At 55.8% G+C, this 227,008-nt stretch carries 223 protein-coding genes and 5 tRNA genes (2 of these 228 cut by a window edge); 109 read left to right on the forward strand and 119 right to left on the reverse strand.

Annotated elements, in window-relative coordinates:
* From JN414_RS07770 to mutM, 16 genes are all read right to left on the reverse strand, one after another.
* Positions 1-1,660, reverse strand: partial view of a cation:proton antiporter gene (locus JN414_RS07770; RefSeq protein ID WP_202207398.1) — the 5' portion only. It extends 905 nt beyond the left edge of the window; only the first 1,660 of its 2,565 coding nucleotides appear in the window; its start codon is at positions 1,658-1,660; its stop codon lies beyond the left edge, outside the window.
* Positions 1,661-1,734: 74 nt separating this feature from the next.
* Complete coding sequence (locus JN414_RS07775; RefSeq protein ID WP_046901495.1) at positions 1,735-2,340, reverse strand: thiamine phosphate synthase; 606 nt, start codon at positions 2,338-2,340, stop codon at positions 1,735-1,737.
* Entirely contained in the window at positions 2,341-3,126 is a 786-nt protein-coding gene (locus tag JN414_RS07780; RefSeq protein ID WP_202207399.1) for a thiazole synthase, read from the reverse strand.
* 1 nt (position 3,127) lies between these two features.
* Positions 3,128-3,325, reverse strand: a complete 198-nt coding sequence (gene thiS / locus JN414_RS07785; protein WP_046901497.1) for a sulfur carrier protein ThiS — start codon at positions 3,323-3,325, stop codon at positions 3,128-3,130.
* A 41-nt stretch (positions 3,326-3,366) separates the two neighbouring features.
* Positions 3,367-4,335: a glycine oxidase ThiO gene (gene thiO / locus JN414_RS07790; RefSeq protein WP_202207400.1), complete on the reverse strand. Its 969-nt coding sequence runs from the start codon at positions 4,333-4,335 to the stop codon at positions 3,367-3,369.
* A gap of 52 nt (positions 4,336-4,387) precedes the next feature.
* Positions 4,388-5,968 (reverse strand): hypothetical protein, encoded by a 1,581-nt coding sequence (locus JN414_RS07795; RefSeq protein WP_202207401.1) that lies wholly within the window; start codon positions 5,966-5,968, stop codon positions 4,388-4,390.
* A complete protein-coding gene (locus JN414_RS07800) occupies positions 5,965-8,952 on the reverse strand; it encodes an FAD-binding and (Fe-S)-binding domain-containing protein (protein WP_202207402.1) in 2,988 nt (995 codons plus the stop codon). Before JN414_RS07800 ends, JN414_RS07795 begins: the two co-directional genes overlap by 4 nt.
* Positions 8,953-9,045: 93 nt before the next feature.
* Positions 9,046-10,872, reverse strand: a complete 1,827-nt coding sequence (glmS, locus tag JN414_RS07805) for a glutamine--fructose-6-phosphate transaminase (isomerizing) (protein ID WP_202207403.1) — start codon at positions 10,870-10,872, stop codon at positions 9,046-9,048.
* The gene (glmU, locus tag JN414_RS07810; protein WP_202207404.1) at positions 10,872-12,206 is read right to left on the reverse strand and encodes a bifunctional UDP-N-acetylglucosamine diphosphorylase/glucosamine-1-phosphate N-acetyltransferase GlmU; all 1,335 of its coding nucleotides are present in this window, start codon (positions 12,204-12,206) and stop codon (positions 10,872-10,874) included. The genes glmS and glmU overlap by 1 nt, the downstream gene beginning before the upstream one ends.
* Before the next feature lie 77 nt (positions 12,207-12,283).
* Entirely contained in the window at positions 12,284-13,102 is an 819-nt protein-coding gene (locus tag JN414_RS07815; protein ID WP_202207405.1) for a DUF3108 domain-containing protein, read from the reverse strand.
* Positions 13,092-15,536, reverse strand: coding sequence for a DNA topoisomerase (ATP-hydrolyzing) subunit B (gene gyrB, locus JN414_RS07820; protein ID WP_202207406.1), 2,445 nt, complete (start codon positions 15,534-15,536; stop codon positions 13,092-13,094). The genes JN414_RS07815 and gyrB overlap by 11 nt, the downstream gene beginning before the upstream one ends.
* Positions 15,537-15,618: 82 nt before the next feature.
* Positions 15,619-16,722: a DNA replication/repair protein RecF gene (gene recF / locus JN414_RS07825; RefSeq protein WP_202207407.1), complete on the reverse strand. Its 1,104-nt coding sequence runs from the start codon at positions 16,720-16,722 to the stop codon at positions 15,619-15,621.
* Between the two features lie 10 nt (positions 16,723-16,732).
* On the reverse strand, positions 16,733-17,857 hold the full coding sequence (dnaN, locus tag JN414_RS07830) for a DNA polymerase III subunit beta (RefSeq protein ID WP_046901505.1): 1,125 nt from the start codon (positions 17,855-17,857) through the stop codon (positions 16,733-16,735).
* A 96-nt stretch (positions 17,858-17,953) separates the two neighbouring features.
* On the reverse strand, positions 17,954-19,369 hold the full coding sequence (dnaA, locus tag JN414_RS07835; RefSeq protein WP_046901506.1) for a chromosomal replication initiator protein DnaA: 1,416 nt from the start codon (positions 19,367-19,369) through the stop codon (positions 17,954-17,956).
* A gap of 314 nt (positions 19,370-19,683) precedes the next feature.
* Positions 19,684-19,953 (reverse strand): 30S ribosomal protein S20, encoded by a 270-nt coding sequence (gene rpsT, locus JN414_RS07840; protein WP_046901507.1) that lies wholly within the window; start codon positions 19,951-19,953, stop codon positions 19,684-19,686.
* Positions 19,954-20,077: 124 nt separating this feature from the next.
* Positions 20,078-20,911 (reverse strand): bifunctional DNA-formamidopyrimidine glycosylase/DNA-(apurinic or apyrimidinic site) lyase, encoded by an 834-nt coding sequence (mutM, locus tag JN414_RS07845; protein ID WP_202207408.1) that lies wholly within the window; start codon positions 20,909-20,911, stop codon positions 20,078-20,080.
* A gap of 30 nt (positions 20,912-20,941) precedes the next feature.
* Between mutM and JN414_RS07850 the strand changes: the two genes are divergently transcribed.
* From JN414_RS07850 to JN414_RS07870, 5 genes are all read left to right on the forward strand, one after another.
* Positions 20,942-21,730: a class I SAM-dependent methyltransferase gene (locus JN414_RS07850; protein WP_064273224.1), complete on the forward strand. Its 789-nt coding sequence runs from the start codon at positions 20,942-20,944 to the stop codon at positions 21,728-21,730.
* A gap of 3 nt (positions 21,731-21,733) precedes the next feature.
* Positions 21,734-22,924, forward strand: coding sequence for a bifunctional phosphopantothenoylcysteine decarboxylase/phosphopantothenate--cysteine ligase CoaBC (coaBC, locus tag JN414_RS07855; RefSeq protein ID WP_202207409.1), 1,191 nt, complete (start codon positions 21,734-21,736; stop codon positions 22,922-22,924).
* Between the two features lie 23 nt (positions 22,925-22,947).
* Positions 22,948-23,403, forward strand: coding sequence for a dUTP diphosphatase (gene dut / locus JN414_RS07860; RefSeq protein ID WP_046901511.1), 456 nt, complete (start codon positions 22,948-22,950; stop codon positions 23,401-23,403).
* 90 nt (positions 23,404-23,493) lie between these two features.
* Positions 23,494-25,140, forward strand: a complete 1,647-nt coding sequence (locus JN414_RS07865; RefSeq protein ID WP_202207410.1) for an ABC transporter permease subunit — start codon at positions 23,494-23,496, stop codon at positions 25,138-25,140.
* Positions 25,137-26,450, forward strand: a complete 1,314-nt coding sequence (locus JN414_RS07870; RefSeq protein WP_202207411.1) for an AAA-associated domain-containing protein — start codon at positions 25,137-25,139, stop codon at positions 26,448-26,450. Before JN414_RS07865 ends, JN414_RS07870 begins: the two co-directional genes overlap by 4 nt.
* Positions 26,451-26,487: 37 nt before the next feature.
* Here JN414_RS07870 and msrA read toward each other — a convergent pair whose 3' ends face one another.
* Together msrA and JN414_RS07880 are read right to left on the reverse strand one after the other, a co-directional pair.
* The gene (gene msrA, locus JN414_RS07875) at positions 26,488-27,030 is read right to left on the reverse strand and encodes a peptide-methionine (S)-S-oxide reductase MsrA (RefSeq protein ID WP_046901514.1); all 543 of its coding nucleotides are present in this window, start codon (positions 27,028-27,030) and stop codon (positions 26,488-26,490) included.
* Between the two features lie 50 nt (positions 27,031-27,080).
* Positions 27,081-29,012, reverse strand: a complete 1,932-nt coding sequence (locus JN414_RS07880) for a CocE/NonD family hydrolase (protein ID WP_202207412.1) — start codon at positions 29,010-29,012, stop codon at positions 27,081-27,083.
* 153 nt (positions 29,013-29,165) lie between these two features.
* Between JN414_RS07880 and ilvD the strand changes: the two genes are divergently transcribed.
* Positions 29,166-31,022, forward strand: a complete 1,857-nt coding sequence (gene ilvD / locus JN414_RS07885; protein WP_202207413.1) for a dihydroxy-acid dehydratase — start codon at positions 29,166-29,168, stop codon at positions 31,020-31,022.
* Here the strand turns inward: ilvD and JN414_RS07890 are convergent.
* Genes JN414_RS07890 through JN414_RS07905 form a run of 4 tightly spaced genes read right to left on the reverse strand, consistent with a single transcriptional unit; the run spans position 31,000 to position 36,547 of the window.
* Positions 31,000-31,914: a hypothetical protein gene (locus JN414_RS07890; protein WP_237389941.1), complete on the reverse strand. Its 915-nt coding sequence runs from the start codon at positions 31,912-31,914 to the stop codon at positions 31,000-31,002. The genes ilvD and JN414_RS07890 overlap by 23 nt on opposite strands.
* Positions 31,871-34,537 (reverse strand): valine--tRNA ligase, encoded by a 2,667-nt coding sequence (locus tag JN414_RS07895; protein WP_202207414.1) that lies wholly within the window; start codon positions 34,535-34,537, stop codon positions 31,871-31,873. Before JN414_RS07895 ends, JN414_RS07890 begins: the two co-directional genes overlap by 44 nt.
* Before the next feature lie 45 nt (positions 34,538-34,582).
* Positions 34,583-35,053, reverse strand: a complete 471-nt coding sequence (locus JN414_RS07900; protein WP_202207415.1) for a DUF2497 domain-containing protein — start codon at positions 35,051-35,053, stop codon at positions 34,583-34,585.
* A 36-nt stretch (positions 35,054-35,089) separates the two neighbouring features.
* Positions 35,090-36,547 (reverse strand): TolC family outer membrane protein, encoded by a 1,458-nt coding sequence (locus tag JN414_RS07905; protein ID WP_202207416.1) that lies wholly within the window; start codon positions 36,545-36,547, stop codon positions 35,090-35,092.
* A gap of 153 nt (positions 36,548-36,700) precedes the next feature.
* Here JN414_RS07905 and JN414_RS07910 point away from each other — a divergent pair.
* A tRNA-Cys gene (locus JN414_RS07910) sits at positions 36,701-36,774 on the forward strand.
* A gap of 154 nt (positions 36,775-36,928) precedes the next feature.
* Here the strand turns inward: JN414_RS07910 and glk are convergent.
* Positions 36,929-37,897: a glucokinase gene (gene glk, locus JN414_RS07915; protein ID WP_202207417.1), complete on the reverse strand. Its 969-nt coding sequence runs from the start codon at positions 37,895-37,897 to the stop codon at positions 36,929-36,931.
* 93 nt (positions 37,898-37,990) lie between these two features.
* On the reverse strand, positions 37,991-38,794 hold the full coding sequence (locus JN414_RS07920; protein WP_202207418.1) for an SDR family oxidoreductase: 804 nt from the start codon (positions 38,792-38,794) through the stop codon (positions 37,991-37,993).
* A 150-nt stretch (positions 38,795-38,944) separates the two neighbouring features.
* Here JN414_RS07920 and JN414_RS07925 point away from each other — a divergent pair, with 150 nt between their 5' ends.
* Positions 38,945-40,114, forward strand: a complete 1,170-nt coding sequence (locus JN414_RS07925; RefSeq protein WP_202207419.1) for a hypothetical protein — start codon at positions 38,945-38,947, stop codon at positions 40,112-40,114.
* A 21-nt stretch (positions 40,115-40,135) separates the two neighbouring features.
* Here JN414_RS07925 and thiL read toward each other — a convergent pair whose 3' ends face one another.
* From thiL to nrdR, 3 genes are read right to left on the reverse strand one after another with little or no spacing between them, the layout of a single operon-like run.
* Complete coding sequence (gene thiL / locus JN414_RS07930; RefSeq protein WP_202207420.1) at positions 40,136-41,083, reverse strand: thiamine-phosphate kinase; 948 nt, start codon at positions 41,081-41,083, stop codon at positions 40,136-40,138.
* 3 nt (positions 41,084-41,086) lie between these two features.
* The gene (nusB, locus tag JN414_RS07935) at positions 41,087-41,569 is read right to left on the reverse strand and encodes a transcription antitermination factor NusB (RefSeq protein WP_046901521.1); all 483 of its coding nucleotides are present in this window, start codon (positions 41,567-41,569) and stop codon (positions 41,087-41,089) included.
* The gene (gene nrdR, locus JN414_RS07940) at positions 41,566-42,069 is read right to left on the reverse strand and encodes a transcriptional regulator NrdR (protein WP_046901522.1); all 504 of its coding nucleotides are present in this window, start codon (positions 42,067-42,069) and stop codon (positions 41,566-41,568) included. The genes nusB and nrdR overlap by 4 nt, the downstream gene beginning before the upstream one ends.
* A gap of 107 nt (positions 42,070-42,176) precedes the next feature.
* Between nrdR and JN414_RS07945 the strand changes: the two genes are divergently transcribed.
* Entirely contained in the window at positions 42,177-42,644 is a 468-nt protein-coding gene (locus tag JN414_RS07945) for a copper chaperone PCu(A)C (protein ID WP_202207421.1), read from the forward strand.
* Positions 42,645-42,659: 15 nt separating this feature from the next.
* On the opposite strand, the gene recQ is transcribed toward JN414_RS07945, so the two are convergent.
* From recQ to JN414_RS07985, 8 genes are all read right to left on the reverse strand, one after another.
* Positions 42,660-44,510: a DNA helicase RecQ gene (gene recQ, locus JN414_RS07950; protein ID WP_202207422.1), complete on the reverse strand. Its 1,851-nt coding sequence runs from the start codon at positions 44,508-44,510 to the stop codon at positions 42,660-42,662.
* 13 nt (positions 44,511-44,523) lie between these two features.
* Complete coding sequence (locus tag JN414_RS07955; protein WP_202207423.1) at positions 44,524-44,931, reverse strand: OmpA family protein; 408 nt, start codon at positions 44,929-44,931, stop codon at positions 44,524-44,526.
* A 59-nt stretch (positions 44,932-44,990) separates the two neighbouring features.
* Positions 44,991-46,664, reverse strand: coding sequence for a thiol reductant ABC exporter subunit CydC (gene cydC / locus JN414_RS07960; protein WP_202207424.1), 1,674 nt, complete (start codon positions 46,662-46,664; stop codon positions 44,991-44,993).
* The gene (gene cydD, locus JN414_RS07965; protein WP_202207425.1) at positions 46,661-48,352 is read right to left on the reverse strand and encodes a thiol reductant ABC exporter subunit CydD; all 1,692 of its coding nucleotides are present in this window, start codon (positions 48,350-48,352) and stop codon (positions 46,661-46,663) included. The genes cydC and cydD overlap by 4 nt, the downstream gene beginning before the upstream one ends.
* An 84-nt stretch (positions 48,353-48,436) precedes the next feature.
* Positions 48,437-50,242 (reverse strand): sensor histidine kinase, encoded by a 1,806-nt coding sequence (locus JN414_RS07970; RefSeq protein WP_237389942.1) that lies wholly within the window; start codon positions 50,240-50,242, stop codon positions 48,437-48,439.
* A 91-nt stretch (positions 50,243-50,333) separates the two neighbouring features.
* Positions 50,334-50,507, reverse strand: a complete 174-nt coding sequence (locus tag JN414_RS07975) for a NepR family anti-sigma factor (protein ID WP_160298815.1) — start codon at positions 50,505-50,507, stop codon at positions 50,334-50,336.
* Between the two features lie 207 nt (positions 50,508-50,714).
* Complete coding sequence (locus tag JN414_RS07980) at positions 50,715-51,290, reverse strand: sigma-70 family RNA polymerase sigma factor (RefSeq protein ID WP_046901528.1); 576 nt, start codon at positions 51,288-51,290, stop codon at positions 50,715-50,717.
* Between the two features lie 116 nt (positions 51,291-51,406).
* On the reverse strand, positions 51,407-51,895 hold the full coding sequence (locus tag JN414_RS07985) for a sigma-70 family RNA polymerase sigma factor (protein WP_202207427.1): 489 nt from the start codon (positions 51,893-51,895) through the stop codon (positions 51,407-51,409).
* Between the two features lie 221 nt (positions 51,896-52,116).
* On the opposite strand from JN414_RS07985, the gene JN414_RS07990 reads away from it, so the two are divergent.
* Both JN414_RS07990 and JN414_RS07995 read left to right on the forward strand, forming a co-directional pair.
* A complete protein-coding gene (locus JN414_RS07990; protein ID WP_202207428.1) occupies positions 52,117-52,848 on the forward strand; it encodes a response regulator in 732 nt (243 codons plus the stop codon).
* A 58-nt stretch (positions 52,849-52,906) separates the two neighbouring features.
* Complete coding sequence (locus JN414_RS07995) at positions 52,907-54,718, forward strand: ABC-F family ATP-binding cassette domain-containing protein (RefSeq protein ID WP_202207429.1); 1,812 nt, start codon at positions 52,907-52,909, stop codon at positions 54,716-54,718.
* A 12-nt stretch (positions 54,719-54,730) separates the two neighbouring features.
* Here JN414_RS07995 and JN414_RS08000 read toward each other — a convergent pair whose 3' ends face one another.
* Positions 54,731-55,726, reverse strand: a complete 996-nt coding sequence (locus JN414_RS08000; protein WP_202207606.1) for a Gfo/Idh/MocA family protein — start codon at positions 55,724-55,726, stop codon at positions 54,731-54,733.
* 151 nt (positions 55,727-55,877) lie between these two features.
* Here JN414_RS08000 and secD point away from each other — a divergent pair, with 151 nt between their 5' ends.
* Positions 55,878-57,419, forward strand: coding sequence for a protein translocase subunit SecD (gene secD / locus JN414_RS08005; RefSeq protein ID WP_202207607.1), 1,542 nt, complete (start codon positions 55,878-55,880; stop codon positions 57,417-57,419).
* A 5-nt stretch (positions 57,420-57,424) separates the two neighbouring features.
* On the forward strand, positions 57,425-58,369 hold the full coding sequence (gene secF / locus JN414_RS08010; protein ID WP_202207430.1) for a protein translocase subunit SecF: 945 nt from the start codon (positions 57,425-57,427) through the stop codon (positions 58,367-58,369).
* 76 nt (positions 58,370-58,445) lie between these two features.
* On the opposite strand, the gene JN414_RS08015 is transcribed toward secF, so the two are convergent.
* Both JN414_RS08015 and mscL read right to left on the reverse strand, forming a co-directional pair.
* A complete protein-coding gene (locus JN414_RS08015; protein WP_202207431.1) occupies positions 58,446-58,778 on the reverse strand; it encodes a hypothetical protein in 333 nt (110 codons plus the stop codon).
* The gene (gene mscL / locus JN414_RS08020; protein WP_099212467.1) at positions 58,778-59,236 is read right to left on the reverse strand and encodes a large-conductance mechanosensitive channel protein MscL; all 459 of its coding nucleotides are present in this window, start codon (positions 59,234-59,236) and stop codon (positions 58,778-58,780) included. Before mscL ends, JN414_RS08015 begins: the two co-directional genes overlap by 1 nt.
* 194 nt (positions 59,237-59,430) lie before the next feature.
* On the opposite strand from mscL, the gene rpmE reads away from it, so the two are divergent.
* The 6 genes from rpmE (at position 59,431) to JN414_RS08050 (ending at position 63,100) form a co-directional block, all read left to right on the forward strand.
* Positions 59,431-59,655, forward strand: a complete 225-nt coding sequence (gene rpmE, locus JN414_RS08025) for a 50S ribosomal protein L31 (protein ID WP_046901535.1) — start codon at positions 59,431-59,433, stop codon at positions 59,653-59,655.
* 154 nt (positions 59,656-59,809) lie between these two features.
* Entirely contained in the window at positions 59,810-60,292 is a 483-nt protein-coding gene (locus JN414_RS08030) for an Hsp20 family protein (RefSeq protein WP_167386140.1), read from the forward strand.
* A gap of 210 nt (positions 60,293-60,502) precedes the next feature.
* Positions 60,503-61,087 (forward strand): DUF1013 domain-containing protein, encoded by a 585-nt coding sequence (locus JN414_RS08035; protein WP_046901536.1) that lies wholly within the window; start codon positions 60,503-60,505, stop codon positions 61,085-61,087.
* Between the two features lie 161 nt (positions 61,088-61,248).
* Positions 61,249-61,449: a YdcH family protein gene (locus JN414_RS08040; RefSeq protein WP_046901537.1), complete on the forward strand. Its 201-nt coding sequence runs from the start codon at positions 61,249-61,251 to the stop codon at positions 61,447-61,449.
* Positions 61,449-61,973, forward strand: a complete 525-nt coding sequence (purE, locus tag JN414_RS08045) for a 5-(carboxyamino)imidazole ribonucleotide mutase (protein WP_202207432.1) — start codon at positions 61,449-61,451, stop codon at positions 61,971-61,973. The genes JN414_RS08040 and purE overlap by 1 nt, the downstream gene beginning before the upstream one ends.
* The gene (locus JN414_RS08050) at positions 61,970-63,100 is read left to right on the forward strand and encodes a 5-(carboxyamino)imidazole ribonucleotide synthase (RefSeq protein WP_202207433.1); all 1,131 of its coding nucleotides are present in this window, start codon (positions 61,970-61,972) and stop codon (positions 63,098-63,100) included. The genes purE and JN414_RS08050 overlap by 4 nt, the downstream gene beginning before the upstream one ends.
* Before the next feature lie 12 nt (positions 63,101-63,112).
* Here the strand turns inward: JN414_RS08050 and radC are convergent, their stop codons facing one another.
* Positions 63,113-63,871: a RadC family protein gene (gene radC / locus JN414_RS08055; RefSeq protein WP_202207608.1), complete on the reverse strand. Its 759-nt coding sequence runs from the start codon at positions 63,869-63,871 to the stop codon at positions 63,113-63,115.
* Positions 63,872-63,999: 128 nt separating this feature from the next.
* The gene (locus tag JN414_RS08060) at positions 64,000-64,695 is read right to left on the reverse strand and encodes a RadC family protein (RefSeq protein ID WP_202207434.1); all 696 of its coding nucleotides are present in this window, start codon (positions 64,693-64,695) and stop codon (positions 64,000-64,002) included.
* Between the two features lie 27 nt (positions 64,696-64,722).
* Between JN414_RS08060 and JN414_RS08065 the strand changes: the two genes are divergently transcribed.
* From JN414_RS08065 to JN414_RS08085, 5 genes are all read left to right on the forward strand, one after another.
* Positions 64,723-66,951 (forward strand): ATP-dependent helicase, encoded by a 2,229-nt coding sequence (locus JN414_RS08065; RefSeq protein WP_202207435.1) that lies wholly within the window; start codon positions 64,723-64,725, stop codon positions 66,949-66,951.
* Entirely contained in the window at positions 66,951-67,856 is a 906-nt protein-coding gene (locus JN414_RS08070; protein WP_202207609.1) for a 50S ribosomal protein L11 methyltransferase, read from the forward strand. The genes JN414_RS08065 and JN414_RS08070 overlap by 1 nt, the downstream gene beginning before the upstream one ends.
* A 1-nt stretch (position 67,857) precedes the next feature.
* Positions 67,858-68,388: a GNAT family N-acetyltransferase gene (locus JN414_RS08075; RefSeq protein ID WP_202207436.1), complete on the forward strand. Its 531-nt coding sequence runs from the start codon at positions 67,858-67,860 to the stop codon at positions 68,386-68,388.
* The gene (locus tag JN414_RS08080; protein WP_202207437.1) at positions 68,385-70,184 is read left to right on the forward strand and encodes an aminopeptidase P family protein; all 1,800 of its coding nucleotides are present in this window, start codon (positions 68,385-68,387) and stop codon (positions 70,182-70,184) included. The genes JN414_RS08075 and JN414_RS08080 overlap by 4 nt, the downstream gene beginning before the upstream one ends.
* 250 nt (positions 70,185-70,434) lie before the next feature.
* Positions 70,435-71,052, forward strand: coding sequence for a transglycosylase SLT domain-containing protein (locus tag JN414_RS08085; RefSeq protein WP_375781679.1), 618 nt, complete (start codon positions 70,435-70,437; stop codon positions 71,050-71,052).
* Positions 71,053-71,706: 654 nt separating this feature from the next.
* On the opposite strand, the gene JN414_RS08090 is transcribed toward JN414_RS08085, so the two are convergent.
* From JN414_RS08090 to JN414_RS08130, 9 genes are all read right to left on the reverse strand, one after another.
* On the reverse strand, positions 71,707-72,216 hold the full coding sequence (locus JN414_RS08090; RefSeq protein ID WP_202207439.1) for a hypothetical protein: 510 nt from the start codon (positions 72,214-72,216) through the stop codon (positions 71,707-71,709).
* 465 nt (positions 72,217-72,681) lie between these two features.
* On the reverse strand, positions 72,682-73,785 hold the full coding sequence (locus JN414_RS08095; protein ID WP_202207440.1) for a tyrosine-type recombinase/integrase: 1,104 nt from the start codon (positions 73,783-73,785) through the stop codon (positions 72,682-72,684).
* Positions 73,786-73,971: 186 nt separating this feature from the next.
* Positions 73,972-74,163 carry a hypothetical protein gene (locus JN414_RS08100; protein ID WP_202207441.1) on the reverse strand — a complete coding sequence of 64 codons (192 nt, stop codon included), beginning with the start codon at positions 74,161-74,163 and terminating at the stop codon, positions 73,972-73,974.
* Positions 74,164-74,443: 280 nt separating this feature from the next.
* Positions 74,444-74,731 (reverse strand): hypothetical protein, encoded by a 288-nt coding sequence (locus JN414_RS08105; RefSeq protein ID WP_237389943.1) that lies wholly within the window; start codon positions 74,729-74,731, stop codon positions 74,444-74,446.
* Between the two features lie 2 nt (positions 74,732-74,733).
* A complete protein-coding gene (locus tag JN414_RS08110; RefSeq protein WP_202207443.1) occupies positions 74,734-75,873 on the reverse strand; it encodes a hypothetical protein in 1,140 nt (379 codons plus the stop codon).
* 42 nt (positions 75,874-75,915) lie between these two features.
* Positions 75,916-76,176 carry a hypothetical protein gene (locus JN414_RS08115; protein ID WP_202207444.1) on the reverse strand — a complete coding sequence of 87 codons (261 nt, stop codon included), beginning with the start codon at positions 76,174-76,176 and terminating at the stop codon, positions 75,916-75,918.
* A 263-nt stretch (positions 76,177-76,439) separates the two neighbouring features.
* Positions 76,440-76,790, reverse strand: a complete 351-nt coding sequence (locus JN414_RS08120; protein ID WP_202207445.1) for a hypothetical protein — start codon at positions 76,788-76,790, stop codon at positions 76,440-76,442.
* Positions 76,787-77,512 (reverse strand): phage regulatory protein/antirepressor Ant, encoded by a 726-nt coding sequence (locus tag JN414_RS08125; protein ID WP_202207446.1) that lies wholly within the window; start codon positions 77,510-77,512, stop codon positions 76,787-76,789. The genes JN414_RS08120 and JN414_RS08125 overlap by 4 nt, the downstream gene beginning before the upstream one ends.
* The gene (locus tag JN414_RS08130) at positions 77,509-77,988 is read right to left on the reverse strand and encodes a hypothetical protein (protein ID WP_202207447.1); all 480 of its coding nucleotides are present in this window, start codon (positions 77,986-77,988) and stop codon (positions 77,509-77,511) included. The genes JN414_RS08125 and JN414_RS08130 overlap by 4 nt, the downstream gene beginning before the upstream one ends.
* Before the next feature lie 390 nt (positions 77,989-78,378).
* Between JN414_RS08130 and JN414_RS08135 the strand changes: the two genes are divergently transcribed.
* Complete coding sequence (locus JN414_RS08135) at positions 78,379-78,864, forward strand: hypothetical protein (RefSeq protein ID WP_202207448.1); 486 nt, start codon at positions 78,379-78,381, stop codon at positions 78,862-78,864.
* 50 nt (positions 78,865-78,914) lie between these two features.
* Here JN414_RS08135 and JN414_RS08140 read toward each other — a convergent pair whose 3' ends face one another.
* Together JN414_RS08140 and JN414_RS08145 are read right to left on the reverse strand one after the other, a co-directional pair.
* Entirely contained in the window at positions 78,915-79,667 is a 753-nt protein-coding gene (locus tag JN414_RS08140; protein ID WP_202207449.1) for a hypothetical protein, read from the reverse strand.
* A gap of 559 nt (positions 79,668-80,226) precedes the next feature.
* Complete coding sequence (locus tag JN414_RS08145) at positions 80,227-81,105, reverse strand: DUF6731 family protein (RefSeq protein WP_202207450.1); 879 nt, start codon at positions 81,103-81,105, stop codon at positions 80,227-80,229.
* A 176-nt stretch (positions 81,106-81,281) separates the two neighbouring features.
* Between JN414_RS08145 and JN414_RS17225 the strand changes: the two genes are divergently transcribed.
* Positions 81,282-81,506, forward strand: a complete 225-nt coding sequence (locus JN414_RS17225) for a KTSC domain-containing protein (protein ID WP_375781680.1) — start codon at positions 81,282-81,284, stop codon at positions 81,504-81,506.
* 365 nt (positions 81,507-81,871) lie between these two features.
* Here the strand turns inward: JN414_RS17225 and JN414_RS08155 are convergent, their stop codons facing one another.
* Complete coding sequence (locus tag JN414_RS08155) at positions 81,872-82,528, reverse strand: LexA family transcriptional regulator (protein ID WP_202207452.1); 657 nt, start codon at positions 82,526-82,528, stop codon at positions 81,872-81,874.
* A gap of 83 nt (positions 82,529-82,611) precedes the next feature.
* On the opposite strand from JN414_RS08155, the gene JN414_RS08160 reads away from it, so the two are divergent.
* Positions 82,612-82,833 carry a helix-turn-helix domain-containing protein gene (locus JN414_RS08160; protein WP_046901561.1) on the forward strand — a complete coding sequence of 74 codons (222 nt, stop codon included), beginning with the start codon at positions 82,612-82,614 and terminating at the stop codon, positions 82,831-82,833.
* On the opposite strand, the gene JN414_RS08165 is transcribed toward JN414_RS08160, so the two are convergent.
* A complete protein-coding gene (locus JN414_RS08165) occupies positions 82,827-83,102 on the reverse strand; it encodes a hypothetical protein (protein WP_202207453.1) in 276 nt (91 codons plus the stop codon). The two genes, JN414_RS08160 and JN414_RS08165, sit on opposite strands and share 7 nt — an antisense overlap.
* 65 nt (positions 83,103-83,167) lie before the next feature.
* On the opposite strand from JN414_RS08165, the gene JN414_RS08170 reads away from it, so the two are divergent.
* The 6 genes from JN414_RS08170 to JN414_RS08190 all read left to right on the forward strand — a co-directional run bounded on the left by JN414_RS08170 (position 83,168) and on the right by JN414_RS08190 (position 86,853).
* The gene (locus JN414_RS08170; protein WP_202207454.1) at positions 83,168-83,518 is read left to right on the forward strand and encodes a hypothetical protein; all 351 of its coding nucleotides are present in this window, start codon (positions 83,168-83,170) and stop codon (positions 83,516-83,518) included.
* Positions 83,515-83,640 carry a hypothetical protein gene (locus JN414_RS17155; RefSeq protein ID WP_255494183.1) on the forward strand — a complete coding sequence of 42 codons (126 nt, stop codon included), beginning with the start codon at positions 83,515-83,517 and terminating at the stop codon, positions 83,638-83,640. The genes JN414_RS08170 and JN414_RS17155 overlap by 4 nt, the downstream gene beginning before the upstream one ends.
* Positions 83,637-84,602 carry a helix-turn-helix domain-containing protein gene (locus JN414_RS08175; RefSeq protein ID WP_202207455.1) on the forward strand — a complete coding sequence of 322 codons (966 nt, stop codon included), beginning with the start codon at positions 83,637-83,639 and terminating at the stop codon, positions 84,600-84,602. Before JN414_RS17155 ends, JN414_RS08175 begins: the two co-directional genes overlap by 4 nt.
* The gene (locus JN414_RS08180) at positions 84,599-84,805 is read left to right on the forward strand and encodes a hypothetical protein (protein WP_202207456.1); all 207 of its coding nucleotides are present in this window, start codon (positions 84,599-84,601) and stop codon (positions 84,803-84,805) included. Before JN414_RS08175 ends, JN414_RS08180 begins: the two co-directional genes overlap by 4 nt.
* Positions 84,795-86,306, forward strand: a complete 1,512-nt coding sequence (locus JN414_RS08185; RefSeq protein ID WP_202207457.1) for a DnaB-like helicase C-terminal domain-containing protein — start codon at positions 84,795-84,797, stop codon at positions 86,304-86,306. The genes JN414_RS08180 and JN414_RS08185 overlap by 11 nt, the downstream gene beginning before the upstream one ends.
* A 127-nt stretch (positions 86,307-86,433) precedes the next feature.
* Entirely contained in the window at positions 86,434-86,853 is a 420-nt protein-coding gene (locus tag JN414_RS08190; RefSeq protein ID WP_202207458.1) for a hypothetical protein, read from the forward strand.
* Positions 86,854-87,306: 453 nt separating this feature from the next.
* On the opposite strand, the gene JN414_RS08195 is transcribed toward JN414_RS08190, so the two are convergent.
* Positions 87,307-87,519, reverse strand: a complete 213-nt coding sequence (locus tag JN414_RS08195) for a hypothetical protein (RefSeq protein WP_202207459.1) — start codon at positions 87,517-87,519, stop codon at positions 87,307-87,309.
* A 78-nt stretch (positions 87,520-87,597) separates the two neighbouring features.
* Between JN414_RS08195 and JN414_RS08200 the strand changes: the two genes are divergently transcribed.
* The 17 genes from JN414_RS08200 to JN414_RS08280 all read left to right on the forward strand — a co-directional run bounded on the left by JN414_RS08200 (position 87,598) and on the right by JN414_RS08280 (position 100,063).
* Entirely contained in the window at positions 87,598-88,218 is a 621-nt protein-coding gene (locus tag JN414_RS08200) for a hypothetical protein (protein ID WP_202207460.1), read from the forward strand.
* A gap of 64 nt (positions 88,219-88,282) precedes the next feature.
* A complete protein-coding gene (locus JN414_RS08205) occupies positions 88,283-88,627 on the forward strand; it encodes a hypothetical protein (protein ID WP_202207461.1) in 345 nt (114 codons plus the stop codon).
* Positions 88,628-88,629: 2 nt separating this feature from the next.
* Positions 88,630-89,067: a hypothetical protein gene (locus JN414_RS08210; protein ID WP_202207462.1), complete on the forward strand. Its 438-nt coding sequence runs from the start codon at positions 88,630-88,632 to the stop codon at positions 89,065-89,067.
* Between the two features lie 2 nt (positions 89,068-89,069).
* The gene (locus tag JN414_RS08215; protein ID WP_202207463.1) at positions 89,070-90,299 is read left to right on the forward strand and encodes a PBSX family phage terminase large subunit; all 1,230 of its coding nucleotides are present in this window, start codon (positions 89,070-89,072) and stop codon (positions 90,297-90,299) included.
* Positions 90,299-91,918, forward strand: coding sequence for a DUF1073 domain-containing protein (locus tag JN414_RS08220; protein ID WP_202207464.1), 1,620 nt, complete (start codon positions 90,299-90,301; stop codon positions 91,916-91,918). The genes JN414_RS08215 and JN414_RS08220 overlap by 1 nt, the downstream gene beginning before the upstream one ends.
* The gene (locus JN414_RS08225) at positions 91,915-92,727 is read left to right on the forward strand and encodes a phage minor head protein (protein WP_202207465.1); all 813 of its coding nucleotides are present in this window, start codon (positions 91,915-91,917) and stop codon (positions 92,725-92,727) included. The genes JN414_RS08220 and JN414_RS08225 overlap by 4 nt, the downstream gene beginning before the upstream one ends.
* A gap of 163 nt (positions 92,728-92,890) precedes the next feature.
* The gene (locus tag JN414_RS08230; RefSeq protein WP_202207466.1) at positions 92,891-94,066 is read left to right on the forward strand and encodes a DUF2213 domain-containing protein; all 1,176 of its coding nucleotides are present in this window, start codon (positions 92,891-92,893) and stop codon (positions 94,064-94,066) included.
* Between the two features lie 12 nt (positions 94,067-94,078).
* A complete protein-coding gene (locus JN414_RS08235) occupies positions 94,079-94,594 on the forward strand; it encodes a hypothetical protein (protein WP_202207467.1) in 516 nt (171 codons plus the stop codon).
* Positions 94,594-95,637 carry a hypothetical protein gene (locus tag JN414_RS08240; protein WP_202207468.1) on the forward strand — a complete coding sequence of 348 codons (1,044 nt, stop codon included), beginning with the start codon at positions 94,594-94,596 and terminating at the stop codon, positions 95,635-95,637. Before JN414_RS08235 ends, JN414_RS08240 begins: the two co-directional genes overlap by 1 nt.
* A gap of 2 nt (positions 95,638-95,639) precedes the next feature.
* Positions 95,640-96,083 carry a hypothetical protein gene (locus JN414_RS08245; protein WP_202207469.1) on the forward strand — a complete coding sequence of 148 codons (444 nt, stop codon included), beginning with the start codon at positions 95,640-95,642 and terminating at the stop codon, positions 96,081-96,083.
* The gene (locus JN414_RS08250; RefSeq protein ID WP_202207470.1) at positions 96,083-96,529 is read left to right on the forward strand and encodes a DUF4054 domain-containing protein; all 447 of its coding nucleotides are present in this window, start codon (positions 96,083-96,085) and stop codon (positions 96,527-96,529) included. The genes JN414_RS08245 and JN414_RS08250 overlap by 1 nt, the downstream gene beginning before the upstream one ends.
* Positions 96,529-97,113, forward strand: coding sequence for a hypothetical protein (locus JN414_RS08255; RefSeq protein WP_202207471.1), 585 nt, complete (start codon positions 96,529-96,531; stop codon positions 97,111-97,113). Before JN414_RS08250 ends, JN414_RS08255 begins: the two co-directional genes overlap by 1 nt.
* Complete coding sequence (locus JN414_RS08260; protein WP_202207472.1) at positions 97,106-97,477, forward strand: hypothetical protein; 372 nt, start codon at positions 97,106-97,108, stop codon at positions 97,475-97,477. Before JN414_RS08255 ends, JN414_RS08260 begins: the two co-directional genes overlap by 8 nt.
* Entirely contained in the window at positions 97,444-98,007 is a 564-nt protein-coding gene (locus JN414_RS08265) for an LIC_12616 family protein (protein WP_202207473.1), read from the forward strand. The genes JN414_RS08260 and JN414_RS08265 overlap by 34 nt, the downstream gene beginning before the upstream one ends.
* Positions 98,008-98,013: 6 nt before the next feature.
* The gene (locus tag JN414_RS08270) at positions 98,014-99,162 is read left to right on the forward strand and encodes a DUF3383 family protein (protein ID WP_202207474.1); all 1,149 of its coding nucleotides are present in this window, start codon (positions 98,014-98,016) and stop codon (positions 99,160-99,162) included.
* Positions 99,162-99,596: a phage tail fiber protein gene (locus tag JN414_RS08275; RefSeq protein WP_202207475.1), complete on the forward strand. Its 435-nt coding sequence runs from the start codon at positions 99,162-99,164 to the stop codon at positions 99,594-99,596. The genes JN414_RS08270 and JN414_RS08275 overlap by 1 nt, the downstream gene beginning before the upstream one ends.
* Positions 99,596-100,063: a phage tail assembly chaperone gene (locus JN414_RS08280; protein WP_202207476.1), complete on the forward strand. Its 468-nt coding sequence runs from the start codon at positions 99,596-99,598 to the stop codon at positions 100,061-100,063. The genes JN414_RS08275 and JN414_RS08280 overlap by 1 nt, the downstream gene beginning before the upstream one ends.
* Before the next feature lie 120 nt (positions 100,064-100,183).
* Here JN414_RS08280 and JN414_RS08285 read toward each other — a convergent pair whose 3' ends face one another.
* From JN414_RS08285 to JN414_RS08295, 3 genes are all read right to left on the reverse strand, one after another.
* The gene (locus JN414_RS08285; protein WP_202207477.1) at positions 100,184-100,615 is read right to left on the reverse strand and encodes a DUF6232 family protein; all 432 of its coding nucleotides are present in this window, start codon (positions 100,613-100,615) and stop codon (positions 100,184-100,186) included.
* Between the two features lie 75 nt (positions 100,616-100,690).
* Positions 100,691-101,104: a hypothetical protein gene (locus JN414_RS08290; protein ID WP_202207478.1), complete on the reverse strand. Its 414-nt coding sequence runs from the start codon at positions 101,102-101,104 to the stop codon at positions 100,691-100,693.
* A 133-nt stretch (positions 101,105-101,237) separates the two neighbouring features.
* On the reverse strand, positions 101,238-101,726 hold the full coding sequence (locus JN414_RS08295) for an Ltp family lipoprotein (RefSeq protein ID WP_202207479.1): 489 nt from the start codon (positions 101,724-101,726) through the stop codon (positions 101,238-101,240).
* A gap of 384 nt (positions 101,727-102,110) precedes the next feature.
* Between JN414_RS08295 and JN414_RS08300 the strand changes: the two genes are divergently transcribed.
* From JN414_RS08300 to JN414_RS08360, 13 genes are all read left to right on the forward strand, one after another.
* Positions 102,111-103,964, forward strand: a complete 1,854-nt coding sequence (locus tag JN414_RS08300; RefSeq protein ID WP_202207480.1) for a hypothetical protein — start codon at positions 102,111-102,113, stop codon at positions 103,962-103,964.
* Positions 103,964-104,686, forward strand: a complete 723-nt coding sequence (locus tag JN414_RS08305) for a phage baseplate protein (protein ID WP_202207481.1) — start codon at positions 103,964-103,966, stop codon at positions 104,684-104,686. The genes JN414_RS08300 and JN414_RS08305 overlap by 1 nt, the downstream gene beginning before the upstream one ends.
* A complete protein-coding gene (locus JN414_RS08310; protein ID WP_202207482.1) occupies positions 104,683-104,982 on the forward strand; it encodes a phage baseplate plug protein in 300 nt (99 codons plus the stop codon). The genes JN414_RS08305 and JN414_RS08310 overlap by 4 nt, the downstream gene beginning before the upstream one ends.
* The gene (locus tag JN414_RS08315) at positions 104,979-106,010 is read left to right on the forward strand and encodes a baseplate hub protein (protein ID WP_202207483.1); all 1,032 of its coding nucleotides are present in this window, start codon (positions 104,979-104,981) and stop codon (positions 106,008-106,010) included. Before JN414_RS08310 ends, JN414_RS08315 begins: the two co-directional genes overlap by 4 nt.
* Positions 106,007-106,639: a Gp138 family membrane-puncturing spike protein gene (locus JN414_RS08320; RefSeq protein ID WP_202207484.1), complete on the forward strand. Its 633-nt coding sequence runs from the start codon at positions 106,007-106,009 to the stop codon at positions 106,637-106,639. Before JN414_RS08315 ends, JN414_RS08320 begins: the two co-directional genes overlap by 4 nt.
* 73 nt (positions 106,640-106,712) lie before the next feature.
* Positions 106,713-107,066, forward strand: coding sequence for a hypothetical protein (locus JN414_RS08325; protein WP_202207485.1), 354 nt, complete (start codon positions 106,713-106,715; stop codon positions 107,064-107,066).
* Positions 107,053-108,015 carry a hypothetical protein gene (locus tag JN414_RS08330; RefSeq protein ID WP_237389944.1) on the forward strand — a complete coding sequence of 321 codons (963 nt, stop codon included), beginning with the start codon at positions 107,053-107,055 and terminating at the stop codon, positions 108,013-108,015. The genes JN414_RS08325 and JN414_RS08330 overlap by 14 nt, the downstream gene beginning before the upstream one ends.
* Position 108,016: 1 nt before the next feature.
* On the forward strand, positions 108,017-108,619 hold the full coding sequence (locus tag JN414_RS08335) for a DUF2612 domain-containing protein (RefSeq protein ID WP_202207487.1): 603 nt from the start codon (positions 108,017-108,019) through the stop codon (positions 108,617-108,619).
* Positions 108,616-109,653 carry a hypothetical protein gene (locus JN414_RS08340; RefSeq protein WP_202207488.1) on the forward strand — a complete coding sequence of 346 codons (1,038 nt, stop codon included), beginning with the start codon at positions 108,616-108,618 and terminating at the stop codon, positions 109,651-109,653. The genes JN414_RS08335 and JN414_RS08340 overlap by 4 nt, the downstream gene beginning before the upstream one ends.
* Positions 109,643-109,828 (forward strand): hypothetical protein, encoded by a 186-nt coding sequence (locus JN414_RS08345; protein ID WP_202207489.1) that lies wholly within the window; start codon positions 109,643-109,645, stop codon positions 109,826-109,828. Before JN414_RS08340 ends, JN414_RS08345 begins: the two co-directional genes overlap by 11 nt.
* Complete coding sequence (locus tag JN414_RS08350; RefSeq protein WP_202207490.1) at positions 109,825-110,274, forward strand: hypothetical protein; 450 nt, start codon at positions 109,825-109,827, stop codon at positions 110,272-110,274. Before JN414_RS08345 ends, JN414_RS08350 begins: the two co-directional genes overlap by 4 nt.
* A gap of 5 nt (positions 110,275-110,279) precedes the next feature.
* Positions 110,280-110,684, forward strand: coding sequence for a hypothetical protein (locus JN414_RS08355; RefSeq protein ID WP_202207491.1), 405 nt, complete (start codon positions 110,280-110,282; stop codon positions 110,682-110,684).
* Positions 110,681-112,318 carry a hypothetical protein gene (locus JN414_RS08360; protein WP_202207492.1) on the forward strand — a complete coding sequence of 546 codons (1,638 nt, stop codon included), beginning with the start codon at positions 110,681-110,683 and terminating at the stop codon, positions 112,316-112,318. The genes JN414_RS08355 and JN414_RS08360 overlap by 4 nt, the downstream gene beginning before the upstream one ends.
* A gap of 29 nt (positions 112,319-112,347) precedes the next feature.
* Here the strand turns inward: JN414_RS08360 and JN414_RS08365 are convergent, their stop codons facing one another.
* Entirely contained in the window at positions 112,348-113,073 is a 726-nt protein-coding gene (locus tag JN414_RS08365) for a hypothetical protein (RefSeq protein WP_202207493.1), read from the reverse strand.
* 233 nt (positions 113,074-113,306) lie between these two features.
* Here JN414_RS08365 and JN414_RS08370 point away from each other — a divergent pair, with 233 nt between their 5' ends.
* The 7 genes from JN414_RS08370 (at position 113,307) to JN414_RS08400 (ending at position 118,040) form a co-directional block, all read left to right on the forward strand.
* Positions 113,307-113,645: a hypothetical protein gene (locus tag JN414_RS08370; RefSeq protein ID WP_202207494.1), complete on the forward strand. Its 339-nt coding sequence runs from the start codon at positions 113,307-113,309 to the stop codon at positions 113,643-113,645.
* Entirely contained in the window at positions 113,642-114,145 is a 504-nt protein-coding gene (locus tag JN414_RS08375; RefSeq protein ID WP_202207495.1) for a hypothetical protein, read from the forward strand. The genes JN414_RS08370 and JN414_RS08375 overlap by 4 nt, the downstream gene beginning before the upstream one ends.
* Positions 114,146-114,162: 17 nt before the next feature.
* Positions 114,163-115,614, forward strand: coding sequence for a hypothetical protein (locus JN414_RS08380; RefSeq protein ID WP_202207496.1), 1,452 nt, complete (start codon positions 114,163-114,165; stop codon positions 115,612-115,614).
* Between the two features lie 58 nt (positions 115,615-115,672).
* Complete coding sequence (locus JN414_RS08385) at positions 115,673-115,978, forward strand: hypothetical protein (protein ID WP_202207497.1); 306 nt, start codon at positions 115,673-115,675, stop codon at positions 115,976-115,978.
* A 69-nt stretch (positions 115,979-116,047) separates the two neighbouring features.
* Positions 116,048-116,557, forward strand: a complete 510-nt coding sequence (locus tag JN414_RS08390; protein ID WP_202207498.1) for a hypothetical protein — start codon at positions 116,048-116,050, stop codon at positions 116,555-116,557.
* 74 nt (positions 116,558-116,631) lie between these two features.
* Positions 116,632-117,390 (forward strand): hypothetical protein, encoded by a 759-nt coding sequence (locus JN414_RS08395; RefSeq protein ID WP_202207499.1) that lies wholly within the window; start codon positions 116,632-116,634, stop codon positions 117,388-117,390.
* Complete coding sequence (locus tag JN414_RS08400) at positions 117,387-118,040, forward strand: hypothetical protein (RefSeq protein ID WP_237389945.1); 654 nt, start codon at positions 117,387-117,389, stop codon at positions 118,038-118,040. The genes JN414_RS08395 and JN414_RS08400 overlap by 4 nt, the downstream gene beginning before the upstream one ends.
* Positions 118,041-118,428: 388 nt before the next feature.
* Here the strand turns inward: JN414_RS08400 and JN414_RS08405 are convergent, their stop codons facing one another.
* The 3 genes from JN414_RS08405 to JN414_RS08415 form a co-directional block, all read right to left on the reverse strand.
* Complete coding sequence (locus JN414_RS08405; RefSeq protein ID WP_202207500.1) at positions 118,429-119,688, reverse strand: Y-family DNA polymerase; 1,260 nt, start codon at positions 119,686-119,688, stop codon at positions 118,429-118,431.
* A complete protein-coding gene (locus JN414_RS08410) occupies positions 119,688-120,065 on the reverse strand; it encodes a LexA family transcriptional regulator (RefSeq protein WP_202207501.1) in 378 nt (125 codons plus the stop codon). Before JN414_RS08410 ends, JN414_RS08405 begins: the two co-directional genes overlap by 1 nt.
* A 274-nt stretch (positions 120,066-120,339) precedes the next feature.
* Positions 120,340-120,414 (reverse strand) — tRNA-Val (locus JN414_RS08415).
* 77 nt (positions 120,415-120,491) lie between these two features.
* On the opposite strand from JN414_RS08415, the gene JN414_RS08420 reads away from it, so the two are divergent.
* The 4 genes from JN414_RS08420 to JN414_RS08435 all read left to right on the forward strand — a co-directional run bounded on the left by JN414_RS08420 (position 120,492) and on the right by JN414_RS08435 (position 125,549).
* On the forward strand, positions 120,492-121,364 hold the full coding sequence (locus tag JN414_RS08420) for an N-formylglutamate amidohydrolase (RefSeq protein WP_202207502.1): 873 nt from the start codon (positions 120,492-120,494) through the stop codon (positions 121,362-121,364).
* 118 nt (positions 121,365-121,482) lie between these two features.
* On the forward strand, positions 121,483-122,943 hold the full coding sequence (gene xylB, locus JN414_RS08425; protein ID WP_202207503.1) for a xylulokinase: 1,461 nt from the start codon (positions 121,483-121,485) through the stop codon (positions 122,941-122,943).
* Between the two features lie 66 nt (positions 122,944-123,009).
* Complete coding sequence (locus JN414_RS08430) at positions 123,010-123,609, forward strand: nucleoside 2-deoxyribosyltransferase (protein WP_202207504.1); 600 nt, start codon at positions 123,010-123,012, stop codon at positions 123,607-123,609.
* A 521-nt stretch (positions 123,610-124,130) separates the two neighbouring features.
* The gene (locus JN414_RS08435; RefSeq protein ID WP_202207505.1) at positions 124,131-125,549 is read left to right on the forward strand and encodes a GGDEF domain-containing protein; all 1,419 of its coding nucleotides are present in this window, start codon (positions 124,131-124,133) and stop codon (positions 125,547-125,549) included.
* A 1,003-nt stretch (positions 125,550-126,552) separates the two neighbouring features.
* On the opposite strand, the gene JN414_RS08440 is transcribed toward JN414_RS08435, so the two are convergent.
* Together JN414_RS08440 and JN414_RS08445 are read right to left on the reverse strand one after the other, a co-directional pair.
* On the reverse strand, positions 126,553-127,773 hold the full coding sequence (locus JN414_RS08440) for a PAS domain-containing sensor histidine kinase (protein WP_202207506.1): 1,221 nt from the start codon (positions 127,771-127,773) through the stop codon (positions 126,553-126,555).
* Complete coding sequence (locus tag JN414_RS08445; protein ID WP_202207507.1) at positions 127,774-128,943, reverse strand: sigma-54 dependent transcriptional regulator; 1,170 nt, start codon at positions 128,941-128,943, stop codon at positions 127,774-127,776.
* A gap of 200 nt (positions 128,944-129,143) precedes the next feature.
* On the opposite strand from JN414_RS08445, the gene JN414_RS08450 reads away from it, so the two are divergent.
* Genes JN414_RS08450 through JN414_RS08475 form a run of 6 tightly spaced genes read left to right on the forward strand, consistent with a single transcriptional unit; the run spans position 129,144 to position 139,969 of the window.
* A complete protein-coding gene (locus JN414_RS08450; RefSeq protein ID WP_237389946.1) occupies positions 129,144-130,463 on the forward strand; it encodes an efflux RND transporter periplasmic adaptor subunit in 1,320 nt (439 codons plus the stop codon).
* Positions 130,464-130,477: 14 nt separating this feature from the next.
* A complete protein-coding gene (locus tag JN414_RS08455) occupies positions 130,478-131,161 on the forward strand; it encodes an ABC transporter ATP-binding protein (protein ID WP_202207508.1) in 684 nt (227 codons plus the stop codon).
* Between the two features lie 15 nt (positions 131,162-131,176).
* Complete coding sequence (locus JN414_RS08460; protein ID WP_202207509.1) at positions 131,177-133,633, forward strand: ABC transporter permease; 2,457 nt, start codon at positions 131,177-131,179, stop codon at positions 133,631-133,633.
* A 5-nt stretch (positions 133,634-133,638) separates the two neighbouring features.
* Positions 133,639-136,071: an ABC transporter permease gene (locus JN414_RS08465; protein WP_202207510.1), complete on the forward strand. Its 2,433-nt coding sequence runs from the start codon at positions 133,639-133,641 to the stop codon at positions 136,069-136,071.
* 38 nt (positions 136,072-136,109) lie between these two features.
* The gene (locus JN414_RS08470) at positions 136,110-137,522 is read left to right on the forward strand and encodes a TolC family outer membrane protein (RefSeq protein ID WP_202207511.1); all 1,413 of its coding nucleotides are present in this window, start codon (positions 136,110-136,112) and stop codon (positions 137,520-137,522) included.
* Positions 137,523-137,539: 17 nt separating this feature from the next.
* Complete coding sequence (locus JN414_RS08475) at positions 137,540-139,969, forward strand: ABC transporter permease (protein WP_202207512.1); 2,430 nt, start codon at positions 137,540-137,542, stop codon at positions 139,967-139,969.
* Between the two features lie 93 nt (positions 139,970-140,062).
* Here JN414_RS08475 and JN414_RS08480 read toward each other — a convergent pair whose 3' ends face one another.
* The 7 genes from JN414_RS08480 to gatC all read right to left on the reverse strand — a co-directional run bounded on the left by JN414_RS08480 (position 140,063) and on the right by gatC (position 149,396).
* Positions 140,063-143,239, reverse strand: a complete 3,177-nt coding sequence (locus tag JN414_RS08480; protein WP_202207513.1) for an error-prone DNA polymerase — start codon at positions 143,237-143,239, stop codon at positions 140,063-140,065.
* Positions 143,236-144,789, reverse strand: a complete 1,554-nt coding sequence (locus tag JN414_RS08485) for a DNA polymerase Y family protein (protein WP_255494185.1) — start codon at positions 144,787-144,789, stop codon at positions 143,236-143,238. The genes JN414_RS08480 and JN414_RS08485 overlap by 4 nt, the downstream gene beginning before the upstream one ends.
* Positions 144,674-145,468 (reverse strand): ImuA family protein, encoded by a 795-nt coding sequence (locus JN414_RS08490; protein WP_202207514.1) that lies wholly within the window; start codon positions 145,466-145,468, stop codon positions 144,674-144,676. The genes JN414_RS08485 and JN414_RS08490 overlap by 116 nt, the downstream gene beginning before the upstream one ends.
* Before the next feature lie 515 nt (positions 145,469-145,983).
* Positions 145,984-146,075, reverse strand: a tRNA-Ser gene (locus JN414_RS08495).
* 92 nt (positions 146,076-146,167) lie between these two features.
* A complete protein-coding gene (gatB, locus tag JN414_RS08500; RefSeq protein ID WP_202207515.1) occupies positions 146,168-147,625 on the reverse strand; it encodes an Asp-tRNA(Asn)/Glu-tRNA(Gln) amidotransferase subunit GatB in 1,458 nt (485 codons plus the stop codon).
* On the reverse strand, positions 147,622-149,109 hold the full coding sequence (gatA, locus tag JN414_RS08505; RefSeq protein WP_064275349.1) for an Asp-tRNA(Asn)/Glu-tRNA(Gln) amidotransferase subunit GatA: 1,488 nt from the start codon (positions 149,107-149,109) through the stop codon (positions 147,622-147,624). Before gatA ends, gatB begins: the two co-directional genes overlap by 4 nt.
* Positions 149,109-149,396: an Asp-tRNA(Asn)/Glu-tRNA(Gln) amidotransferase subunit GatC gene (gene gatC / locus JN414_RS08510; RefSeq protein ID WP_064275348.1), complete on the reverse strand. Its 288-nt coding sequence runs from the start codon at positions 149,394-149,396 to the stop codon at positions 149,109-149,111. The genes gatA and gatC overlap by 1 nt, the downstream gene beginning before the upstream one ends.
* A 67-nt stretch (positions 149,397-149,463) precedes the next feature.
* On the opposite strand from gatC, the gene ruvX reads away from it, so the two are divergent.
* Positions 149,464-149,949, forward strand: a complete 486-nt coding sequence (gene ruvX, locus JN414_RS08515) for a Holliday junction resolvase RuvX (RefSeq protein ID WP_202207516.1) — start codon at positions 149,464-149,466, stop codon at positions 149,947-149,949.
* Positions 149,950-150,317: 368 nt separating this feature from the next.
* Here the strand turns inward: ruvX and JN414_RS08525 are convergent, their stop codons facing one another.
* Positions 150,318-150,545, reverse strand: coding sequence for a hypothetical protein (locus tag JN414_RS08525; RefSeq protein ID WP_202207518.1), 228 nt, complete (start codon positions 150,543-150,545; stop codon positions 150,318-150,320).
* A gap of 105 nt (positions 150,546-150,650) precedes the next feature.
* Between JN414_RS08525 and JN414_RS08530 the strand changes: the two genes are divergently transcribed.
* Positions 150,651-150,893 carry a hypothetical protein gene (locus JN414_RS08530; RefSeq protein WP_202207519.1) on the forward strand — a complete coding sequence of 81 codons (243 nt, stop codon included), beginning with the start codon at positions 150,651-150,653 and terminating at the stop codon, positions 150,891-150,893.
* Positions 150,894-151,398: 505 nt separating this feature from the next.
* Here JN414_RS08530 and JN414_RS08535 read toward each other — a convergent pair.
* A tRNA-Val gene (locus tag JN414_RS08535) sits at positions 151,399-151,473 on the reverse strand.
* A 122-nt stretch (positions 151,474-151,595) separates the two neighbouring features.
* Between JN414_RS08535 and JN414_RS08540 the strand changes: the two genes are divergently transcribed.
* Positions 151,596-152,738, forward strand: a complete 1,143-nt coding sequence (locus JN414_RS08540; RefSeq protein WP_202207520.1) for an acyltransferase — start codon at positions 151,596-151,598, stop codon at positions 152,736-152,738.
* A gap of 81 nt (positions 152,739-152,819) precedes the next feature.
* Here JN414_RS08540 and JN414_RS08545 read toward each other — a convergent pair whose 3' ends face one another.
* From JN414_RS08545 to JN414_RS08555, 3 genes are all read right to left on the reverse strand, one after another.
* Positions 152,820-153,776, reverse strand: a complete 957-nt coding sequence (locus JN414_RS08545) for a glycosyltransferase family 2 protein (protein WP_202207521.1) — start codon at positions 153,774-153,776, stop codon at positions 152,820-152,822.
* A gap of 199 nt (positions 153,777-153,975) precedes the next feature.
* Complete coding sequence (locus tag JN414_RS08550; RefSeq protein WP_202207522.1) at positions 153,976-155,850, reverse strand: hypothetical protein; 1,875 nt, start codon at positions 155,848-155,850, stop codon at positions 153,976-153,978.
* A gap of 11 nt (positions 155,851-155,861) precedes the next feature.
* The gene (locus tag JN414_RS08555; protein WP_202207523.1) at positions 155,862-156,794 is read right to left on the reverse strand and encodes a mitochondrial fission ELM1 family protein; all 933 of its coding nucleotides are present in this window, start codon (positions 156,792-156,794) and stop codon (positions 155,862-155,864) included.
* Here JN414_RS08555 and JN414_RS08560 point away from each other — a divergent pair.
* Positions 156,778-158,016, forward strand: coding sequence for a DEAD/DEAH box helicase (locus JN414_RS08560; protein WP_202207524.1), 1,239 nt, complete (start codon positions 156,778-156,780; stop codon positions 158,014-158,016). The two genes, JN414_RS08555 and JN414_RS08560, sit on opposite strands and share 17 nt — an antisense overlap.
* Here JN414_RS08560 and JN414_RS08565 read toward each other — a convergent pair.
* Both JN414_RS08565 and JN414_RS08570 read right to left on the reverse strand, forming a co-directional pair.
* The gene (locus JN414_RS08565; RefSeq protein WP_202207525.1) at positions 158,013-159,080 is read right to left on the reverse strand and encodes a glycosyltransferase family 4 protein; all 1,068 of its coding nucleotides are present in this window, start codon (positions 159,078-159,080) and stop codon (positions 158,013-158,015) included. The genes JN414_RS08560 and JN414_RS08565 overlap by 4 nt on opposite strands.
* Positions 159,077-160,273 carry a glycosyltransferase family 4 protein gene (locus tag JN414_RS08570; RefSeq protein ID WP_202207526.1) on the reverse strand — a complete coding sequence of 399 codons (1,197 nt, stop codon included), beginning with the start codon at positions 160,271-160,273 and terminating at the stop codon, positions 159,077-159,079. The genes JN414_RS08565 and JN414_RS08570 overlap by 4 nt, the downstream gene beginning before the upstream one ends.
* A gap of 169 nt (positions 160,274-160,442) precedes the next feature.
* Between JN414_RS08570 and argE the strand changes: the two genes are divergently transcribed.
* Entirely contained in the window at positions 160,443-161,618 is a 1,176-nt protein-coding gene (argE, locus tag JN414_RS08575) for an acetylornithine deacetylase (protein WP_202207613.1), read from the forward strand.
* Positions 161,615-162,658, forward strand: a complete 1,044-nt coding sequence (locus JN414_RS08580; RefSeq protein WP_202207527.1) for a succinylglutamate desuccinylase/aspartoacylase family protein — start codon at positions 161,615-161,617, stop codon at positions 162,656-162,658. The genes argE and JN414_RS08580 overlap by 4 nt, the downstream gene beginning before the upstream one ends.
* A 3-nt stretch (positions 162,659-162,661) precedes the next feature.
* On the opposite strand, the gene glyA is transcribed toward JN414_RS08580, so the two are convergent.
* Positions 162,662-163,966 carry a serine hydroxymethyltransferase gene (glyA, locus tag JN414_RS08585; protein ID WP_202207528.1) on the reverse strand — a complete coding sequence of 435 codons (1,305 nt, stop codon included), beginning with the start codon at positions 163,964-163,966 and terminating at the stop codon, positions 162,662-162,664.
* 92 nt (positions 163,967-164,058) lie between these two features.
* Here glyA and JN414_RS08590 point away from each other — a divergent pair, with 92 nt between their 5' ends.
* From JN414_RS08590 to JN414_RS08600, 3 genes are read left to right on the forward strand one after another with little or no spacing between them, the layout of a single operon-like run.
* Positions 164,059-165,492: an APC family permease gene (locus tag JN414_RS08590; RefSeq protein ID WP_202207529.1), complete on the forward strand. Its 1,434-nt coding sequence runs from the start codon at positions 164,059-164,061 to the stop codon at positions 165,490-165,492.
* Between the two features lie 25 nt (positions 165,493-165,517).
* The gene (gene hemB / locus JN414_RS08595; protein WP_167626891.1) at positions 165,518-166,516 is read left to right on the forward strand and encodes a porphobilinogen synthase; all 999 of its coding nucleotides are present in this window, start codon (positions 165,518-165,520) and stop codon (positions 166,514-166,516) included.
* Between the two features lie 56 nt (positions 166,517-166,572).
* A complete protein-coding gene (locus tag JN414_RS08600; protein WP_255494186.1) occupies positions 166,573-166,884 on the forward strand; it encodes a YraN family protein in 312 nt (103 codons plus the stop codon).
* Positions 166,885-166,886: 2 nt separating this feature from the next.
* On the opposite strand, the gene JN414_RS08605 is transcribed toward JN414_RS08600, so the two are convergent.
* The 9 genes from JN414_RS08605 to purB form a co-directional block, all read right to left on the reverse strand.
* Positions 166,887-167,186, reverse strand: a complete 300-nt coding sequence (locus tag JN414_RS08605; RefSeq protein WP_046901637.1) for a hypothetical protein — start codon at positions 167,184-167,186, stop codon at positions 166,887-166,889.
* A gap of 192 nt (positions 167,187-167,378) precedes the next feature.
* Positions 167,379-167,714: a Grx4 family monothiol glutaredoxin gene (gene grxD / locus JN414_RS08610; RefSeq protein WP_046901638.1), complete on the reverse strand. Its 336-nt coding sequence runs from the start codon at positions 167,712-167,714 to the stop codon at positions 167,379-167,381.
* A gap of 88 nt (positions 167,715-167,802) precedes the next feature.
* Positions 167,803-168,033, reverse strand: a complete 231-nt coding sequence (locus JN414_RS08615) for a BolA family protein (protein WP_046901639.1) — start codon at positions 168,031-168,033, stop codon at positions 167,803-167,805.
* 3 nt (positions 168,034-168,036) lie between these two features.
* Positions 168,037-170,241 carry a phosphoribosylformylglycinamidine synthase subunit PurL gene (purL, locus tag JN414_RS08620; protein ID WP_202207530.1) on the reverse strand — a complete coding sequence of 735 codons (2,205 nt, stop codon included), beginning with the start codon at positions 170,239-170,241 and terminating at the stop codon, positions 168,037-168,039.
* On the reverse strand, positions 170,238-170,939 hold the full coding sequence (gene purQ, locus JN414_RS08625) for a phosphoribosylformylglycinamidine synthase subunit PurQ (protein WP_064272888.1): 702 nt from the start codon (positions 170,937-170,939) through the stop codon (positions 170,238-170,240). Before purQ ends, purL begins: the two co-directional genes overlap by 4 nt.
* Positions 170,936-171,325 (reverse strand): Rap1a/Tai family immunity protein, encoded by a 390-nt coding sequence (locus tag JN414_RS08630; RefSeq protein WP_064272889.1) that lies wholly within the window; start codon positions 171,323-171,325, stop codon positions 170,936-170,938. The genes purQ and JN414_RS08630 overlap by 4 nt, the downstream gene beginning before the upstream one ends.
* Positions 171,322-171,564, reverse strand: a complete 243-nt coding sequence (gene purS, locus JN414_RS08635; protein WP_046901643.1) for a phosphoribosylformylglycinamidine synthase subunit PurS — start codon at positions 171,562-171,564, stop codon at positions 171,322-171,324. The genes JN414_RS08630 and purS overlap by 4 nt, the downstream gene beginning before the upstream one ends.
* Entirely contained in the window at positions 171,564-172,325 is a 762-nt protein-coding gene (purC, locus tag JN414_RS08640) for a phosphoribosylaminoimidazolesuccinocarboxamide synthase (protein WP_046901644.1), read from the reverse strand. Before purC ends, purS begins: the two co-directional genes overlap by 1 nt.
* Before the next feature lie 143 nt (positions 172,326-172,468).
* Positions 172,469-173,800, reverse strand: coding sequence for an adenylosuccinate lyase (gene purB, locus JN414_RS08645; protein ID WP_202207531.1), 1,332 nt, complete (start codon positions 173,798-173,800; stop codon positions 172,469-172,471).
* Between the two features lie 81 nt (positions 173,801-173,881).
* On the opposite strand from purB, the gene JN414_RS08650 reads away from it, so the two are divergent.
* Genes JN414_RS08650 through JN414_RS08660 form a run of 3 tightly spaced genes read left to right on the forward strand, consistent with a single transcriptional unit; the run spans position 173,882 to position 176,820 of the window.
* Positions 173,882-174,493, forward strand: a complete 612-nt coding sequence (locus JN414_RS08650) for a YjbE family putative metal transport protein (RefSeq protein ID WP_202207532.1) — start codon at positions 173,882-173,884, stop codon at positions 174,491-174,493.
* The gene (locus JN414_RS08655) at positions 174,474-176,348 is read left to right on the forward strand and encodes a lytic transglycosylase domain-containing protein (RefSeq protein ID WP_202207533.1); all 1,875 of its coding nucleotides are present in this window, start codon (positions 174,474-174,476) and stop codon (positions 176,346-176,348) included. Before JN414_RS08650 ends, JN414_RS08655 begins: the two co-directional genes overlap by 20 nt.
* The gene (locus tag JN414_RS08660; protein ID WP_202207534.1) at positions 176,335-176,820 is read left to right on the forward strand and encodes a CinA family protein; all 486 of its coding nucleotides are present in this window, start codon (positions 176,335-176,337) and stop codon (positions 176,818-176,820) included. Before JN414_RS08655 ends, JN414_RS08660 begins: the two co-directional genes overlap by 14 nt.
* Positions 176,821-176,881: 61 nt before the next feature.
* Here JN414_RS08660 and JN414_RS08665 read toward each other — a convergent pair whose 3' ends face one another.
* The 12 genes from JN414_RS08665 to JN414_RS08720 all read right to left on the reverse strand — a co-directional run bounded on the left by JN414_RS08665 (position 176,882) and on the right by JN414_RS08720 (position 189,942).
* Positions 176,882-177,205, reverse strand: a complete 324-nt coding sequence (locus tag JN414_RS08665; RefSeq protein ID WP_202207535.1) for a hypothetical protein — start codon at positions 177,203-177,205, stop codon at positions 176,882-176,884.
* A 94-nt stretch (positions 177,206-177,299) separates the two neighbouring features.
* Entirely contained in the window at positions 177,300-177,770 is a 471-nt protein-coding gene (locus tag JN414_RS08670; protein WP_202207536.1) for a type II toxin-antitoxin system RatA family toxin, read from the reverse strand.
* The gene (gene lipA, locus JN414_RS08675) at positions 177,770-178,738 is read right to left on the reverse strand and encodes a lipoyl synthase (RefSeq protein WP_202207537.1); all 969 of its coding nucleotides are present in this window, start codon (positions 178,736-178,738) and stop codon (positions 177,770-177,772) included. Before lipA ends, JN414_RS08670 begins: the two co-directional genes overlap by 1 nt.
* 5 nt (positions 178,739-178,743) lie before the next feature.
* Positions 178,744-180,150 carry a dihydrolipoyl dehydrogenase gene (gene lpdA, locus JN414_RS08680; protein ID WP_202207538.1) on the reverse strand — a complete coding sequence of 469 codons (1,407 nt, stop codon included), beginning with the start codon at positions 180,148-180,150 and terminating at the stop codon, positions 178,744-178,746.
* Between the two features lie 3 nt (positions 180,151-180,153).
* Positions 180,154-181,386 (reverse strand): pyruvate dehydrogenase complex dihydrolipoamide acetyltransferase, encoded by a 1,233-nt coding sequence (locus tag JN414_RS08685; RefSeq protein ID WP_202207539.1) that lies wholly within the window; start codon positions 181,384-181,386, stop codon positions 180,154-180,156.
* A 6-nt stretch (positions 181,387-181,392) separates the two neighbouring features.
* The gene (locus JN414_RS08690; RefSeq protein WP_202207540.1) at positions 181,393-182,760 is read right to left on the reverse strand and encodes a pyruvate dehydrogenase complex E1 component subunit beta; all 1,368 of its coding nucleotides are present in this window, start codon (positions 182,758-182,760) and stop codon (positions 181,393-181,395) included.
* A gap of 5 nt (positions 182,761-182,765) precedes the next feature.
* Entirely contained in the window at positions 182,766-183,770 is a 1,005-nt protein-coding gene (pdhA, locus tag JN414_RS08695) for a pyruvate dehydrogenase (acetyl-transferring) E1 component subunit alpha (RefSeq protein ID WP_202207541.1), read from the reverse strand.
* A gap of 169 nt (positions 183,771-183,939) precedes the next feature.
* A complete protein-coding gene (gene trpC / locus JN414_RS08700; RefSeq protein WP_202207542.1) occupies positions 183,940-184,863 on the reverse strand; it encodes an indole-3-glycerol phosphate synthase TrpC in 924 nt (307 codons plus the stop codon).
* Entirely contained in the window at positions 184,860-185,951 is a 1,092-nt protein-coding gene (gene trpD, locus JN414_RS08705; protein WP_202207543.1) for an anthranilate phosphoribosyltransferase, read from the reverse strand. The genes trpC and trpD overlap by 4 nt, the downstream gene beginning before the upstream one ends.
* Entirely contained in the window at positions 185,948-186,544 is a 597-nt protein-coding gene (locus JN414_RS08710; RefSeq protein WP_202207544.1) for an aminodeoxychorismate/anthranilate synthase component II, read from the reverse strand. The genes trpD and JN414_RS08710 overlap by 4 nt, the downstream gene beginning before the upstream one ends.
* 48 nt (positions 186,545-186,592) lie before the next feature.
* On the reverse strand, positions 186,593-188,005 hold the full coding sequence (gene trpE, locus JN414_RS08715) for an anthranilate synthase component I (protein WP_202207545.1): 1,413 nt from the start codon (positions 188,003-188,005) through the stop codon (positions 186,593-186,595).
* Positions 188,005-189,942, reverse strand: coding sequence for a peptidyl-prolyl cis-trans isomerase (locus JN414_RS08720; protein ID WP_202207546.1), 1,938 nt, complete (start codon positions 189,940-189,942; stop codon positions 188,005-188,007). Before JN414_RS08720 ends, trpE begins: the two co-directional genes overlap by 1 nt.
* 123 nt (positions 189,943-190,065) lie before the next feature.
* Between JN414_RS08720 and tpiA the strand changes: the two genes are divergently transcribed.
* From tpiA to kdsA, 4 genes are all read left to right on the forward strand, one after another.
* The gene (gene tpiA, locus JN414_RS08725; protein WP_202207547.1) at positions 190,066-190,860 is read left to right on the forward strand and encodes a triose-phosphate isomerase; all 795 of its coding nucleotides are present in this window, start codon (positions 190,066-190,068) and stop codon (positions 190,858-190,860) included.
* Complete coding sequence (secG, locus tag JN414_RS08730; protein WP_202207548.1) at positions 190,857-191,207, forward strand: preprotein translocase subunit SecG; 351 nt, start codon at positions 190,857-190,859, stop codon at positions 191,205-191,207. Before tpiA ends, secG begins: the two co-directional genes overlap by 4 nt.
* A 62-nt stretch (positions 191,208-191,269) precedes the next feature.
* Entirely contained in the window at positions 191,270-192,901 is a 1,632-nt protein-coding gene (locus JN414_RS08735) for a CTP synthase (RefSeq protein ID WP_202207549.1), read from the forward strand.
* On the forward strand, positions 192,898-193,722 hold the full coding sequence (gene kdsA / locus JN414_RS08740; RefSeq protein WP_202207550.1) for a 3-deoxy-8-phosphooctulonate synthase: 825 nt from the start codon (positions 192,898-192,900) through the stop codon (positions 193,720-193,722). The genes JN414_RS08735 and kdsA overlap by 4 nt, the downstream gene beginning before the upstream one ends.
* Here the strand turns inward: kdsA and JN414_RS08745 are convergent.
* Positions 193,710-194,195 carry a DUF3429 domain-containing protein gene (locus JN414_RS08745; RefSeq protein WP_046901665.1) on the reverse strand — a complete coding sequence of 162 codons (486 nt, stop codon included), beginning with the start codon at positions 194,193-194,195 and terminating at the stop codon, positions 193,710-193,712. The genes kdsA and JN414_RS08745 overlap by 13 nt on opposite strands.
* A 101-nt stretch (positions 194,196-194,296) precedes the next feature.
* On the opposite strand from JN414_RS08745, the gene eno reads away from it, so the two are divergent.
* Complete coding sequence (gene eno, locus JN414_RS08750; protein ID WP_064272901.1) at positions 194,297-195,577, forward strand: phosphopyruvate hydratase; 1,281 nt, start codon at positions 194,297-194,299, stop codon at positions 195,575-195,577.
* 147 nt (positions 195,578-195,724) lie between these two features.
* A complete protein-coding gene (locus tag JN414_RS08755; RefSeq protein ID WP_046901667.1) occupies positions 195,725-196,054 on the forward strand; it encodes a septum formation initiator family protein in 330 nt (109 codons plus the stop codon).
* A gap of 115 nt (positions 196,055-196,169) precedes the next feature.
* On the opposite strand, the gene rpmG is transcribed toward JN414_RS08755, so the two are convergent.
* A complete protein-coding gene (gene rpmG, locus JN414_RS08760) occupies positions 196,170-196,337 on the reverse strand; it encodes a 50S ribosomal protein L33 (protein WP_046901668.1) in 168 nt (55 codons plus the stop codon).
* A 307-nt stretch (positions 196,338-196,644) separates the two neighbouring features.
* On the opposite strand from rpmG, the gene lexA reads away from it, so the two are divergent.
* Positions 196,645-197,370 (forward strand): transcriptional repressor LexA, encoded by a 726-nt coding sequence (gene lexA, locus JN414_RS08765; RefSeq protein WP_202207552.1) that lies wholly within the window; start codon positions 196,645-196,647, stop codon positions 197,368-197,370.
* Between the two features lie 52 nt (positions 197,371-197,422).
* Here the strand turns inward: lexA and JN414_RS08770 are convergent, their stop codons facing one another.
* The 4 genes from JN414_RS08770 to JN414_RS08785 all read right to left on the reverse strand — a co-directional run bounded on the left by JN414_RS08770 (position 197,423) and on the right by JN414_RS08785 (position 202,083).
* Positions 197,423-198,028 carry a hypothetical protein gene (locus JN414_RS08770; RefSeq protein WP_202207553.1) on the reverse strand — a complete coding sequence of 202 codons (606 nt, stop codon included), beginning with the start codon at positions 198,026-198,028 and terminating at the stop codon, positions 197,423-197,425.
* A 101-nt stretch (positions 198,029-198,129) separates the two neighbouring features.
* Positions 198,130-198,732, reverse strand: coding sequence for a CDP-diacylglycerol--glycerol-3-phosphate 3-phosphatidyltransferase (pgsA, locus tag JN414_RS08775; protein WP_202207615.1), 603 nt, complete (start codon positions 198,730-198,732; stop codon positions 198,130-198,132).
* Positions 198,733-198,841: 109 nt separating this feature from the next.
* Positions 198,842-200,761, reverse strand: a complete 1,920-nt coding sequence (gene uvrC / locus JN414_RS08780; protein WP_375781681.1) for an excinuclease ABC subunit UvrC — start codon at positions 200,759-200,761, stop codon at positions 198,842-198,844.
* Between the two features lie 314 nt (positions 200,762-201,075).
* A complete protein-coding gene (locus JN414_RS08785; RefSeq protein ID WP_202207554.1) occupies positions 201,076-202,083 on the reverse strand; it encodes a dipeptidase in 1,008 nt (335 codons plus the stop codon).
* An 80-nt stretch (positions 202,084-202,163) separates the two neighbouring features.
* Here JN414_RS08785 and JN414_RS08790 point away from each other — a divergent pair, with 80 nt between their 5' ends.
* Positions 202,164-202,961, forward strand: a complete 798-nt coding sequence (locus tag JN414_RS08790; protein WP_202207617.1) for an exodeoxyribonuclease III — start codon at positions 202,164-202,166, stop codon at positions 202,959-202,961.
* A gap of 17 nt (positions 202,962-202,978) precedes the next feature.
* Here the strand turns inward: JN414_RS08790 and JN414_RS08795 are convergent, their stop codons facing one another.
* Positions 202,979-203,713 carry a response regulator transcription factor gene (locus JN414_RS08795; RefSeq protein ID WP_086633203.1) on the reverse strand — a complete coding sequence of 245 codons (735 nt, stop codon included), beginning with the start codon at positions 203,711-203,713 and terminating at the stop codon, positions 202,979-202,981.
* Positions 203,714-203,870: 157 nt separating this feature from the next.
* On the opposite strand from JN414_RS08795, the gene JN414_RS08800 reads away from it, so the two are divergent.
* Positions 203,871-204,380, forward strand: coding sequence for a L,D-transpeptidase (locus JN414_RS08800; protein ID WP_202207555.1), 510 nt, complete (start codon positions 203,871-203,873; stop codon positions 204,378-204,380).
* Here JN414_RS08800 and JN414_RS08805 read toward each other — a convergent pair.
* Positions 204,377-206,200, reverse strand: coding sequence for a sodium:proton antiporter (locus tag JN414_RS08805; RefSeq protein WP_202207556.1), 1,824 nt, complete (start codon positions 206,198-206,200; stop codon positions 204,377-204,379). The genes JN414_RS08800 and JN414_RS08805 overlap by 4 nt on opposite strands.
* Positions 206,201-206,297: 97 nt before the next feature.
* On the opposite strand from JN414_RS08805, the gene JN414_RS08810 reads away from it, so the two are divergent.
* Positions 206,298-206,828, forward strand: a complete 531-nt coding sequence (locus JN414_RS08810) for a GNAT family N-acetyltransferase (RefSeq protein WP_202207557.1) — start codon at positions 206,298-206,300, stop codon at positions 206,826-206,828.
* Here JN414_RS08810 and JN414_RS08815 read toward each other — a convergent pair.
* The 3 genes from JN414_RS08815 to JN414_RS08825 form a co-directional block, all read right to left on the reverse strand.
* Positions 206,770-208,104, reverse strand: a complete 1,335-nt coding sequence (locus JN414_RS08815; RefSeq protein WP_202207558.1) for an RsmB/NOP family class I SAM-dependent RNA methyltransferase — start codon at positions 208,102-208,104, stop codon at positions 206,770-206,772. The two genes, JN414_RS08810 and JN414_RS08815, sit on opposite strands and share 59 nt — an antisense overlap.
* A gap of 56 nt (positions 208,105-208,160) precedes the next feature.
* Positions 208,161-209,654, reverse strand: coding sequence for an IMP dehydrogenase (gene guaB / locus JN414_RS08820; protein ID WP_202207559.1), 1,494 nt, complete (start codon positions 209,652-209,654; stop codon positions 208,161-208,163).
* A 150-nt stretch (positions 209,655-209,804) separates the two neighbouring features.
* A tRNA-Gln gene (locus tag JN414_RS08825) sits at positions 209,805-209,878 on the reverse strand.
* A 158-nt stretch (positions 209,879-210,036) separates the two neighbouring features.
* Here JN414_RS08825 and JN414_RS08830 point away from each other — a divergent pair.
* The 3 genes from JN414_RS08830 (at position 210,037) to JN414_RS08840 (ending at position 213,405) form a co-directional block, all read left to right on the forward strand.
* The gene (locus JN414_RS08830; RefSeq protein WP_202207560.1) at positions 210,037-211,161 is read left to right on the forward strand and encodes a Ppx/GppA phosphatase family protein; all 1,125 of its coding nucleotides are present in this window, start codon (positions 210,037-210,039) and stop codon (positions 211,159-211,161) included.
* The gene (locus JN414_RS08835; RefSeq protein ID WP_046901679.1) at positions 211,158-211,958 is read left to right on the forward strand and encodes an RlmE family RNA methyltransferase; all 801 of its coding nucleotides are present in this window, start codon (positions 211,158-211,160) and stop codon (positions 211,956-211,958) included. The genes JN414_RS08830 and JN414_RS08835 overlap by 4 nt, the downstream gene beginning before the upstream one ends.
* Positions 211,959-212,043: 85 nt before the next feature.
* The gene (locus JN414_RS08840) at positions 212,044-213,405 is read left to right on the forward strand and encodes a sodium:solute symporter family transporter (RefSeq protein ID WP_202207561.1); all 1,362 of its coding nucleotides are present in this window, start codon (positions 212,044-212,046) and stop codon (positions 213,403-213,405) included.
* On the opposite strand, the gene JN414_RS08845 is transcribed toward JN414_RS08840, so the two are convergent.
* The 4 genes from JN414_RS08845 to hpnD all read right to left on the reverse strand — a co-directional run bounded on the left by JN414_RS08845 (position 213,373) and on the right by hpnD (position 218,243).
* Positions 213,373-214,005, reverse strand: a complete 633-nt coding sequence (locus tag JN414_RS08845) for a hypothetical protein (RefSeq protein WP_202207562.1) — start codon at positions 214,003-214,005, stop codon at positions 213,373-213,375. The genes JN414_RS08840 and JN414_RS08845 overlap by 33 nt on opposite strands.
* A complete protein-coding gene (shc, locus tag JN414_RS08850) occupies positions 214,005-215,993 on the reverse strand; it encodes a squalene--hopene cyclase (RefSeq protein WP_202207563.1) in 1,989 nt (662 codons plus the stop codon). The genes JN414_RS08845 and shc overlap by 1 nt, the downstream gene beginning before the upstream one ends.
* 73 nt (positions 215,994-216,066) lie before the next feature.
* Positions 216,067-217,362, reverse strand: coding sequence for a hydroxysqualene dehydroxylase HpnE (gene hpnE / locus JN414_RS08855; protein ID WP_202207564.1), 1,296 nt, complete (start codon positions 217,360-217,362; stop codon positions 216,067-216,069).
* A gap of 5 nt (positions 217,363-217,367) precedes the next feature.
* A complete protein-coding gene (hpnD, locus tag JN414_RS08860) occupies positions 217,368-218,243 on the reverse strand; it encodes a presqualene diphosphate synthase HpnD (protein ID WP_202207565.1) in 876 nt (291 codons plus the stop codon).
* A 136-nt stretch (positions 218,244-218,379) separates the two neighbouring features.
* Between hpnD and JN414_RS08865 the strand changes: the two genes are divergently transcribed.
* Both JN414_RS08865 and JN414_RS08870 read left to right on the forward strand, forming a co-directional pair.
* Entirely contained in the window at positions 218,380-218,823 is a 444-nt protein-coding gene (locus JN414_RS08865; RefSeq protein WP_202207566.1) for a cupin domain-containing protein, read from the forward strand.
* An 83-nt stretch (positions 218,824-218,906) separates the two neighbouring features.
* Complete coding sequence (locus tag JN414_RS08870) at positions 218,907-220,082, forward strand: pyridoxal phosphate-dependent aminotransferase (RefSeq protein WP_202207567.1); 1,176 nt, start codon at positions 218,907-218,909, stop codon at positions 220,080-220,082.
* 39 nt (positions 220,083-220,121) lie between these two features.
* Here the strand turns inward: JN414_RS08870 and hpnC are convergent, their stop codons facing one another.
* The 3 genes from hpnC to hpnA are packed head-to-tail and all read right to left on the reverse strand — an operon-like array spanning position 220,122 to position 223,116.
* A complete protein-coding gene (hpnC, locus tag JN414_RS08875) occupies positions 220,122-220,982 on the reverse strand; it encodes a squalene synthase HpnC (protein WP_202207568.1) in 861 nt (286 codons plus the stop codon).
* The gene (locus JN414_RS08880) at positions 220,979-222,121 is read right to left on the reverse strand and encodes a glycosyltransferase (protein WP_202207569.1); all 1,143 of its coding nucleotides are present in this window, start codon (positions 222,119-222,121) and stop codon (positions 220,979-220,981) included. The genes hpnC and JN414_RS08880 overlap by 4 nt, the downstream gene beginning before the upstream one ends.
* Positions 222,121-223,116 (reverse strand): hopanoid-associated sugar epimerase, encoded by a 996-nt coding sequence (gene hpnA / locus JN414_RS08885; protein ID WP_202207570.1) that lies wholly within the window; start codon positions 223,114-223,116, stop codon positions 222,121-222,123. The genes JN414_RS08880 and hpnA overlap by 1 nt, the downstream gene beginning before the upstream one ends.
* 138 nt (positions 223,117-223,254) lie before the next feature.
* Between hpnA and JN414_RS08890 the strand changes: the two genes are divergently transcribed.
* Both JN414_RS08890 and JN414_RS08895 read left to right on the forward strand, forming a co-directional pair.
* Complete coding sequence (locus JN414_RS08890; RefSeq protein ID WP_202207571.1) at positions 223,255-224,424, forward strand: lysylphosphatidylglycerol synthase domain-containing protein; 1,170 nt, start codon at positions 223,255-223,257, stop codon at positions 224,422-224,424.
* Positions 224,424-225,302 carry a prephenate dehydrogenase/arogenate dehydrogenase family protein gene (locus tag JN414_RS08895; protein WP_202207572.1) on the forward strand — a complete coding sequence of 293 codons (879 nt, stop codon included), beginning with the start codon at positions 224,424-224,426 and terminating at the stop codon, positions 225,300-225,302. The genes JN414_RS08890 and JN414_RS08895 overlap by 1 nt, the downstream gene beginning before the upstream one ends.
* Before the next feature lie 51 nt (positions 225,303-225,353).
* On the opposite strand, the gene pyk is transcribed toward JN414_RS08895, so the two are convergent.
* Both pyk and JN414_RS08905 read right to left on the reverse strand, forming a co-directional pair.
* Positions 225,354-226,784 (reverse strand): pyruvate kinase, encoded by a 1,431-nt coding sequence (pyk, locus tag JN414_RS08900; protein ID WP_202207573.1) that lies wholly within the window; start codon positions 226,782-226,784, stop codon positions 225,354-225,356.
* Between the two features lie 24 nt (positions 226,785-226,808).
* A protein-coding gene (locus JN414_RS08905; protein WP_202207574.1) for an SH3 domain-containing protein crosses the window boundary here: on the reverse strand, positions 226,809-227,008 show its end. 730 nt of this gene lie beyond the right edge of the window; the window shows 200 of its 930 coding nt (coding positions 731-930); its start codon lies beyond the right edge, outside the window; the stop codon is at positions 226,809-226,811.

The raw sequence follows: 227,008 nt of genomic DNA on the forward strand, positions 1-227,008 counted from the left end.
GCTGTAGTCGGCGCTTTAGGGCGCGGACATAACCATAGCGTCCTTCAAGACGCGCGCCATCCGCCATGGCTTCAGCCGTCCGCAGGAGCGTTTCCATGACACGTCGCGACAGGCCCTGAATGCGAAACAGGTCCAGCAGAAGGGAGCGTTCCTGATTGGCAATCGTGATGAGCGCGATATTGACGCGAGCGCGGTCGCTCAGGGCAGATTCAAAATTATTGGCCGCCCTCTCCTTTTCAGCGCGCTTCTCGATCCGGCTGATGACACCAATGCGCGTCTGTTCGCTAAAGCCCAGTTCATCAGACATCACGCGTGTCCGTTCTGCGACTTCACCAAGGCCGATCCCAAGGATCTGCTGGCGGATCGCCTGATCGATCGGTGACAGTTGATCAAGCTTCAGGAACAGGACGAGTGAACGCAGGGTCGTCCCGTTAACCAGTAGGGTAATCAGCACGAAGCCTGTCGCGATGATGCCGATGAAATGCGCTACGGGGCTTGAGACGCTCTGGTTTTCGGTCACGGCCAGCGCGAGCGCCAGAGTAATGGCGCCGCGCAGGCCGCCCCAGACCATGGTAGCCTTGAAAGGCGTTGGGACAGGTGGCGAAAGCTTCGTGAACGCCAGGATCGGCAGCATACCGAACACAACGGCACCGCGCGCGACCAAGCCTGCCACGCTCGCGATCAGGATGAGCACACAGTCCCACTTGGTCATGCCAATCAGGAGGCGCGGAACTAGCATGGAGGCAAGAAGAAACACGAGAGAGCCTGCCCAGAAAACGAGCTGCTGCCAAAGCTCGTTCAGGAAGCGCCAGACTTGCGGACGGAAGGTGGACGGCCCGTAAGCTGAGACTGTCAGGCCGGCTGCTGCCGTGGCGACAACGCCGGAGAAGCCGAGCATTTCGTCACAGAGAATATAGACCGTGTATGGCAGAGCGAGGGTCAGGGTGATCTCTGCTGCCGGGGCGCCGCCCAGGCCTGCAATGAGCAGCAGGGTCAAGCGGCCAAGGCAGACGCCGACAACGATGGCGCCACCAAAAGCCGACGCAAAATCAACGACCGCCTCACCGAGATGGATGTGCCGGTGGGAGGTGACGGAGGCCAGCAGGATGGCGAAAATCGCAATCGCGGCGGCATCGTTCAGGAGCGCCTCACCTTCGACAAGACGCGTCAAACGTGACGCAGCGCCGATCTCCCTGAAGATGCCTGCTACGGCTGACGGATCAGTCGTGGCGACAATGGATCCGAGGAGAAGGCAGACCACCAGGCTCTGATTGGCGAAGGGGTAAAGCGCGAGACCAATGGTGGCTGTGGAAACCACGACCGCCACCACCGCCAGCAGAAGCACTGTCGCTGTTTCATGGGCCAGACGACGAACATCAATGCCCATGGCACCCTGGAACACCAGAATGGGCAGGAAGATCAACAGGAAGGCTTCACTGTTGATCGGGAAATAGATCAGGGCTTCGGCGGCGCCATCCAGCAGGTCCGTTGCGGAGGAACGAACAACAAGAGACGCAGCGCCACCCAGAACGATGCCAGCAAGGGCCAGCAGAACCGTTTCGGAAATCTCAAGCCGTTTGGCCAGAGGCTGAATGATGCTGACGAGCGTGAGCAGGAACGCAATCGCGAGAAGAACGGCTGCAAGGCCTGTCACCATCATTGTATTCCGTACTCCCTTGGTTCGAAAACCATCCTAGAGACGGTTGCCGCCCCACGATAGCTCTGTCTTGCAAATTATGTGTCAGCGGCGGCAAGCCACTGTCTGACCTGGCTTTCCGGGTCTTCGGCACGAATGAAATCGCTTACGGCGGCAACGCTGTCTGCCCCTGCCTTCAGGCAGGACGGCAGCCGATCGAGCGTGATGCCACCAATGGCCACCAGAGGGACATCGCCACTGAGCTCACGCCACTCGGTCAGGCGCTCAACACCTTGCGGACCAAACGCCATCTTCTTCAGTTTCGTTTCCCAGATCGGACCGAGTGCAACGTAATCGGGCTTGCAGGCCAAAGCACGCTGCAGTTCTTCATGGCTATGGGTCGAGATGCCGAGGCGAATGCCCGTCTGGCGGATGGCCTCAAGGTCTGCGGTCTCAAGATCTTCCTGCCCCAGATGCAGCCACTCATAGCCCAGTTCGATTGCCAGCTCCCAATAATCGTTCAGCACGAGGGCGACATTATGGCGGGCGGCCAGTTCCTGGGCAGTTTCAGCCTGCGCCCGGATTTCTTCAGACGGCATGTCCTTGAGGCGCAGCTGAATGAAACGCGCGCCCGCTCCGCCGAGGCGTTCGACCCAACGAGGATGATCAACGACAGGATAGATTTTCGAAGGCAGACGGGACATTTACAGCATTTCTCCACCGAGGCTGCGGGCCAGACCGAGGGTCGGGGTCGAGGGCACCGCCATATCGCGTTCTTCCATAGGGTCTGCAGCAAATCCGGCAAGCCCGGCTTCGCACGCCAGGCGAAACGCGGTGGCCATCTGGGCCGGGTTCCCTGCTTTGGCGACGGCCGTGTTGATCAGAACGGCATCGTATCCGAGCTCAAAGGCTGCCGTGGCATGAGAGGGTTTTCCGATGCCGGCATCCACGACCATTGGGATGTCCGAGAAATGGCTGCGCAATGCGCGGAGGCCGAAAAGATTGTTCAGCCCCCTGCCCGAACCAATTGGTGCGCCCCATGGCATTAGCACCTCAGCACCCGCACGGAGCAACCGTTCAGCCACAACCAGATCTTCCGTTGTGTATGGGAAGACTTTGAAGCCATCTTCCGTCAGGATGCGTGTGGCCTCGACCAGCCCAAAGACATCAGGCTGAAGCAGGTCTCCCTGGCCGATCACTTCCAGCTTGATCCAGTCTGTTCCGAAAACATCCCGGGCCATCTGTGCGGTGGTGACAGCTTCCCGAACCCCATGACACCCTGCGGTGTTAGGGAGAATGGGGACGTTCAGGCTCTGGATCAGAGACCAGAACGCCTGTCCTGCCTGAGCGCCCGCAGCTTCGCGACGCAAAGACACGGTTACAACACCAGCCTGAGCGGCCTTTACCGCGTCTGCGAGAATGGCGGGACTGTCATATTGGGCTGTGCCCAGCATCAGCCTTGAAGAGAGTTCAGTGCCGTAGAATTGCATGTCAGCCTCCCTGCATGGGGGCAAGAATTTCGAGCACAGCCCCCTCTTCCACTGTTTGTGCACTCCGCTGGGTGGCTGGAATGAAAAAACCGTTCAGGGCCGTCGCCACGCGCGCCTTGCCGTAACCCAGTTCATCAAGGACCGCGCCAAGTGTTCGCGCATGAACTTCATGGAGTTCGTCATTCACGGTGATCTGCATGATGTCTCTCCCATCCAGGGGTATAAGAGGAAGAAAGGGTCTCAGGCCCGATCCGTTCCGAAAATGATGTCACAGACTTCTTGTGCACGTGCGGGCGATAGCAGGAAACCGTGACGATACATGCCGTTGAGGGAAATGCTCTTCCTATTCTGCCTCACCCTCGGGACATTGTCAGGATAGGCTGGTCTGAGGCCAGCATTGGCCTCCAGAAGTTCTGCTTCTGCGAAAGCAGGGTGCAGCGTATAGGCCGCATTGAGCAGTTCGGTCACGGCGCGCACTGTAATGCCGCGCGTATCATCACTCTCGACCATAGTTGCCCCGACCATGAAGACGCTGTCTGCCCTCGGGACAATATAGACCGGAATGCGGGGATGCAGCATGCGAACAGGCCGGTGAAGGCTGATCTCCGGACAGCGTAGCAGAACCATCTCCCCGCGCATGCCTCTGAGGTCATTTTGCGTGGTCCGGGCCGCTACGCCCGTACAGTCAACAACCCAATCAAACCTATCATCGTCAAACCCTAGGACTGTCAGGACCTGGCCGCCTTGTTGTTTGAGGCGGTGAGCAAGAGCCAGCAAGGCCTTGCGAGGATCGACATGCCCTTCCTCTGCAAAGAAGAGCGCCTTATCGAAACGGCCTGCCAGATCTGGTTCCAGCGTATCAATCTGGGAGGCGTTGAGGGTTTCGAAGTGACTGGTGCGGCGTCCAAAGCGGTTTAACTCTGGCGTATCGCGAGGCGGAGCGACAACAAGGCTGCCTGCCTGAACTACGTCCGGAACGTGGGATTTCCACCAATGGAGCGATGTCAGGCTGTCCTGCGTGACTTCATCTGGTGCTGATTCTGCCTCACACCAGGGGGCCAGCATTCCGCCCGCAAACCATGAGGCGCCAGCGCCAACCCGGCCGCCGGTGTCATGAACCGTGACCTGTGCGCCGTGTTCTGCCAAAGCCACAGCGGTGACCATTCCGGCTACGCCGGCGCCTCGAACCAGAATGCGAGGTCCAGTCATCCATGTCCTCCTCGTAAAAGCGGGACGTGTTTAACATGGCTTGTCTGTTTGGTCAGGAGGCACGCACGGGGAGATGATCGGCTGCGTACACAAAGATCGTATAGCGCCCTTCCGTCAGACGTTTGGCCGGAGTGCCGAATGTTCGCAGCACCTCGGCTTCCCCGAAGGTTTCTTCCGGGTGTGGGATCAGGACGAAAAAGGCTTTTCCATCAAAGCTATGCCAATCCATTTTCTTGCGGATGTGCACAAACGGCGCAACCGTACCGTCTCCCTGCTTCATGCCGGGGTAAATGTGCATTTTTCCGAGAGAGGCCACTTCCAGGTTGCCGGAACTCCACCAGGAACCAACACCATCCGGTGGGACGTCGTGCTCAAGTCGGCTGAGAAGCTGGTTATCATCGGAACTTAGAAGACCAGTCGAATGCGCTGGAAGGGTCCGATAGTCCGTAATGAGCGTGACGACTAAAATCATGGCTGCCAGACTCAGGGCTAAGCCTTTTTTCGGCCAGACGAGCGCTGTGAGGCAGGCCAGATCAATCCAAAGTGGGAAAAGATAACGCGCGACAGCGATGGGACTGCCATCAAGAGCGATGCGGTTGCTAAGAGCGAGCGCCATGAAATTCAGGGCGGCGGACAGAAGCAGCATCATCGGGAATGCGGCAATCTGGTCCCTGCTCTGCCATCCTGACCGGGCAATCTTGAAAGCCGCAGCGAGAGCGAGGCCGACAAGAAGAAGCCGGAGGCATTCCGATATTGAGGATGCTACTGCCTGCCCAGAGGGTTCTGCTCCGTAGAGAAGAAGAATGGAACGAACGGATGTTCCGAAGTTGCTGCCCAGTTGTTCCCATGGTGCAAAGCGGGTTTCCAATGGCTCCGTAACAAAGCCGCCGGTTACGGCATTGATGTGCAGAATGGCTTTGGCCAACACGGTGCCTGCCATGGATGCGAAGACCAAAAGCCCACGTTGGCGAAGAGTAAAGTGCTGAGCCAGAAAAGCGTAGGCGATGATCGCCCCCGTGCCTGTCACTGCGAGTAACGGGTCTCCAATCACCCCGAGGCACAGTAGCACTGCGACGGCCGCCAGTGACCGGTAGGAGCCCGATGAGAGAAACCGGTCAGCCCAGTGAAGTGCCCAAAGACCGTAAATCAGCGCGCCCATATGGATCGCAGACAGCGTGATGAAATACGCCATCGGAGAGCGCATCAGGGGAAAGGCAAGCACTGGCAAAAGGAGGGTCGCTGCGCCGAGGCGTTCCTCAATGCCTCGCAAGCGCAGAAAAACCACCGAGAAAGCTGACGCGACAACGCCGACCCATAGGATTGCGGGTTGCACCATCAGAAGAAATGGGCTGCCTGCCGGTCTGCCTAACAGCTGCCATAGGCCACTCAGGACGGCGCTGAGAGGGATATCGGACGTCCAGAAATCCGGTGGGGTCAGAACCCAGTCATGTAGGCGCCAGTTTCCATGCAGTACATCCAGCCCGGCAAGGAAATAGGACGCCTGATCCGATGTCTTGGGCCACAGCGAACAGACGTAAACCGCTAGAACGAGATAAAGCGTTAGCCCTATGACCGAGGTGATAAAATAGCAGTTTCTAAAAGAAAAATTTCCTAGAAATATTTTTGGTTTCATTGAGTTGAGAAGGCTTTCTCATTTTTTATCTGAAGGTGAGATACGAGTATTTCGACTGGATGAGCAGGCCGCCGTCCGGCAAGACGCTTTGTCTGGCAACGACAGGAGAAGCCCGTTGCCAGAATATTGCCTTCTGCCTTGCTGGCCCAGTTCTGGGCAAAAATGCTGGCGGATAGATCGGCGTGTTCCTTCTCATGGCCGAACAGGCCAGCCATCCCGCAGCAACCAGCTTTGCCCGCATCTGCCTGAACGCCCAGATGTCGCAGAATGGCCGTCCAGTCCTCAGCACTTCCCGGACGCACAGCCTGCTCTGTGCAATGTGAGATGATGGTCAATGCTGCCGTGTCAGGTTTTACCGCATTTGAAGGTATGATGCCCTTGGTGATCTGGTGTTTCAGGAAGGCTTCCAGTGAAAGCACGGGTGGGATGGCTTCGGACCCTGCGACATCCCGATATTCCTGTTCGAACATCAATCCTGTGGCGGCATCCAAAGAAATGACGGGTACGCCGTGCTGAGCGATATTCTTGAGCTGCTTCAGGGTCTTGCGAGCAGTGGCTGAGAAGCCTTTACGAAATCCCCGTACATGCCTGGCCTTGCCATTATCCCACACGGACGTGACGCGCGGGTCCATCCCAAGAGATTTGAGAAGCGTGTATGCGCTTTCGATGACACCGCCATCAAAGCTTCCCGTAAATGAGTCCCGGATCAAAACAACCGACCGGTCATTGTTTCCTGCCTGTTCAAGCCATTCTGTGCTGACCCGCGCGGTTTTTGCCAGTTTCGCGGGGCTGATCTTTGGAAGATCGACAAGCCCCAACTGCTTGAGAAACACAGTCGAGATCGGGTTCTGCATCAGAATATTGGCGAGCGTCGGCATCTGGCGACCGACTTTCAGGAGAGGCTCGAGCCAATACACGAGATAGTCCCTCACTGGACGGTGATGCTTGAGGAAATAGATGTCCAGAAACTTCGACCGCATGGATGGAATGTCCACCCGGATCGGACATTGCGTGGCACAGGCCTTACAGGACAGGCATGTGTCCAGACTGGCTTTGAGCTCGGCGGTTAGCTCGGGAAGCGCACTTTTGTCCGCGGCGGTATCTGGGAGCGAATTCAGTCGCGCCCAGCTTCGCAGCAAGGTTGCTCGGCCTTTTGGTGACTGAAGCCTGTCCTTGGTGGCCTTGTAGGACGGGCACATGGCCATGTCAGGTTCGCGATTATAGCAGGCCCCATTTCCATTGCAGCTCACAGAGAGGCTGAAGTCATCTCGCAGATCTGAGGAAATCTGCTCGTCAAACTGACCTTTGAACGGGATGCCGTCTATCTGGTCTACTGGATATTTGACGCCGACGGGCGCAAGCTTTCCGCGATTAAAAATATCTTTGGGATCAAAGACTTCTTTAATGCGGCAGAGCTCTGCGAAGAGTGTCTCCCCAAAGAATAGAGGCGAAAATTCTCCGCGGTAACCTCTCCCATGTTCCCCCCACAACAACCCACCATGGCGTTTGGTCAGGTTGGCCGCGGCGTCGGAGATCGGGCGGATCAGGGCTCGATCATGTTCGGACAGCATATCCAGAAAAGGACGGACATGCAGACAGCCAACATCGGCATGCCCAAACATGCCGTAAGACAATCCGTAACCGTCGAGAATGGCCCGGAACTCAGACACATAGTCAGCTAGGGCTTCGGGTGGAACGGCTGTGTCTTCGACAAAAGCCACGCCCTGTTTGCGGCCATCCGGACGGCCGAGAAGCCCCACGGATTTTTCACGCAGGGTCCAAAGCTGATTAATGATTGCCTGATCAGATACAGGTTTATAATCAATGACTTCGTAAGGGGAGCTTTCAAGAAGGGTGACGGCTTCCTGCATCTGTTGATGGAGATGGTCTGCGTTATCTCCCACGAACTCAACAAAACTCATCCCCCGCACGGGTTGCTCTGAACGGGCACCAAGAACACTTTCCAGGGATTGCCAGACAATATCCTGCGACGCTTTCTCCAGCACACGGTCATCCAGCACTTCTACTGCCGAAGGATTGGCTGGAAGAATGGTCTGGACGTCTCGGAGGGTGCTGTCGAAACTGGCGTAGCGCACGACGAGAAGCTGCCGATATTTCGGAAGCTTCCGAACACGCAGCACAACACGCTTCGTTAGGGCCAGTGTTCCCTCTGAACCCGCCAGCAGGCGAGCCAGACTGAACTGGCCGTTCTCAAGAAGAACGTTTTCGAGGTTATACCCCGTCAACCCCCGGTTCATGTCTGGGAAGACCCGACGGATTTCGTCCGCCTGCTCTGTCACCACGCGGTACACTTCGCGATAGACCCGCGCAGAGAGATCGCTACCGGTCTTCTTGTGCTCAAGAGCGTCGCTGGTCAGTTTTTCAATATGGAGATCACTGCCATCCGATAGCACCACATCCATGGTCTCAATGTAGTCGGATGTGCGGCCGTAAATGCGAGAGCCCTTGCCTGAAGCATCGGTCGCAATCATTCCGCCGATCGTGGCACGGGTCGCAGTTGAAACTGTAGGCGGGAAAAAATAACCATGGGGCTTGAGAAAGGCATTCAGTCTGGCCAGAACAACGCCGGGTTCGACGGTTACGTGCCCAGTGTCAGGGTCGAAATCCAGAATGCGATCCAGATATCGGGCCACATCAACGACAATCCCTGCGGTCAGGGATTGACCGTTGGTTCCTGTGCCGCCTCCACGCATGGCGAGTGTGAGAGAGCCGTCTTCTGCCGCACGCACGGCACGGTTCAGGTCTTCGGTTGTTCGGGGATAGATGACGGCCAGTGGAAGGCGTTGGTAAATGCTGTTGTCTGTCGCCCCGACTAATCGGGCAGAGACCTGGGGCGTGACATCACCCTCAAAGCCTTCGGCAGCCAGTCTGGCGAGGAAAATATCGCGGATGTGCAATTCAGATGCGGCAAGATAGAGGCCTGAGCGTCCGGCCACACCTGTCAGATCTGCATCGCCACCCATGTTCGTTTCTCCCCGGTCGTATAGCGTGTTGGAAGACTATCCTCGACGAAATGAAGCGTCTTGGAAAGTCCTCCTCACGGAAAGAAAATGTCCTTATTCCACCGTGACAGATTTCGCCAGATTGCGAGGCTGGTCTACGTCCGTACCCTTCAGAAGTGCGACTTCATACGCCAGGATCTGAACTGGGATAGCATAGAGAATGGGGGCAACGAACGCATCGACGTCCGGCAGGATGACAACATGCTCCGCAACGCCTTCCAGACGCTTGGCGCCGACGGCATCTGTAAAGGCCAGAATACGACCACCTCGAGCCTTGGCTTCTTGAAGATTCGAAAGTGTTTTATCGAACAGGATGGTTGATGGAGCGATCGCGACGACCGGAACGGTTCTATCGATCAGGCTGATCGGACCATGCTTCAGTTCACCAGCCGCATAAGCTTCTGCATGGATATAACTGATTTCTTTAAGTTTTAGAGCGCCTTCGAACGCGATCGGTGTGCAGATACCACGACCCAGATACAGAACATCGCGAGCTTCCGCGACAATGCGCGCCATTTCCTGAATGGCCTCAACGCGTGTGAACACTTCGGCGGCCCGAGACGGCAAATCAAGCAGGCTTGCTGTCAGGGTCTCTTCCCGTGCCTTGTCGATCGTTCCGCGAGCTCGTGCAAAATCAATAGAAAGAGCTGCAAGAACAGAGAGTTGTGCCGTAAAGGCCTTGGTTGAGGCTACAGAAATTTCCGGACCAGCAACCATGCCCAAGACGAGATCGCTTTCGCGGCCCATCGTCGAATGCTCGACATTTAGAACCGACACAATGCTCTGTCCTGCCTTCTTAAGGCTGCGCAGGACACCAAGCGTATCTGCCGTCTCGCCAGACTGGGAAATCAGCAGTGCCACGCCCTTGTCTGGTTGCGGCGCATCGCGATAGCGCATTTCAGACGCTACATCGATCTCCACCGGAACGCGCGCTAGCGATTCAAGCCAGTAGCGCCCGACCATGCCCGCATAGAAAGCAGACCCACAGGCTGTAATTGTGACGCGGGGCACCTGTGCCGGATCGAAAGGCATTTCCGGCAGGGCAATTGTCTTGGACGCTGGATCCGTAATGCGCTGAAGCGTCTGGCCAATGGCGACCGGATGCTCGTGCAGTTCTTTCTCCATGTAATGGCGATAGCCATCCTTGCCGACCTGCCCTGCCATGAACGCAATGTTCTGGATTGGACGGCTGACTTCCTGACCTTCCCCGTTTAAGATGATGACATTGCCGGGCGTCAGTTCGCACCAGTCTCCATCGTCCAGATAGGTGATGCGGCTTGCCAGAGGTGCCAGGGCGAGGCTGTCGGAGCCAAGAAACATCTCGCCGTCGCCGTAACCTACAGCGAGAGGCGCACCGTGGCGTGCGCCGATGAGCAGACCATCATGACCCTGAAAGATGATGGCAATGGCATAAGCGCCTTCAAGACGCTTGATGGCCGCAAAAGCGGCCTCACGCGGTGTTTTGCCCTGATCAAGGTAGAAATCGACGAGATGGGCGACTGTTTCTGAATCTGTGTCGGACAGGAAAATCCGGCCTTCACTTTCAAGCTCGGCCTTCAATGTCGCAAAGTTTTCGATGATGCCGTTATGCACGATGGCAACCCGGCCTGCCGCATGGGGATGGGCATTGGCTTCTGTCGGTGCGCCATGTGTGGCCCAACGCGTATGGCCGATGCCTGTGGTGCCGGTTAGCGGATCAGCCTTCAGAACAGTTTCAAGATTATCAAGCTTGCCAGCGGCGCGGCGGCGGTCAATTGTGCCGTCGGCTGTAAGCGTGGCGATGCCTGCGGAATCATATCCGCGGTATTCAAGCCTGCGGAGAGCCTCGAAGACGATCGGGGTGGCTGGACGATGGCCTACAACGCCACAAATTCCACACATCAGCCCTGCTCCTTTTTGGCTTTAAGGGTCTGTTTGATTTCAAGCCCGCGGTCTGGCTTGATTGTCTGGCGAGCGCGTCCGAAAGCGAGTGCTCCGGCCGGGACGTTTTCTGTGATGGTGCTTCCCGCAGCAATCAACGCGTCATCGCCAATTGTGACGGGGGCCACCAGAATGGCATCAGAGCCGATAAAATTGCGGGCGCCGATTGTCGTGCGATGCTTGAAGTATCCATCGTAATTGCAGGTGACGGTCCCTGCTCCAACATTAGTTTGTGCACCGACGGAGGCGTCACCCAGGTAGGTCAGGTGATTGGCTTTTGCGCCAGGGCCGAGATCGACATTCTTCAGTTCAACGAAATTACCGACATGGGTATCAGCAGCGCAGATTGTTCCGGGTCTTAGTCGTGCAAAGGGGCCGATCGTGGCGCCCTCGCCCACGGTGCAGCCTTCAAGGTGAGAGAATGCACGGATCAGGGCACCGCTGCGAACCGTGACGCCTGGTCCAAAAAAGACATTTGGTTCAACGACGACATCCGGCTCCAGACAGGTGTCGGTGCTGAAGAATGTGGTTTCTGGAGAGACAAGTGTGACGCCGCCTTCCATCGCAGAAATGCGCAGGCGCTGCTGAAGCGTGGCTTCTGCCTGGGCAAGCTCCACACGTGAATTGACGCCGGCCAACTCAGTCTCGGGTGCTTCCACGCACTGGACCCGCCCTTCCGAAGCGGCCATTGCAACAACATCGGTCAGATAATACTCACCCTGCGCATTGTCGTTGCCAATAGCGGCCAGCCACCGCCGGAAATCTGCGGCACCTGCGCACATGACGCCTGCATTGCAGAGTGTGATTTCGCGTTCCTGCTCGTTTGCGTCTTTGTATTCTACAATTCGGCTTACGCGGCCCTGCTCTTCAACAATGCGTCCATAACGACCTGGATTGGTTGGGCGCATCCCAAGAAGTGCGAGGCTCGCCCCGCCCTGGCGGGCTTCCGTCAGACGACGCATTGTATTGGCTGTGATCAGCGGGTTGTCTGCGTAGAGAACTGCTATGTCGCCGTCTCCAAACAGGTCTTTTGCAGTGTTGGTCGCATGTGCGGTGCCCAGACGTTCGGTCTGAACGACTGTTCGGTATGGCTGAACGGCTTTTTCCAGTTCAGGCATATCGGGTCCGACGACTACAACGATGTCGTGAAAGATTTCTCGGGCCGTATCGATGAGATGTGTGATCATCGGGCGGTTTCCAAGGCGATGCAAAGCCTTGGGAAGACGTGATTTCATCCGCGTGCCGAGGCCCGCTGCAAGGATGATGGCTGTGGTGTGGCGTGCGGTATTGGTCATGTTCCGTTCCGGGTATCCAAACCACGCCAATCCGTCAAACGATGGTTGAGTTAGGCTCCATCACTTCCGATTGCCATTTATTGCGAAAGGATGGCTGTGGATTTTGAAGGTGGAAGTGGCTGTTGCATGACAACAGTGACGTGCCCGAGCTTGGGATGATTGAATTCGATCCGCACTGGGACAAGTCCAACACCATCGATCTCTTTGAACCAAGCTGACCCAGGCTGTGGCGCGGCCATTTTCGAGCGATTTGGAGAGTCTTTTACAAAGCCTGCAATCTGTTGGCCGACAAAGTCGCAGCGAAGCGCTGGACCTGAATAGGCCTGCTTGTGGGTTTGGGGAATATCGGATGTGGCTGGACCATGAACCGTCATTCTTGTCAGGCGAATTCCATCGAAGATCACAGCGGACCCTTCACAGCTTTTCGTCTGCGTCAGGGTTTCAAGAAGTCGGGCCATTCCGCTGAGCGTATCAATGGTGTGGGGCAGATCACTGTCCGAGACAGGGTCGCGATCTGTCTCAGCAGGCTCCAGAATGTCTACATGCGGCGTGTTGCCATTGTAGGTCAGCAGAACACGCCGATGTTGGCCCCGGGATAGTCCTCCGCTGTCATAACGGATGGGTTTGACGTTCCCGCCCGGAACGAAGTCGCCCTCGACGCGGGAATGAATGTCCATCGTCACGAACCAGCTGATCAGACCTGCCGGTCTGATATGCGTTGTTCCGCCGTAGCCCCAAGGCTCGATCTGATACGAGGCATCTGCGTCAAGCACATGAAGTCCGCGCATATAAATGGCGAACGTTGTGTTGACCTGTCCGGCCGCATGAGCTGTAGGCGCGAGGCCAGCCAACAGCATTCCTGCTGCGGCCAGCACGCGAAGGCCCTTAAACGTCAAGGTTGGCAACCTTGAGGGCATTACCCACAATGAAGTCTCGGCGTGGCTCAACCACGTCGCCCATCAGTGTGGAGAACACCTGGCCAGCCTCTTCCACATCGCCAACCTTGACCTGCAGCAGGGTACGGGTCGAGGGATCAAGTGTGGTGTGCCAGAGCTGCTCATCATTCATTTCGCCAAGGCCCTTGAACCGGTTGATTGTCAGACCACGACGACCCTGGGCAAAAATCCGGTCCATGACATTGGACGGGCCAAACAGCGGATACTCCTGCGTGTCCAGACGCAGTATGGCTGGCGTCATGAAGTCACGTGCCAGACGCTCGCCTTCCGAAGCAAGCCAGCGTGCTTCAGCGGATTTCAGAATGCTCTGCTCCAGACGGTAGATCTCGCTGACGCCACGAACAGAGCGGGCACACTCAATGCCTGTGCTGGATAGTGAAACTTTCCAGCCACGTTCATTGGCAGGTGACGCTTCTTCCAGGTGGCGCTGGAATTCTGGAATACGATCGCTGATCGCTGCTGGATCAATATCAAGCACGCGGGATACAGCCGCCTGCTCCAAAATCCACACAGGGATTTTTGTTGCGATATTCTTCAGGTTCTGTGCCGCCGCAATCAGGAAGCGGACTTCTTCACGAAGCTCTTCTCCCGTGAGCTCAAGGCCATCACCGAAGCGTAGCGAAGCATTTGCCAGGGCCTTATCGAGCAGATACTGCTCCAGCGCAGCATCATCCTTCAGGTAGCGCTCTTCCTGGCCACGCTTTGCACGATAGAGTGGCGGCTGAGCGATATAGAGATACCCCTGCTCAATAAGCTCTGGCATCTGGCGGAAGAAGAACGTTAACAGCAGCGTCCGAATGTGGGAACCGTCCACGTCGGCGTCTGTCATGATGACGATCTTGTGGTAGCGCAGTTTGGCAGCCGAGAAGCCACCCTGATCGACTTCACCACGGCCAATGCCCGTACCGAGGGCCGTGATGAGTGTACCGATTTCCGCAGACCCAAGCATTCTGTCGAAACGGGCGCGCTCGACGTTCAGGATCTTGCCGCGCAGCGGTAGGATGGCCTGGAAGCGACGGTCACGCCCCTGCTTGGCCGTACCACCTGCAGAGTCACCCTCAACGATGAAGATTTCTGCTTTGGACGCATCACGCTCCTGACAGTCAGCCAGCTTGCCAGGCAGCGAAGAAACATCGAGCACCCCCTTACGGCGCGTCAGTTCACGCGCACGACGGGCAGCTTCGCGGGCGCTGGCTGCGTCAATGATCTTGGCGACAATCGCCTTGGCTTCCTTAGGGTGCGTCTCAAACCAATGTGAAATCGAGTCAGCTGCCGTGGCATGAACGACCGGCTGAACCTCGGACGACACCAGCTTGTCCTTCGTCTGGGACGAGAATTTCGGGTCCGGAACCTTGACGGACAGGATGGCGGTCATGCCTTCACGCATGTCCTCACCCGTCAGTGAGCCTGCTTCACGCTTGGCAACACTTTCTGCATATTTGCCAACAACACGCGTCAACGCCTGACGGAAGCCAGCGAGATGTGTGCCGCCGTCTCTCTGCGGAATGTTGTTGGTGAAGCACAGCATTGTCTCGTGATAGCTGTCGTTCCACGTCAGAGCGAACTCGACGCGGATACCGCTTTCAGTATGATCAATGAGGCCCGTGATCGGCGGGTTAACAATGGACGTCTTGGAAGCATCAAGCCATTCCGCGAAAGCACTCAGGCCACCTTCGTAGAAGAACCGAAGTTCCTTGCTTTCAGCGTGACGCTCATCGCGCAGGATAATTTCCAGCCCGGAATTCAGGAATGCCAGTTCGCGAACGCGACGTTCCAGAATGGAAAGCTCGAAATCGACCCTCGTAAAGGTCTGCTTGCTTGGCTTGAACGTCACTAATGTGCCGCGTGGCTCCTCTGACGGTCCAACAACCGTCAGGGCTTCATCGCGTTCACCGTGCTGGAAGCGGATCTTATGCTCCAGACCATTCCGCCAGATGCGAACTTCCATCCATTCGGACAGAGCATTCACCACAGCTGCGCCCACGCCATGCAGACCGCCGGAAACCTTATAGGAATTCTGGTTGAATTTGCCGCCTGCATGCAGCTTCGTCAGCACGACTTCAGCGGCGCTGATGCCCTCTTCCGCGTGCATGTCTGTTGGGATGCCGCGGCCATCATCACGTACGGAAACGGAGCCGTCTCCGTTGAGTGTCAGGATGCAGCGGGTGGCGTGTCCAGCCTGGGCTTCGTCAACGGCATTATCGATGATTTCGAACACCATGTGGTGCAGGCCGGAGCCATCATCCGTGTCACCGATATACATGCCGGGGCGTTTGCGGACAGCGTCCAGTCCCTTCAGTACCGAGATCGAGGAGGCGCCGTAATCGTCACCGTCTGCGCCTGGAATCTCCGGCTGGTTCTGGGTTTCTGACATGCGCGAGGCGGTCTCCGTGGAACTCTGAAAAACTGTTGTATGACTATAGCGTGTCACAGGCCGTGAGGCCAGAGCGCACACATCACGCGGGCTGGATATGGCCATCCTGAACGCTGAAAAAGCCCGCTTTTTCGATCAGGCTGGAAAACGGATCAGGATCTGTTCCGGTGAGGAGAACCGGCGTTTTCAGCTTGCTTAGACTGGACAGAAGCGCGTTCCGTCTGGGTTCATCCAGATGAAGAAGTGGCTCATCCAGCAAAATGGCAGGTGCATCGCCCCTGCTCTGTTTGATCAGTGCAGCATGGCACAGAACGACCCCCAAAAGCATGGCTTTTTGCTGCCCGCTGCTTGAGAGTTCGGCAGACCGTCCTGTGGTGTGATCAAAAAGAAGAAAATCCGCCTTATGGGCACCCAAAGATGTACTGCCTTTAAGGCGATCATCCCGCCGACTGTCCCTTAACTTTGCCCGCAACCAGTCTTCCACCTGCAAAGCCGGGCTGATCATCAGTTGTTGCGTAATGGCGCAGTCAAGATGCAGGCGGCTTTTCGGAAAATCGGAACTGTCGAAGGGGTGAGTGTTCATGCTTTCCACAAGCGCCAGCCGAGCGGCTGATGCGGCGACCGCATGGCGGGCAATGGAATCTTCCAGCGACGTGAGCCAGAGCCCCTCGTCCGGTCTTTCTGACAGCAAGCGGTTACGACTGGAAACTGATCGCTCATGAGCCGTCATTTGCCGGGCATGATCCGGAGAAAGCGCCATGACCAGACGGTCAAGGAAGCGCCGCCTGCCGCCCGCACCTTCAAGAAAAATCCGATCCATCTGTGGCGTTAGCCAGACGCAGGAGAAGATTTGAGCAATTTCTGCCTGAGACCGAACGGAAGAACCATCAAGCTGAAATGAACGCCGGCCGTTCTCGGAGAGGTTTGCTCCAGTCCCAAGAATAGTCTGGTCGATCCCATGAGAGAGCGTTGCGGCAACGCCCCAGTGATCGGCATTTGTGCGGCACAGCGCTTGAAGAGGTGCGCCTCGCAGGCCTCGTCCAGGAGCCAGAAGCGAAACGGCTTCCAGAAGATTGGTCTTTCCAGAGCCATTCTGGCCGGTCAGAACGGAGATATTTGTCTCAGGCTTCCAGACGGAATGCCGGTAATTCCGGAAATCCGTCAGGGCAAGGCGCGTTAGTCTCAATGCGGACCGATCAGACCCGCATCGGCATCAGAACATACAATGCAGAAGGTGATGCTGTATCACGGACCAGTGTCGGAGCTGAGCTGTCGGCAAACGCAAATTCGACTTCAACATCGATCTGATCCGTAATGTCCGTCAGGTATCGTGCCTGAAAGCCAATTTCGATCGGAGGCGCGTCATACGTGACCGTGCTGTCGTCCAACTCTTCCTGTGCCACGCCCTGATCGGGGCTGATGGCCGACAATGTCAGCATGTTGTGCGTGACAGAGAGCTTGACTGGGCGGGAGCGCTCCTGGCTGATGGCAGCAACGCGACCTACCGCAGCAGCGAAATCCTTCTTCGTGATGCGCAGGATGCGGTCATTGCCCTTGGGGATCACGCGCTCATATTCCGGGAACGTGCCGTCAATCAGCTTTGACGTCAGCAGGACAGGTCCAGCCTGAAACTGAATACGTGTATCTGAAAGGGAAACCTCCAGATCCGCAGCGCCCTCGTCCAGCAGCTTGCGAAGTTCAGCAACGGTCTTGCGCGGGATGATAACGCCCGGCATGCCACGTGCGCCTTCTGGAAGCTCGGTCTCGACGCGCGCAAGGCGATGTCCATCCGTTGCGACGGCGCGGAGCATCGGGATGGCGCCGCTTTCCGTAACGTGCAGATAGATGCCGTTCAGGTAGTAACGCGTTTCTTCGTTGGAAATCGCGAATTTCGTCCGGTCGATCAGGCCACGTAGCGTTCCCGCAGGAATGCGGAAGCGGTGCGGGAGGTCGCCAGCAACCATGGCCGGGAAGTCATCAACTGGAAGAACGTTGAGGCTCGTCGCGTAACGGCCCGCACGCAATGCGAGGGGCGCGTCGCTCTCCGGATGATCGAACTCGATTTCCACGCCGTCTGGCAGTTTGCGCACAATTTCGAAAAGCACGGCTGCGGGGACTGTGGTGGAACCTAGACGTTCACCTGCTGCCGGAACGTCTTCGACGACCGCAATTTCCATATCCGTGGCCGTGAGGCGAAGCACATCGCCTTCATAGGACAAGAGAACATTCGCCAGAATGGGAATGGTGTTCCGCTTTTCTGCAACGCCATGAATATGCGCCAGGGCCCGTTGCAGCAGGGTGCGGTCAACCTTGAATTTCATCGTTTTTTTCCCTGGGTCGGCAATCTTTAAGTTTTGCCGTTTCTTAGCAGACAGCCGCCTCCGGTGAAAGGCACCGAAGGCGACTTGTCGTCTTCCTTAACCTTCGAGCATCCGGCGCAGAAGTTCGACGTCTTCTGCAAAGGACGGATCCTGCTCCATCAGTTCACCAACGCGATTGACCGCATGCATGACGGTTGTGTGATCACGATTGCCAAACTTGCGTCCGATCTCGGGAAGAGAGCGGCTTGTCAGCTGCTTTGCGAGGAACATTGCCACCTGCCGTGGGCGAGCAACAGCACGTGCACGGCGCGCGGAGGACATGTCCGTCAGGCGGATATTCCAGTGCTCGGCAACCTTGCGCTGGATTTCCTCGATTGTGACGCGACGGTCATGCGCTTTCAGCATGTCCTTGAGGACATCCTGCGTCGTATCCAGTGTGACAGGGCGCCCAACCAGATCGGCGTGTGCGACAAGGCGATTCAGTGCGCCTTCAAGCTCACGAACATTCGATGTGATTTTGTGGGCGAGATACTCAAGCACCTTTGACGGAACATGCGTGCCTGAGGCTTTCGCCTTGGCTTCCAGAATGGAAATACGCAATTCAAAGGTGGTGGCATGAATATCTGCGACCATGCCGCAGCCGAGCCGCGTTCTCAGGCGGTCTTCAAGCCCTGACAGATCGGATGGGCTTTTATCGGCGCTGACAATGATCTGACGTCCGGCATCAACAAGGGCGTTGAACGTATGGAAGAACTCTTCCTGCGTATTATCCTTGCCGATCAGAAACTGAAGATCGTCGATCATCAGGACGTCCACGGAACGAAGCTGTTCCTTGAACTCCATGGTGGACTGCGAGCGGATCGCCGCGATGAAGCGATACATGAACTTCTCAGCTGACATATAGGCAACCGAGACATTGCCTGTCTTCGTCAGTTCAGACCCAATGGCATGCATAAGATGCGTTTTGCCGAGGCCGACGCCACCATACAGGAAAAGCGGATTAAAACCGGGGCTGGATGGCTTTTCGGCCACACGACGTGCACAGGCATAGGCAAACTCATTTGGCTTGCCGACGATGAACGTATCGAAAGAAAAGCGTGGGTCCAGCGGAACGGCAAGATCGCTGCGAACCTCATGACTGGTCGCAACCTGCGCTGTCACTTCCTCGATGACGCTGTCACCGTCCGTCTCAACTGATGGAAGGACTTCGGGTAGACCGCGTTTGACCTGCAGTTCAATGCCCTGCACGTCCTGCCGTTCGGTGCGCCACAGGGTCTGGAGACGCTCTTCGTATTGGCTGCGAACCCAGTCTCTCAGAAAGCGCGTCGGCAGATAAAGGATGAGTTCACCATCCTCCAGTGGGCCAAGAACGATCTGACGAAGCCAGGTGCGGTATTCGACTTCACCGACCTCGCCCTTCAGCTTCTCGCGAACCCTGTGCCAGGAAGTTTCCAGCGGGCTCGACGAGCCGGGGGCGGAGGCGCTGGCGTCCAGATACTGAGCGTTTTCCACCTATGGTACCCCCTTTCATTTCGGCCCCGGGAATTGCGGGGCGTCTGTCTTGATTCCCTGCGCGCAGGGTGAATACGTCCTCAACGGGGAGTGACCACACAAGCTGCATGGCGCTTCAGAAAAAGCTGACGCTTCCCGGAGAAAACAGAGCCTCTGGCACTGACTTGATCTGACAGGATAGGCTTCTGGTCAGACCGAAGCAAGCTGGAACACGAAAGGTTCAGAAGTGCTGCAGAGGGGTGTTGCCATATAGTCAAAAAAGAACGCGCTCCCGTGAGAGAGCGCGTTCTTCAGTTCAAACCCTGCAAAGGGTCTCAGGCCGTGGCGAGAGACTTGATGCGGGCAGAAAGACGGGACAGCTTGCGGCTGATCGTGTTCTTTGCAACGACACCCTTACCGGCAGCGCGCTGCATTTCAGGCTGTGCAACCTTGTATGCTTCGGCAGCAGCCGTCTTGTCGCCGGACTGGATGGCCTGTTCGACCTTCTTGATGAAGGTACGCATACGGGACATGCGGGCGACGTTGCGCTCGCGGCGACGTTCGTTTTGACGGATGCGCTTACGGGCAGAAGCTGTATTTGCCATGGATCTTTCGGTTCAGTTAGCGGTCTTGTCGCGGAAAATGATTGGCGCCCTCTACCCGTCATGAGCGGCGGCGTCAAGCGTTTTACACATTTTATACACACTGCCACCAATGGGGCGGAGGCCACTATTTCTGGCAGTTTGCGCAGAAAAATGTGGAACGCCCCGTCTGGGTGATGCGTGAAATGGTGGAGCCTGCCCCACACTGGCGGCATGTCTCGCCTTCCCGCCCATAAACAAGGTGGAGATCCTGAAATCCCCCTTTCGTCCCGTCAGCCTGAACGTAGTCTCTTAAAGAGGAGCCTCCTGACGCGATGGCCTCTTCCAGAACAGTTCGAATGGCATTCGCAAGACTGTTGGCTTCTGCCTCTGTCAGCGTTGTGGCCGCGCGTGCGGGATGGATATGGCTTCGGAACAGCGCCTCACACACATAGATATTGCCAAGGCCCACAATCAGCTTCTGGTCCAGAAGCGCTGTTTTGATCGGCGTGCGGCGACCTTGCATGACCGTATGAAGATACGTGCCAGTCATATTCGTGGATAAGGGCTCGATTCCCAGGCCGCTCAGAAGGCGATGTGCGTTTTCCTGATGTGTGGGAACCACATCCACCATGCCGAACCTGCGTGGGTCAACGAGGCCAGCGCGTGCTCCGTTTTCCGTTTGCAGGACAAGGTGCTCATGTTTTGGCGGAGTCGTATTCATGCCTGACTGCCCAAGGAGCAGTCTGCCGGACATTCCCAGATGGAGCATCATGCTCCATCCGTTCTCGACGCGCATCAGGATATACTTGGCGCGACGATGAAAGGAGAGCACGGTCTGCCCTTCAAGCCTTTCCCGGAGATCCAAGGGAAATGGCCACCTCAGGTCAGGGCGGTTGACAGTAACGTGACGGATCCTCTGCCCCTGAAAGGCATCCTGGAACCCACGCATGACGGTTTCGACTTCTGGAAGCTCTGGCATGACTGGTCACAAAGATATATCGATTGCCCCATGACCGATAGCGCTGAACATAACGTCCCGCCCTTCCCGTCTTCCGAGCAGACCGGAGACACCACGGATTTTGGTTACCGCAATGTCCCGCGGAACCAGAAGAAGACCATGGTCAGGGAGGTGTTCGAGAGCGTCGCTGGCAAATATGACATCATGAATGATGTCATGTCGCTGGGGATCCATCGCGTCTGGAAGCGGATTTTCGTGGGCATGCTCGGTGCCCGTCCGAACATGAAGCTGCTGGATCTGGCTGGCGGTACAGGTGACATCACATTCGGTTGGCTGCGTGCGGGCGGTGGCCCGGCCATTCTCTCTGACATTAACTCGGCGATGTTGTCCGTCGGGCGTGATCGCGCAATTAAGGCTGGTCTGATCGGCCAGATTGAAGTGTGTGTTGTCGACGCCGAAGCGATTCCCCTGCCCGACTGTTCTGTTGATCGCGTGACTATCGCTTTTGGTCTGCGGAACTGCACCGACAAGGATGCAGTGCTTCGTGAAGCGCGTCGTGTTCTGAAGCCTGGTGGACGCTTCTTCTGTCTTGAATTCTCTCGTGTCGAAATTGCGGCTCTTTCGCCTGTCTATGATACGTGGTCTTTCAAGGTTCTCCCAAAGATGGGACAGTTGATCGCCAAGGACGCTGAGAGCTACCAGTATCTTGCCGAGAGCATCCGTATGTTCCCTGACCAGGAAACACTTGCTCAGATGATGCGGAATGCAGGTTTGGAGCGTGTTCAGTATCGCAACCTGTCTGGCGGTATTGCTGCCATTCACTCCGGTTGGCGTCTGTAATTGATGCGCCGCGTTCTGCTGATTGTTGGCGGAGGCATTGCTGCTTATCGGGCGCTGGAGCTGGTGCGTCTGTTGAAGGCAGACAATGTCTCCGTGACACCGGTTATGACGGACGCGGCAAAAGCATTCCTTACACCTCTTAGTCTTGAAGCTCTGTCTGGGGAGCGGGTGCATGATGCGCTCTTTGCTCCCACGCAGGAGAGCGAAATTGGCCATATTGCTCTGGCACGCAGTGCGGATCTTGTCGTGGTCTGCCCGGCTACAGCCAATCTCATGGCCCGTATGGCGCATGGCATGGCCGATGATCTGGCCACAACGCTTCTTTTAGCCACCACGACGCCTATACTGCTGGCTCCTGCCATGAATGTGCGCATGTGGGAGCATCCCGCGACACAGGCCAACCTCGCCCTTCTGAAAGAGCGTGGCGTGCGGGTCGTAGGCCCCGATGAAGGTGGTATGGCATGTGGGGAGTTTGGTCCGGGGCGTCTGAGCCAACCTGACGTCATTCGGGACGCAATCCTAGAGGCGCTGGCGTCAGATCATTCTTTGGCCGGCAGACATGCTCTTGTTACTGCGGGGCCAACAGTTGAACCTCTGGATCCTGTCCGGTTTCTCTCCAATCACTCTTCTGGCAAGCAGGGCTATGCGATTGCCGCCGCTCTTGCTGCGCGAGGCGCAAAAGTAACACTTGTCAGTGGTCCGGTTACTCTGCCCGTCCCGGCAGGTGTCGTCTGCGTAAAGGTTCAGACGGCACGTGAGATGTTAGGGGCGTGTGAAGCCGCGCTTCCTGCCGAAATTGCCGTTTGCACCGCCGCAGTCAGTGACTGGCGCGCAAAGGCAGCGGCTCAGGCTAAAATCAAGAAGACCAGTGAAGGGCCACCTGTTCTCGAACTGATGGAAAACCCGGATATCCTTGCAACTCTCTGTCGACTGGCAAATAGGCCGAAACTGATCGTCGGCTTCGCCGCGGAAACTGATGACGTGCTCGAGAATGCTGTGGCCAAGCGTCAGCGCAAGGGATGTGACTGGTTGGTGGCCAACGATGTGCGTCGCGGCGTCTTTGGAGCAGACAGAAATTTGGTCAGCCTGATCACTGAGACAGGCATCGAAACCTGGCCTGAAATGGACAAGTCTCAGGTTGCCGGGAGGCTGGTACAGCGGATTTCTGACGTCTTCATCTCTTCAATCCCCTGAAAATCCAAGATAAGAAAGGCCTCATGATGACCGATCTTATTGATGTACGGATTACACGCCTTCCTCATTCCGAGGGGCTGCCTCTGCCAGCTTACGCCACCTCTGGTGCCGCTGGTTTCGACTTTGTTGCTGCGATTGCAGAACCCATTGTTATCGCACCGGGTGGCCGTGCACTTGTTCCCACAGGGCTATGCATCGCCCTGCCCTCTGCCTACGAACTTCAGATCCGCCCCCGGTCTGGCCTGGCCCTGAAGCACGGCATTACACTCCCGAATTCTCCTGGCACGATTGATGAAGATTATCGCGGGGAAATTGGCATTATTGTCATGAATGCCGGGAGTGAGCCCTTCACGGTAGAGCGTGGCACCCGCATAGCTCAGGGGGTTTTGGCACCGGTTTCCCGTTTGAAGTGGCAGGAAGTTTCTTCTCTCGATGAAACGGATCGCGGTGCACGCGGTTTTGGCAGCACAGGCCACTGAGACGCTTCAGGACATGCAGAAAACACTTGAGCCTCCGGAAGAACCTTCCTTACTCTCGGTCATCATGAAACCGGGAGGACAACAGTCATCATGACGGGCAGCCCGCTGGCCATGCCCATTCGCGTCATGCATCGCTGGCGACAGCGTATGAGTGGCGTAGAGTTATCAATTCTGTTTGCCATGACGGGTCTGTGTCTTTTCCTGCTGAAGAGCGCAGTTTGGGTTCCGGGTGCGCTGCCCTTGCCACTCAAGCCGGCATTCCCGATCTGGCAGGAAGTCGCCTGGACTGTCTTCCACGCGGTGCTGGCTCTGACGACAGTTGTTGTGGTGTCGCTCGTGCTGGCAGGTACGGCGCGACAGTTTCCACGGTTTCGCAGTATTCTGGTGCCTGCACTCTCTGTTGCGCGCGCTGTTCCGGGGCTTGGCCTGACGGGGCTATTACTTCTATTTTTTCCTCCCCTTGTCGTGATTGTAGCGGCAACGGCTTTCAATATGATCTGGCGTGTCCTAACGGCTCTTCTTGATGCCCAGGACACGCTTCCAGCCGAGCTTGAAGAAGTCGCCACAGGCGTGCGTATGACGGGCTGGCAGCACTTCTGGCGGTTGCAGGTTCCGGTTGCCATCCCACTGGTGACGTTCCGTGCTGTGCAGGCCATTCCGGGGTTATGGTTTCGCCTGCTGTGTGTGGAGGGTCTTATGACCCTTCTGATGCGGCGCGACGTTGGAGGGTGTGGGGCGCAGGCACTGGTGGCGCTTGAAACCCATCATCTGAGCTGGTTTCTGGAGGCTGGCGTCTGCGCGGTTCTTCTGATCGTGATCATGGACCAATGTCTGATCAGGCCTATGACCGGATGGGCGCAGCGTTACAGGCTGGATGGTCCTCAGCCACAGAAGAAGCGTACCCACTCCTGGATGCTTCAGTTCTGGAGAGAAACAGGTCTTCTGAACGGTGTTAGCGTGAGTTTGCACACGCTCATTAGCGGGATCGGTAACTGCCGGATCGGCCGGACGGTGCGCTACGTTCAACCCTCCTCCCCGGAATCCCTACCGGTGTCTGGCTGGCTTATTCCTGCGGCCTCCCTACTCTTTCTGGGTCTCGCCATTGCGCAGAGCCATCTGGCGACACGTCTGCCCTATGATGTGCTTGAGAGTGTTCTGACGCTTCTGCATGTTTGCGGGGCTCTTATTCTGTGCATCGTGCTCTGGTTACCGCTGGCTCTATTTTTCTTTGATGCTGGAGCCGGTATTTTTCGGGGCAGCAGAATGATTATTCTGGCAGGCTCGCTTTTCCCGGCCGTTCTTCTTTATCCTGCTTTCCGTGGGCTAGATGTCGTTCCCACCGCTGTTCTTCTGTTCCTTGGTGCGCATTGGCTCACGGGTGGGACGGTACTGGATGCCATTCAGGCTATTCCGGCGCCGTTCAGGCAGGTTGCGCGCGGACTGCGGCTTAAAGGCGTTCTGCTGTGGAAGCGCCTGATCTTACCAGCCATTGCACCTGATCTGTGTGGAGGCCTGCTTTTGGCCGCTGTTCCAATCTGGGATGCCGTGATGGTGGCTGAGGCGTTTGTGCCTTCTGATAGCGGACTGGGTGCGACGCTCCTGGCCGATATGCTTCAGGGGCAAATCGGCGCACAGATCGTTATTCTTATGCTTCTCACGCTTCTTTCCATGCTGCTTGATCGTCTTGTTCTTCAGCCCCTCGCGGTTTACGCCGCACAGAAATATGCAATCCGATGATCTATTCCCTGCTTAGCCTTCAGGACTGCCGCCAGATTTACCAGAAGGACAGCAATGCTGATCTTGTGGTGCTTGATCAGGTCAGTTTCGATGTGCGTCCTGGTGAAATCCTTGGGCTTCTTGGCCGGTCTGGGTCTGGCAAGTCTTCTCTCTTGCGGATCATGTCCGGACAAACGCCTCCTGTTGAGGGGAAGGTTTATTGGGAGGGCAAGCCGGTAGCTGGCCCACTGGAAAAGGTGGCGACAGTTTTTCAGTCGGGCGCGATGTTTCCATGGCTGACCCTTCGACAGAATGTGTTGCTGGGGCTGGAAGCGCAGCGTTTGTCACGGTCTGAGCGGGAAACGCGTGCCAGTGCTGCGATTGAGGTCATGGGACTTGAGGGATACGAAAACGCCTATCCCAAGGAGTTATCTGAAGCCCTCAGCCAGCGTGCCTCGTTTGCACGGGCACTGGCGCTTCAACCCTCTCTTCTCATGCTGGATGAGCCGTTTTCGGCCCTCGACGTTCTGAGTGCGGAAAATCTAAGAACGGACCTGATTGAACTCTGGGCCGAGAAACGCCTCTCGTCGCTCAATGCGATGATACTCGCGACGCATGGAATTGAAGAAGCCGTGCTGATGTGTGACCGGATCCTGATTTTCTCGTCCAGCCCAGGGCGAGTGACGCACGAAATTTCCGTTCCATTTCCTCATCCGCGAAATCGGGAGGGCGCTGATTTCCGGAGCTTCGTGGACCAGATCTACACTCTCATGACACGACGTGCGCCGATCGTCTCGGAAGTCGATACTACGGTTGGGGTGTCAGCTGCCGCGTTGCCGCCTCTGTCCATTGTATTGCCAGACCTTCAGATTGAAGTGCTGGTTGGCCTTATGGAAGTTCTGAGTGGAGAGCCTCTATCAGGACGCGCTGATCTGCCGGAACTTGGTCAGCGTTTGCAGATGACGCTCGATGATCTTCTGCCGCTGGGAGAATCCCTGCAACTGCTTGATCTTGCAGAACTGGAAGACGGAGACATTCTTCTCACGGATGATGGGCGATCATTCGTCGAGGGAGACGCCGATGCCCGCAGGGATATTATGCGCACGGCGCTCCTGCATTATCTGCCGCTCCTTCGCGTCATTCGAAGCACGTTGGATGAGCGGCCGAACCATGTGGTGGCTGCCAATCGCTTCCGCAAAGCTCTCGAGGAGAACATGTCTCCCGATTATGCCCAGCAGACACTGACAACAGCTATCGGCTGGGCACGGTATGCTGAACTGTTTGATTATGATGAAGAGTCAGACCGCTTCCATCTGGAAACGGAAGAATAGGATCTGCTTCTGCCCTTCAGCAGAAGCAGAAAACCCTTCAGGCCGGTGTCTTGAGACGGTCCCGGTATAGCTTGCGCGCCTTGGCAACCTTGGGGGCTACAACAGCCGCACAATAGGCCGTTTCCGGATTGCGGGCGAAATAGTCGAGGTGCTTTTCTTCGGCGCGCCAGAAATGCGCCGGACCTTCAATAGACGTGACAATCGGTGCGGGCCAGATCTGCTCTGCGGTGATCTCGGCTTTTACCTCCTGTGCAACACGCTGTTGGTCGGCATCTCCGAAAATAACAGAGCGATACTGCGTCCCGACATCATTGCCCTGCCGATTGAGCTGCGTGGGGTCATGGGTCGTGAAAAAGACCCGCAGGACATCTGCCAGAGAAATTTCCGCTGGATCAAACACGACCTTCACGACCTCTGCATGTCCGGTGTTCCCGGTACAAACAGCTTCGTAGGAGGGATTATCGACATGGCCGCCTGCATAGCCCGGGTCTGCCGAGATAATGCCGCGCAGGCCGGTATAGACGGCTTCCACGCACCAGAAACAGCCTGCACCAAGAAGAATGGAAGAGTGTGCACTCATAAACTGAGTCTCCTGAGACGATAGCCTCCCCATATGGGGAGGCCTCTTCCTTATTTCACTACTGGTAACCAGATTGCGCTTGCAGCATTGCCGCCGCGATGAATGGTCTGGGTTGCAGAGTGATAGTCCGATGCTTTCGCGTCGAAGATATTCTGAACGAAGCTTTGCGGATTGCGGTCATAAAGCGGGAACCAGCTAGACTGGATCTGGATTTGAATCCGATGGCCCTTCTGGAAAACATGGTTCACCGCCGGTAGCGTGAACTTGTATTCCTGAATTTGTCCTGCGGGTATGGCCGATGGGTGCGCGAAGTCATTGCGATAGCGCCCACGGAAGATGTCCATCGAAACTGGAAGCTCATACCCGCCCATTTCCGGACGATCCGGCGTAACGCCAGGCTGTACGTCGATGATTTTTACAACCCAGTCGGCGTCCGTGCCGGTCGTGGAAGCGAAAATATCGGCGGTCGGGACGCCTGACACGCGGACGGGCGCGTCCAGAACGGGAGTTTCGTAAGTCAGAACGTCCGGGCGGCTCTCGGCAAAGCGCTGGTCCGTAACAAGCCATGCTTTCCAGCGTGAATCCCCTGCGTTGTAGGGGCGTGGCATGAAAGGAACAGGATGCGCGGGATCAGAGATATAAGCATCCGTGCCAGGCAGTGTCCGTTTGAATGACAGGCCGTGGTCAGGCTGAAGATACAGACGCTCCCCACGCATCATGCAGGTTGTGTCACACTCTGCGAGCCAGTTGCGGAAATGATCCCAGTGGTTTTCGCCCGTGTTGTAGATAATCGCTTCATCAAGATGCGGGTCAGCGCCATCCTTCAGATAATGATCGAAGAATGGACGCATGACGTTGGAGCGATACCAAAGGGCCGTGTCACCTTCAAAGTGAAGTGGACCCAGCGTCGATCCGTCGTAATTAACGCCACTATGGCGCCAGGGTCCCATGACGAGAATATTTGGGACCTGTGTGTGGTGAGCCTTGAGGTTCATCCAGGAATGGATCGCCCCCCACATGTCTTCCTGATCCCATAGGCCCTGTTCCCAGATTGTCGGGACCTTCAGAGGCTTGCGGACCAGGATCTGGTCAAGCGCCTGTTCCTGCCAAAACGCATCGTAGGATGGGTGTGCTTTCAGGCGGTTCCACCACGGATACTGGTTCAGCCCTGCTTTGGTTGCAAATGCCCCCGTTGAGCCAGCCTGCAGGAAATTGGTGTAATCGTCGGCATCTGCGCGAGGAATTGTCGGCCCCTCACCGGCTTCGCTCATCTGCATGGTGAAATAGTCGAGGCCAGGCTGACGGAACGCGCCGTAGTGGAACCAGTCGTCGCCCATCCAGCCATCCACCATCGGGCTTTCCGGAGCGGCCACTTTGAGGGCTGGATGTGGGTCCAGCAATGCCATCACAACGGTCCAGCCTTCATACGAAGAGCCAGTCATGCCAACGCGACCGTTGCTTTCCGGAAGGTTTTTCACGAGCCAGTCGATTGTGTCCCACGCATCGGTGGTATCGTCTGTCTTGGTGGGATTGAGGGGACCGATCGGCGGACGGGTCATGATGTAGTCGCCCTGAGACCCGTACTTTCCACGAATATCCTGGAAAACGCGGATATATCCTTCCTCGACGAAGACCCCATCGCCCTGAGGGCAAATTTCACGCATGGTTGGCGCGTTGGGAATTCGGTTCAGGCGCTCACTGGCATGATATGGTGTGCGCGTGAGCAGGATTGGTGCGTTTTTTGCTCCCTTGGGAATGACAATCACGGTATGGAGCTTCACTCCGTCCCGCATGGGAATCATGATGTCACGCTTGATGTAGTCCTGCTGATCAGTTGGCAGGGCAGCATGAGCTGGAATGTCGTTTCCGGTCTGGATCATGTCTGGCGTGACGGCGGGTCCAGCAGATGCCGGGGCAGCCAGTGCGGCAGGGATACAGGCAATGGAAAGAGCCGTTCCAAGGCTGAGAAGATAACGTTTCACAAAAGGCTCCTGATCTTTGGATGGATTTTGGCCTTGTGTGTTCCCATCTAGCAAGAGCGGGAGAGAGTGCTTTTCATATCTTTCCTGCACTGTTCTTTTTTTGTTTGATTCGCTATGGAGCATGGCTCCTGTCGTTATGAAAGTTCTGTTCTGATGCCTGCCTATCGTTCCCGTACCACGACCCATGGCCGCAACATGGCTGGCGCGCGTGCGCTCTGGCGCGCAACGGGGATGAAGGACGGTGACTTCGGAAAGCCTATTATCGCGATTGCCAACTCGTTCACCCAGTTTGTTCCTGGGCATGTGCATCTGAAAGACATGGGCTCTCTCGTGGCATCTGCCATTGAGGAAGCCGGTGGCGTCGCCAAAGAATTCAACACGATCGCTGTGGATGACGGCATCGCCATGGGACACGGCGGAATGCTGTATTCCCTGCCCTCACGAGAGCTGATTGCTGACTCCGTTGAGTATATGGTGAACGCGCACTGTGCTGATGCCATTGTCTGCATCAGCAACTGCGACAAGATCACGCCGGGTATGCTGATGGCCTCCCTGCGACTGAACATTCCAGTTGTGTTCGTGTCTGGTGGCCCCATGGAAGCGGGCAAGCTCAATGGCCCAGGTGTTGAGCGCAAGCTGGACCTCGTAGATTCGATGGTTGCTGCGGCGAACCCGAACGTGACGGACAGTGAATCTGAACAGATCGAGCGCTCAGCTTGCCCGACCTGTGGCTCATGCTCTGGTATGTTTACGGCCAATTCCATGAACTGCCTTGTGGAAGCGCTGGGTCTTGCGCTGCCTGGTAACGGGTCTCTGCTGGCAACTCACGCTGACCGTCGCGATCTGTTTCTGAGGGCTGGTCGTCTCTCAGTTGAGCTGGCACGTCGCTGGTATGAGCAGGACGATGCCTCCGTTCTGCCGCGCAGCATTGCAACCCGGAGTGCGTTTGAGAATGCCATGGCGCTGGATATTGCCATGGGTGGATCAACGAACACCGTACTGCATCTGCTGGCTGCTGCCCGCGAAGGTGAAGTGGATTTCCACATGGCAGACATTGACCGTCTGTCTCGCAAGGTGCCGCATCTTTGCAAAGTCGCGCCTGCCAAAGCAGACGTTCACATGGAAGACGTGCATCGCGCGGGCGGTGTTCCAGCCATTCTGGGCGAACTCGATCGTGCAGGCCTGCTGCAAACATCTCTTCCAACCGTCCATGCTTCCACATTGGCTGATGCCCTTCAGAAGTGGGACATCATGAATGGCGGCGAAGAAGCGGTTAAAATGTTCAAGGCCGCTCCTGGTGGAGTGCGCACCGTTCATGCCTTCTCACAGTCCAGCCAGTACCATGAGCTGGATACGGATCGTGAGAATGGCGTCCTGCGAAGCCGTGCTCATGCCTTCTCGCAGGATGGTGGGCTGGCCGTTCTGTACGGTAACCTCGCGGAAGACGGCGCGATTGTGAAAACTGCCAGCGTGGCCAAAGACATTCTGACCTTCACGGGTACGGCTCGCGTGTTTGAAAGTCAGGACGATGCTGTTGCCGCTGTTCTTGGGAACAAGATCGTTGCTGGCGATGTCGTTGTTATCCGCTACGAGGGGCCGCGCGGTGGTCCAGGGATGCAGGAAATGCTGTACCCGACCAGCTATCTGAAATCCAAAGGGTTGGCTGAAGTCTGCGCTCTGGTGACGGATGGCCGTTTCTCGGGTGGTAGCTCAGGCCTCTCCATTGGGCATGTCTCGCCGGAGGCTGCTGAAGGCGGTGTGATCGGCTTGGTAGAAGATGGTGATCGCATCGTGATCGACATTCCAAACCGGACGATGCGTCTTGATATTTCAGATGCGGAAATCTCGAGCCGCCGTGAAGCCATGAATGGCCGTGGCGAAAATGCCTGGAAGCCGAACCGCACGCGTGTCGTATCCCGCGCCCTGCAGGCTTACGCGGCGATGACAACAAGCGCTGCCAACGGCGCTGTTCGTGATCTGTCTCAGATCATCGTGAAGACACGCGGCTGATAACCCGCTCTACGGCCTCTCTCAATTCGGGAGAGGCCAACATTTTTGGCCCGTCATGCCCTGTGTTGGGTACGATATCGATGTCCCAGTTAAACGGGACATCAAGCCGGTAGGCTTCTTCTCTGGCTTGGGCGTAGGCCCATTGCCCTCTCTCCAGACGGTTGCGTCCCTGCCCCATGGCCTGTGCAATACGACCAGCCTCAAGCGTCGTTTCCACATCATCCGAGCCAAGCAAAATGGTGAGGTGCTCAGCCAGATAACGCTTGATGGATTGCTGTTGAGTATTCTCCGGCCAGCCATTGAACCCATAAGGGACCGGGCTCTCAGCTTCCGGCTCTACATATGTTGCCGGATTCATGAGGATGATCTCGACTTCATTTGCCGGAGCATATGCCGCCACACGGTCCAGAAACTGTGCGCCGGCTGAATGTCCAATCAGAATAATAGGAAGATTGGGCTGCTGGGTTTCGTCCCATGCCCATTGTTCCATGGGCTTGATCAGGGTCGCTGCGGGCAGTTCGCCTTGGCGTACAGGAAAACCACCGCGCTGATATTGCCAGGTAGGAAACTGCTTCAGAGGAAAAGACGGCGCAAAGACAACTCCGCAGACTGCGCGTGCAAGCGGAATACTTTGATCGCGATATGCCTCGTTATCACGGTCTTTGGCGGCCATTACGAACAGGATGACACGTAGACGGCAATCGGCTGGTCGGAACGTGTCTATGTCCAGAGATCGACCATACAGAATGGCTTTCTGGGAGCTCGATCCGACAGGAAGTTCTGTGGCTCTGGCGATGGGGATCTGTGAGACCACCATTGCCAGAGCAATCAGGAAAAGCTTTGGAGGCTTAGCCAAGCCGCGCAAGGGCTGCCTTGAGGCGTTCGAGATCATGCTCGAAGGTCTCAAGGCGCTGACGGTTTTCTTCAACCACTTCCGGCTTTGCACGTGCAACAAAATCAGCGTTGTCCAGTTTGCGACGGACCTTGATGATTTCACTTTCGTTCTTGCTGATCTCTTTTGCAAGGCGTCCCCGTTCTGCATCGAGATCAATCAGGCCCTCCAGCGGGATAAAGATTGTCGCTTCATCAAGCACGATCTGAGCGGCATTCTTCGGTATTTCGCCTTGGAAAATATCGACTTCAGAGACACGCGCCATGCGGCCGATGGCTTCAGCCCATGTCTTTGCACGAGTGAGATTTTCGGGCGAAACATCGCGGAAAATCAGCGGTGCTTTCTGTGCCGGGGGGATGTTCATCTCAGAGCGCAGCGTACGAACTTCGCTGATCAGGCGTACAACCCAATCCAGTTCTGCACGGGCTTCCTCTGCATTCTGGACCGGCATCTTTTCAGGCCAGCGGATTGAAGTGAAGTCCCCCGAGTAACCCAGTTCTTTCCAGAGAGTGGCTGTTACAAATGGTGTCACGGGCTGCATGAGGCGCAGAATCAGGCCTAAAACATGCGCGCTAACTGCGCGGAGTTCGATTGTCTCATCATTTTCTGCCGCGAAGACGGGCTTGGAGAACTCTACGAACCAGTCACAGAAGCAGCTCCAGACGAAGCGATAACAACAGTTAGCGTACTCATCGAACCGATAGTTCGAGAGAGCCTGTTGTGCGTCCGCAATCGCAGTGTTCGCTTCTGAAAGGATCCAGCGCCCCAAGCTGCTCTGCACAGTCGTTGGGTCAAAGTCCGCGACTGGTCGTGCACCATTCATCTCGAGGAAACGGGATGCATTCCAGAGTTTGGTGACGAATGCACGGTGTTCTTCTACGCGCTTGCGACCCAGTTTGATGTCACGTCCCGGGCCTGTGCCCGCACAGATTGCCAAACGGGTTGCATCAGCACCAAACTCTGCAATCAGATCCAGAGGGTCCAGTCCATTACCTTTGGACTTGGACATTTTCTGCCCTTTTTCGTCCCTGACAAGACCGTGGATCAAGACCGTTCGGAAGGGCACATCGTCCATGAAATGCAGGCCCATCATCATCATCCGGGCGACCCAGAAGAAGATGATGTCAAAGCCAGTAACGAGAACGCTTGTTGGGTAATAGTGAGCGAGTTCAGGCGTTTTGTCCGGCCAGCCGAGTGTTGTGAAGGGCCAGAGGCCGGAACTGAACCACGTGTCGAGAACATCTTCGTCCTGCGTCAGTGGAACGCCATCACCGGCCTGGGCCTGGGCCTCAGCTTCTGTATTAGCGACATAAACACTGCCATCCGGCCCATACCAGGCCGGAATACGATGCCCCCACCAGAGCTGGCGGCTGATGCACCATGGCTGAATGTCTCGCATCCACGCGAAAAACGTGTTCTGCCACTGCCTTGGCTCAAAAACGATTTTACCACTTTCCACCGCCTCTACGGCTGGCCCGGAAAGCTTTTTCGCATCGCAATACCACTGCAATGTCAGGCGCGGCTCAACAATAGCTCCACCGCGTTCGGCATAAGGGACCTGAAGCTTATGTGGTTCGATTTTTTCAAGCCACTCAAGACGCTCGAGTTCAGCAACAATGCGCTTGCGTCCCTCTTCCCGGCTTAGGCCTGCGAGCGATTCCACAAACGCTACGGACGACAAGCCGTCAACATCTGCCAGTTCGGTGCGGATTTCATCGAGCCAGATATGGGCTGTTTCATCCAGCATCGTGGGCGCAGACAGATTGTGTCTTTTGCCCACTTCAAAGTCATTGAAGTCGTGAGCCGGCGTAATTTTTACGGCGCCGGTTCCCTTTTCAGGGTCGGAATAGAGATCTGCCACAACAGGAATACGGCGACCCGTTAGCGGGAGCGTAACGAACTTGCCCACCATGTCGGCGTAGCGTTCATCTTCAGGGTGAACGGCAACCGCAACGTCTGCCAGCATCGTTTCAGGGCGCGTGGTTGCAACCGTTATCGTACGTCCGTCCTCGAGCGGATAACGGATGTACCACATGGATCCTTTGGTTTCACGGTTCTCAACCTCAAGGTCGGAAATCGCGGAACGGAAGTTTGGATCCCAGTTTACCAGGCGCCGATCACGATAAATGATCCCTTCCTGGTGCAACTGTACAAAAACCTTGCGGACGGCGCGTGAAAGCCCTTCGTCCATGGTGAAGCGCTCGCGGTCCCAGTCTGCAGAAGCACCCAGTTTGCGAAGCTGCTGGACGATCTCCCCGCCGGACTGCTCTTTCCACTCCCACACCCGCTCAAGAAAGCCTTCGCGGCCCAGAGCGGTTCTGCTGACGCCTTCTTTGTCGAGTGAGCGTTCGACAACCATCTGCGTGGCGATACCAGCATGGTCAGTTCCTGGCTGCCACAGGACATTGCAGCCCTCCTGACGCTTCCAGCGGATTAGAATGTCCTGCAGGGTAAATGTCAGGGCATGACCGAGATGCAGTGTGCCCGTGACATTTGGTGGCGGAAACATGATCGAAAATGGCGTTCCCGGTGCACTCGGGTCGGCACGGAAAGCCCCGTTGTTCTCCCAGCTTTCGTAGAGAGACGTTTCATGATCAGCGGGAACAAAACTTTTTTCGAGCATGATAATCCAGAAAGTTCAGCAGCAAATGTTGGTAAAAGAAGGCAATCAGTTATTCGGGCGCAGACGCGCAATCTCGGCGCGCACCAGAATTTCTACAAGCGAAGGCAGGTGAGCATCCAGCCATGTCCGTACCATGGAGCGCACTTCAGTGCGAACCATGTCTTCAATCGTCATGCCGCTGCTTCCGCTCACGACGGTATCGGACGGGATTGATTTTCCGTTACTGCTGAATGCGGTCTGCAGGTCATTCAGGGAGTGCTCTGCAGCAGCAATGGTTTGTGCGCCCATGAGATCATCCTGCGGCGCGGAGTTGCCGTGCTCTGTCTTTGCAGGCGACACCATCATGGATGGTTCAAGGGTCAGTTCGTCATTTTCGATAGCTGACGTCACGAGTGTGCTCTCCACTGTTGTGTTCAAAGTCTTGTCGTCATTCAGGATCCGACGGATCGAGCTAAGGACGGTGTCGATTGTATCGTCAGCGGAGCCACGCTGCGGCTCCGGAGATGGAGAGGTCATGACGTATGGGGCATCTTGAGCATTACAGGAAAAGCATTAGCGTCCAGGCTGATTGATCGCGTAGTCGCTGGTGCCCCACAGTCTGTTCTTGACCGCATTATAGTAGGCTTTTTCATCGTAGAGCGGGACACCCAGTTTGAGGTCAGATGCCGTCAGTCTTCCGATCGACGCTGCGACCGCATACGAGGAGATGACCAGGTTAGACAGGTGCTGCACCAGTGTCTGCTGGGCCTGCAGGAGTGTCTGCTGCTGCTGGAGAACAGCCAGTGTCGTGCTGGTTCCGACCAGAGCCTGACGTTCTACGCCGTCAAGCGCAATCACGTTGGAGGATATCGCCACCCGGTCACTATTGATGGACTGCTTGAACGCAACCATCTGTTGCCAACTGGACGCTGCTTTCTGGAGTGCAGTGCGACGCTGTACATCCACTTCGCGATGAGCCGCCTGAGCCTGCTGGCGTGCGCCACGAATAGCTGCATATTCAGAGCCCCCCTGATAAATGGGAACCTGAAAAGAGAGCATTCCGTACTTGTTATCCATCAACGTGCGGCTGTAGCCTTGGTTGACGGTATGCTGATAACTGAGGTCAGCAGAAACTTTTGGCATGATCGCCGAGATTTGCACAGAAATGTTGTCTTTTTGCTGAGCCTCAGTGAAGAGCGCGTTAACGACGTCGGGATTGTTCTGCACCGCCGCGGCAACTGCCTCGCGTTCGCTCGAAACTGGTAGTTTGAGTGGCTGTGGAGGCTCAATATTCGGGGCCGCAGAAATGCCTATAATTTGCAGATATGTGGCCTGCGCGCCTTGCAGCGTTCCTTCAGCTTGTTGGCGTTGGGCCGATGCGCTCGCCAGTGCGGCCTGTGCCTGAGCAACGTCGGTTCTCGTTATTTCACCAACCCGAAAGCGTTCTTGTGTCGCTTGAACCTGTTGCTGGAGAACTCTTTCGTTATTAATGGCAAGTTGAAGAAGTTGTTCGTCCTCGACAACGCCTACATAGGCATTGACGACACTGGTAAAAACGCTTTGTTCAGTTGAAATCAGTTTGGCGCGTTCGGCCATGACCTGATTGGTCGCAGCATGAATACCAGCGACTGTTTTTCCGCCTTCGTAAAGCGGTTGGGTAATATTCACTTGCCCGTTGTAGCCGGGAGTTTGATAGGTAGAGCCACTTCCGAGGGAGCCTCCGGAAGCCGCATAATTTGTACGACCGTCGTAGTAGGTCAGATTCATGGACGTCTGAATGGTCGGGTGCCATCCAGCCATTGCCGTCGGAACCTGTTCGTCGGTTGCGCGCAGGTGGGCACGTTCTTCACGAAGCGTGGGGTTGGTCAGATAGGCAGTGGCAAGTGCTTCCTGCAGGGTATGCGGAACGAAGGTTGGGGACCCGCTCCCATCATACTTCTGAGCCAGGGCTGTTCCGCTCAGGAGAAAGCTCAGAAGACCCAGCCCTAGGGGACCGGATAGAGCCTTTGTGCCGTTGCATCCTGAAGTCATGAGATATCCTGCCATCTGAACACTGTATCGCAGCGTTTCGTGAATCAGCCCTTAATAGCCTGATCCCTCCCAGAAGAAAAATCCTCATCGGGACTGAAATATCTCTCTTGACCAAAATGTCCTGAAAGACGATATAGCCCCTGTCTCCTCCGAGGTCCGGTGGCAGAATGGTGATGTAGCGGACTGCAAATCCGCGTATGTGGGTTCGATTCCCGCCCGGACCTCCAGAGAGACTATTCCCCCGCAGAAAATAGCCGTTTTTTTCCTGATGTTCTAAAAATCAGGAATTCGATTTTACAGTTTTCAAATAAAGCATTGGCTTTTTTTGATCGGCTGGCCGTGTGTATTGCGCCACGTTAGCCAGCCGTCTTGCTCAGTCTGTCAGGAGTGAGCCTCTGCATACGCTGCGGCTGCCCCAAAGAGACCAGGCTGGGGATGCGTGATAATTTTGACGGGCATTTCGCTCATCATGGTCTCAAATCGCCCTTTTGCGACGAAACGTTCGGCAAAGCCGGATTCACCGAGAATATTCGCCAGGCGCAGTCCAAGGCCACCGGCAATCACAACGGCATGGGCGCCGTGTGCCAGTGCAAGATCACCAGAAACGGCGCCAAGGCTGAGGCAGAAGCGTTCGAGAGCCGCTGCTGCGATCGTGTCGGAACCTTCCATGGCGTTCTGCCAGAGCGTTCTGTTATCGCGCAGTGTGATGGGCAGGCCCTGTTGTTCCGCGATGACTTCATAAAGGTTGGTCAAGCCAGGACCCGAGACGATGCGTTCTGCTGATACGCGCCGGAAACGCTGGCGGAGTGCCTTGAGGATGTTGTCTTCAACTTCGTCGAGCGGTGGGTAGTCCAGGTGGCCGCCCTCGGTCTCCATGACAAAGTATTTTTCTCCGCGGCGCAGCAAACATGCTGCCCCCAGGCCTGTTCCTGGACCGACAATCGTAATTGTTCCCTGAGATGGTAGGTCCACGTCCGGCCCACACAGATGTCTCATATGAGAGGAATCAACCTGTGCTACAGCATGGGCCACGGCACCGAAATCGTTGACCAGAACGAAGTTGTCGAGATGCAGACGGCTGGCCAGTTGCGTCGGATGGATGACCCAAGGGTTGTTGGTCATCTTCAGGATCTCACCCGTAACCGGACAGGCTACGGCAATCCCCGCTTCCTTTGGTAAAGGGCGGTCCAAAGTTCTGCCAAAAGCTTCCCAGGCCAGAGCCAGGCTTGCGTGCTCAGCGCATTTCAGGGTGACGGCTTCACCCAGTTCCGCGACGGTTCCGTTTTCGATGCTTGCGATTGCAAAACGGGCATGGGTGCCGCCGATATCGACCGCAACGATTTCCCTCATGACAACTATCCTCTGGCCTGTCTGGCATCTGTTGAATGTGGAAGCAGTCGCCTACCGGCAGCATGCCGTCAAGTTAGTGAGAGGTGGCTTTTCTTAATTTGCAGCACGTTGTCGCACTTCGGCGGAACGCAGCAGGCGATGAACGATTGGCCGCGGCACCAGCATCTCCAGAAGTCGGGCCAGAGCGAAAGGCCATGGAAACAGAAGATGCGCCCGTCCCCGCCCGATGGCGCGCGCGATGAGGCGCGCTGCTTTGGTAGAGGACACCAGGAGCGGTCGAGCCCCTTCCAGACGCTGGCTCATGGGCGTGTCGACATATCCCGGAGAGACAAGCGTCACATGAACATTGTGTGGTGTCATGGCAGCGTGAAGCGCTGTGCTGAAACGGGCAAGGCCAGCTTTTGAGCCGCTATAGGCCGTTGCGACGGGAAGATCATGGAAGGCAGCAACAGAACCGATGAGGGCGATATTTCCGCCCCCCCGTGGAGCCATGCGGCGCGCCATTTCTGTGGCCAAGGTCACGGGCGTCGTGAAGTTGACGAGGGAAATGGTTTTCACCTGCTCCGGGAGTTCCGTGAGTTCATTTTCCGGGCGGATGTCTCCCAGCCCTGCACCGAGAACGAGAATATCGATCGGGCTGACGTCGTCGGCTTCTCGTAAGGCAGCAAGGGCCGCGTCTGTGTCACACAGATCAAGAGCGAGAGTTTCTGTCGTGGCACCGTGGCGTTGGGCCTGAGCAGCGACGTTGTTCAGTCGCTGCTGATTGCGGCCCCATAGAATAAGATGTGTTCCTGCCCGCGCATAGTGAAGTGCGAGGGCCTCACCGATGCCGCTGGAGGCTCCGGTGATCAGAATTCGTGACTGAGGGCCGCGTCTGGAAAGCGGAAAGGTTGCCATGGGAGAGATATCCACGTTGAAAGTCATGGTCGGATTGGTAATGGGAGGGTATAGCCTTCCGGTGCGAAAAAATGCGACCCTGTGCTGTTAAGGCATATTACTCCATTAGCTCTGAAAAATTTTTCAACCAGAGGTGCAAGGCCCGACCCTATGACATCGCCCGCTCCGCAAGATGATCTAGTAGTCCGTCCGGTTACGACGCGGGCACATTTGAAGCTCTTTATTACCCTGCCCCGCCGTATTTACGCTGGAATGCCCGGGTTTGTTCCACCACTGGACATGGAACAGAACGACCTTCTGAACCCCAAGAAAGCTGCCATTTTCCGTCATGCCAGCATTCGCTATTTTCTGGCTTGGCGTGGTGACACCCCTGTCGGGCGTATTGCTGCGATTGTTGATCATCGTGCGATTGAATTCTGGGGTGAGAAAACAGGGTCTTTTGGTGCACTGGACGCTGTGCCGGAGGCGTCTGTTGTTGCAGCCCTCCTGAGTGCTGCCCGTCACTGGCTTCGCCTTCAGGGCATGGATCGCGTGCGTGGTCCGGTTACGCTGAGCGGGAATGGTGAATCCGGGCTCATGATCGAGGGGCAGGATCAGCCACTCATGATTGCGATGCCCTGGCACCCCAAACTGCTGGGGCAGCTGGTCGAAGGCGCTGGTTACAAACGAAGCGAAGATCTTCTGAGCTACCGTTTCGATCTGACTGAAGAAAACAGAGCCAATTTTCGCGTTCCGGGTGATCTGAAAATCGGGGAAGGTCGTCTCGGATCCATTTCCGTGACGCGTCTTTCCAAGAAGCAGATTGCAGCACAAGGTGAAGTCCTGCGGACGCTCTACAACGATGCCTGGAGTGGAAAGTATAATTTCGTGCCTTTGCAGGACTACGAAATGAAGGCGATGATCAATCAGCTCAAGCCGCTGCTGAGACCAGAGCACTATGTTCAGATTGATCAGGACGGTGAGCCGGTGGCCATGGCTCTGGTTGTTCCCAATCTTTACGATATTGCAGGCGATCTCGGTGGTGATCCTACGCCGCTCGGTTGGATCAAGCTTGCTACCCGTCTGGGACTGCATCGCTTTCACTCTGCGCGTGTCATTCTGTTGGGCGTCACGCGCAAGCTTCAGGGCACGATGCTGGGCTCCCTCCTGCCCTCTTTGGCAATTTCGGAGCTGCTGCGTCGCGGGCGCTCTCTACCCTATTCCTGGGTAGAGCTTGGGTGGATTCAGGAATCTGATACGAGAATGAAGAATTTGGCGGAAGCTGTAGTTCCGCATCCTTACAAGCGTTATCGCCTGTATGAACGCTCAGTCCAGGATTGAGATCTGAAAGGGGTGCCAGCTTTAGAAGTGCTGCCACCCTTTTTTTTGTATTTCCATAACCTGTCCCTCGGCATTTAGAACGTGAACTCCCGTTCCTGAGCGGATGGCCCCGATACGAGTGATGGGCACGTTTCTTTGAGAGCACGTCTGAACCAACACGCTCTCGTTTTCAGGGGCACAGGTTAAAAGAAGCTCGTAATCATCGCCGCCTGTGAGACGTTGTTCGAGCCATTGTGACCCGAGGGCGTTGGCGGCCGAGGACGCCGGAACTGTGTCTGCCAGAATATCTATGGCCACCCCGGATTCTGCTGCGATATGACCGCAGTCCTGTATCAGGCCATCGGAAATATCCATCGCTGCATGCACAAGCCCATTCAGGTTCAAACCCGTTCGTGGGCGGGGCAAGTGGTATCTCTCTGACAGGAAACCTGTTGGATCAGAAATTTTCCCTTGGAGGGCTAACAGGCCAAGCGCGGCATCACCGATTGTTCCGGTAACCCACAGGCTGTCACCAGCTTTGGCTCCGCTCCGGCGAAGAGCAGTGCCTTTTTTCAGCCGTCCAAAAACTGTTGCTGACAGAACAAGTGGACCCGCCGTCGAGGTCGTGTCTCCCCCGAGCAGCGTTACGCCATAGAGCTTCTGATCTTCCGCCAGGCCCGCAGCAAACGCACTGAACCACACGTCATCGTAGCGAGATGCGTGTGGGATGGTGACGTTCAGGGTGTAGGCATAGGGCTCTGCGCCCATGGCAGCGAGATCTGAGAGATTGCAGCGAAGAAGCTTGCGCCCCACTGTTTCAGGGGGATCTTCCGTCAGAAAATGGACGTTCTCGACCATCGTGTCGGTAGAAATGGCCATCTCCTGCCCCGAGGGGCAAGAGATCAGCGCGCAGTCGTCTCGAAGGTCGAGACTTTCCGGGCCCGCGAGCTGCCGGAAATGTCGGGCGATGAAACTGAATTCGCCCGACATGCTTCAGGTGTTGCTTTCGTTACGTCGGCTGACGGCATCAAGAATGCCGTTCACCATCTTTGGCTCATCCCCGAAGAAAAAGCCGTGCGCAACGTCCATATATTCATTGATGACGATGCGGTCGGGCGTATCGGTATCAGCGATTTCGAATGTTGCAGCCCGGAGCAGTCCACGAAGAACGGGGTCGAGGCGCGTCATTGGCCACTGCTCGGGAAGCAGATCGCTTAACGTGTGGTCGATCTTGTCCTGATCGAGCGTTACGCCACGAACAATTTCCTGCATCAGGGTCAGGTCGGCATCAGGAATGTGGCCGTCTTCGAAGGATGCTGTCGGGCTGACGCGGCGGTGACGGAGAAACTGGCCGAGAACGGTCTCCGCATTGTCGCCGGACTGTTCGCACTGGAACAGAGCCTGAACGGCTGCAACACGGGCAATGGTCCGGCTGCGGCGCGTTGGTCGGCTGTTGGGCGCGTCTGATGCGGTCATGGTGTCTCCTGGGAGTCGTTTTTTCCGGGAGACGCATCTGCGTCCCCGGTTATGGGGTTCATGTCGGCGAGGATCTTCGAGAAAGCCTCGACCTCGCGGAAGTCGCGATAAACGCTGGCGAAGCGGACATAAGCCACACCGTCCACCTCGCGCAATGCGTCCATCGCAAGTTCGCCGATACGATGTGAAGAAATATCCTGCTCTCCGGACGCCTCAAGCTGCCGGACAAGCCCATTGACCAGGCGTTCCTGCCGCTCTTCTTCAACTGGGCGTTTGCGCAAAGCGACGCGGATCGAACGGCTGAGCTTGTCCCGATCGAAGGGGACACGCCGGCCATCTGCCTTGATAACGTTCAACTCGCGAAGCTGAACGCGCTCTACGGTTGTGAAGCGCTGTGTGCAGACCGAGCAGACGCGCCGACGTCGGATCGCGGTCCCGTCTTCACTGGACCGGCTGTCCTTTACCTGAGTGTCGTCGTGTCCGCAGAAAGGGCAACGCATGAACAGTCCTGATCGTTCGGGCCTTGTCGGGGCCAGGAAAATAGGAGCAGTTTACCGGATCATCCGTTCTGGCCCAAATGGGCCTGTCCGTTACCGGGAGACTATCGTTGAAACGGGTATCTGCGGCTTTTGCTGTCTTGTTATCGCTCTCTGCTGTTCCTGCTTTTGCGCAGGAAACTGGCGCTCTGCCAGTTGCACAGCATAATCGCCAAAAAATTGTCGTTCTGGATGGAACACTCGCCCCTTCAAAGCATGATGACACACGGGCCAATGCGTATTTTACGATTCGCAATGACGATGACAGTGATCATCTGTTGAAGGGCATCACGTCACCGGCCTGCTCCACCATCACGGCGCATCACACGAACCAGGAGCAGACGCAGGCCACGAATGATCTATTTTCGCATCTGGCCCTGCCCCACAACTCAGACATGATATTTCCGGTTTCCGGTTATCATCTGCTGTGCGGTGGTGTGCAGCAGGGTCTTCAGATCGGACAGAAAGTACCGTTTACCTTCGAGTTCCTCGATGGTGACAGCATAACGATCGGTTTTACGGTCGAAGCGGCCAAATAAACTGATTTGGAGATCTCAGGCCATGATGGTGGCTGAGATCTCCTTGATAACGGCCAGAACCGATTCGCCGTACCGGTCGAGCTTGGATGCACCCACCCCTTTGATACTACCGAGTTCCTGATGGCTGACGGGGTGTTCTCTTGCGATGTCCCGAAGAACCGAATCGTGGAAAATAACGTAGGGGGGAATTTCCTGCTCCCGTGCTTCTGAAAGGCGCCATTGCCGCAGGGCATCGAAAACAGATTTTTCTTCTGCGGAAAGATTGTCGTTTTCCGGATTGGTGGTCGGAGACCGCGCAATAAGGCTCTGCTTGGCGTCCAGTCGCAAAGAGACCCTTTCTTCCCCACGAAGGATTGGCCGCGCAATCTCGCTCTGAAGCGCAAGGCTCCCATGTTCGCCGTGCGTCCGGATTGCACCGCGCGCAATGAGCTGTCTGACCACGGCACGCCACCAGTTCTCGGTCTGATCCTTCCCGATCCCGAACACTGAAAGGTGCTGATAGGCGTGACGTTCGATGGTTTCGTTGGTTTTGCCGCGTAAGACATTGGTGAGCTGGACGGCGCCGAGGCGTTGTCCAGTGCGATAAATGGCTGACAAAACTTTCTGTGCGGCTTCAGTGCCATCGAACGTGGACACGGGATTGATGCAGTTATCGCAATGGCCACAGGGAGAGGAAAGATTTTCTCCAAAGCAGGCCAGAAGGGCTTGAGTCCGGCAGCCTGTGGTTTCCGTGAGGGCAATCATGCTCTCCAGACGGGACTGCATGACGCGCTTTTCGTTTTCAGGCGCGCTTGACTGCTCCAGCCAGTGTCGCGCGCGAGCCATATCCTCACCGCCATAAAGCAGGAGTGTGTCTGACTTCTCACCATCACGCCCTGCCCGTCCAATCTGCTGGTAATAGGCTTCCGGAGAGGATGGCATGTCCAGATGCACTACGCAGCGGACGTCCGGGCGATCAATGCCCATTCCGAACGCTACGGTGGCAACAATGACCATGTCCTCGCCAGAGCGGAACCGCATGAGGGTCGCCCGTTTTTCAATAGGAGACAGGCCTGCATGAAACGGAAGCGCAGTCAGGCCTTTGCCCCGTAGCATCGTTGCTACACGTTCGGTCTTGTTACGGCTTCCACAGTAGACGATGGCAGCGCCGCTCCGATGGCTTTCCAGTGCCTCGGTCAGCTGCTTGCTTTCGCCTCCTTTTGGGCGGGCTTCCATGAAAAGGTTAGGTCTGTGAAAGCTTGCCATCAGGACGCGCGCATCGGGCATCCCGAGAACATTCAGGATATCGTCGCGTGTGCGCGGGTCAGCCGTTGCCGTCAGGGCAATACGGGGGACGTTCGGGAAGAGTTCAGGAAGCGATGCGAGGGCCCGATATTCCGGTCGGAATTCGTGTCCCCATGCAGAAACGCAGTGAGCCTCGTCAATCGCGATCAGGGAAATACGGCGCTTGGAGAGAAAGTTGCTGGTCGCGGGCTGTAAAAGCCGTTCCGGTGAAATGTACAGGATGTCGATCTGATTATTGCGAAGATCCTGATGCAGGATGTCACGCTCTTCAGCATCCAACTCGGAATGAAGAGCTGCGGCACGGATACCCAGCTGCCTCAGACCTGCTACCTGATCGTCCATCAGGGCAATCAGGGGAGAAATAACGAGACCCATGCCGTCCCGACATAATGCGGGAACCTGATAGCAGAGGCTCTTTCCCCCGCCGGTGGGCATGAGGACGAGAACGTCTTCGCCCCGCATGACAGTTTCAACGGCCTCTCCCTGGAGGCCGCGAAATCCTGGAAACCCGAACACGTCTGCAAGGACCTGTTCGGGAGATTGGCCCGGTTTGGCCGCAGGGTGGTTTTGTCCCTCCGTCACTCCGGGCTCCGGCTCAAAGACCCGGTGTGATCGTGATGGAGACGCGACGCAGCGCAACGTGGGATGCGTCAATGGTCGCCTCTGGTTCTGGCTTGATCTCGATTTTGGCGCCGTTCACGCCGTCATTGGCAAGCTGTGTTGCAACAGCCTGCGCGCGGCTGTCAGCAAGCTCCTTAAGAACTGCTGGATCACCGTTCATGCCAGCAGAACCGGAAACGCGGATGCTCTGAGCATGTTCATTGCGTGCTGCCGTAGCCGCTTTTGTCACAACAGCCTGAGCAACCGGGCTTAGTGAAACGGAATCACGGTCGAAAAAAACAACGTAGCTGTCGCGTGTCGGCTGGTCGGCACAACCGGCCAGAGCGGCGGTCAGGACGAAAGCCGGAGCCGCAATACGGATGGAAGAAAGGATACGAACCATGGCGTGACGTCCTGAGAGAAAGAATTGAGGCTCCTAGGTGCCTTGTCGGCAGAGTCTGGTCAACCTGCGCTTGAAACTACCTGTCCGTTCTCAAGGCGCCAGATGCGATCCAGCCTTTCAACGCCTGTCAGGCGATGAGCGATCAGCAGAACGCTGCGGCCTTCTGCAACGTTGTTCAGGGTCTCCAGGAACGCCTTCTCGGTATCTGCATCGAGGCCTGTTGCAGGTTCATCGAGGATCAGGATCGGGGCGTCTGACAGCAGGACACGGGCGAGTGCTATGCGCCGCCCCTGCCCGCCGGAGAGTTTCGATCCGCTTTCACCAATCCATGTATCGAGACCTTCAGGAAGGCTGTGCACCAGATCCGCGACTTTCGCCTGATCGAGAGCATTCCAGAGTGCGGCTTCTGGAACATCGGTGCGGCCGAGAAGAAGGTTATTGCGGATCGTATCATCAAAAAGGTGGCTGGACTGCGAGAGCCACGCGACCTGAGAGCGCAATGCGTCGTTGTTCAGATTGGCAATATTTTCGCCACCCAGACGAATTTCTCCGTCTTCAGGCGCAACAACTTTCAGAATCAGCGCTGCAAGACTGGATTTTCCAGCACCCGATGGGCCAATCAGCGCCGCACGTTCGCCCTGCCGAAGAGAGAGGGTGAGATCACGAAAAACTGGTTCCCGATTCGGAGCCCATCGAAAGGTTACCCTATCGACTTTGATGTCTCGTCCAGATGGAAGCGGCGTTGTTCCCTCGGCGACAGTCGGGGTCTTCTCGGCCACTTCCATGATGCGTTCAGCAGCGTACGAGACCTGGCCATATAACAGGCCTGCACGAGAGAGGCCCGTCACGCCTTCCAGAGCGGTAATGGCGACAAAAAGTGCTGCGATGCCAGCAACTGGGGCGGCCTGCTGGAAAATCAGACCTGCGACTGCGCAGAGAATGATGGCAATACCTGCTTTGGCGACCAGGCCAGCCACCAGATTTGTCAGCGCCATGCGGATGGCCTGTCTGCGCTGGGCAGAGAACAGGGCTTCCTGACGTTCAGTTACCGCGTTTGCAAGGACGTCTTCGGCGCCAAAAGCGCGAGCCTCACGAAGACCCGACGTCAGATCAAGAGCTGCTACGCGCAGATCCGCCTCAGCGTGAAGAATGTCCGGGCCGAAACGCCGTGACACTCGGGTTGCCACCCAAGGCATGGCGAAAGCAAGGACCGCGAATAGTACTGTTGTGAGCAAGCCGGGGAGTGTTCCAGCTTTAAGCCAGACAAACGCGGCAACAGGCAGCGTCAGAACAGCGGACGCCATCGGGACCAGAATGCGCAGGTAGAGATTGTCGAGCGTCTGGACGTCCGAGACCAGACGAGACAGGAGATCTCCAGAGCGTTGGAAGCCAAGGCCTGCTGCTGCGCCTTTTGCTAGACGGCGATAGAACCACACGCGCAGGTCTGACAGAGCGCGGAACATCGCATCATGCGTATAGAGGCGTTCCAGATATCGCAGGACGATCTGGGAGGCACCGGCTGCCTGTAACAGCATCGACCCAGCAGCAACCCCTACGGCAGCCGCCGCAACGCGACTACCGGCCTGCCCCATCAGAGCCAGACTGGAACATACAGCCAGTTCTGCAATGACGATGCCTGTAATCAGGCGGCCGTAATGTGGCTTCCAGACGCGGATAATACGCGAAAGAGCCGTGCTGTTCTCCGGGCGCTGCGATTGAAGAGAAGCGCTCATGCTGCTTGCTCCGTATAGGAGATAACGCGACCCTTGCTGAGAACAAGGTGGCGACCATGGAACTTCTGGGCCTGCGCAGAATGTGTACAGAGAACCACTGTTCGCCCCTCAGCCAGACGATGAAGGCTGGTCAGGATGTCTGCCTCTGTCGCCGGGTCCAGATGTGATGTGGGTTCGTCCAGAAGCAGAAGTGGCGCGTTCTTGAGGAAGGCCCTGGCAATTGCAATGCGCTGGGCCTGTCCGCCTGAAAGACCAAACCCGCCTTCTCCGATCCGCGTTTCCAAGCCTTCGGGAAGATGCGGGATATAGCTATCCATTGCTGCGTGAAAAATGGCTGACTGCAACTCCTGTTCGGAAGCCTCAGGTTTAGCGAAAAGAATGTTCTCGCGAATTGTTCCTGCAAAAAGGACCGGCTTCTGCCCGATCCAGCTAATGCGGGATGAAATCTGTCGTGGCGTCAGGGTAGCCATGTTTGTGCCGTCCAGAAGGATGCGGCCCTGTGTCGGGTCTACAAAACCCAGAAGAAGTTCGAGAAGTGTGGACTTGCCTGCGCCCGAGGGCCCTTCCAGGATCAATGTCTCGCCGGCCGGGAGCGTGAAGCTCACGTTTTCGATCACGGGACCACGTTCTTCGTTCCAGGAAAACGACAGGTTTTCAGCAGTCACGGTGAGGCCACGGCCATTCTGTACAGTAGCAAGTGCGGGCGTTGACGACAGTTCTTCAGGAAGGTCAGCCAACTCGTGCATAGCCTCCGCGGCTGCCGTCGCATGCGCGCGATCCTGATAAGCCGCAGACAAGGCACGGAAAGACGCGAATGCTTCTGGTACAAGAAGAATGGCGTAAAGGGCGCGTGTGAGAGCAATTTCAGGCGTCGCGCTACTAAGATTATGGCTCTGGGTGATGACGATCAACACCAGCGCTACGACCATGGCGATATCTGTCGTAGCGGATGCAATGAAGGCAATACGCAGGACTTTCATAGTCCGTAGTCGTAGATCGTCAGCACTTGTTGCCAGCGCCTGTGCTTCACGTTCCGTACTGCCGGACAGCACAATTGTGGCAATTCCCTTTACCCGGTCCAGAAAACGCGTCTGCAAACGCGTCATGGCTAGAAACTGACGGCGGGACGCAACCGCAGTGGCGATGCCGAAGACAGCCTGGAAGACCGGAAGGGATGCGCAGCATATTGCGAGGATGACGCCTGCACGATGGTTCTGCCAGAAGACAGCAGCAACGACGATCCATTGCGAGACGAGCCATAGCGCGGATGCTGGAAGCCAGCGTGCAAAATAACCATCCAGCGCTTCCACGCGATCCACAAGCGTGGAGGCGATGACTGAACTGTGTTGCCGACGCAGGAGCGCGGGGCCTTCGCCAATAATGCGAGCCATGATTTCGGATCGAAGCCGACGGCGAGCAGAAAGACTGGCGGACGATGCTCTGATGTCCTGCACAGCCGACAGGCCTACACGGAGGATGCTCACGATGATGAACATCCCGATAGCCGGAGGGGCATTGCCCGGATGTCCGGTTAGAATGGCAGCAAGTGTCCGGGCGAGAGCCCATGCCTGCAGAAGACCCAGAAGGGTCGAGAGCAGTCCGAGGATCACTATAACGGAGATCAGGGAACGGCTGGCACGCCCCTGAGCTTTTATCCACGCTTTTGCGATTGTCTTGTCGGCCTTCATGATCCCTGCATATAGGTCGCAAAGTCGCCACAAGACAGTCTTTGACGCATTTCTTGCTGCTTATTTAGATTTTAAGTGCGTATTTCAGGAGTCGGACGGTTTGCGCGTGCTCGTGGACGCTGGCGACTCTTCGCTGTGGATTGCTTTGTGAGCAATCGCGACAGCTGTCGGAGAGGGATCCGCAGGTACGAACTTCATGTTGTACCATGTGCCATCTTCATTCGAGATCAGAAGATCCGCGTTGATCTGGCGGGCAAATCCACGGATCAACTGAATGCCGATTCCTTCTCGCCTGTTGCGTGACTCCGTAGCGCGTGAGGCTTCAAGTCCGATTCCGTTATCCCCAAGCTCGAACGCCACTAATCCCGTTTTATCGGCGGGAGGATTTTGGACGCGATGAAGGGAAATACGAATGATACCGGATCGATTTTCCGGAAAGGCATAACGAAGGGCGTTGCTGACGACTTCGGTGACAATCAACGCAACTGGCACGGCCTGATCTGGCGAGATCAGGACGTGTTCGATGTCCAGCTCCAGCCTGATCCGCGTTTGCGTATTCATGCTGTGGGCCGAAAAGAGAATTGAACAGAGCTCTTCCAGAAAGCTCTGAACATCCAGAGCGGACAAACCATTTTCAGAATACAGATAGCGATGCAGTGTCGCGAGTGCGCGGACCCGGTCTCGTACCAGTCGAAATTCCTCTCGCGCTTCATGAGAGCGAATGCGGCTGGCCTGAAGATTCAGCAGTGATGCAATGACCTGAAGATTGTTCTTAACCCGGTGATGAATTTCCCGGATAAGCATGTCCTGATGGTGTGCGGATTTCTCCAAGGCCTGCTCATGGCGTGTCAATCGGCGCGTTGCTCTAAGAAAGGCGCGCTCCAGGTGTCGAATTTCCAGTGGGATAGAGCGGTTAATTCTTGGATCGAAGGGCGCCCCTCGCCTCCAGTCCGCTACTGCCAGAGCAAGCCTCTCCAGTGGCTCGACAAGAAAGGTTCGGGCAGCCCAGGCTACGATGAGCAACTCCAGAACCAGAAGAGTGGCAATCAGACTCACGCGAATCAAAAAGATATTAAGGGCACGGTTCTCTTCACGGGTGCGCTCAGTGGCAACCAGCAGACTGACTGGGCCATAGGCGTTCTGCAGCACATAAGTTGTGCCGTGGGACGTGAACGAGTCATGCAAGGCATGATTGGTAAGATCTCTTTTGAGGCGATCATGAACAGCAGGAGGCAGCGTGGGAATGTAAGGATGATCCGGGAAGAGCGAAAAAATCGACCCATCTCCCATCATGAGAAGATGTCTCGCGTTGTCATTTACCCCGAGGAGTAGTCTTCCATCCCCGACAGGCAGGTGACTACGCTGCCAACCAAGCGTTCGTACCGCGATAATGTATCCTGCTATCGTTCCCTGGCTCATCAGGGGAACGACGAATCTTACCAGAGGGCCACGTCCCCCTTTGATAACATCCACGCCGATATTAGGGCGTTCAGCATTTTGAGCCAGCGTTGTGAGAAGTTGGCCTGAAGGACAGATTGCGGGGTCTTGAGAAGACGGCGGTGGGAGCACAACAGAGGGGTGTCCCTGCGCGTCTGTCAGCATCAGGGAACAATAGTGATGCTGTGAAATCGTTTGGACCAGGCCAAATTCTCGGAGTGCGGTTTCTGCGGTTATATCGCGGTCGGCCAGCATATCCAGAACGCTGTGCGTCTGATCCAGATCGCTTGACAGTTCAGAGAGCGCAGCCTGGGCATCGCGTTCGGTTCTGGCCAAAGCGTTGCCAACGTTTTCCTGATAGCTATGCCAAGCCAACAGGCCTGCGATTGTCGCAAGCGGAAGCGTTGTCGCAACAATCAGGGCCATTACACGGGCCCCGACCGTATCGAGCATACGCACACTGCGAAAAACCATTTTGCGATAAGGAATGACGGAACCCTTTATGACCTGCCACCCAGGATCTCAGGCCGGGCTTCCTGCGCAATCACTTTTTCCGGTCTTCTTCGATTAGCTTTAAAAGCTCTTCAGGAATAGGTTCGCTCGCAACATCGTCAAAGAGCTGATGCAGTCCACGACTCAGCCAGATACCAAAAGGGGAATCCTGATCATCCCCTTTGGATTTTCCGGATGAGGATTGGGACTTGTCTCCTCCGGTCATTTTCTAGTCCTGAGCCTCTCTGTGACAACGCAGAATAATCGCCTCTGCTCCCTGCAGACTGTCGCTTTGGCCAACCGCTCTGTGAGAGTTGCGTAGCCAAACGACAGTAAAGAACTGTTTACAAAAACGGTACACTTACCGCAATCGCTTCAATTCCGAAATGGGCGAAATACCAACGTTCCCATGAGGCAAAGAGTTCATCACTGCTTATGAGAAAAGGAGATCGTCAGCAGACTGTCCAGCGCGATGACGGACATCGATCGCGTCACGTAGCGCCTTCACCTTAACGCGCAGCTTATCGTTGCTTGGCATATCGCCAGTCATCCAGGCTTCCAGCTGACGGCGGGCACGGAAAACGCGGCTCTTAGCTGTACCGACAGCGCAATCTGTTGCCTCGGCCAGAGCTTCGTAGCTCATGCCCTGAATAACAACCATGACAAGGGCTTCCCGCTGGTCGGCTGGCAGGCGGGAAAGAGCCAATGACAGGTCTTTCAGAGCGAGCCGGTCTTCATGGGTTGCCGGGCTGGCAAAGGTTGAAGCCGGCACATCATCGATGTCGGTCGTCTCGCGACGCTTGCGCAGGTCGGAAATAAAGCGGTTGCGCAGGATGCGATGCATCCATGCTGAGAAGTTTGTGCCGGGAATAAAGCTGTTCTGAGCGGCCAGAGCGTTGCACACGGCGTCCTGAACAAGGTCCTCCGCAGCAGCGCGGTTGCGCGTCAGGGACAGAGCCTGCACACGCAGCTTCGGTAGGATTGCAATAACCTGATCATGGAACGTCATGGGAAATACTCCTGGTTTCGTCCTGTTTCATGGGATCAATGAACAGGGTTCCAGGATCGTTGCATCCCGATGTAAGTTTTTTTCGAATTTCTGAAAAAATAATAATTTTCAATAGGTTAATGGGGGGCTTCTTGAGGAGTTTGCCCGTCCGCCAGAATGGAAAGCTGGCTTCGCGCTCTTGAAACCCGCGCTTTCATGGTTCCTGGAGGGACATTACAGATGCAGGCGGCCTCGTCATAAGAGAGTTCCTGTGCGCCTACGAGGATAATGGCTTCCCGCAGCAGATCCGGAAGTCTCCAGATCAGTTCTCCCAGATCCGTGACGGCATCCCTTGCGCTTTGCATTGAGGGTGTTTCGGTTGAGAGCGGCATATCCATCTCGACATCCTGCATGATTTCCTGCTCACGCGAGGAGCGTCGGCGTTGTTCGTAGAAAGCATTTCTCTGAATTGTGAAGAGCCAGGCTTTAAGTGTGGTTCCTGGCTGAAACTGCGTCTGTGCAGCAAGCGCGCGAACGACCGTATCCTGTACAAGGTCATCAGCCGTCACGGCGTCGCGCGTCAAAAACCGTGCGAAACCACGAAGGTCTGGCAGCGCTTTCAGCAACTCCTGATGAAAGGAAGCGCCTCTTTTTTCCTGTACAGCCGTCCCAGGCTCGGAAACAGGTGCCGTCAGAGGGGGTATCCTTTCGGGAAGGTGAAAGCTGCAAGTGCAGACAGACACTAGGCGTATCCGGTCGCTCGTGTCATGATTATTCAATCGCCACAAACGGATAGTCCTTCATAAGGTTTCCGCGCGGCTGTCTAATATCAAGAGGCTGAGGATCCATGGCTGACACGTCACGTCACGAACTCATTGCGGCGGTACCGTATGCTCGCCGTTTTGCCCGTGCCCTGGCTGGAGATCAGGCACAGGGAGACCAGTTGGTAGCCAGTGCGCTGAAGGATTTTCTTGCGGAAGAGAAATCTGATCTCCCTCCCCGGCTTGCACTGTATGGCAAGCTTGTGCAGGCGTTCTCAGAGCGGAACGCCGATCGTCCGGACATGACCCTTGTTCAGAGAGCTCTGATGCTTCTGACTTCTCTTGAAGAGCAGTCGCTTGCTTCTGCGGCACGGGCACTTTCAATTTCTGAAGAAGATGCTGCGGCAAATCTGGCTGTGGCACGGCAGGCTCTTCAGGGCATTGCGCAGACGACGGTGCTTATCATTGAAGATGAGCCGATCATTGCCATGGATATTCAGGATCTGGTCGAGCGCTGTGGCCATAAAATCGCAGGCGTTGCTTATACAGAGGCTGACGCCGTGAAGCTGGCTGCCGAGACGAAGCCAGGCCTTATCCTAGCTGATATCAATCTTGGTGGCGGCGGTGATGGAATGCACGCTGTCGGGCGTATTCTGAAAACACATGAAACGCCTGTAATTTTTGTCACGGCTTATCCGGAGCGTTTGTTGACCGGAGAAGCGCATGAGCCCTCCTTCGTGATTACGAAACCCTTCGAGCCGATGGCGCTGGCTGTAGCGACCTATCAGGCTGTCACAGGTGGGATAAAGTCCGTCTGAGACAAAATCAGGCTTTGGGTGCCTTGCGGGCAAGCGTTCCCTGCGACACATAGGGGATATGTCGGCACCCATTCTTCTTCTTCAGAATATCACTTACACTCTTGGCGGACGCCCGCTCCTTGATGGCGCCGAGCTCGGCGTTCTTCCGGGCGAACGCATCTGCCTTGTGGGGCGGAATGGCTCCGGTAAGTCTACACTCCTCAAAATAGCGGCTGGCGACATTGTTGCTGACGACGGGACCCGGTTTGTTCAGCCGGGCGTCAAGGTGCATTACCTTGCGCAGGAGCCTGATTTGACGGCCTACTCTTCCACCTTCGATTATGTCGCAGATGGGCTGGATGAGACGGAGCACTATCGGGCCCGATCCATGCTCGCTGAACTTGACATGACGGGTGACGAAGGGTGCGAACGGCTATCTGGCGGCGAGGTTCGCCGCTGCGCCCTCGCCCGCGCCTTGGCTGCGGAGCCAGATCTTCTGCTGCTGGACGAGCCGACAAACCATCTGGATCTTCCGACGATTACCTGGCTGGAAAAAGAGCTGGCCGCATCGCGCTGTGCCATGATTGTCATCAGCCATGATCGACGCCTCCTTGAGACGCTATCCCGGAGTGTGGTGTGGCTTGAGCAGGGCAAGACGCGGCGTCTGGACCAAGGCTTTTCGCGCTATGAGACTTGGCGGGACGAAGTGCTGGAGCAGGAAGAACGTGATGCTCACAAGCTGGATCGTCAGATCGCTCGGGAAGAGGACTGGATGCGTTATGGCGTGACAGCACGCCGGAAGCGTAACGTCCGCCGCGTCGCTGAACTGGCGTCCTTGAGGAATAACCGTCGAGAAATCTCCGCGAGAGGCACCAGCACGCTGCGCATGTCTGCGACAGAAGCAGATGGCGGCGGCAAGATTACGATCGGTACGGAAAGCCTGGGATGGGCGTATGGGGATCGCACGATTGTAAAAAATCTCGATCTCAAGATTCTGCGCGGAGACCGTTTGGGGTTGGTTGGCGCCAATGGTGCAGGAAAGACCACTCTTATTCGTCTTTTGACCGGTCGCATGCCCCCGCAGGAAGGATCTGTTTATATCGGACCGTCTGTTGCCATGGTGACGCTGGATCAGCAGCGCGAAAGTCTGGACCCGACCAAAAGCCTTTCTGACACCCTTACAGGCGGCAGTGGGGATATGGTTCAGGTCGGGAATGAGAAGCGTCACGTTATCGGATATATGAAGGACTTCATGTTCCGTCCGGAACAGGCACGTACGCCCGTTGGAAAATTATCTGGTGGTGAGCGGGGGCGTCTTGCTCTTGCGTGCGCGCTTGCCAAGCCATCCAGCTTGATGGTGCTCGATGAGCCCACCAATGATCTTGATCTGGAAACGTTGGATCTATTGCAGGAAATGCTGGCGGACTATGCGGGGACTGTTCTTCTGGTCAGCCATGATCGTGATTTTCTTGATCGTGTAGCGGGGTCTGTTCTCGTATCCGAGGGGGATGGCCAATGGATTGAGTACGCCGGTGGCTATTCGGACATGCTTGTTCAGCGACGCGGTGAAGCTCCTGCTGAGCGTCATTCAGAAGATCGGGGTGAGAATGACCTTGTATCAAAAAATACTGTAAAATCAGAAAAGAAGCAGACGAAGCTTAGTTATAATGACAAGCGGGTCCTTGACCTTCTTCCCGGAAAAATGACCAAGCTGGAAAAGGCTATTGTCACGTATCGCGAAGCATTGTCTGACCCCGTGCTTTACAGCAAGGACCCAGAAAAATTCACCAAGATCAGTGATGCCCTTCAGGCGGCAGAGCGCGAATTGACTGACGCCGAAGAGCAATGGCTTGAACTTGAAGCCAAAAAAGAAGAGCTGGAAAGTCAGTAAAACATAAGGTTCTCAGGCCTTATCTGCTACCGGAATAAGGCCTGAGAGCTCCATGGCCTTGCGAGACGCATGGATGCTTTCAGTGACGCGGATTGCCGCATCAAGTGCCCTGATCCCTGCTTGGGCATCAACCAGCACTGGTGCGCCGTTAAGGCATGATTCAGCAAAAGCTTCGTGCTCTACCGCAAGGTTGTCGTGGTCATGCCAGCTGATGGCTTCACGTTTGAAGCCTCCAGTTCCCGGTAGAGGGAGGCCACGTTCTCTGCCAATGAAGCTGAGTTTACGCTCCATGAAGTCTGCTGACAGGTAGCCTTCCTGTGAGAAAAGTCTCATACGGCGTTCTGTTTTAAGGGAAATTCTGCTCGCCGTGATTGTGGCGACGCATCCGTTCTCAAATCGGACCCGCGCATTCGCGATGTCTTCGTGTTCGCTTGAAACGGCTGCGCCAATAGCATCGATGTCCGTAATCGGGCTGTCTACAATTGCAAGAACCAGATCCAGGTCATGGATCATCAGGTCCAGAATGACAGACACATCTGTCCCTCTCGGCTTGAAAGGCGCGATGCGTGTGGCTTCGATATAGAGTGGCTTGTCGATGCGCTCTGTGATTGCTCTGTGCTCTGCGGAGTAGCGCAGCAGATGGCCCACCTGAAGAACTTTGCCCGTCTGGGATGCAAGATCCGCCAGATTGCGAGCTTCCTCCAAAGTGGCTGCGATCGGCTTTTCAACGAGAACATGACGGTCCGCGTTAAGGGCTTTGCTGGCAAGTCGGAAATGATGCTCGGCTGGAGCCGCAATGATCACAGCCTCAACCGAATTTAGCAGGGTCTCGTAAGTTTCTGCAACGGCACAACGTGCCTCACGAGCGACTGTGGCTGCACGTGCCGGATCAGGGTCGAAAAGCGCCACCAGATTTTCAGCCGAATTTGCGGCTGATTTGAGGGCGTGAAATCGCCCGAAGTGACCGGCACCGACGATGCCGACCCGAAGCTGTCGCCGAGTGTTCATGGGTGACAGGATTACCAGTCCATCACGGCTTCGCAAAGCCGTCAGGGGCGGAATGTTGGTGAAAGGTTGCATCGGCATTGCGGAAGCGGCATGGTCCCGCGCAAGAAACTCGAACCGTCCAAACCCGCCGAGGACATCTCGACCCGTTATGATGTATTATAGCCGGCTCAGACTGCTGGGCGTCGCAGGCGTTTGCCTGATCGGCCTCCTGCTGTGTCTGCCCAATTTCATGCGTGCCCCCACGCCGTCCCTGCCCTGGCGGCAGATTCACCTTGGCCTTGATCTCCGTGGTGGCTCATACCTGCTGCTTCAGCTTGATCTGAAGTCCCTAGAACATGACCGCCTGCAATCCTTGCAGGATCAGGCACGTCAGACCCTTCTGGACAAATCTCTCGGTTACCGTGACTTCCAGAAGGATGATCAGACGGCCAGCCTGAGCTTTGAGCCACGTTCCGATGCGGAGCGCGCTGTTGCCCTGAAGACGATGCAGGATCTTCCTGTCGTTGTGCCTGATGAATTCCATGTTGCTGAGGCCAATGGGCGCATCGTTCTAACGCTTCAGCATGATGCCATGTTGGCGCGTGCCCGGGACGCTGTTGCCCAGTCCATTGAGATCGTTCGCCGCCGTATTGATGCGACGGGTGCTATTGATCCAAGTATCGCCCGTGAAGGTGATGACCGGATTGTCGTGGAATTGCCAGGTGTCAGTGATCCTGAGCGGATCAAGACTCTTCTGGGAACAACTGCCCGTCTGACGTTCCGTCTGCTGGCGCCAAACCCCAGTGTGGCCAGCCCCGGTTCGGCGATGCTGGAAGACATCAGCACCCATTCTCAGGTTGCCGTACAGGACCATGTGGATGTTGACGGCACGGATCTGACGAACGCAGGTGCGGTGATCGATCAGCAGAGCGGTGGCTGGGCCGTGACGTTCCAACTCAATAGCGCTGGTGCAACGGCTTTTGCCAATACGACCCGCGCTAATGTGGGTAAGCGGTTTGCGATCGTGCTTGATAACAAGGTTATCGAAGCGCCGAACATTATTAATCCGATTACGGCAGGGAGTGGTCAGATCACAGGTGGCTTTGATGCCCACAGTGCGTCCGATCTTGCGCTTCTGCTGCGTGCTGGTGCTCTGCCCGCTCCGTTGGCTGTTATCGAGCAGCGCACGATTGGTCCGAGCCTTGGCGCTGCGTCCATCCATGCTGGCATTCTCAGCCTTGCGGCCGGATTTGTCCTGGTCGTGGTGTTCATGGTGCTCTTCTACGGTCGCTTCGGCCTGTATGCGGATATTGCGCTGTTCGCCAACCTGATCCTGATGGTCGCAATCCTGTCTCTTTTCCAAGCGACACTGACGCTGCCAGGTATGGCGGGTATGCTGCTGACGCTTGGTATGGCTGTGGATGCCAACATCCTCATCAATGAGCGTATCCGAGAAGAAGTGAAGCGCGGGCGTGCGCCGCTTCAGGCGCTGCAGGCTGGCTTCGAGCGCGCAACCAGCACAATCGTTGACAGTAATGCGACGGCGTTTCTCGCGCATGTCATGCTGTTCGTGTTCGGCACGGGTCCCGTGCGGAACTTCGCCCTGACGATTACCATCGGCATCGTGACGACCCTCTTCACGACCCTGCTGCTGTCACGCTTCCTTGTCGTGCGGTGGTATGCCCTTGCCCGTCCCAAAGAACTGCCGGTCTGAACGTCATGCTGTCACGTCCCCTTCTCCGTTTTGTCCGTGACGATCGGCGCATCAACTTCATGCGCGGCCGTCATATGGGGCTTATCGTTTCGGCGGTTCTCTCCATTGCTTCTGTCATTCTGTTTTTCGAGCCGGGCCTGAAACTCGGCCTCGATTTCCGGGGTGGTATCATCGTCGAAGCCCAGACGCCGGGAGCCGCAGATTTTGGCAAGCTGCGCTCTGCTTTGGAAAAGGCCGGCATTCATCCGGATGCTGTTCAGGCCTTCGGTTCTCCGCGGGATGTCCGCATCTCGATCAATGCGCCGGATGGTGCGGATCGTGAAGCGCAGACACAGAAGCTTGTCGATGGTGTAAAGACCGCCATTTCAGCGGCTGAACCCGGTACGCAGGTTCTGCGGGCTGATGCTGTGGGTGCGTCGGTATCTTCCGAGCTTTTCCGGGATGGCCTCTTGGCACTCGGTTTCAGTCTGGCCATGATTCTGGCTTACATCTGGATCCGCTTTGAGCGTGAGTTCGCCATTAGTGCTGTGGTGACGCTTATTCTGGATCTGACGAAAACCGTGGGCTTCCTCGCTATTACGCGTTTTGAGTTTGATCTGGTGATGGTTGCCGCGTTGCTGACGATCCTCGGATATTCCACCAACGACAAGGTGGTTGTTTATGATCGTATCCGTGAAAATCTTCGCAAATACCGTACAATGCCGCTGCGCGAACTTCTGGATCTCTCCATCAATGAGACCCTGAATCGTACGCTCGGCACCTCCATGACCGTCTTTCTGGCGGCCCTACCGCTGGCTTTGTTTGGTGGCAGCACGCTGACCGGGTTCGCTACGGTCATGCTGTTCGGTATCGTTGTTGGCACATCGTCTTCCATTTTCATCGCTGCTCCCCTGCTGCTCTTGATGGGTGAAAAGCGACTTCGGAAAACTCCTTCCTCCGATACGGAATGAGGCTCTGAAGTCTTTATCAGGCACAAAAAAACCGGCTCTAACTGAGCCGGTTTTTTTGTGCTTTGAGGCGGAATGCCTAGCTATCAAAGCTGGTCAGAAGTGCTGCGATTGCGGCGTCTGCCTGACGATTATCCGATGATGTCTGAAGCCTTGTAGCGTTTAGAACTGCTTTTTGAGCATCATGGTCGAGGCTTATGAGCTTTTGAACATTCTGAGGGGTAACTTTTCCCCTCATTAACGCCCCTCGTGCCATGCCGTGGGCAATCAGATACGCATAAAGTCTGGCATTCGGAGATGGGGGCACGCCTTCGAAAGGACGTGCCACGCATCCACAGAGCAGGCTCCCCACCAAAACAAAACCTGTCAGTTTGCGGGTGAAGGTTGCTCCGAAAGGAGCCTGCCGTGACATCAGGAAGCCTTGGTGGCCAGAATGTCGCGGATCTCTGTCAGGAGAACTTCTTCCTTGGTCGGTGCCGGTGGCGCTGCTGGTGCAGCCTCTTCCTTGCGGTGAAGCTTGCCGATGAGGCGCACAACCCAGAAGATGAAGAATGCCACGATCAGGAACTGAATGACAGCATTCAGGAAAACACCCAGATTGACGGTAACCGCACCGGCCTTCTGTGCTTCTGCAAGCGTATCCTTGACCGGACCTTTCAGGGTGATGAAGAGGTTAGAGAAATCCACACCACCTGTCAGGAGGCCGATGAAAGGCGTCAGGACATCTTTGACGGCGCTGTTCACAATCGTGGTGAAGGCCGCACCGATGATGACACCGACGGCGAGATCCAGCACGTTTCCGCGCATAATGAATTTCTGGAAGTCGCTCAGCCAGCCCGGAGTATGCAGGGCATGTTTCGTTTCGCTCATATTTCGAACCTCTCTTGGGGGAACCCGCATCACTGCGGTTGCAGGCCGGAAAAGCGCTACCTGCATCGCCCAAGGGATAAACGGACTCATGCGATCCCGTAAAGTGTGCTTTCATCCTTGAGCGGTTTCCGTTATACGCGCCTCATGATTCGCTCCGGTCGGTATCGGAGCTTTTTTCCTGGAGTAGAGAATTCATGAAATCCGGCATTCATCCCGACTACCACGAAATCAACGTCATCATGACCGATGGCACCGAGTACAAGACCCGCTCCTGCTATGGTCAGCCGGGTGCTACGCTGCGTCTCGACGTTGACCCGAAGTCCCATCCGGCCTGGACTGGCGTGCAGCGTATGCTCGACACCGGAGGCCAGGTTGCCAAGTTCAACAAGCGCTTCGCTGGTATCGGTACCCGCAAGTAAGCTTGTCTGCCTCCACGCTCCCCTCTTGAAGGGGCGCAGGACAGGTACCATCTGGAATATCGGTCATGATGCCTTCGGGGTCATGGCCGGTAAACCAAGCGCAGTCTGCCAATTGGGGATTGCATCAGATGAACCCTGCCTTGAGGAGGTTTTCATGACATACGATTTTACGCCGCTGTTCCGCAGCGCAATTGGCTTTGATCGCCTTGCCCGTATGGCTGGCAACGCTGCCAATGCTCAGGCTATGCCGAGCTACCCCCCCTACAATATCGAAAAAACTGCCGAAACAGACTACGCCCTGACCATGGCTCTTGCCGGTTTTGGCCCGGATGATGTTGAGGTTCTTCAGGAAGACAATACGCTCGTCATTCGTGGAAGCGTTCCAGAAAATACTCGGGATCGTGAGTGGCTTCATCGCGGTATCGCGACGAGAGCTTTTGAGCGGCGCTTCGTGCTTGCCGATCACACAGAAATTGATCAGGCCGAGCTTCAGAATGGTTTGTTGACCATCGTAGTGCGGCAGGTTGTTCCTGAAGCTGTCCGGCCGCGCCGTATTCCGATTGTTACAGGGAATGGCGTTCCTGGTCATCAGAACGTAGCGGCATCCACATACGCTGGCACGCAGCACGCTGCATGACGGAGGATCGGCAGGGCGGTTTTTGGATTTGCCCTGCCGTTTCGACCTTGACCAGATGTGTGATGGTGCCCCATACCGTTTCTCATTATCGCCGTGCATCCAGCAGGTGCCGCGATCATATCCCGAGCGGCCTTTCGTTCCTCTCCGGGTACGCCAATCGGTGCCTGCGCTCTCGCCGGCCCCTTAGCGCCCCAAAAGGAACGCACTGACATGACCCTGCCTTTGATGCCCAAGGCCACGGCCGTCTGGCTAATCGAGAAAACCGGCCTGACCTTTACTCAAATTGCTGAATTCTGTGGCATGCATCCGCTTGAAGTTCAGGCAATTGCTGATGGTGAAGTTGCAGCCGGAATCAACGGTTACGATCCGGTCAAAAATCATCAGCTGTCTGACGCCGAGATCAAGCGCTGCGAAGCGAACCCGGACTCCAAGCTGAAGATCCTGTCATCTGGCAGTCCGGTGAAGCGTCGTGCCAAGGGCGCGCGTTATACGCCTGTTGCAAAGCGCAATGACCGACCTGATGCCATTGCGTTTGTTCTTCGTCAGTTTCCGCATCTGACGGAAGCTCAGATCGTAAAGCTTCTGGGCACGACGAAGGACACCATCATCAAGGTGCGTGACCGCCAGCATTGGAATAGCGCGAACATCAAGCCGCGCGATCCGGTCATTCTCGGTCTTTGCACTCAGATGGATCTGAACGCAGCGGTCTCAGCTGCCAACGACCGTCTTGCTCGTGAAGGTCAGACCCTTCCTGTGGTGAGTGCCTACGACGCTCATGAAGACAGCGCTCACTGAGCTGAGATCAAGGATGTAGCTTTTCACGAAGCTGCATCCTTTTTTTATTGGTGCGGGCCTGACTGGTTTAGGCCGCCTCAGCCGTGATATGGATTCATGACGATGGACGGAATGAATTCTGTTCGTCATCATGCCGTGACAGAGTTCCGGGACCGATAGCAATGATGACCGATAACAATGCCATGCTCCGCCGCCTCCACGAACTCCGGAGCGAGCATCGCGATCTTGATACGGTTATTGAGCGCCTGGTGGACCATCCCCTCAATCAGCTCCAGATCCTGCGCCTTAAAAAGCGCAAGCTGCAGCTAAAAGACGAGATTTCCTGGATCGAGACCCGTCTGATTCCGGATAACATTGCCTGATGAGCCAGATCCTTTCTCCGAGCGAGACCATTCAAGCAGAAGACGCTGTGCGCGTTGGTGTCATCATGGGGAGCCAGTCTGACTGGGAAACCATGCGGCATGCCTGTGACATTCTGGACGAACTGGGGATTGCCCATGAACGTCGGATTGTCTCGGCTCACCGGACGCCAGATCGTCTTGCGGACTATGCGCGTACGGCTCGCAGCCGTGGATTGCATGTCGTTATCGCGGGCGCGGGTGGTGCTGCCCATCTGCCCGGCATGTGCGCGGCATGGACGTCCCTTCCCGTTCTCGGCGTTCCGGTGGAAAGTCATGCCCTGAAGGGACAGGATAGCCTGCTGTCTATCGTACAGATGCCAGGTGGCGTGCCTGTTGGAACGCTGGCGATTGGCAAGGCTGGGGCCAAGAATGCTGGCCTGTTGGCGGCTTCCATCCTCTCTTTGGCCGATGCGGAGCTGGCTGCACGTCTTGATGCGTGGCGCGGTACTCAGACGGCAGCTGTTGCGGACATTCCTGTCGAATGACGGTTCAGAATAATCAGGTTTTTGCACCTGGAAGTACAATCGGGATTATTGGTGGCGGCCAGTTGGGACGCATGTCAGCAATGGCGGCTGCCAAGCTTGGTTATCGTGTTCATATCCTGAATCCGGCGGCCACGAGCCCTGCTATCGAAGTTTCAGCTTCTGCGACAGTTGGGTCTTACAATGATCCAATAGCGTTGGAAGATTTTGCTGCTCGTTGTGACGTTGTTACTTTCGAATTCGAAAATATCAGTGTTGATGGTCTGTCACTGCTCGAAAAACGTCGTCCCGTCCGTCCTGGTGGCGAGATCCTCAGGATCAGTCAGGATCGGGTTCTGGAAAAGACCCGGCTGGCTCAGGCTGGCGTGGAACTGGCGCCGTGGAAAGCGGTATCCGGGCCGGCGGATCTCTCTGCACTGGAAGAACTGGGTTTTCCTCTCATCCTGAAAACGACCCGTTTTGGTTATGACGGGAAAGGGCAGTTTCGAGTTGAAAGTGCTGAAGCACTTTCTGCGTTGACGAACTTGCCGTACCCGCTTGTTGCGGAAAAAATGATCGACTTTCAGCGTGAGCTGAGTGTGATGGTTGTTCGCGGAATTGACGGAACGGTACGGTGTTTCGATGCAGTGGAAAACCGCCACCGCGATGGCATCCTGGACATCACCTTGGCTCCCGCACCTATTATGCCGGATCTCGCAGAGCACGCTCAGGCCATCGCAACACGCATTGCGACGGATCTTGAACTGGTCGGCATTATGGGAGTGGAAATGTTCCATGCTGCTGATGGTCAGTTACTGGTCAATGAAATTGCTCCCCGGCCCCACAATTCAGGGCATTGGACGATGGATGCCTGTCTGATCGATCAGTTTGAAATGCATATTCGGGCTGTGGCAGGGCTTCCCCTTCCACCTGCGCGACGTCATTCGGACGCTGTCATGCATAATCTTGTCGGGCCGGAAGATATGGCGCGGGTTCCTGCCATACTGGCCACGGACGGTGCATCACTGCATCTCTACGGCAAGCACGAGGCACGACCAGGCCGGAAGATGGGGCACGTCAACACGCTCTTTCCACGTGGCGCATTGCCGGGTGAACTGGCCCTTGAGGGGTTATTACCTCCAAGGGGCTGAGAGCGGTTTGGGCTAGATCAGGCCAAGCTTCTGGAAGCTGGTATGTTTTCCATTGCCGATGATGAGGTGATCCGTGAGCTGGACGCCCACAACATCCAGTGCGGCCTGAACCTGCTGGGTCATCTGGATGTCGGCCTGTGAAGGTGTCGGATCGCCGCTTGGGTGATTGTGAACCAGAATAAGTGATGTGGCTTCAATTTCGACCGCGCGGCGGGCAACTTCTCTTGGGTAGACAGGGGTGTGGTTGACCGTACCGCGCGCCTGAGCCTCATCCGTGATCAGGCTGTTTTTCTCGTTGAGAAAAAGAATACGGAATTGCTCGATATTTTCTCGCGCAAGTCTGGCTGTCAGATAGTCCAGAAGTTTCTGCTCGCTATCGAGAAGATCAATTTTTGGTAGCCGCTCACGATTATAACGAAGTGCAGCCTCATGCAGAACCCGGATCATCGGGACCATGTGTGATCCCATATCCTTTATGCTGGCCAATTCCCTGTTTGTGGCTGCCAGAATGCCCGCCAGCGATCCAAATCGTTCAAGCAATAAGGGGCTTAAAGTCTCTGCTTTTGCTTCGTCGCCGGTGAAAAGAGTGACGACCATTCTGAGAAGAATATCGTCGTCCAGATGACGACCTCGTCCGCTCAGCAATGCCCTTGAAGGCTCGGGTAACTCGGTTGATCGCTGAGTGGTCATGGCCGCGGATTTTATGGTCTGAAGCAGAGAGCTATTCAGAACTTCAGAAAATCCGTCTTCGGCTGCCAGCATATCGTCCATGTGTTTTTGTGGCATTTCCCAAGTGTTGTTATCAAGCCACAGAATATGGTGTTGGGGTATTCCGATATGAGTTCTGTGACCACTGCCTTCACACGGCAGAGGTCACAGAACCCAACGTTCCTATGGCCTTATAGCAAGCCTTCCTGTCGAAAGCTGCGAACCGGGGTGTCGGGCACCTCCAAGAGAATATCATGCAGAACAATCGAAAGTGGCCTAAGTGCGGTTTCCAGCGTTCGAGCAGCGGTTGAAAGCGCGACTGGCTTTAAAGCTGGCTGAACATGAAGTCCGATGATGGCGGTGGCGTGCAAGGCAAGTGCGCGGATGGCGATAGCGCGATTTAGCAAGGTAATATCTTCGAGTTCCGGAGCTGCTTCGTCGGATAGAAGACGATTGCGATTGTCCAGGTAAAAGAGACGGAATTGCCCGCGGATGGCTCCTGCCAAGGCGGTCTCAAGATATTTCATCAGCTGAGGCCAATCCCCCAAAACGGGTCGTTCGCGGTGTTCGGCAGATGCCAGTCGTTCAGCCGCGACGGCCGGCAGTCTCAGTGCACGAATGGTGTCGTCGTTGAGGCCTGCGCTTCTCAAGTCCTGTGTGGATGCGCGGAAAACGTCGATCAGGCTTCCGAAGTGGCTGATGAGCCCTTTTGCGAGCGGCTTGGTATCCTTGCGCGCGATGCCCAAGAACAGCAGCATTTCCAGAATTTCGTAATCTGCCAAGGTTTCTGCGCCGTTGGTCAGGACGCGGGTTCGCATTCTGGCTCGATGGCCTTGTGGTCCGATGCCGCGTGTCAGAGTGATCCGGGGAGATGATGTGTTGGCCATAGGGCCATCACACTCTATATCGGGAGTGTGCCGCAAGACCCTCTCATCCCCACCCCCGAGTATCTCTCCCGCCTGAACCCGGAGCAGAGACGTGCCATCGAGACAACCGAAGGCCCGTTGCTGATTCTTGCCGGTGCAGGAACGGGAAAGACGCGCGTGTTGACGACGCGCTTTGCCCATCTTCTTCTGACCGGACGGGCCTACCCCAGTCAGATTCTGGCCGTGACGTTCACCAACAAGGCTGCGCGTGAAATGCGCGAGCGTGTTGGTGCTCTTCTGGGGGAGCCTGCCGAAGGGCTCTGGCTTGGCACATTCCACGCCATCTGCGCGCGGATGCTGCGGCGTCATGCGGAGTATGTGGGCCTGACGAGCGGGTTCAATATCCTGGATACGGATGATCAGCTTCGTTTGTTGAAGCAGATTATGGAACCCTTCCGGCTGGATACGAAGCGCTGGCCGCCTAATCAGCTCATGGGCATTATCCAGCGTTGGAAAGATCGTGGCCTGACGCCGGATCGCGTGACGCCTGCCGAAGATACGGATTTTGCCAATGGGCAGGCCTTAGCCATCTATCGCGGCTACCAGCAGCGGCTGCGCGAACTGAATACCTGCGATTTCGGCGATCTGATGCTGCACATGGTGGAGATCCTGCGGTCCCAGCCGAATGTGCTGGCGCAGTATCATCGGATCTTCCGCTATATTCTGGTGGACGAGTATCAGGATACCAACACGATCCAGTATCTGTGGTTGCGTTTGCTGGCAAAGCGCGAGCAGGGTCCATCCAACATTGCCTGTGTGGGGGATGACGATCAGTCGATCTACTCCTGGCGCGGTGCCGAAGTTGAAAATATTCTCCGGTTTGAGAAGGATTTTCCCGGTGCCGCTGTTGTGCGGCTGGAACAGAATTATCGTTCGACGGCGCAAATCCTGGCGGCGGCGGCGGGATTGATTGCTCACAATGAAGGACGGTTAGGCAAAACGCTCCGTCCCGGCCGTGAGGATGCGCAGGGCGAGAAGGTCCAGATCATCGGGGTTCGGGATTCCGATGAGGAAGCCCGGATTGTTGGTGGCGCGATTGAACGCCTTCATGCCGATGGTCATCCGCTGTCTGAAATGGCCATCCTGATGCGTGCTGGCTTCCAGACGCGGCCATTTGAAGAGCGCCTGATGACGATAGGCATACCCTATCGGATTGTTGGCGGTCTGCGGTTTTATGAACGCTCGGAAATCCGGGACTGTCTGGCTTACATGCGCGTTCTGTCGCAGCCTTCGGACGATCTGGCGTTCGAACGGATCATTAATGTTCCGAAGCGTGGCGTAGGGGCTGTGGCTGTGCAGAAGCTACATGGTGTAGCGCGTACCCTGCCCGGCCCGTTAACTGCTGGTGTTCTGACGCAGATTGAACAAGGTGCGCTCAAGGGGAAGTCCAAAGAGGCCCTGACCAGTCTGATGGAAGCGTTTCAGCGTGCGAAAGCGACGCTTGAGACAGAAGGCCAGGTGGTGGCTGTTGAGCAGCTTCTGGAAGACAGCGGCTATCTGCAAATGTGGCGTGATGACCGCTCTGTGGAAGCTCCGGGCCGGCTTGATAACATCCGTGAGCTTTTGCGGGCGATTGGCGAGTTTGCGACGCTCGAAGGTTTTCTGGAGCATGTCGCGCTTGTCATGGATACGGAAAGCGAGACGAGTGACGACAAAGTTAGCCTCATGACGTTGCACGGCTCCAAAGGACTGGAGTTCGATACGGTGTTCCTGCCCGGTTGGGAGGAAGGGGTTTTCCCGTCTCAGCGGTCCCTGGACGAAGGCGGCAACCGGGCGCTGGAGGAAGAACGGCGTCTGGCTTATGTCGGGCTGACACGGGCAAGGCTTCGGGCGATCGTTGTTCATGCGGCCAGCCGCCGCATTTATGCGAACTGGCAAGCCTCGATGCCGAGCCGGTTTATTGAGGAAATTCCGTCCGAATACGTTCAGACGAGCGGGCAGTCTCTTGAGAGCCGGAGGCAGGCTGCGGCAGCGCCTTCCATGTTTGCATCCGGCCCGTTTACGAGTACGCGTCGTTCTTCAGGGGGGGCTCAGACCCCTCGTCCGCGCGTTACGGACGTGCAGCCGCAGGCGAATGTTCCGGTTGGCGCGACGGTTTTTCATCAGAAGTTTGGCGAAGGCACCGTGATTGCGGTGGATGGCAGCCGACTGGAAATCAACTTTGAAAATGGCGGCATCAAGCGCGTCATGGCAAATTTCGTGGAGATCAGATCGTGATGGCACCCCGCAGCATTGGCCGACGCCATGCCAGTGCGCTTGAAACCTTGTCCATTACGGTGGAGGAGGAATTTGTTCCTCTTTTCGAACAGGCTCTGATGTGTGTTTGTGAGACTGTCGGGATTTTTGAGGCTGATGATGCGCAGAAATACTGGCGCATCGAAGGTGTCAAAGACACTGGCTACAAGGAAGACGAGCTTGACAGTGCGTTGTCCGTTGCGCGTCTTCTGACGGGCTGTGAGGCAGAACTGCTTCGTGAGGCAACAGAAGCCGAAGGTTGGCTGGCCCGGACCTATGAATCCTTCCCGCAGCAGGACGTTGGCAAGCGGTTTGCCATTCGAGGGACTCATTTGCATGGCGAGCCTGACCGCTCGCGCCTGACCATTACTCTTGATGCCGGTATTGCCTTTGGGTCGGGTGAACACGGATCAACGCGGGGATGCCTGCGCGCACTGGAAATGGTGGCGTACCGCAAACCTCATCATATTCTGGATATGGGGTGTGGCTCGGGTATTCTGGCAATGGCTGCGGCGAAGCTACTGCATCGCCCAGTTCTGGCTGTCGATATTGAGCCATGGTCTGTGCGGACAGCTAAAGCCAATGCCCGTCTGAACGGACAGGGTAACCTGCTGGACTGTCGCTTCGGAAATGGCTGGAACACGGCTCAGGTGCGCGTCAAGGCGCCGTATGATCTCGTGTTTGCAAATATCCTGGCGCGTCCCCTCTGCCGGATGGCGCAGTCTCTCGCCATTAATCTTGCACCGAACGGCACGGCTATTCTTGCTGGGCTGTTATACACACAGGCCAATATGGTCTTAGCTGCGCATCGCCGTCAGGGCCTTGTTCTGGAGCGTCTGTTGCGTGAAGGCGACTGGGCGACCCTGATTCTGCGTAAAAGAGGCTAAGATGTCTGTCGTAATCCGCGAGGTTCAGGAGGCCGACCTTCCCGCAATTCTGCGGATTACGAACGATGCCATCGAGCATACCAATGCACTCTGGATCAGCACGCCGTTCACGATGGAGCAGCGTCGAAAATGGGTTGCTGATCGACAGGCTCAGAATTTTCCGGTTTTCGTGGCTGTTGATGGAGATGGCGTGGTCTGCGGGTACGCATCCTATGGGCCGTTCCGGGCTTTCGAAGGCTACGCTGGCACGGTCGAACACTCCGTATATGTTTCATCCGAGTGCCAGGGACGCGGACTAGGCAGGCTTTTGCTAAATCAGTTGATCCAGCACGCAAAACGGGCCGGATTTCACGTAATGGTGGCCGGGATCACGGCTGGCAACGAGGCCTCCATTGCGCTGCATCATCGGTTAGGCTTTCAAAATAACGGTATTTTGCCTCAGGTTGGACGAAAGGGTGGCCGTTGGCTGGATCTTTTGTTCATGACGCTTTGCCTTGAGGCTGTTTCCAAACCGGAAAAGGACTTTCCATGACCCTTTCCTCCATTCCGCTCAAAGAGCGCCCTACCCTTGTTCGCAAGGCGTGTGAGGCGCTGGGCGTTGCAGGTTTCATCATCCCGCGGGGGGATGAATATCTTGGGGAATATGTTGCCCCCTGCTCTGACCGTCTGGCCTGGCTGACCGGCTTTACGGGGAGCGCAGGCCTCGCGGTCATTCTTCAGGACGCTGCTGCCGTCTTCTCGGATGGACGATATACCGTTCAGATGGAGGAACAGGTTCCCCATGATCTCTGGGAGCGGCGACATGTAAGCATGGAGCCTGCGTCCGACTGGCTGGAAGAAAATGCGCAGGGTGTGCGCGTTGGATACGACCCCAAACTGGTCAGCCGTTCCATGCTGGCATCCTGGAGTGCTCCCGGGGTTGAACTGGTGCCGCTGGCATTTAACCCAATTGATCAGGCATGGCTCGACCGCCCTGCTGCGCCGGCTAATGCCGTTATTAATCACGGTGTAGAACTGGCGGGGGAAACAAGTTCAAGTAAGCGCCAGCGCCTCGCTGCCGGGTTACGGAAAGCTGGACAGGATGCTGTGGTGCTGGCGGACTGCACGTCCGTCGCCTGGCTCCTGAATATTCGCGGTAGTGATGTCCCGCTAACGCCTGTGGCCCATGGATATGGCCTGCTGCATGCTGATGGTCGGGCAGAGCTGTTTGTGGACCCTGCCCGCCTTGAAGACGATCTGGCTACAGCGCTCGATGAAGAGGTCGCTGTTCAGGCACCGAGTACACTGGAAAAACGCCTCGTAGCGCTGAGTGGCAAGGTCGTGCGGCTTGATCCTGTGACGACGCCAGTTTGGTTCGAAACGACCCTGAAAACCGCTGGCGCTTCGGTGGTGGATGGGAATGATCCCTGCACGCTACCCAAGGCTGTCAAAAACCTGACCGAACAGGATGGTGCACGTCAGGCGCATCAGCGCGATGGTATTGCGATGGCACGTTTCCTCCATTCCGTTTCGATATCTGCTGCGGGAGAACGGGAGACGGATCTTGTTGAGCGTCTTGGGATGTTCCGCCAACGCTCTGCCGACTATCGGGAACAGAGTTTTGATGCGATTTCGGCCTCGGGACCGAATGGGGCATATCCGCATTATCGTGCAGAAGTCGGCAAGGATCGCGTGCTTCCGGCCAATAGCGTTTATCTGATTGATAGTGGTGGACAGTATCCGTTCGGGACGACTGACATCACACGGACGCTCTGGGTTGGGCCGGAGTCAGCTCCTCAGGACGTCAAAGAAGCGTTTACGCGTGTTCTGAAGGGAAATATTGCGTTGTCGCGCGTGCGTTTCCCATCGGGTACCACAGGGCATCGTCTGGATGTTCTGGCGCGTGCTGCTCTTTGGCAGGTTGGGCTGGATTATGATCATGGTACCGGACACGGCATTGGAAGTTATTTATCCGTGCATGAAGGCCCGCAGAACATTTCCCCTGCGCCGCGTCCAACAGCCTTGGAAGCGGGTATGATTGTCTCTAATGAGCCAGGGTATTACGAGCCGGGGGCTTATGGCATCCGGATCGAAAATCTGATGCTTGTTAAGCCTTCCTCCTATCAAGGGGCGAAAGGCGTATTTCTCGAATTTGAAATCCTGAGCTACACGCCGATTGATCGAGAACTCATTGATGTGACGCTACTGGATGACGCTGAACTCGAATGGCTTAATGCGTATCATGCAGAGGTTTTGACGCGCGTAGGTCCGGTTGTTGAGTCTGATGTCCAGGAGTGGCTTGAGAAGGTCTGTGCGCCGATGATGCGCGAAACGACCGTTATTCAGTAAGCCTTTATTCATTTTTCCCGGTCATAAGGTTGGTATGACCGGGAAGCGCCTGTTTTTTCTATTCTGTATAAGTGTTGCTACGTCATCAGCCGGCGCCAATGACTGGGATATGGCGCGGGCATGTAGCGAGGCTGTGTCTACTGCAGAGCCACAGGCTGGTATTCCGAATGGTCTTCTGGGGGCTATCAGCCGTGTAGAGAGTGGCCGTCGTGACCCATTATCGGGCCGGACAGTGGCTTGGCCATGGACTGTGAATGCTGCTGGGAAAGGATATTTTTATCCTTCAAAAGCCGAGGCTATTGCTGCAGTCGAAGCTTTTCGGAGTGCAGGCATCACATCGATTGATGTTGGCTGCATGCAGGTCAATCTTCATCATCATCCGAATGCATTTCGCTCGTTAGAAGAAGCTTTCGACCCCCTCACCAATGTTAGATATGGGGCTTCTTTTCTAAAAAATCTTTTCACGCAATTGCATGGCTGGAGTGCGGCAACGGCTGCCTATCACTCTTTAACGCCTGCTTTGGGCACGGAATATGAAGAGCACGTCATGGGGGTCTGGAATGGGAAAAATGACCTTTACAGGCCGCCAGACTTCCTGCCTCAGGTGGTCATGACTGGTTCAGGGCCGCAGGTTATCGTGCCGCAGTTTGATGAACAAATCCCAACCAAGATTTCCAGAAATTTCCTGCAGGCGAAAACGACGCCTCCCAGAAACTTTCCGCCATCAACTGTGAGTCATACTGCTTACGCCCCTCCTCCGCGCATTATCCACCATGTGACAAATAACGGAGGAGGAACTAAAGGCCATGGTCGCGACCTAATGTCTTATCGTGCAAGTCCCGTCAGGATGGCTTGGCGACAAAACTGAGGCGTTGGACTACCTGCCGGGTGCGGTCCAGTTATTGTGCTTGTATCCGGAATATGGACCTGGTGTATCGCCTTGGCGCCAGTGAGTGCGATCAACACGATCAGAGTGATGGTCGTGAGCACAGGCTGTCAGCCCAAAGGCCAAAAGGATAGGCCCCAAAAGAAAACGGAACCTCATAATTTCTCTCCACGATATAGCCAGCCTAGCAGCAGGAGGCTGACGACAACGCGTTAGAGGGGATCAACGTTGCGGGGAGAAACCTGTCAAAAGATGATAGAGATACAGCATGAGCCAGTAGAGTTCTTTCAAAAGTGTCCAGAAAGCTCGAAAGACCTCGAATGGGTCAAAATTGGCACTGATCGACAGCGTAGAGGTTCCTTTAAATGGTCAGGTCTCCTCTCGATAAGCGAAAACCGTCATTTTGAGAAATCCGGGAACAATCGCAAAGTGCCCTGCAAAATGTCATGAGCGTCACAATGGCTTAAAATCTTATTAGTAACCTAGGATCGAAAATTGTTCTTGCTTTCGATCGTGGGTCCGTTCCCTCAGGTCTTTTATAGAGGGTTCTGGCTTCCAAATCGCGTCAAAAACCAAAAGTATAGGGAGTAAGTAGCCAAGGCGTCTCTCCCTTAATTCGTGGTTTCCACTATTGGGTTAAATACCCCGATAAATGCGAGCGCGGATCAAATCAGCATTGTCTGTTGATGCATCTGCATACGGAGTTGCCACCAAGCCAGCGAGCATTTCGACCAGAGGGGCCATGGACTGGACGGTCTGCATATAGTTTGCAGCTGAAGGGTAATAGGTTTGCACAATCGGGGTCGCGATTGTCAGCAGCGTATTGAGGTCGGCTCCAAGAGATTTTGCCCAGCTTTTCCCGGTATCAACCGTAATGGATCCGCCAGAACTGGCTTCAATCGAGGCGGTAACGCTCTCGATCTGGGCTACAAGGCTATCGAACCTGGCCTTGTCATCAGTGGACAGGTGATTGATTACACCCGGCATTGTTTCGATGATCTGAACCGCATAAGCGATGGCCGCGGCATCCTTGTTTAGGGTGGCTGTGTTGAAGCTGGTGTTGTTGCTCGTCGTCGAGCAGGCCACTGTCGAAGCGAGCAGCATACCTGACAGGCCAAACGCAGCGATGCGATTGAGAAAGTGCATATAATAAAGTCCCTAGATATGAAAAAACCGCCTCAAAAGGCGGTTGAAAATGAATGTTGCCGATAATTGATTGGGCCAGATAAAGCTAAAATGTGCTGGGAGAGCTGTTTCTGGATTATTCCGCGTAGCGAAGTTTAATTGCGCGCAGCAAGGACTTACGCTGAATCACTCTGTTATTTTGCGGTGGGATTTTGAATGATGGGGTCCCAGTTCTTGCGAAAAGGCAGCCCGATGATTATTTTCTGGAGTGCTCTAATTCTGAGCGGATAATATCAAGAACAGAAAAATAATTAATGATTGAAGTTATTGATTTTTTAGGAATTTCTGACCGGATCGGGTGGTGGGCGCAACAGGGATTGAACCTGTGACCCCTACCATGTCAAGGTAGTTGAACACTCACGAAAAACGGCAGTTTTTCAACGGGTCTAGCGCAGTCCAATTACGGACTGCACCAGTTCTGCACATTTAAGCAGTTATCCCCAGCCACTCCATGATCTCATCGCGGTAGGCTTCGGGCATCACTTTGGCGTACCGAGTGACCGTTGTGATGTTTCCCCAACCGCCATCAGCTTTTAGTCTCATGAGATCCTTGTGGATGCAGTATTGCCAGCTTGCCCATGTATGGCGAGCGTCGTGAGGTGTGACGTCTGGCACAAAGAAATTACGCTCTGTCTGCTTCCCCTTCGGAACCCATGTGCGTATTTTTCCAGGCAGCCCGGCCTTGTGGCACGCGACTGACCAGCCCGCCTTAATCTGGCCGCCGCTCGTGCGACCATTTTCAGAGTAAGAGTCGCCGACCTCTTTGCCCTGCCCGCTTCGCGATTTACGAGGACGGACAGGACGAAACACGCGTCCGTCTCGATTGGGCAGTGCGGCTAAAGTAGTGCGCACTCGTTCCGGCAGGTCGATATGACGCTCGTTTCCCTGCTTCTGCCAGACAACGGCCCTCTTTCCCCGCAGATCAACGCTCGACCAGTCCAGTTCCAGTGCCTCTGACATTCTGGCTCCGGTTCCGAATAGGAAAACTAGCAATGGCCTAAGGTGGGGCGCTGCGCACTCGATAAGACGCGTCACCTGCTCGGGGCGTAAATAGATCGTTCTGTTCGTCGGAATGCGCGGCTTGTCGAACGCGGGACGGTCACACCATTTGCGGATCGCCGCAAACTCGAGAACTGACCGCAATGGAGTAAGAACCGATCGGACCTTTGTTGCGGGACTGGCCTCGGCACCATCCCGCAGGATATGCCGATAAGCCTGGTCCAATGATGTTTGGTCGATGTCCGAAAGGCGGATGGCCCCGAAGTGATCCAGAAGCCTGAGAAGGTAAGCCTTGGTCGCGTCGGACCTTGGCTCTGCCTCCAGATAAGCTGTTACGGCATGAGCAAACGTTACAACGGCGCGTTTGCCATAGATGCCTTCTTGCCAGAGTTCTGCCTCCCGCTTTGCGCGGTATTCTTCTGCCTGCCTCGGGTCAGCAGTTCCTGTGCTTTCATAAATGCTCTGTCCTTTGACAGTTCCACGGACATAGAGCGTTTCTGAATTGGGGCGCTTGTAGACTTTAAGGGGCATTCCAGGCTCAACAGAAGGCGTTTGTAATCTGCCGGATAGAAGATAATGCGGCTGCCCCAGCGGCGGTGCGTAGGTCCTCCGTGGAACTCGTGGACGCGGCTCAGGTGCTCCCTGAGCTTTGTCTTTCCGATGCGGCCTTTCAGGCGGTCTAGGACGTCCTGAAAAGTCATTGTTTCGTCAAGCGTCTCACCCATGGCCACCATCCTTTACCTTCACGGCGCGATACAGCCCGTCCGGACTGCGCTCAACTAGACCGAGGCGCATGAGGGGCTGATACGCGTAGCGATTGCGCTTGTCCGGTGCGTGCCAGACGTCCGGCTGTGCTTTCAGGGCGTTCAGGACGTCACGCTGCGGGCGTGTTAGGACTGGTTCACTCACGGCCGCCCTCCTGGCAAATGGGGTATCGATATGTTGCGTTAATCTTCTCGATCTCGCGTGCAAGGATTTTCTTACTCCGGCGTTCGGCAAAAAATCCGAGAAGAACACCTGACCAACATAGAAATTGACCGAATAAGAAGCAAAAGATCTCTCTGTTTTGCGGCAGAACTGCGAATACGGAAATCAACACAATCGTACCCCCAATAATAGAGAGCACCAAGCAGAGTGCATTCATCCACTGAACGTAGATATAGGGATTTGAGTTGTTCATTTTTTGGATTCACACTCCAGCCGGAACTCGAGAGGCGTGTTTCTCTTGAGCCAGCTCACTGCGTCGAGAAGCCGCTCCTTCAATGAATTCGCTCATGAATGTCTGAACCTCCGCAATTGAGTAGCCCTCCCTCTTCCAGCCCATGCTCAGAGTATTCATCGCGGTCTTGGCCGCAGCGAGAAAGTCTGTGTCAGAGGACCTGCGATGCTGGTCTGCAACGCGTTTTCCTTCGGTTCTGGCGCCGGGGCGTAGAGGCACGCCACCAAGCGCAGGAAGACACTCAGAAATATGCCTCATACTCATGCTGCACACGCCGTCTTGCGAACGAGATCAGCAATCAGTGTGGCCAATAACGGGCTTTCCACGTTCGAGTGAGGCGAAGGAAGCAATGCATTCCAACTGCCGTCGACGTACAAATCGTACACAGCAGCTTTCGCTCTCAGTCCTGCTTCGGTTTTTGCCGAGGTTCCTACAATAATGGGAATTAGAGCATCACGCTGGGCCCCCAATGAAACGCATTTCTCGTCGTCTGTATCATCCAAATTGTCGGGTAAAGCCCTGACGGCGTCTGCCCAAGCCTTCTCCACCCGGCAAAAATCTTTGCAGGCCTGTAGAAGCTCTGCGTCGATATGGTTGTCTGCCCAGATGACCCGTAATGGCATAAGGTCTCTCATCGGCGTTTTGACGGCACGTTCACTGAGCCACCACTCGCGCCCTGCTAATCCCTCTACGCAGTTCGGAATGCCAAAAGAAAGACCGCGTTTGATGATCATTTCCTGGACTACAGTCGTGAGTGTTCCAGGTTTGATATCATCGAGCTTTTTAAGCAGGTCATCATCGCCCTGCCCTTGCTGGGCATAAATCTCCACGAGACCATGTGGCGTCAGACGGAAGGCATGCTTCTTCTCGATCGCAAGTTCGATCAGATACTCTTCATAGTAAGGCATCCAATCGGGCGTTTCTCCTGGCGTGACACAAAACGCATCAGCCCCGAGACTATTCAGATCCTCTCCAAAAATCCCGGCCGCTAGTCCAAGCAGACGCACCAAGCGCTCACTGTTGTTCATAGCATCTGTAAGATCGAGGCCTGCGGGCCCCATGCTGTTACGCATGTCCGAGATGCAGAGCATCAGTTCAACGAGAATATCTGATGGGCTCTCGATAGCTGGGGGCGTATGGAGGATTTCTTCATAAAGAGCAGCATGACCACGCTCGAGCTCATCATATTCAGCATCGCTGATGCTGCCGGGCTCACTATAGAGCTTGTTGTCAGCTGCAACGTAGGCCGCAAAACCCTGTGCATATTCCCGTCCAATGACTGATGCGCGTCGCGGTCCATTGTCTGTAAGCGCAGCATCAATCTGGTCTTCAATCATCGGGCGAACGACGTCAGAAGCCGTATTCTGGACGCACTTCGAGCGTGTGGTTGTTTCAACCATTTCCGAATTTCCTGTTTCTATTTGCCGGTCAGGCGTGTCTGTTCAGTCTTCGTCATCGTCTTGCAGGTCACCGAGCGTCATCTCGAAAACAGAGACGAGCCCAACTGCGAATTCATGGCCGTGCCGATCCTCTGCAATCATCGCGAGGTGAGATGCTACCGTCGCAATTGACAGCAACTCAGGCGGCATATTGTCGGGCGTTCCGGTGGTGGCCATCCAGCGCGCCAGTCGATCAATCAGATCCGACACCATGCCGTTCACTATTGCTGCCCGGCCCGAACCCGGGATTGCTTCCGCACTCACGAGAAATGCTCGGCTGCTGAGGCCAGCAAAGAAAGCAGCGGGTGCAGAGTGGCGAGCGCACCTGCTGGAACCAGAAAACCAGAGGCAAGAAATGCCAGATCCTTGAACGTGGTCATGAGACCTCCGTGGGGTGTCGTCACCCCATAAGGTAACCATAGCGGTCACCGTATAGTCAACAATAAAAGTCACCTATCCGGGGACTTTTATTGTTGGGAAGACGTGGAGCTCCTCTCACGCCTTCCCATTTGTGCTTTTCGGAAGCGCTATCCCGCCGCCCGGAAGTCATCGAGCACGGACTGCACCAGCTCGAAACCCTCACCGAGACCGGCTGGCCAGAGCGCTTGAACCGCTTTCAGCTTGGCGTTCCGCCCTGAGGCCGTCCTGGCAGGCAGCGCCGCGATCTCATCCATCAGCCGCACGTTCTCGCCTGCCACACTGTCAGCATCCAGCGTTTGACCGCCATGATACACACGGTCCCATTCCGCATTGGTCACGCAGAACCGCTGGCACTTGGCGATCAACGCCGCATCCGGGTTTGGTTGGGTTGCCTCAATCTGCTCCAGCGTCATGATGGACGGAGGAACGACCGCCCCTGAAGAAACTTGCACCATCATGCGGCCTCTCCTTCATCTCCAGCTCGAAGATGCGCGCCGGGCACGAGCCGAGCCAGCTTGGCCAGACCCTGGGCTGTGATGCGAACCTGATCGGCAGCCTTTTCCGTTCCGTCCGGACGTACGACGATGGTTGTCTTGTGTGTCAGGTCACCAGCATTGATGCGCTTCTGATATGCCAGTCGGTTCGCGCTCCCTGCCCGCTTATAGGTCCACTCGTTTGTGTCCATCCAGCGAAACAGCATCTGCGGGCCGATCTGGAGTTCCTTCGCCGCTTCCGTGCCATTGAACGTGCCTTCCAGGCCGGCAATGCGATCCAGCGCATCCGCCTTCGGTTGCACAAGAGCAAGCTGGGCCTTCTGCTTCTCCACCACGGTTTGAAGTCCAGTCAGCGCCCGCAAGGCGAGTTGCTCAGGCGTTTCAGGTGGGGCGATCGTTACGGCTTCCAGTTCCATCCAGCGACGCACGATCTTCAGCCGTAAGTCAGAACGGTATCCAGCAATGAGGGTGTAGGTTAGGTCGCGGGGGAGATTGTAGCATTTCCGCTGTTCTCCTTTTGCATCCTGATAGACGCCCTCAAATTTGAGGCGGTCGATTTCGTTTTCTGCGAGCATCTTTTCGATGTCTCGGACAACGTTATCGTGACGTTTGCCCGTTAGCTCCGCGATCTCTCGGCTCGACATTGTCAGCGGAGCAGAACCGCCCATGAGGAGTTCCACGCTCATGCCTTGCCTCCGTAGCTGACACTTGCATCTGGAAGGTCATGCTCTTCCCGCTCACGAGCGACGATCCCAAAGAGTGTTTGCGCCCGCTCATTGGGGGACATGTCTTTATGAATTTGCTGGAAAGCAGCGCAGGAACCTAATGTGTACTGCACTTGGAAACGTTCGGGCAGCGTTCCTTCGGTCTCCAGAGCCCCCATGATGCCCTGACAGATATAATGAGGAACAATCGTAGTCTTTCCGCCTGGCACCTGGACGATGCGAAGCGCATCTCCGTATTCTCCCTTGCGCGTCACCTCAAGGAAATGACGACGTGCCTGCCGGGAAAGCCCGGTTGCGGCCAAAAGATCCTCATAAGAGGTCCATGGGAAATCAACGCTACCGTTGGGAGGGCAGAAAAAGCGTACTGGCTTGTCATTGATCTGGTGAACGTGCACCGGCGTTGAATCCGGCACACATGACGTGCTATTCTGCGTCATCGCAGTAATTTCCTTGATCGAGGTTACTGTTAAAGGCGCCGGGGGATTGTTTGGCGACGTGTCCCGGTGCCTTTTCATTGCGAGCATTTTCTAAAGCTTTTCCTATCAAGTGCCTGATAGTGCTGCTTCGGCTGCGGAGCCCTCTTGAAATCCCAAAATCGTCAACCGCCTTGAGGTCTCTCGACTTCATAAGGACAATTACTCGTTCAGGTTTTTCTAGGGGCAATCTGTTGCGATATGCTGAAACCATGACAATTCCATATAAGGCGTCGGCCAATCCGATGCACAAATATGTCTAATATGATTGTCATTTGAGTTGCAATAGCAATTTCACCCACTTTGTCGCTAATGTCCTTGAAATCGCGATTTCAAGGATCGAAGGCGACAGCAATGAGTGACACTTCTACCGATAAGCCGACCACAGAACGGCGTGTGTATGTGCTCCCACTCGATTTGTTGGAGCGTATTCGCTCATATCAATCTGACAATAACATCTCCTCCGAAGTGGAGGCGGCGCGTCGCCTACTGAGTGAAGCGCTCCAAGCTCGAGACACAATTAATGATCTGATGAAACAAGTGCGCGCCTATCACCGCCAAGAGAGAGATTTAAGAGCCCTCGCTCGCGATGTCTTAAGCGGCCATATTCTGGTCATTCAGATCAAGATTGACGACAATAAAGTTGAATTTGGATTGCGGAATGGCGAAGCTGGAATGATCCGCCGAGACGGTAAGATGGAAACCGGTACCATCAATGAGGATGGAACTATGTGGTTCAATAACTCTTGGCCGCCACTTCATTCGGAAAAATCTGTTAAAAATTCCGGAAGATGGGATTCTCCACCATCCGATGATTTAGATGACGCAATCCCTTTCTAACCAAGTCCCAACCAAAGGCGCCCTCGGCGCCTCAAATCTCATCTTACGACTTAGGCTGCTATTTCTGACTGCAGCGCAGTATTAAGCACCATTCCTAGCGAAGAGTGAGGGTGAGCGCCCAGAAGTTGCAACTCGCGTACCAGTTGATTGTACTCTTTTTGAACGTCTGCACCGCGCTCCGCTGAGGGAGCTAGCGCAATCACTTGCTCACCGATAAACGAAATCTGCTTCTCACGAGCCTTTCCCTCTTCGGGGGGCAAAACACTGCTGCCATCCACTACATAAGCCCAGGATGTACGGATGATCTCGTCCCCAACAGCTTTAAGCAGCACGCTTCTGATACGAAAAAGTGTGTTCTGCCTAAGCTGCTGAAGGTTGATTAAATACAAAGCGACGTTTTCAGCTTTCAACTGCTCGATATTTTGATCCAATGTTTCTTGAGAACAGAAGATGTATGACCCGTCTGTTGGGAAGAGAATGAGATAGGCATGCTCCTCTGCGGGGCTACGATGACTTCTCCAAAATTCTTCGCTGCTGGCGATGGCAACTACTTCACACCATGGCCGTCCCGCATCTAGGAGGAATTTAGCGGCCCTGAAGCTGCATAGGTCAGAGAAGCCGAACTCAGACCACTTCCAGCGCTTTGCGTCTGGGATCTTTGCAGGAACATCAGGGGCTGAAAATTCTGCCAGCCTGCCGGTCGATTTCAGCAGGCCCTTCTTGAGCCACGTCCTGAAACCTTCGTAGCTGATGCCGATGATGTCGGCGGCTTGAGCGGTTTTAATTTTAACATTGGTGATCATAAACCAATTTGTACATATATTTTTGAATCGGTTTCAAGAGACCGGTTTTAATTTTCGATCTTATTTCGCGTTGCCTACCTCTTTTTCGGCTTTTCGATAAAATATTGAGTGCTCTGGGGGGATTAAACCTGATGAAGTAATTTGAAAGTTATATTGGTTATGCGCGTATAAGTTCCAAAAGAATATATGGAGCTAGCGATCCATATGCATTGGAATATACTAAATATATGAAAATTGTAATAAATACATTCAGGGTTTATAAAGAAACCAACTACTGAAACAATTGCGAATATAACGGATGCAGATATTCCACTCTGAAGATACTTAAACATTAGCGTGAGTAATCCGTTTTTCTTAAGAGTCGCGTAAATTTTACTGTCTTTTATTGTTAAAATAAGCCCCTGTGTGACACCTAAAAACCCTGCAAATACAGCAGCAAGGGTTGCCGAGGTACTCAATAGACCCGAGGGATCTTTGGGAAAGTTAAGCTTCAAAAGATGCCATAAAACTGCGCATCCTATAGCAAGACATATCGGCCAAAATTTCTCTACCAGTGGGCTCATTTGGTATCCGAGGGAAGTAGGCCTTCCTCACTCCATTTATAATAAGCCCTTTTTAAGGCAGTCCATCGAACGACATCCGGATAGCGCTGTTGATCGCCTAAGGTAAGATTGACCTCTTCAGTTAGCCTCGCTTCCAAGAGGTCTAGAACATGAGTGGGAGAATTTTCATCCTCTTGAGTCTTTAGTTTCAAAGTCTGAATATTTTGTTCTTTTACAAGTAGCCTTGCCGCGCTTTTGATGTCTTGTACAGCGAGGCTTCGCCCTCTCTTCCGAGAAGCTCTAATTTGAACACTTAACGTATCGCTACCAGAAACAAGATTATTATCAAGAAATTTTGATAATGACGTATTTTTCATTGTGCTTTCAGAAGAAAAATCTGGAACGTCTATAGAAAATTCCAAACATTTGATAATGGACGCGACGTTCATTTCATCGGCTGGCTCTCTTTTCGTAATGGCTGAGAAATTAAAGCCGTCATCGGTTTGTTTTGTTTTTCCAGAAAGCTCCCGAGCGAATTGAAAAAAATAATTCGATATAGAAGAGATCCGTGGACCGTAGTGATTGTATTGCATTACTAAAATAGAAGTATCTTTGTCATAAAGAGCGGCAGTTTCTTCGCCAAACCCCTGCCCATCTTTTAATTCAAAGTCTTCCATCGGAGCGTCTTCTAACATTTTTCCAGGGCCGCTATTCCGACGTTTTGAAAAATCTAAAAAAAATAGATTTCCGTTTTCTCTCTTAATTTTTTCAATTCTTAGAGGGGAATAAGATATAGTACGAAGTCTATTTTTATACGGAAGACAATCGATATGCTCTAAAATTTTCTCAAAAGAAATATCGGTTCTTTCGAAAACTTTAAAAGCTATAATCTTCAAGGCACCCTCATTTATAAAAAATTTATAAAATAACTTATATTTTTTCGATCCTTTTTTACAAAGAGTCAAACGTCGGGTTACGATTAAAATAGAATTTTTCCGGTTTTCTGTTGTTTTTAGAAATTCTTGACCCGAATCCCATGGCCCTGCTCCGGTTACACTCCAAACAATGGAGGATGCCAGTGTCCATATTTACACATACTTTTATCGGCTCCGACGCAGTCTCTCGCGCCACATACGATGATACTTCCCATGTTTTGACGATTACGTTCCGCGATGGTTGGAAGCAGTACGCCTATTATGGAGTGCCATCGTCGGTATGGATTGAGTTCACACATGCCTCATCGGCTGGGCATTATGTGCAATCTCGTATCAAGCCGTATTACAGCTTGAGGCGGTGACCGGAGATTCCCGGTCACCTACCATCCGTTTCCCCAGGAAGGTTCCATATCGTATTGAGGCGGAGTTCCTGGAGCGGAAGGCTCTGGCCCTGCTCCATTCCACTTCTCGTTGTTCCAGCCCCAGCCGTCTGGGCCAATTCCTGGGCCGTAGCAGCCTGAGAGCAGCAGCGGGAGCGCTAGAATAATGGTAAGGCGTATGATGTTCTTTATTCGAACCATGCGTAGATTGTGCGCTTCATTTGACTGATTACAAAACCACAATCACCCGACATTCCGGTAGTTTGCTGTAACCGAGACAGGGTCAGCCCAAAAACCGGCTGACCTATCCCGGGTTACATTCTGCACGGCTCAGAACTGAGAAGACGTCACAGCCAGGACCATTTCCCAACAACGCGGCCAAGAATGACGAGCTTCTCAACCGGACATTCATAACCAGCGTAACGCTTGCTGAGAGCGGTTACTCGTACTGTCGCTGAATCTGTGCCGGCCAGTGCTTCCAGTTGTCTAAGCGCGGCCCCTGCTCCGTCCTGGATCAGATAGATCCCAGCTGGGGACGGTACCGTGTGGGCAAAGTCGATCAGGACACGATCGGTCGGCAGGTACTCCGGCACCATCGCATCGTCCGAAATTCGGACGAAGCCGGGATGGCTTCCCTCGTCTATATGCGCACGGACCATCTCATGCGGGAGGGTCCAGTGCGCCAGGATCGGGAGTTCTTTGGCTGCTGCGCCATCGACGACCGACGACAGGGTGTATTCGGGAATGGAGACACTGGGCTGAAGGGCGGGAGGCAACCCTGTGGTTGGTGACGGTGCCAGTCGCCAGTCGCCTTCCATAAGTTCTGGCCAGGTCACGCCGAGATGAGGTGCCAGGCGTTCGGCCCACTCCCGTGACATCTTCCGCTCGCCTTTACGGAGCTTGAATATCTGCTGCTTGGACGTGTCCGCCCGCCTGCCCAATTCAGGGTCGGTCAGGCGTTCGCGGGCCATGAGGTCGGCCAGTCTGGTCGGATGGTCAGTCATGCAATAATTGGTAACCACTTCCGGTGACTGTGTCGGTAACTAAATTATTGACTATATGGTCCCCACTGTGTTGATGTGGGGTTATGACGCTTGATGAATATCTGAAAAAGCATGAACTGTCCGATGCTGAGTTCGCACGGCAGTCCGGTATCAATCTTCGGAAAATTGTTGGGGACTGGCGTCGTGGTACGCGTCGCCCTGGCGCTGAGAACATGCGTAAGATCCTTGTTTTCACGAGTGGTCGCGTTACGCCGAATGACTTTGTTCTGTCGAAGGACCTGATCCAGAGATACCTGGGTCAGTAATGGTCGGGGGCGGCTCCCATCCTCTGCAGATTATCCAGAAGGTTAATCATGGCTTCGGCGGTTTCGGCAGTGGGCCGGATTGTCGGGGTTGGCAAAAGTGTGGGCGACAGGATGATGCCGCTGAGCCGCGTCGCAAGACGTGCGGCCGGAATATACTCGTAGATCCCAGTCTGGGCTCTGAGTTGGGCAAGTCCAAGCAAAGTTGCGTCGATACTGGCAAGCAGCTTTTCCGCCCCCTGCGTTTGATCATCTGGTTTCTCATGTTTCACATCTGCCCCTTCCTTGCGGCGTCACTGGGTCTGAACACCCCGAAATCTGCAGGAGACCAAGGCCAGTGTTGTGGAGCATTCCGTCCAAAGGCACGAAGCAGCCGGTTCGGAGTGAACCGGTTATGAATGACACCATCATTGAAGAATACGCGTCGCTCGTTTCCCAAACGGTGGAAAGTCGTCGAAGGGGACGCAGCCTCAAGGCCGCGATTTACGAAGCATCACGTATTCTCGGCCTGACGGAACGTCGTGTTCGTGCCTGCCTTTATCGCGAAATCCGCTCGGTTAAAGTCCCGGAATGGCTGGACGTCCGTGCGCGTTTTGCGTCCCACCTTGAAGCCGAGGCACGCCGACACGCTGCTGAGGCCGATCTGTTGCGCGCCCGCATAGAGGCGTTGCGAAACGAGGCTGCATGATCTGGAAATGGTTCTGTCAGAAAATGGCGGCTTACTGGCGCTGGGTTGCTCGCTCCCAGGCTGACAAGGCCGCCCTTGCTCTTGCCCGTGCCGAAGAATGGCGCCGGAGGGCTGGCCTGTGAGTATTGCTGCGACCCACTGGGCCTTTACGCTGCCCATTCCTGCTACCCATAAGATGGTTCTGCTGGCGTATGCAAACCACGCTGATGACAAGGGTGAGACGTGGCCAGGTATGGATCGCCTGGTCCGTCATACGAGCCTTTCCGAGCGGGCAATTCGTCGCTCCAAGAAGTGGCTCACGAAGCTCGGTCTGATTGCTCCAGTCACGACGGGAAAGCGTTCTGACACGTTCATTCTGAGCGTCGGAATGGAGGTTTCCGAGGGCTTTCTTGAAAGACAGTCTGTCCGGGAAATGGCCTGTGAGTCCGAAACTGGTGACACAAAAACGGACTATTGGTCCGCTGAAACGGACTCACAGGCCAAAAAAACGGACTGTGTGGCCCCCGAATCATCAAGAACTATCAAGAACTATCAATCTCCTCCTTTTTGTTCCTCCGCCGAGGCAACGATTTCGACTGCCGATCCTGACCTTGCTCCGAGCAAGACCCGTGAGTTCAAATCCGGAGCCCATCAGCTTCAGCTCACTTCCCCGGATGAACCATCGGGGCCTTCGCCTTCCCGAGAGCGGAAGCCGTCCTCCAGGGCAGGAGCTTGTGATCCGGAAGAGTTCGATGCGTTCTGGGCGGCTTACCCAAGGAAAGATGGCAAAAAGACTGCGAGGGCAGCCTTTGCCAAAGCCCGAAAGAAGGTTTCGCTGGAACGCCTCTTGGCAGCTGTGAAGGCTTACCCCTTCGCTGAGCCGACAGCCCGCGGTGATTTTCGCCCGATGCCAGCCACATGGCTCAACGGTGAACGTTGGGAGGACGATATCGTGGCAGATGCCCTAGAGATGATCGAGCAAGAGCGACGAATGGGTTCTGATGGGCAAAAGGCTTTTGCTGCTGCCCGGGCAAAATGGGCCGCAGACGGCGGAAGTGGGCGCATGCCAAAGCGTGAAGATTTCGAGATGGGAGTGATGGCATGAGCCCGGCCCACTGGACCGCACAGCATTGGACGGCGCTGGAGCGCTACGATCACACGCTTCAGGCTCTGACGGAGGCCTGGCAGGGCCTGTTGGAGCTTAACAGTTTTGATCATGAACGGATCCTGAAGGAAATCCGGATGGTCTCTCAGGCGATGGCCGTGCGAGCTGTAAAGCACGAGGAGAAATGCCTCCATGAGTGCTGATCTTCATGGCTTGCAGGATCTCTGCACGACGTACCTGCGCCCGCTGGAAAGTATTCAGGCTGAGAACGCGGTCTTGTCCTCAATCCTGCTACGGAACCCGGACTTTGATGCGATTGCTGAGATCCTGCGTCCTGAACATTTCTCGGCGTTACATCGTGGGGAAATGTATCGGCTGATTGGAAATGCTATCCAAGCCGGCCGACGTGTGGATCCGGTCACGATGAGGGAAGCCTTTTCTTCGAACGAGGCTTTGGCCGCCTACGGGGCCCAGAAGGCCGTGCTTGAGGCGATGAACAATGGTATTCCCTGCCCTCATGCTCTGCTGCGCTCCTACGCTAATGAAATCGTGGATCTCGCGATGCGGCGTAGCCTCAGAAGCATGGCTCGAAAGGTTCTGAACGCGGAGAACGAAACCGAGGACGACAATGCCAGTGCAATCATCAGTCGGCTCCAGGAACAGCTTCAGGGTCTCTCTGCGGGTGTGGATGGAACGCGACAAGCCAAGACAGCCAGTCAGGCGTCTCATGAGGTCATTGGAGATCTGGAGGTATCCTGGAAAGCTGGCACGTTCCTGTCTGGTCTGGATTGCGGGTATGCCGAACTGAACAAACGCCTGCGTGGCCTACGCCCGGGTGGCATGTATGTGTTGGCTGGGCGCCCAGCTATGGGAAAATCTTCCCTCGCTTTGGGTATTGCTGTGCGTATGGCTTTGCAGGAAGGCCGCGGTCTTTACTGGTCTGGAGAGATGGACAGCAAAGAGCTCATGGCTCGTGCCATCTCGGCCAAATGCGGGCTGCCTCTGCAAACCGTTCTGACCGGTATGATCGAGGGCGATAATCAGCCAGAAAAGGTCTCTCGTCATACGCTCGAGCGTATCATTTCTGCTGGTATGGCGGCGAGAAAGATCCCGCTTGTTATTGATGACCGGGAAGGTCTGAGTGTTCAACAGATTGCCATCCGAGCACGGCGCATGGCGCGAGAACCCGATGGCCTGAAGTTTGTCGTGATTGACTACATTGGTCTTTTGCGAGGGAGCGATGCAGTGCGCCGTTCTGGTAACCGTGTCGCCGAGGTGACGGAAATCAGCGGCGAGATAGCGCGAATGGCTCGCGAGTTGAAGGTTCCTGTGATCGCCCTTTCGCAGCTCAACCGACAGTCCGAAAACCGAGAAGATCGGCGCCCAGGCATGGCCGACATTCGAGACAGCGGTGCTATCGAGCAGGATGCGCGGTGCATTCTGGCTGTCTATCGTGAAGAAGCAGCTTTGCGTCTCCGTCTCGGGCATGATGGCCAAGTGGTCCGCAATTTGAATGAAGGTGAGCAGGCTTATCAAAAACGTGCGGTCGAGTTTGAAGCTGCTCTGGAGCGATCACAAGGTAAGGGTGAAGTCCTGATCCTCAAGAACCGCGGTGGCACAGGAGGTGTCATAGATATGTGGTTCGACGGGCCCGCGACATGGTTTCGCGACTTTTCGGAAGACGAAAAAGGTCTAGCTTGGTGACTGGAGATCAGAAATATCGGCTGGCTGTTGTTCTGGCGCTCATATCTGCCGGCTGTTTCGTGATCTACGAAGGGTTGCCCTTAACGGGGGCTGTACTGATCCTGATCGCTGCCCTTGGGAGTGGCATATGACCCTTCCCTGGTTCCTGAACCCTTGGGCGGAAGTGCGGCGGTTGCGGGCACGTGAAGCCCTCGCTTCAACAACGTTCGACGTGTTGTTTGCCGACTATCAGAAAGCACAATTCCACGCTTCCTCACTGAAAAGCGAACACGCCGATCTCAGGCGGCGGATTGCAGAGCGGGAAATGGAACTCAATTCATGGGGGCAAAGGTACGCTACTCAATGCCCCATCAATGTGATGGTTGAGCAGGAAAATGCATGCCTCAGAGGCGATCCAAGCCCTCTTTCGTGCAAGGTGGATTCATACGAATCCGGTGCAGAAAACTGCGGATTTCTTCCTAAAATCCTCTCCGACGATTCACACGAATTTCGATGCTATTGCGGGCACTGCTTTGGGAAGCCTGTGAAGATGTGGGGCGGGGATTAGTCCGCCCGGCACCATAGAGTCCTATATTTTATCGGAACTATATTTCTCAAGGAGTTTGCGAAGCTGGTCTTGTGCTGTTTCCCCAGGACCACTGAGAAATTCCGTTACAGAACTATTATAGGGGCCAAGAGTCTCGTAGCGACCTCCTCCCACACCCTGTGAAATCTCCGTCTCGACATGCATTTCTCCGTCCGAGCCAATGCACAGGTAATGCCAAGTTTCATCATGGTTTCCTTTTTCATGATAATAAAAGCGAATTCGTTCTGCCATGATACCTAAAGCCTGTTATTGGAGCGCGGAGTATTGCCGCGTAACACGAAATATCCCTTAATAGAGAAGAGCACATAAATCAGAAGTTAAAATTTTTATTTTAGTCGCGCTCAACACCAAACGGCGCACCCTTCCCGCACTTGCAGCAGTCGTAGGCCCATCCTGATTTTGTTTGTCTCGTGGTCATGGGGATTGTTGGTCAAGCAGTGCGCGGGCCATTATGGCGGCTTGTAATTCTAATTCATCCAAGCTGGACAAAGGAACTATCGGCTCTTGGTCAAATAATCCACTGACAGTCTTAACGACAAGAAAATCTCCATCGATATACCAGTGCGCAAGAGGCTCTCCATCGAAGAGTATCGCTTTAGGGTTCTCAGAGGTGGCAATTTCGGTCATTTCATTTTCCTTTAGTTCTCTAAGTTTATCGCAGTTTTCTCCTTGTACAGCCACACTCGCCTGTACTAAGATTCCTGCATGCCGAAAGCCCTGAAATCCCGCGCCGGACTCGGCGATACTCTCCGCCGTTTTTCCACTCCGAAGCCCGCAAGAAAAACGGCGTTCGCTGTGTCTCGTGCAGAGGACAACTCGCCCACGCCTGAACGGATGGCAAAGCAAGATTACGAATGGCAGGGCAAGAAGCGGTTCAAGCTGAATACCGTCAACGCGCTGCATATGGCGGGCGATATTGATGGTGCCGCAGTAACCGCAGCCCAGTGGTGGATTTGCGACTATGTGTTCGCGCATCATGGGTATCTAGATATCCTGAGCGATGTTCTGCCCACCGACTATGTGAAGGGCGATGTTCACACGTTCGCAATCTCGCGCGGGCACGCTGCCGAGCGGATTGGCATGATCCGCGACCGCCTGGGGCTTTGTGCCCACGTTCGTTTGGAAATGTTACTAGCCCATGAGCTGTCATTCTCGGCAATGGCTGAAGCGTTGGTGCCAGAAAAGGCCGCTCACGGTCGCCGGATTATCTCCGGCCAATGCGCGCTCGTGCTTGAGCAGCTCTCTGATGCGTATGCGGTGGTACGTCGGGAGATACGGGGGGACGTCCAGAGACAGAAAGCTCTTGTACTTGGACCCAGCGCCTGATACGGTTGGACAACACTGAATAATTGCGCCTACAGCGCAAGAAGCTTCCCGGACAATCAAACGCATGTCGCTGCCATCCGTCAAAATTGGCGACGTGGTGCGCTGGCGTGGTTCTGTCCATGTGATTGCGTATTTACAATCAGGAAGCGCTGTTCTCTGTCCAGTCTTGCCGACGAGAACTGTCCGGCATCGTGCCGATATCCTGATCGAGTTCCCAGACACACTCTATCTCGGCGTGACAGATGGCGCTCTGATCCGGTGCAAGCCGTTCGTATTTCGCGATGCTTTCAAGTTGACGGTTGATGGAGCGCTTTCCGACAAGCTAATCCATCGCGTTCATCATGCGATTGATCGAGAAATAGATGCGCGGAGAGTTGAGGCAGGCTTGCCTGAGTATCGAGTGAGGTAGTTATGGTGAGGAAGAAGGTCGACGCACCAGCTCCGGAACCCTCTCGAATTGATATCGCCAGCGCATGGGACGGCGTACTTGTTCTTCTGGAAGAAGGATTGACGCTTCGGGAAATCTGCCAGCGTAGCGACATGCCCACATGGGAAGGATTACGGAAATTTATCCGTAAAGACCCCGGCCGAGTTGCACAGTACGCACACGCGCGTACCGCGGGCGCGGAGGCGTTAGAGGATGAGCTTCTCCACGCCGCCCGCTCTGCGGGTCCTGAGGATGCCGCGGCCCGAAGGTTGCAAGTTGATGCGCTCAAATGGGTGATGAGTAAGCGAGCCCCCAAGGTATACGGTGACAAGATCACGCAGGAACACACCGGCGCTGACGGTGGTCCATTGGAGTTCACAGAAATTCGAAGGGTGGTCGTAGACGTACCCAAGAAGGATTGAGCATGACGAAGGCGCTGGAAATACCCACAGCGCGCGTCTTCCTTCCCCTCCTAAAGCCGAACCGGTACAAAGGCGCATATGGTGGCCGAGGATCGGGCAAATCGCACTTCTTTGGCGGCCTGACCGTTGAAGAGCACTTGGCCATTCCGGGTCATCGCACAGTCTGTATTCGCGAAATCCAGAAATCGATTGCGCGTTCGTCCAAACAGTTGATCGTGGACAAGATCAACCAGTTTAACCTGAACCGGCATTTCGATGTTCAGGATCAGGTCATTAAGACACCGGGGGATGGCCTGATCGTCTTCCAGGGCCTGCAAAACCATACAGCGGATAGCATAAAATCGTTGGAGGGCTTCGACCGCGCGTGGATCGAAGAGGCGCAGTCGATCAGCTCATATTCATGGCGGATGCTGCGGCCGACACTTCGTAAGCCGGGTTCAGAAATATGGGCATCGTGGAACCCGGCATCGTCTGACGATCCGATTGACGAGTTTTTTCGTGGCGAAGGCTCTGACCGCGCCGATCTGACGGCTGTTCGGGCCAACTGGTCTGATAACCCGTGGTTCGACGACGGCACGCTGCCAACTGAGCGTGAGGAAGATCAGAGGGCGCGGCCAGACGAATATGACCATGTCTGGGAAGGTGATTACGTCACCATCTCGGATGCGGTGATCTTCCGTAAGCGCGTCACGGTAGATGATTTCGAGACGCCAGAGGACGCCCGGTTTTTCTATGGATTGGACTGGGGTTTCTCTCAGGATCCGACGGCGGTCGTTCGGTGCTTCATCCGCGATGAAGTGCTGTATGTAGATTATGAGGCTGGCGGAACAGGTATCCATCTGGATGAACTGCCCGCCGTTCTGGATGAGATCCCCGGAACGCGGCGCTGGCCCATCAAGGCTGACTGCGCCTCCCCTCAGAACATCAGTTTCATGGCGACCCGCTACCGCTACAACATGACACCCGCCAAGAAGTGGCCGGGGAGTGTGGAAGACGGGATCGACCGCCTGAAGGCGTTCAAGCGCATTGTTGTGCACCGCCGTTGTCCGCGCATCGCTGAAGAGTTCCGCAAGTACGCATTCAAGGTTGATCCAAAGACTGAAGAGGTCCTTCCGGTCATTGTGGACGCCTGGAACCACTGGATTGACGCATTACGATATGCCCTAGACGGCATCATTCAGAACCGCCGCTCCATGCCCTCCTTCGCAGGGTACAAATCAAGGACACGTTGATGAAACACTGGTTCAGCCGCAACCGGGAGCGCAAGCCGTTGCCCGAGCGGCGCGAGCCTGTGCTTCCACGTAATGAACGGCGTCTCAACCTACGATCGTTCCGCCGAGATGGTGGAGAGACAATGCCTACTGACCCGCGTGACGCGTTCGACGCTTACAAGCCGCCGAAGGGTGTTTGTGGTGAAGCTCCTGCCGCTTTGGCTATGGACGGTGACGATCTGGCCCTGGTCGGTGACATGACGGGATGGGCGGCTACCGCCTCCCCGATCATGCGCGATTACTTCGAGGATGGTCTGGCCTTCCTCGGCTATCCACAGCTTGCGCAGATGGCACAGCGGGCAGAGTTCCGCAAGCCTTGCGAGGTCATTGCCCGGGAAGCAACTCGCGAATGGGTCGAGATCCGTTCGGATAAGCAGGGTGGCGATGAGAAGGACAACGAGCAAGCCGCTGATCGCATCAAAGAAATTGAGCGCGAATTTGAGCGCCTGAACGTTCGTCGCGTGATCCGAACGCACGTCCTGCATGGCCTGCTGTATGGCCTTGGGCATGTGTGGATCGGAATTAAGGGCGCACCCATCACGACGGAAGGGCAGTCCAAGCCGCTCGTTATCGGTGAGAACGGCATGAGCAAGGGCTCTCTAGAGCGCCTCGCCAATATCGAGCCAATCTGGACCACGCCCAACAGCTACAACGCGAACAACCCGCTGGCGAAGAACTTCTACAGGCCGGACAATTGGTGGGTTCTTGGCACGATGGTGGATAGCTCCCGCCTGCTGACCACGATCCCCTACCCTGTTTCACAGATCCTGGCGCCTGCGTTCAACTTCGGCGGCCAGTCTCTTACGCAGCTTCTACGCGCCTACGTCCACAACTACCTGGCCACGCGCAACAGTACAGCCAAGATTGTTCGCAATTTCTCCAAGTTGGTCCTGAAGACGGACATGACGGGGAATATGCAGACGGATATCGGCCCGGGCATGGACGTTCAGCCGCTGCTCTACGGCGATGTGGATATGGCCTCCGTGCAGGGTCGCGCTGCGTACATGCAGGATGTGGCCGAGGGCCAAGACACAATCGTGGTGGATAAGGAGCGTGAAGACGCCTCCATTATCGCCACACCGCTGTCCGGCCTCGATAGCTTGCAGGCGCAGGCAATGGAGGCAATGGCCAGCATCCCCGGCATCCCGCTGGTGAAGCTGTTCGGCATCCAGCCGCAGGGATTGAACGCATCCTCAGAGGGAGAAATCCGCGTCTTTTACGACGAGATTTCCGCCTTTCAGGAAGCCCACATCCGACCCACGCTTCAGACCATCTTTGAAGCGATCCAGATCCACCTATGGGGTAAGATTGACGAGGACCTGTCCTTCCGCTTCGTGCCGCTCTGGCAGATGGATGAGAAGCAGCTGGCCGAGATCGAGAAGATCAAGGCTGATCTAGGAGCTGTGAACATTACGGCCGGGGTGACCTCCCCCGAGGAAGAGCGAGAACGCCTGTCCACGGATGAGCGCAGCATTTACCGCGGGGTTAATCTCACCGGGCCGCCGCCTGAGCCGCCCGAACCTGAGCAAATGCCCGACATGGAAAGCCTGCTGAAGCGGGGCGAGGAAGAGGAAGATTGACCCAGCTCCGCTGCACATCGGTAACCGGGAAGGCCCTCAAGCCAACCCGCGTCAGTGCTGCGCTCGAAGCGGCCTACTACCGTGATCTAATGCGCCTCATCCGGGAGATGGACGACAGCCTGACTTACTGGCTTCAAGCCAACTACCGGAAGCACGAAAGCGCTATCGCGCAGGATAGCGTCTCGGATGAACTGCAGAAGGTCATGAACAAGCTGACGGCTCGCTGGCGGATGCAGTTCAATGAGGTCGCGCGATACCTAGCCAAGAAGCAGTCCAAACGCTGGCAGCAGCACGCGGACACGTCCTTGATGGATAAGCTCAAGCAAGCTGGTTTTGCCGTGAAATTCCGACCTTCAAAGGCTGTAGCGGACACTCTGGACAGCGTTATTAATCAGAACACAACGCTCATCAAAAGTATCGCTGACCACCACTTGAACGAAGTGGCGGACATGGTGCAACGGTCAGTTATGGCAGGACGTGATCTGGCAACACTGACAGCTGAACTGAAGGAGCGCTATGGCATCACTCAGCGCCGTGCCGCTTTCATCGCGCGAGACCAGAACAACAAAGCCACGTCGTTCATCACGCGGACACGTCAGATCGAAATGGGACTGACTGAGGCGATCTGGTGCCACTCAAGCGCGGGAAAGCATCCACGGCCTATGCATGTGAAAGCGGGGCGCGAAAGGCTTCGCTACGATATCCGTAAGGGCGCTGATGTGGACGGCAACGGCAAGTTGATTTTTCCCGGTGAGGAACCGAACTGCCGATGCACGTCTCAGGTGATTATTCCGGGGTTTGACTCTTAACCAAGTCTTGGCAGTCGTCGATCTGTCTTTGAAGCGCATTCATCGGCCCCGCATAAGGAGATTTCGGGTCTGATTCGTTTATTCTCTTCGCAAGATCGCGAACAGCATCAGCAAGAAGAAGCAACAACTTCCGTTCATTTGCAGTCACAACGGCTCTCCTAAAATGACAGACACAATCATGGCCCTAGACCGATCGGTGCGACGCATCGACGCGGATGGGCATCTGCACGTTGAGCGTTGCGTGCTCAGCGCGGCTGTAGTCTCACCCTATTACGGGCGAGAGATCAACGGGGCCGAGCGTCTGGGGCTGGAGCCGGACACCATCTACTGGATGTATCGGGACGCCGATGCCTTGCGGGAAGCCGCATCGAGCATCAACGGCAAGCCACTGATCGAGATCCACCAGCCGGTCAGTGCAGACGATCACCCGCGTGAAATCACGGTCGGTTCGGTCAACAACGCGACATTCCAGGCGCCTGACCTGATTGGCGAACTCGCCATTTGGGATGGTGATGCCATCAAACGAATTCAGGACGGTTCCAAGCGGTGCGTGTCAGCTGGATACGCCTACGAGACCGTCCCTGAGACCGGTGAGATCAACGGACAGCCCTACACGCTGAAGATGGTCAATATCCGTTTCAACCACCTTGCCCTGGTGGAAGAGCCACGCGTGAAGACCGCCATCATTGGCGACAGCGCACCACCCAACATCACGAAGGAAACGAGCATGGCTGCCCACAAGCCCATGTCCACAGCGGGCCGCATCGCGGCGGCCATCCGTTCCGGTCGCCTTGCCATGGATGCGTCTGAAGAAGACGTCAAGAAGTGCATGGACGAGGACGAGACTGAGGAAGAGAAGAAGGCCCGCGAAGAGAAAGAACGCGCAGCCGCCGATGAAGAGGCGAAGAAGAAAGAGGACGAAGAGCGTAAGGCTGCTGACGAAGAAGCCAAGCGTGAGGCGGACGAGCAGAAGGCCAAAGACGAGGAAGAGCGGGAAAAGGACGACGATAAGAAGGCGCAAGACGCCGCCGTCGATGCCAAGATCAAGCTCGCGCTCGACAATCAGCGCCGCGAACTGCGGGCAGCACAGGACGCTCGTGAAGCCGTTCGTCCTCTCGTCGGCGACGTCATCGGCATGGACAGCGCTGGCGACATCTATCGCTACGCCCTGAAGCAGACCGGTCACGATGCGACTGGCGTTCATGACAGCGCTCTTCCCGCTCTCGTCAGTATGGCTATCGATGCCAAGCGCCCCGCCCGGCCCGTTCGCCTCGCCGCAGATAGCGCAGCGGACAGTGATTCCCCTCTGGCGGGCGCTTCAGCTCGCCGCAAAGCGTAAGGAGCGGCCCCGATGGGTTTCCCTACCAAGATCAATTACAACTGGGCAAAGGGTTTTCCAGGCGGCATCGCCTCCGCGAACCCGCGCCGCTCCGCCATTCCCGGACCGATGGGCTTTATTGCTGGCGCGGCTGGCGTCACGGTCGGCGTATTCGGCTGGGTTCAGGCTGACGGCGTAACCGTTCTGAACAAGCCAATCGCCTCTGAAGCCCCGACCGGCTTCGTACTGCGCGACCAGACGGGTCTTATCACGGCCTATCTCGGCGAAAGCACGATGCTGCTCCCGAGCGGCTTCAATGTGCAGCTTATGACGGGCGGCGATTACTTTGCTGTTTCAGCCGCGACTGCTGCAACGCCAGGACAGGCCGTCTACGCCTCCACGACGGATGGCACGCTTCAGACGGGCGCAGCTGGTACGGCTCCTGAAGGCACAGTCGCAACGGGCTGGATCGTCACACAAGGCGGCGCTGCCGGTTCCACCATCATCATTTCCGGTGCGGTTGCGCCGATTGCAGGGAGCAACGAATAATGGCTTCGTTTCGTAACGATGCAACGCGCCTGGCGCAGGATTGGGGCATCAATCTCCCTGGCGTGACGCATTACGTGGGCGAAAAGGGCAACGCATACGACGCGGCCCCCGTATTCGGTGCCACCACGGCACCAAATAGCGGCATTCCGGCCGTCATCAATACGATGGTCGATCCGCAGCTGATCCGTCAGCTCATTACGCCGACCAAGTCTGAAGAGATCTACGGCTCCCAGAAGAAGGGTGACCGCGCGATCAAGACGGTTATGTTCCCGGTCATTGAGGCTTCCGGCTATGCCGTGGCCTACGGTGACTATGAGCAGGCTGGCGACAGCTCAGCTAACGCGAACTGGGTCAATCGCCAGTCCTTCACGTTCCAGACCTGGGCCAAGTATGGCGATCTGGAAGCCGAGATGATGGGCATGGGCAACATCGACTGGGTTGCCGAACAGCGGACTGCTGGCGCTTCTGTGCTCGAAAAGCAGCAGAACCAGCAGTATCTGTTTGGTGTCACTGGCCTTGAGAACTACGGTGCCCTGAACGATCCTGCTCTACCTGCCGCCATTACGGCGTCGGTGAAGACCGGCACGGCCACGTCTTGGAGCAGCACGAGTGATCCGAACCTGATTTATCCAGACTTCGTGACCCTGTTCGCGGCTCTCAATAAGTCCATGATGGGCAACATAAACAATCAGACCCGTCTCAAGGTCGTTGCCCCCTCTGAGCTGTCTCAGGTTATGACCTACACCAATCAGTTCGGGATCACGCTTGAGGAAATGCTGAAAAAGGCATGGCCGAATATGGTGATCGAGTTTCTGCCAGAAGCCGGGGTTACCATGTCGGGCGGATACACCAGCGCTAACATCATGCAGATGTTTGCTCCGGAAATTGACGGCGTCGAGACTGTTACTACGGCGTTCACAGAGCGCCTGACTATGGGGCGCCTAGAGCAGTATTCCACCAATGCACGTCAGAAAATGATGCGCGGCGGGTGGGGCACGATCTGGAAGCGTCCGATGGCTGTTGCCCAGATGGTGGGGATCTAAAGATGGCTGATACCGTCACCGTACTTTGCCGTATGCCGCATGGCTTGCGCTTGCGTATCTCCCATGAGGGAGATGCCGAACGTCGGGCTCAGCTTAGCGCGGACAAGCGCCCTGACCTGAGCCCGGTCGGCTACGTCAAGGAAATCGAGATCAAGGGTGCAAACCGCGCTCCTGATTATCACCCGAAGGACAACGTTCTGCTCGGCCGCGTCGGCCGTACGACGGTGGACAAGGCGTTCTGGGACGCCTGGCTTAAGCAGAACGCAGACAGCGACCTTGTGAAGAACAAGTGCGTGTTTGCAGAGCAGACGGATGCGCGCGCGAATGCCAGAGCGGACGAGTTCAAGGCTGAAAAGACGGGGTTCGAACCACTCGATCCGGAAGAACTGAAGCGCAAGGGCCTCGCCGCTGCTGAAGAAGCTGCTCGGGCACGGGCTTACGCCTGATGAGCGAAACGACCACGACGCAACCGGGCGTGGCTACGTTCGATTATGCGACGTGGTCACAGCTCTACCCTGGGCTTGGCGCCAGTACGAACGAAGCGCAAGCAACGGAATACTTCGCTCAGGCCGGGGACTTCCTTAACAACACCCCTCGCAGCCCCGTGCAGGATCTTGTCAGGCGCACACGTCTGCTCAACCTGCTCACGGCTCACATCGCGCAGCTTAACCTGCCGGTGGATGCTGGCGGGAATGGCGCGGGAACAGTGGGGCGCTTAGCAAGCGCGGCAGAAGGATCGACGTCAGTGTCTTTCGACATGGGTGCGCAATCCGGATCGTCCGCCTGGTTTATGCAGACCCAGTACGGCGCAATGTTCTGGCAGGCCACAGCCTACCTGCGACAGATGCGCTTTGTGCCGGGTCGGTCCCCTCGCCCGAGGATATGGCCCTGATGGCAAAGTCTGTTCTTAAAGGCTCAGCACGCGTTCAGGCGCAGTTGAACCGGATTGGTCGGGAATTGCAGGGCGGCTGGATGAAGCGGCTACTCAGTCGGGTTCTTCGTCGTACTCAGGCTCTTCCGCACGCGAATATTGGCTTTCTGGAGGGGGCTGTCTACCCAGACGGAACCCCTCTCGCGACTGTCGCCTACTACAACGAGTTTGGCACTGATCGTATCCCAGCTCGCCCCTTTATGCGGCAGGCCATCGCCAAAAATCAGGATCAGTGGCCGAAGCTGTTGGCAGCCTCTCTGAAAGCCACTCGAGGCGATCTTGAAAAAGCGCTGGATATGACTGCTGAACGGATTGTAGGCCAGATCCAGGCCAGCATTGAAAAAGGCACATACGAGCCTGATTCTCCCGTCACTAATTTGCTGAAAGATAGATTCCCTAAACGGGAACAGAGCGGCATGACGCCTGCCGATGTTTGGCAGGCCATGCGGGACGTAAGGAATGGGGCAACAGCACCCGCTGCTAAGCCGCTAGATTGGACGGGTGATCTTTATCAAAATGTGAATAAAGAGGTGGTCAGTGATTAACGTCTTTGCCATCGCGAACGCAGCCACAAACGTCGTTAATCCGCCAATCTCTGCCGTTCTAAAGGTCTCAGATGGCGAGACGGAAAACGACGATTTCAGCGTTGCGCCTAGCACCATCGAAGTCGCTGTCACGATCAAAGTGCAAGCTCTCAGTGCTTCTGACCTACGGCAGCTTCAGAACATCAATCAGTCATCCGACATGCGCGCCGTGTACATCAAGGGCGGCATTAAAGGCCTGAACCGCCCGTTGAAGACTGGGGGCGATCTCCTGAATTTCTACGGGTCGGACTGGCTCGTCACGCAGGTTCTGGAAGAATGGGGAGACGGCCAATGGTCCAAACTTGCGGTGACGCGCCAAATTTAGCGTCTTCGGCCATCACCTACGAGCCAACTGACAGCGCCCTTTACAAAGCACTTGGGAATTACCTCAAGACCGTTCTGCCAGATCCATTCCGCATACGTCAGGGACAGCAGAACCGGACAGCCTCACCGACTGGCCCGTATTGCGTGATGCAGCTCATCACCACACGCCTCTTGGCAACGAATGGTTGGACTTACACAGACACGGCCCGCGTGGTTACGGAAATGCGTGAAGTGACTGTGCAGGTGAGCGCATTCGGCTCCGGGGCTGGCGATGCGCTCAAGCAGGTCTGTGGCCTCTGGCGCGATTTCTACACGACAGACTGGTTGCGGGCGAACGCGCCGATCCTGTCCCCCCTCACCGCCGCGGAGCCTAGACAACTCGCGTTCGTCAACGGCGAGCGTCAGTACGAAGATGCCTGGTCGGTCGATCTGAAAATGCAGGTCAACTACCAGCGCACCATACCGCAGCAATTCGCCTCCGAGCTTCATGTGAAGACTTACGAGGCTGATCTTCCAACAACGCAGGAGTAACCGGCAGTGGCTGGCATCCCTATTTCCCAAGTGGTGAGCGTCACCCCCAGCGCACTGACTGCGGCTGGTGGCGTGGCATTCATCAACGGGCTGATCATCACCGAGAATACCACGGCCGTCCCTGCTGGTACCGTCGTAGAGTACACCTCCGCTGCCGCTGTCTCGACTGCGTTCGGTGCGACATCCACCGAAGCCCAGATGGCGGCTGTGTATTTCAGTGGCTACACTGGCGCTTCTCAGAGCCCGAGCAAGCTCTACTTTGCTGGCTATACTGTTGATACCGCCTTCGCTGCGTATCTCACGGTCCTCATCGGCACGACGCAGGACTTCGCAGGCTTCACAACGGCCTTCGAGCCAGCATTGGCAGACAAACAAGCCATTGCAACGTGGGTTGGCACGCAGGAAGACCGGTTCTGGTACGTCGCCTGGGATACGGATACCCAAGCCACGACACAGGGATCTACCGAGGCCTTCGGCGTCTGGCTGGCGGGGCAGACAATCGACGGCACGACAGCGGTTTACAAAGACCCGCTTGTGGCGGCGGGTTGCCTCGGTTGGATGGCGTCTTTGAATTATGACGCCACCAATGGGCGCTGGAACCTTTTCGGATGCCAGTTCTCCGGGCCATCTGCCACTGTCACTGACGGTACAACTGCAAGCATCCTGACAGCCAACGGCTATTCCTTTTACGGACAGCACGCCAACGGCCTTGGACGCTTTACCTTCCTGCGCGGCGGCGCTGTCTCCGGCCAGTTCAAGTGGGCAGACAGCTACATCAATCAGATCTGGCTGAATGCATCGTTCCAGTCCGATCTTGTGACGTTGCTTCTGAGTGCTGGCGATATCCCCTACAACACGCAGGGGGACGCGCTGGTCTCGGCCTCGGTGCAGGACACGATTAATCAAGCGCTTGCCTTTGGTGTGATCCGTGCGGGCGTCACTCTGACAAAGGCGCAGGCTCAGGAGATCAATAACGCGGCAGGTCTCTCAACCATTTCCGACACCCTGCAAACGCGCGGTTGGTATTTCCAGCCGAATGTCTCCACGGCTCCCGCCACAACCCGCGTTGCTCGTGAGTCTCCCGCCTGTAAGTTCTGGTACACCGACGGCCAGAGCGTCCAGAGCATCAATCTTGCTTCCATCGAGGTGCAGTAATGTCCGGTATCATCACTTCGGCGGATGCCATTTTTTCGCTGACCCTCTTGGCCTTGTGGGATAAACCCCTCATCCTTGATAACTGGGGATCAGATCGAGCATGGGAACAGGAAGCGCTGGAGATGGCAGAATTCCGCATGTCGATCGATGGAAAGCTCAACAAGGGTTATGTCCCGCGTGCGGTTGTACAGTCCCTCACCCTCTCCGCTGGCTCTGCCTCGATCCCCTATTTTGAGGCGATCATCACGGGGCAGCAGCAGAGCATGAGCATCTACACGCTCGGGGCTGAACTCACGCTAAAGTCTACCGGTCGGAAGTACACATTCACGAATGGCGGCCTGAGCAGCGGCACCGTTGCGCCGAATGGCGGCGGCACACTTGAGGACCGCACTTTCTCGCTGACATGGGAGCGGGTCTTCCCGGCAGGTATCTGATGAAGAGCATCGAATGGATCCCAACCTCCGGTGAGGATGAGGGCAAGAAGTTCGTTATCACGCGGATGTCTGCTTTCGCTGCTGACAAGTGGGCGCGTCATACCGTGAAGGCTCTCATCAAGTCTGGGGCAAAAATTCCGGATACCGCTATGGAGGCCGGCATCTTGGGGCTTTCAGGCGTTGCCATGCAGATGTTTGGCTTCATGGATGACGATGATTGCGATAAGGCGTTCCAGGCGATGCTGGATTGCGTGAAGATCAGCCGTCTTGCCCCTGATGGGAGGACGTATTTGCCTCCCGTACAGTTGTTTGAGAATGATATCTCAGATCCGCAGACCTTGGTGGATCTTCGCAGCGAGGCGTTCAAGCTGCACGTGGGTTTCTTCAAGGCCGCCGCGTCCCAGATTTCCCCTCTCGCGGCGGCCCTGATCCCACCAGCAAGCCCCGAAAACTCGCCCGCTTCGTAAATGTCTCAAGCGTTATGGGAACCGTCATGGGCTCCGGGCAGGCCACCCTGCACGAACTCCAGACGGTCTATGACAGCGAGGACATGCTACTGATGTGGGAAGCGGCAATGGTTTGGCGGTTTAATGGGTGAGTGGGGTGTCTTGAGCCACGTATATGCCGATTAGGCCGCTCTCTACTCCGTTCTTCATTGCAGCCAATTCACCATATTCCCGGCTCCAGAGCGTGTAGCCATGTCCACTAGACGATTTAATGGTGAAGTAAAATTTTGGCTTCAGCGCGAAGTACAGGGCAGTACCTGCAATTACTGCCGCGACAAGTATTCCAAGGAGAATATTGTCAGTTGTATGGAATTGCCCGTTATCATACGCGGAAAGAGCTGCGCCTATTGCTCCAAGTGCAGACGCAATGAAAATGATCCAATATATCGTGGTAGGCTGCTGCGTTACATTCATGAAGGCTATTTGGCGAAGCGGGAGGACCATTTCGCCAATTTTCACTGTCGTCTCACTGACTGACAAGCTGGCCGATTTGTAAAAGAGTTTCTGCTTCATAACGACTCCGAGTAATGTTCTGAAACATGCCGGAGTTTGGGATGGGGGGAAATGGTTTAGTCTTTCTTCTCCACTTCAAGCCCCTCCGCACTCGTGCTCCGAATCAGGAAGCGTCCATGATTTCATCGTGCGAAGGTCGGTTGTCGTGTAGACCTTGCCTCGGTCATCGCCTTTCGGGCAGTCGGTCGGAAGCGCCACCAGACACATCATTACTTGATCGCCGGAATGAGCGCTGTCTACTTCAGGAAGCTGATCGTAGGAGACCTGATAACCGCCGTTGGTCAGGGCAACAGCGGAGCCGGATCCTGCAACCCATTGGTTATTGCCATCTGATAGGCGCTCTTCGACGGACTTGATGTGAGTAAAGACGCAGGTTCCGGGGCGCTTGGGAAGCCCTGGCTCGCTTGGAGTAGCTGTTGTCTGCGCCACTGCGGCATCGCTCACCAACAGTGCTGTTACTAGTCCTGTAAAAAGCAGCCAACGGTGCATCGCTCTTACTCCTTGTGGGCTTCGTTTTTTATGGCTCCGAGGCCAAGTTGGATCGGGTGACGGATAGCTTCTGGGTGATAGACGCGGGTTTTACCGCCCTGTTATAATGGCCATTCCATTACGGGGCAGCCATTCACGTTGGTCCACAAGCTCCAGCCTTATGGGCACCGTAAGTTGCCTGGGATAATGTATATTTTTCCCCAGCTGATGAGGACAATTGGTGGATTAGGCCCTTACAGGAGAATCCTGACATTTCAAGGTACTGTTTAGCCGATCGGGCTGCATTTTCATTCCAGTCTACAGTCAGGCTGTCCACCGCAACGGTAGCATCGGCTACTGAGTAACCCTCTCCTGCGTCAGATGATAGCTGATGGATAAGTCCAGCGCGTGAAAAGCCCGTCATTTCCAAGTAATTTGTTGCGGATCTTACTGCATTGTTTTGTGCAGAAGTTAGGTTGGCTTGCCCCGAAATGGGAAATTTTTCGCCTTCAATGTCTGAGCGCGGCTGTGCCGAGCTATAATTACTAAAATTTCTTGTTGGAGAAATGAATTGTCCGATCACGCCAAGGCAAAATAGAGAAAAAAACACACATGATGTGTATTTGAATATTTTTTTTATCATAAGAAATCCCGAATCATGAGTGAATAATATCCATCATTAAGTTGCCTAAATATCCCTAGAATTGAAAATTAAAACTTGAATTTAGTATGTGGTATCTGCGTTGAATTGCCCATACTTGACATCCTGTACGTCAATACAAACGGTGTTACTCCTCCTCCAATATCTTTGGATCTGGCATTAGGGAATATTCTCCCCGGTAGAGCGGATTCGGGTCAATGGAAAGAAGAGGCTACTTGTCTTGCTTAGGTGGACGAATATCCGTCGTTAAAGCGTTGTATTGCTAAAGCAATCCGCGCTTCCCGAGCGCTTAAACGCAGCCTTGTCGCTGCCTGACTGCGAAGCCGCCCCACACCGGACGGCTTTTTTATTGCCTGAAGGCCCATCATGCCAACTCTGCTAGACAGCCTCGTCATTCAGCTTAATCTTGACGGCAAGAACGTTGCAAAGGGCGCGCAACAGGCCGGGAAAAGCCTTAAAACGCTTGAAGGTCAAGCTGGCCACACGGCGGGAACGCTATCTGAGGCCGGCAAGACTGCGGCTGATGGGTTCTCGCGGGCACGCACTGAGGCGTTGGCGTTACTTGCTGTCTTTACGGGCGGCCGATCCCTCAAGGCGTTTACGTCCGAGATCACGCGGACCAACGCGGAATTGGGCTACACGGCGCAGCGCCTGAATATGGATCCGGGTAATCTGTACCGGATGCAGAGAGCGGTTGAGGCTGTTGGCGGCTCGGCGTCTGAAGTCGGCTCTTCTTTCCAGTCTATGCAACAGGCGCTTACGGACCCTGCGCATGCTGCTCAGCTTCAGAACACTATGGGGCAGCTTGGACTACGGGCAAACGATTACGTAGATGCGCACGGGAATATCCAACAGGACATACTGAAGCGCCTGAACCGATCTACTCAAGGGATGAACCAGGCCGCCAAGAATAGCCTTCTCCAGTCGCTTGGAATGGGCCCCGGTGAGATTAACGAAATTAATCTGACCACACGTGCTTTCGACAAGCTTCAGGCACAACTGAAGGATACAGCCCCTACTCCCCAGCAAATCCGTGACAGCCAGCAGCTTTTGTCTGACTGGACGGCGATGACTGCCGAAACTGAGAAGCTGGGCCGCTCGATCCTTGGCTACTTGATGCCAGGGATCGATAAGGCGGTTACTAGCTTCACAGCGTGGGAGAAGGCTAACGAACCGCTTGCAAAAGAGATCGGCGAGACCGCGCTTGCAGTTGGTGGCCTGATTACGATTTTGGGCGGGTTGGCAACCGCAAAAGGCTTGCTGATGCTCTTCAAAATCCCTGGGGCCCTGAAGAACGCGTCCGCACTCAAAGATGCAATGTTCGCTTGTGATTGTGAGGGCGGACCTGGCGCAAGCGGCGCGAAGAAGGGCGAGAATGCCGCACTGACCGCCAGCGAAAAAACTGCAAAAGAGACAGCCGAGGCTGGCGCGCGAAAGGGCGCGAGTAAGGCTTTGCCAGAAATGGGCACATATCTTGCTAAAGGTGCAGATGCGAGCGGCCTTATCTTTCGAAAATGGGCACTGAGGCAGGGGCTGCGGGCGATTCCAATCGCAGGAGAATTATACGATCTGTACGGCGGGGCTCTAAACAAAGGTGAAAGCGCTGCTGTCGACCGACTGCGCGCTCGTGGGGCTTTCGGCAATAACCCGTTCGGGAAGTATTCCGCTGCTGTGGCCGGCATCGAAAGCGGCGGTCGGTACGACATAATGGGCGGCGCTGGTGGCAAGTACGCCGGCAAGTATCAGATGAGCCGTGATGCGATTAACGATGCAGCCAAGCGCCTGCATGAGGATGCACCTTCAACAGATCAATTCCTAAAAGATCCCGGGATGCAGGAGCGCTATTTTCGCGCCTACACGGATATGAATCGCGCCTATCTATCTTCCCATGATGCTACGTTCAGTAAGCTTTCTGAGAATAAGCAACTTGCTATCCTTGGATATGCCCACAACCAAGGCGCGGGCGGCGCGCTCAAATGGCTGCATGGCGGGGCCGTTGGGCATGATGCCTTTGGAACCGCCGGAACTAGATACTCGGACGCCATTTCTGCCGCCCTTATGGGGCCCGACCAGCAAGTGGCACAGAACAAAACAGAGATCCATGTAGGGGATATCCACGTCACGGCCCACGGCAATGCTAATGGCCAGCAGATCGCTCGGGACGTGCACACTGAGCTGAAGCGCATTCTTCCTCACACAGCAGCAACGGGACTGGCCTGATGGCTTTTGAGAACGTAACCATGCCGTCCATCTGGGATATTCCGGTGGCCGTAGGCGTCCCTGCCCTGCTCGGACAGTCTATCGGCGCGGGAGTGGACGCTTCGGCTTCTACTGCTCTGGCGGGTGTCGTTCAAAGTTGGACGATCAATCAGGCCGCAAAGAAATGGGGCATCTTCAACTCGTCCAATAAGAACGTGCTGTCAGCAGCCCACGTGCATGGCATCGAGTACGAAAGCAGTTATGCGGTTTCAGATGCGCCGTTAGAAGACGGAGGCTTCACATCCTACAACAAGGTAAAGGCGCCCTATAACGCACGCGTTACGCTAGTCTGCGATGGGTCGGAGACTGGATCAAGCGGCCTTTTTTCTTCTTTAACAAGCTTGATTTCCGGTCTTACTGGGAGCTCAGGAACGGCCGTTCGGCAGGATTTTCTCAATACACTTGAAAGCGTAGTTGCAGACACGAACCTCTATCATGTCGTCACACCTGAGCGGACATATATTAACGCCAATATTGTTGGTTATCGCTGGCGGCGAACGAGTGAAAATGGCCTGACCATGCTGGTGGCGGAAGTGGCGCTTCAAGAAGTCCGTAAGACAGCAGTATCTACCTTCACTAACACTGCTCAACCTCAGGGGGCTGCGGCGGTCCAAGGGGGAACGGTCCAAGGCACCACACCATCGACTGCGGTCCAGACTGCGGTAGCCGGAGTGATGGCATGACCCAAATAGAAATACCGCTTTCCGCGGCGGCATCCCAGACGATCAAAGTGATTTTAAATCAGCAATCAGTTCGGTTGGATGTGTATCAGAGATCAACCGGGCTGTTCATGAATGTCTGGCTGAACGGAATCCAGGTGGTCGCCGGTGCTATCTGCCAAAACCTCAACCCCGTCGTGCATGCTGATTACCTTGGTCTTGGGGGGGACTTTATATTCGTGGACACGCAAGGCTCGGATGACCCCACTTATGATGGGTTAGGAAGCCGTTACGTCCTGGTTTGGGCAACAATATCATGAGCTCGACAACGACTTCCTACGCGCCGAAGCTCCAAACGAGCTTTACGAAGAAGCGTATCGACGTGACCTTTCATATTCCGAGCGGTTCTATTGCCCCCGGGAGTGATGCTGATACCGTCAAGCTGACCGGGCATCGTGTGCGCGCGACGGTCACGATGGCCGGGTTTATTGCCGGGTCACAGCTTTCGCTACGCATCGAAGGCATGACGCTTGCAATGATGAACCGGCTTTCCGTCGTTCAGGCCATGATCAATGTTCAGAACCAGATCTCTATTCGCGGCTCAACGGCAAGCGTTACTGTTCAAGCAGGCGATGACACCTTCGGTCTCAGCACAATTTTCCGGGGCACAATTGCTGAAGCGTTCGTGGACTTTTCGGGCGCTCCCAATGTCGCTTTCCAGGCGCTCGCGTGGGACAATCAGGCCGCAAAACTCTCCCCAACTGCGCCGGCATCGTACGCCGGGACGGTCCCTGCGGCGACGATCTTCTCTGACCTTGCCAGTCGCGCACCTTCTGCATGGCCAGCTAACGACCCGACACGACCCTCTGGCGTATTTAACAATCACAGCGTGACCGAAACCGTGACGAATTTCTACGGGTGCGGCACCGTCATGTCGCAGATTGATCACCTCGCCCGCACCATTGGCGCGGCTTATGCGTGGGACGTCGATGGCGCACTAAACGTCTGGTCTAAAAAGGACGGTACAGACACCAACCGCATCTCAACGAAGATCAACAAAGGAACCGGCCTGATTGGATACCCAGCTTACAATCAGAATGGCGTAGTGTTCACCTGCCTGTTCAACCCTACCTTGCGATATAGGGTTCCGATCCGGCTGGAGAGCGAATACCTGCCTCAAGGGTGGGTAGACAATGAGATGGGACAGTCCATTCCCAAGCTTCCAGCAACAGGCGTTTGGTCGCCTTACACCATCACCCATGATATCGCATCCGAGACCCCGGGAGGCCCCTGGTTCTCATATGTTGCGGCCGTTACTGGCGTTGTTCCGCAGGCAAGCACAGCATGACAAATCCAAGCTTTTCCAATTTCTCAGCACAAGGCTCTGATACTGGCGCTTTGGAAACGCTTATTCGAAAGAACTTGTCGGATTTGGGAACCAACACCCTCGTGCAGGTCAAAGCGGTCCACCCAGGCGACGGTATCGTTGGCAAAGTGGATGTACACCCGATGGTCCACCAGCAAACAAGCGATGGTGCTTCGGTGCCGCACGGGACAATTTACGGCGTTCCTTACCTGCGCATACAGGGCGGCGCATGCGCGATTATCGTTGATCCAGTAGTCGGCGATATCGGATACGCAATCATCTCAGGGCGCGATCAGTCTAACGCGGTCGAGAGCCGAGCGCCCTCTTCTCCAGGTTCCTTTCGGCAGCACTCCATGGCGGATTGTGTTTATGTGGGCGGATTTCTTGGCGCGGCGCCGACCCACTATGTGCAGGTTACAACTGACGGCATCCGCCTCGTGACGACTGGTAAAGTGACGATTGAGGCATCCGAAGTGGATATAAAATGCCCAGTGAATGTGAGTGGCCCGATTACTGCTACTGGCGACATAACCGGCAATGGCATTTCGTTGGACAATCATATGCACGGCGGCGTGCAGTCGGGCTCAGGCACCACGGGCAAGCCCCAATAACGCTTGTACTTGGACCCAGAACAAACTACTGTCCGTATAAATTCCCATATTCGCGCACTGCGCGGGATCTCTCATGAAATCGCTGCTTCTGGACAGAACCACATGGGATCTGTCTCTTGATGCTGACCGCAATCTGGCTGTCTGCACTGAGGGATATTCGATCCTTCAGGACGTGGCGTGTGCTGTTCGAACGTGGTCGGGAGAGTGCTGGTACGATACCAGCCTTGGCCTGACTTACGACAATGGGATCTTCAACGGCTCAACGCCAATGGCTCTTTTGAAATCCCAGGCAGAAGCCGCAGCCCTCGCCGTACCTGGCGTCTCTTCTGCTCAGTGCGTTCTGATAGGCCCCCGCCCCGATCGCTCACTTGGCGGCGCGATTGCGGTGACATTCACGTCCGGAGAAATTGCCAGTGTCCAGTTCTGACGCAACAACGTCGGTCCCGGCCGCGTCGCTCACGGATGCGGGGTTTGTGGCCCCGGCTGAAACAGATATTCTCGCTGGCGTCCAGGCCGATATCACTGCAGCTCTTGGTGGAAACGTTAATCAGGCACTGACGACGCCGCAAGGCCAACTCGCCATGAGTGAGGCGGCCATCATAGGCGATTGCCTCGATCAGATCCTTGGCGTCTTCAATGGGGTTGATCCGCGAACGGCTTCAGGGCGGATGCAGGACGCAATCGGGTATATCGCTTTCCTGACGCGCAATGCGGGCGAGACGCGAGCCGCTTTTGAATATCGCCGCCAGAACAGCGTGGCGCAAAATAGCATTGGAGCCAATGCCTCAATTCTTGGCGCCATCCTCAGCATCGACGGTGTAACGGATGCCTACGTCACGGATAATCCGAACGGGACTTCGCTGCTTACTGGCGGCGTGACGTTGGACCCGCACAGCCTTTACGTTTGCTATACCGGGAGTAATGTCGATCCCGCTGCCGTGGCTCTCGCAGTCATACAGCGAAAATCGCCCGGGTGCGGATATACTGGGTCCAATAGCATTACCATTCAGGACCCGGCCGCCGTCTATAATGGCAACGGCCCAAAGTACATGGTGAAGTACGACCTCGCCATTGATACGCCGATCTACTTCAACGTGCAGATCGTCAATTCAAACGCCGTTCCTTCTACGGCTTTGGGGCAAATTCAAGATGCGATCATCGCCGCCTTCTCTGACGGAACGGCAACGCAGCCCCGGCAGGGCTCAACCATTCTTGCCGCGCGGTATTACTGCGCAGTCGGAAACGTTGCGAATTGGGTTCAGCTTGAAGGCATCATGATTGGCACGACGTCTGCGGCTGGCGAGCAGCGGATTGACCTGAATATTAATCAAGCGCCTTCGATCTCCGCTGCGAATATCACTCTGACACTGGTGTGACATGCTCAACGTATCAGAGACGATCCTTGCGCAGTTCGCAAACAGCCCTTCTCTCAGGACGATCATTGAAGGCTTTAACCAAGCCATAGACCCGAGGGAACTGACAGACGCATGGTATGACAGCGTCTGGAATCCGCAGACCGCCGTGGGCTGGGGATTGGATGTCTGGGGCCGGATCGTCGGCGTCAGCCGCGTTCTTCAAGTTGCAAATATCGGGTTTTTTGGCTTCTCCGAGGGTGCGCCTGACTCTCTCACGTTTGGTGAGGGCGTTTTTTATAACGGGTCTGGTGCCAGTTCCAATTTCAGCCTGACAGACGATGCCTTTCGGAGGCTGATCTTCGCCAAGGCGGCTGCCAACATCTGGAACGGATCTATCACAGGTCTGAATGCCATCCTGATGCTGCTCTTTGGAGACAAAGGCCAATGCTACGTCTCAGACAATCAGGACATGACGTTGACCTATGTGTTCGAGTTTTCGCCAACAGGAGTGGACCGATCAATCATCGGTTCAGGAGTGCTGCCTCGCCCCTGTGGAGTGAGTGTGAATTACATTTTCATTCCCGCAATTGATTATGACACCGACTTCGGGCCCGATATCCAATGAAGCAATCTGACTTTCCGTCGAAGATCATCATTCCCTTTGCCGGGAATGCTTCCAGCTCTTTTGTTCGGGACATCCCGCAGACGACGACAGACCAAGCGGCGGCATCCTTTGACCAAGGCTTCCCGGCCAACACTTTTACGAACACGGCTGCGGGGGGAACGCCTCCCGACGGGAAAGACTTCAACGGTATCCTTCGCATCGTAACCGGGCTTCTTCGGCAGTATTGTCTCGGATATGTGCCAGTATTTGATGCGACCTATCAGACGGAAATCGGCGGTTACCCAAACGGCTCCCTCATCCAGGACGCCACGACAGCCGGTGTTTATTGGCAATCAACAGCAGATGCGAACACTACTACGCCGGGAGCAACTGGCGCGTCGTGGGTCCGGTTCGGTTTTTACAAGGCGACCCCGAGCACCCTGATCCAGACGTCCAACACAGGGAATATGCTCGTCCCCGCTGGCGTCTATTTGATGCGCTTCCGTTTGCGTGCAGGCGGTGGCGGCGGCGGGGCTGGCGGTGGCAATTCGACTTCTGCCGTATCGGCTGGCGGTGGCGGTGGTGGCGGAGGCTGGGGCGAAGTCATCATTTCGGTCCAACCCGGCAACAACGTCTCATGGGTCGTCGGCGCTGGCGGCTCTGCTGGCGTCAATAATGGAACATCCGGCACACAGGGCGGTGACACGATCCTGTACGTCTCTGGCGTCGAAGTAGCTCGCGTCACAGGAGGCAGTGGCGGAGCGAATGCGACCGAAGGAAGCGTTGGCGCTGGCGGTGTCGGCGGCACATTCAAGGTAACAACTGCCGTTGGGTATGCCGCAGAGGATGGCGCAGGCGGCGGCTACGGTATTTACGCCGGTGTCAGCCAAGGATGGGGCGGAATAGGCGGTTCATCGTTTGGCAAATCGTTCGTGCAGGTCACAGGCCAGAACACGGCGGGCATATCCGGACAATCTGGCGGCGGAGGTTCGGGCGGCACCGGCACCAGCAATGGCGGCTCTGGAACTGCGGGGGAAGTGATCTATGACTTCTGAGATATATGCCATCTATCTGACGTCCGCTCAGAATGGGATGCCGGCAGGATATGTGGTGAACAACATCGTCTGTCCTCCCGGTGCAGAGCCGACCACTTCAAGTGGTCAGGTTGCCGTTGCAGATCCTGACAGAAAATACCCGATCGGAAGCATCTATACGGCGGACAGCGCATGACGTGGACGCCCTGCCAGCGGATTGTAAGAGCTGACATTCCGCCATCATTACGACTAAGGGGCATTAGTTCTGACGTAATGTTGTGCTGGCCAAATGCGGCCCTGAATGGTGCTGCTGATTACAGCGTCGATTTCTCGGGACTCATGTCCTGCGGCGGCAAAATCGTGGAAACGGTATTTGCGGTGGACGGCGCGGAAATCGCGTGGTCTTCGATCTTTGGAGGGGTGGTGACGGCCTGGATCAAGTGGCTGTCTCCTGGTCTCCAGTCCGTCCTTGTGACGGTGCGCACTGCTGCTGGTGAAAACCTCACGGTATCAGTCAGTCTTAACGTTCAGACGGCAGCGTCCCTGATCGTGCCCGCGCTCCCGGCTTTTGCACCGAACGTGCTTGCACTGGGGGGCGTCTGTTTTCCGGATGCTTCCGGGGCGCCTCTGGTTACTGGATAGAAAATATGACTACGAGCATCCAAGATCCTGCGATGCAGGTCTATGCGGCGCAATCGACAGATCTGCTCCTGATGTGGCGCACGGACGGCAATCTCCCTTTGGGCGGTAGGACCGTCACGATTGCGGTCTCAGACTTCTTCCTTTCCATGGCGTCTCCGTGGATGACCCTGTGGTTCGCGGCTCTCCCGGCCGTTGCCCCGTCTCAGGGGTGGTGGAGGAATGGGGCAGAACTGGCTTATGCGGGAGATCCTGCGACAGCGCCTGCACTGCCTGGGGGAATAACAACCGCGCAGTTTGCGTCGGTTCGGAGTGCCTATCTGGCCAGTCTTCCAACGTCTGATCCGGGCGACGGGGTTTCTGACTGGAACAATAGCGGGATCATCACCAAAAGCCTTGGGGGCGGCGCATGAAATACATTCGATCTCTGGTCCTGATCCCCTTGGCGGCTTCGGCCGCTTTTTTTGTGCCTGCAGCCCGGGCTGACAATCCTGGCTTCCTGTTTCAGGGCGGGGCCAGATCTGACAGCAAGTTTCACGCTCCGGGAACATCGCTGGACAATCAGTCAGTCCTGCAATGGGCTCAGGCCATTGAGGCCACTCTTGCCGCAGCGAATGCCGCGATTCCCAAATCGGGAAACATGGACGCTTCGGGCAATCTGATTGCTCCGGTGAATTCGCCTCTGGTCAAGATTGGATCCGGCGCTGGCTACGGAGCTTATTTTGTTAACCCAAGCCCCCAGAATGGCGCATCTCCGAACATCCATGTTGATTTCTCGGCGTTCTGGAACGAGTTGACGCTGTGGTCTAACGCTCCCGGCTCCAACCTGCTGACGTTGTGGAACAAGAGCCCGACCGGATTTACAGCGCTTGCCTTCCGTGGGTTTGATCAGGATCTGAACGCACAATTTGAGCACTTTGCGATCGGGTATTTCCCAGGTCTGAATATCGGCGGCCTCAAGGGGTATTCTGGTAAAGAAGTCTCTTCCTACGACATGGCTAATGACAGCCACGAACGTGCGTCTCTGTATGTTGATCAACAGACGGGAGCACATTTCGATGGAATTGGGATTGATATTACCGGGATAATCCCTTCCGGCGCGATGAATACAATTATCTGCCCAGGTGGATGCAGCTTCCCGACTGGCATTAACGGGGACGTTGTTGAAAGCCAGACAGTCTACGGGCTTTTCCCCAAGAAGACAGTAATCGTCTCTGGAGAGGGAACCACAACCCTAACCATGAGTGCCCCGGCTAATTTTTATTCTCCCGATCAAACGAACGGGCAGCCGCTTGTCACGGGGTCTTCCGCCTACACGCAGGCGGATAAGAAGCTGGAAGTTCCTATGGGGAACGACGACGATTTTCGTTATTCTGACCTGCACGATAATAACTTTTTTAATTCCCCTATACCTTTTTTCAGCAAGGATTACCGCAAAGGTAAGGTCGGTATGTGGAACCCGGTTCCGCAGGCGGCTCTTGATGTAAACGACCATATCAGTGCGGGAACTGCGGGGTCTGGAATCACGCCGTCGGCTATTGCTATTCGCGCGGCGTGCAACATCGGCGCGTTTAACGCCTGCATCATGGGCGGGTCTGGATCGGCGTCTCAGGTCGCAAGCTCTATTTATGACGCAACCTCGAAAAAGTCTGTCCAGACACTCGGAACCGGCACGGTCATTCGAACGGTCGCGAACGGGGTAAGCGTACAGGACGTCAACCTCACTACGGGCGACACCCAGACATACCACCACCCCGTCAATGCTCAGGCGGCGGCATATTCGCTCCAGATCAGTGATTGCGGAACTACAATCTCCGTCACGGGCACAACGGCCATCACCAACGGATGGGGCCTGCCTGCCGGTTGCCGCATCACGATCAGCAATATGGGAACGGGAACCGTCACTGTTGTCCCGGGCCAGAGCCTGACCCTCGGCTGGTATGACACTCAGGCTGAGACCGGGACCTACACGTTACCGGGACAGTATTCGTCCGCCGTCCTCGAAGCGAAGACTTCTTACGTCAGCACGATTGAGCGGGGGCAGTAATCCCTAACATCATGACGCTACTGCGGAGATTATTGAGCAGGCATTCCCTCTTTTTCTGGTTTGCAATCATTATCAGAGCAATTATGTGTGTCACAGCTTCTTACATGCTCAAGAACAAGAGGGGAATTATTCCGTTCCAAGCTATATTTATCCGCTACAAAACAGAATTGCGTTATATGTTTTCCCGAAAAGGCATCAATGTATCTGATATCTCCTATTAAATATAAAGCTTGTTTTGGATTTTCTAGGGCGTGAAGTACGATGTCTGATTGAGGAACTATTACTGACATATTTTCGATAAATCCTCCGGGATCTATCGTATAGTGGAGTGACTTTTCTTTATAAATATTATCGAATAAATTTTCTAAATCACCATTCTTAGTGAGCCAGAGGTGCATCCGGATATTGACTGAATACGCTGGGGTTTTCCCATAGTTGGTCAAGCGGGGAGTAAAAATTTCAGTATGACTGCGATTATATTGCTCATGATCACGTGCGATAATTGCGCTTTGATCCGAGTCAATCCCTACAAATGCTCGTTGAGCGATAACCAAGGCATCATGTGATATCTTCGTCTGTTGGCTAGAGTTCAAGAAGCTCATGATTGATATAATCAAGGAAGCGCCAGCGAAAAGGGCGCTTCCAATTGCCGCCCCGGTTGATAGAGGACGTCCATCAGAATGATTATCATCTACCTTGTTGGCGGAATGTTGGGGCTGGTTCTCTGCGGCTTGGCCGCTTTCCGGTTCCGACATTTTGAAATCGACTTCCTAACCGCTGCGATTGTAATTCTTGGTATCTTTTTGGCCGTGTGGGGATTCAATGGAATGCGTGTTCTATATATCCTTTCACCGCCAAGTAACTTTGGAATCTAAGGTTTGAAGTTACTTTGATTGCGAAATAACACGATGAGACTTTCAAGTCTCGTGATTCGACAGAATTAAACACACCGCCCTCTGAGGCGGTTTTTTCATATCTGGAGGGCCGAATGGCCGATGAAAGTGCGCCTGGGCGTCCGCAACGTATCCTCGATTTTCGTATTCCGCTGTGGTCTGCGGGAGTCATGCTTTTCACATACGTTTTCGCCTCGGGTGGGATGTACGTAAAAATGCAGGAAGTGCAGTCGACCCTGACCAGTCTGGAAGTCAAGGCAGACCGCCGAGACACGGCCGACGAAGAGATGTCGCGGCAGATCGATCGGATGTCCAGTCGGTTTGACGTCTATGACATGCGGATCACGCGAAATGCTCAAGACATCTCCGACCTGAAGTCGTCTGTTCACGACCTGAATACGGCCGTGACTGTGGGGAAGGTTCAGGAAAAATGAACCCGAATTACGGCCTCGACCCCGGGCAGGTGAAAAACTTCATTGTCGTTCCGACCCTGACGGCCATGGGAAGCCAGTTTGCCAGTATCGCTGCTATTAACCTGGTGCTGGGAATTGCCATGGCTGAGAGCCGGCTCCGATACGTTCGTCAACGCACGAATGGCGGATACGGTCGGGCGCGTGGTCTCTGCCAGATGGAGCCTGACACGCATAATGATTGCTGGACCAACTGGCTCAACGCACCCGCCCAAGCCTCTGTAGCGCTTGTAATCCGTGGGTTCATTGGCAACCTGACGCCAGACGCTGATCTGATGATCAGCAATCAGGCTTATGATTTTGCCATGGCCCGCATCAAATGCTGGCGCGATCGCGGTCCGCTCCCTGCGTGGAACGATCCCGTGGGCATGAGCGCCTTTCACAAGCGCGTCTACAACACAGCAGGCGGGGCAGCGGACGCGTCTGCCAATGTCGTCCACTTCAAGGCTGCGATCGCGGCCTGACGCAACAGGATACCAGAATGTTTCGACGTCTCCTTGCGGGCGCATTGCTGCTCGCTCTGACGGCGTGTGCGCAGGGCACGCACACGCCCGCTGGGTCTGTTTCCGTGGCTGATTTCGGATCAGACGTGCAGCCTGCTCCCCGGGATCAGCCTAAGAAGCGTGGAGCGATACGCTACGGCGCTACAGCGACCGCATCCTCAGCCAATCCCCGGCCAGACTGGTGCTCCTATACTGCGACCGGAAATGTCGCCTGCATTCAGACGGCCACGGCTGTAGCCAGTGCGATTGGCGATCGTGTCTATGCCAATGGCGGATATTCCAGCGGTCAGACGCTCAGCGGACCGATCGCAAATGGCGGCGCGTTCGATGGCAATCAGACCGTCGGCAATGTCGGTTCTGTCCTCCGAACGCTCTCCGCCCATCTGAACGATCAGACAAACATCCTGGACTATGGCGGCGCTGCAGGAACGGCTGACAACTCAACCGCGCTCGGTGTTGCCATGTCTGCCGCTCAGACGAACGGTTCTGTGGTCACCATTCCCTATTCGACCAGTGGGTACATGCTGGGAACGGCTGGGTCTTACACGGTCAAAACGCCTGGGGAATGGGACTTCCGGGGGAATATAATTTCAGGTCCGGGTATTGGCACCCCCAATACAGGCGCCGGAACACTTCTGAGCCCATACACGAACCCCTGGCTGATTACGTCTAACCGCAAGTGGGTCTATGACCCGGCCGCAATTCCTCAGTTGGGGAATGAAACGACGGTCGCTGAAAGCCTCGAATGTCTCCCCAACCGGGCTAATGCCTCCAATGCCAACACGGCACGCAACTGGATTGCCTGTCGTTACGTCGGGGCGGATACAGGCTCGGGCGGCACGTCGTCCACAGACATCAGCACTGAAGTCGAGAACTGGGTCCTGAACGTCTCCGGGAACCATGGTGTAAGCTTTGAGATCGACACCAACTTCAACGCACCAGTGACGGATGGACAGTGGACGACCGGGCTGTTTCTGACTGGTGGCGGCGCTGCAGGCACGAACGTCAATTCGGTCGCGCTCTCGATCATGCATGAAGCCTACGACAAGTCCCGGCTACCGTGGACTACGGGCATTTCCATTCGGCAGGCCAACACCATGCTGGAGTTCCAGAATACGCAGGCTGGTGAGGCCGGGTATTTCGAGCGCGGATATGACGCGTCCGGGAACTCCCTCTGGAGTGTGGACAAGGCGGGCAATCTTGTCAGCGCAGGTGGCGCGACACTTGGATCCTTCCTGCATGCCCCGTCGATCACCATCAACGGCACGACATTCTCCACGCTGGCGACCTGCTCGTCTTCAACGCTGGGACAGGAACGCACGGTGACGGATAGCGCCGTCAACACGTGGGGCACGACTGTTACGGGCGGCGGGACCTATAGCGTCCTCGCATTCTGCGATGGAGCTAACTGGACCGTTGCCGCCAAGTAAACGTTGCTGAACGCAACTTGATTTCGCTACGGCGAACAATCCCTGAAATGGAAAGCCGATGACTGATTACTCGACGCTGCTGAACGCGTTGCCGGACAAGTACGCCCTGTGCGTGTCTGCCTTTATCATCCTGTGCAAGCTGGTCACTGTCCTGGTGAAACCTCCGGCCACGACTTCAAAGCTGGCATGGCTCTACCAGATCGTCAGTCTGGTCGGGCTGAACGTGGGCTGGGCAGCCAACCGCCTTCAGATCGGAAAAACGGGCGTCATGGTGGCGCGGTCTGATGCGGGCGAGGCCAAGGCTGCACTGGCTCAGGCGAATATCCCGCTCGCCTCTCCAAAGCCGACCGATCGGCCCTCCTGATTGCATATCGCCAATCACTCTTTCTGACCGCCTCTGAGGCGGTTTTTTCATATCTGGAGACTTTATCGCATGCGTTCTTTCAATCGCCTGGCTGCCCTTGGCCTGTCTGCTGTTCTTCTGGCTTCGACAGCAGCCTGCTCTAGCGTGGGCAGTACGACCACCTTCAACACGGCGGCTCTGAACAAGGATGCCACGGCCATTGCCTATGCCGTTCAGGTCATCGAGACGATGCCGGGCGTGGTCGATCATCTGTCCGCAGATGACAAGGCCAAGTTCGACAGCCTGGTGTCTCAGATCAAGAGTGTCACGGCCAGCATCGAGGCCAGCTCTGACGGTGCCATTACCGTCAATACCGGGAAAGACTGGGCCAAATCGCTCGGAACCGATCTCAACACGCTGCTGACCATCGCAACTCCGATTGTGCAGACGTACTACCCGTCGGCGGTCACCTACATGCAGACCGTTCAGTCCATGATTCCGCTGGTGGAAATGCTCGCGGGCCTGACGGGCGCTCCGTATGCCGCCGCATCCTCCGACGATGCCGGTCTCGTCCGTGCCCGGATCTATCAGGGCGTCTGATCCTCGCGATCGCGACCAACGACAAGGGGAGTGGCTTCGGCTGCTCCCCTCTTTTTTTGTTTCCGGAGAATGGAATGACTCTTCAACTTGGCAAGCGCGAGCCTAAGCGCGACTCTCGCACGTATAAGTTGGGCCGGGTTCTGGCCGTGCGTCGGCCGAATGTTCCGGACAGTAAAGACTGGTCTGCGGGCGTGCCTTATCAGATGTGGGGGAATGACCGGTATGGCTGCTGTGCGTTCGCGTCTTACGCAGCCCTCACGGCGACCTGGACGAAAGCCGCGCAGGCGCTTGTCCTTCTGACGACGTCCACGGTTCTGTCTGCTTATGCTGAAGTCACAGGCTTTGATCCGCAGACGGGTGCAAACGATGACGGCACCATTCTGCTGGATCAGCTGAACCACTGGCGGAACCATGGCCTTCCGCGTCCAGGGCAGCCGGGGCGCGATTATCTGACGGCTTATGGAATCATCTCGCCAACGGATATTCAGGGGATCAAGCGCGGGATCTGCTATCTCGGCGGCGTTCTGGCAGGCGTCCAGGTGCCACGGGGCTTCATGAGCCTCGGTCTCGGTGAGACATGGGATCTGTCGAAGCTGTCCGGAAATGACCTCAAGCCCGAAGGCGGTCACGCCATTGCTCTAACGGGCTATATGCCTGCGGGTGTGTTCTTCAACACCTGGGGCACGCGGACGTTCATGCCCTGGGACACACTCGTCCAGATTGCAGATGAGGCTTATGGCCTTCTGTCTCGCCAGAACTGGCTTGGCATTCCTGGCACGTCTCCGAATGGCGAGGACTTTGACGCGCTCCTGGCTGAAGTGAGGGCGGCGTGAATAACGAAAGAAATCAGCGTCGTTTTCCACGTATGCGAAAGGTGCAGACGGCGTTGCTTTGTCTGATTCTTGCCAGCTGCTCAGCCGGATCTGTGGCGCCTGTCACGATCAGCCAGGCGATTGCCGGCGTGCAGGCGGATCTGACAAAGGCGGGCGTCGTGAGTGTGTCAGGCGTTCAGTCCTGGACCGTCGATCAGGCGTCACGTTTCGATGCCAACGTGCGGGCGCTTCAATGTGCCCAGCATACTTCAGACCCTGTAGTGGCCATGATTGCCGGTCCGGTCACGATGGATCTGACGGGCACGTTCAGCCAGTCAGGGTCATTCTCGGTGTCGGCGGCATCGGCCATGCCAGTCTTTGGATTGCAGGCCGATACCAGCCGATCCAAGGGGCAAGCTCTGAATGTTCCAGTCCAGTTTGTGCCGCTATCCGCTCTGCCAGCTGCTGAAATGGGACGGCAGGTCGGATATGCGGGCGCGCTCCTGAGCCAGAACGATGATGTGCGGCATGATGAGGGTGCGCGTATTGAGTTAAATCGGAATACGTTGTCGGCTCATGTGAAATTACTGACTTCTGTCTATGATGGCTCTGATTGCTCAGTACCTATCCATGCCTTCGTTGGAGTGCGTTCCTGCAAAAGCAAAGAATAATATAAATCACACAAGAAAATATTTGACATATTCTCCAATTACAGTCATGTACCCATCTTTCTTTTCCTACCTACGTTCCCAGGGTAAAAAAAGTCTAGGCATCGCAGGGACGGTGCACTTGGTACTCATGCCAATGATTCACTTGCCGAGCAGTCTTCTGATTGCTCTGTCTATATTGTTAGCGCTTTCTCTCTGTAAGTTTATAACAACACTTAAAAACGGAGAAAAAGCAATGATGAGAGACCTTATGAATCCTTCAAAAACAAGTGGTGCGCTTACGATTGGTATATTAGCTAGTATCCCCGGCATGGTACCGCCCCTGTGATGCCTAGTCAGGTGCTATAGGAAAAGAAAAAAGCTAATTTCGTTAAGCGCACCATTACTTTATTTACCAGCTTCTCGCTCTGACAATTTCATCCAATCTTGTCGTATAACGCGCAGATAGCAGGGACGCCCTCGGGGTCCATGTACGCCGCAAGCCTGTCGAAGAAGGCCGCACGACGCCGCTTCCAAATCGCGCGTTGATTGCATCCATAACGGCCATTGCTGCGGAAGAGAGGTCAGGTGCCCGTGTTGAAAACAATGCCCCCTGAGCACCTGCTGGCCTGAGATCGGTTAACACAACTCCCGCTTTGAAATATCGATATCCTGGCAACCATACGCTCTGAGCTAGATCGGTAGCATGCCGTATCAGATCTCGAGTGTCTGACGTGGGCTCAATGGCAGCGCCGACATGCTTTGCGTACCAGGGGTCCCCATTATGAGGATTCGTCTGGATCAAAACAGAAAGGTGCGCGGATTCCAGATGCTCGGCGCGCAGCTTTTCTGCCGCTCTGGCCGCGTAATGAGCAACGGCTTCGCGGATCTCGGGCCATTCGGTCAGAAGGCGGCCAAAGGTCCGTGTCGAGGCAATGCTTTTCCGACTGGACGAAACATCTGAAAGCGCAAGGCACGACTGCCCACGTAGTTCCGCCTGGACGCGGGCGCCCACGACAGTCAGAAGATTGCGGATTGATTTTGGGTCCAGTGTCACAAAATCTGACACTGTCTCAATGCCCATCGACTGCAATTTCTTTACGGTCTGCCGTCCAGTTCCCCAGACCTCTTCGATGCTGGTGACGGCGTACCATTCGGCCCGGATACGCGGATCTGTCAGATCACATAGCCCTTCCAGTCGCGCGTGATCCTTGGCCAAACCATTCGCTAGTTTGGCGATCGTCTTTGTTGGTCCCCACCCGACGCAGGTCGGAATTTTCGCCTCTCGCCAGACAGCCTCTCTGATGTTCTTACAGCGCTCATACAAGTCACCTGGCAGACTTGTCAGATCGAGGAACATCTCATCGATCGAATAGGGCTCGACAGCAGGAACGCGCGCCTGAAGAACCTCGTACATCCGGCGAGACATGTCGGCATAAAGGGCATAATTGGACGAATACCAAACGACCGGCCGAGCTTCAGGGCGTTTGCGGGCGAAGTGCCAGGGATCGCCCATCTTGATCCCAAGGCTTTTGGCTTCGCGTGTTCTGGCTATGGCGCAGCCGTCATTATTACTGAGAACCACGACTGGCTTGCGCTTCAGGCGCGGCTCGAAAGCCCGCTGACAGGAACAATAAAACGAATTGCCATCAATCAGGCCAAAGACAGGCATCAGACGTCTGTGCGGACTAGGCCGGTCGCTACGGCCCAGATTGAGACGTCAGTGTCATCGTCGACCTGGAGAGGTTTGGTGGATCCTGACGGGCGAAGCCACCAGCCATCGGGACGCTGTGTTAGTTCGCAAACGCGCAGCTCATCTCCGACGCTGGCTATCACGACGACACCCGCCCGTGGAGCTAAGGCAGAATCGACCACCAGAATGTCGCCGTGCTTGATTCCGCGTCCGACCAGGGCATCACCTTCGACGCGAACGGGGTAGCGGCTTGGCTGACGCAGATCCAAGACGGCCGCCATTAAGTCGATAGTACCCTCGATATTGTCAGCTGTGGGTGATGCAAAACCCGTTGTGCGGTCGCCTTGATATGCCATGTTCTCTTCCTGTCTAATGAGAACAAAAAGAGAACATATTAGGCCGCGTCAAATGAATTCTGTACCGGAAATTCGTTTGTCAGCAATTTCAGAAGGTTAGTGCATCTGTGCGAAACGGTCATTTTGGACTGCACGGATTTTGCACGGATTTTATCGGTGCAGCACGATTCTAGGCGGTAGATATCGGCGATATGCGGCAGCGGAAATGATCGGGCTGGTTCCGAATTTTCTCTTGAAAGCTGCGATTTTATAAGGAATATCTGACCGGATCGGGTGGTGGGCGCAACAGGGATTGAACCTGTGACCCCTACCATGTCAAGGTAGTGCTCTACCGCTGAGCTATGCGCCCCCGATCCGGTGAGGCGGTGTTTAGCTGTCTCGAATGTGGGTGACAACCCCCTTGAACAAAAAAAATGCACTGAGGTTATGACTGACCCTTCCCCCTATCCTGCTGTAATCATTCAAAAGCCTCAGAAAACGGCCATTCCTCTTGTAGTTTCTTCTCCGCATTCCGGACAGAAATATTTTCAGGATTTTCTGGAGAGCAGTCGGCTTTCATTGTGGGAGCTTCAGCAGACAGAAGACAGGTTTGTCGATCAGTTGTTCGAATGTGTTCCATCCATGGGGGGAACATTGCTGACAACCGAATTTCCACGGATCTGGTGTGACGTTAATCGGGATTGCCGTGAACTGGATTCGGGAATGTTCAAACCTTCCCTTTCCGCCTCTGGTTTGCTGCAGACCTCGAAAGTCCGTGCAGGTTTTGGGGTTATTCCGCGTTGCGCCACGCAAGGACGACCAATCTATACGCACTGCCTGCCATTGGATGAAGTTCAAAGGCGCCTGGTTGCGTCGTGGGTCCCCTATCATCAGGCCCTTCAGAATCTTTTGTACGAAATGCAAAAACAGTTTGGCTCAGTAATTCTTCTAGAGGCTCATTCAATGCCCCGCCTGCATCAGGCGAAAAGCTGCGACATGGTTCTGGGTGATCTGCATGGCAAATCATGCTCCCCCGCTCTCACAGAGTGTGCGGAGCACTATCTTTCAGGCAGAGGATACGCTGTTCGAAGGAATGTGCCTTACGCGGGGGGCTACATCACGCGACATTATGGCCAGCCATCTGAGGGCATTCATGTCCTTCAGCTCGAAATATGCCGATCCCGTTATTTGAACCCGGTCACCCTTCAGCCGTCGCGTGGGTTTGAACAGGTTAAAAACGATATAGACGGCCTTGTGCTTGAGTTGGCTGATCTTGCATGTCACGCCTTTCAGGTCAGCGAGGCTGCTGTGGCAGAATAATCCCGGTGGCTTTTTTATGGTTGCGAACTCAAGAAACCGGTCACTAGATTGTGCCCTGCCTATTCTTTGAGACTATGCGCTAAGCTCCGGATTTTAAACTCTGGTTTGGGACATAGGCATGTTTCTGGGAATTGACGTCGGAACTTCCGGAATCAAGGTTTTGTTGGTGGACGAGAACCAACAGGAAGTTGCGTCTCATACAGAGGGTCTGACAGTCAGTCGGCCATACGATGGATGGAGCGAACAGGCTCCGGAAGACTGGTGGACTGCGACCTGTCGTGGCATCGACCACTTGAAGTCCAGAGTTCCAGAAGCTGTTTCTGCCATACGGGGCATTGGTCTTTCCGGCCAGCAGCATGGTGCAGTTTTGCTGGATTCTGCGGGAGAGGTTCTGCGCCCGTGTATTCTTTGGAATGATACCCGCTCAGAGGCGGAATGTGCGCTTTTTGAAGAGCGTTTCCCCCGCAGTCGAGAGATTACGGGCAACGTTGCAATGCCTGGCTTTACCGCTCCAAAAATTCTGTGGGTTGCTCGGCATGAACCTGAAATTTTCGAACGTATTCAGCATGTTCTTCTTCCAAAGGCATGGCTGCGCTACAGAATGACGGGTCAGATGATTGAAGACATGTCCGATGCTTCAGGCACTCTCTGGCTGGATGTGGGAAAACGTGAATGGTCACCTGAAGCCTTGAAGGCAACGGGCCTGACATGTGCCAACATGCCTGAGCTCCGTGAGGGGACTGCGCCAGCAGGATATCTGAATGAAGAGCTCACCAAACGTTGGGGAATGGTGGCTTCCCCGGTCTTTGCCGGCAGTGCGGGCGATAATGCTGCGGGAGCTGTTGGGCTTGGTGCAATCCGCAATGGCGATGCGTTTATCTCGCTGGGAACGTCTGGTGTTGTTTGGGTGACGACCAACGAATTTCGTCCGGAGCATCAGTCTGCCGTCCATGCGTTTTGTCACGCTGTTCCCAAGACCTGGCATCAGATGGGGGTCACTCTGTCTGCCGCGGCTTCGCTTGCCTGGTGGGCAAGAACCTGTGGGATGAAAGAAGCTGATCTACTGGCTGAACTTCCTGAAAAACCGTCCCACCCTTCTCCCGTCTTGTTTGCCCCTTATTTGTCTGGAGAAAGAACGCCTTACAACGATGGGACCATTCGAGGGGCATTTATCGGGCTTTCACAGGACACAAGCCGTTCTGAGCTGACGCAGGCAGTATTAGAGGGGGTGGCATTCTCTTTCCGGGACGCCCTTGAGGGGCTGAAGGTGTCAGGATCTTCCATTCAGGAAGCCGACGTTATCGGCGGGGGCTCGCGCAGCCCATTCTGGATTTCCATTCTGGCGTCTGTGTTGGATTTACGGCTCCATTGCCTGGCACATGGAGAGCATGGTGGCGCATTTGGGGCTGCCAGGTTGGCGCGTCTTGCGGCAACAGGTGAAAGTGTAGAGAGCGTCTGCACGTCTCCAGAACGTGTCTCGGCAACTGATCCTGAAGCTGGCCTTCAAAATGAATATGCTGCGGCCTATCGCCGGTATCGTCGGATATATTCAGCGCTTCGTAACATTCAGGATGCGTGAATTAATTTTGGTAACGCAAACAGAAGAGGTTTTGTCTGCGGAAAACGCGTGGTAGGGCCCATGGTCATGCAGACAAAAATTCCTTCCGTCTATCTTGCTGGAGATCTCGTCTTTCGACCTGATGCTCTCTCCATATTCGAGCGCCTCAAAGCTATTTGTGCGGAGTATGGGCTTGAAGGGATTGCTCCGTTTGACGGGCAAGCAGAAGCTCGTCTGATGCCGCCAGGACGGGAGACCATTCTGGCATTTGTCCGCGCTGACCGAGCATTGATGGATCAGTGTGATGCAGGTCTGTTCTGTGTGGATCCGTTCCGTCGTGCGGCGGACATGGATCCAGGCACTGCCGTGGAAATCGGTTATATGCACGGTTTGGGCAAGCCGATGGAGGGCTATACAGTTGACGGACGACTGTATCCCGAAAAAGTTGAAGCATACTGGGAAAAGTCCTGGAAGCAGCCACTTCGATCGAGGGTCGAGGACGGGGCGCCCGCTTCAGGCAGTCAGGAAGATCCAGATGGAATGTTGGTTCATTCTGAAGGCCTTCTACAAAATGGCATGGTAGACGGCTTCATCGGCTTCTCGGGCGGAGAAATCTCTATTGACCCGGATTTTTATGAAGCTTTTCGAAAAGCAGCAAAACGTCTCTCAGGGCGTCTGAGCCATTAAAACGTGCCTTCCTCTTTGATGCAGCTATGGGAAATGCTCGCTGAGAAGGTTTGAGAGCGCCCGCGGGCAGGATTATCATCTTGAAAGGTTACTGCCTTGCGATTTCACAGGCTGACCATTGTCTGTTTGAGTATGATGGCGGGATGTGCAGCTTCTCCCCATCGAGATGTGCGGGACGACCTTTTGAAGCCTGTTCATTCTGCTGCTCCAGAGAGCAATGAGAAAGATGGCCTCAAGGACGGAAAAGTACACGGTTCTATGTCAATGAGTACCGGCTTTGGGGCCGGTCGAGCTTCGAATGAGCTAGGGAGATACGGGTCATTGGGAGGATGGTGAAATACTCTATCATGAAAAGTGACTTTGTTATTTTTTAGGTCAAAGAATATGACATGCTCTGTTTGTAAGTCTTTATCGGGGTATCTTCCGGCACGCATAGGCGCTTCTTAATGGTTTGGAAAACATGTTTGATGCAGACTTCAAAGGGTCCGCTTATTGTAAATTTGGGATAGTCTGATTTTTTCATGCTTTTACGTCTGACAAAAAAGTGCCCACCGTTTCTTTTTGTCGGCATCGTTGTATTCGTTGCAGCAATAGTAGGTATATCTTCGCGCTATATCGGGCAGCTTGCTCAGATCTGGCCAGCAAATGCACTGTTGCTGTGGCTGATGATTACTTACCCTCGCTTTAGCCAAAGAAGTTGCTGGATCAGTGCCTCTGTCGGTTACTTACTGGCTGGGTGGATAATGGCTGATCCGCTTTTTACAAATGCCTGGCTCACAACAGCAAACCTAGCTGGCGTTGGTATGGGGTACATCTTGTTTCGGCGCTTGGAACGACAAGAGACAGAGTTGGATGGCCCCCAGTCTGTTCTCGCCTTACTGCTGGTTTGTTCAGGCGCGGCAGGGGCCGCAGCGTTAGTGGGAACAGGAATTGCATTTTCTCTTCCTGGCAGTACCCCGTGGGGGCGCTTTATTTTGTGGTTCAGTAGTGAGCTGAACCGCTATCTCGTCTTGCTTCCTGTCTGTTTTGCAGGAAAAAAATGGTTTTCGGATCTTGTGAATGCAGGCTGGCGCAGTGTGTTGGTAACGCCAGGCTTCAATATCGCGCCGATTGTAAGTCTGGCAGCCTCAGTAGTTCTCGCTACCCTCACTGGCGGTCCTGGCGCAATTGCTTTTCCCGTCCCTGCCCTGCTGTGGTGTGCCCTGACCTACAGCGTTCTGCCTATGTGTCTTGTCGTCCTGATTTTTAACGTCACGGTGATGGGAATTGTAGAAGCCGGGCTTCTGAATTTCCATCAGGCGCATGAGGCTATTGGTGTAACCGTTTCCTTTCGGCTTGGTCTTTCTTTTCTGGTACTTGGCCCTCTTACAGTAGCAGCTATCATGAACACGCAACGGGCTTTGGTGGCGCGACTGAATCAATCCATTACTTGGGATAGTCTAACGCATGTTCTGAGCCGCCAGGCCTATCTGGAGAGAAGCGCGGCCTTGATTAAGGACGTCGTAGAAAACCCGAAGAACAACGGCGTTGCCATACTTATGATAGACCTTGATCGTTTCAAGGATATCAATGACACGTATGGCCATTTTACGGGAGACGCAGCTCTTGTCGCCGTGACTGCTGCTATTTCTGATGTGCTTTGTCCCAACCAGATTTTTGGCCGCGTCGGCGGAGAAGAATTTGCGATTACCGTTGCTGCTCTTGATGAAAAGACGGCTATCGATCTGGCTGAGAAAGTTCGCCAAACGGTAGAGCATGCTCCCTGCCTTATTGCTGAATCAGGATTACAGATGACTGTCAGTATAGGAGTTGTTTATCGAGACTGTATAAATGAAAAAGACTTTCAGTCTCTTCTTACGAAGGCGGATGCTGCATTATACGAGGCTAAAGCATCTGGTCGTAATTGTGTGGTGAAATATTCTCCTTCAAATAATTTTTGATTTTTTTTCTTCGATGTGAGGTTGTATTTTCTATAATTTCTTTGCGGCGTTCTCTTTTCAAGATGGCATAATATTCCCGTAACTCTGATGATGCATCCGAAAAGCGATAATATGAATTAGCGTCTGAAGAAAAATTAGAAAGAGCTAAAAATTTACTCATTTTTCTAAAAAACGGCTGAAGGCGGTTCTCCAATTATATCCCTCTGTCAGGCCCATTGGACTTTCTACGGCCAACGTGCTGTTTCTTTTGCACTCGTGGCCTCGATCCGGCGGATAACCTCCAGCAACTACGGGAGGTATGATGTCGTCAAGATTGATCAGACCAAGTGGCGGCCATAAGAAACATTGCAGACTGGTTGCCACATCTTTTCTGTCGTGCTCCGCCCACTGATCGCTCTGTACTGTAATCCAGTCCTCTCCGACGCTTTGTAACTGCCGGTCTGCTCTCTGTGCTTCGGCCCGATGCGCTTTCTGGTCAGGGCAGGATCACGAACGGCCCGTAGCTTACTTCTCGCGGCCGCCGAAGCGATACTTCATACGCCATAGTTGCGAGCCGTTAGGTTGTACGAGAATGAATAAGCTGCCCGTTTGTAAGCTTTTTCTGCTAGCGCAAGGCGATGCAGTTGAATATCCATCAGCATCGATACCCCACACATGAAATGATACTCTCATTATACTCCGACGCTGCTTGAGCTTGAGGGACTATCACGGAGCATTATAAAGTCCACAAACAGCAAAAATCGCCAGTTTGATGACACTAAAATCACTATGAATTATTGTGGGACGCATTGAATGGCGGAGGGATGTCAATGTATTTGAACGGTTAATTGTATGATTTTCAAAGAAAATTTTCGATGAGTATTTTATAATACCCCTAATTATGCCCCGGATATTAATCCAACATATTATAGTGGTAATTTGAGAGGGTTACGGAGCTTATAAATGAAGAAACCTGCCTATCTCACATGGCGTTTGCAAACCTGCTTTTTCCTTGTGGAAGATATTATAACTGTACATCAAACGTTGTTTTCCAATGTGATTTCTCGTCCGTGATCCCTAATGCCAGTCTACCACCGTGACCTCTGATAATTTGGCGCGCGAGAGGCAATCCGATTCCGTTTCCTCCAGATTTGAATGACACAAACGGCTCGAAGATTTGGTCCCGTAGATCCATATCTATACCCGGTCCATTATCGCGAACACGGATAGCAATCGTGTCATTCATAGCTTCGACAGCCAGTTGCACATGAGGATCAGGCTGTGTGAGAGCAGCCTCCGCGCCATTGTTCAGAAGGTTTAACAGCGCCTGCTCCATCTGCACGGCATCAAGCCGAACCATGATACGGCCGGACGGTACAACGACATCCAGCGCCACGCATTCCTTCCATCGCGCAGTAAAAATTCGCACAATCTCCTGAACCAATGCACCAAGATCCGTTAATTTCAGATCCGGCTCTGGCAGGCGGGCAAGATCACGGTAACCACGAACAAAACGATCTAACCCTTCAGTACGGCGACGGATTGTCCCAAGTGCCTCGATGATCAGATCGTCTGTCTCATAACGCCCTCTCTTCAAACTGCATTGTTCGGCAAACAGATCCTCTGCCGTCGCCGACAGAGAAACGATGGGTGTGAGGGAGTTCATGATTTCATGACTCAAGATCTGCAACAGATCACGAAGTGCCTGTGCTTCAGCAGCGTTCAGTCCGGCTTCAACGTCTGTCAGTGCCAGATACGCCACGATGCCTCCGGCGCCCCCACCCTTCCCCATTGATAGCGCGTAGACCCGGGATGAGCCTCCGCTGGACGCCAGTCGGATCAAACGTTTCTCTGGCCCCGTCGCGTCATTTTCTAATGCCATGACAAGTGGCGGTGGTGGATCGCGGAGGACACCTTCCGTCATGAACAGACGCCGTGCCGCGCGATTGGCAGCATGCAGGGTGCCATCAACATACTGGATCAGCAGCGGAACCGGAGCATGGTCCAGCAGCGCCCGGTTGCGCAGTTTTTCCCGATCCACAGATCGCACGACAGAAGGTTCCTGTCGTTTCAGGCGTCGCGCCATACGGATCTGTGCATCTACGACAGAGCCAGCACAAAACAATCCCAGGCACGATAGCAGAACAGCCGTTGCGTAAAACCCGTGCTGCCACGCCGGAGCCGTGATCAGACAGGCCGCTACGATGCCGGAAAGCAGCAGAAGCGTTTCAATCGCAACCCGCATCTAAAGCCCATACCTTGCCATCCGGCGGTAGAGCGCCGGTCGTGTCAGGCCTAGCTCCCGCGCCGCTTGTGTGACATTGAATCCGTGTTTGCGAAGAGTCGCCTCGATCAGGGACCGCTCTGTATCGCGCAGTGTAGGCGTGCTTTTTGACGCCCCGCCCTGCTCGTCAGCTGATGTCCAACTCCATGTTCCCGTGAGGACCGCCCGCTCAACGGTTGCACGAAGGCTTCGCACGTTTTGCGGCCATGCTTCTCCACAGAGCAACTGACGCCGCTCTTCATCTATCACTGGCTCCATCAGCCCGTGTCGAACTGAGAAATAGCGTAAAAAATGTCCGCTCAGGGCAAGGATATCCTCCGGTCGCTCGTGAAGAGGCGACAGCGGCAGTATTATCATCCCAAGATGCAGCATCAGTCGCGGGTCAAGAGCAGCCTCCAAACCAGTATGATCCACAGATGAAAGGGCAATGACCCGTGGGGGCGTGGGTTCATCCAGCCTGTCTGCCAGATGTCGTTGCATGGGTGCAGACAGCGCTTCAAAGTTACGAAAAATCCACGTTCCGCCTCCTTCAGGTAGACCCTCGCAATCTTCCGCGCGGATCGTCACTGCGGGATTGCTCTCCTGAGAAAGCGCATGAATGCGCCGTGCAAGAAGCATCTTTCCAACCCCTGACGGCCCTGTAATGACCAGTGGAGCACGAGTAACGGCCAAGCGGTCGGCTTCAGTGACAATACGGCGCAGGTTTTCCGACGCCACGATCATAACAGGATCGGTTTCAGCCGCCTGATCGGCCCGACGGCCCTTCAGAGTTGTGCCAACCAGCGCAAGAAGGCGCTCATTATTCCAGGGCTTCATAACGAAATCAGCAGCGCCTGCCCGCATTGCTGCAACCGCAATCGTTACGCCGCTATGGCCGGTTACGACGATCACGGGCAGATCCTGACGGAGAACCAGGATATTTCTGAGTAAGGCCAGCCCCTCTGCGCCGCTACTCTCGCCTTTTCTGTAATTGAGATCCAGCAGCACAAGGTCCACAGGAAAAGATGCAAGCTGTGTCAGAGCCTCTTCCGCTCCATACGCAGACAGCATCTCGATCCCACTTCGGCGAAACAATAGCCTCGCAGCAATCTGCACATCGCGATCATCATCGACGAAGAGAAGGCGGGGCACTAACGACTTTCCTTCTCTCGATTCGTTGCGGAAGTCATTCATTTCGATCTTGACTGGCCTTTCAGAGGTGTCCGGTTCCGGACACCACGTTCGAAACCGGACATATCCTAGATAGATACCTTAATTTCTTCCTTATTTATCAATAAGATAAATTCGATAATCATCCATGATACACTGTTTGCCAACAGGAGAAACAGTGCATGGATCAACCCGTTTCCAAAGCGTCGTCGAACACTACGATGCGCCCGGCATCAGGCGCAGTTATGGATCGGGTGGTCCCTCCTTCACGGCGTAAGGTCGTGCTCCGGAAGACCCTGCGTTATGGCGCTCCTGTGGTAGTCATCGGTCTTCTCTGGGCTGGATGGCGTCTCGTACCCGCGTCGGGAACGCTTTCGGTATCTCAGGACCAGCTGACAGTCGCGACCATACAGTCCGCACCCTTTCTCGATTACCTTCCAGTTCGCGCCACCGTTGCTCCGCTCAACGTCACTTTTATCGACGCCATACAGGGCGGAGAGGTTTCTGAAGTCGTGGCAAAGGATGGTGCCCTCGTGAAAAAGGGGGACGTTCTGGCACATCTGACCAATCCTCAGCTCCAGCTGGACGTCACGTCCAGAGAAGCGCAGATCGCAAGCCAACTCGGTGCAGTTAGTGCCCAGCGCCTGACCCTGCAACAGACCCGCACAACCGAAGAAACGCAGCTCGCCGAGGCCAGATATAATCTTCTCAAGGCCCAGCGCGAGCTTTCCATCCGCCAGCAACTTCACGGCCAAGGCTTTGAATCTGACGCGAACGTTCAGTCCTATCGTGACGAGGCTGACTATTACGCCCAGCGCCTAAAGCGCCTTGAAAATGCACTGTCACTGGATCTGAAGGTCGCGGATCGGCAGGGAAACGAGATTGACGAAGAAGCCCAGAGGCTGCGATCCAATCTGGACGTCGTGGAGACCAGCCTCAATGCACTAATCCTTCGTGCGCCGTTGGATGGCCGACTGACCAATTTTGACCTTCAGCCGGGGCAGTCACTGAAAGCTGGAGATAAGATTGGCCAGATCGACAGCGAGGGACAGTATCGTCTCGATGCAGACATTGACGAGTTCTACCTAGGTCGCGTCGCAATCGGCGAACGGGCCGAGGCTGATCTTGGCGACACAAAACTGCCAATGACCGTATCCCGCGTGCATCCACAGGTTACGAACGGCCAGTTTCGCGCGGAACTCACGTTCGACCGTCCTCCGCCAGCAGGGTTAAGGCGCGGAGAAAGCGTCGATCTGCGCATCACGCTCGGTGAAACTCATCGTGCTCTCGTCCTGCCAAATGGCGCGTGGCTGGAGGCGAGTGGCGGCTCTTCGGCCTTTGTCATGGCATCAGGGGATCACAGCGCAGACCGGGTTTCAATTACCTCCGGGCGTCGCAATCCCGAGCAGGTCGAAATTACCGGCGGGTTGCATGATGGAGATCGGGTGATCGTCTCTTCCTACAATTCCTACAAGAATTTCAACCATCTCTCGATCCACTGACAGGGCCGAATATCATGCTGATCGAACTTTCTCAAATCCAGCGCCTCTACCGTTCTGACGAGGTAGAAACCACGGCCCTGCAGGACATCGACCTTCAGATCGAGACCGGCGAATTCGTCGCAATCATGGGGCCTTCAGGCTGCGGCAAATCCACCCTGCTTAACATCCTCGGCACGATCGACCGGCCGACCGGTGGCTCCTATCGCTTCGGCACACAGGAACTGACCGCAATGAACGAAGCGGAGCTTGCCAAATTCCGCCGGGAACATCTGGGATATGTATTCCAGAGTTTTAACCTGATCGATGAGTTGACGATCGAAGAAAACATCGAACTGGCCCTCATCTACCGTGAGATGCCCAAAAGCGAGCGCAGGGAGCGCGTTGCGCATGCGATGGACCATGTCGGCATCGCGCACCGTGCACGGCATTATCCTTCTCAACTCTCAGGCGGCCAGCAGCAGCGCGCGGCCATTGCGCGCGCCATCGTAGGCCAGCCCAGCCTGATCCTCGCCGACGAGCCAACCGGTAACCTGGACACCGATAACGGCGCACAGGTGATGGATATCCTCCAGCGCCTTAATGACGAAGGCGCCACTATCATCATGGTCACACACTCCCCCAGCCACGCCGACCTCGCGCGCCGCCGCATCGACATGCTCGACGGTCAGGTCGTGGTCTCCGTCCGCAACGCTATCTGAGGCGGAGTAAGCGTCATGCTCATCACCATCTTGCGCAATATCGTCCGTCAGGCCCGGCGTCAGCCTCGTTATCTGGCTCTCAACGTGATCGGGCTGGGGCTCGGTATGGCGGTTTGTCTCGTTCTGACGTTGCAGGTTCGGTATGAATACAGCTTCAACGCATCCATTCCTGATGCTGCGAATGTTCTGCGCCTTGACGCTCATCACATGAATCCCGGAAACGCCCCTCAGGAGAACGCCGATGTGCCGTTCATCGCGTTTCCGTTCCTTCATACTGACTTCCCCCAGATTCTTGCCACGACACGCTACGAAACAGCGGATTATCAGCTTCGTGCAGGCGAACGCAGGGTCACGGCCGACACGGCTATGGTCGATCCATCTTTTTTCGATGTCATTACTTTGAAGCTCGAACGCGGTAACGCCCGCACGGCGTTAACCCGACCAGACGCAATTATTCTTTCAGCCAATACGGCACAGGCCCTGTTTGGCACGACAGATGTGCTCGGACGCATCATCACGACAGACCATGAAGGCCACCGCGTCAGCCAGACGGTAACGGGCGTACTCGTACATCCAAGCGGGCCTGTGACGATTAGGCCTGACGCTGTAACTCCCATTCCCGCCTACGAGATGGAAAAACCGCAATTCACACGCTGGGGCTCCAGTGCAGGCGATATTTTCATACGGGTACATCATGCCGTCGATCGCAGTGTAATCTCACAAAACCTGACCCGTTTTGTGATCGATCACGCATCCGGCGACGCGAATGACGATAACAGCGAGGGTGTCCATCCCGAACGTCACTTCGGCCTTTCATTGGTTAGCCTGCGCGAAACGCATTTTCACGATCTACAAGTCATTGGCGGAGATGAGGCAACCGACCGATCGGTCGTCAATATTCTTGAACTGATCGGTGTTCTGGCGCTCCTGCTCGCCGTTTTCAACGCCGTCAATCTCGCAACGGCGCGGGCTGGTCTGCGCGCACGAGAGGTGGCTATCCGTAAGACACTGGGCGCCACGCGAGTGGTACTGTTCGTCCAGTTCGTAGGGGAAGCCATAGTCAATACCGCCGTAGGGGGCGCACTCGCGCTCGCCCTGTGTGAAGTTGCCCTCCCTTTCACGGCTGCCCTCACCGGTACGACGCTGCATATGGACTATGGCTTTACGCTTCCCTTCCTTTTCGGGATCGTATTGCTGACTGGTCTTGCCTGCGGCCTCTACCCGGCGATCATTCTTTCGTCCTACCAACCGGCACACGTCCTTGCCGCAACCCGGATGCCGTCCGGCGGCCGGGTTGCGGCGCGTCTGCGGAATGGGCTCGTCATCATGCAGTTCGCATTCGCCGTGGCCTTCGCGATCTGTACGCTCGTGGTGAACCGGCAGGCCAATTTCATGCAGACGCTGGATTTAGGCTTCGCACGTGAAGGCGTGCTTATCAGTTCCGGCGACATGGCGAATGATGCCGGAAAGCAGCGCGCCCTCATCGAAGCCCTGCGTCACACCCCTGGCGTGGTGTCCACATGTCTCTCTGAACTCACTCCGAATATCGACAATCGTCACCGATTTGATGTCACACCCGTCGGCTTGCATAGCGGAGACATTCACGTTCTTGGAGATACGATCATTGGCGACTATGCCACGACGTATCGTCCTCGCCTGCTTGCCGGGCGCTGGTTTGATAGCAGCCACGGTGAAGACGACAGCCCCGGGGACGATGCGTTCTCTAAGGCGCCAGGTAAAACCTGGAACGTGGTCCTCAACCGTACTGCCCTGTCCCGACTGGGGTTTGTGATGCCTGAAAGCGCTGTTGGTGCTTTGCTTAAGAGCGGAAGTGTCACGTTACGGGTCATCGGCGTGACCAAAGACATGCGTTTCATTTCCGCACGCGAAGACGTCTCACCCCAGATCACGTTCTATTCCACCGCGCCTCAGACCTATCCGCACGCATCGGTCCGCTTTTCTGGTGCCTCTGAAAACATCATGAGAACACGTCTTAAGTCGGCATGGGATCAGGTTTTCCCGGATGCCCCTTCCAGCTTCGAGACAGTTGAGGAACGTATGTCAACGTTCTACATCACGGAACAGCGACGCGGCTGGCTGTTCTCCATTGCCTCAGGAATTGCCGTCACTATTGCGTGCCTCGGGCTGTATGGGCTTGCGTCCTTTATTGCACTTCGCAGAACGCATGAAGTCGGCATCCGCAAGGCTTTGGGGGCGACGAGCCAGAAGGTCCTCACGCTCATGTTGCGTGATTTCCTGCGCCCCGTGCTTGTCGCCTGCGCCCTCGCCGCTGTCCCGGCATGGCTCGTGGTGCAGTCCTGGCTTTCAGGCTTCCATCAGCGGATCTCAGTCTCATGGCTCGATTTCGCGATTGTCGTCAGCGGAACCACCGCCATCGCTGCCCTCACCGTCCTTGGACAAACACTACGTCTCGCCCGCGCCGAACCGGCCCGTGCGCTCAGAGCGGAGTAAGCGTCATGCTGTCCCACATCGCCCTGGTTTTCTGGCGCGGCATCGTCCAGCGCCGTCTGTTCACAACACTGAACGTGCTGGGCATGGCACTCGGTATGGCAACGTTTCTCACGTTGGCCCTGATCGTGCGTTACGAATTCAGCTTTGACCGCTGGATTCCACACGCTGCGGACATTTACCGGCTGGACGCGTTCGATGACAGTGAGACTTCCGTCTCCAGCATCCGCCTGATCGACGCACTACGCGCCGAACATCCGGACTGGAACGCGACCGCCGTCCTGCGAGGCTTTTCCGGAGCAACCATTCGCGTCAATGAAAACGCCTGGGACGTCTTCATTGCGCGCACCGACCCGCATCTCTTCGATGTCTTTGCTCTGCCGCTTCTGGAAGGAGATCCCGCAACTGCTCTGGTCCCAGACGGCGTGGTCCTGTCACAGGCAGAAGCCCTCCGTTTCTTCGGGACCGACCATAGCATTCTTGGAAAAACACTCGACCTGACCCAGAAAGGGCAGACTCACAGACTGCATGTCACGGGCGTTCTGAAGGAACTTCCCGCGAATACCACACCACGATTTGACATCATTGTTCCCTCTTCGGGGGCAGCCCTGCACATCAATGATCTCTGGCCAATGGCCACATCTGAAATCTGGGTGCGGGTCTCGCCATCGGTCGCATCTCAATTCCCCACCCTCCTCCAAGGTCTCGTCCAGCGACATGCCGCAGGGCTGGCGGAACAAGACGCTAAAAAATATGTCGTCCGGGGGCGTGCTCTCACCAGTCTGCACTTCTTCGACGCCACCATTGGAATGCGAGGGACTGACAAACGCCTGTCAGTGATCCTCGGCATCGTTGGTCTGCTGGCACTCGGCGCAGGGCTGGTTAACTTCGTCACACTGTCCACGGCTCTTGCGGCAACCCGGGCCCGTGAAGTCGCGATGCGCAAGGTGCTGGGAGCGACGGTCTTGATGCTGGGGCTGTCGTTTACGGCAGAAGCCATCGGGATGGCACTGATTGCGGCCTTTGTCGCCCTCGCCCTGACTGAACTGACGCTGCCCTGGATCACAACGCTGAGTGGCTGGCCCGTCCGCCTCGATTTCGGCTTTGCAGTGCCCCTCCTTATCATTACGGCCGTCATCGGAGGGGCCTGCGCAGGAGCCTATCCGTCATGGGTCCTCTCACGCTTCCGGCCGGCTACGGTTCTCTCGTCTGCCCGCCTGCCTGGAAGCGGTCGCCTCGGGAGCCGCCTGCGCGAAGGGCTGACCATCGTTCAGTTCTCCTTCGCTGTGACACTGACAATCTGTACGCTGGTCATCTGGCGCCAGACCCGCCTGCTCCAGACCATGGACCGCGGGTTCCACCAATCCGGCCTTCTCGTAAGCCATCTGCCAAATGACCCGGCTGAGCGTCTGCGCCAGCAGCGATTGAGCGATCTTGTGCGTAACCTTCCAGGCATCACTGGCGTCACGGTTTCAGACGATGCCCCTGGCGGTGGCAGCGCAGGCATGACTTTCGACACAACACGGCCGGGAAATGCTATACCCGCCATATTAGCTGTGATCGGAACACAATCCTCGACGCTTCCGGTCTGGGGGGCACACCTTCTCGCCGGGCGCCTGTTCGACAGTTCTCATGATTACGACAGTCGCCCTATGCCCGCGTCCCCATTCGACAGTTTCCTCACCGGCCAGGCGTTGGCGTTCGGCACACATAATGTCGTCATCAATGAAGCCGCCGTGCGAGCGCTTGGGTTCGCTAATGACGCAAGTGCCATCGGAACACCGATCACATTGCATGGAAAGGACATCCAGACGATCATCGGCGTCATTGCCGATATGCGTTTCAAAGACAGTCGGGCCAGCGTCACGCCTGCGCTCTACTATGCGATATCAGGCCCGATTGGGTACGGCGTACTCTCTGTCCGCTACAGAAACGCTCCTGAAAACACAACGCGAGCAGCAATCGCTACGATCTGGAAGCAGGTCTATCCGGAAAGCGCACTGAATCTGCGCAGTGTCGGTGACATCATTGATGAGGATGTCCGGCCAGAACAGCAGCGCGGAATGCTGATGATTGCCGCCTCCTTCGTGACCCTCTCCATTTCCTGTGTCGGGCTCTACGGCATCGCCGTGTTCAACGTCCGCCGCAGATTATTCGAAATTGGGGTCCGCAAGGTGCTCGGCGCAACAGCCCAACAGGTGACGCGCCTTCTGATCCTCCAGTTCCTGCGGCCAGTCATGATTGCGAACATCGTCGCCTGGCCGGTTGCCTGGTGGGTGATGCGTAACTGGCTGTCCGGGTTTGACCGCCGCATCAGCCTTTCTCCGCTCTATTTCGCCCTGACTGCCCTGATCGTACTCGCGCTCGCGGTTCTCACCACTCTGTTCCAGATCCGCCGCGGTGCCCGCAGCGCACCGGCCATCGCTCTGGGCTCTTCATGAACCGCTGCTCTACTCACCACTCAGGACCCTGCCCGATCATGAGACACAGCACGCTTCTCGTTCTTGCCCTGCTGGTTGCGTCCACGGCGGCTTTCCCTGCCATTGCAGACGCTCAAACGCTGCAGGAGGCCTTGGCTCTCGCCTACCGAAGCAATCCGACGCTGCGCGGTGAGCAGGCCAATCAGCGCGCTATTACCGAAAACTCAGCGCAAGCCAGGTCAGGCTGGAGGCCCACCGTTCAGCTGAACATGGATGCTTCCTATCAACAGGGGCCATACACCAGCGCCTTTGCGCTTGGCTCCTATACGTCCAACTCTGCTGAAGGTTATGTATCGGCCAAGCAGACGCTGTATTCATTCGGCCATGTCGCCAATCAGGTCCGTGCAGCGGACGCCCGTTCTCAAGCGGAACAGCATCAGTTGAGGCTCATTGAGGCGCAGGTCTTTACCAATGTCGTCACAGCCTACATGAATGTATTGCGAGATCGAAACATCCTCGACGTGCGTCGGGCAGATCTGGAGATGCTGACAAGGCAGGTCCAGTTGACAACCTCGCGTTACAATCTCGGCGGACAGCCCTCCGAACAGGTCACGCGCACCGATGTCGAGCAGGCGGAGACGCGCCGACGGTCAGCAGAGGTTGCCGTTACACAGGCTCAGGCCACGCTTGCCGCATCCGTGGCCCAGTTTCGCGCAGTTATTGGCGCAGATCCCAGTGAACTCACAATGCCTGATAGCCTGCCGGGCCTACCTGCAACGCTCGATCAGGCGCTGAAAACTGCGCTTACACTTAATCCACAGCTCGCCCAGATGCAGGAAACAAAGAAAGCCACGTCTGCCGACATCGACACCGCCCGCTCACAGTGGGGGCCACAAATTCAGGTTCAGGGCACTTTCGGAACGATCGGTCCCGCCTCACCGTTCCGGGGTGGACAGTATGGCGAACAGGTGACTGGCGTCGTGCAACTCGTCCAGCCCCTCTATAACGGAGATCTGTACAACTCCCAGATCCGCCAGGCTCGCAACATAGACGAACAGGCCCGCGAGAACATTGAACTCGCGCGGCGGACCGCGCTTCAGGACGTGGCAACCAACTGGCATGCCGTTGAAAACGGATTACAGGCTATCAGTGCCGGAATTGCCGAAGTCAAATCCGGTGAAACGTCTCTCAAGGGATACCAGATCGAATATGGCTACGGTCTGCGGAGCACGACCGACGTCCTTTATGCCGATCAGAACCTGCGGTCAGCCCAGGTGGAACTCGCCAGCAGTCGTCATGATACCATCGTCGCAGAAGCAACACTTCTTGCCGCGATGGGGCGGCTTCAGAGTGATGATCTCCTACCCGGAATGCCTCATTATGACGCTGCGGCAAAACTTCAGCATGCGCGGACACGCGGCTGGGAACCTCTTCAGGCGCCAATCTCCGCTATCGACAAGGCTGGCTGGTAAGAAAGGAGAGCCTGATTATGTTCGCCGATACTCTCAGAGCCAGCTGGCGTACTCTTGCCGGTCAGAAACGCTATACATTTCTCAATCTGGCGGGCCTCGCACTCGGCATTGCCGTGTTTCTTACGATGGCACTGATCGTGCGTTACGAAAACAGCTACGACGCCAGCGTTCCTAACATATCCCACCTTTATGTTCTGAATGAAGTATTTCGACCTACGGGTCATGCGCCGTCCGAAAGCGATGACGTCAGTTTTGTTCCTTTCCCATTCCTTAAGCAGGATTTTCCCGAAATTGGAGCAGCCATACGGATGCTGCAAGAACCGCTGGTTGTTCGGGCGGGGCTGACTCTGTCCCAGGAAAAAGTAACGCTGACGGACCCCGCTTTCTTTTCCGTCTTCAAATTGCCCCTCCTCGCCGGAGATAGCTCTACCGCGCTGGACGGTCCGGGGAAGGTCGTGATTTCGACGGATATGGCTCGTAAGTATTTCGGGACCGAACAGGCTTTGGGAAAGCGCCTGCGGATCGATAATGGTCAGACGGAAGCGATCGTAAGCGGCATTCTGGCGCCGCAGCCTCCGAGCCAGACGATGGGGTTCGATCTGATCGAGGTCATTCCGACAAGTTGGCTCTCAAAATATGCTTTCACAAACTGGGGGTCTATGTGGGGAACACTCTGGGTTCGGGTCGACGATCCACGTGCTATTCCGCGCATCCAAGCTGGATTGGCGCATTATCCCTACCAGCATCCTGGCAACTGGACGAAGGATCTGCTTCAGGAAATATTCGGTGGCGGAGGACTGGAACTGGTGCCACTGCAAGACCTCCATTTCCACGCGGCTGCCATTGGAGAAGGTGGAAACAGCCGTGCTCTTGTGCGTATCCTTGGTCTGATCGGACTGGCTGCTCTGGCAACAGCCATCATTAATTATGTTAATCTGGCTACGGCACGCTCTGCCCTGCGGGCCCGCGAAGTCGCTGTCCGAAAAGTGCTGGGAGCAACGCGGCTGCGCCTGATTGCGCAGTTCATGACCGAAGCCTACGTGATGGTCATGATGGCCGCTGTTCTCGGATCAGTGTTTACGGAGCTGGCGCTGCACTGGGTCAATCTGTGGGGTGGTTGGGCCCTCTCGATGGACTGGGTATTTGTACTGTCCGTTAACGCGCTCGTCGTTCTGGGGGCCGGCACACTTGCAGGTTTTTATCCTGCGCTGATTATCTCCGGTTTTCGTCCGGCTGCCGTACTGGCAGCGAGCAAGACACCGGCTGGCGGTCGGATTGAAAGCAGACTGCGCGCTCTTCTGGTCGTACTCCAGTTCAGCTTTGCCATGACGCTTGCGATTTGCAGCCTCGTCATGGGACTCCAGGCACGTCACATCAGAATGCTGGATCGCGGCATGAAGCAGGATGGCCTCATCGTCATTCCATCGCTGAATGATGCCTCCCTCGTCAGTCGACAAAGCGACATCATAACGCGGCTGGCACAGGTTCCGGGTGTGCATATTGCGACACGCTCGGATATTTACCCTCACAACGCCCTCAATAACGACGATTGGCTGCTTGCAGGGCATCCCGAAAAGCACGCGATGAACTGGGGGCGTGCGACCGACGGGTACTTCGACGCGATCGGTGCACACCTGCTTGCAGGGCGTTTTTTCGATAGCCATCATGGGCAGGACTACCCGGTCGATCCACGTGTAGCGGGAAATGGCACCAGCGTCATTCTGACGCGCCTTGCGGCTGAGCGCTTTGGATTTTCCTCGCCCCAGGATGCTGTTGGAAAAGATGTTCAGGAAAGCGGTGCCCCTCAGACTTACCATGTCGTCGGAGTCATTGATGATATCCGGGTCCGCTCGGCGAATGCTCCCCTGAGGCCATTACTTTTTATGGGCGCATCCGGCTCGTTTTCCTATATTGGCGGCTTGGTCCGCTACAGTGGAACATCCACTCAGATTGAAATGGGCCGCCTTGCCAGGGCATGGGCTGAAGTTGCGCCCGATGTGGCTTTCTCAGCGCAAACCGCATCCGACATCTTTGCGGACGATTATCGGCGGGATGAAAGTCACGGTGCCCTGTTTGGTATCGGTTCTGCGGTAGCCATTGGCATCGCGTGTCTCGGGCTCTACGGACTTTCCGCCTTTAACGTCTCGCGCCGCAGACAGGAGATTGGGATCCGCAAGGTTCTTGGGGCCCGAACCCAGGATGTCCTTTGGCTTCTGCTCATCCAGTTTCTCCGGCCGGTTGTTTTTGCAAGTTTTGTTGCTTGGCCTACAGCCTGGGTGCTGATGCGGATCTGGCTATCGTCATTCAACGACCGGATCAGCCTCACGCCGATGCCGTTCCTCGCAGTCACGACAGTCGCGCTTTCTATCGCCGTTCTGACAATCATCACCCAGACCCGACGTATCGCGACACTGTCTCCTGCACGCTCCCTGCATCAGGCCGGATGAGAACCTTAAACAAATCGCCTCACTGTTGATCGCAACATGGAAGAACAAGCCCTATTTTCAGGGCATCCGGGAGTTGTCACATGTCTGTATCAGTCAATGGAAATTTCGTGATGTCACGATGATCTTTTCGGACTGTGTTTCCTGCCGTTCTCTGCCAACACTGCGCAGAGAACGGTTTCCGACATCGGCCAGAAGCGCGGAACAATCGATGAACTCGCGGGCGACGAGATGCACGACCTCGCCTTCTTTCTGAAGACTGCCCTTTACGCCCAGCATCTGGCTGGACAGCACCACGCGCCGGTATTTCTCGAACATGTCTGGCCAGACAATGACATTCAGCGCGGCGGTTTCATCTTCCAGAGTAAGGAACACCACACCGTCAGCGGAGCCCGGACGCTGCCGAACCAGCACAAGCCCTGCCGAAGTCAGTCTGCGTCCATCCTTTGCGTCCAGCGCCTGTCGGCAGGATACAATGCCCTGTTCGGACAAATCGCTGCGCAGGAAGGCGAGTGGATGGTCCCGCAGGGTCAGGCCGGTCCGGTTGTAATCGCGTGTCACTTCGGCCCCTTCCTGCATGGGCCGGAGCAACACATCGGGTTCCTCTGCCTCGCGTTCCACCATGGCCGCGGCAAACAGCGGCAAGGGTTCGTCACGCAGGGCTCTGATAGCCCAAAGAGCTTCACGTCGTGCAAGTCCGAGAGCTGGCCGGAAAGCATCCGCTTCCGCAAGATGAGTCAACGAGGCTGCCTTCACCCCTGCCCGACGCCACAGATCGTCTACCGATATGAACGGTTTTGTACCTCGCGCGATAACGATCCGTGCGGCCTCATCGTTGGCAAGTCCCTTCACCAGGCTCATGCCCAGCCGGACCGCAAATCTGCCCTCTCCTGTCTCTGGCCCCTCGAGCGTACTGTCCCATCGTGACGCGTTGATACAGATTGGTCTGATCTCAACGCCATGCTCGCGCGCGTCCCGCACAAGCTGGGCCGGTGCATAAAACCCCATCGGCTGGGAATTGAGCAGAGACGCCAGAAACACATCGGGATGTCTGCATTTCATCCAGGACGAGGAATAGGCGAGAATTGCGAAACTTGCCGCATGACTCTCCGGGAAGCCGTAAGACCCAAAGCCCTCAAGCTGCTGGTAAATCCGTTCGGCAAACTCTTCCGGGTAACCTTTCTCCTTCATGCCCTCAACCAACCGGGTCTGAAACTGGGAGACAGTGCCAGTATTCTTGAACGTCGCCATGGCACGCCGTAACTGATCCGCCTCGCTGGCCGAAAATCCTGCGCAGACCATCGCGACCTGCATCGCCTGCTCTTGAAACAGCGGGATGCCAAGGGTCTTTTTCAGCACGTTTTCCAGTTCAGGTGTCGGATACTCCTCTGGCTCAAGTCCCTCGCGCCGCCTCAGGTAAGGATGAACCATATCCCCCTGAATGGGCCCGGGCCGTACGATCGCAACTTCAATGACGAGATCATAGAAAACACGAGGTTTGAGGCGCGGAAGCATCGACATCTGCGCCCGGCTCTCGATCTGAAACACCCCGATCGTATCGGCCTTGCGGATCATTGCATACGTGCGCGGATCCTCAGCCGGAATGGTGGCCAGCGTGAAATGCTGGCCTTTGTGTTCGGCCAGAAGGTCGAGACTTTTCTTCATGCAGGTCAGCATCCCCAGCGCCAGACAGTCGACCTTCATGAATTTCAGGACGTCGATATCATCCTTGTCCCACTCGATGATCTGCCGGTTGTCCATGGCCGCTGGTTCAACTGGCACCAGTTCATCCAGCCGGTCATGGGTCAGCACGAAGCCACCCGGATGCTGGGAAAGATGGCGTGGCACGCCCATCAGGCATCGGGCCAGATCCAGGGTCAGACGGACGCGGCGGTCGGAGAGATCGATACCAGTGTCCGTCAGCGTGTCTGTTTCCAGCTTTCGCCCCCACCCCCAGATCTGCCCGGAGAGCGTACGGATCAGATCTTCAGGCAATCCCATGACCTTGCCGACATCCTGCAACGCACCCTTGGCACGATAACGCGTCACGACAGCCGTCAGGGCTGCGCGGTCCCGGCCATAATGACTGTAAACCCACAGGAGCACCTCCTCCCGGCGCGCATGTTCGAAGTCTACGTCAATATCCGGTGGCTCGCGTCGCTCCTCGCTGATGAAGCGCTCGAACAGCAAGTTGTTTCGGGCCGGATCGATGGCCGTGACACCCAGCACGTAGCAAACGGCACTATTGGCGGCCGAACCCCGCCCCTGACACAGAATGCCCTTTGAACGGGCATAACGGACAATACTGTGCACCGTCAGAAAGTAGGGTGCATAATCCATGCGCGCGATCAGGGCGAGCTCATGATGAAGGCTCCTGCGAACCTCGTCAGGGATCCCCTCGGGATAGAAACTGTCCGCTCCTTTCCAGGTCAGGGCTTCAAGGGCCTGCTGCGGAGTCTGGCCCGGAACAGAAACTTCATCCGGATACTGGTAGGCCAGATCATCAAGGCTGAACCTGCAGCGTTTCATGATAGTCACGGATCGCGCAACGGCTTCCGGATACCGGCTGAACAGTCGGGCCATTTCTTCAGGCGGTTTCAGGTAGCGGTCCGCATGGCGTTCGCGGGCAAATCCGGCGTCGTCGATGGTGGTGTTGTGCCGGATACAGGTGACGACATCCTGCAGAATGCGCCGGTCGTAGGTATGAAACAGCACGTCATTGGTTACGACCGTCGGCACTTTTGCCTGATGCGCCAGGTTCGCCAGTTCATAAATCCGCATCTGGTCATTGGGACGTCGGAGCAGCGTCAGCGCCATAAAGGCGCGATCGGCAAAAGCGTCTTTCAGTTTGCGCAGATGCAGGGCGCATGCGTCATCAGCCACGTCTGGAATCAGGATGACAAGCAGCCCCTCACCCCAGTGAACCAGATCCTCCCAGACCAGATGGCACTTGCCCTTCCCGGCACGAGCCTTGCCGATGGTGAGCAGCCGGCACAACCGCCCATAAGCGGCGCGGTCGGTCGGATAGGCCAGCACAGGCGGGAAATCAGCAAAGTCGAGGCGACAGCCGACGACCAGTCGGATCCCGGTCGCTTTCGCCGCGACATGGGCCTGCACCATGCCAGCCAGAGAATTGCGGTCACAAATCCCGAGCGCCTCGATCCCAAGCGCATTTGCCTCCTCGAACAGCTCAATGGGCGACGAGGCTCCACGGAGGAACGAGAAATACGTCGTGACCTGCAACTCGGCATAAGGCGGTGCCAGGGACGTCATCCAAAGATGCCATGCAGAAACCAGGCCTGCGATCCGGTCTCGCCATGTTCACCATCACCTGCGCGGTAGAGCCAGAACCGTTCGCCGCTCGTGTCCTCCACCCGGAAATAATCCCGGGCGATGGTCAGTTCGGTGTCATCCTTCCACCACTCCCCGAAAACACGTTCTGGTCCATCCGCGCATTTCACCTTGCGCCGTACGCCACGCCAGATGAAGAACAACGGCGGTTGGTCGGGGAGTTCCGCCATCGCCTGCACCTGTTCGGGACGCGGCAGCAGACGTGTCGGTCGTGGCCAGTGATCGGGCCAGTCCCTCGCCTCTTCCGGGGCAAGAGCCGACACACGACAGAAAGACCTTTCGGGGAGATCGCTCTCCACGGCGGCAAACCGATAAAGCGCATGGGTGCCGACCCGATTGGCCAGCGTGTCGATCAGGTCGGAAACATCGCTTTCTTCCTCTTCGACCAGGCAGGAGACAGTCTGACGCCGGTCCATCGGCTCGGCCAGCGAGGCAATCAGCACCATACGCTCAATGCCGAAACCGGGGTCGATGGTCTCGATCTTCTCGCACAGCAGCCGGGTCAGGCGTCTAACGTCGCGCACTGGCGTTGCCGTGGCCACGCGGACAGCTTCGGTGCGGCGGTCGACACGGTGCAATAGCAGATCAAGACGTCGCACGCCCTGCCCGCGTTCGTCCAGCTTTTCACACAGCGGAGGAACCAGCTTGCCGATATAGCGGGCGATGGTCTCCGCCGCTGCGATCGGCTCGGCAAAGCTGCGCACCACCTGCACCGGGTCAACGGGCCGGATCGGGATGATGGCCTCACTCACGCGACCGAAGGCCTGATCCAGTCTGCGGGCTATGTCGGGGCCAAAACGCAGTGTCAGCGGGGCATGCGGCATCGCAGCGAGCGGGCCAATCCGCGACACCCCCAGCGCCATCAGCCCTTCGACACTCCTGGTGGGCAGACGCAGGGCTTCAATGGGCAAGTCAGAAAGGACAGAAGCCACATCCCCCTGGGGCACAACAGTCAGCGCTGCCTGTCCATAGCGCGCGAGTGCATGAGCGGCGCCCCACGTTTCGGCTACGGCCGCTTTTGATCTGAAGCCGGAACTGGACAGGCGATGGATCATGTCCGTGAGCATGGCGCGCTCGCCACCATGAAGATGGTCGGCTCCCGTGGTATTCAGAACCAGGCCATCCGGCGGATCGGTTGCGACGAGAGGGGAAATCCGGTGCTGGAACCACAACGCCAGCTTTTCCAGCCCCTGCCGGTCGCCATCGGGATCGGCATCCATGAAGACCAGATCAGGATAGAGCGCCTGCGCCTTGGCGGCCGGCGTGCCAGGGCGGAGGCCCAGCCTGCGGGCCGCCAGATCAACCGACAGCACAACGCGACGACGCCCATCCCGCCCTACCAGCGCCAGAGGGAGATCAGGCGCTGGCGCGTCGTGCCCCAGCCGCTTCCTGATCCGGTCTGTTGGCCAGAGCGGCAGGTAGAGCGAGACCACCCGCGAGACCACGACTGTAGGCGAGCCTCCCTTTGGCATCGCAGGCCTCCACTTCAAAATCAGCACATTCGCCCGCACGGGCACGGATCAGTTCCAGCAACCAGCGGGGCCGACCCACTCCCGGCACCGGCAACCCAACCGAGGGCAATACGGACACCCGCCAGCGCGTGGCACTGGCCGTCGGGTGACCAAAAACGGCGGCCTCGGTCTGACGGTGCCAGCGCCGGATCGCGAGGCCAAGCGCGCCAGATGTTTCAGCCGCCAGTTGCAGGCGACGGGACGCCGTCATCGACAGACGCGCTACATCTGCGACCACGGCCCCAAGACCACCATGCCGCAGCCCCTCCTCGAAACACGCCAGAACGTCAGCCTCCGAAGCGGCCTCAACATAGATGACCCTTCGGCCGGACAATCCGGCCTGTTTAAGCGCGGGACCAAACACATCCTGGCGGGTGACAATCCACAACACTTTGCCGCGTGTCCGGGCCGCGATCCCGGCGACGAACTGTCCAGCTGCCGCACCATGCAGCGCATCATTGCCGCCACCAGCCACTTCATGGAGAGCCCCCAGCGCGAGCCCTCCTCCTGGCAGACGACTGTCGATCTCCCTCACATCAAAAGGCAGAACGGACCGACGCCGGTTCGTATGACCTTCCAGACGACTGATGGCAGCACGCAACGTCTCCAGTGCTGGTTTCATGTCGGGAGAAGCACTCATTGCATAGGTCCGCCGCTCCTTGTCTGGCAGAATTTCAAGACTACATGTTCCTGTTTTGTTCCTAAATAGCTGCGCAAGTCAATGCCAATTTGTACCTGACTGGTAGGATGATTTTTCAGTCCGTGTTCAAATTGGCTCACAAAAGTGCCGTAAGGACCTGAACTAGTAGGTTTCACCAATCTTACTGTCGAAGAGGAATTCTTCCACTGGCAATCCCTGAATGAAATGCATGGTATTAAGGATCTTGCCAGGCCCTCTCAGGGATCCCGCTTCAAGAAACCGGATAACTTCCTGCTGGATGCTTGTGTTCGTTCCCAAAGCTCTTCCAGCATCTGCGCGGCGATCACGCAGAATAGACAGACGCACAAACCATGTGAGGCCTACCTGTCTGCCTCAAGCTATACATATCATCATCCTGTAGCGCCTTCTGGGTCATGGAAGGACTACCGACACGGTAGCGGACTATTACCGGTATGAAGTTATAGCTAACTGATTTTATTTGATTTTTGAATGAGTGGCGGAGGGGATGGGATTCGAACCCACGATACGACTTACATCGTATAACGGATTAGCAATCCGCCGCCTTCAGCCTCTCGGCCACCCCTCCGCGTGGAAAGCAGTTTTTATACTGCGTTCGTGAAGGCGTTCTTAAGGGGGAACGGCCTCGCCGTCAAACCCCTTAAGAACAATTTTTTTATCTCATTCGGAAAGAAGCTTTTTCAAGGTTTCATTCACCAGAGCCGGGTTCCCTTTACCCTTCATGGCCTTCATCGTCTGGCCAACAAAGAAGCCGAAAAGCTTGTCCTTGCCGGATTTGAATTCAGCAACCTTATCCGCATTTGCTGCCAGGATATCGCGGATGGAGCTTTCGATGGCTCCTGTGTCAGTCACCTGACGAAGACCTTTCCGCTCAACAATAGCAGAAGCCGATTCGCCAGTTTCTACCATGTCTTCAAGGACTTCCTTCGCAATCTTGCCGTTAATCGTCGAATCCGAGATCAGGCTTAACAGCTCACGCAGTCCTTCTGCACTGACTGGACTGTCTTCAATTGAGCGACCAGTGCGGTTCAGGGCAGCAAAGAAGTCTCCGAGCATCCAGTTGGTGGCAAGGCGCGCATCGGCGCCCTTTGCAACGGTCTCGTAGAAGTCTGCGACAGCTTGCTCTGCGGTCAGGACACTCGCTTCATAGCGACTAACGCCGTATTCGCGTTCCAGGCGGTCCCGCTTGGCTTCTGGCAGTTCGGGAAGAGCAGCTTCTAGTTCGTCAACCCAGGACTGCTCGATGATGAGCGGAAGAAGATCCGGGTCCGGGAAGTAGCGATAATCGTGCGCGTCTTCCTTGGACCGAAGCGAGCGTGTTTCGCTGCGGACATGATCGAACAGGCGCGTTTCCTGATCGACTTCGCCGCCAGCTTCCCAGATCTCGATCTGGCGCTGTGCTTCTACTTCAATCGACTGCATGACATAGCGGATCGAGTTGACATTCTTGATCTCGCAGCGGGTCCGATATCCCTCCTCGCCCGGCTTGCGCACGGAGACGTTCACGTCAGCGCGCATGGAACCTTCTTCCATGTTGCCATCGCAGGTGTCGATATAACGCAGGATCTGACGGAGCTTCCGCAGGTAGGCTCCGGCTTCTTCCGGTGAGCGGATGTCTGGCTCACTCACGATTTCCATGAGGGCGACGCCCGCACGGTTCAGGTCAATGAAGGAACGCGTTGGGTCCTGATCATGGATGGACTTGCCTGCATCCTGTTCCAGATGAAGTCGCGTCACGCCGATTTCACGTGTGCTTCCATCTGCGAGATCAACCAGCACCTTGCCCTCACCCACGATGGGATGAGCAAACTGGCTGATCTGATAGCCAGTGGGGAGATCGGCATAGAAGTAGTTTTTGCGATCAAAGCGGCTGAAAAGATTGATCTGCGCGTTCAGGCCAAGGCCGGTACGCACGGCCTGCGCAACGCATTCCTGATTCAGCACGGGGAGCATACCCGGGAAACCCGCGTCAATCAGGCTGACATGCGTATTTGGCTCGCCGCCGTAAGAGGCGGAGGCGCCAGAGAACAGCTTCGCTTTGCTGATGACCTGGGCATGAACTTCCAGCCCGACGACAATTTCCCATTCGCCGGTGTTGCCGGTGATACGATAGCTCATGCCGACACTCCTGCATGGATGGCGGGTCTGTGGGTGAAGGACGCAGCCTGTTCGATGACGTGCCCTGCTGCGATCAGTGTTTCTTCGTCAAAGAACTTGCCAATGAGCTGAAGGCCGAGCGGAACGCCCTGTGCGTCCAGACCGGCCGGAACAGAGAGTGCAGGAACGCCTGCCATGCTGGCTGGAACAGTGAAGATGTCATTGAGGTACATCTGCACCGGGTCTGTCGGCTTTTCGTCCTGAGCGAAGGCACTGGACGGCGCCGTTGGCGTCAGAAGGAAATCCACCTTCTCGAAGGCATTCAGGAAGTCCCGCTGGATCAGTGTACGGACCTTCTGTGCGCGCAGGTAATAGGCATCGTAATAACCCGACGACAGAACATGTGTTCCGATCAGGATACGGCGCTTCACTTCTTCACCAAAACCTGCGGCGCGGGTGGCTTCGTACAGTGCATCAAGGGAATCCCCCTTCACACGTTCGCCGAAACGCACGCCGTCATAACGGGCAAGGTTTGAAGATGCCTCTGCGAGAGCTGCGATGTAGTAAGTTGGAAGGCCGTACTTCGTGTGCGGAAGAGACACTTCCACCACTTCTGCGCCTGCGGCCTTCAGCCAGTTGATACCCTGCTGCCAGAGGGCCTCGATCTCGGCTGGCATGCCTGGGGCATGATATTCCTTGGGAATACCAACGCGCAGGCCTTTGACGCCTCGCGTCAGCGCTGCTTCGTAGTTTGGAACAGGGGTATTGACGCTTGTGGAATCCCGCTCGTCGAACCCGGCCATGGATTCCAGCAGGATTGCGCAATCCTGAAGGTTGCGGGCCATCGGGCCAGCCTGATCCAGCGAGCTTGCGAAAGCGATTGTGCCGAAACGGGAGCAGCGGCCGTAGGTCGGCTTGATGCCAGCAATGCCGGTGAAGGCGGCCGGCTGGCGAATGGAGCCACCCGTATCCGTACCGGTCGCGCCCAAGACCAGACCTGCGGCTACGGCAGCGGCAGAGCCACCGGAAGAACCGCCCGGAACCAGCTTGGCGTCAGAGCCATTGCGCTTCCAGGGGTTTTCTACCGGGCCAAAGGCTGAGTTCAGATTGGCGGAACCCATAGCGAATTCATCGAGGTTCAGCTTGCCAAGGAACACGGCGCCGTCACGCAGAAGGTTGGACGTCACCGTGCTTTCGTAAGGCGGGACAAAATTGCCGAGAATCTTGCTGGCCGCCGTCGTGCGGACGCCGTTCGTGCAGAACAGATCCTTGATGCCGAGCGGAATGCCGGTCAGTGCGCCGCCCTCACCTTTCGCCAGAACGTCGTCCGCAGCCTTTGCTGCTACGCGAGCCTGATCGGGCGTACGGGTGATGAAACTGTTGAGGCGGCCATCCAGACGCTCGATGGCATCCAGGTGGGCGTTCGTCAGTTCAACCGCGGAAATCTTGCGAGCCTTAAGGGCATCCCGGGCGGAAGCCAGCGTAAAATCGTGCATGCCGGACATTATTCGACCACCTTCGGAACCGTGTAGAACGGACCTTCACGGTCCGGAGCGTTTGACAGCACGTCATCGCGGCGATTGCCGTCCGTGACGCGGTCTTCCCGCAGGCGTGGCGTGGCGAGGCCTGTGCCAATCATGGGAGGGACATCTGTGACGTCCACTTCATTAAGCTGTTCCACCCAATCAATGATGGAACCCATGTCCTTCCCGAGAGAGTCTACCTCCCCCGGTTCGAGACCAATTCTCGCCAATCTGGCGATGCGCGTGACCGTTTTCGCGTCGAGCGACATGAACATTCCTGAAAAAGAGGAAATTATGGTAGCTTTTCAGCCGTCAGACAGATCATAACGCCGGGTTATGTCCCTGTTCAATCCACAAGACCTCCGTAATGTTCTTCAAACTGATCAGCGTATCCTTGGGCTGGACCCAGGATCGAAGACGATCGGCGTTGCCCTGACAGATGTTTCCCTCATGCTCGCCTCACCATTCATGGGGTTGAAACGGCGGAAATTGGGGGAAAATGCCAAGGAGTTGGCAGAGATCGTGACGCGTCAGAATGTTGGGGCGCTGGTGGTTGGCTTGCCCCTGTCACTGGATGGATCTTTTGGCCCAGCAGCACGTGCAGCATCGGATTGGACGACTGCTCTCTCGGAGCGATTGGGTATTCCGGCATGTCTGTGGGATGAGCGGCTTTCTTCCAGCGCTGTTAATCGCTTCCTGATTCAGGATGCAGATATGACGCGCGGGAGGCGAGCTGAAGTCGTGGACAAGATGGCCGCAGCCTACATGCTGCAAGGCTGGCTTGATGCAACGAAACCCGATCTTGAGAAGAAATATTTATAAAGAAAGGCAATTGGCTGAGCTCACATGAAACTCACGCCAATCAGAATCCCGAGAATAGAAAGCCCAACCAAAATACACAAAGGCAACATAAGGGTGGAGAGTAGAGACTCTCCCTCTTGCGTTGCATCCAAAGCAATTTCGTCTTCGGTATCATCGATGTCTGTCTGATCAGTCATGATCGGACAGTACGATATCACGCCGGTACAGGCGAGAAAATTATCTCATTACTCCATCAAAAGCTAAAGTCCGAAGAGGTGGATTTATGAAATGGAAAATTTTCAAAATCTGTTTGAGGGGCTGATATTCACCTCTCAAACAACGTTGAAAAGATCAAACTTTGTGGTTTTTATATATTTAACAGAAAAAAATCAGATGTAATTTTTATTATACGTTATTTTTAAGGCTTCAATCCGAAGATTTATTTCCTGTTTCGGATTTTCTTTCATTATTTTACATGGAATATTAATGGGAACATCACGTTTTTGTTGGGAAATCATCATATCTGAATGTCGCGTGCAAACTTCGAGTGTTGCCGCTTTCATGGAAATGCTCACGCGATCATGTAGTGAAGGGTTTCTTGATGAAGGGTCAGACATGAATTCGGTCCTTCCTTAATTCGGACTGAATTTATCCTGTTTTTCCGACTGTGGCAATTGATACTGTTTTCAAATAAGCTTTTCTCCTCACAGGAGGGCCCTAAAATGGCTGATGAAGAAATTGCTGGCTATCTTATTCGCCGTGAACTTGAAAACGGGGACGATGAATTCTGGAACCCTACAGAAAAATGGGTTTCTGATCCGGGTGACTCAGAGCTTTATGAAGACGAAGATGAAGCGAATGCCGTTGCTGATCTCCTGAGCGAAAATGACTCATTGGCGATTACCGTCGAAGAAGTATATTTCGATGACGGAGAAGAGGAAGATGAAGCCACAGACGGAGAATAAAATTTTCTCTTAAATGGTGAAGGCCGCACTGCTTTTTGTAGTGCGGCTTGTTTTTCGTATTTCGTCCTTAATTCGATAGTATTTTCTAATTTTTGGTATATTTCTTTTTTATATTTTAGAATACCAACAACCCAAAGGGCGTTGGATCAGAAATGCGCAAATCAATAAAGAACTTCAACACGACGCTGAGCGTCTGAATCTTTTAGCTAGCAAATCATCAATGCCGGATGATATCAAATATATACTTGTGGCTCGAGCCAACAAATTGGCGGGTTACCGTCCTTGTTTGATTGGTTTCAGGCTTCATCACAAGAACAGGTTGAGCTCGAGAAACTTTCGACTTTAAGCGAGGTATTTGTAGAGGTCATTCCTCATGACCCGGCAGGCATCCGAAGTTTCCCCCCGAACATGCCGAAAATCGCATGTAAAGAGCGACATTGATTTATAGAAATTATACTCTGCTCTACAGCAGCATTAAAAAATAAATCTTTTCAAGGACTTAGAATGGTGGGCGCGACAGGGATTGAACCTGTGACCCCTGCCGTGTGAAGGCAGTGCTCTACCGCTGAGCTACGCGCCCATTCATTGAGCGGGCTTTTAACAGCGGCTGTACAGTCTGACAAGACGCTTTTTTAAACACCTCTTCGCCTTTGTTTGAACTTATTGCGCTTCCAGAAATACTTTGTCTGACTCGGAGCGACAATGAAACGGAATGCTGCCTTGGATTGCTTGCGAGGAGCAGCAATCCTTCTTGTGATCAGTAATCACATCGGAATACGTATTCCTCTCCTCCACACCGAATTAGCGAGCTTTCTGCCGCACCAATTTCTGGTGAGTGTGAACTATAACGGGGGGGAAGCCGTAAGCATCTTCTTCGCTTTATCCGGCTTTCTGATCACTACCAGAGTTATGCAGGTCTTTGGAGCACTTGATCGGATCCAACCAGCTACATTTCTTATTCATCGCGCCATTCGTATTGTTCCCTGCCTTGTACTCCTGGTGTGCGTTCTGGGAGTTCTCGATTATATCGGCTTTGAGGATTATCGGTTCTCCAAGCCGGGTCAGAGTTTTATCGGTGCCGCGATGGCAGCTTTCGGGCTTTACTTCAATATTTGGCAGGCGCGGCATGGATGGAGTGTTGCAGGCTGGACGGTTCTGTGGTCGCTCTCGATTGAAGAGCTCTTTTATCTGCTGTTTCCGTTTCTCTGTCGGCTGAATGCCCGGCTGCGCATAGGGCTACTTGTTATCCTCGCCGCTGCAGCGCCAGTTTATCAGGCGACACTTAAAGGCAATGAAATCTGGAAAGAGCAAGCCACTCTGACTGGGCTGGGGACGATAGCCTTGGGTGTTCTTATGGCCATTATAGCAGCACGTTATCGTCCAATCGGACGTTGGCCTGTCGCTATGGGGCTGGCGGGCATGGTGATGATGCTGTTGGAGATGTGTGGCCCCTCATCATGGTGGCCTCTGCTGTCCGATGGCTGGTTTGCTGTCCTCTATTTGGGCATTGCCATGTTGGTTCTGGCGTGCGGCTGGCGTTCCTTTGAGGGGGCTCAATGGAGTTGGTGGATCCGCAGAATGGGGCAACTGTCATATGAGGTTTATCTGTCTCATATGTTTGTTGTCATGGCAGTCGTTCGGATCTGGAGACATAACCACTGGCCTCAAAGTCTGGGGTGGATCGTTTATCCAGTTTGCCTGATGGTGATCTGGGGTTTGGGTGAAACTGTTTCGCGGTTGTTCACCAAGCCGATCTCTCGAATTCTGGAGCAGGCACTAACGTCTCATATTTATCAAAAATCCCCTGCCGTTAACTCGGTCAAAATATCTGGGGTACAGCCTTAAAATACCTCTTCTCTCGCCGCCGATATTCCATTGCCAGCATGAGTAGACTGCATGGTGATTTCAGAATTCTCGATATTTTGACTACTCCCTGAGCAAGGGAGGCGCTGGCAATGAGAGGTAATGCATGCGTTTCTGTTCGCGTCTGCCTAATGTGATGCTATCCAGAATCAGGCCGCACACCAGTGAAAGTGCCGCAAGGATCATACTGCCTGTGGCAAGGAGTGCTGTAGGGAGGCGCGGTACCAGTCCTGTGTGAAGATAGGTCAAAACGACAGGAAGCCCGAGACTTAGGCCCATAATGGTAAAGAGGGATGCGAGGGCTGAAAAGAACATCAATGGGCGCTCCTGCTTCACCAGATTGATAATGGTTTTCAGAATTAGCAGCCCATCTGAGTAGGTGCGCAGCTTGGAGGCAGAGCCAGGTGGGCGCTCAATATACGTTGTCGCAACTTCCCCGATGGGCATCCCTAATTCAAGGGCATGGACTGTGAATTCGGTCTCTGTTTCAAAACCGGCGGAAAGAGCAGGAAAAGACTTCACGAAACGACGTGAAAATACTCGATATCCGGACAGCATATCACTCAGACGCCGACCAAAAACAAACGTTACCAGGCCTGTAAGCACTTTGTTGCCCAGTACGTGGCCGCGCCGATAAGCCGCTTCCCGGTCTGTCACGCGGGCTCCATTTACCATGTCCAGCCCTTCTGACATGGCGGCCTTGAGCATGATGGGCGCTGCGGCGGCTTCGTAGGTGGCGTCTCCGTCGACGAGAATATAGTAGTCTGCATCGATGTCTGCGAACATGCGGCGGATGACGTGCCCTTTGCCTTTCATCCGTTCTGTACGGACAATTGCTCCGGCGGCTTTGGCGATTTCCTTGGTGTCGTCTGTTGAGTTGTTATCATACACATAAATATTGACGCCCGGCAGTGCCGCACGAAAATCATGAATAACCTTTTGAATGGTCACTTCTTCATTATAGCAGGGTACAAGAACAACAATGCGGTACGAAGAAAATGGATCATTTTCAGAAGGCATTTAGGTGTGACCAATATTGAGAGTGTTTGAAATACCGTATTTGGAATTTATAGATTTCTTCTGCCTGAAACTCAAAGGCTGATATCGTTTTGTATAAACGATGCGCATGTCATCATCTGGCCGATTGCCGCAAAAGCAATGTTCTATGCTGAAGAACAGAATAACAATCCGCTCTTCAGCATAAGTGTAAGTGGAGCTGTCAGAAACCAAACATATGATCGAGGGAGAAGCCGCCTTCCCCATTTTCCAATCCGTGATACCCGAACAGTCGGCATGTCAGGTCGCGGATCAGGATATAACCACCGACACCTGCGCGTTCCAGAAGAGCATTCTCGAACATCTCATGCGGACGAACTATGTATGAACCCGATGGCTGGATGTGGATGGCTGTTTCAGCCACGAGAGTACCATCAACTGCGTGGAGGAGTAGAACCGTCTCGGATGGATCTGTTCCCTCAATAGACGCTGGATGGATCAGGCAACAAAAACTACGCAGATGATCATGCCCAAGCTTCAGGAAGAGGCGCGTCGTCAGGCCCGGCGGTGGACCGGAGTAGGATTGCGGTTCGGAACGCCATGTCATGAGCGTGTTAAAGATGTGGGCTCCAAAGCTGGTTTCTGCCGCATGATCGGTTTCACGGTTGCGATAGCGCATGAGCGCATGAAGCCAGCCGTCAGCTTCTCCTCCGTCTCGGAAGTCATATACCAGATCTGCATGCCCTGGCCGGTCTGTCAGGTCATGCAAGGCGATGGCTGTTGAGTGGCTGCGCGGAAGATTGCCAAGGAAGTGGGAGCCTACCGGCTGGCCGGCATCATCGAAAATATCCAGCCGCACAGGAAGCGTTTCCAATGCTTCGGACATGGGGTTTGGTTGGATAAAGCTTTCAAATTTTGCAGGGTCCAGAATGGGAAAAGGCAGCAGAAAGCCTCGGCCTAGCGATGGTGCGAAATTTCTGATGGCTGGGTCTGGGCGAATATTGTCCCGCTCGACATTCAGGTGTGCAATGCGTGTGCGTCCACGCTGAGTTATTTCATAGCGCGGCCGAACCAGATGACGTCCTGAGCGCATTTCGAGCTGGGCAGGCCATGCGAGTTCGGGAAAGATTTTTCCAACATCGACTGCGACCGTCTCAAACGGGCCGATCGCCTGATCTACGCCACGATGTTCTTCCACGCCCATGGGGTTAAAGGTAATGCCTCCCGCCGGGATCGTGGTGGCATGGCTGTTCTGGACCCAGACGGTAAGGGTCTCATCTGCTTCCGGAGCCGGTAGCGTGGCATAACGGACAGATGGCCAGGCATTGGCGTCATGCGTGACGGACAGGCTTGGGTCACCGTTTCTGCCCCAGACATCCAGCGCGTACTTGACGACGTCATGCCCGCGTGCGCCGATCACATGAATGAAAAGCTGCCCCATAAACGGTGGCAGGTTGAAACGTTCACGTATTTGGGCGCTATCAATCGTGATGCCTGCGCCAGACTGGGTAACAGGTTGCTCCCACTGGGCGATGACCTGCCCGGACTGGTCATAAAGACGTAGCCAGTAACGCAGATCCTGCGAGCCATAATTGGACCAGTAGTTGGCCGTCACGATCCGCGTGGAAAACTGATCGTCATCCCGAAAAAAAGCAAAATTTGTCGCGAAATTGAGTTTGTCGAGATAGGGGCGACCACGGACGATCATATCATCGGGTAGGCGTGCCGGGGCGAGAGTGTGCAATGTGCGCCCGTTCAGGAGCTTGCCCAGACGACCGCGCATTTTCGCGTTATCGAACGAGAGCGCCAGAATGATATCTGCATCAGTGTCGGGCAGTTCCAAAAGGGCTTGCTTCGCCCCACCAAAGCCGTCGGGTTGGCCAACCTGCTCGGTATCATGAACCAGCACGACAGAAGGTTTTAGTCCCGGATAAAGGGCAACCAGCGTTCGGACGGTGTCCTCGGGGTCGTAAATGACGATTGTCTGCCCGGCGAAGGCCTTCTCCATGCGCGTCAGCGCCTCGGCTGCTAGCGGGTGGGCCAGCGCCTTGTAGAGCACGTTTCCACCCTGTGGACCGAAAGTGCGGATATCGAGCATAGAGGGCCCTTTCAGAGCTTCAGTCGTCGGCGCATTTCTCTCGCCACAGTGGGGGTGTCGTCAAGCGGCTGGACAGACCATGATGTCAAGGTCGGGTTGAATATGCGGACGCGCCCTGCTTCCTCAAGGGTTTGCACAAACCGGCCAATGCGTGCTGACTTGCCCGGAAGCGGAAGAACCATCACCGGTGCAGTCGTAGCGGCAGCTTCAGAAATCATGGAAACACTGTCTGTAGTCACGGCAATCATATCTGCGCAGGCAAGCATCCCGAAATAAGGATTGTTATCTCCCTGCCCCTCAAGAATGCGGATACCGGCTGGAACAAGCTTTTCCTTCAGCACGGCAAGAGCGGCTGGGTCCGTCCGGCGTGAGGGGGTCAGGACAGCCTGCATTTCATTCCGGTTCACGAAAGCGATCAGTCCTTCTGCCATTTTGACTGCTTCCGCCACCCCAAGAGAAAAGCGCCCGTTTGTGCCGCCAACCAGAATGGCAAGCAAAGGCCGCTCGTCATGTTTCAGACGATCAGCCCATAAGGCACGGGCATAATCCAGCTTCTGGGGCGTGACGGGGTGCAATGCATTGCGAGAGATCAAAACATTCGGGCCATTAATGCCGTCATGGCTGTTGGCAACAATAAGATTAAATTTTGTGAGGTCAGTTCGGGGATTTTGAATCTGCACCACGGGCAACCCTTCCCGTTTGGCAACTGCTGCCCCTGCAATACCTCCCGTCCCACCAATACTGATGATCAGTTTTGTGTCAGGCGCTATGGTGATGGGGGCAATGCGCTTTAAAGGAGACGGCCAGTATCGGGCCGGAACATGGTTCCAGGGTTTGCGGATCAGAACGGGTTGAAAGTCCCAGTCCATTCCTGCTTTCTCCGCGAGACCGGCACCTTGCGCACGCATCCCGGCGAAGTCTTCGGCGATGATCGTGGCCTTCATGGTTGGACTCCAAAAAAAGACGCTATTTCCCGAAACGGAAGAAATTTGGCAAGAAGCGGATATGACGATGCCTGAAACACCTTCCATTTCCAATTCTGACGGTTTTGCCGAGTTTGGACTGATCCCCCCTCTTCTGGCCACGCTGGAGCAGGTTGGGCACAAACGCCCGAGCGCGATCCAGTCTCAGGCCATCCCGCCGCTTCTGGCCGGGCGCGATGTGCTTGTCGCATCCCAGACAGGAAGTGGCAAAACTGCTGCTTTCGTGCTCCCCATGCTGCAGAAGCTGAGTGAAGGGGAAGCTGCGCCGGGCCCGCGCGCTTTAATTCTTGAACCCACACGGGAGCTGGCCGCGCAGACTGCGGCAGTCTGCCGTCAATTAGGGCGTCGCCTGTCTTTGAAAACGCGTGTGATCTGTGGCGGAACACCCCGTGATCAGCAACTGCGCACGATCCGCGATGGCGTCGACATTATTGTAGCCACGCATGGACGACTGCTGGACCTGGTGATGCAGGGTGAACTGGTTCTGGAGTATTTGACCTACCTCGTGCTGGATGAGGCCGATCGCCTCCTGGATGAAGACTTCTCCGAAAGCATGACGGCGCTGACACCGTATTTTCCCGATGTACCGCCGCAAACCGTCTTTTGCTCTGCTACGTTGCCGGAGCCGGTCATGGCTCTGGCCAAGCGTGTAACGCGTGATCCGGTTCGCGTGGATGTTGCTGCTGAAACCTTCACGCCAAAGAAAATACGCCAGCGCGCGATGTTTGTGGAAAAAGACGACAAGCCTGAAACTGTCGCACGTATTCTGGAGAGGTTTCCGGGCCGCAGCATGGTCTTTGCCCGCACAAAAGTGAATGTCGATCTGATGGCCAAGGTGCTTCGCCGTCATGACATCAGGGCGGAAACCCTGCACGGTGATCGGACACAAGGCGCACGAAACAAGGCTTTGGATCTGTTCCGGCAGGGCCGCGTGCCTGTGTTGGTGACCACGGATATCGCCTCACGTGGGTTGGATATTTCCGATGTTGATCTTGTCATCAACATGGACATGCCGGAAACGCCTGAATCGTATGTTCACCGCATTGGCCGGACGGCCCGTGCCGGTAAGAAGGGCGCTGCGTTCTCTCTTATCAACAGTGATGAGCGTCTGTTTCTGCGCGATATTGAAAAGCACATTGGCTATCGCATTCGTATCGCGACAGAAGACGCACTCGACACCTAAGGGAGGTAGCGATCCAGAATATTTCTTCCCAGTTCCTGCCACGCAATTGTGCTGTCAGGAATTGGAGGAATTGGTGGTGGATTTTTCAAAAGGACGGTGATTGCCTGAGCGATTGCCTCCGGCTCCGGTTCACAGAGTACTGCCTGTGAATTGTCAGCAAACTGCTCCGTGAGCCCCCCCACATTTGTCGCAACGATATAACGCCCTCCTGCTGCGGCCATTGCGCCAACGCCACTTTGAGAGGCTTCCCGATAGGGAAGCAGCAATACGTCCGCCCAGCCCATCAGTTGTGACAGCTCATTTTCTGGAACCCACCGATTTTCAACGTGCACTCCGTTGATCTTCTGAAGTTCAGCAAGTTCAGGGCTATCAGGCCCCTGCCCGATAACGCGACATTCGATAGGAATATCAACCTGCGGAAGTGCCGCAGCCAATAGGTCCAGTCCCTTGTAAGGCAGAAGGCGTCCAAACATCAGCAGCTTGGGCTTCCCTTGATGGCTAAACGGCGGAGCGGCGTTCGTCCCGATAAATGGTGGATGGGAAAGTGAAAGGATCCTTTTTCCCTGACACGATGCGTCGCCCGACAATGTTTGGGCGACGTGCTGGCTAAAGGTGACCAGACTGGATGACTGTCTGATCAGAATGCGTTGAAGAAACATCTGTAACGGGTAGCCGTCTCCCGGATGGGCACGGGCATCGTGAATGATCGTGATGACCGGCACCCCGGCCCGCCGCAGAGCATGCGCCATGAGAACATCAAGCGGCCCTGGCATTGCACAGATGGCGATATCGGGCCTGTTGCTCAGAATGGCCATGAAAAGACGTGTGATAATCACCGGTGCCTGCAGGAATTTGCAGAACAACCCGAACGCAGAGCGATACGTCCTGAATGTCAGGACATTCGCAGGAGCGTGATGGCTATGAAGGATTTCCGCTTGGTCTGAAAGCGAGAGCTGAACACTGGTTCGGGGAAGTGCAGCAAGCCCATTGGCAAGGTCCACCGCGATTCGCGGCCCCGCGCCCCGTTTCCCCCACTGCCAGACAAAAACTTTCCTGGCGGTCACCCCTGAACTCCTGACGCCTGTACCGCTTGCAGAAGGCTCTGGCCGTTCAGTCGATCCTCCACACGCTTCATGGCGGCATTCCCCAGGCGTTCCCGAAGGGCAGGATTATCTGCGGCTTCTCTTAATGCCTGTGCTGCGGATTGAACGTCAGGGTTGGCCCAGCTGGTTTGCGGCATGTCGAGAACACCCCGTGGGTCACGGGCGGGAGACAGACTGTAGGCGACAGGAAGTCCGCATGAAGTATCCATGAACTCCGCCGATGCAGACCAGTCCGTGGCTACAATGCAGCGCCCCAGCGCCATGGCTTCTGCCACGACCAGTCCGAACCCTTCGCTCTTGTGAAGGGAAAGAATGATATCAGCACAAGCCATAAGTGCCAGCGTGTCTTCGCTGCTGTAATGCGCAGTATCGAGGCGAATATTAGGAGCCCCGCCGATCGCGGCCTGAATGGCGGCCATATCATCTGGGTAGTTCTCTGTATGGCCAATCTTCAGCAGTAAAATCCGGTCAGGACGGATGCCAAACGCCTCACGAAAGGCCCGAATGGTATCGATGGGATTCTTCCGAACCATGCTGGACGCAAGATTAAACGAAACAAGAACAATGAGGGCATCATCTGGCAGGTTGAATGCCGCCCGGTCTTTCTGAGAGGGTTTTTGACCCGCAAGGCCAACAGGGTGTTCCACCACGCGAACCGGGACATTGAGGGGCGCGATCGCATCAGCGGTAAAGCGGGACGGCACCCAGATTTCATGGACATATCGCCGAGCGTATGTCCATGTTTTTGGAATGATGGGCAATTCCCATGCCCAATAGCCGATCACTTTCCGGCCGTTCCGAAGAGAGCGCGGCATTCTGAGAAGGACAGAGGGGAGCATTGGCGCATTGACGTGAATGACAAGAGGTGCGCCTGCCCCGACTGCATCCCCTTCAAGTCGCCGGGTGTCTATATCCCAGGTCGCACAGGGAATGTTCAGCTTGCGCAAAGCCTGCACCATCAGACGGGCCCCTTCGCCCAGTCCTGAACTGCGGCTCAGTTCTCCAGCCACAATAATGCCGGAAGCACGGGATGGATAAGTCTTGCTGATGCTGGGCGCGACGAGGGCTGTTGCCCATGCAAAAAACCGTCGTCTCGGTTCCTGAGGCAGTTTTTGCCAGATCCTGTGAGCTACAGAAAGATCAGGGTGGCTCACGGCATGTCCTTCAAGGCGTGTTTCGTACGGAGAAAAATCGGTTTCAGTTTAAAATCAGCTGCCGTCACGCCTGCTTCTTTACAACATGTTTCCTGCCTTGAGCATCAGCATCATAAAGCCGTTACAAGCTCTATGGCGACTGGCCAGGAACGTGCTTACACTACAATCCATGACCGATCCACGCACCATTCCTCCCCGGGTAGAGACGATTCTTGCGGCATTGGTCTCGTTTGATACGACCAGCCGCCATTCAAATCTTTCGATTATCGAATGGATCGAAGGTTATCTGGCTGCCCATGATGTCGCTTTTACCCGGTATCCGGGTGGAGATGGCGGGAAGTGGAACCTGCATGCCGTTATCGGTCCAGAAAAAGCTGGGGGAATGGCATTCGCCGGGCATGTGGATTGTGTTCCGGTTGACGGTCAGGACTGGTCGTCTGATCCTTTTGTTCTCAGGGAAGAGAACGGCCGCCTCTATGGGCGTGGCGCAGCAGACATGAAGGGCTACGTCGCCTGCATGTTGGCCGCAGTGCCCGATTTCAAGGCTATGGATCTCCCTAAGCCCATCCATCTGCTTTTTACCTGCGACGAAGAAATTACCTGTGATGGGGCACGACACCTGATCGAGGACATAAAGCAGGCGCATCTGCTCCCTGCCCTCTGCATGGTGGGCGAACCGACCATGATGACGCCCGTAATCGCTCATAAAGGGCGCTTCGCTGTTCGCGTGCGGCTAACTGGAAAGCCGGGGCATTCCTCCCTGCCGCAGGGTGGGAGGAATGCCTTGCATGCCATGGGGCGAGCTATCGCTATCTGTGCCGACGAGGCTGACCGCCTTGCTGTGGAAGGTCGGCGGGTTGATGGGTTTGTTCCGCCGTATACAACCATGCAGGTCGGGCTCGCATCCGGTGGCAGTATCCTCAACATCATCCCGGAACAGGCCGAATTTGACGTTGAATGGCGGAATGTTCCCGGCGATGAGGGATGCGTCGAGTTTGAGAAGTTACGTGAGGCCCTCTCTCCGCTGGATGAAAGTCTGAGAGAAGATAACCCCGGCGGCGGCATCAGCTACCTTCTTTTGGTGGACTTGCCTCCACTTGCCCTGGCCGCCGACCATCCTCTGGCAGAACTGACGTGCCAGATCACCGGCAGCAACACGACGGGAAAAGTGTCTTATGGAACTGAGGCTGGGATCTACCAGCGTGGTGCCATGGAGAGTATTGTCTGTGGTCCGGGAGATATTGCTCAGGCTCATCGTCCGGACGAGTTTATTGCGAAGGAACAGCTTGAGCGCTGTGAAACGGTCATACGGGATTTTGCACGGAGAGTAAGCGGGGCGGCATGAGTTGTAAGGCAGGACAGAGGCACCATCCGATACGGCTTCGTCAGCCGCGCCTGACTGAAGACCTGCCCGGAAGCGGCCGTCCGGCTTTTCCTTTGAACGTCTGCCTGAATCCGCCTGATCTCTCAGCATGGAGAAATCCTGCATCTGGCATTTCGGGCGTCATGATTTTCGAGTCCGGTCGAAGTGGGCCGGAGGTCGTTATTAGCGGGATGGTTCATGGTAACGAGTATGCTGGTGGCCATGCCCTGGATAGGCTCAGAAAGACACTTCCCGTTCCGGAGGTTGGTCGTGTCACGCTGATTCTTGCCAATCTGGAGGCTTTCGACCGCTTTGATCGTTCTGCCCCGATGGCTTCTCGCTACAGAGAGGAAGACCTCAACAGACTCTGGCATCCATCACGTCTGAACAATGATGAGCAGTCCTGTGAACTGGCGCGAGCCCGGGAGCTGCGTCCTTTTATTGAGCGTGCTGATCTCTTGCTGGATCTTCACTCCACACTCTGGCCGTCCCACCCGCTTTTCATTGTTCCCCCCAGGCGGCGGTCCAGTGATCTTGCCTGCGCATTAGCCTCAGAGGCCGGATCACCGACGCTGGTGCTGACTGACCTTGGACATCACGGCGGCTCTCGCCTGATTGAGCATGCGCGCTTCATGGCCGTTGGGGGCACCGGACGATCCTGCCTGCTGGAAGCGGGATTACATTGGGAGCCGGAAACCGTGGACGTGATGGAGAAAGTGAGCCGCCGATTTTTGGCTGAAGCTTTGAATGTGCATATTCAGGGCATTGCACAGGATAAAACGCAGCCAGCAAGGCTTGCTGTTGTGACGGATAACGTCACAGCCAAAAGTGGAGAGTTCAGCTTTGTTCAGCCTTGGGTTGGCAATACCTGCATCCCAAGAGCAGGAACTGTAATCGCTAGGGACGGTCATGACGCAATCTGCACACCCTACGATGACTGTCTGCTCATCGTGCCTAATCTGCGCCCTAAACAAGGGCAACTTGCGGTGCGTCTGGCCAGACGCACCGCAAGTTCACCTTAACTCTTAGGCAGAAGCGCGATCATAGATCGGGAAGCGACGGCAGAGTGCCTTCACTTCTTCATGGACACGGTTGGTCGTGTCATTGACGTCGCCCTCTTCCAAAGCTGCCGTCAAAACTTCGTCCATCATGCGGGCAATGGTGCGGAATTCTTCTTCGCCGAAACCACGCGCCGTTGCAGCCGGGCTGCCCAGACGAATGCCTGACGTGACGAACGGCTTTTCCGGATCGAACGGAATGGCGTTCTTGTTGGCCGTGATGCCAGCGCGTTCCAGAATTTCTTCTGCAAGCTTGCCCGTCACTTTCTTGGGGCGAAGATCAACCAGCACCAGATGGCTGTCTGTGCCGCCTGTCACGATATCGAAGCCACGTAGCTGAAGTTCGTCGGCCAGTGCCTTCGCATTGGCTACAACGCGCTTCTGGTAGTCGCGGAAGTCGTCCTTCAGGGCCTCACCGAAGGCAACGGCCTTGCCAGCGATGACGTGCATCAGCGGGCCACCCTGTAGACCTGGGAAGACCGCAGAGTTGATCTTCTTGGCCAGCTCGGCGCTGTTCGTCAGGATGATGCCGCCACGTGGGCCACGTAGCGTCTTGTGCGTCGTGGACGTCACGATGTCAGCATGCGGCAGCGGGCTCGGATACAGGCCAGCGGCAACCAGACCGGCAAAATGAGCCATGTCCACCATCAGATAAGCGCCAACCTCGTCAGCAATCTTCCGGAAGCGCGGGAAGTCGATCACGCGTGGATAGGCGGAGCTACCTGCAACGATGATCTTCGGCTTGTGTTCGCGGGCCAGCTCTTCCATCTGATCGTAGTCGATCAGGCCGTCCTGCGCCCGCACGCCATACTGAACGGCGTTGAACCACTTGCCGGAGTAGTTCGGAGCTGCACCGTGGGTTAGATGCCCGCCAGCCGCGAGGCTCAGACCCAGAATGGTGTCGCCTGGCTTTGCCATTGCCATGAAGGCTGCCTGATTGGCATTGGCGCCGGAATGCGGCTGCACGTTTGCAAATTCTGCGCCGAACAGCTTCTTAAGGCGCTCGATGGCGAGGGTTTCAACGCGGTCCACGTCAACGCAGCCACCATAGTAGCGCTTGCCCGGAAGGCCTTCAGCGTACTTGTTGGTCAGAACAGAGCCCTGCGCTTCCATCACGGCAAAAGATGCCATGTTCTCGGACGCGATCAGCTCGATACCATCCTGTTGACGGGTCAGTTCGTCATTCAGGATTGCGGCAACTTCGGCATCAGCCTCTTTTAGAGGCGCGTGGAAAAAAGGATTCAGCGTGGACTGGCTGGCGTGTTCCGACATCGTGGTCCATTCTCCAGGGTGAGTTCGCCCCGTCACTACCGCAGAATGCGCGCGTCGGCAAAAACAATCCGTGTTTCCAACGAGGATCTTTCATGACCAATCCGCTCTGGCGGACCAAGCCTGTGTCTTCCGCTGCGTCTGACAATACAGGCCTGAAACGTGTTCTTGGCCCCTGGCACCTGATTGCACTCGGTGTAGGTGTGACCATCGGTGCCGGCCTGTTCTCCCTGACAGGCGTTGCAGCAGGCCAGAACGCAGGCCCTGCCGTCACGCTGTCCTATCTTATTGCTGCCCTCGCCTGTGGATTTGCCGGCCTCTGTTACGGCGAACTGGCTGGGATGATCCCGTCAGGCGGGTCAGCGTATTCCTATGCCTATGCGTCCATGGGTGAGTTGATCGCCTGGATCATCGGCTGGGATCTTGTGCTTGAATATACAGTAGGTGCAGCCGCTGTGGCCTCGAGCTGGTCGGGCTATGTATCCTCCCTGCTCTCAGGCTGGGGCATTACGATTGATCCGCGGCTTCTGGCGACACCCATGACACCCGTGACACTGGCGGACGGGTCAGTTGTCAGTGCCTGGTTCAATTTTCCGGCGGTTCTGGCTATCTGGGTCGTGACTGCTTTGTTGATGCGTGGTGTCAGCCAGTCTGCTGCGGTGAATAATGTTATCGTAGTCATCAAGCTGGCAGTGATCGCTCTGGTGCTGGTGTTCTGCATCCCGCATATCAAGCTGGCAAACTATCATCCGTATATTCCGCCGAATGACGGCACCTTTGGGCATTTCGGCTTCTCTGGCGTAATGCGGGCCGCCGGGATGGCATTCTTTGCCTATCTGGGATTCGATATCGTCTCCACAACCGCGCAAGACAGCAAAAACCCGGCCCGGGATATTCCGGTCGGCATTATCGGAAGCCTGCTGATCTGTGGTGTTGTTTATGCAGTGTTCTCTGCGGTTCTGACGGGCGTTGTGAACTATAAAGTCATGGCGAATGATCCAAGCCCGGTTGCAACAGCGATTGATGCTGCTGGTGCCCCCTGGCTCGCCAGTCTCGTTAAACTGGGGATTACAGTAGGATACGTTTCTGTCCTGTTTGGGCTTCTTCTGGGTCAGGCGCGTGTATTTCTGGCCATGTCGCATGATGGGCTGCTTCCGAAAGTCTTCGCGAAGCTGAACACGCGCACGCATACGCCCTGGACGTCCCATCTGTGCTTTGCTGCCCTGACAAGCGTTCTGACTGCAGTGCTGCCGATCGGTGAGTTGGGCAACATGACATCAATTGGAACGCTGCTTGCGTTCATCATTGTCTGCGTCGGCGTTCCACTCTTAAGAATAAAAGAGCCTCAGGCCCCACGCCTTTTCCGTGTGCCCGGTGGGCCGATTATTCCGGTTCTGGGCGTGTTGTCCTGCGGTGCGGTCATGGTGTCTCTGGATATGCTGACCTGGGTTCGGCTGGTGGTATGGCTCGTGATCGGGCTGGCGATCTATTTCTGTTACGGAGTACGTCACAGCCTGCTTTCCAGATAGAAAATATAGGAGCATGATTGGGGGCATGACGAACGCATCATTCCCCCTCTTCCGCCCGCGGCGTAATCGCCACGATGCCTTTACACGTCGGCTGGTTCAGGAAAATCGACTGCACGTCGATGACCTGATCTGGCCGATTTTCGTTTGTGAAGGCGAAAACCAGCGCCAGAAAGTGTCCTCCATGCCCGGTGTTGAGCGCGTCAGCCTCGACAATCTGGTGGAGCATGTCCGTCCGGCTGTTGAGCTTGGCATTCCGGCGGTTGCCATCTTTCCCATCACGCCAGTCGAACTGCGTGATGCAACCGGCACTGAAGCCCTGAACCCGGACAATCTGATGTGTCGCGCCTCCCGCGTCATCAAGGAAGCCTTTCCGGAGCTTGGTGTTATCGGTGACGTGGCGCTCGATCCCTACACGGATCATGGTCATGACGGCGTTATCAAGGATGGCCGTATCCTCAATGACGAATCTGTTGAAATCCTTCGTCAGCAGGCGCTCAATCAGGCTCGCGCTGGAAACGACATTATTGCGCCGTCTGACATGATGGATGGTCGTGTGCAGGCAATCCGCGAAACACTCGATGCCAACGGCTTCGAGACTGTCCGAATCATGGCTTACACCGCGAAATACGCTTCCGCCTTCTACGGCCCGTTCCGTGATGCGTTGGGATCAGGTGGCCTTCTGACGGGTGACAAGAAAACCTATCAGATGGACCCGGCCAATTCGGATGAAGCTCTTCGGGAAGTGGAGCAGGACATCCGGGAAGGTGCGGACATGATCATGGTCAAGCCCGGCATGCCGTATCTGGATATCATCCGCCGTATTCGTGACCGTTTTTCGGTGCCGACCTTCGCCTATCAGGTTTCTGGTGAGTATGCGATGCTAGCCGGCGCTATTCAGAATGGCTGGCTTGAGCGGGATCGTACCATCATGGAGAGCCTGATCGCTTTCAAGCGTGCTGGCTGTAATGGCATCCTGACGTATTTTGCGATTGATGCTGCCCGTCTTCTGAAAGAAGAGCGCTGATTAACCGTCGCGCGAAAGGCGTTCAGGCTTATTACGGAGGCCTGAACGCTGAAGAGATCGCTAAGCGCCATATGGTGGAGGCAGGGCTGGAAATTCTGGCTCAAAGGCTCAGAACACCATATGGCGAAATTGATCTTCTGGTCGCGGATGAAGACTGGATTATCGCTGTTGAGGTGAAGAGCCGTTCCACACTCAGGGATAGCGCGGAAGCTCTCCGTCCTCGTCAGGCGGAGCGCCTGATGGCAGCGTTTGAGTATGTCCTTGCGACCAAACCTGAATGGTCGCGTCCGAACACGCGCTTCGACGTTATTGTTGTCAATCGCGAGGGGCAGGCGCGACGCATCGTGGATGCGCTACGCCTTACATAATATCAGGTGCGACGGCTGCGGACGTGACGATGAGCTGTTGTTGCGGCAGCTGCATGCGGGCGGTAAGCCACGTTACGGATCACAGCGTGATGTCCGCTCCATGCCATTGAGTGGCTTGCGGAGTGACGAGCAAAGTGAACAACCGGGCGGTGGTAAACCGGGGTTGCTGTCAGCGCATCAAATGTCAGCTTGCTGGCTTCGTAATCAGTGATGGCTGCACGGGCATGAGCCTTTCCGGCTCCCATGCATAGTCCAACGCCCATAATGCCGAGAGCAATTCGGCCAGCCCACTGTCGCGCCATTGATGTGTTTCCATCCCTGTTTTGATGGAACTACCGTATGACGTAATCAGAGGGTTCGACAACCCCGATGGGAAAAGTTTTAGAAAAAATCAAGGTCTTGCCACTTTTGGACACATCATGGCTGAATTGTGGCGTCTGCAAGCCTTGAAAAAGGTTGAATTCCGGCCGTTTCAGCGGCCGGAATTAACGAAATCAGGCATTCGCCGTAGCGATTCCTTTTTCGGTCAGCAGAGTCTCAAGTTCACCGCTCTGGTACATGTCCGTCACGATGTCGCAGCCACCAACGAACTCACCTTTGACGTAGAGCTGCGGCACGGTCGGCCACTGTGAGAAATCCTTGATGCCCTGACGAAGCTCAGCGCTTTCAAGAATGTTGCAGGTCTCGAACGGCACGCCAAGGTGGTTCAGGATCTGCACAACGCGTGCAGAGAAGCCGCACTGCGGGAAGAGTTTGTCACCCTTCATGAACAGCATGACCGGGTTTGCGTCGATCAGGTTCTGGATATGCTGGAACACGGTCTCAGACATTGGTTTTTCCTTTTGTCGGCATCAGGGAGAGGCAATGCCCTCCCTGGCTGTCAGCAGTCACTTCAGAAGGGAATGATTCCCCCTGAGTTCAAGGGGTCAGGGTTTTGAGAGCCATCGCATGCAGCTCAGTACCCATGCGGGTTCCGAACGCATCATAAACCAGTTTGTGCTGGCGTACACGAGAAAGCCCTTCGAATGCCGTGCTGACCACGGTGCAGGCGTAGTGATCCCCGTCCCCTGCCAGATCCTGAATTGTGATCTGGGCATCGGGAATGGCGGCGAGGATGGTCCGTTCGATTTCGGATGCTGTCATCGGCATGTGTCAGGCGTCCTCACCCATGAATTTCGGGAAGAATGCTGCGTTGATGTCGCGCAATCTGCTGGCTTTTAGTGCAATACCATCCGCAAGCTTCAGTTCCTTGCCGCCGGAATGACCCAGCTTGCGGGCGGGGACATGAGCTTTTTCGGCTGCGGCAAGAAGAGCCTGCGCGCTTTTGGTCGCCACAACATAGCACGCCTGATCTTCACCGAACCAGAAGGCATGCAGTGGAATGTTGGATGGGGGTGCATTCAACACGCATCCAACATCTCCAGCCATGACCATCTCAGCCAGTGTCACAAGAAGACCGCCATCTGCAATATCGTGGCAGGCTGCGACCAACCCGGCTTCAATCTGTCCGCGCACAAAGTCACCGTTCCGGCGCTCTGCAACAAGATCAACATGAGGTGGAGCACCGTCCTCGCGATGGCAAATCTCACGGAGCCACAGGGACTGACCAAGTTCCCCACGGATTTCGCCGATCAGAACCAGATCATGGTCTGCAGGCATGGATAGTCCGATGGACCGCGAAGCATCTGCGAGAACACCCAGAGCGCCGATCGCCGGTGTTGGGAGAATAGCCTGGGCCAGACCTGATGGTGAACGTGTCTCGTTATACAATGAGACATTGCCACTCACGACCGGGAAATCCAGCGCACGGCACGCCTCACCCATGCCTTTGATGGCTTGAGCAAACTGAGCCATGATTTCCGGGCGTTCCGGATTGCCGAAGTTCAGGTTGTCCGTCACGGCCAAAGGCTTCGCACCTGTTGCCGTAATGTTGCGCCATGCTTCGGCAACAGCCTGTGCTGCTCCGGTTTTCGGGTCAGCCTGACAGTAACGCGGGGTGCAGTCTGTCGTCAGGGCGAGGCCCAGACGCGTTCCTTCCACGCGCACAATGGCAGCATCTGCTGCACCTGGGCGACGCGCCGTATTGCCGCCGACGGATGCATCGTACTGGTTCCAGATCCATGCGCGGGACGCCAGATCCGGGCAGCCGATCAATGTCAGCAGAGCATGCTCAATCCCTACCGGGTCTGCAGGTGGCTGGATGTGCCGTGGGGCCTCCAGCGGAACAGTCGGGCGATTGTAGATCGGAGCTTCATCCGCCAGCGGTGCCAGCGGAATATCCGCTTCGACCTGTCCGTTGTGCTTGATTGTGATGCGGCCACTATCTGTCAGTTGCCCGACGATCGCGAAATCCAGTTCCCATTTTTCAAAGATGGCCCGGGCCTGCTCAGTGCTCTCTGGCTTGAGAACCATGAGCATACGCTCCTGGCTTTCAGACAGCATCATTTCATACGCTGACATGCCGGGTTCGCGCTGCGGGACGGAATCAAGGTCAAGCTCAATTCCGACGCCACCCTTCCCTGCCATTTCAACAGCAGAAGACGTCAGGCCAGCCGCACCCATATCCTGAATGGCCACGATCGCATCTGTGGCCATCAGTTCAAGGCACGCCTCAATCAGCAGCTTCTCGATGAACGGGTCGCCCACCTGAACGGTTGGACGCTTGGAGGCGGCCTCATCGTCGAACTCGGCGGAGGACATGGTAGCGCCATGAATACCGTCTCGACCGGTTTTGGAGCCAACATAAACAACCGGATTTCCAATGCCTGCAGCAGCAGAAAGGAAAATCTTGTCCTGCTTGGCAACACCGACCGTCATCGCATTGACGAGCGGATTGCCGTCATAGGCCTTGTGGAAGTTGACTTCCCCGCCGACCGTCGGAACGCCGACGCAGTTGCCGTACCCACCTACGCCGCGAACAACACCATCGACGATACGGCGCGTTCCCGGATTCTTTGGATCACCGAAGCGCAGGGCATTCAGGTTGGCGACCGGACGGGCTCCCATGGTGAACACGTCACGCAGGATACCGCCCACACCTGTCGCTGCGCCCTGATAAGGCTCGATGAAGGACGGATGGTTGTGGCTTTCCATCTTGAAGACGGCAGCCAGACCTTCGCCGATATCAACAACACCCGCGTTTTCGCCCGGCCCATGAATGACCCATGGAGCCTTGGTTGGCAGCGTCTTGAGATGGATGCGGGAGGATTTGTAAGAACAGTGCTCGGACCACATGACCGAGAAAATGCCAAGCTCCGTAAAGCTGGGCATGCGGCCCATGATGCTCAGGAGCTTGTCATATTCCGCAGGTGTCAGGCCGAAAGACTGGGCCAGTTTGGCGTCGATTGTAACACTCATCCGACGAGAGCCTCCACCAAGCCTTTGAAGAGCGGCACGCCATCAGTCGCGCCGATTTCCGGGTCAGTCAGGTTTTCAGGGTGCGGCATCAGGCCACACACACGGCCATTTTCGCTCAGGATACCAGCGATCGAGCGCGCGCTGCCGTTAGGATTGGAGTGGCGATTGCCCTCTGAGACCTGTCCATCAGCGGCACAATAGCGGAATGCAACCCGGCCCTCTCCTTCGAGACGCTCAAGCGTTTCAGGTGAGGCCGTGTAGTTGCCATCACCATGCGCAAGCGGCGCACGGAAAATGTCGCCGCTCTTCCATCCCTGTGTGAACGCCGACGTGGCATTTTCAACTTTCAGGTGGCAGTCCTGCGATAGAAAGCGCAGGCCAGCGTTGCGAAGCAGTGCGCCTGGCAGAAGATGCGTTTCCGTCAGGATCTGAAAGCCGTTACAGACACCGAGAACATGGCCACCCTTCTCAGCGAAAGCTTTGACTTCGCGCATGATCGGAGAATGAGCAGCCATGGCACCACTGCGCAGATAATCCCCGAAGCTGAAACCCCCTGGTAGAACCACGAGATCCAGATCACCAAGGGATGTGTCCCGGTGCCAGATCATCTTCGGGGTCTGGCCGGAAACCAGCTTCAGGGCGTGCACCATGTCGCGCTCCCGGTTCGTGCCAGGAAATACGACGATACCTGCCTTCATTTCTGAGCCTCCGGAGCCGTATGGCAGGGGTAAGCATCATGCAGGGCACGGTAAACGGCCTTGCCGCCCGACTGCGTCAACGCATCGTTATGAGCGTGCAGCCAGGAAATCAGCTTGCCGCGGACCTGCGTTGTCGTTTCGCTGACCGGAACACAAAACGCGACAGGCGCGCCAGCGTCATCGGCGTAGCTGTCGTATTTCTTGGACCAGACTTCGCTGTCCATGACGCCTGCGAGATACGCGTCACAGAGAGCGGTGGACTTGCTGGCTGAGCACATGTTGCCCAGAGCTTTTCCGGAGACCTTGGAAACGCGCTGTGCATGCGCAGGAGCCGCAGCTACGGTCACGAGACCGGCAGCCAGAAGAGCAGCGGAGAAGAGCTTCATGCCGCCACCTCGACGCTGAAGTCTTCAATGACCTCGTTAGCCAGCAAAGCGCGGGCCATGGCCTCACCCTCAGCAAGAGCTGCAGCATTGTCCTGCGCTGCAACGTCCAGTTCGATCACGCGGTTAACGCGGACTTCACCAACACCTTTGAAACCCAGAGACTCAAGAGCATGGCCGACGGCTTTGCCCTGCGGGTCAAGAACACCATCTTTCAGAGAAACGAAAACGCGGATTTTCATTATACTGCCTCCGGACCCTTGAGGTCTCCATTACTGGCTTCGGGCAGGATCCCGAGACGCCGTGCAACTTCCTGATAAGCTTCTTCGACGCGGCCCATGTCCCTGCGGAACCGGTCCTTGTCCATTTTCTCGCTGGTCTTGCTGTCCCACAGGCGGCAGTTATCGGGAGAGATTTCGTCAGCGACGATAATCCGCATCTCCTCGCCTTCCCAGAGACGGCCGAATTCCAGCTTGAAATCAATGAGGGTGATGCCAACGCCCATGAAGATGCCCATCAGGAAATCATTGGTCCTGAGAGCCAGCGTATTCATGTCGTCCAGGTCCTGTGGTGAGGCCCAGTCGAACGCGGCAATATGTTCTTCAGAGACCATCGGGTCCCCGAGAGTATCGTTCTTGTAGTAATATTCGATGATCGTGCGCGGCAGACGGGTCCCTTCAGGGATGCCAAGGCGCTTGGCGATCGAGCCCGCCGCAACATTGCGGACCACCACTTCGAGTGGAATGATCTCGACTTCGCGGATCAGCTGCTCACGCATGTTGAGACGGCGAATGAAGTGCGTTGGAATGTTGATGTCGTGCAACTTCATCATCAGGTATTCGCTGATGCGGTTGTTCAGGACACCCTTCCCTGTGATCACGCCACTTTTGGCGCCGTTTCCGGCGGTAGCGTCATCCTTGAAATACTGCACGAGCGTTCCGGGCTCGGGCCCTTCGAAAAGAACCTTGGCTTTGCCTTCATAGAGCTGGCGGCGGCGGGCCATGAGCAATCCTTACTGCGTTGCGCCGTCCCGTTTGTCAGGGATGCGGAAACGGCTGGTCCAGCGACGGTTTTTCGGTTCCATAGCATTGCGGAACCGGAACCGCGAGAGTGCGGGAAAACTATTCCCGCCCCCGTTTGTCCAGATTAACCGAAAATGCGGTTAAAGATGCGATCAACCTGGCTGAGATGCTGCGCCGGATCGAAGGCCCGGTCCAGAACTTCCGCACTGACACGGCCGGCAACTTCCGGATCTGCTTCAAGATTCTCGCGGAACGTGCGGAAGTCAGGGTGGCCCAGCTTCGTCCATGTCTCCATGGCGTTGCGCTGGACAATCCGGTAGGCGTCTTCGCGGGAAATGCCAGCGCGGGCCAGAACCAGCAGCACTTCACCCGAATGGACAACGCCACCGAGGCTTTCCATGTTGGCGATCATCTGGTCTGGATAGACCATCAGCTTTTCCATCATGCCAGCCAGGCGCATCAGAGCGAAATCAAGCCCGATCGTGGCGTCAGGGCAGATGTTCCGCTCTACGGCTGAGTGGCTGATGTCACGTTCGTGCCACAGGGCAACGTTTTCCAGTGCAGGCGTAACGTGGGAGCGAATCAGGCGGGCAAGGCCTGTCAGATTTTCGGATAAGACCGGATTCCGCTTGTGCGGCATCGCGGAGCTGCCCTTCTGGCCTTTGTGGAAGAACTCTTCCGCTTCGCGCACTTCCGAGCGCTGCAAATGGCGAACTTCAACAGCGAGGCGCTCAATGCCGCTGGCAATCACGCCCAGGGTGCAGAAAAATGCTGCGTGGCGGTCACGGGGGATAACCTGTGTGGAGACGCTTTCGGCAACAAGTCCCAGTTTTTCAGCGACGTATTCTTCAACTGCCGGGTCAATATGAGCATACGTACCGACCGCACCGGAAATGGCACAGACAGCGATTTCTTTGCGGGCCTGAAGCAGACGCTCTTTGTTGCGCGCGAATTCTGCATAATGGCCAGCCAGTTTCAGGCCGAAGCTGGTCGGTTCCGCATGAATGGCGTGACTGCGGCCGATCGTCACGGTCAGCTTGTGCTCGTATGCGCGCGTCTTGAGGGCCGCGAGAACGCGCTCCAGATCTTCAAGAAGAAGGTCCGAAGCCTGTGTCAGCTGAACAGACAGGCATGTGTCCAGCACATCCGAAGACGTCATGCCGAGATGAACGAAGCGGCTGTCCGGGCCGACTTTTTCTGCCAGCCATGTCAGGAACGCAATCACGTCATGGCGCGTTTCAGCCTCGATCTCGTCAATCCGGGCCAGATCAGCGTCGGAGAATGCGGCCATTGCAGCATCCCCTTTTTCGCGGATCGTTTTGGCTGATTCGGCAGGGATTGCGCCCTGTTCCGCCATGGCTTCACAGGCCAGGGCTTCAATTTCGAACCAGATACGGTAACGGTTGGCGGGCGACCAGATTGCGGTCATCTGGGGGCGGCTATAACGCGGAACCATGAGAACTCCGGAGGCGAGTGGGGCTTTACGGAGGCTGCTTAGACCAAATACGAGGATATTGCACGGACCCCTTTTGGAAGAATGACAACCTTGCTCCCTGATACTTTCGTTCACGGCCTGTTTGCGCTGGCACAGGTCACCCTCATTGATATCACGCTCGCGGGAGACAACGCCGTTGTCATCGGGATGGCGGTTCGTAGCCTTCAGGGGCGGCAGAGGCGTCTGGCCATCCTGATCGGCACGGCCTTTGCTGCCGTCCTGCGAATTGGGTTGGCACTGGTCGCAGCCCGTCTTCTGGCTGTTGTCGGCCTGACGCTCGCAGGTGGCTGTCTTCTGCTCTGGGTCTGCTGGAAGATGTATCGGGAGCTCCGACACAATGATGCGGATGTCGAGGTTGACGCCCCTTCCCGGCTTGGGCCTGCCATTCTCAAGATTGTCATTGCCGATCTTTCCATGAGTCTGGACAATGTCCTCGCTGTCGCAGGGGCTGCTATTGGTCATCCATGGATTCTCATGGGCGGTCTCGCGTTCTCTGTGTTGCTGATGGGCGTTGCCGCGTCGTTCATTGCCGGGCTTCTGGCCCGTTACAGCTGGATCGCATGGTGTGGTCTGTTTGTCGTGCTGGGTGTGGCGATTGAGCTCATCATCCGCGGCGGAGGAGAAATCTGGCATCATGTTGTGCTGCCGAACTGACCGACCACTTCTGCTGGCTGCCGCCCTGTTTCTCGGGGCGGCAGCTCCCTTGCCTCCTACACCCTCGGTTCAGGACCGATTGGCTCAGTGGCTGTCACTTGTTGCGCCTTCAGCCACGGACCGACCTGCGGACGACTATGCCGCTTTTCTTCTGGAGACGCCGGTCTGGCCGCAACGCGCCAAAATTCTGTGGCGATATCAGAATGTCCTTACGCATACGTCTGATCCTGACGCGTTAAACCGTCTCTGCCCGTCTCTTCCCCTGACACTCGTCTCGGCTTTCCTGAACTGTCAGGATCATCTCCCCAGTGCAGTAAATGAAGCGCGTAGGCTTTGGGTCTCTGGCGCAGGAACTGCTCAGGAAGAAGGTGCTCTTTTAGCGAGATATGCCACTGTCTTCGGTGCGGATGATCAGTGGCAGCGTTATGAGCGTCTTGAAGCCAAAGGCCAGTTTTCGGCAGCGGGACGTCAGATCCCTCGCCTGCTGCCCGAACGTCAGGCTCTTGCGCGCGCGAGACTCGCTGAACGATCCGTTTCGCCTGCTGCCGACAGCGCATTTGATGCTCTATCTCCTGCGGAGCGTGCAGATCCCATTTTAATTCGTTATCGCCTGCGGGCTCTCCGGCGCGAAGACCGCCTGGATGACGCTTTGGCGCTCTGGAATGATATGGGTTCACGTCTGCAAGCCGCGGCCCCTTCTCATGAATGGTCCAGTGAAAGAGCAAGTCTGGCGCGCGCCCTGCTCCTCGCAGGTCGTGTGCAGGACGCTTATGCCCTAGCGCAGGACACAACACTGCCGCTTACCGAAATCGACCGTCAGGAAGCGCAAAATCTCTCCGGCTTTATTGCTCTTCGGCTCTTGAACACTCCCGACCAAGCAGAGGAGTTTTTCAAGCCGCTCCAGCAGGCTTCCTCACTCACGATGCAGGCTCGAGGCTGGTACTGGACTGCGCGCGCCCGCCAGGCCGCAGGGCATTCAGGAGACGCGCAGGACGCATTTGAGCATGCGACACATTTTCCCACGACGTTCCATGGCCAGCTTGCTCAGGCAGTTCTTTCCGGGGAGCAGTCTTTTATTTTGGCCGGGACGACGTCTCAGGAATTCGATAGTGCGCTCCAGCAAAGCTTGCACTCTCTTCCGTCGGTGGCATCAGGAGACTTGCAGCGACAGGATCTCGTCGAGGCGGCCACTGACCTGATGCAGTCAGGAGATCAGGAACACGCTAAAGACTTCCTGCTGCTTCTTCTGATCGCCAATCCGACGCCGCAAGGCCAGAAGGCTGTGGCAGACCTTGGCTCACGTCTTAATGTTCCTGCCGCTGAAGTCTTTGCCGCTCATGCCTTGTCACGAAAAGGCGTTGCCCTCTATCCGCAGGGGTTCCCTAATCCATGGCCGGAAGCATCGACTATTCCAGATGGTTTGCTTCCAGCTGTTATCAGGCAGGAAAGCGGGTTCGATTCTGCTGCCATCAGTGGGGCTCACGCTATTGGTCTGCTTCAGATTTTACCCGGGGCTGCGACCGATGTGGTGAGGCGCGCCCATCTTGGGGGCATTAATGTTTCTGCAGCTGCACTTTTGGATCCTCAGACCAATCTGACCGTCGGGAATGCTTACGTATCCCAGTTGCTTGCGCGCTTTGATAACGTCATTCCCTATGCCTTGGCTGCTTATAATGCTGGGCCGCATCGGGTGGATCTGTGGCTCAAAGCAAATCCACCCGCCGATCCTTTATCTGAAGATGGTATTCTAGATTGGATCGAACGTCTTCCCTACCGGGAAACGCGGATGTACATCGAGAATATCGAAGCCAATATGATGGTTTATCGAGTGAGTGCTTCCCATGTCGGAAACTGATTTTCGATCACTTTGTGAAAAAGTTTTCGCGCATTTGGCTGCCCGAGACCTACGCTTGGTGACGGTGGAAAGTTGTACCGGGGGTATGATCTGTGCAGCGCTTACCGATATCGCAGGTTCGTCCAGTGTGATCGAAGGAGGACTCGTAACGTACTCCAACGCTCTTAAAAACAGTGCGGCGGGTGTTCCAGAAGAAACTCTTGTTCGATACGGCGCAGTCAGTGAAGAGACAGCGCAAGCCATGGCAGAAGGCGCACTGTGCCATGCTGCGGATGCGAGCGTGGCGGTATCCGTAACAGGAATAGCGGGGCCAGACGGTGGAAGTGCTGATAAGCCTGTGGGAACGGTTTGTTTCGGGCTAGCTATTTTTCCAGGAAAGGCAATCTCAGAGCGACATATTTTTTCCGGAGACCGCGCCGCTGTCAGAAATGCAACGGTTAGACATGCTCTGGAAATGGTCCTGAAGGTGTAAACAAAAAAAAGCCCTTACCGATCTGGTAAGGGCTTTTCCAACGGGTGTACCGACTGAGAACTTATTGACCGTCAGTAGGCGCCGTTGCTGGCATGGTTGACGCTGCCGGCGGTACGGCTGGAACCGGCGGGGCCGTAGGAACAACAGCAGACGTTGGAGCCGTTGCAACAGGAAGTGGAGCTGCTGGTGCCTGTGCCTGGACCGGCGTTTGAGCCTGCTGCAGTGAACGAGCGTTAAGAGCGTCCGTTGCAGAAGCTTCGTCAGACTTTTGAGCGTGGGCGGCAGCCTTCTTGCCATGGTGATGCCCATGGTGTGCGGCCATAGCCGGGGAAGAAGCAGCAATCAAAGCCGAGAAGGCAAATGCGCCGAAGGTAAATTTCTTCATTGCGTAATCCTTTCATGACACCATTCGGTGCTTGAGGCTGAGAACGCCTCATGCGCCAAATGGTTCATGACGTATTACGAATTCTTTCCTGTACTCAAGAAAGTCCTGGCTGCGGGGTGCGGTTCTGTGCAGCCTGTACTCCGTAGATATCGCGGGCACGCTTGATGAAGGCTGAGACCATCAAGCGAACGCCTTCATTGAAAACAACTCCCATCGCGTTCTGTAGAAGACGGGAACGGAATTCAAAGTCTACAAAGAAGTCTACCAGACAGCCACGAGGGTCTGGTGTGAATGTCCAGACGTTGTTCAGATACCGGAAAGGCCCCTTTTCATAACGGACGCGGATACGCGAAGGGCATTCCAAGGTCACACGGCTGGTAAAGGTCTCACGGAACGGACCGAACCCGATTGTCAGGTCAGCTACCAGTTCATGCTCCGTCTTGGATTTGATAGTCGCTTTGACGCACCATGGCAGAAACTGCGGATATCTCTCCACATCTGCGACCAGATCAAAAAGTTGCTCCGGCGTGTAGGCAATCAACCGTTGCTCGGCATGTGTCGGCATCAGGGACTTTCTTTCAGACGGCTGTTTCGCGCAGCCTGCAGCTTCGCGAAGTCACTGTCCGCATGATAGGAGGATCGTGTCAGAGGGCTTGCACTGACCTGGAGAAATCCTTTGGAACGGGCAGCCGCAGCATAGCCGTCAAATTCTTCCGGGGTAACAAACTTTTCGACCGATGCATGCTTTACGCTCGGCTGAAGATACTGGCCCAACGTCAAAAAATCGACGTCAGCAACCCTGAAATCATCCATGACCTGCCATACTTCCATCTTCTCCTCACCAAGGCCAAGCATCAGGCCAGACTTGGTGAAAATGGATGGATCGAGCCTCTTTACACCGTCCAGCAGACGCAATGACTGATAGTATCGCGCACCTGGCCGGATTGTGGGATAGAGACGAGGCACGGTCTCGATATTGTGATTGAAAACGTCAGGCCGTGCCTCCACCACAATCTCAAGTGCGCCTGGTTTCCGAAGAAAATCAGGCGTCAGAATTTCGATTGTCGTACCTGGTGAAGCTGAGCGTATGGCCTGAATGACGTGCGCGAAATGACGAGCGCCTCCATCCGCAAGGTCATCACGATCAACTGATGTGATGACAACATGCTTGAGACCAAGCTTTGCCACGGCTTCTGCAACCCGGCGCGGTTCGTCTGTGTCCAAGGCTTTTGGGAGGCCAGTTGTCACGTTGCAGAAAGAGCAGGCCCGCGTGCAGATTTCGCCCATGATCATCATGGTCGCATGACGCTGGGACCAGCATTCCCCGATATTCGGACAGGCTGCTTCCTCGCAGACCGTAACCAGATTGGCCTCCCGCATCAGCGCCCGTGTCTCGTGGTACACGGGATGGTTGGGCGCCTTTACCCGAATCCAGGACGGTTTACGCTGGATCGGATTATCAGGACGATGTGCCTTCTCCGGATGACGGAGAGCAGACATCTCACGGTGATCTATGGTGATGCGCTGGGACATGCTGCTCAGATATGGAGCGGACCGTCGAAGGCCGCCAGAGTCGCTTCATGCATCGTCTCGGAGATTGTCGGATGCGGGAAAACCGTCTCGATCAGTTCTGCTTCCGTCAGCTCACTAGTTCGGGCGATAACATAACCCTGGATCATTTCCGTGACTTCGGCACCGATCATATGAGCACCAAGAAGCTCTCCGGTGGTTGCGTCAAACACGGTTTTGACCATGCCTTCCGTCTCCCCCATCGCTACGGCCTTGCCATTCGCCATGAACGGGAAGCGACCGACGCGGACCTTATGACCAGAGGCAATAGCCTTCTCTTCGCTCAGACCTACCGAAGCAATCTGGGGACGAGAGTAGGTGCAGCCCGGAATGTTCAAGGCATGAAGAGGCTGCGGCGAACGACCGGCAATCTTCTCGACGCAGAGAATACCTTCATGGCTTGCTTTGTGAGCCAGCCACGGAGCACCTGCAACGTCCCCGATCGCATAGATGCCCGGCTCTGCCGTGCGGCAGAAGCCGTCCGTGATGATATGAGTGCGATCGACCTGAACCTTGGTCCCCTCGAGGCCCAGATCCTCAACGTTTCCAACAATGCCGACAGCGCAGATCACGCGATCCACAGTCAGATCAACCGTACCGGAGGAGCTTTCAATGGTGGTGGAAACCTCGTTTTCACCCTTCTGAAGCGGGCCAACCTTCGCACCGGTGATGATCTTCATCCCCTGCTTCTCGAAGGCCTTGCGGGCTGCGGCACTAATTTCCGGATCTTCGGCGATCAGAATACGGTCCGCCACTTCGGCAATCGTTACTTCACTACCCATGTTGCGATAGAAGGACGCAAATTCGATACCAATGGCACCAGAACCGATGACCAGCAGGCGCTTCGGCAGTTCGGTCGGGGTCATGGCTTCACGCGCACCCCAGATCAGCTTTCCATCTGTCTCCAGACCCGGAAGCTGGCGGCCGCGTGCACCAGTAGCCAGAATGACGTTGGGCGACTTAATGATCGCCACTTCGGCACCATCCTTGGTGATGGAAATCTTGTGTGCTTCCCCTGCCCGGCCAGCCAGTTTAGCACGACCGTCAAAGGTCGTGACTTTGGCCTTCTTGAGCAGATGGGCAATGCCCCCGCCCATGCGACGGGCAATGCCACGGGATCGGGCCACAATCTTGGGTAGATCGAAGGATATGTTCTCGGCCGAGAAGCCGAACGTATTCAGATCATGCAAAAGATGGTGAATTTCGGAGGAACGCAAAAGCGCCTTTGTAGGGATGCAGCCCCAATTGAGGCAGACGCCACCAAAATGCGTGCTCTCCACGATGGCAACGCTCATGCCAAGCTGGCTGGCTCGAAGCGCTGCAACGTATCCGCCAGGACCGCCACCAACAACGATCAGATCGAAAGTATCGGACATGGATCAGACCACCAGAGTGTAAGGGTTCTGTACGATATCGCGCAGGGCATTTAGCCACTGTGCCCCAAGCGCGCCATCAACGGCACGATGATCAACAGAAAGTGTCGCGGTCATGACAGTTGCAATTGCAAGCTGGTCTCCTCGAATCACGGCACGTTTCTCTCCTGACGCAATGGCCAGAATTCCGGCCTGCGGCGGGTTGATGATCGCAGCAAAATCCCGGACGCCAAACATGCCCATATTCGAGATGGAGAACGTGCCACCCTGAAACTCTTCAGGCTTCAGTTTGCCTGCTCGCGCACGCTTGGCCAGATCCTTGGCTTCACGGCTGATCTCACGCAGGGACTTCAGGTCCGCATTGCGGATGATTGGCGTGATCAAGCCTTCCGGAATGGAGACAGCCATCGAAATGTCCACATTCTCGAAATGCAGCGTCTCGGAATCCGTGAACTGAACGTTCAGACCCGGTACCTTTTTCAGTGCCAGCCCGACAGCTTTAATCATCATATCATTGACCGAGAGCTTGAAGCTGTTCTCTTCGGCGGTCGCATTTAGTTTGGAGCGAAGTGCGAGCAGAGCATCAAGCTCAATGTCCACTGATACATAGAAATGCGGGACCTGCGTCTTCGATTCCGTCAGGCGTCGCGCAATGACCTTGCGCATCGTGGAGTTCGGAACGCGCGTGATATCGCCCTCAACGGCGATCGGTGCCGCAGGTACAGGTTTCGCTGCGGCTGGAGCAGCGTTACCGCCCTTCTCAACGTCCCTTTTCAGAATGCGGCCATTCGGTCCGGTTCCGTTCAAGGTTCCAAGAGCGATGCCGCGCTCTTTAGCCATACGCTTGGCCAGTGGAGAGACAAAAATACGCTCACTGCTCTCCTTTGGGGACGCGGCTTTGGCGCTTGGCGCAGGTGCACTTGCAGCAGCAACAGGCTCAGCGGCCGAAGCGGCGATAGCAGGTGTCTGTCCAGAAGACGCAGCCGGTACGTCTTCGCCTTCCTCAACCAGAATTGCGATGGGCGTATTGACCGCAACGCCCTCCACGCCTTCCTGAACAAGAATGCGGCCGAGTATGCCCTCGTCCACAGCTTCGACTTCCATCGTGGCCTTGTCGGTCTCGATTTCAGCGATCACATCACCGGCTGAAACCTTATCGCCTTCATTCTTGAGCCAGCGAGCCAGTTTACCCTCGGTCATTGTCGGCGACAGGGCCGGCATCAGGATATCAGTTGCCATTGTCGGTCAGTCCCCGAACTGCTTGCGGACTGCTTCCACAACCCATTCGGGTTTCGGAAGTGCCAGTTTTTCAAGATTGGATGCGTAAGGCAGCGGCAGGTCAAGTCCGCAGACGCGGGCTGGCGGGGCATCTAACCAGTCGAACGCCTGCTCAACAGCGACAGTGCAGATTTCCGCGCCAATACCCGCGACCGGCCAGCCCTCTTCGACGGAAACAATCCGGTTCGTCTTTTTGACGCTCTTGATGATGGTCTCGGTGTCCAGCGGACGTAACGTACGAAGGTTAATGACTTCCGCCTCAATGCCCTCTTCCGCGAGCTTGGCAGCAGCATCAAGCGCAACACCCACCATGATGGAGAACGCTACTAGCGTCACATCCTTGCCTTCGCGCTCGATCTTGGCTTTCCCGATCGGCAGGATGAAGTCGTCATCCGTGGGGCATGGGAATTTCTGGCCGTACAGGATCTCGTTTTCCAGCACGACAACCGGGTTCGGGTCGCGGATAGCGGCGCGTAGCAGACCTTTCGCGTCAGCCGCAGACCAGGGAGCCACAACCTTCAGGCCCGGAATGTGGGCATACCAGCTTGCAAAGCACTGGGAGTGCTGTGCGCCAACACGGGCAGCGGCTCCATTTGGCCCACGGAAGACGATTGGACAACCCATCTGACCGCCAGACATATAAAGTGTCTTGGCAGCAGAATTAATAATATGATCAATAGCTTGTAGCGAGAAGTTCATGGTCATGAACTCAACGATCGGCTTCAGTCCCGTCAGAGCCGCGCCAACTGCCATCCCGGTGAAACCATGTTCGGTGATAGGCATGTCGATCACACGCTTCTCACCAAACTCGTCCAGCAGACCTTGGCTGATCTTGTAAGCGCCCTGATACTGGGCAACTTCCTCGCCCATCAGGAATACGTCTTCATCACGCCGAAGTTCTGCGGCCATTGCATCGCGAAGAGCTTCACGGACTGTGATGTTTTTCGTCTCGCCCCAGTCCTTTTCCGCATCTGCCTGCTTGATTGCCGGAGCCTCAATAATCGCGGCAGCAGACGGAGTCTCAATTGCGATTGGGGCACCCGCAGCCGGATCAGCAGAACGTGTTACGTTCTCAGCAGCCGTGGCATCCTCACCATCTTCAAGGAGAACGGCGATAGGTGTGTTGACGGCAACGCTTTCGCTGCCCTCAGGAACCAGCACCTTGCCAAACACACCGTCTTCAACAGCTTCGACTTCCATCGTGGCCTTGTCGGTCTCAATCTCGGCAATCACATCGCCAGACTTTACCGCATCGCCAGGCTGACGAAGCCAGCGTGCGATTGTACCTTCGGTCATGGTCGGCGACAGGGCCGGCATCAGAATCAGAGATGCCATGGAAATCAGGCCTCCACCAAAATATCAGTCCAGAGTTCGGACGGGTCCGGCTCCGGACAGGTCTGTGCAAATTCAACAGCGTCCGCCACGACGGCTTTCACTTCGACTTCAATGTCCTTGAAGGTGCTTTCTTCAATGCCGTTACGCAGCATCTCGGCCTTCAGGGTTTCAATCGGATCACGCGTCCGACGCATTTCTTCAACTTCGGCACGGTCGCGGTACTTTGCCGGATCGGACATGGAGTGCCCGCGGTAACGGTAGGTTTCCATTTCCAGCAGGAAAGGTCCCTTTCCGGAGCGGCAATGCTCCATGGCTTCCTGTGCAGCCTGATGCACGGCGCATACGTCCATGCCGTCAACCTTGCGGCTCGGGATGCCCCAAGGCTCTGCATTGCGAGACAGATCCTTGGACGCAGAGGCGCGCTCGATGGATGTGCCCATGCCGTACCGGTTGTTCTCGATTACATAGATACAGGGGAGCTTATGCAGAGCGGCGAGATTGAAGCTCTCGTAAACCTGCCCCTGCGCCGATGCACCTTCACCGAAATAGACGATGGAGACCTCGTCTGTGCCACGATACATGTTGGCAAAAGCCAGACCGGTCCCCAGAGCCACCTGTGCTCCGACGATGCCATGACCGCCATAGAACTCTTTTTCGCGGGAGAACATGTGCATGGAGCCGCCCTTCCCGCGTGAATACCCGCCTGAACGTCCCGTCAGCTCTGCCATTACGCCGCGGGGCGTCATCCCTGCCACCAGCATCTGACCATGATCGCGGTATGACGTGATGGACTTGTCGCCCTGCTTCATGTTCAGGCCGATGCCGACAACAACGGCTTCCTGGCCAATATAAAGATGGCAGAAGCCGCCGATGAGCCCCATTCCGTAGAGCTGCCCGGCTTTTTCCTCAAAACGTCGGACAAGAAGCATGTCCTTGTAGGCTTGCTTCATTGTCTCCGGCGAAAGGGCCGGACCATTGCTCCGGTGGGAAGCGGACGTTGTCTCGCCCATGGCAGGTCTCCTGCAAATGCACAAATCTGGGGAAGCTCTTACCGTCACTCGACCCGGAAGGCCAGAGTGGTCCCAGTTACATCTCCGAAAGGAAAAGCAGGAGGGCGTGAGCTCGCATGAAAATTAGAGTGCTGAGGGCAAGCAATATTTTGCCCCCAGCATGGAAGTATCAGACAAAGCCTAAAAGACGACGGGCCGCCTTGCCTGGGTCCTCTTCACGGAGAAGACTTTCCCCGACGAGCACGGCGCTTGCGCCGACCTCCCCAACCTTGAGCAGATCATCCTGTGTCTTGATACCACTTTCGGACACGACAAGACGATCAGGTGGAACCATGGGAGCCAGATCCAAAGTGGTCTGAATGTCGGTCTTCAAGGTGCGAAGGTTTCGATTGTTGATACCAATCAAGGATGTGTCGAGAGCCAGAGCCCGGTTCAGTTCGTCGGCATCATGCACTTCAACCAGAACGTCCATGTCCAGGCCGCGAGCAATACCGATAAGTTCAGACGCCTGCGTTTCCGTCAGGGCCGCCATGATCAACAGAATGCAATCCGCACCAATCAGACGGCTCTCATGAACCTGCCACGGATCAAGAATGAAATCCTTGCGCAGGATCGGAAGACTGCAGGCCTCGCGAACGGCGCGGATATCATCTGTGCTGCCGTGGAAGCATGATCCTTCCGTCAGAACGGACAGGCAGGTCGCACCAGCAGCCTGATACGACAGAGCAATTTCGACCGGATTGAAGTTTGGACGGAGCACGCCAGCAGAGGGAGATGCCTTTTTGATTTCAGCAATCAGGCCAACCTGTCGGTCTGCTGTCAGGTGTTGAAGGGCCTGACCGAAGCCCCTTGTCGGCGCCGTGACTTCACGCGCGCGCAGCGTGATCTCCTTGAGAGACATGATCTGTGAACGCTGTTCTACATCCACACGTGTGCGGGCGCAGATGCGAGCAAGAACGTCGCTGCGATCGGTTGTCTCGACGGCGGGGTCCTTGATGGGCGGCGTGGTCGTCTCCGGAACTTCCGGGTCAGGAAACTGCTCTACCCCTTCAGGTGCATAGGTCATCGCGGGTCGCTGATGCATGAAGGTCATGATAGTCCTGCGTTTGTTTTTATAAGGGTGGAATTTGTCATGGCCGCTCTGTCCAGAGCTGCGCGCGCGGAGCCACCGTCGATGGCACTCGCTGCCAGAGCTACATTGTTACGAAAAGCCTGCGCGTCAATCGAGCCATTCTGTATGACATTGCCACGGCCTGCCACGTGAAGAGCCGCAGCAGCATTCAAAAGAACAGTATCACGGTATGGGCCAGAGGCGCCATCGAGAAGAGTCTTCAGCGCAATGGCGTTCTCTTGAGCGTTTCCGCCGCGAACGGCTGAGATTGGTGTCCTGACCATTCCCGCCATCTCAGGCTCGAATGAAAGAGAGAGGACTTTCGCATCTTCAAGGCAGACAATCTGAGCTGGGCCTGCCAGCGTCAGTTCATCGCTGCCGCCTTCATCTGTGGTTCCGTGAAGAGCCCAGACATGCGTGCTGCCAAGATTAGCCAAAGTCCGGACGACAGGTTCGCACCAGCGGGCATCAAAAACACCGATAAGCTGGCGATGAACCTGTGCAGGATTGCATAGGGGGCCAAGCAGATTGAAGAGAGTTCTGAAGCCGAGAGCCTTTCGCACGGGAGCCGCATGACGCATCGCGGGGTGATGAAAAGGTGCCGCCAGAAACGCCAGATTGTTTTCATGTAGCCGACGGGACTGAAGTGTCAGGTCATCGGTGGGTGGAATTCCCAGAACTTCCAATACATCGGTGGCACCGGAGCGAGATGAAAGTGCCCGGTTGCCATGTTTGGCCACAGGAACGCCGAGGCCTGCCAGAACGAATGCAACCGCAGTGGAGACATTGAGCGTCCCTAGCCCATCTCCGCCAGTTCCGCAGACATCCAGGGTATTATCCGGCACAGCAGGCAACGTCGTCATGTATCGTCGGACGGCCTGAACTGCGCCTGTCAGCTCCGCTTCTGTTTCACCGCGAACCTTGAGAGCTGTCAGAAATGCGGCGAGTAAAGGAGCGTCTACGGAGCCGGCCATGATGGCAGAAAATGCGGCATCAGCCTCTTGCGATGCCAGAGATTTGCCATCAGCCACCTTGCGAAGCACGGCTGCAAAATCTGTCTTTCCTGTCATGCCGCTTCAGTAGCTTTGTGCCGGATTCCGGCAATAGTCAGAAAATTAGAAAGAAGTTCACGGCCCGCAACGGATGCGATGCTTTCAGGGTGAAACTGTACACCGTGAATGTCGTAATCCCGGTGGCGGATGCCCATAATCACGCCATCTTCTGTAGAGGCGTTGACGATCAGTTCCGAGGGAATAGTTGCAGGATCGAGTGTCAGGCTGTGATAACGCACAACGTTAACGGGCTGCGGCAAGCCTGCAAAAACACCGGTTCCATCATGATTTACGGGGCTGATCTTGCCATGCATCGGCACGGGCGCACGAACAACGGTGGCGCCAAAAACCTGACCGATGGCCTGATGTCCAAGGCATACGCCAAACACGGGAAACTTTCCGGCCGCGGCTCGGATCAGCTCACAGCAGATCCCCGCACCGTCTGGTGCACAAGGACCTGGCGAAATCACAATGGCAGACGGGTTGAGCGCAAGCGCCTCGTCCACGCTCAGCGCGTCATTTCGTCTCACATCACATTCAACACCCAGCGCCCCCAGATGGTGGACGATGTTGAAGGTGAAGCTGTCGTAGTTGTCGATGAGCAGGATCATGGCAACAGGATGGCCTTCACGTTTCGTTACGTCAAATGCAACATTGTTTCAGGATTTTGCTGCGTTGGAGACGGCAACTTCGGCCGCCCTGAAAAGAGCCCTCGCCTTGACCTGTGTTTCACGAAATTCGGAGTTGGGATCGCTGTCCGCGACCACACCGCAGCCGGCCTGAACATACATCTGGCCGTTTTTGAGAACGGCCATACGCAGCCCGATGCAGGTATCCATTTCCCCGTCTGCTCCGAAATATCCGACGCATCCTGAGTATGGCCCCCGACGGGTTGGTTCCAGCTCATCAATGATCTGCATGGCGCGGATTTTTGGCGCTCCGGTCAGGGTTCCGGCCGGGAATGCCGCGACGAGGGCATCCATAGCCGTTTTGCCTGCTTTGATTTGCCCAGTGACGGTTGAAGAGATGTGCATCACATGGCTGTAGCGTTCGATCACGAACTGATCCGGAACTTCTACTGTGCCAAGTTCGGAAACACGTCCGACATCGTTGCGGCCCAGATCAATGAGCATCAGATGTTCAGCCAGCTCTTTCTTGTCGGCGAGCAGTTCTCTCTCGAGTGCCAGATCATGCTCCCGATCCGTTCCACGAGGACGTGTCCCGGCTAGCGGACGAACCGTGACTTCCCCTTCCCTCAAACGAACAAGAATTTCGGGGGAAGATCCGACCAGCGCGTAATCTTCCAGCTCCATCAGGAACAGGAACGGTGCCGGATTGACGCGGCGCAGGCTGCGATAGAGGGCAAGCGGTGAAAGTGGGAACGGTGTCGTAAACCGCTGGCTTGGGACAATCTGAAAGGCATCTCCAGCCGCGATGTAATCCTGTGCCTTGCGGACGTTCGCTTCAAACTGCTCCTGCGTCATATTGCAGGACGGCGGTGCCAACTCACTTCCTGCTGGAAGTGTCTCGCTGGCATTTTCAAGCGGGGCAGCCAGTGCTTCACGCGCACGATCCAGAAGCGCATGGCCTTCTGCTTCCGTCATTGAGCCACGGATAGGCACTGCCAGGGTCAGCTCATCACGCACGGAATCAAAGACCGCGAAGAGCTGCGGACGGATCATGATCCCTTCCGGCAGGTCCAGATCGTTGATGGGCGCATTTGGCAGAAATTCCATCTGCCGCACCATGTCGTATCCCAGGACGCCAAAGACCCCGCCGATCATGGGAGGCATATCGACCGGCAGCGTCATCTGGCTCTGGTCGATAATGTCCTTCAGGGTCTCCAGCGGGTTGCCCTCCAAGGGCGTCCCATCCAGAACCGCTTCACCGTTACGGCACTTCCAGACCAGATCAGGCAGAAGTGCGATCACGGAATACCGACCACGCGCGGCTCCCCCCTCCACACTTTCCAGAAGCATCCGATACGGATCATCAGAGAGGCGTGACAACCGGAGGTAGGCTGAGACAGGCGTTAAAAGATCTGCGGCTTCAATGCTGTGAACGATGCTCATCACTGCGCTCCGCCTGCGTTCCCCGGTGACGTGGACGCCACGACCTGATTGAAGAGATTGGTGTTCAGGTGCGACACGGGCACTGTTTTTTCAAGGCTGGCGTCCAGAGCAGCGGGGATATCAGCCTGAAGAGCCTGAACGTACTGGGCCGACAGTTCCTTTTGCAGAGAAGCAGCATCTGCTTCTGCGCCCGGCTTCTGCCCTGTCACGTTGACGATCCAGAAAGCATCCGGCCCTTCATACATGCCTGTTGTGCCGACCTTCAGGCCGAATGCGGCACGAAGAACATTCTGAGGAAGAGACTGGTCCGGGTGGATGCGTGAAATTGTTACATCCTTGCGAAGGCTGGACGCTTCAGCCTGACCTTCGAGTGCCTTTGCCAGTGTGCTTTTCTTGGCTTCCGTGAACAGGGCTGTGGTGCGTGTATCAGCGGCATGACGCTGCTGCTCGGCTGTCCAAGCCTGAACGATCTGATCCCGTACATCCGCGAACGGGCGGCGTGTTCCAGGATGGACTTCGTCCACCACTACGGCGAAGGCAGATCCATCCGGGCCGTTTACAACAACTGGCTGGGCATCTTTCTTCTGAGAGAAGATATGCTGAACGATGGACTGGCGCAGGCCTGCGTCGCCCGGGATTGGTGCTGGAGTTCCGTCCTGCATCAGGCCATGGGAATCAAGCGAGCCAGCTGCTGGCACCGCACCAAGGTTGGATGGAATTTTCTCAAGCGTTGTGGAGCCTGCAATCGCGTCCTGAAACTGCTTCAGGCGCGCCTGAAGTGCTTCGGGAGCTTCCTGCTTCTGGACCTGATCGCGCAGTTCAGGCTTAGCCTGCTCGAAAGTGGTCTGATGAGGGGCGACGACATCCGTGATGTTGAATACGACCCAGCCTGCTGCCGTCTTCGTCGGACCGCTGATCTGATTAGCGGGCGCTCCAAAAGCTGCCTTGGCGAGTTCGGGGTTTGGGATGTCGCTCTCGCGGACGTGCGGAAGAGCGACAGCCGCTGCATCCGGATAGGCCTTCTGGATCGCGTCCCACGCATTGGTGTTGCGCCATGCCGTAGCCGCAGCATTGGCTTTGCTCTCTTCCTGGAACGTCAGAACCTGAAGCGTGCGTGTTTCCGGCATGTTGTACGTGCGGGACTGAAAATCATACAGCTTGTGTAGAACGTCATCCGGTACTTCGATTGTCTTGGCGACGCTGTCTGCCGTCATTACGACCATCTTGGCATGACGATATTCCGTGGTGCGGAAATCCTGCGGATGATTGTCGTAATAGCGATGAAGCTGCTCGTCGGTTGGGGCCGCTGACACTGCTGTTGAAGTGAACGGAACGCGCAGAACATCCATGACGCGCTGATCTGCATCGAAGGCGAACAGACGGTTCAGAAGGGATGTTGGTGCCTGAACGGAAGCGCCCATACCCTGAAGCAGGGCTCGGGAAATGATGTCCTCGCGAATCATCTGGATCAGGCGTTTTTCGGTAATGCCAATGCGGGCCAGTCGGTCATTCAGCATGCTACGATCAAATTGACCTGCTGCATTGTGAAAAGCCGGGATCGCGAAGATTTCCTTCCGGATCAACTCATCTGGCACAACCATGCCAGCACGCTCGCCTGCAAGCTGTACCTCGTTCTGGATCACGAGATTGTGAAGAACCTGACGTGCAATCTGCTGCTTCGTACCGTCCGGCAGATGCGACGGATCAGACAGTCCCATCTGCTGGGCTGCCGCTGGTAGCTGTGCGGAGAGTGCCCGCGCAAGGTCATCCGGTGTGATCGTTCTGTTCCCGATCGTGACGATCGTATTGGAGCTGCTCGTCCCCATATTGGAATAGACGTCTCCTACACCCCACCCGATGAAGGCCAGGAAAATCAGGATTGCGGCGGCACGGCCGGCCCAGGAATCAACAAGGAGGTGGCGTAGGGTGGTAATCATAGGGTCAGGACGGATCCGGATGGCGGGATGGTGCGGACGGGGAAGGCCCGCTAGAACTTGCCGCACCATAATGTCGTGAGCCGCGCTTGACCAGAAGCTGACAGGCCACCCCCAGGAGGAAGCATGAATGTAACGCCGAAACTTGTCATCGGGAACTGGAAGATGAATGGCTTGCGGGAGGCGTCACTGCAACTTGCAACAGCTGTGGCCGAAGGTGCGCGTTCGCTGCCTGACGATGTGCGGATGGTCATTTGCCCACCCTTCACGCAACTGGACCGTGTGGCTGAGGCACTTGAGGGCGCAGGATCATCCATAATGCTGGGAGCGCAGGACTGTCATACTGCGGTTTCCGGTGCTCACACAGGTGATATTTCGGCTGAAATGCTCGCCGATACAGGCGCGCGTTATGTTCTTCTGGGGCATTCAGAACGTCGGCAGGCCCATGGTGAAAACGACGCCCTGATCAGGCAAAAGGTGCAGGCGGCAGAAGCTGCCGGGCTGATCCCTGTTGTGTGTATCGGGGAAACGATGGCCGAGCGGCAGGATGGTCGTGCGGCAACAGTTCTGGCCAGTCAGATTGACGGTTCTTTGACCGATAATTTCAATGGCGTGCTGGCTTATGAGCCTGTCTGGGCGATTGGAAGTGGCGTCACTCCATCCCGGGAAGAGCTTGAACGGACGCTGCTTTTGTTGCGTGGTCTGTTGCAGTCCCGTCTCAAGATGGATGACATTCGCGTGCCAATCCTGTATGGCGGCTCCGTAACACCGGCCCAGGCGCCGACTATTCTTTCCATCGGGGTGCTTGGCGGAGTGCTGGTTGGTAGTGCCAGCCTGGAGGCCAGAAGCTTCCTGCGCATTGCCGAAGCGGCATCGCTCCGTCTTTCATCCCAACCATTGTCCGGACCCTATCGTTCATGACCACTTTTCTGCTTGTCATCAATCTGCTGGTCACACTGGCCCTGATCGGTACGATCCTGATCCAGCGCAGTGAAGGCGGCGGCCTCGGCATCGGTAGCAGCCAGGGCATGGGCTCCTTCATGACTGGCCGCGGCACGGCAACGCTGCTGACGCGTGCGACATCTGTGCTCGCTGGCGTTTTCATGCTGCTCTGCCTCGTTCTGGCCCTTCTGAACCGCGGTGCTTCCTCGGGTGTCGGCGGCCATGATATCCTTGCAGATCTGCCTGCCCCGGCTGCTGTGACGACGGCTCCTGCTGCGCCTGCAACCCCTGCTGCTCCGGCTCCTGCCGAGACGCCTGCTCACTAACTGAATCGGGAAGCATCTCGACGCTTCCCCTCGCCCCCACCTTCGGTGTATGAGGAGCGCCCATGACGCGCTTCGTATTCATCACCGGCGGTGTGGTATCTTCTCTCGGCAAGGGCATCGCTTCTGCGGCTCTTGCTGCTCTCCTCCAGGCACGCGGTTACAAGGTCCGCATGCGTAAGCTGGACCCTTACCTGAACGTGGATCCGGGCACGATGAGCCCGTATCAGCATGGCGAGGTGTTCATTACTGACGACGGGGCCGAAACCGACCTCGACCTTGGTCATTATGAGCGCTTTACGGGCGTCCATGCCCGCCGTGCAGACAACACCACAACAGGTCGCATCTATTCCGATGTCATCGCCCGCGAACGTCGCGGCGACTATCTGGGCGGAACCGTTCAGGTCATTCCCCACATCACGGACGCCATCAAGGATGTCGTGGTGGCTGGGACGGAAGAGTATGATTTCGTTCTGGTGGAAATTGGCGGAACGGTTGGCGACATTGAGAGCCTTCCTTTCCTTGAAGCCATTCGTCAGCTTCGCAATGATCTGGGGCATAACCAGACCATGTGCGTTCATTTGACGCTGCTGCCTTACATCCCCTCAGCCGGTGAGTTGAAGACGAAACCGACGCAGCATTCCGTCAAGGAACTGCAGAATGTCGGCATTCAGCCACAGGTGCTGCTGTGTCGTTCGGATCGTCCGATTCCGGAAAACGAACGCCGCAAGATCGCGAACTTCTGTAACGTCCGTTCGGAAGCTGTGATTGCGGCGCTGGATGTGGATACGATCTACGCGTGCCCAATTTCGTACCATAACGAAGGCATGGATCGCGAAGTTCTGCGTTATTTCGGTCTGCCGTTCGAAGGTTCGCCGGACCTGACGCGCTGGGAAAAGATCGTCCACGCGATTCGTGAGCCTGAGGGTGAGGTCAAGGTTGCTGTCGTCGGCAAGTACACGGCGCTTCTGGACAGCTACAAGTCGTTGGCGGAAGCCCTGCTGCATGGCGGTATCGCGAACAATGTACGCGTCAAACTCGACTGGATCGAATCGGAAGAATTCGAGAAGTCAGGTGATATTGCCGAGCGCCTGAAGGATGCGGATGCCATTCTGGTTCCGGGCGGCTTCGGTGAGCGTGGCGCAGAAGGCAAGATTCAGGCCGTCCGCTATGCGCGTGAAAACGGCATTCCGTTCCTTGGTATTTGCTTCGGCATGCAGATGGCCGTGATCGAATGTGCCCGTTCGCTTGCTGGCCTCACGAAAGCGTCTTCCACTGAATTCGGCCCCACAAGTGAGCCGCTGGTCGGCCTCATGACGGAATGGGCGAACGGCAATGAGCTGATGCGCCGTCGTGAAGGCGGTGATCTTGGCGGCACGATGCGTCTCGGTGCATTCCCTGCCAGGCTGGCAGCAGGATCACGTGCCGCTGAGATCTATGGTACGACCGATATTCGCGAGCGTCACCGTCATCGCTGGGAAGTGAACCTTCACTACAAGGATCGCCTGGAAAAGACGGGTCTGCGTTTCTCTGGGATGTCTCCGGACGGCGTTCTGCCGGAAGTGGTGGAGTATCCAGATCATCCATGGTTCATCGGCGTGCAATATCATCCGGAACTGCTGTCCAAGCCGTTCGATCCGCATCCGCTTTTCGCAGGATTTATCGGGGCAGCTCGTAAGCGGGCTGAAAGCAAGTGAGCTTCCAGATTGGAAAGCTTGAGATTGGTCAGGACCGGCCCTTCACCCTGATTGCAGGGCCATGCCAGATCGAATCCCGAGATCATGCCGTGGAGATGGCAGACGCGCTCTCCACGTTATGTCGAGAGCTGGATATCGGGCTGATCTACAAGAGCAGTTATGACAAGGCGAACCGTAGTTCCGTGAATGCGGCCCGCGGTGTAGGCATGGAGATGGGGCTGGATATTCTCTCTTCTATCCGTGAACGCTTTGACGTTCCTGTTCTGACGGATGTTCATGCTGCCGAGCAATGTGCTGTCGCTGCGGAGGCTGTGGACGTGCTCCAGATCCCCGCTTTCCTGTGTCGACAAACTGACCTCCTGCTTGCTGCCGGGCAAACGGGGCGTGCCATCAATGTCAAGAAGGGTCAGTTTCTGGCGCCTTGGGATATGGCAAATGTCGCGGCCAAGCTGGCTTCCACCGGTAACGAGCGAATCATGCTCTGTGATCGTGGCACGAGCTTTGGTTACAACACGCTCGTCAGTGATATGCGCGGCCTGCCGATTATGGCTCAGACGGGTTATCCGGTTGTTTTCGATGCCACCCACTCTGTGCAGCAACCGGGTGGTCTAGGGGCCTCCACGGGCGGACAGAGGGAGTTTGTTGAACCCCTCGCCCGTGCAGCGTTGTCTATCGGTGTTGCGGCAGTTTTCATCGAGACACACCAGGACCCGGATTATGCTCCGAGTGATGGTCCAACAATGGTGCCACTTTCAGAAATGCGGGCCTTGTTGACCCGCCTTAAAGCGTTTGACGCTTTGGCCAAATCCTACAGCGTATAATTCTGTAACGGCGCCAGGGCTGCCATGAGGAGACTTATGACAGCCCCCACCGTCAGAACGCCTCTCAGGGGCATGTATCCCGGTGGCAGCGCGCCATTCTTCCAAGCCATTCGTTCTACAGCAAACGTTGCCAGAAAACCGATAACCTCAAGCAGGTATCCGGCGCGCAGTCCTCCAAGCAGTCCGACGCAGAGGGAAAGCCATGCCCAGAGCGCAGGGCAGACACCCAGGAGGAGTCTCTGGCGGTCACGATCTGCCGTTCCCTGAACTGTGATGATATCTGGCCGCTCCATGGCGAGGCCCCAGTGGACTGCGCCGAGAAAAGACAGGATGCATGCCCCATAGGCCAGAAGAATAACGGTTAGATGCGGGAGTGGAGAAAAAAGTCCTGCGAGGAAAATCCACCCACCAAGGGTCAGGAAAGGTATAAGTCCTGCCAAACCGAGGATCAGGGCGAGGAAAGGAAGACGCATGTCGTCGATTGACCTTATGTTCTGATTTTGAGACGAAACGGTGATCCGTTCCGAACGGTTATGAGCCACCCCCGGTTCACGCATATCCAGGAGAGCTTCCATTGAGCGCCATTGTTGATATCACCGCCCGCGAGATCCTGGACAGCCGTGGTAACCCAACCGTTGAGGTTGAGGTTGAGCTGTCGTCTGGTGCCCGCGGTCGCGCCGCCGTTCCCTCTGGCGCTTCTACTGGCGCCCACGAAGCTGTCGAGCTGCGTGACGGGGACAAGTCCCGTTACAACGGCAAAGGTGTCCTGAAGGCCTGTGGGTTCGTTGAAGACGAAATCCTTGAAGTGCTGCAGGGTGCAGAGTCTGAAGACCAGATCGCCATCGACAACGCGATGATCGAGCTGGATGGCACGCCGAATAAGTCCCGCATTGGTGCGAATGCAATTCTCGGCGTTTCTCTCGCGGTTGCCAAGGCGACGGCAGAAGAGCTGGAACTACCGCTCTATCGCTATGTCGGTGGCGTTTTCGCGCACACGCTTCCGGTTCCCATGATGAACATCGTGAATGGTGGCGAACACGCGGATAACCCGATCGACATTCAGGAGTTCATGATCCAGCCAGTTGGTGCGCCGACGTTGGCTGATGCCGTGCGCATGGGTTCTGAAATCTTCGCCGCTCTCAAGAAGGGTCTGTCTGCTGCTGGTCACAACACCAATGTTGGTGATGAGGGCGGTTTTGCTCCGGGTCTGAAGTCTGCTGATGAAGCTCTGAGCTTCATTACGAAGTCCGTTGAGGCTGCCGGGTATCGTCCGGGCGATGACGTGACGTTTGCCCTCGATTGTGCAGCGACCGAGTTCTACAGCAACGGCCGTTACAACCTGAAGGGTGAAGGCAAAGAGTTCGACTCTTCAGGCATGATCTCTTACCTCGAAGATCTCGCCAAGAAATATCCGATTGTCTCCATCGAAGATGGTCTGGCTGAGGATGACTGGGAAGGCTGGGCTGAACTGACGTCCCGTCTAGGTGATCGTCTCCAGCTTGTTGGTGATGATCTGTTCGTGACCAATCCTGAGCGCCTTCGTCGCGGCATCAAGGCTAAGACGGCCAACTCCCTGCTCGTGAAGGTCAATCAGATTGGCACGCTGACGGAGACGCTGGAAGCAGTCGAGACAGCGCATAAGGCTGGCTACACCTGCGTCATGAGCCACCGTTCTGGTGAGACTGAAGACGCCGTGATTGCAGATCTTGCTGTTGCTACGAACTGTGGTCAGATCAAGACGGGTTCCCTCTCCCGCTCTGACCGCACGGCTAAGTACAACCAGCTGATCCGCATTGAGCAGCAGCTTGGAAGCGCAGCCCGTTATGCGGGTCGCAGCATTCTCAAGTCCGCCTGATCAACAAACGCCGGCCTCCATTTGGGAGGCCGGTTTTATAGGCGCGTTAAAATAATCTACTGTCTTGAACAACAGTGATTGTTTCGCAGCCTCTCTCTGAGCTAGGCTGTTGGGAAGTTTTCAAGCCAAGGGAGCCTGTTACCCCGCGTGAGACCCGTCAGACTTATCAAACGTGCCATCCGCGCGGTTGCTCCCCCTGTGCTCTTTCTGTCCCTGACCGCTTATTTCGGGTGGAACGCCCTTCACGGCGCTCATGGTATCCGTGCCTATCAGGATCAGCTTGTGCTTCAGCAGCAGGCCATCCAGGCGCAACAGGATGCCAAAGATGAGCAGGCGGTGTGGCATCGTCGCGTGCTTGCGCTCAAAGAGAAGGCTCTTGATGCCGACATTCTGGACGAGCGTTCACGTGCCATGCTTAATCTGACGCGGAACGGCGATATTGTTATCCCCTATGGACCACACGACAAACTTTTCTAAGAGCCGCTTCAGGCTCTTTTTTTATGTTTGGTGAAGTTTTGTTTGCCGGAAACTGAGCCAATAAAAAAGGCGACCCGAAGGCCGCCTTTTTTAAAGTCGTATGATCCGCGAGATCTTACTTGATCTTGGCTTCGCGGAAGGTCACGTGCTTGCGGGCAACCGGGTCATACTTACGGACTTCCATCTTGCCCGTAGCAGAACGTGCGTTCTTCTTCGTGACGTAGAAGTAGCCGGTGTCAGCCGACGAGACGAGACGGATCTGAATAACGTTGCTTTTTCCCATGATACCCTCGGGCTTGCGCCGTCCTGATGCCGCTCGCAAGTGCCAAAGCAGCAGGTTGATCTAGTTCGGCGCAACATGCTGATTTGTATGTCTCAGGTCAAGGCTTTCTGAAGAAAATCCAGGGATAAGGTGTATTTTTCCGCAAAAACCCGCGTTTTCTGCCGGATAAAAGCTTTATTGATGCCCCGTAGATATCCTTGCAGGTGGACAAAGGGGAACCTATAAGGAACAAAAGAGCTCTGCATACGATTATGCAATGTCTCGATCTTCAGATTTTGCCTCCACCGAGGCGCATGGGAGCGCCTGTATGCTGACGCGTAAGCAGCACCAGCTTTTGCTATACATTGACGAACATCTTCGGCGGACGGGCTATTCCCCTTCCTTCGATGAAATGAAGGACGCCCTAGAGCTTCGTTCCAAATCAGGAATTCATCGCCTCATCTCCGCCCTTGAAGAGCGTGGCTTTCTGCGGCGCCATCATCATCGTGCGAGAGCGCTTGAAGTCCTACGTCTGCCTCATATGGGCCTTGAGGCCCCGGTTGTGGATACCGTGGCTAATCCGGCGCCTTTCGTTCCAACAGTTGTTGAGGGTGGTCGTCAGGATCTTCCCGGGACATTTTCCGAGGCGCCTCGCTCTCCCGTTGAAAACACAAGCGTTCAGCTTCCACTTTATGGACGCATTGCTGCCGGCCTCCCTATTGAGGCCTTGCAGGATGATAGCGCACAGATTCAGGTGCCATCGTCCCTGCTCGGCACTGGAGAGCATTATGCTCTCACAGTCGCGGGTGATTCCATGATTGAAGCTGGCATTTTGGACGGTGATGTTGCCATCATCCGTCGCGGCGAAGTGGCGGATAATGGTCAGATCGTTGTTGCGCTGATTGATGATCAGGAAGTGACCCTCAAGAAGCTGCGCCGTCGTGGTTCTACGATTGCTTTGGAAGCCGCTAATCGGGAATACGAGACACGTATTCTGCCTGCTGCGCGTGTGCGCATACAGGGGCGGCTGGTCGCCCTTTTCAGGCATTACTGAAAGAACTGCCTTGTCGGATTAATGCTCCGGCAAGGCAGATAATTTCTGATGATTATTTATTAGGAACTGACGGTACGCCGCGCACGACGCGGACTTTACCGTCAGGAGCGATCAGAGTGCTCGTTCCGTCCCCATTCGGGATGATGATTGTTTTGTCGGGGTTTTTGTTCAGGAAGCGACCAGCATTATCCGGAACGCTCGTCGGAAGCGTAGGAATAAAGTGACTGCGATCTTCCGAAACGCCCCGCATTGCGTCGATCTTCTCACCGACGGACATGGTATCGCCTGACTTCATCTGCGGCCCAGATACGCCAAGAGCACCGGCACCGGCGATGCCGCCCATGAAATTCTTGTCGAGTGTGGCGCCACCAAAATACGTGGCTGGATCGCCGAGAGCCTTATTAAATACGCTGTCAGGGTTTACCACGTCTTTAAGGGTTGGCAGAGGCTGAGGTGAGCCAGGCCACATATTCCCACCTTCTGGCAGGATTGGTGCAGCCGCTACGAATTCACCGCGTGCTCTGCGAAGGTTCTCACTATCGCCATGGGGAGCATTAGGGTTACTTCCCGACCACAGCGCGGTGTCATTGAAAAACTTACCCATGCCCGCACAGCCGCTCAGGGCCAGAGGTAATGCCAGTAGAGCGGCCTTACGCATTGTGTACTCCCATAAGGTCGATCCCTGAACTCTAGCTGTCATAAGTTAAAAGCGCCAGATGACGAGCCGATAACTGCAATAATAATCACGGCTAGTCCAGATCAGGAGACGATCTTTGAAGACTTGCGCGGCTGAGAAGCCATCATTCGGGTGAGCCCGGCAGTGAGGTAACCCCACCCGCTCAGAACTGTTGGGATAACTGAAATCCAGAGCAGAATACCACCGATCAGTGTGGCGGGCAGGAATGAGATATGCAGCGTGACTGCAGCTTTGTCTCCCCCGATCAGAAAACCGATCGCGACCATCTGAATGCCGGTCTTCCATTTCGCGAGCCGAGTGGATGGAAGTGTTGCGCGCTGGGAGGCCATGTATTCACGTAGGCCACTAACAAGAATTTCGCGCAGCATAATGATGATGGCCGCGTAGAGGGAATACACTGGGAGTACTGTCAGGCCTGCCAGTGCGAGCAGAAGTGCGCCAACAAGGAGCTTGTCAGCAATCGGGTCCATCATCCGCCCCAACTCGGACAGCATCTGCCACCGACGTGCCAGGGCACCATCCAGATAATCCGTAATACAGGCAGCCGTATACACAACGCAGGCCGCAACGTTACCGAGTGCGGAATGCAGCGCCAGCAAAGCGACCAGAACAGGAATGGCCGCAATACGGAGCAGAGTCAGGACGTTTGGTAGATCAGTCAGCATCACGAAGCAGTCTAGAACAGTTTATCCGTCTCCGGTATGCGCCAATCCGCTCTGAATGTGTGTATTTTTTATGCCAAGCCAGTGTTCAAAGGGAGACCTCACGGAATTGTCAGCTCTGTGTCCGTAGCCATTCGGGATGGAAGTGTCCGTAGATGGCTCTGGCCGTTCCCGAACTGATTCCCGGTGCAGTTTCAAGCTCTTCGAGACTGGCCTGTCTTACGGTCTTGGCTGACCCGAAGTGATTCAGAAGTGCCTTCTTTCGGGCCCCTCCGATTCCCGGAACATCATCCAGTTCGGATTTCCGAAGCCCTTTGGAGCGCCCTGCCCTGTGTGTCGTAATGGCAAAACGATGGGCTTCATCTCTCAGGCGTTGAAGATAGTAGAGAACCGGATCTCTCGGTGGGAGTTGGAACGGTGACTGTGTTTCAGTGAAAAACCATTCGCGGCCAGCATCACGATCCGGGCCTTTGGCAATCGCCACAATGGGAATTCCCGTAACCCCAAGGTCTGCCAAGACATTGCGAACAGCGTTGAACTGGCCCAGTCCACCATCGATCAGCAACAGATCGGGCCAATCCTCAGGCCTGTCCCCCTCCTCTCTGTTTTTCCCAAACCGGCGCTCCATGACCTCCCGCATCATTCCGAAATCATCGCCTGGAGTAACTGGGCCTTTAATGGCGTATTTCCGATAAGAGCGTTTTTCGAAGCCTTCTGGGCCACCCACGACCATGACGCCATAAGGCGCCTGACCCATGATGTGTGAGTTATCGTATGTTTCGATCCGCTGAGGCGTTTCAGGCAGATTGAAAACCTTTGCCACGCCTTCCAGAAGTTTGCGCTGACCCGTATTCTCCGCAAGTTTTCGCTCCAGAGCTTCCCGTGCGTTCAGGGCGGCATGGTCGACGACGCTCTTCTTCTCACCGCGTTGAGGGCAGGCAATTTCTACCTTCTGCTCTCTCTTGATGCTGAGAGCTTCCTCGACGAGCTTTTGTTCCGAAATTTCCTGATTCACCAGAATCACTGGTGGTGGAGGCTTGTTGTCGTAAAACTGAAGGAGGAAGGCAGACAGCACGTCAGCCGGGGTCTCTTCTTCTGCGTGAACAGGATAGAAGGCCCGGTTTCCGTTATTACGGCTGCCGCGAATGAAAAAGACCTGGATGCAGGTCTGCCCCGCGTCCTGCCAGATTGCTACGATGTCTGCATCCTGAATGGACGTCGGATTAATGGTCCCTGAGTTCTGGATGCTGGAAAATCCGCGGATACGATCCCGAATGGCAGCAGCCCGCTCATATTCCATGGCTGCGGATGCCCGTTCCATTTCAACGGCAAGCTCCTGCTGCAACTCAGTATTCTTACCCGAGAGAAACTGCCGCGCCTGCACGACCAGCTCGCTGTAATTTTCTTTGGAAATACGATCCACACAAGGGGCCGAGCAGCGTTTGATCTGAAACAGCAGGCAGGGTCGTGTTCGGCTCTTGAGAACCGCATCGGAGCATGATCGGAGGAGGAAAGTTTTCTGTACAAGGTTTAGCGTCTGGTTCACGGCCCAGGCTGAAGCAAATGGCCCCCAGTAGGTCGCGCCTTTGATGGGCTTTCCGCGCTGTTTGGTAAGCTGAGGAAATTCATGATTTTCAGTCAGCATTAGCCACGGATAGCTCTTGTCATCCCGCAGCAGGATATTGAAGCGCGGCTTCATGCGCTTGATGTAATTCGCTTCCAGCAGAAGAGCGTCAGCTTCCGTCCGGGTAATGACAATCTCCATTGAGACCGTCATGGACACCATGCGGCGCAGACGTTCCGGCAACTGGGCTATACGCGTATAGGAAGAAACGCGTTTCTTGAGGCTTAACGCCTTGCCCACATACAGAACCTCCCCTTTTTCGCTGAGCATGCGATACACGCCAGGGCTGTAGGGAATGGTTTTCAAAGCATCCCGAATAGCCTCGACGCCCTGCTTTTTCACAACGGGAACAGGAGCTTCTTCAGGCGTCATTGAGGTTTCTGTCTCTGTGGGCGTAGGGTCAGTCATGCCAGTTCTTCAGTCATCCACCGATCCTGTGGACAAGTCTGTGGGTTGCTCCATGACAGAATCATGAAGGCCAAGGTTTCCCGGCCTTGCCATCAGATTGCCTAATTTTTAATCAGTAAACGTAAGATATTGATAATAATGGAAAATATTTTCCGTTCCGTCATGGGGCAGAAAAATTTTCAGTTTGAGGCTCCTGTTGAACGGGACATGACGACTTTCCAAAGCATAGTGGATGAGTGCACTCTGCATTAAGTCTCAATGGTCCCGTTCTGTTCCCATTAGAGAGAACTTTTTTGCTGAACGAACGTGCTTTTTCAGGCTGAAATTGATGCTTGTTCGGCTTTTTCCATCAGGCGAAGCATATTACCACCCCAGATAGCAGCCAGTTCATCCGCCCCGAAGCCCACATTACGCAAGGCCTCAGTTACGGCAGGAGTTTGTGTGGCATCCTGCCAGCCCGGTATGCCTCCGCCGCCGTCGAAATCGGATGAGACGCCGACGTGCCGTACACCTATGCGCTCTGCGACATAGGCAACATGGCGCGCCAGATCCTCCACGGTTCCTCCGCCGCCTTTGCGCAGAAAAGACCCCATGGCGGTGATCTGGATCAGACCGTCGGTTTCTTTCAAACGATCAAGCTGCTCATCGTCGAGATTGCGCGGGTGATCGCAGAGACTTCGGACGCAGGAGTGGCTGGCGAATACCGGCGTGGTGGAAAGTTCTGACGCCTGCATCATGGTGGATTTTGCCGTGTGTGACACATCCACTAGCACACCATGGCGATTCATCTCGCGAATGGTCTCGCGACCCAGCTCAGACAATCCCCCATGAAGTTCCGTAACATCATTCAGGTCTTTTCTGGGGATGGCTGCATCAGCGAGAGCGTTGTGGCCATTATGGGTCAGGGTCAGGTATCTGACGCCATACTCTGCGGCCAGTTGGCCGATCCGCGACGGTACACCACCAAGCGCATGGCCATTTTCAATGGCGGGAACAATAGCGAGCGCTCCTGCCCGGAATGCTGAGCGGACATCCTCTGCTGTTCGGCAGATATTTGCGCTTAATCCGTCCTGATGTCCGCCGAGGGCATTGATGACCTTGAGCATCGCCTGAACACGGTGCCAGGCCTCTTCGTGGCCCGCTTCATCGCGTGGTCCCTGCGGAATATAGGCGGCAAGGCAGACAGAGCGAAGTTTGCCCTGATCGCATTTTCTTACATCGACTTTTCGGTCTGTGTTCAGAGACCAGGCATCCGCCTGATCGGGCCATGGAATATCGATATGGGTATCGAAAGTCAGAAGCGTGTCGTGCAGTTCAGTCATGATCCGTCCTAGATCGGGTGTGAGCGGGTCTGACGCAAGAGGTGCTTGTCAAAGCGCTCAATTCAGACGATCCAATGGTGATGCGTCTGATTACATGGAACATCAACTCCCTCCGGCTTCGTTTGCCGCTGCTGAAGAAGCTCGTTGAGGAGGAAAATCCGGACATTGTCTGCCTTCAGGAGACGAAAGTTCCCGATCCGCTCTTCCCGGCTGAAGCTCTTGTGGAGCTTGGCTTTCCGCATCAGCTCTATCGAGGAATGAAGGGATACAACGGGGTTGCAATCCTGTCCCGCCTGCCCCTCGACACAGTTGCGAATACGCCTGACTGGTGCAGCCGGAGCGATTGTCGGCACATCGCGGCATCAATCCAGACGCCTGGTGGGCCAGTGATGCTGCATGATTTCTATGTCCCTGCGGGGGGCGATATCCCGGATCCGGAAGAAAACGAAAAATTTGCTCACAAACTCGCGTTTGTAGAAGAAGCCGCGAAATGGTTCACGGATAGTCCACCAGTGCGCAGCATTGTGGTTGGAGATCTCAATATCGCTCCGTTGGAGCATGATGTCTGGAGCCATCGTCAGCTTCTCAAAATCGTCAGCCATACGCCGCCGGAGACCGAGCGACTTAATACGTGGATGGCGGCAGGGTTTGAGGACGCCATGAGGCGGATTACGCCTGAGCCCACCAAATTGTATACATGGTGGTCCTACAGGAACAAGGACTGGAAAAAGTCAGATCGTGGAAGGCGCCTAGATCATGTCTGGCTTACGCCAGATCTGATGCCAGGCCTTCGAAATATTCGTGTTCTGCGGGATGTTCGCGATTGGGACAGCCCTTCAGATCACGTGCCGGTCGTGCTGGATTTCGATCCAGCCTGACCGGCAGGGCCTGAGTATCAGGCTGTCAGTGATTCGGCCGTAGCAACAGTGCGGCCTTCCGGGTCAAGACGATACCCACCACCCTCAGTGATCAGCAGGGACGTCTTGGTGGGGTCTGGCTCGATTTTCTGGCGAAGACGATAGATATGCGTCTCAAGCGTATGGGTCGTCACTGCAGCGTTGTAACCCCAGACTTCGTTCAGAAGCACCTGACGGGCGACGGGGCGCTGACCGGCCCGGTAAAGATACTTGAGAATCGCGGCTTCTTTTTCAGTCAGGCGAATGCGGCGATTGCGGGCCGTCTCAACCAGAAGTTTGGCTGATGGACGAAACGCGTAAGGGCCGATTTCAAAAACGGCATCTTCGCTGTTTTCAAAGATCCGGAGCTGTGCCCGAAGACGCGCCAGCAGTTCCCCGATACGGAATGGCTTTGCGACATAGTCGTTTGCGCCTGCATCAAGCCCGCGGACAACATCACTTTCATCGTCTGAACCGGTCAGAATAATGATCGGCATCCGAACGCCTTCGCGACGAAGCTCCGCACAGAAGTCGCGGCCGTCTCCGTCAGGAAGGGTGATGTCCAGCAGCATGGCGTCGTAACGGGCACCAGGCTTCTTGAGGAGCTCTCTTGCTGTTGCCACGGAGACTGCTTCCACAGCCTCAAGTTCGCCACCGTGCTGGAGTTGCTCTGTCAGCAGGCTTCGTAGCGTATCGTCATCATCTACCACGAGGATGGGCCGGGGACCTGCCATAATACCTGTCTCGTTTTATCTAGGCGGAAAACGTCACATCCGCATGTGTTCGCGTTAATAGGCCACGCATCCAATTCTGCCTATCCTGCACCGCAGGACCAGCAGCACACTTGCCATCTGAGATATGACAAATACTTATCCGAAAGGGAACAGCAACATGACTAAAGCTATTTTGAGAATCACTGAGGGCCGCGCTTTTCTTCACTTTCGTAATGTAATCATTCCGGCTTTGATCGGGGCTGGTGGTATTCGCCTTGACAAGCGTGAAGGCGATCACGCGACCCCTGTAGGTGAACTACCCCTCCGCCGTATCCTGTATCGCGCAGATCGTGTGGAAAAGCCTGTTTCCGGCGCGGGTTTACCTATCGAGCCGATTGCTGCTTCGGATGGTTGGTGCGATGACGGATCGCACCCGGATTATAACCGTCCGGTGACACTTCCTCACCCTGCGTCATATGAGAAAATGTGCCGGGATGATCATGTCTATGATCTCTGCATTGTGATGGGGTGGAATGACGTCACCATCGAGTCGGGACGTGGGTCTGCAATTTTCCTGCATCTGCCTCCCGTCAGCGGTGTGACGGAAGGCTGTATTGCATTGCAGGAAAAGGACCTGCGTTATGTGCTGGAACAGGGTCTGACGGCTATCATGGTGGAAGCGCCTTAAGCTGCCTCTTCCTCTGTGTGTCGAGTGTCAGTCGGCGGTACCATCGAGATCATCAGGTCCCCAGGCATCGGGGTGATGACAGTCGGATCTTCTGCCGAACGAATGAGAATGGCAGAGCGTCTGCTGACAAGGATATCGAGGCGATTGTCGTCCGTTCCAAACCCTGCCGCATTGGCCTCATTGGCTGCACGGGATACGAAGCGCCAGCCTTGCTCGAACAGGGTATCGAACAGGGTGTAATTCCAAGCGGGTTCTCCCAGAACCTTTCCTCGGGAGTCACGGGAAAGCCCATGATAAAAATCTAGTCGGGCCACACCCGGGCTGATCTGGAATACCCGTTCCCGCCCCATGGCTGGCGCGAGATGTCCGCAGATCATCCCATTATAGATGCCGTCTCCGGTCGTTGCGATCAGGTAGTCTGCTGGTCGTTCTTCCAGTGCTTCCTGCCCGTGCTGGGACAGCAGTTCGGTCCTTAGAACTGGAATGTCGAGCTGCGCGGCAGCCATCAGTGCGCTGGATCGGTTGTCCACGAGCAGAACGGGAATGTTTTCACGATGGAGGCAGGCTGCAAGGTCGATGGACCATTTGCTCGCCCCCAGAATGGCGATGGCTGGATCATTCGAGAGTGTGAGCTTGAGAGCACGTGCGATTGGACGAAGCGAAAAGCCATGAAGGATCATGGTCACGGCGATAACGGCGAAGACCGCTGGCATAATGAGGTCAGCCGACTGGTAGCCCGTTTCTTTCAGGCGAATACCAGCGGCGCCCGCAACGGCCGCCGCAACGATGCCTCGGGGCGCAATCCATCCGACGAAGAGGCGCTCTTTCCAAGGCATGCTGGTGCCCAGGGTGGAAAAGAAAATTCCAACCGGACGTACGACGAACAGTACGACAAGCGTCAGCATCAGAATGGGAATGGAAAGGTGCTTGAGAACGTCTCGATGAAGATCTGCTGTCAGCAGGATGAACAGTACCGACACGACGAGAACCACCATCGATTCCTTGATGCGCCTTAGTTCTGCGACGCCTGGAATGTGGAGGTTGGTCAGTGCCATGCCAAAAATAGTGACCGCGACCAGGCCCGCGCCTTCCATTTCCAGATTGCAGGCCGTGAAAATCAGCAGTGCCATTGAGATGAGCACCGGCGTTTTGAGAATTTCCGGCATCATGTCGCGAGTGAAGAGATAACGGATCAGATAGGCTGGAAGAATGCCCGCCGAAATCGACTCAGTTGCAGCAGCGAGCAGATCAGGAAGTGTGTGGGTAAAAAAGACGCCGGTATGCAGGTCAACGTGCAGAAGCATGAGCTGCAGCACAACGGCTGCGAGAATCGCTCCCAGTGGATCATTGACGATGGCTTCCCATCGCAGGAACGCCGCGACACGAGGCTGGAGCTTGGCACTACGCAAAAGCGGGAGCACCACGGTTGGGCCTGTCACAACAATGATGGCGCCGAACAGCATCGACGTGCCCCATTCAAGGTGGGCAACGTAATGGGCCGCAAGTGATCCCAGAACCCAGTTGATGGGTAAGGCCAGCATCGTCAGGCGTGCGACACCTTCCCCGGCCTCACGGAGCTGCCGGATATCCAGAGCCATGCCGCCTTCAAACACGACAATGGCAACCAGGAGGGAGACCAGTGGTCTGAAGACCCAGCCCATCGTCTCTGAGGGGTGCACAATGCCCAGCCCAGGGCCGAACAGAAGCCCAATGGTGAACAGGAGCACGATTGCGGGAAGGCGAAACCGCCAGGCAACCCACTGGGCCAGCATTCCGGCCCCGAAGGTCGAGGCGATGCCGATGAAAATATCATACTGCATGTGTAAGAGCGCGTCGGTCCCGTGCTGATTTTGGAAACCGTATCATAACCCGGATAATGTGTTGGGCCTAACTGCGTGATTTTGAGAGTGTTATCCGATGGTTGAAACGATCCTGACCATTCGTCCGGCACAGTCCTTGGACCGAGAGGGTATCTGGCGCTTGCTGGCACCTGTTCTCAAGGCTGGGGAAACGTACGCTTTGCCGCGAACGTGGGGCCGTCGGCAGGCCTTGGCGTACTGGATGGCCGTCGAGCATCGTGTGTATGTCGCCGAGACAAAGACAGGCCAGATTGTGGGCACATTCTATGTGCAGGACAATCAGAAAGGCGGCGGTCAGCATGTTGCCAATGCTGGTTTTGTCGCAGCTACAGGATATGGTGCCGGAGCGACAATGGGACGATATGCCCTGAAAGAGGCGCAGGCGCTCGGATACAGGGCGATGCAGTTCAACTTTGTCGTCAGCACCAATCTGCGAGCCATTGCGCTTTGGAAGCATCTTGGTTTCAGGGTGGTTGGAACGCTACCCGGTGCGTTCAACCACCCTGAGCAAGGGTATGTGGATGCGCTTGTTATGTGGAAGGAGCTTCTTCCTGTGCCGTCTCAACCTTCTGTTCAACCCGCTGCATGACGCAGGCAAAGAAGCCATCCGTTCCGTCACGAAGGGGCGTCAGGGAAAACTGAGCCTTTTCGCGGAGTTCGGCTGGCAGAAGATCGGGTAGGTCTTCCGTAGCTACACGAACAAAATCTGTCCGACGCTTCAGGAATGCATCAATCTGCTGCCCGTTTTCAGCGGCCAAAAGAGAGCACGTCGCATAGATCATCCGGCCGCCGGATTTGACCAAAGATGCTGCGCGATCAAGGATTTCGGACTGTTTGATAACAAGTTCCTGAATGTCTTCAGGTGTCAGTCGCAGTCGTGCATCCGGGTTGCGGCGCCATGTGCCGGTGCCTGAACAGGGTGCATCCACCAGGACGCGATCAAAGCTTGCGGCACGACGCTTGGCCCATTTGTCGCCTGTGGTGAGCAGGTGCCGCTCAACATTATGCACCCCTGCCCGACGCAGACGTTTGACAGCCCCTTCAAGGCGCTTTTCATGAACGTCACAGGCAACGATATGGCCCTTGTTCTCCATGGTCATGGCAAGGGCAAGAGTCTTGCCGCCAGCTCCAGCGCAGTAATCCAGAACGCGGTGTTCCGGCCGGGCGCCAGCTGCCGCGACAACGAGCTGTGAGCCCTCGTCCTGAATTTCTACAAGTCCATCTTTGAAGGCCTGTGCTGCCGTAACCGGCTGACGGCCATCGAGGCGCAGGCCCCACGGCGACAGCTTGGTTGGGACGGCATTCAGGCCCTCACTCCTCAGAGCGCGCAGACCGTCCTCGCGGGTGCCCTTCAAAAGGTTTACGCGAAGATCCAAAGTCGGGGTTCCGAGCATGGCTTCCATTTCGTCAGCCATGCGGGATCCGAAAGTTTCGCGTAGGGCTGGCTCAATCCAGTCCGGATATTCGAGGCGGACTGCTACAGGCTGCTTCTGGGTAGAAAGTTCTTTTCCTTCCAGATGCTTAAGGTTCACATCTTCACGCGGCGTCAGAGGCTTTTGAGCATACCGCTCGCCACTGAATAACATGCGAACCTGATCCATCGTTGTGCCGGTTAGCAGCATGGAGGCAGCACATAGCAGGCGTGGAGAAATTTCGCCCTGGCTGCCTTCCAGGTGCCAGTGCAGCCGCCGCCAGCCACGCAGCACATCCCAGGCAAGCGTGGAAATGGCGCGCCGGTCTCCGCCGCCTATATAACGGCGTTCACGGAAAAAAGCGTTAGCGGTAGCGTCTGCGGGACGGCGGGGCGCATTCTGGATCGCACAAAGCAGATCAATGGCGCCGGAAAGGCGAGCTGCGGGGGTCATATCGCCCCCGTAGCCGGTTTGGCCTCTCAAAGCGAGAGGCCAATGCACAGGAAATGTCAGTCCCGGCGATAGTTCGGGGCTTCACGCGTGATTGTCACGTCATGGACATGGCTTTCACGAAGGCCCGCATTTGTGATGCGACGGAACATGGTGCGCACCTGAAGTTCCGCAACCGTGGCAGATCCGGTGTAGCCCATGCCAGCTTTCAGGCCGCCAACAAGCTGGTGCACGACTGGTGCCATGCCACCCTTGTAAGGAACCTGTCCTTCAATGCCTTCCGGAACTAGCTTCAGTGTATCGCGCACTTCAGCCTGGAAGTACCGATCAGCAGAGCCCCGGGCCATAGCCCCAAGGGACCCCATGCCGCGATACGATTTGTAGGAGCGGCCCTGATACAGGAACGTTTCGCCTGGGCTCTCGTCCGTGCCGGCCAGCAGCGAGCCAACCATCACGACGTCAGCACCGGCACCAATGGCCTTTACAATGTCACCGGATGTCCGGATGCCACCATCGGCGATGGCCGGAACATCAAGCTCATGACAGGCTGCTGCCGTTTCCATGACGGCGGAGAACTGCGGCACGCCCACACCGGCAACAACGCGCGTTGTGCAGATGGACCCCGGACCGATGCCCACCTTGATGCAGTCTGCTCCGGCTTCAATAAGGGCGCGAGCCGCCTGCGGGGTGGCGACGTTGCCAGCAATGACCTGAAGGCCTGGGTGGCGCTCCTTGAGTGTCCGGACAGTGCTCAGAACGCCGTGGGAGTGGCCATGAGCGGTATCAACGACAATAACGTCCACACCGGCTTCCACGAGGGCAGCAGCACGGTTCAGACCGTCCTCCCCAACGCCGACAGCGGCGGCGCAGCGAAGCCGTCCTTGCGCGTCCTTGATGGCGAGCGGATGCGTCGTCGCCTTGTCCATGTCCTTGACGGTGATGAGGCCGATGCAGCGGCCGCCCTCATCAACGACCAGCAGCTTTTCGATGCGGTGACGATGCAGCAGAGCGCGAGCTTCTTCAGGAGCAGCGCCATTCAGAACCGTGACAAGATTGTCCTTCGTCATCAGATCACGGACGCGGGTGTTCAGGTCCGTGGTGAAACGGACGTCACGGTTGGTCAGGATGCCAACCAGGATACCGGTTCCCTCTTCCACAACCGGAAGGCCAGAGACACCATGGCGCGCCATGATGGCATTCACTTCAGCCAGTGTCTGGTCCGGACCAACGGTGACCGGATTAACGACCATGCCAGATTCGAAGCGCTTTACGCGGCGGACCTGTTCGGCCTGCTCTTCAATAGAGAGGTTTTTGTGAATGACGCCCATGCCGCCCTGTTGGGCCATGGCAATGGCCATTCCGTCTTCCGTGACTGTGTCCATGGCCGAGGACATCAAAGGGATGTTCAGCTCGATGGTGCGCGTCAGGCGTGTGCGGGTGGATGTCTGGGCCGGAAGCACGGACGATTCAGCCGGTTCGACGAGAACATCGTCGAACGCCAGTGCTTCACGTATGCGTGCGTTAAAATCAGTTGTGCAGGAAGAGGATGTCATGCCCGCTGGCCCCCGTTGGTCATGCGTCGTGGGACGCTTGAAGTCTGAACCGGGGGCCAAGAGGCCCAGCCGGCCGTTGGCGGGTCCTCATAGACTAATTCCCCCCTGGAGGGGAAGTCTCTTTTTTGCGGTAGATTTTAAGGAATTTGTTGGCTGGGAGACCTGGATTCGAACCAGGGCTGACCGGGTCAGAGCCGGTAGTTCTACCGCTAAACTATCTCCCAAGCGGTGAGTGGGTGTTTACCCATCACGGCTGAGTGACGCAAGGGGGTCTTTCCACTTTTTTTGAAAAAACTGATATTTTTCTTGCGGTAAGACGTTTTCCCGTCTCATGCTGCATATTCAAGGTCCCAGCACGGGCAAAATCGGGAGCCTAAACAAGATGATGAGGCAAGGAGCGGAGCAGAGGCTTTCAGGTCAGGCGCAAATTCGCGCGTCTGGTGCCCGTCAGGCCGGTCCGTTCTTTGGGGCCATTGATCTTGGGACGAATAACTGTCGGCTGATGATTGCCGCAGGCACACCGAATGGGTTTCGGGTCGTGGACAGTTTCAACAGGTCTGTCCGGTTAGGGGAAGGTCTGCGTGTCAGCGGCCGACTGGCTGAAGAGTCTATGACACGCGCGCTTGATGCCCTGCGCATTTGCGTCGAGCGCATGCGGCAATGGCCCCTCTCCCACGTTCGCGCTGTGGCCACCGAAGCCTGCCGTCGCGCCGTGAATGGTCGCGAGTTCCTTGAGCGTGTGCAGACCGAAATTGGTCTAACCATTGATATTATTACGGCGCGTGAGGAAGCAGAGCTCGCGCTGGAGAGCTGCTCTCCTCTCTTCCGGATGCCCTCACGGCCACCTTCTCAGTCTGAACGTGGCGTTCTGTTTGATATTGGTGGTGGTTCCACTGAAGTCGCATGGGTGCGTGTTGATCAGGAGCGTAAGTCTCAGACACTGATTGGGACAACCAGCATGCCTGTGGGTGTCATCACGCTTCAGGAGATGTTCGGTGAAGGCCATGGCTCTTCCTATGAAGAGATGGTTTCTCACGTGCAGACCCACCTTGTAGGTTTTGAGAATGTTCACCGCATTCGCCGTGAAGTCGCACAGGGGAATGCGTGCCTGCTGGGTACGTCTGGTACTGTCACGACCCTTGCCGGCGTCGCTCTGGCCCTGCCCCGTTATAATCGCGCGGCGATTGATGGCCTGATTTTGCCGGGGCAAATCATGCGAAGTGCCATCGACACGCTCCGTAGCCTTTCGCGCGATCATTTGGCGATGCATCCCTGTGTCGGACAGGATCGCGTAAAGTATGTTCTTCCGGGTTGCGCAATTTTCGAGGCAATTCATCGGACATGGCCTATAGAAGAGGTCACGATTGCCGATCGGGGGTTGCGTGATGGCATGCTGCTGCGTATGGCCCGCGATCATGGTCAGCGTTTCACTAGAGAACGCCGCAGGACCCATCGACATGTAACGCCCCGTTCGAGGGGCCCTCTCGGGAATTACGCCACGATATGAAGCCGCCCAGATCCCGCTCCGGTTCTTCCAAAAAGGATACGGGACCCAAGCGCATCCCTGGAAAAGCTCTCAAGAGTGCTGCCGCACCAGGTGCAGCTGACGCTACTCAGGACGCCTCTACTTCACAGACGGCCCGCAATAAGGTCGTCACCCTCAGAACAGCTCGTGGGCGCACCACGGCACAGCAGCGCTGGTTGAACCGGCAGCTCAACGATCCCTATGTCGCGGCAGCCCGTAAACAGGGCTGGCGTTCACGTGCAGCCTTTAAGCTGATTGAAATCGATGATCGGTTTCACATCATCAAGCCGGGTGCGCGCGTCATCGATTTGGGAGCGGCCCCAGGCGGCTGGTCTCAGGTTGCAGTCAAACGTGGCGCTGGCAACATTGCAGGTGTGGACCTCCTGCCTGTCGATCCTGTCAGCGGTGCCGAGATCATTGAAGGGGATTTCACAGATCCGGAAATGCCTGATCGCTTGAAAGAAATTCTCGGCGGTCCAGCAGATCTTGTCATGTCTGATATGGCTCCCAACACAACGGGCCATGCCGCAACAGACCATATGCGGATTATGGGACTGGCAGAGGGTGCACTGGATTTTGCAGTTCAGGTGCTGGCTGAAGGCGGAAGCTTCGTGGCCAAGGTCTTTCAGGGTGGTTCTGAAAAACAGATGCTTGAGTCCATGAAGAAAGCCTTCTCTTCGGTCAAGCACGTCAAGCCGCCTGCTTCCCGCAAGGAATCAAGCGAACTCTACGTCATTGCCACCGGTTTCCGCCCCGAGCGATTAAGCGACGAAGGCTGATCGTTGAACTGACGAGCGCTTTTTTAAGGGCGCTCGTCAGTTCCAGTGCTTGACCGGATCACGTTCCACCTACAGAACGGACAGGATGATCCAGAGCCTTACTGTCATCCTGCTTTACCTCGTGTCGTTGCCGCTTTTTGCGCTCACTCTGGCGCGGCAACCTCATAAAGATCTTCCGCCTTGGGCTATCTGCCTCTCGTTAGTTGCAACCGAGACATCTACACTGACGATCGTCAGTGTTCCTGGCGTGGCATACCTGCACGGATATGTTTTTCTGGGGCTGGCAGTCGGGTATCTCCTCGGACGCGTGGCTGTTGCCTGGTGGTTTCTGCCTCTGCATGAGCGGGGCGCGACATCCATCTATCGGTATGTTGGCCAGCGGTTCGGAACGCGTCTTCAGAAGCTGGTGTCTGGCACGTTCCTGCTGACGCGTCTTCTTGCCGAGGGTGTACGTTTGTACGCTGGCATGATTCCGGTTTCCCTGTTGTGTGCGAGTATCGGCTATCCCATTCCGGATATTGTCCTGCTCATGGGGATTGTCATTCTCACGCTGGCTTATACGCTGGCCGGTGGTCTGAAGGCTGTCGTCTGGTCCGACACGCTTCAATTGCTTCTCTATCTCGGCGGCAGTGTCGCGTGTGGGGTCGTGCTGTTCAGCCGCTCAGGGACTGATATTTTTCATGCGGCTCCCATGTTTACTGCGGGATTGCCAGCATTCACCAATCCTTTTTCCGTAGCCGGAGCTGTTGTTGGCGGCGCAATTCTTTCCCTTGCCTCACACGGTACAGACCAACTCATGCTTCAACGTTGCCTCGCAGCAAAGACGCTCAACGGCGCGCGGACAGCGATGATTGGAAGTGTGTTTGTCGTGGCGTTGCTGTTCGCCCTGCTCTCCTTTGTCGGGGTGGGGTTAAGGGCGCTTTGGCCTGATTATCACGGTGCCCCAGACGCACTTTTCCCGCAGTTTGTTCTGACATTGCCCCCTATTCTGCGCGGACTGCTCGTAGCTGGCATTCTTGCTGCGACAATGGGATCTCTTTCCAGTGCCATGAATTCAATGGCAGCCGCGACAAAAAGCGATTTTTTTCCGAAGAAGACGCTGTCCCTGCGGACGGCGACCTGTTTCTGGGCCGTTCTGCTTGTGGTGACCGCGCTGTCTTTCTCTCACCCGACAGGCTCTGCCGTCGTGTTCGGGCTCTCAATCGCGTCTTACAGCTATGGTGCGACGCTTGGAGTGTTTTTGCTGGCTATGGTCGGACATTCACGAGATGAGGCAAATGGGATTGCCGGTTTTCTGACGGCCGTCGTTGTTTTGGCCGGTCTGGCGATGGTCAGGATTGACGGCCATTCCATCGCCTTCCCTTGGCTGGTGCCCGCAGGCGTTCTGGCGACTTCTGCGGGAGCTAAAGTTTTCTCACAGCTGCGGCGGATGGGCTTCCAGGAATAAGGCCATTGCTTTCTGCGCCATGGCAGCGTCCTTCCCCAGCTCGATGAGCGCAGGAATCTGCGATGGCTGCCTGACGAGAGAGGACAACAATCCGCCAAGATGGATGGCGCCATCCTTGAGGCCATCCCGTGCAGCTGGCGGCAGGCTGCGGGCTGAATCATCGCAGACGACACGAAGGACTGCGAAAGGCTTGCCGGTTCTGGCTATTGCGCCGCTTTCCATATCGACGGCGATGCAGCCTGTGGTTTTGTAGAGACGGGATTTTTCTTCCGCCGTTTCGATGAGGCTGTCGCTATGAAGAATGCGCCCCTGACGGGCATGGTCTGCTCCGAACTGTATGCTCAGACCCGCATCGGCCTCGTAGCTTGAATCGCTCATGACAACACAATCTGCCACGATAATCGTGCCCGGTTTTACGCTGGTTGATAGTCCGCCAGCGCATCCGAAAGATAGCAGACGTGTTGCTCCAGCGCGCAGAAGCCTCTCGGCTCCTGCCACAGCGCCTGATGCTGTAGCATTGCTCAAAGCAATCGGTGCGTCCGGCAGGAAACGGCGAATGATGCGCGCTTCCTGCTTCATTCCCACTAGAACGCCGAGCATCAGAAACCGTATTCCACGCGACCGGTGTTGCTGGTTCCCAGATTGCGGTAACGCGAAAGAGCCTGAAGCGGGAAGAACTGCTTGTAGCCGTGATAGCGGAGGTAAAATACCTTCGGGAAGCCAACAGCGTTATAGGCGTCTTCCTGCCATTCGCCGTTATCATCCTGCTTTGATGTCAGGAAGTTGATGCCACGCTTAACGGCTTCACTGTCACGGCGGCCCACAGCCATCAGCGCGAGAACAGCCCAGGCGGTTTGTGACGGCAGGCTCTCCTTGTACGTGCCTGGAGGCGCGCCTTCATAGGTTGCGCAATCTTCGCCCCATCCGCCGTCGGCACGCTGAACGTCTTCCAGCCATGTGATGGCGCGCTTCACCATCGGGTCATCATAGGAGATGCCCGCAATGTTCAGGGCGCAGAGAACAGACCAGGTGCCGTAGATATAGTTCGTGCCCCAGCGACCGAACCAGCAGCCTTCTTTTTCCTGCTCTTTGCGCAGGTAATCGAGTGCCTTATCGATAACTGGCCGGTCTTCCGGATGGCCAAGCTGACAAAGGAAAGAAATGCACCGTGCGGACACATCGGCAGTTGGTGGGTCCAGAAGCGCGCCATGATCCGAGAACGGAATATGGTTCAGCATTTCGAGATCATTATCGATGTCGAACGCGCCCCACCCACCATTGGTGCTTTGCATTCCAATGATCCATTCCCGTGCGCGTTCAATGGCTTCACGGTTCTCTTCAGGATCAACACGATGCAGAAGCATGCCGACAACAGCCGTATCATCCACATCCGGGTAGTAATCGTTTTCGTACTGGAAAGCCCAACCACCCGGGCGTAAATTGGGTGTGTTGACTGCCCAGTCTCCTTTGACATCCAGGATCTGGCGGTCCCGCAGCCATTCAGCACTTTTCTTGAGCTTCGCGATGGTTTCGTCCCGTTTGGTGGGATGAGCACCGGATGCCGCTTCCATCATGGCAAGCCCTGACAGTCCTGTATCCCATACAGGGGAGACGCAGGGCTGGCAGTAAATTTCGTCTTCTTTTTGAACAAGAAGGTCCTGAATGGACTCCCATGCCGTGACCACGCGTGGATCGCTATCGGGAACGCCAAGCGCGCGATACATCATGACCACGTTGGCCATGGCAGGATAGATCGCTCCAAGGCCGCCACGACTCAGGCGTGGTTCGATAAAGCTGATGGCAGCCTTGATGGCCTTCTCATGGATGCGGTTAGGAATGAGCGGCAGGACAGGCCGAAGCGCAGAGTCCAGATGTTTGAAAGCCCGTCCCCAAATTGAGCGGTATGGACCCCGGATCCAGTCCTTGACCAGCTCAGGTGGTTTGACGAACAGTTCCTGGATATGAATGCCACGCGGATTGATGGCGGTAGGCTTCATAGCCCCCACTGCCAGCATCGGCGCCAGCACGCATCGTGACCAGTACGACATGTTCCAGACTGAGAAGAATGCCTTCCGCGGGAGCAGCATGAGCTCGACCGGCATGACAGGCGTGGCATCCCAAGGCACTTCACCATACAGGGCAAGCTGGATGCGTGTGAACACATTGGACCGGGCAGCCCCACCGTGGTCCAGAATGGCTTCGCGGGCGCGACGCATATGTGGCGCGTCTATATTGTCCCCGATGGCTTTGAGCGCGAAGTAAGCTTTTACACTTGCGGACAGGTCAAAGCCGCCGCCAAAATAAAGCGGCCAGCCGCCATGTTCACCCTGAATGCGGCGCAGATAGACGCCAATCTTGTCCTGCTTTTCCTGATCGATGCGGTCAAGATAGTGTTCCAGCAGAACATATTCGGCAGGAATGGTTGCGTCTGCCTCAAGTTCAAAAACCCAATGTCCGTCGTCTTTCTGGCGATTGCCCAGAGCGGCATGGGCCCCCTCAATGGCACGGTTGACGTTTTCGGCGTCGACAGGCTTGTGGGAAAGGGTCTCGCTCACACGGTCCTCCTTTTCATCAGGATAGATCAGCATTGTTCAGGTCTCCCGGGACATGCAGCCCTCATTATCGGGAGTTGTGTTACAGCCATGGTTTCGAGAGCACTCATCACGTTTCCGTGTTTTTCACGGCAGAACGGAAACCCAGAGCACTGACCGCTGCCAGTCCGGATTGAATGGCCCCTTCGATCGTTGATGGAAGCCCCGTATCCGTCCAGTCTCCCGCCAGCGCCATATTGGCGGTGTCTGTCTTCGCTTTGGGGCGACGGCAGTTTTGCTCTGGTGTCGCGGCGAATGTCGCTCGTTTTTCCCGTAGCAGCCGAGCGGGTGGCATCGCGACAGGGAGTGGCTGAGGCAAAATGGGATCCAGTGCGCGCCGGATTTCAGACCAGATCGTGGCAAGCATCTCGTTGCTGTCGCGATCTGCGTAGCGATTAGCGGCGCTAACCGTGACGGAAAGGACGTCGCCTTTCAGAAAGATCCACTCCGAAATACCACCCACGAGACCTACAAAACCTGCCTGAGCGACGACGCCCCTCGCCTCTACGGGCGCAGCAAGTTTGAAATGCGCGTTTGCAATGCTCTCGAACGCGTCTGGCACAACCAGTTCCGGCACAAGGTTCTGGGTGACTGGAGCGGGTGTAGCGACAATGATGTGGTCTTCCGGACCAAGCTCAATGCGGCCTTCCGTCGTCTCAATGGCAGTCGCGCGGCCATTCTCTCTTATGATGGTGCTAACACGAACGCCCGTGCGGACCGTCGCATGATACCGGTTCAGGTATGAAATCGCTGGGTCGACCAGTGTTTCAGATAGGCCAATTTTTGGGAACCAGGGGCAGCAGGCCATACCGCCTTGTGCCAGAGACTTTCGGATGACGTTTCCCAACAACAGTGCACTGCCAGTGTGCAGGTCTGTGTTCAGAACCGAAATGGCGAAAGGCTCCAGGAGGCGTCGGCTTAGCTGACCGGGTTTCAGGCACTCTTCCACAACGGTCGTGTCATCAGCTTTCAGGAAACGCCCGAGGGATGCCAGTTCGGAAAGCTTCATCCCTGGAACGCGGCGACCGCCGGGTAATGCCCAGAATGGGACTTTTCCTTTGGAAAGCCGAAGTGTCCAAGCCAGATCTTCTGCCAGATCATAGTAAGGAAAGATCGGAATACCGGGGCCTGCCAGTGTGTGACGGGCGCCGAGAATATCCAGATACCGGAATGTCAGGTTGTTGGCCGACAGCAGAAGATGGTTGCCGTTGTCGATCAGGGTATCGAGCGTGCGGTCATGAAAAGAGCGTGCGCGTCCGCCACAGGCAGGGCCCGCTTCATAGATCGTGACCTGGGCCTGGGCGGCAAGTTCTACGGCAGCAGACAGGCCGGACAGCCCTCCGCCAATAATATGAACGTGGCTCATCGGGCTTACTTCACATATGCCGCCAGAGCGCGGACTGCCCGCCAGCCTTTACTGACTTTCGGAGAAAGCTCCGGGTTTTTCCATCCACGCTTTTCGAGGGCGTTCAGGACAGGCTCATAAGACGCTGCCATCATGCGTGCTGGACGCATGGCGGTGCTGTCGCATTCTTTCATTGCGCGGCGTGCTTCACGGAAATGATCATGAGCGCGGCGGCTCAGGATACGTGCCACATCATCCAGGCCGTGTGCGTACAGAGCTTCTTTTGGATTATTGGGTACGTTGAAGCGTTCCAGCAGTTCTGACGGAAGGTACAGGCGGTCCCGCGCTGCATCTTCAGCAATGTCGCGCAGGATGTTGGTAAGCTGGAGGGCGCGACCTAGATGTTTTGATACACGGTCAGCCGCTGCGGAAGAGTCGCCGAAAGCACGAACTGAAAGGCGACCTACGGCTGACGCAACGCGGTCGCAATACAGATCCAAGGTTTTCTCGTCAGGCGCGACAATGGGGGCGCCGCAGTCCATGGCCATGCCATCAATGACTGCGTGGAAATCTTTGGCTTGCAGTTGGAAACGGAAGATCGCTGCGACAAGAACACGGTCGAGTGCGTCCTGCGTTTCCCCCTGATACAGGCGGTCTATACGTTCATGCCATTCCTGTAGGGCCTGTGCGGGGTCAGCGACATTTGTGTCACCATCAGCAATGTCGTCGACCTGCCGGCAGAACGCATAGATTGCAAACATGGCCTGCCGTCTCGCAGCCGGTAAGACCTTCATACCTCTGGCAAAAGACGTCCCGGAGGCTGTGACAATGTGCGCAACATGGTCAAGATCGGCCTGCGCGCAGGGAAGACCAGAAAAAGCACGCGCCCTGCTGAAAACCATGTCTGTCACCTGTTCTGTTTCAGAAATTCTGCGTTCTAGCCCCAAACCGGGATGTCACAAAGCCGACACGAACGGAATGGGATGCCATACGTTTCTATGATGCCAAAAGGCAACACTCTTCCCAAAGGAGTATCCGATGAAGTTCCGTTTGTCTCTGATCCTTCTGTCCTGCCTGACTGCGGGTTCTGTTGCTCATGCAGAATCGTCGACTGCCACTGCCCATGCCGATCACTTGCTCAACGCATCCCATTCCTGGAATGGCGTGACCTACACACCGTATTCAACGGCCCAGCCTGAACTGAGCATGATCCGGCTGACCATTCCGCCTCATACGGCCCTGCCCTGGCATGTCCATCCATTTCCAAACGCTGGCTATGTCCTGCAAGGCACCCTGAAGATTGAAGACCGGGAAAGTGGCAAAACCAGAACCTTTCACCAGGGCGAAGCCTTTGCGGAATCAGTGAATGATGTGCACCGTGGTGTGTCAGGAGATGTCTCGACTGTTCTTCTGCTGACCTATGCGGGCGTTGAGGGTAAGCCGACTTCCATCCCTGTGGACAAGCAGAAGCCAGAATACTGAAATCCGATTTCATTTCGGGCTTTGACAGACAGATCGTTCCGTTTCTAGTATGTTTTCAGACACACTAGGAGCGTGAGCCGAGCATGACCGATTGCCTGTCCCCTGAAGCAAAAGACGATCTTCTCTCACGCGGTTATTCCCGTCGTAGTCTGGGCCGCGTAGCTGCGCTGATGAGTGCAGGCATGGCAGTCCGGTCACTCGTTGGGCGTGCGGAGGCTTCCCCCCTGACCGCGCTGCCGCCCGGTGATGTCACCAAGATGACCCGAATTGGCAGTAACGAGTGCTGGACTGGTCCGTTCCCAGCCGCTGCCAAGGCGGGTGCCGCTGCCGTTTTCGAGGGGAACCGGTATGATCCGACGGGCCATACACGCGAAGACCTGATCCGTACGGCTGCCAAGATCGATAACGTTCCTGAAAACTGCATTCTGCCATGGGGTGGTTCATCTGATCCGCTCTGTCGCACGATCGTGACGTTCTGTTCCCCAACACGTGGCCTCGTTACGGCTGATCCAAGCTATGAAGCCGGATGGGTGGCTTCCGAATGGCTCAAGATCCCGCTGGTCAAGGTGCCGCTGGATGCCTCGAACGGTTACAAGACCGATGTCAAGGCGATGCTGAAGGCCAATCCGAACGCGGGCGTCTATTATATCTGCTCACCGAATAATCCGACTGGTACTATTACGCCGTTGGAAGATATTCGCTGGCTGGTCGCGAACAAGCCGAAAGACTCCATTGTTCTGGTTGACGAGGCCTACATTCACTTCTCCAATGCTCCGAGCGCTGTCTCGCTCGTTGCTGAAGGGCGTGATGTCGTTGTCCTGCGGACGTTCTCGAAGATGTTCGCCATGGCCGGTCTGCGGCTGGGCTTCAGCATGGCGCCACCGGCCCTGCATGAAAAAATGATGCGTTATGATGGCGTGAACCAAACGCACATGCTGCCAGTTCCGGCCGTAATCTGCGGCACGAAGAGCCTGACAATGACGTCAGATATTGATGCGCGCCGTCGTGAGATGATTGCAGCCCGCGCCATGACGTATGAGCACCTTCAGAAGAAGGGAATCAGCTTCATTCCTTCTGATGCGAACATGTTCGTGATTGACTGGAAGCGTCCTGCGGCACCGATCAAGGATGCGTTCCTGAAGGAAAACATTATCATCGGTCGTTCCTGGCCCATCTGGCCGAATGCCTCCCGTATTACGGTTGGCTCCATGAGCGACATGAAAAAGTTCTGTGCAGCGCTCGACCGTATTATCGGCTGATTTGCCTGAGGGAAGGCCTGAAGCCTTCCCTCATCTTATTTAGTTCGATGGAAAGTAGCGCATAGCCAGAAGCAGTGCCTTTGCGCCGTCTGATTTCGTCAAAGAAACGCGTTCTGCAACGGGGTCCTGACGTCTCAGTTTGCGCGTCAGAATATGCGATAGCTCCACAATAACAGCAGCTTCGAGCCGCATCCGGCGATCCTTGATCAGCATCGGTAATCCGCGGGCTTCGCGATTCAGCGTATCCACCCCATCCAGCATTCTATCAAAAACGCGGCGTAGGCCCGGCTTGCTTCGCACAAGCCGAAGATCATCGAGCGTAACGCCTTCTTCTTCGAGCCAAGGAAGCGGAATGTAGCATCGATCCAGCGTTTTCAGATCTTCAGACGCATCCTGAAGATGGTTGATGACCTGCAATGCGGAGCACAGAGCGTCTGATGGCGCCAGCGTCTCCTGCCCTTCTGCGTGTAGCAGCAGAAGAAAACGCCCGACCGGGTTAGCCGAATACCGGCAGTAATGCAGGAGTTCCTGCCAGCTCTCATAACGTGTCTTCTCGGCATCCATGCAGAATGCTTCAAGGAGATCTGTCGCCGTCTCAAGCGGAACGCCTGTCTTGAGAAGAACCTCTCTCAATTTGACGGCTGTCTGCGCGTCCGCTCTTTGAGGCGCCTGGATTTCCCCACGAATGACGGCAGCCATCCCTTTCAGCCGCGCAATTTTCTGCTGGGGTGTCAGGTCGGGAGTGTCCACCATGTCATCGGCGACGCGGGCGAAATTGTAATATGTATGAACATATGGGCGCAGGCGCCGGGAAATCAGCAGAGAGCCGACAGGAAAATTTTCGTCAGTCTTGCCTTTGGCGGAGGTGACGTCTTTCGTCCCCCAGATGTCTTCTGTCACGATGCCTCATCCGTATAGGAACGATTTTTCCAGCGTACGCCGACCCCTCTGTGGTGGTCTATGGCTGAGCCGACGGTAGCAGCCATATAAAAGGCCGCGACGAATGGTAGCGGTAGCGCCCGCCACAATGGGAGACCAAACCTTTTCAAAGTTGGCAGAAAGGTTGCGCAAGACACGAGATAGGTCAGGAGTCCCACCTTTCTCGTGCGCCCCTTACCAAAAAGCGCCAGCCCGACAGGGAGAAGCCAGATCAGCGTCATTCCCAGAATGGTCGCCAGCAACAGCAATGGAGACTGGCGCAACTGGACGTAAGCTGTCCGGGCAATCATTTCCCAGATGTCTTTAGCGCCGCGATAGGGCCGAACTGACCACGCAAGCTCGCTGTGTCCCAGATAGAGACGACCGCCTGATCGTTTGACATGTGCAGCGAGTGTGCAGTCATCAATCAGTGCACCTCGAATGGCTTCAATGCCGCCAATCCGCTCCAGAGCGCGTCTACGAAGAAGGATCGTTCCTCCCGCTGCTCCGGCAATGCGGGACCGTTCACTGGCCGTCCAGGCAAACGGATAGAGCATGGCGAAGAAGTAAACGAAAGCTGGAACCAGAAAGCGTTCAGCCGAACTCTCGCAGTTAAGGGCGACCATCTCTGAGACCATGTCGAGATCGTCTTCCCGGGCCTTGGCCAGAAGCGTGGCCAGATGCTGCGGCGCATGCATGATATCGGCGTCGGTGAATAGAATATAGCCGTAAGGCCCAATGTGGTTCACTGCCTCTTGGGCACCCTGGTTCACGGCCCACAGCTTGCCGCTCCACCCAGGCGGCCGGGGCGCTCCGGTGAGGACAATCAGCCGGTTATGGGGGTCAGGTACGGCGCGTGCCAGATCCCCGGTTCCGTCCGTGCTGTTATCATCCACGAGAATGACGGAAAGTTTGCCATCGTAGTCCTGCTCCAGAAGAGATTTCAGGCAAGACTGAATGGACTCAGCTTCGTCACGTGCCGGCACCACGATCGCAACATCTGGTGCGCAAGGCGGTGACGAACCTGCTTTGAGAGTTGGACCACCCTGCCAGAATTTCCCGTGGAAGAGTGAGAGGTAAATCCAGGCTCCAAGACTGGTAAGTGCGCTTCCAAACAGCATTATTTCATACGTCCATGCAGACGGAACCAGGAAATTGCATCAGCGATCGCATCCCGTGCAGGGCGGGGTGCATAGCCCAGTTCTCTCTGTGCCTTGAGCGATGAGAAAAACATAAGCTTCCGGGACATGGCGAGTGTTTCGCGCGTTACGCGAGGCTCGATCCCAAATCCTCGCGCAAGCCATTCGGAAACCACGGCAACTGGATAAAGCCAGGATTGCTTGAGCTTGACCCGCGGCGGCTTGACGCAGGCAATTTCACTAGTGAGCCGGAACAGGTCTCCCAGCATCATGTTCTCGCCACCAAGGATATATTTTTCGCCAATCTTGCCGCGCTCCAAAGCGAGAGCATGGCCTTCAGCAACATCGTCTACATGAACGATGTTCAGTCCAGTCTCAACATACGCAGGCATTCGGCCCGAGGCACAGTCGAGGATCATCTGCCCCGTAGGCGTTGGCTTGATGTCCCGCGGGCCGATAGGGGTTGATGGGTTAACGATAATGGCTGGTAGGCCCTTCTCCCGAACCAGCTTCAGGACTTCCTGTTCCGCTCGATATTTGGAAAGTTTGTACGTACCGATGACGCTGCTTTCCGTGACGTATGTTTCTTCGTCAGCGGGCGTACCATCCTTGTTCAGGCCCAGAGCGGCAACGGATGAACAGTACACGATCTTTTCTACGCCCGCCTCAAGCGCTGCAAGCATCAGGTTTCGTGTGCCGTCAACGTTGGCCTTCATCATGACGGAAGGGTCCGGGACCCAGAGTCGGTAGTCGGCAGCGACGTGAAAGAGGATCTTCACACCTTTGAGAGCGGCAGGAAGGGTCGTCGGATCAGACAGATCCCCGATGGCAAGTTCCGCGTCGAGCTCTGCAATGTTGGAACGGTCCGAGTTTTCCCGAACAAACAAACGCAGGCGGTGCCCACGTTCCCGGAGTACGCGGGCAACAGCAGAACCAACGAACCCGGTAGCCCCTGTAACGAGTGTGACATCGTTCATGGTGGCAATCTTCTCCTCGGCTCATCAGCAACAGGTTGAAATTTTTCGGCCACCATACTGCCGGTGGCTTTCGGGGGAAAGCGTCTGCAAGGCTGGAATATTGCAGAGCTGTAGGTTAGAGCGTGTTGCGAACGGTATGTGACGAAGACGTTGAAAAAAACTCTCCCTATTATTCTCTCCCTTCTGGGTGTGGCTCTTTTCACATTCATTGCCGCCAAGGCAGGCATCCAGCCAGTCATGGAAGCTCTTGGAAAAGTTGGCGTCGGAGGTTTCTTCCTTCTGGTGCTGATCCAGCTTGTTCTGGATGTCGGTCTCGGCCTCGCTTGGAAGGCAGCCGTACCGCAGATTGGTCTGGCACGATTGACCGGCGCGCGATTTGTCCGCGATGCAGCCGGTGCCTGCCTGCCCTTTTCCCAGCTTGGCGGAATGGTCCTTGGCGTCCGTGCGACCCTGGCAGGGCATCAGGCTCGGGACGTTGATGGTGAAGATCTTCACTGGCCAGAAGGTGTGGCGGCCAATCTGGTCGACATCACAACAGAGGTTCTGGGGCAGATTGCCTTTATTCTCGTTGCGATTCTCTGCCTCGTTGGCCATCAGGGAGCTGCGCGATTTATCTGGCCTCTGATGGGCGGCATGGTGCTGCTGTCTCTTGGGATTGCTGGCTTCATATGGACGCAGCATCGTGGTGGGTCCATGATCCGCAAAACTGCCACGTTCTTCGGACGCCACATCGCCGCTGACTGGCGAGAAAGCCTGATCGGAAATACGGACATCTTTCAGGCTCGCCTGGAAGCGCTCTGGGGGCGCCCGGATCGAATTATGCTTGGCGCAATCGTTCATTTTAGTTGCTGGGTCGGTGGTGCAGTCGCCACATGGACTGCTCTGGAGCTTTTGGGCGCCCACGTCGGGTTTCTGTCCGCACTTGCCATCGAGGGAGTGGTGTGTGGAATCATGTCAGCGGGTTTTCTGGTTCCGGCTGCCCTCGGTGTACAGGAAGCGGCATACGTCGCGCTTGGCCTGATTTTTGGAATAGACTCACAGATATCCCTCAGCCTGTCCCTGCTCCGTCGCGGGCGTGACATCCTCATCGGCATCCCTGTTCTTCTCGGGTGGCAGGTCGTGGAGATGAATCGTCTTCGGAAGGAACGGGCCACTCTTGTCGGCTCGCATGAAGACGCAGTCTCTTCTGTTCTGAAAAAAGCCAGAACGACCGCGATGACTGGATCTGTCAGCAAGGATGGATCATCAAATCGTGAAAATGAAAAAGAGGACGACGCAGCTTTCGCAGCCGCGCCGCGTACCCTGTAATGCCGCTTTTTCGTTCTCTGGCAGTCATTGGTCCTGGACTGATCGGCTCGTCTGTCCTGCGGCGCGCCAAGGAAATGGGCGAGCTTGCGGAAACGTTAATCGCGGCTGATATCAATCCTGCTGTTCTTGAGCGCGTACGGGAGCTCGGGATTGCCGACGTCGTTACAGACGATATGGCACAGGCAGCGCAGGCTGAGTGCGTGATGATCTGCGTTCCTGTCGGAGCGGTAGAGGCTACGGCGCGCGCTATTCTGCCTCACATGCGACCGGGAGCGATTCTGACGGATGTCGCATCTGTACGCGGGAAACTGGGACCTACAATACAGACACTCCTGCCCGCTGGTGTGGATTATGTTCCCGGTCATCCTATGGCTGGCACCGAGCACTCAGGGCCAGACGCTGGTTTTGCAACGCTTTTTGAGAACCGCTGGTCGCTGCTCGTGCCGCCAGAGGGCGCAAATGAGCTTGCCGTAGAGAAGATCCAGACGCTGTGGGAGCTCTGTGGCGCTCGCACAAAAATTCTTCCTGATGACAAGCATGACCGTATTTGTGCCATGGTGAGTCACCTTCCCCATCTGCTGGCTTTTACAATCTGCGATACGGCGGATAATCTTTCCGAAGAAATCCGCGCAGCCGTTCTCGATTATGCCGCATCGGGCTTTCGTGATTTCACGCGTATTGCGGCTTCTGACCCCGTCATGTGGCGAGATATCTTCATCGCCAACAAGGACGTCCTGCTAGAGACGCTGGATCGCTTTGTCGCAGATGCTCAAGGCATGGCGCAGGCGATACGTGAAGGTGATGAGGCAGCGATTACGAGCCGGATTGAGAGAGGTCGAGCCATCCGGCGCACACTGATTGAAAATCGACAGGTCTGAGTATTTTCCCTTCCTGCAAGAAAACTCACAGGAAGGAAAAATGATTTAAAATCAGGCTGTTGTAATGCGAAGCGTATTTGTGCTTCCAGCCACGCCATAAGGCAGGCCAGCCAGAACGATGACATGGTCCCCATTGCGGCACAGCTTCATGGACAGTGCCATGGCAGCTGTTGGTGCAGCCAGTTCCTCAATGCTCTGAGCAATATGCTCTTTCTCTACGACCTGAGGGAAGACGCCCCAGACAACGCAGAGTCTACGAGCCACTTCCTGATGAGGGGTGACGGCGAGGATCGGACAGTGAGGACGTTCACGAGCCATACGAAGGGCGCCACCACCGCCTTGTGTCCGAACGCCAATGGTCCGAGCATTCAGCGCGGTGCTGACCTGCCACGCGGCCTGAACAATCGCGTCCTGAACCGTCCCTTCCGGCTTCGGGCGGGAGCGGTCCATGCGCAGACGCCATTCGACGTCCTGCTCAACACGAGATGCAATACGCGCCATGATGGAAACTGCTTCGATCGGATACTTGCCGGCCGCACTTTCCGCTGAAAGCATGACAGCATCCGCGCCATCATAAACGGCGTTGGAAACGTCAGAAACTTCGGCGCGTGTTGGCGTTGGGCTTTCGATCATGCTTTCCAGCATCTGTGTCGCCACGATCACCGGACGGCACTGACGACGGGCCTCAGCGATAGCGCGCTTCTGAGCGACGGGCACTTCTTCCGGGGGAAGCTCGACACCAAGATCGCCACGAGCGACCATGATCGCGTCTGAAAGACGAACGATCCGCTCCAGGTCGTCCATTGCCTGTGGCTTTTCTAGCTTCGTCACAATCGCTGCGCGGCCCTTGGCGATATTGCGCGCTTCTTCAACGTCTTCAGGCCGCTGCACGAAGGAGAGTGCAATGAAATCCACACCGAGAGAAAGCGCGAAGTCGAAGTCCTTGCGATCTTTCTCTGTCAGCGCCGGGATAGGAAGCGTTACGTCAGGGACGTTCACGCCCTTTCGTTCAGACAGCTTGCCACCAATGACAACTTCCGTTTCAAGAGCGCCTTCGATGACATTGACGACGCGCAGCTTGAGCTTGCCATCATCCAGCAGGAGATGGCTGCCTGGCTTGGCGGCAGAAATGATCTCCGGGTGCGGCAGGCAGACGCGGTCTATGTTGCCGGGCGTTCTGTCCAGATCCAGACGGAACGGCTTTCCTTCTTCAAGGATGACCGGGCCATTCTCGAAAACACCAACGCGCAGTTTCGGGCCCTGAAGATCAGCAAGAATGGCGAGTGGTCGGCCAACTTTTGCTTCTGCTGCACGGATCGCGGCATGACGCTCGCCATGGTCTTCGTGTGCACCGTGTGAGAAGTTGAGACGGAAGACATTTACCCCTGCTTCGGCCAGAGCAAGGATCATCTCAGGCGAGGACGATGCCGGGCCAAGAGTTGCGACGATCCGCGTGCGACGATGATGGGAGCTGGATGTCATATGTTGGCGTCCTCGCAAGAAAAATCAGTTGGATTGAATCGTCTCTCCTGGGAGAAGACCCCAGAACAGACGACGTGGCAGCCATCCCTCGTAGCCTTTGACGACCACGTGGCACCATTGAGAACTTTGTGGGCAGGCCTTGATATTGCCTACGGTGCCCGGCTGGAGGACAGCAACCACGCTACTGTCTTCCTCCGGATGGCTCATGAGGAGAACATCACTTT

The organism is Gluconobacter sp. Gdi, from assembly GCF_014132155.1.
In the GTDB taxonomy this organism is placed as follows: Bacteria; Pseudomonadota; Alphaproteobacteria; order Acetobacterales; family Acetobacteraceae; genus Gluconobacter.

What these genes read in the sequence shown, in the direction of transcription:
- JN414_RS08140 (WP_202207449.1), bottom strand. Translation starts at nt 79,667, where the DNA reads ATGATCACCAATGTTAAAATTAAAACCGCTCAAGCCGCCGACATCATC.
- thiL (WP_202207420.1), bottom strand. Translation starts at nt 41,083, where the DNA reads ATGTCGGGCGAATTCAGTTTCATCGCCCGACATTTCCGGCAGCTCGCG.
- JN414_RS08210 (WP_202207462.1), top strand. Translation starts at nt 88,630, where the DNA reads ATGGTGAGGAAGAAGGTCGACGCACCAGCTCCGGAACCCTCTCGAATT.
- JN414_RS08250 (WP_202207470.1), top strand. Translation starts at nt 96,083, where the DNA reads ATGAGCGAAACGACCACGACGCAACCGGGCGTGGCTACGTTCGATTAT.
- JN414_RS08660 (WP_202207534.1), top strand. Translation starts at nt 176,335, where the DNA reads ATGTCGGAAACTGATTTTCGATCACTTTGTGAAAAAGTTTTCGCGCAT.
- purQ (WP_064272888.1), bottom strand. Translation starts at nt 170,939, where the DNA reads ATGAAGGCAGGTATCGTCGTATTTCCTGGCACGAACCGGGAGCGCGAC.
- JN414_RS08345 (WP_202207489.1), top strand. Translation starts at nt 109,643, where the DNA reads ATGACTTCTGAGATATATGCCATCTATCTGACGTCCGCTCAGAATGGG.
- JN414_RS08195 (WP_202207459.1), bottom strand. Translation starts at nt 87,519, where the DNA reads ATGACCGAAATTGCCACCTCTGAGAACCCTAAAGCGATACTCTTCGAT.
- JN414_RS17225 (WP_375781680.1), top strand. Translation starts at nt 81,282, where the DNA reads ATGCCAGTGTCCATATTTACACATACTTTTATCGGCTCCGACGCAGTC.
- gyrB (WP_202207406.1), bottom strand. Translation starts at nt 15,536, where the DNA reads ATGTCAGAAACCCAGAACCAGCCGGAGATTCCAGGCGCAGACGGTGAC.
- JN414_RS08385 (WP_202207497.1), top strand. Translation starts at nt 115,673, where the DNA reads ATGACTGATTACTCGACGCTGCTGAACGCGTTGCCGGACAAGTACGCC.
- JN414_RS08550 (WP_202207522.1), bottom strand. Translation starts at nt 155,850, where the DNA reads ATGCTCGATATCCGCACTTTCGGTCCACAGGGTGGAAACGTGCTCTAC.
- JN414_RS08030 (WP_167386140.1), top strand. Translation starts at nt 59,810, where the DNA reads ATGACATACGATTTTACGCCGCTGTTCCGCAGCGCAATTGGCTTTGAT.
- purC (WP_046901644.1), bottom strand. Translation starts at nt 172,325, where the DNA reads ATGGCCCGCCGCCGCCAGCTCTATGAAGGCAAAGCCAAGGTTCTTTTC.
- JN414_RS08835 (WP_046901679.1), top strand. Translation starts at nt 211,158, where the DNA reads ATGAAGCCGCCCAGATCCCGCTCCGGTTCTTCCAAAAAGGATACGGGA.
- JN414_RS08295 (WP_202207479.1), bottom strand. Translation starts at nt 101,726, where the DNA reads ATGATAAAAAAAATATTCAAATACACATCATGTGTGTTTTTTTCTCTA.
- JN414_RS08545 (WP_202207521.1), bottom strand. Translation starts at nt 153,776, where the DNA reads ATGCCTTCTGAAAATGATCCATTTTCTTCGTACCGCATTGTTGTTCTT.
- pgsA (WP_202207615.1), bottom strand. Translation starts at nt 198,732, where the DNA reads ATGCTGACTGATCTACCAAACGTCCTGACTCTGCTCCGTATTGCGGCC.
- JN414_RS08870 (WP_202207567.1), top strand. Translation starts at nt 218,907, where the DNA reads ATGACCGATTGCCTGTCCCCTGAAGCAAAAGACGATCTTCTCTCACGC.
- JN414_RS08735 (WP_202207549.1), top strand. Translation starts at nt 191,270, where the DNA reads ATGACGCGCTTCGTATTCATCACCGGCGGTGTGGTATCTTCTCTCGGC.
- JN414_RS07800 (WP_202207402.1), bottom strand. Translation starts at nt 8,952, where the DNA reads ATGGGTGGCGATGCAGATCTGACAGGTGTGGCCGGACGCTCAGGCCTC.
- purB (WP_202207531.1), bottom strand. Translation starts at nt 173,800, where the DNA reads ATGGTTCCGCGTTATAGCCGCCCCCAGATGACCGCAATCTGGTCGCCC.
- JN414_RS08230 (WP_202207466.1), top strand. Translation starts at nt 92,891, where the DNA reads ATGACAGACACAATCATGGCCCTAGACCGATCGGTGCGACGCATCGAC.
- JN414_RS07890 (WP_237389941.1), bottom strand. Translation starts at nt 31,914, where the DNA reads ATGATCTCGAACGCCTCAAGGCAGCCCTTGCGCGGCTTGGCTAAGCCT.
- JN414_RS08095 (WP_202207440.1), bottom strand. Translation starts at nt 73,785, where the DNA reads ATGCCCCTTAAAGTCTACAAGCGCCCCAATTCAGAAACGCTCTATGTC.
- JN414_RS08125 (WP_202207446.1), bottom strand. Translation starts at nt 77,512, where the DNA reads ATGAGCGTGGAACTCCTCATGGGCGGTTCTGCTCCGCTGACAATGTCG.
- JN414_RS08380 (WP_202207496.1), top strand. Translation starts at nt 114,163, where the DNA reads ATGTTTCGACGTCTCCTTGCGGGCGCATTGCTGCTCGCTCTGACGGCG.
- JN414_RS08080 (WP_202207437.1), top strand. Translation starts at nt 68,385, where the DNA reads ATGACCCTTTCCTCCATTCCGCTCAAAGAGCGCCCTACCCTTGTTCGC.
- JN414_RS08560 (WP_202207524.1), top strand. Translation starts at nt 156,778, where the DNA reads ATGATCGTGGCCTTCATGGTTGGACTCCAAAAAAAGACGCTATTTCCC.
- JN414_RS08205 (WP_202207461.1), top strand. Translation starts at nt 88,283, where the DNA reads ATGTCGCTGCCATCCGTCAAAATTGGCGACGTGGTGCGCTGGCGTGGT.
- JN414_RS08240 (WP_202207468.1), top strand. Translation starts at nt 94,594, where the DNA reads ATGGCTTCGTTTCGTAACGATGCAACGCGCCTGGCGCAGGATTGGGGC.
- JN414_RS07990 (WP_202207428.1), top strand. Translation starts at nt 52,117, where the DNA reads ATGGCTGACACGTCACGTCACGAACTCATTGCGGCGGTACCGTATGCT.
- JN414_RS08745 (WP_046901665.1), bottom strand. Translation starts at nt 194,195, where the DNA reads ATGCGTCTTCCTTTCCTCGCCCTGATCCTCGGTTTGGCAGGACTTATA.
- JN414_RS08180 (WP_202207456.1), top strand. Translation starts at nt 84,599, where the DNA reads ATGAGCCCGGCCCACTGGACCGCACAGCATTGGACGGCGCTGGAGCGC.
- nrdR (WP_046901522.1), bottom strand. Translation starts at nt 42,069, where the DNA reads ATGCGTTGCCCTTTCTGCGGACACGACGACACTCAGGTAAAGGACAGC.
- argE (WP_202207613.1), top strand. Translation starts at nt 160,443, where the DNA reads ATGACCGATCCACGCACCATTCCTCCCCGGGTAGAGACGATTCTTGCG.
- JN414_RS08040 (WP_046901537.1), top strand. Translation starts at nt 61,249, where the DNA reads ATGATGACCGATAACAATGCCATGCTCCGCCGCCTCCACGAACTCCGG.
- shc (WP_202207563.1), bottom strand. Translation starts at nt 215,993, where the DNA reads ATGCTGATCTATCCTGATGAAAAGGAGGACCGTGTGAGCGAGACCCTT.
- pyk (WP_202207573.1), bottom strand. Translation starts at nt 226,784, where the DNA reads ATGACATCCAGCTCCCATCATCGTCGCACGCGGATCGTCGCAACTCTT.
- JN414_RS08790 (WP_202207617.1), top strand. Translation starts at nt 202,164, where the DNA reads ATGCGTCTGATTACATGGAACATCAACTCCCTCCGGCTTCGTTTGCCG.
- JN414_RS08665 (WP_202207535.1), bottom strand. Translation starts at nt 177,205, where the DNA reads ATGAAGAAATTTACCTTCGGCGCATTTGCCTTCTCGGCTTTGATTGCT.
- rpmE (WP_046901535.1), top strand. Translation starts at nt 59,431, where the DNA reads ATGAAATCCGGCATTCATCCCGACTACCACGAAATCAACGTCATCATG.
- JN414_RS08310 (WP_202207482.1), top strand. Translation starts at nt 104,683, where the DNA reads ATGACCCAAATAGAAATACCGCTTTCCGCGGCGGCATCCCAGACGATC.
- JN414_RS08070 (WP_202207609.1), top strand. Translation starts at nt 66,951, where the DNA reads ATGGCACCCCGCAGCATTGGCCGACGCCATGCCAGTGCGCTTGAAACC.
- JN414_RS08110 (WP_202207443.1), bottom strand. Translation starts at nt 75,873, where the DNA reads ATGGTTGAAACAACCACACGCTCGAAGTGCGTCCAGAATACGGCTTCT.
- JN414_RS08555 (WP_202207523.1), bottom strand. Translation starts at nt 156,794, where the DNA reads ATGAAGGCCACGATCATCGCCGAAGACTTCGCCGGGATGCGTGCGCAA.
- JN414_RS08670 (WP_202207536.1), bottom strand. Translation starts at nt 177,770, where the DNA reads ATGCCGACACATGCCGAGCAACGGTTGATTGCCTACACGCCGGAGCAA.
- JN414_RS08475 (WP_202207512.1), top strand. Translation starts at nt 137,540, where the DNA reads ATGTTCGCCGATACTCTCAGAGCCAGCTGGCGTACTCTTGCCGGTCAG.
- glmS (WP_202207403.1), bottom strand. Translation starts at nt 10,872, where the DNA reads ATGTGTGGAATTTGTGGCGTTGTAGGCCATCGTCCAGCCACCCCGATC.
- trpE (WP_202207545.1), bottom strand. Translation starts at nt 188,005, where the DNA reads ATGAGCATCGTTCACAGCATTGAAGCCGCAGATCTTTTAACGCCTGTC.
- JN414_RS08190 (WP_202207458.1), top strand. Translation starts at nt 86,434, where the DNA reads ATGACCCTTCCCTGGTTCCTGAACCCTTGGGCGGAAGTGCGGCGGTTG.
- JN414_RS08350 (WP_202207490.1), top strand. Translation starts at nt 109,825, where the DNA reads ATGACGTGGACGCCCTGCCAGCGGATTGTAAGAGCTGACATTCCGCCA.
- JN414_RS08650 (WP_202207532.1), top strand. Translation starts at nt 173,882, where the DNA reads ATGACAACCTTGCTCCCTGATACTTTCGTTCACGGCCTGTTTGCGCTG.
- JN414_RS07905 (WP_202207416.1), bottom strand. Translation starts at nt 36,547, where the DNA reads ATGACTTCAGGATGCAACGGCACAAAGGCTCTATCCGGTCCCCTAGGG.
- JN414_RS08605 (WP_046901637.1), bottom strand. Translation starts at nt 167,186, where the DNA reads ATGGCGCGACAGTGGGCTGGCCGAATTGCTCTCGGCATTATGGGCGTT.
- lipA (WP_202207537.1), bottom strand. Translation starts at nt 178,738, where the DNA reads ATGTCCCAGCGCATCACCATAGATCACCGTGAGATGTCTGCTCTCCGT.
- JN414_RS08880 (WP_202207569.1), bottom strand. Translation starts at nt 222,121, where the DNA reads ATGCTGTTTGGAAGCGCACTTACCAGTCTTGGAGCCTGGATTTACCTC.
- JN414_RS08220 (WP_202207464.1), top strand. Translation starts at nt 90,299, where the DNA reads ATGAAACACTGGTTCAGCCGCAACCGGGAGCGCAAGCCGTTGCCCGAG.
- dnaN (WP_046901505.1), bottom strand. Translation starts at nt 17,857, where the DNA reads ATGAAATTCAAGGTTGACCGCACCCTGCTGCAACGGGCCCTGGCGCAT.
- rpmG (WP_046901668.1), bottom strand. Translation starts at nt 196,337, where the DNA reads ATGGGAAAAAGCAACGTTATTCAGATCCGTCTCGTCTCGTCGGCTGAC.
- JN414_RS08685 (WP_202207539.1), bottom strand. Translation starts at nt 181,386, where the DNA reads ATGGCAACTGATATCCTGATGCCGGCCCTGTCGCCGACAATGACCGAG.
- JN414_RS08690 (WP_202207540.1), bottom strand. Translation starts at nt 182,760, where the DNA reads ATGGCATCTCTGATTCTGATGCCGGCCCTGTCGCCGACCATGACCGAA.
- gatA (WP_064275349.1), bottom strand. Translation starts at nt 149,109, where the DNA reads ATGTCCGGCATGCACGATTTTACGCTGGCTTCCGCCCGGGATGCCCTT.
- JN414_RS08000 (WP_202207606.1), bottom strand. Translation starts at nt 55,726, where the DNA reads ATGAACACTCGGCGACAGCTTCGGGTCGGCATCGTCGGTGCCGGTCAC.
- JN414_RS08590 (WP_202207529.1), top strand. Translation starts at nt 164,059, where the DNA reads ATGACCAATCCGCTCTGGCGGACCAAGCCTGTGTCTTCCGCTGCGTCT.
- JN414_RS07975 (WP_160298815.1), bottom strand. Translation starts at nt 50,507, where the DNA reads ATGACCGGAGGAGACAAGTCCCAATCCTCATCCGGAAAATCCAAAGGG.
- JN414_RS08105 (WP_237389943.1), bottom strand. Translation starts at nt 74,731, where the DNA reads ATGAGGCATATTTCTGAGTGTCTTCCTGCGCTTGGTGGCGTGCCTCTA.
- JN414_RS08130 (WP_202207447.1), bottom strand. Translation starts at nt 77,988, where the DNA reads ATGACGCAGAATAGCACGTCATGTGTGCCGGATTCAACGCCGGTGCAC.
- JN414_RS08525 (WP_202207518.1), bottom strand. Translation starts at nt 150,545, where the DNA reads ATGTCTGACCCTTCATCAAGAAACCCTTCACTACATGATCGCGTGAGC.
- JN414_RS08320 (WP_202207484.1), top strand. Translation starts at nt 106,007, where the DNA reads ATGACAAATCCAAGCTTTTCCAATTTCTCAGCACAAGGCTCTGATACT.
- JN414_RS08455 (WP_202207508.1), top strand. Translation starts at nt 130,478, where the DNA reads ATGCTGATCGAACTTTCTCAAATCCAGCGCCTCTACCGTTCTGACGAG.
- cydC (WP_202207424.1), bottom strand. Translation starts at nt 46,664, where the DNA reads ATGAGCGCTTCTCTTCAATCGCAGCGCCCGGAGAACAGCACGGCTCTT.
- JN414_RS08815 (WP_202207558.1), bottom strand. Translation starts at nt 208,104, where the DNA reads ATGACCCCCGCAGCTCGCCTTTCCGGCGCCATTGATCTGCTTTGTGCG.
- glyA (WP_202207528.1), bottom strand. Translation starts at nt 163,966, where the DNA reads ATGTCGGAACACGCCAGCCAGTCCACGCTGAATCCTTTTTTCCACGCG.
- JN414_RS08285 (WP_202207477.1), bottom strand. Translation starts at nt 100,615, where the DNA reads ATGAAGCAGAAACTCTTTTACAAATCGGCCAGCTTGTCAGTCAGTGAG.
- JN414_RS08035 (WP_046901536.1), top strand. Translation starts at nt 60,503, where the DNA reads ATGACCCTGCCTTTGATGCCCAAGGCCACGGCCGTCTGGCTAATCGAG.
- JN414_RS08395 (WP_202207499.1), top strand. Translation starts at nt 116,632, where the DNA reads ATGACTCTTCAACTTGGCAAGCGCGAGCCTAAGCGCGACTCTCGCACG.
- ilvD (WP_202207413.1), top strand. Translation starts at nt 29,166, where the DNA reads ATGCCTGCCTATCGTTCCCGTACCACGACCCATGGCCGCAACATGGCT.
- JN414_RS08420 (WP_202207502.1), top strand. Translation starts at nt 120,492, where the DNA reads ATGACTGACCCTTCCCCCTATCCTGCTGTAATCATTCAAAAGCCTCAG.
- JN414_RS08120 (WP_202207445.1), bottom strand. Translation starts at nt 76,790, where the DNA reads ATGATGGTGCAAGTTTCTTCAGGGGCGGTCGTTCCTCCGTCCATCATG.
- gatB (WP_202207515.1), bottom strand. Translation starts at nt 147,625, where the DNA reads ATGAGCTATCGTATCACCGGCAACACCGGCGAATGGGAAATTGTCGTC.
- hpnD (WP_202207565.1), bottom strand. Translation starts at nt 218,243, where the DNA reads ATGGTTTTCAGCAGGGCGCGTGCTTTTTCTGGTCTTCCCTGCGCGCAG.
- mutM (WP_202207408.1), bottom strand. Translation starts at nt 20,911, where the DNA reads ATGCCAGAGCTTCCAGAAGTCGAAACCGTCATGCGTGGGTTCCAGGAT.
- hemB (WP_167626891.1), top strand. Translation starts at nt 165,518, where the DNA reads ATGACGAACGCATCATTCCCCCTCTTCCGCCCGCGGCGTAATCGCCAC.
- JN414_RS08430 (WP_202207504.1), top strand. Translation starts at nt 123,010, where the DNA reads ATGCAGACAAAAATTCCTTCCGTCTATCTTGCTGGAGATCTCGTCTTT.
- JN414_RS08615 (WP_046901639.1), bottom strand. Translation starts at nt 168,033, where the DNA reads ATGCCGATGACAGCATCCGAAATCGAACGGACCATCCTCGCCGCCATT.
- dut (WP_046901511.1), top strand. Translation starts at nt 22,948, where the DNA reads ATGATGACCGATCTTATTGATGTACGGATTACACGCCTTCCTCATTCC.
- JN414_RS08305 (WP_202207481.1), top strand. Translation starts at nt 103,964, where the DNA reads ATGGCTTTTGAGAACGTAACCATGCCGTCCATCTGGGATATTCCGGTG.
- JN414_RS08630 (WP_064272889.1), bottom strand. Translation starts at nt 171,325, where the DNA reads ATGAAGCTCTTCTCCGCTGCTCTTCTGGCTGCCGGTCTCGTGACCGTA.
- hpnA (WP_202207570.1), bottom strand. Translation starts at nt 223,116, where the DNA reads ATGAACGATGTCACACTCGTTACAGGGGCTACCGGGTTCGTTGGTTCT.
- glmU (WP_202207404.1), bottom strand. Translation starts at nt 12,206, where the DNA reads ATGACCAATACCGCACGCCACACCACAGCCATCATCCTTGCAGCGGGC.
- JN414_RS07925 (WP_202207419.1), top strand. Translation starts at nt 38,945, where the DNA reads ATGACATCGCCCGCTCCGCAAGATGATCTAGTAGTCCGTCCGGTTACG.
- JN414_RS08830 (WP_202207560.1), top strand. Translation starts at nt 210,037, where the DNA reads ATGATGAGGCAAGGAGCGGAGCAGAGGCTTTCAGGTCAGGCGCAAATT.
- lexA (WP_202207552.1), top strand. Translation starts at nt 196,645, where the DNA reads ATGCTGACGCGTAAGCAGCACCAGCTTTTGCTATACATTGACGAACAT.
- JN414_RS08050 (WP_202207433.1), top strand. Translation starts at nt 61,970, where the DNA reads ATGACGGTTCAGAATAATCAGGTTTTTGCACCTGGAAGTACAATCGGG.
- JN414_RS07775 (WP_046901495.1), bottom strand. Translation starts at nt 2,340, where the DNA reads ATGTCCCGTCTGCCTTCGAAAATCTATCCTGTCGTTGATCATCCTCGT.
- JN414_RS08865 (WP_202207566.1), top strand. Translation starts at nt 218,380, where the DNA reads ATGAAGTTCCGTTTGTCTCTGATCCTTCTGTCCTGCCTGACTGCGGGT.
- JN414_RS08280 (WP_202207476.1), top strand. Translation starts at nt 99,596, where the DNA reads ATGAAGAGCATCGAATGGATCCCAACCTCCGGTGAGGATGAGGGCAAG.
- JN414_RS08335 (WP_202207487.1), top strand. Translation starts at nt 108,017, where the DNA reads ATGCTCAACGTATCAGAGACGATCCTTGCGCAGTTCGCAAACAGCCCT.
- grxD (WP_046901638.1), bottom strand. Translation starts at nt 167,714, where the DNA reads ATGTCTGAGACCGTGTTCCAGCATATCCAGAACCTGATCGACGCAAAC.
- JN414_RS08840 (WP_202207561.1), top strand. Translation starts at nt 212,044, where the DNA reads ATGATCCAGAGCCTTACTGTCATCCTGCTTTACCTCGTGTCGTTGCCG.
- JN414_RS07850 (WP_064273224.1), top strand. Translation starts at nt 20,942, where the DNA reads ATGACCGATAGCGCTGAACATAACGTCCCGCCCTTCCCGTCTTCCGAG.
- JN414_RS08710 (WP_202207544.1), bottom strand. Translation starts at nt 186,544, where the DNA reads ATGATCCTGCTCATCGACAACTACGACAGCTTCACCTTCAACATCGTC.
- JN414_RS08135 (WP_202207448.1), top strand. Translation starts at nt 78,379, where the DNA reads ATGAGTGACACTTCTACCGATAAGCCGACCACAGAACGGCGTGTGTAT.
- JN414_RS08375 (WP_202207495.1), top strand. Translation starts at nt 113,642, where the DNA reads ATGAACCCGAATTACGGCCTCGACCCCGGGCAGGTGAAAAACTTCATT.
- JN414_RS08275 (WP_202207475.1), top strand. Translation starts at nt 99,162, where the DNA reads ATGTCCGGTATCATCACTTCGGCGGATGCCATTTTTTCGCTGACCCTC.
- secF (WP_202207430.1), top strand. Translation starts at nt 57,425, where the DNA reads ATGCTGTCACGTCCCCTTCTCCGTTTTGTCCGTGACGATCGGCGCATC.
- glk (WP_202207417.1), bottom strand. Translation starts at nt 37,897, where the DNA reads ATGAGGGAAATCGTTGCGGTCGATATCGGCGGCACCCATGCCCGTTTT.
- hpnE (WP_202207564.1), bottom strand. Translation starts at nt 217,362, where the DNA reads ATGAGCCACGTTCATATTATTGGCGGAGGGCTGTCCGGCCTGTCTGCT.
- trpC (WP_202207542.1), bottom strand. Translation starts at nt 184,863, where the DNA reads ATGACCTTCATGCATCAGCGACCCGCGATGACCTATGCACCTGAAGGG.
- JN414_RS08470 (WP_202207511.1), top strand. Translation starts at nt 136,110, where the DNA reads ATGAGACACAGCACGCTTCTCGTTCTTGCCCTGCTGGTTGCGTCCACG.
- JN414_RS08075 (WP_202207436.1), top strand. Translation starts at nt 67,858, where the DNA reads ATGTCTGTCGTAATCCGCGAGGTTCAGGAGGCCGACCTTCCCGCAATT.
- JN414_RS07795 (WP_202207401.1), bottom strand. Translation starts at nt 5,968, where the DNA reads ATGAAACCAAAAATATTTCTAGGAAATTTTTCTTTTAGAAACTGCTAT.
- guaB (WP_202207559.1), bottom strand. Translation starts at nt 209,654, where the DNA reads ATGACATCCTCTTCCTGCACAACTGATTTTAACGCACGCATACGTGAA.
- JN414_RS07780 (WP_202207399.1), bottom strand. Translation starts at nt 3,126, where the DNA reads ATGCAATTCTACGGCACTGAACTCTCTTCAAGGCTGATGCTGGGCACA.
- JN414_RS07865 (WP_202207410.1), top strand. Translation starts at nt 23,494, where the DNA reads ATGACGGGCAGCCCGCTGGCCATGCCCATTCGCGTCATGCATCGCTGG.
- purS (WP_046901643.1), bottom strand. Translation starts at nt 171,564, where the DNA reads ATGAAAATCCGCGTTTTCGTTTCTCTGAAAGATGGTGTTCTTGACCCG.
- JN414_RS08720 (WP_202207546.1), bottom strand. Translation starts at nt 189,942, where the DNA reads ATGATTACCACCCTACGCCACCTCCTTGTTGATTCCTGGGCCGGCCGT.
- trpD (WP_202207543.1), bottom strand. Translation starts at nt 185,951, where the DNA reads ATGACAGGAAAGACAGATTTTGCAGCCGTGCTTCGCAAGGTGGCTGAT.
- JN414_RS08160 (WP_046901561.1), top strand. Translation starts at nt 82,612, where the DNA reads ATGACGCTTGATGAATATCTGAAAAAGCATGAACTGTCCGATGCTGAG.
- JN414_RS08450 (WP_237389946.1), top strand. Translation starts at nt 129,144, where the DNA reads ATGGATCAACCCGTTTCCAAAGCGTCGTCGAACACTACGATGCGCCCG.
- lpdA (WP_202207538.1), bottom strand. Translation starts at nt 180,150, where the DNA reads ATGTCCGATACTTTCGATCTGATCGTTGTTGGTGGCGGTCCTGGCGGA.
- JN414_RS08480 (WP_202207513.1), bottom strand. Translation starts at nt 143,239, where the DNA reads ATGACGTCCCTGGCACCGCCTTATGCCGAGTTGCAGGTCACGACGTAT.
- JN414_RS07995 (WP_202207429.1), top strand. Translation starts at nt 52,907, where the DNA reads ATGTCGGCACCCATTCTTCTTCTTCAGAATATCACTTACACTCTTGGC.
- JN414_RS08315 (WP_202207483.1), top strand. Translation starts at nt 104,979, where the DNA reads ATGAGCTCGACAACGACTTCCTACGCGCCGAAGCTCCAAACGAGCTTT.
- purL (WP_202207530.1), bottom strand. Translation starts at nt 170,241, where the DNA reads ATGAGTGTTACAATCGACGCCAAACTGGCCCAGTCTTTCGGCCTGACA.
- JN414_RS08655 (WP_202207533.1), top strand. Translation starts at nt 174,474, where the DNA reads ATGTTGTGCTGCCGAACTGACCGACCACTTCTGCTGGCTGCCGCCCTG.
- JN414_RS08300 (WP_202207480.1), top strand. Translation starts at nt 102,111, where the DNA reads ATGCCAACTCTGCTAGACAGCCTCGTCATTCAGCTTAATCTTGACGGC.
- JN414_RS08405 (WP_202207500.1), bottom strand. Translation starts at nt 119,688, where the DNA reads ATGCCTGTCTTTGGCCTGATTGATGGCAATTCGTTTTATTGTTCCTGT.
- radC (WP_202207608.1), bottom strand. Translation starts at nt 63,871, where the DNA reads ATGGACGATATGCTGGCAGCCGAAGACGGATTTTCTGAAGTTCTGAAT.
- JN414_RS08325 (WP_202207485.1), top strand. Translation starts at nt 106,713, where the DNA reads ATGAAATCGCTGCTTCTGGACAGAACCACATGGGATCTGTCTCTTGAT.
- JN414_RS08800 (WP_202207555.1), top strand. Translation starts at nt 203,871, where the DNA reads ATGACTAAAGCTATTTTGAGAATCACTGAGGGCCGCGCTTTTCTTCAC.
- JN414_RS08810 (WP_202207557.1), top strand. Translation starts at nt 206,298, where the DNA reads ATGGTTGAAACGATCCTGACCATTCGTCCGGCACAGTCCTTGGACCGA.
- JN414_RS08090 (WP_202207439.1), bottom strand. Translation starts at nt 72,216, where the DNA reads ATGCACTTTCTCAATCGCATCGCTGCGTTTGGCCTGTCAGGTATGCTG.
- JN414_RS08440 (WP_202207506.1), bottom strand. Translation starts at nt 127,773, where the DNA reads ATGCGGGTTGCGATTGAAACGCTTCTGCTGCTTTCCGGCATCGTAGCG.
- JN414_RS08795 (WP_086633203.1), bottom strand. Translation starts at nt 203,713, where the DNA reads ATGGCAGGTCCCCGGCCCATCCTCGTGGTAGATGATGACGATACGCTA.
- JN414_RS08185 (WP_202207457.1), top strand. Translation starts at nt 84,795, where the DNA reads ATGAGTGCTGATCTTCATGGCTTGCAGGATCTCTGCACGACGTACCTG.
- JN414_RS08340 (WP_202207488.1), top strand. Translation starts at nt 108,616, where the DNA reads ATGAAGCAATCTGACTTTCCGTCGAAGATCATCATTCCCTTTGCCGGG.
- JN414_RS08060 (WP_202207434.1), bottom strand. Translation starts at nt 64,695, where the DNA reads ATGGCCAACACATCATCTCCCCGGATCACTCTGACACGCGGCATCGGA.
- JN414_RS08770 (WP_202207553.1), bottom strand. Translation starts at nt 198,028, where the DNA reads ATGCGTAAGGCCGCTCTACTGGCATTACCTCTGGCCCTGAGCGGCTGT.
- JN414_RS08200 (WP_202207460.1), top strand. Translation starts at nt 87,598, where the DNA reads ATGCCGAAAGCCCTGAAATCCCGCGCCGGACTCGGCGATACTCTCCGC.
- JN414_RS08390 (WP_202207498.1), top strand. Translation starts at nt 116,048, where the DNA reads ATGCGTTCTTTCAATCGCCTGGCTGCCCTTGGCCTGTCTGCTGTTCTT.
- JN414_RS08215 (WP_202207463.1), top strand. Translation starts at nt 89,070, where the DNA reads ATGACGAAGGCGCTGGAAATACCCACAGCGCGCGTCTTCCTTCCCCTC.
- JN414_RS08805 (WP_202207556.1), bottom strand. Translation starts at nt 206,200, where the DNA reads ATGCAGTATGATATTTTCATCGGCATCGCCTCGACCTTCGGGGCCGGA.
- purE (WP_202207432.1), top strand. Translation starts at nt 61,449, where the DNA reads ATGAGCCAGATCCTTTCTCCGAGCGAGACCATTCAAGCAGAAGACGCT.
- JN414_RS08290 (WP_202207478.1), bottom strand. Translation starts at nt 101,104, where the DNA reads ATGCACCGTTGGCTGCTTTTTACAGGACTAGTAACAGCACTGTTGGTG.
- mscL (WP_099212467.1), bottom strand. Translation starts at nt 59,236, where the DNA reads ATGAGCGAAACGAAACATGCCCTGCATACTCCGGGCTGGCTGAGCGAC.
- tpiA (WP_202207547.1), top strand. Translation starts at nt 190,066, where the DNA reads ATGAATGTAACGCCGAAACTTGTCATCGGGAACTGGAAGATGAATGGC.
- JN414_RS08360 (WP_202207492.1), top strand. Translation starts at nt 110,681, where the DNA reads ATGAAATACATTCGATCTCTGGTCCTGATCCCCTTGGCGGCTTCGGCC.
- JN414_RS08355 (WP_202207491.1), top strand. Translation starts at nt 110,280, where the DNA reads ATGACTACGAGCATCCAAGATCCTGCGATGCAGGTCTATGCGGCGCAA.
- JN414_RS07955 (WP_202207423.1), bottom strand. Translation starts at nt 44,931, where the DNA reads ATGGTTCGTATCCTTTCTTCCATCCGTATTGCGGCTCCGGCTTTCGTC.
- pdhA (WP_202207541.1), bottom strand. Translation starts at nt 183,770, where the DNA reads ATGGGCGAGACAACGTCCGCTTCCCACCGGAGCAATGGTCCGGCCCTT.
- ruvX (WP_202207516.1), top strand. Translation starts at nt 149,464, where the DNA reads ATGTCCCTGTTCAATCCACAAGACCTCCGTAATGTTCTTCAAACTGAT.
- JN414_RS08465 (WP_202207510.1), top strand. Translation starts at nt 133,639, where the DNA reads ATGCTGTCCCACATCGCCCTGGTTTTCTGGCGCGGCATCGTCCAGCGC.
- JN414_RS08410 (WP_202207501.1), bottom strand. Translation starts at nt 120,065, where the DNA reads ATGGCATATCAAGGCGACCGCACAACGGGTTTTGCATCACCCACAGCT.
- JN414_RS08255 (WP_202207471.1), top strand. Translation starts at nt 96,529, where the DNA reads ATGGCAAAGTCTGTTCTTAAAGGCTCAGCACGCGTTCAGGCGCAGTTG.
- xylB (WP_202207503.1), top strand. Translation starts at nt 121,483, where the DNA reads ATGTTTCTGGGAATTGACGTCGGAACTTCCGGAATCAAGGTTTTGTTG.
- rpsT (WP_046901507.1), bottom strand. Translation starts at nt 19,953, where the DNA reads ATGGCAAATACAGCTTCTGCCCGTAAGCGCATCCGTCAAAACGAACGT.
- JN414_RS08235 (WP_202207467.1), top strand. Translation starts at nt 94,079, where the DNA reads ATGGGTTTCCCTACCAAGATCAATTACAACTGGGCAAAGGGTTTTCCA.
- JN414_RS08530 (WP_202207519.1), top strand. Translation starts at nt 150,651, where the DNA reads ATGGCTGATGAAGAAATTGCTGGCTATCTTATTCGCCGTGAACTTGAA.
- JN414_RS08540 (WP_202207520.1), top strand. Translation starts at nt 151,596, where the DNA reads ATGAAACGGAATGCTGCCTTGGATTGCTTGCGAGGAGCAGCAATCCTT.
- JN414_RS07920 (WP_202207418.1), bottom strand. Translation starts at nt 38,794, where the DNA reads ATGGCAACCTTTCCGCTTTCCAGACGCGGCCCTCAGTCACGAATTCTG.
- JN414_RS07895 (WP_202207414.1), bottom strand. Translation starts at nt 34,537, where the DNA reads ATGCTCGAAAAAAGTTTTGTTCCCGCTGATCATGAAACGTCTCTCTAC.
- JN414_RS07980 (WP_046901528.1), bottom strand. Translation starts at nt 51,290, where the DNA reads ATGACGTTCCATGATCAGGTTATTGCAATCCTACCGAAGCTGCGTGTG.
- secG (WP_202207548.1), top strand. Translation starts at nt 190,857, where the DNA reads ATGACCACTTTTCTGCTTGTCATCAATCTGCTGGTCACACTGGCCCTG.
- thiS (WP_046901497.1), bottom strand. Translation starts at nt 3,325, where the DNA reads ATGCAGATCACCGTGAATGACGAACTCCATGAAGTTCATGCGCGAACA.
- JN414_RS08265 (WP_202207473.1), top strand. Translation starts at nt 97,444, where the DNA reads ATGGTCCAAACTTGCGGTGACGCGCCAAATTTAGCGTCTTCGGCCATC.
- JN414_RS08460 (WP_202207509.1), top strand. Translation starts at nt 131,177, where the DNA reads ATGCTCATCACCATCTTGCGCAATATCGTCCGTCAGGCCCGGCGTCAG.
- JN414_RS08365 (WP_202207493.1), bottom strand. Translation starts at nt 113,073, where the DNA reads ATGTCGGAACCGGAAAGCGGCCAAGCCGCAGAGAACCAGCCCCAACAT.
- uvrC (WP_375781681.1), bottom strand. Translation starts at nt 200,761, where the DNA reads ATGACTGACCCTACGCCCACAGAGACAGAAACCTCAATGACGCCTGAA.
- JN414_RS07900 (WP_202207415.1), bottom strand. Translation starts at nt 35,053, where the DNA reads ATGACCTCTCCATCTCCGGAGCCGCAGCGTGGCTCCGCTGACGATACA.
- thiO (WP_202207400.1), bottom strand. Translation starts at nt 4,335, where the DNA reads ATGACTGGACCTCGCATTCTGGTTCGAGGCGCCGGCGTAGCCGGAATG.
- JN414_RS08785 (WP_202207554.1), bottom strand. Translation starts at nt 202,083, where the DNA reads ATGACTGAACTGCACGACACGCTTCTGACTTTCGATACCCATATCGAT.
- cydD (WP_202207425.1), bottom strand. Translation starts at nt 48,352, where the DNA reads ATGAAGGCCGACAAGACAATCGCAAAAGCGTGGATAAAAGCTCAGGGG.
- msrA (WP_046901514.1), bottom strand. Translation starts at nt 27,030, where the DNA reads ATGAGTGCACACTCTTCCATTCTTCTTGGTGCAGGCTGTTTCTGGTGC.
- gatC (WP_064275348.1), bottom strand. Translation starts at nt 149,396, where the DNA reads ATGTCGCTCGACGCGAAAACGGTCACGCGCATCGCCAGATTGGCGAGA.
- JN414_RS08845 (WP_202207562.1), bottom strand. Translation starts at nt 214,005, where the DNA reads ATGCTCGGCGTTCTAGTGGGAATGAAGCAGGAAGCGCGCATCATTCGC.
- JN414_RS08490 (WP_202207514.1), bottom strand. Translation starts at nt 145,468, where the DNA reads ATGAGTGCTTCTCCCGACATGAAACCAGCACTGGAGACGTTGCGTGCT.
- JN414_RS08895 (WP_202207572.1), top strand. Translation starts at nt 224,424, where the DNA reads ATGCCGCTTTTTCGTTCTCTGGCAGTCATTGGTCCTGGACTGATCGGC.
- JN414_RS08485 (WP_255494185.1), bottom strand. Translation starts at nt 144,789, where the DNA reads ATGCCAAAGGGAGGCTCGCCTACAGTCGTGGTCTCGCGGGTGGTCTCG.
- JN414_RS17155 (WP_255494183.1), top strand. Translation starts at nt 83,515, where the DNA reads ATGATCTGGAAATGGTTCTGTCAGAAAATGGCGGCTTACTGGCGCTGG.
- JN414_RS08155 (WP_202207452.1), bottom strand. Translation starts at nt 82,528, where the DNA reads ATGACTGACCATCCGACCAGACTGGCCGACCTCATGGCCCGCGAACGC.
- secD (WP_202207607.1), top strand. Translation starts at nt 55,878, where the DNA reads ATGTATTATAGCCGGCTCAGACTGCTGGGCGTCGCAGGCGTTTGCCTG.
- JN414_RS08015 (WP_202207431.1), bottom strand. Translation starts at nt 58,778, where the DNA reads ATGTCACGGCAGGCTCCTTTCGGAGCAACCTTCACCCGCAAACTGACA.
- JN414_RS07870 (WP_202207411.1), top strand. Translation starts at nt 25,137, where the DNA reads ATGATCTATTCCCTGCTTAGCCTTCAGGACTGCCGCCAGATTTACCAG.
- JN414_RS08245 (WP_202207469.1), top strand. Translation starts at nt 95,640, where the DNA reads ATGGCTGATACCGTCACCGTACTTTGCCGTATGCCGCATGGCTTGCGC.
- JN414_RS08370 (WP_202207494.1), top strand. Translation starts at nt 113,307, where the DNA reads ATGGCCGATGAAAGTGCGCCTGGGCGTCCGCAACGTATCCTCGATTTT.
- JN414_RS08580 (WP_202207527.1), top strand. Translation starts at nt 161,615, where the DNA reads ATGAGTTGTAAGGCAGGACAGAGGCACCATCCGATACGGCTTCGTCAG.
- coaBC (WP_202207409.1), top strand. Translation starts at nt 21,734, where the DNA reads ATGCGCCGCGTTCTGCTGATTGTTGGCGGAGGCATTGCTGCTTATCGG.
- nusB (WP_046901521.1), bottom strand. Translation starts at nt 41,569, where the DNA reads ATGACCGCATCAGACGCGCCCAACAGCCGACCAACGCGCCGCAGCCGG.
- JN414_RS08435 (WP_202207505.1), top strand. Translation starts at nt 124,131, where the DNA reads ATGCTTTTACGTCTGACAAAAAAGTGCCCACCGTTTCTTTTTGTCGGC.
- JN414_RS07970 (WP_237389942.1), bottom strand. Translation starts at nt 50,242, where the DNA reads ATGCTCGATACGGTCGGGGCCCGTGTAATGGCCCTGATTGTTGCGACA.